General features: G+C 62.9%; 203 protein-coding genes, 2 tRNA genes, 1 other RNA gene and 2 pseudogenes. 94 read left to right on the top strand and 114 right to left on the bottom strand.

The window, feature by feature from the left end:
• Positions 1-502 precede the first annotated feature (502 nt).
• From PVW51_RS14075 to PVW51_RS14055, 5 genes are read right to left on the bottom strand one after another with little or no spacing between them, the layout of a single operon-like run.
• Entirely contained in the window at positions 503-1084 is a 582-nt protein-coding gene (locus tag PVW51_RS14075; protein WP_114277167.1) for an amino acid synthesis family protein, read from the bottom strand.
• The gene (locus tag PVW51_RS14070) at positions 1077-1907 is read right to left on the bottom strand and encodes a UPF0280 family protein (protein ID WP_274575680.1); all 831 of its coding nucleotides are present in this window, start codon (positions 1905-1907) and stop codon (positions 1077-1079) included. Before PVW51_RS14070 ends, PVW51_RS14075 begins: the two co-directional genes overlap by 8 nt.
• On the bottom strand, positions 1904-3337 hold the full coding sequence (locus tag PVW51_RS14065; protein WP_274575678.1) for a 6-hydroxynicotinate reductase: 1434 nt from the start codon (positions 3335-3337) through the stop codon (positions 1904-1906). The genes PVW51_RS14070 and PVW51_RS14065 overlap by 4 nt, the downstream gene beginning before the upstream one ends.
• Positions 3334-6081, bottom strand: coding sequence for a molybdopterin-dependent oxidoreductase (locus tag PVW51_RS14060; protein ID WP_274575677.1), 2748 nt, complete (start codon positions 6079-6081; stop codon positions 3334-3336). The genes PVW51_RS14065 and PVW51_RS14060 overlap by 4 nt, the downstream gene beginning before the upstream one ends.
• Complete coding sequence (locus PVW51_RS14055; RefSeq protein WP_274575676.1) at positions 6078-6926, bottom strand: FAD binding domain-containing protein; 849 nt, start codon at positions 6924-6926, stop codon at positions 6078-6080. The genes PVW51_RS14060 and PVW51_RS14055 overlap by 4 nt, the downstream gene beginning before the upstream one ends.
• A gap of 68 nt (positions 6927-6994) precedes the next feature.
• Here PVW51_RS14055 and PVW51_RS14050 point away from each other — a divergent pair, with 68 nt between their 5' ends.
• Complete coding sequence (locus tag PVW51_RS14050; RefSeq protein WP_269362061.1) at positions 6995-7426, top strand: MarR family winged helix-turn-helix transcriptional regulator; 432 nt, start codon at positions 6995-6997, stop codon at positions 7424-7426.
• Positions 7427-7772: 346 nt separating this feature from the next.
• Here the strand turns inward: PVW51_RS14050 and PVW51_RS14045 are convergent, their stop codons facing one another.
• The 6 genes from PVW51_RS14045 to PVW51_RS14020 all read right to left on the bottom strand — a co-directional run bounded on the left by PVW51_RS14045 (position 7773) and on the right by PVW51_RS14020 (position 13843).
• On the bottom strand, positions 7773-8468 hold the full coding sequence (locus tag PVW51_RS14045) for an ABC transporter ATP-binding protein (RefSeq protein WP_274575675.1): 696 nt from the start codon (positions 8466-8468) through the stop codon (positions 7773-7775).
• Complete coding sequence (locus PVW51_RS14040) at positions 8468-9160, bottom strand: ABC transporter ATP-binding protein (protein ID WP_274575674.1); 693 nt, start codon at positions 9158-9160, stop codon at positions 8468-8470. The genes PVW51_RS14045 and PVW51_RS14040 overlap by 1 nt, the downstream gene beginning before the upstream one ends.
• Positions 9157-10101, bottom strand: coding sequence for a branched-chain amino acid ABC transporter permease (locus PVW51_RS14035; RefSeq protein ID WP_269362056.1), 945 nt, complete (start codon positions 10099-10101; stop codon positions 9157-9159). Before PVW51_RS14035 ends, PVW51_RS14040 begins: the two co-directional genes overlap by 4 nt.
• Positions 10098-11024 (bottom strand): branched-chain amino acid ABC transporter permease, encoded by a 927-nt coding sequence (locus tag PVW51_RS14030; protein WP_274575672.1) that lies wholly within the window; start codon positions 11022-11024, stop codon positions 10098-10100. The genes PVW51_RS14035 and PVW51_RS14030 overlap by 4 nt, the downstream gene beginning before the upstream one ends.
• Positions 11025-11070: 46 nt before the next feature.
• Positions 11071-12351: an ABC transporter substrate-binding protein gene (locus PVW51_RS14025; RefSeq protein ID WP_114277176.1), complete on the bottom strand. Its 1281-nt coding sequence runs from the start codon at positions 12349-12351 to the stop codon at positions 11071-11073.
• Between the two features lie 115 nt (positions 12352-12466).
• Positions 12467-13843, bottom strand: coding sequence for a hypothetical protein (locus PVW51_RS14020; protein ID WP_274575671.1), 1377 nt, complete (start codon positions 13841-13843; stop codon positions 12467-12469).
• Between the two features lie 29 nt (positions 13844-13872).
• On the opposite strand from PVW51_RS14020, the gene PVW51_RS14015 reads away from it, so the two are divergent.
• The 3 genes from PVW51_RS14015 to PVW51_RS14005 are packed head-to-tail and all read left to right on the top strand — an operon-like array spanning position 13873 to position 18403.
• Positions 13873-14643 carry a copper chaperone PCu(A)C gene (locus PVW51_RS14015; RefSeq protein WP_274575670.1) on the top strand — a complete coding sequence of 257 codons (771 nt, stop codon included), beginning with the start codon at positions 13873-13875 and terminating at the stop codon, positions 14641-14643.
• Positions 14644-14675: 32 nt separating this feature from the next.
• Positions 14676-16757, top strand: a complete 2082-nt coding sequence (locus PVW51_RS14010; protein ID WP_274575669.1) for a hydantoinase/oxoprolinase family protein — start codon at positions 14676-14678, stop codon at positions 16755-16757.
• Positions 16754-18403 (top strand): hydantoinase B/oxoprolinase family protein, encoded by a 1650-nt coding sequence (locus PVW51_RS14005; protein ID WP_274575668.1) that lies wholly within the window; start codon positions 16754-16756, stop codon positions 18401-18403. The genes PVW51_RS14010 and PVW51_RS14005 overlap by 4 nt, the downstream gene beginning before the upstream one ends.
• Before the next feature lie 7 nt (positions 18404-18410).
• On the opposite strand, the gene PVW51_RS14000 is transcribed toward PVW51_RS14005, so the two are convergent.
• From PVW51_RS14000 to PVW51_RS13985, 4 genes are read right to left on the bottom strand one after another with little or no spacing between them, the layout of a single operon-like run.
• Positions 18411-19142 carry a peptidase gene (locus PVW51_RS14000; RefSeq protein ID WP_269362048.1) on the bottom strand — a complete coding sequence of 244 codons (732 nt, stop codon included), beginning with the start codon at positions 19140-19142 and terminating at the stop codon, positions 18411-18413.
• Between the two features lie 32 nt (positions 19143-19174).
• Positions 19175-19975, bottom strand: coding sequence for a transglutaminase family protein (locus PVW51_RS13995; protein ID WP_274575667.1), 801 nt, complete (start codon positions 19973-19975; stop codon positions 19175-19177).
• Positions 19976-20917, bottom strand: a complete 942-nt coding sequence (locus PVW51_RS13990) for an alpha-E domain-containing protein (protein WP_274575666.1) — start codon at positions 20915-20917, stop codon at positions 19976-19978.
• 1 nt (position 20918) lies between these two features.
• On the bottom strand, positions 20919-22343 hold the full coding sequence (locus tag PVW51_RS13985) for a circularly permuted type 2 ATP-grasp protein (protein WP_274575665.1): 1425 nt from the start codon (positions 22341-22343) through the stop codon (positions 20919-20921).
• Positions 22344-22632: 289 nt separating this feature from the next.
• Between PVW51_RS13985 and PVW51_RS13980 the strand changes: the two genes are divergently transcribed.
• Entirely contained in the window at positions 22633-23118 is a 486-nt protein-coding gene (locus tag PVW51_RS13980) for a flavodoxin family protein (RefSeq protein WP_274575664.1), read from the top strand.
• Positions 23119-23159: 41 nt separating this feature from the next.
• On the opposite strand, the gene PVW51_RS13975 is transcribed toward PVW51_RS13980, so the two are convergent.
• Both PVW51_RS13975 and PVW51_RS13970 read right to left on the bottom strand, forming a co-directional pair.
• Complete coding sequence (locus PVW51_RS13975) at positions 23160-23603, bottom strand: SRPBCC family protein (RefSeq protein WP_274575663.1); 444 nt, start codon at positions 23601-23603, stop codon at positions 23160-23162.
• A 130-nt stretch (positions 23604-23733) separates the two neighbouring features.
• Entirely contained in the window at positions 23734-24219 is a 486-nt protein-coding gene (locus PVW51_RS13970; RefSeq protein WP_274575662.1) for a winged helix-turn-helix transcriptional regulator, read from the bottom strand.
• Positions 24220-24307: 88 nt separating this feature from the next.
• On the opposite strand from PVW51_RS13970, the gene PVW51_RS13965 reads away from it, so the two are divergent.
• From PVW51_RS13965 to PVW51_RS13950, 4 genes are read left to right on the top strand one after another with little or no spacing between them, the layout of a single operon-like run.
• Positions 24308-24652, top strand: a complete 345-nt coding sequence (locus PVW51_RS13965; protein WP_274575661.1) for a VOC family protein — start codon at positions 24308-24310, stop codon at positions 24650-24652.
• Between the two features lie 38 nt (positions 24653-24690).
• A complete protein-coding gene (locus tag PVW51_RS13960) occupies positions 24691-25332 on the top strand; it encodes a dihydrofolate reductase family protein (RefSeq protein ID WP_274575660.1) in 642 nt (213 codons plus the stop codon).
• A 16-nt stretch (positions 25333-25348) separates the two neighbouring features.
• Positions 25349-25672: a YciI family protein gene (locus PVW51_RS13955; protein WP_274575659.1), complete on the top strand. Its 324-nt coding sequence runs from the start codon at positions 25349-25351 to the stop codon at positions 25670-25672.
• Between the two features lie 28 nt (positions 25673-25700).
• On the top strand, positions 25701-26231 hold the full coding sequence (locus tag PVW51_RS13950) for a dihydrofolate reductase family protein (protein ID WP_269362030.1): 531 nt from the start codon (positions 25701-25703) through the stop codon (positions 26229-26231).
• A gap of 89 nt (positions 26232-26320) precedes the next feature.
• On the opposite strand, the gene PVW51_RS13945 is transcribed toward PVW51_RS13950, so the two are convergent.
• The gene (locus PVW51_RS13945; protein WP_205388318.1) at positions 26321-26800 is read right to left on the bottom strand and encodes a carboxymuconolactone decarboxylase family protein; all 480 of its coding nucleotides are present in this window, start codon (positions 26798-26800) and stop codon (positions 26321-26323) included.
• Between the two features lie 129 nt (positions 26801-26929).
• Here PVW51_RS13945 and PVW51_RS13940 point away from each other — a divergent pair, with 129 nt between their 5' ends.
• The 8 genes from PVW51_RS13940 to PVW51_RS13905 all read left to right on the top strand — a co-directional run bounded on the left by PVW51_RS13940 (position 26930) and on the right by PVW51_RS13905 (position 33624).
• Positions 26930-27817 (top strand): sigma-70 family RNA polymerase sigma factor, encoded by an 888-nt coding sequence (locus PVW51_RS13940; RefSeq protein WP_274575658.1) that lies wholly within the window; start codon positions 26930-26932, stop codon positions 27815-27817.
• Positions 27818-28087: 270 nt separating this feature from the next.
• Positions 28088-28753, top strand: a complete 666-nt coding sequence (locus PVW51_RS13935; protein WP_274575656.1) for a TetR/AcrR family transcriptional regulator — start codon at positions 28088-28090, stop codon at positions 28751-28753.
• 34 nt (positions 28754-28787) lie between these two features.
• Complete coding sequence (locus tag PVW51_RS13930; RefSeq protein ID WP_274575654.1) at positions 28788-29435, top strand: DUF899 domain-containing protein; 648 nt, start codon at positions 28788-28790, stop codon at positions 29433-29435.
• Between the two features lie 277 nt (positions 29436-29712).
• Positions 29713-30144: a VOC family protein gene (locus PVW51_RS13925; protein WP_274575653.1), complete on the top strand. Its 432-nt coding sequence runs from the start codon at positions 29713-29715 to the stop codon at positions 30142-30144.
• Positions 30141-30617, top strand: coding sequence for a VOC family protein (locus PVW51_RS13920; RefSeq protein WP_274575652.1), 477 nt, complete (start codon positions 30141-30143; stop codon positions 30615-30617). Before PVW51_RS13925 ends, PVW51_RS13920 begins: the two co-directional genes overlap by 4 nt.
• Positions 30618-30799: 182 nt before the next feature.
• Positions 30800-31177 (top strand): DUF1428 domain-containing protein, encoded by a 378-nt coding sequence (locus PVW51_RS13915; protein WP_274575651.1) that lies wholly within the window; start codon positions 30800-30802, stop codon positions 31175-31177.
• A gap of 145 nt (positions 31178-31322) precedes the next feature.
• Positions 31323-31748: an SRPBCC family protein gene (locus PVW51_RS13910; RefSeq protein WP_274575650.1), complete on the top strand. Its 426-nt coding sequence runs from the start codon at positions 31323-31325 to the stop codon at positions 31746-31748.
• A gap of 517 nt (positions 31749-32265) precedes the next feature.
• Positions 32266-33624 (top strand): tyrosine-type recombinase/integrase, encoded by a 1359-nt coding sequence (locus PVW51_RS13905; protein WP_274575648.1) that lies wholly within the window; start codon positions 32266-32268, stop codon positions 33622-33624.
• A 16-nt stretch (positions 33625-33640) separates the two neighbouring features.
• Here PVW51_RS13905 and PVW51_RS13900 read toward each other — a convergent pair whose 3' ends face one another.
• Positions 33641-33841 carry a hypothetical protein gene (locus PVW51_RS13900; protein WP_274575645.1) on the bottom strand — a complete coding sequence of 67 codons (201 nt, stop codon included), beginning with the start codon at positions 33839-33841 and terminating at the stop codon, positions 33641-33643.
• Between the two features lie 194 nt (positions 33842-34035).
• Here PVW51_RS13900 and PVW51_RS13895 point away from each other — a divergent pair.
• Positions 34036-34793 (top strand): IS5 family transposase gene (locus tag PVW51_RS13895; protein ID WP_274575642.1). Its coding sequence is split into 2 segments (ribosomal slippage): positions 34036-34372 and positions 34372-34793, totalling 759 coding nucleotides; the frame shifts between segments, so codons are not numbered across the junction.
• Between the two features lie 124 nt (positions 34794-34917).
• Here PVW51_RS13895 and PVW51_RS13890 read toward each other — a convergent pair.
• From PVW51_RS13890 to PVW51_RS13875, 4 genes are all read right to left on the bottom strand, one after another.
• Positions 34918-37293: a hypothetical protein gene (locus PVW51_RS13890; RefSeq protein ID WP_274575640.1), complete on the bottom strand. Its 2376-nt coding sequence runs from the start codon at positions 37291-37293 to the stop codon at positions 34918-34920.
• Entirely contained in the window at positions 37290-38384 is a 1095-nt protein-coding gene (locus PVW51_RS13885; RefSeq protein WP_274575638.1) for a hypothetical protein, read from the bottom strand. Before PVW51_RS13885 ends, PVW51_RS13890 begins: the two co-directional genes overlap by 4 nt.
• Before the next feature lie 32 nt (positions 38385-38416).
• Positions 38417-39088, bottom strand: coding sequence for a hypothetical protein (locus PVW51_RS13880; RefSeq protein WP_274575636.1), 672 nt, complete (start codon positions 39086-39088; stop codon positions 38417-38419).
• Between the two features lie 549 nt (positions 39089-39637).
• Complete coding sequence (locus tag PVW51_RS13875; RefSeq protein ID WP_274575634.1) at positions 39638-40249, bottom strand: NUDIX domain-containing protein; 612 nt, start codon at positions 40247-40249, stop codon at positions 39638-39640.
• A gap of 42 nt (positions 40250-40291) precedes the next feature.
• On the opposite strand from PVW51_RS13875, the gene PVW51_RS13870 reads away from it, so the two are divergent.
• A complete protein-coding gene (locus tag PVW51_RS13870) occupies positions 40292-42136 on the top strand; it encodes an AAA family ATPase (protein ID WP_274575632.1) in 1845 nt (614 codons plus the stop codon).
• Positions 42137-42532: 396 nt separating this feature from the next.
• On the opposite strand, the gene PVW51_RS13865 is transcribed toward PVW51_RS13870, so the two are convergent.
• The 11 genes from PVW51_RS13865 to trbB all read right to left on the bottom strand — a co-directional run bounded on the left by PVW51_RS13865 (position 42533) and on the right by trbB (position 52136).
• Positions 42533-42781 carry a DUF2274 domain-containing protein gene (locus tag PVW51_RS13865; protein ID WP_274575631.1) on the bottom strand — a complete coding sequence of 83 codons (249 nt, stop codon included), beginning with the start codon at positions 42779-42781 and terminating at the stop codon, positions 42533-42535.
• 1 nt (position 42782) lies between these two features.
• Positions 42783-43919, bottom strand: coding sequence for a TrbI/VirB10 family protein (locus tag PVW51_RS13860; RefSeq protein WP_274575630.1), 1137 nt, complete (start codon positions 43917-43919; stop codon positions 42783-42785).
• The gene (gene trbG / locus PVW51_RS13855; protein WP_274575629.1) at positions 43916-44890 is read right to left on the bottom strand and encodes a P-type conjugative transfer protein TrbG; all 975 of its coding nucleotides are present in this window, start codon (positions 44888-44890) and stop codon (positions 43916-43918) included. The genes PVW51_RS13860 and trbG overlap by 4 nt, the downstream gene beginning before the upstream one ends.
• Positions 44887-45576: a conjugal transfer protein TrbF gene (gene trbF, locus PVW51_RS13850; protein WP_050532547.1), complete on the bottom strand. Its 690-nt coding sequence runs from the start codon at positions 45574-45576 to the stop codon at positions 44887-44889. Before trbF ends, trbG begins: the two co-directional genes overlap by 4 nt.
• Positions 45573-46922 (bottom strand): P-type conjugative transfer protein TrbL, encoded by a 1350-nt coding sequence (trbL, locus tag PVW51_RS13845; RefSeq protein WP_274575627.1) that lies wholly within the window; start codon positions 46920-46922, stop codon positions 45573-45575. The genes trbF and trbL overlap by 4 nt, the downstream gene beginning before the upstream one ends.
• 3 nt (positions 46923-46925) lie before the next feature.
• Entirely contained in the window at positions 46926-47192 is a 267-nt protein-coding gene (trbK-alt, locus tag PVW51_RS13840; protein ID WP_274575626.1) for a putative entry exclusion protein TrbK-alt, read from the bottom strand.
• A gap of 13 nt (positions 47193-47205) precedes the next feature.
• Positions 47206-47994 (bottom strand): P-type conjugative transfer protein TrbJ, encoded by a 789-nt coding sequence (gene trbJ, locus PVW51_RS13835; protein ID WP_274575625.1) that lies wholly within the window; start codon positions 47992-47994, stop codon positions 47206-47208.
• Positions 47991-50486, bottom strand: coding sequence for a conjugal transfer protein TrbE (gene trbE, locus PVW51_RS13830; RefSeq protein WP_274575624.1), 2496 nt, complete (start codon positions 50484-50486; stop codon positions 47991-47993). The genes trbJ and trbE overlap by 4 nt, the downstream gene beginning before the upstream one ends.
• A gap of 10 nt (positions 50487-50496) precedes the next feature.
• Entirely contained in the window at positions 50497-50790 is a 294-nt protein-coding gene (locus PVW51_RS13825) for a VirB3 family type IV secretion system protein (protein ID WP_274575622.1), read from the bottom strand.
• Positions 50791-50856: 66 nt separating this feature from the next.
• Complete coding sequence (locus PVW51_RS13820; RefSeq protein WP_274575620.1) at positions 50857-51189, bottom strand: TrbC/VirB2 family protein; 333 nt, start codon at positions 51187-51189, stop codon at positions 50857-50859.
• Entirely contained in the window at positions 51186-52136 is a 951-nt protein-coding gene (gene trbB / locus PVW51_RS13815) for a P-type conjugative transfer ATPase TrbB (protein ID WP_443288120.1), read from the bottom strand. Before trbB ends, PVW51_RS13820 begins: the two co-directional genes overlap by 4 nt.
• A gap of 262 nt (positions 52137-52398) precedes the next feature.
• Between trbB and PVW51_RS13810 the strand changes: the two genes are divergently transcribed.
• Together PVW51_RS13810 and PVW51_RS13805 are read left to right on the top strand one after the other, a co-directional pair.
• Positions 52399-52812: an MbcA/ParS/Xre antitoxin family protein gene (locus tag PVW51_RS13810; protein WP_274575618.1), complete on the top strand. Its 414-nt coding sequence runs from the start codon at positions 52399-52401 to the stop codon at positions 52810-52812.
• Positions 52809-53498 (top strand): RES family NAD+ phosphorylase, encoded by a 690-nt coding sequence (locus PVW51_RS13805; RefSeq protein WP_443288098.1) that lies wholly within the window; start codon positions 52809-52811, stop codon positions 53496-53498. Before PVW51_RS13810 ends, PVW51_RS13805 begins: the two co-directional genes overlap by 4 nt.
• A gap of 8 nt (positions 53499-53506) precedes the next feature.
• Here the strand turns inward: PVW51_RS13805 and PVW51_RS13800 are convergent, their stop codons facing one another.
• From PVW51_RS13800 to PVW51_RS13745, 12 genes are all read right to left on the bottom strand, one after another.
• A complete protein-coding gene (locus PVW51_RS13800) occupies positions 53507-54211 on the bottom strand; it encodes a M48 family metallopeptidase (protein ID WP_274575617.1) in 705 nt (234 codons plus the stop codon).
• The gene (locus PVW51_RS13795) at positions 54211-57306 is read right to left on the bottom strand and encodes a type I restriction endonuclease subunit R (RefSeq protein WP_274575616.1); all 3096 of its coding nucleotides are present in this window, start codon (positions 57304-57306) and stop codon (positions 54211-54213) included. The genes PVW51_RS13800 and PVW51_RS13795 overlap by 1 nt, the downstream gene beginning before the upstream one ends.
• Complete coding sequence (locus tag PVW51_RS13790) at positions 57299-60517, bottom strand: N-6 DNA methylase (RefSeq protein WP_274575615.1); 3219 nt, start codon at positions 60515-60517, stop codon at positions 57299-57301. Before PVW51_RS13790 ends, PVW51_RS13795 begins: the two co-directional genes overlap by 8 nt.
• Positions 60518-60745: 228 nt before the next feature.
• Complete coding sequence (locus PVW51_RS13785; RefSeq protein ID WP_274575614.1) at positions 60746-61156, bottom strand: ribbon-helix-helix protein, CopG family; 411 nt, start codon at positions 61154-61156, stop codon at positions 60746-60748.
• A gap of 10 nt (positions 61157-61166) precedes the next feature.
• Positions 61167-63155: a conjugal transfer protein TraG gene (locus tag PVW51_RS13780; RefSeq protein WP_274575611.1), complete on the bottom strand. Its 1989-nt coding sequence runs from the start codon at positions 63153-63155 to the stop codon at positions 61167-61169.
• Positions 63156-63170: 15 nt separating this feature from the next.
• Positions 63171-64937 (bottom strand): relaxase/mobilization nuclease domain-containing protein, encoded by a 1767-nt coding sequence (locus PVW51_RS13775; protein ID WP_274575609.1) that lies wholly within the window; start codon positions 64935-64937, stop codon positions 63171-63173.
• A gap of 247 nt (positions 64938-65184) precedes the next feature.
• Positions 65185-65928 (bottom strand): lytic transglycosylase domain-containing protein, encoded by a 744-nt coding sequence (locus PVW51_RS13770; RefSeq protein WP_274575608.1) that lies wholly within the window; start codon positions 65926-65928, stop codon positions 65185-65187.
• Positions 65929-65931: 3 nt separating this feature from the next.
• Positions 65932-66267: a DUF736 domain-containing protein gene (locus PVW51_RS13765; protein WP_274575607.1), complete on the bottom strand. Its 336-nt coding sequence runs from the start codon at positions 66265-66267 to the stop codon at positions 65932-65934.
• Positions 66251-66841 carry a S26 family signal peptidase gene (locus PVW51_RS13760; RefSeq protein ID WP_274575606.1) on the bottom strand — a complete coding sequence of 197 codons (591 nt, stop codon included), beginning with the start codon at positions 66839-66841 and terminating at the stop codon, positions 66251-66253. The genes PVW51_RS13765 and PVW51_RS13760 overlap by 17 nt, the downstream gene beginning before the upstream one ends.
• Positions 66838-67356: a DUF2840 domain-containing protein gene (locus PVW51_RS13755; protein WP_274575605.1), complete on the bottom strand. Its 519-nt coding sequence runs from the start codon at positions 67354-67356 to the stop codon at positions 66838-66840. Before PVW51_RS13755 ends, PVW51_RS13760 begins: the two co-directional genes overlap by 4 nt.
• Entirely contained in the window at positions 67353-68441 is a 1089-nt protein-coding gene (locus PVW51_RS13750) for a replication initiator protein A (RefSeq protein ID WP_274575604.1), read from the bottom strand. Before PVW51_RS13750 ends, PVW51_RS13755 begins: the two co-directional genes overlap by 4 nt.
• Positions 68442-68460: 19 nt before the next feature.
• The gene (locus PVW51_RS13745) at positions 68461-68745 is read right to left on the bottom strand and encodes a helix-turn-helix transcriptional regulator (RefSeq protein ID WP_274575603.1); all 285 of its coding nucleotides are present in this window, start codon (positions 68743-68745) and stop codon (positions 68461-68463) included.
• A 382-nt stretch (positions 68746-69127) separates the two neighbouring features.
• Between PVW51_RS13745 and PVW51_RS13740 the strand changes: the two genes are divergently transcribed.
• The 3 genes from PVW51_RS13740 (at position 69128) to PVW51_RS13730 (ending at position 72010) form a co-directional block, all read left to right on the top strand.
• Entirely contained in the window at positions 69128-70369 is a 1242-nt protein-coding gene (locus PVW51_RS13740) for a nucleotidyltransferase domain-containing protein (protein WP_274575602.1), read from the top strand.
• A gap of 80 nt (positions 70370-70449) precedes the next feature.
• A complete protein-coding gene (locus PVW51_RS13735; RefSeq protein ID WP_274575601.1) occupies positions 70450-70866 on the top strand; it encodes a hypothetical protein in 417 nt (138 codons plus the stop codon).
• Positions 70867-70957: 91 nt separating this feature from the next.
• The gene (locus tag PVW51_RS13730; protein WP_274575600.1) at positions 70958-72010 is read left to right on the top strand and encodes an SAVED domain-containing protein; all 1053 of its coding nucleotides are present in this window, start codon (positions 70958-70960) and stop codon (positions 72008-72010) included.
• Positions 72011-72068: 58 nt separating this feature from the next.
• On the opposite strand, the gene PVW51_RS13725 is transcribed toward PVW51_RS13730, so the two are convergent.
• On the bottom strand, positions 72069-72656 hold the full coding sequence (locus PVW51_RS13725) for a DUF2285 domain-containing protein (RefSeq protein WP_443288118.1): 588 nt from the start codon (positions 72654-72656) through the stop codon (positions 72069-72071).
• Positions 72657-72706: 50 nt separating this feature from the next.
• Positions 72707-72835, bottom strand: a pseudogene (locus tag PVW51_RS24305) (transcriptional regulator domain-containing protein); the annotation flags it as partial.
• A 50-nt stretch (positions 72836-72885) separates the two neighbouring features.
• On the opposite strand from PVW51_RS24305, the gene PVW51_RS24300 reads away from it, so the two are divergent.
• Positions 72886-73140 (top strand): hypothetical protein, encoded by a 255-nt coding sequence (locus PVW51_RS24300; protein ID WP_443288091.1) that lies wholly within the window; start codon positions 72886-72888, stop codon positions 73138-73140.
• A gap of 169 nt (positions 73141-73309) precedes the next feature.
• Here PVW51_RS24300 and PVW51_RS13715 read toward each other — a convergent pair whose 3' ends face one another.
• From PVW51_RS13715 to PVW51_RS13705, 3 genes are all read right to left on the bottom strand, one after another.
• The gene (locus tag PVW51_RS13715; protein WP_054540357.1) at positions 73310-73558 is read right to left on the bottom strand and encodes a helix-turn-helix domain-containing protein; all 249 of its coding nucleotides are present in this window, start codon (positions 73556-73558) and stop codon (positions 73310-73312) included.
• A gap of 261 nt (positions 73559-73819) precedes the next feature.
• Complete coding sequence (locus PVW51_RS13710) at positions 73820-74221, bottom strand: single-stranded DNA-binding protein (RefSeq protein WP_274575597.1); 402 nt, start codon at positions 74219-74221, stop codon at positions 73820-73822.
• Between the two features lie 552 nt (positions 74222-74773).
• Positions 74774-75190 carry a hypothetical protein gene (locus tag PVW51_RS13705; RefSeq protein ID WP_274575596.1) on the bottom strand — a complete coding sequence of 139 codons (417 nt, stop codon included), beginning with the start codon at positions 75188-75190 and terminating at the stop codon, positions 74774-74776.
• A gap of 341 nt (positions 75191-75531) precedes the next feature.
• On the opposite strand from PVW51_RS13705, the gene PVW51_RS13700 reads away from it, so the two are divergent.
• Positions 75532-76722, top strand: coding sequence for a DUF3800 domain-containing protein (locus PVW51_RS13700; protein ID WP_274575595.1), 1191 nt, complete (start codon positions 75532-75534; stop codon positions 76720-76722).
• A gap of 100 nt (positions 76723-76822) precedes the next feature.
• On the opposite strand, the gene PVW51_RS13695 is transcribed toward PVW51_RS13700, so the two are convergent.
• The 3 genes from PVW51_RS13695 to PVW51_RS13685 form a co-directional block, all read right to left on the bottom strand.
• Entirely contained in the window at positions 76823-77758 is a 936-nt protein-coding gene (locus tag PVW51_RS13695) for a DUF2493 domain-containing protein (RefSeq protein WP_274575594.1), read from the bottom strand.
• A 329-nt stretch (positions 77759-78087) separates the two neighbouring features.
• Positions 78088-79125 (bottom strand): DUF7146 domain-containing protein, encoded by a 1038-nt coding sequence (locus PVW51_RS13690; protein ID WP_274575592.1) that lies wholly within the window; start codon positions 79123-79125, stop codon positions 78088-78090.
• Between the two features lie 96 nt (positions 79126-79221).
• Positions 79222-81351, bottom strand: coding sequence for a ParB/RepB/Spo0J family partition protein (locus tag PVW51_RS13685; RefSeq protein WP_274575591.1), 2130 nt, complete (start codon positions 81349-81351; stop codon positions 79222-79224).
• A 190-nt stretch (positions 81352-81541) separates the two neighbouring features.
• Between PVW51_RS13685 and PVW51_RS13680 the strand changes: the two genes are divergently transcribed.
• A complete protein-coding gene (locus PVW51_RS13680) occupies positions 81542-82246 on the top strand; it encodes a queuosine precursor transporter (protein WP_274575590.1) in 705 nt (234 codons plus the stop codon).
• 26 nt (positions 82247-82272) lie between these two features.
• Here PVW51_RS13680 and PVW51_RS13675 read toward each other — a convergent pair whose 3' ends face one another.
• From PVW51_RS13675 to PVW51_RS13665, 3 genes are all read right to left on the bottom strand, one after another.
• On the bottom strand, positions 82273-83139 hold the full coding sequence (locus PVW51_RS13675) for a hypothetical protein (RefSeq protein ID WP_274575589.1): 867 nt from the start codon (positions 83137-83139) through the stop codon (positions 82273-82275).
• A gap of 131 nt (positions 83140-83270) precedes the next feature.
• Positions 83271-84464, bottom strand: a complete 1194-nt coding sequence (locus PVW51_RS13670; RefSeq protein WP_274575588.1) for a DUF932 domain-containing protein — start codon at positions 84462-84464, stop codon at positions 83271-83273.
• 150 nt (positions 84465-84614) lie between these two features.
• Positions 84615-84691 (bottom strand) — tRNA-Arg (locus tag PVW51_RS13665).
• A gap of 501 nt (positions 84692-85192) precedes the next feature.
• Between PVW51_RS13665 and PVW51_RS13660 the strand changes: the two genes are divergently transcribed.
• Positions 85193-86719, top strand: coding sequence for a peroxidase family protein (locus PVW51_RS13660; RefSeq protein WP_274575587.1), 1527 nt, complete (start codon positions 85193-85195; stop codon positions 86717-86719).
• A 37-nt stretch (positions 86720-86756) separates the two neighbouring features.
• On the opposite strand, the gene PVW51_RS13655 is transcribed toward PVW51_RS13660, so the two are convergent.
• The 9 genes from PVW51_RS13655 to PVW51_RS13615 form a co-directional block, all read right to left on the bottom strand.
• Positions 86757-87977 carry a cysteine desulfurase gene (locus tag PVW51_RS13655; protein ID WP_274575586.1) on the bottom strand — a complete coding sequence of 407 codons (1221 nt, stop codon included), beginning with the start codon at positions 87975-87977 and terminating at the stop codon, positions 86757-86759.
• Entirely contained in the window at positions 87977-88555 is a 579-nt protein-coding gene (locus PVW51_RS13650; RefSeq protein WP_274575585.1) for a YIP1 family protein, read from the bottom strand. The genes PVW51_RS13655 and PVW51_RS13650 overlap by 1 nt, the downstream gene beginning before the upstream one ends.
• A complete protein-coding gene (locus PVW51_RS13645) occupies positions 88552-89040 on the bottom strand; it encodes a YIP1 family protein (RefSeq protein ID WP_274575584.1) in 489 nt (162 codons plus the stop codon). The genes PVW51_RS13650 and PVW51_RS13645 overlap by 4 nt, the downstream gene beginning before the upstream one ends.
• On the bottom strand, positions 89040-90320 hold the full coding sequence (sufD, locus tag PVW51_RS13640; protein WP_274575583.1) for a Fe-S cluster assembly protein SufD: 1281 nt from the start codon (positions 90318-90320) through the stop codon (positions 89040-89042). Before sufD ends, PVW51_RS13645 begins: the two co-directional genes overlap by 1 nt.
• Positions 90320-91075 carry a Fe-S cluster assembly ATPase SufC gene (gene sufC, locus PVW51_RS13635; RefSeq protein WP_269362007.1) on the bottom strand — a complete coding sequence of 252 codons (756 nt, stop codon included), beginning with the start codon at positions 91073-91075 and terminating at the stop codon, positions 90320-90322. Before sufC ends, sufD begins: the two co-directional genes overlap by 1 nt.
• A 54-nt stretch (positions 91076-91129) precedes the next feature.
• Positions 91130-92050, bottom strand: coding sequence for an FkbM family methyltransferase (locus tag PVW51_RS13630; RefSeq protein WP_274575582.1), 921 nt, complete (start codon positions 92048-92050; stop codon positions 91130-91132).
• Positions 92050-93585: a Fe-S cluster assembly protein SufB gene (gene sufB / locus PVW51_RS13625; protein ID WP_269362005.1), complete on the bottom strand. Its 1536-nt coding sequence runs from the start codon at positions 93583-93585 to the stop codon at positions 92050-92052. The genes PVW51_RS13630 and sufB overlap by 1 nt, the downstream gene beginning before the upstream one ends.
• 15 nt (positions 93586-93600) lie before the next feature.
• Entirely contained in the window at positions 93601-94698 is a 1098-nt protein-coding gene (locus PVW51_RS13620) for a cysteine desulfurase family protein (RefSeq protein WP_274575581.1), read from the bottom strand.
• A 103-nt stretch (positions 94699-94801) separates the two neighbouring features.
• Positions 94802-95260, bottom strand: a complete 459-nt coding sequence (locus PVW51_RS13615; protein ID WP_269362003.1) for an Rrf2 family transcriptional regulator — start codon at positions 95258-95260, stop codon at positions 94802-94804.
• A 187-nt stretch (positions 95261-95447) separates the two neighbouring features.
• Here PVW51_RS13615 and PVW51_RS13610 point away from each other — a divergent pair, with 187 nt between their 5' ends.
• The 4 genes from PVW51_RS13610 (at position 95448) to PVW51_RS13595 (ending at position 98302) form a co-directional block, all read left to right on the top strand.
• The gene (locus PVW51_RS13610) at positions 95448-96101 is read left to right on the top strand and encodes an alpha/beta hydrolase (protein ID WP_067291253.1); all 654 of its coding nucleotides are present in this window, start codon (positions 95448-95450) and stop codon (positions 96099-96101) included.
• A gap of 13 nt (positions 96102-96114) precedes the next feature.
• Positions 96115-96354, top strand: a complete 240-nt coding sequence (locus PVW51_RS13605) for a hypothetical protein (RefSeq protein ID WP_274575578.1) — start codon at positions 96115-96117, stop codon at positions 96352-96354.
• Entirely contained in the window at positions 96351-96944 is a 594-nt protein-coding gene (locus PVW51_RS13600) for an HD domain-containing protein (RefSeq protein WP_274575577.1), read from the top strand. Before PVW51_RS13605 ends, PVW51_RS13600 begins: the two co-directional genes overlap by 4 nt.
• Positions 96945-97087: 143 nt before the next feature.
• Entirely contained in the window at positions 97088-98302 is a 1215-nt protein-coding gene (locus PVW51_RS13595; protein WP_114277216.1) for an NADP-dependent isocitrate dehydrogenase, read from the top strand.
• Positions 98303-98390: 88 nt separating this feature from the next.
• Here PVW51_RS13595 and PVW51_RS13590 read toward each other — a convergent pair whose 3' ends face one another.
• Together PVW51_RS13590 and PVW51_RS13585 are read right to left on the bottom strand one after the other, a co-directional pair.
• Positions 98391-99185, bottom strand: coding sequence for a class II glutamine amidotransferase (locus PVW51_RS13590; protein ID WP_269361996.1), 795 nt, complete (start codon positions 99183-99185; stop codon positions 98391-98393).
• A gap of 3 nt (positions 99186-99188) precedes the next feature.
• Entirely contained in the window at positions 99189-99395 is a 207-nt protein-coding gene (locus PVW51_RS13585) for a DUF6356 family protein (protein ID WP_274575576.1), read from the bottom strand.
• Between the two features lie 112 nt (positions 99396-99507).
• Here PVW51_RS13585 and PVW51_RS13580 point away from each other — a divergent pair, with 112 nt between their 5' ends.
• The 3 genes from PVW51_RS13580 to typA all read left to right on the top strand — a co-directional run bounded on the left by PVW51_RS13580 (position 99508) and on the right by typA (position 102254).
• Positions 99508-99966: an Lrp/AsnC family transcriptional regulator gene (locus PVW51_RS13580; RefSeq protein WP_269361993.1), complete on the top strand. Its 459-nt coding sequence runs from the start codon at positions 99508-99510 to the stop codon at positions 99964-99966.
• Between the two features lie 9 nt (positions 99967-99975).
• Positions 99976-100311, top strand: a complete 336-nt coding sequence (locus tag PVW51_RS13575; protein WP_269361992.1) for a DMT family transporter — start codon at positions 99976-99978, stop codon at positions 100309-100311.
• A gap of 125 nt (positions 100312-100436) precedes the next feature.
• Positions 100437-102254: a translational GTPase TypA gene (gene typA / locus PVW51_RS13570; RefSeq protein WP_114277221.1), complete on the top strand. Its 1818-nt coding sequence runs from the start codon at positions 100437-100439 to the stop codon at positions 102252-102254.
• A gap of 67 nt (positions 102255-102321) precedes the next feature.
• Here typA and PVW51_RS13565 read toward each other — a convergent pair whose 3' ends face one another.
• The 3 genes from PVW51_RS13565 to recA all read right to left on the bottom strand — a co-directional run bounded on the left by PVW51_RS13565 (position 102322) and on the right by recA (position 106482).
• Positions 102322-102609, bottom strand: a complete 288-nt coding sequence (locus PVW51_RS13565) for a DUF1330 domain-containing protein (protein WP_269361989.1) — start codon at positions 102607-102609, stop codon at positions 102322-102324.
• 1 nt (position 102610) lies between these two features.
• Entirely contained in the window at positions 102611-105268 is a 2658-nt protein-coding gene (gene alaS, locus PVW51_RS13560; RefSeq protein WP_274575573.1) for an alanine--tRNA ligase, read from the bottom strand.
• 143 nt (positions 105269-105411) lie between these two features.
• Complete coding sequence (recA, locus tag PVW51_RS13555) at positions 105412-106482, bottom strand: recombinase RecA (RefSeq protein ID WP_269361985.1); 1071 nt, start codon at positions 106480-106482, stop codon at positions 105412-105414.
• Positions 106483-106684: 202 nt separating this feature from the next.
• Here recA and PVW51_RS13550 point away from each other — a divergent pair, with 202 nt between their 5' ends.
• Entirely contained in the window at positions 106685-107278 is a 594-nt protein-coding gene (locus PVW51_RS13550) for a gamma-glutamyl kinase (protein WP_274575572.1), read from the top strand.
• 93 nt (positions 107279-107371) lie between these two features.
• Here PVW51_RS13550 and PVW51_RS13545 read toward each other — a convergent pair whose 3' ends face one another.
• The 4 genes from PVW51_RS13545 to PVW51_RS13530 form a co-directional block, all read right to left on the bottom strand.
• Positions 107372-109576 (bottom strand): ATP-binding response regulator, encoded by a 2205-nt coding sequence (locus PVW51_RS13545; RefSeq protein WP_274575684.1) that lies wholly within the window; start codon positions 109574-109576, stop codon positions 107372-107374.
• Positions 109577-109823: 247 nt separating this feature from the next.
• Positions 109824-110990, bottom strand: a complete 1167-nt coding sequence (locus tag PVW51_RS13540) for an RsmB/NOP family class I SAM-dependent RNA methyltransferase (RefSeq protein WP_274575571.1) — start codon at positions 110988-110990, stop codon at positions 109824-109826.
• A gap of 56 nt (positions 110991-111046) precedes the next feature.
• Positions 111047-112495 carry an IMP dehydrogenase gene (gene guaB, locus PVW51_RS13535; protein ID WP_274575570.1) on the bottom strand — a complete coding sequence of 483 codons (1449 nt, stop codon included), beginning with the start codon at positions 112493-112495 and terminating at the stop codon, positions 111047-111049.
• Between the two features lie 106 nt (positions 112496-112601).
• Positions 112602-112967 (bottom strand): hypothetical protein, encoded by a 366-nt coding sequence (locus PVW51_RS13530; RefSeq protein ID WP_274575569.1) that lies wholly within the window; start codon positions 112965-112967, stop codon positions 112602-112604.
• 87 nt (positions 112968-113054) lie between these two features.
• Between PVW51_RS13530 and PVW51_RS13525 the strand changes: the two genes are divergently transcribed.
• The 4 genes from PVW51_RS13525 (at position 113055) to PVW51_RS13510 (ending at position 116838) form a co-directional block, all read left to right on the top strand.
• Positions 113055-113588, top strand: a complete 534-nt coding sequence (locus PVW51_RS13525) for a hypothetical protein (protein ID WP_274575568.1) — start codon at positions 113055-113057, stop codon at positions 113586-113588.
• Positions 113588-113794, top strand: a complete 207-nt coding sequence (locus tag PVW51_RS13520) for a helix-turn-helix domain-containing protein (protein WP_274575566.1) — start codon at positions 113588-113590, stop codon at positions 113792-113794. Before PVW51_RS13525 ends, PVW51_RS13520 begins: the two co-directional genes overlap by 1 nt.
• A gap of 159 nt (positions 113795-113953) precedes the next feature.
• On the top strand, positions 113954-115999 hold the full coding sequence (locus PVW51_RS13515; protein WP_269361972.1) for an ASKHA domain-containing protein: 2046 nt from the start codon (positions 113954-113956) through the stop codon (positions 115997-115999).
• The gene (locus PVW51_RS13510; protein WP_274575563.1) at positions 115996-116838 is read left to right on the top strand and encodes a class I SAM-dependent methyltransferase; all 843 of its coding nucleotides are present in this window, start codon (positions 115996-115998) and stop codon (positions 116836-116838) included. Before PVW51_RS13515 ends, PVW51_RS13510 begins: the two co-directional genes overlap by 4 nt.
• Before the next feature lie 106 nt (positions 116839-116944).
• On the opposite strand, the gene PVW51_RS13505 is transcribed toward PVW51_RS13510, so the two are convergent.
• Complete coding sequence (locus PVW51_RS13505; RefSeq protein ID WP_269361970.1) at positions 116945-117319, bottom strand: VOC family protein; 375 nt, start codon at positions 117317-117319, stop codon at positions 116945-116947.
• 70 nt (positions 117320-117389) lie between these two features.
• Here PVW51_RS13505 and PVW51_RS13500 point away from each other — a divergent pair.
• A tRNA-Gly gene (locus PVW51_RS13500) sits at positions 117390-117463 on the top strand.
• Here PVW51_RS13500 and PVW51_RS13495 read toward each other — a convergent pair.
• Complete coding sequence (locus tag PVW51_RS13495) at positions 117430-117912, bottom strand: MerR family transcriptional regulator (protein ID WP_274575562.1); 483 nt, start codon at positions 117910-117912, stop codon at positions 117430-117432. The genes PVW51_RS13500 and PVW51_RS13495 overlap by 34 nt on opposite strands.
• A gap of 9 nt (positions 117913-117921) precedes the next feature.
• Between PVW51_RS13495 and PVW51_RS13490 the strand changes: the two genes are divergently transcribed.
• Entirely contained in the window at positions 117922-118593 is a 672-nt protein-coding gene (locus PVW51_RS13490; RefSeq protein WP_274575561.1) for a GyrI-like domain-containing protein, read from the top strand.
• Between the two features lie 18 nt (positions 118594-118611).
• Positions 118612-118872 (top strand): zinc ribbon domain-containing protein, encoded by a 261-nt coding sequence (locus tag PVW51_RS13485; RefSeq protein WP_274575560.1) that lies wholly within the window; start codon positions 118612-118614, stop codon positions 118870-118872.
• A 3-nt stretch (positions 118873-118875) separates the two neighbouring features.
• On the opposite strand, the gene PVW51_RS13480 is transcribed toward PVW51_RS13485, so the two are convergent.
• Positions 118876-120495 (bottom strand): long-chain-fatty-acid--CoA ligase, encoded by a 1620-nt coding sequence (locus PVW51_RS13480; RefSeq protein WP_274575559.1) that lies wholly within the window; start codon positions 120493-120495, stop codon positions 118876-118878.
• Between the two features lie 139 nt (positions 120496-120634).
• Here PVW51_RS13480 and PVW51_RS13475 point away from each other — a divergent pair, with 139 nt between their 5' ends.
• Positions 120635-121081, top strand: coding sequence for a GNAT family N-acetyltransferase (locus PVW51_RS13475; RefSeq protein WP_274575558.1), 447 nt, complete (start codon positions 120635-120637; stop codon positions 121079-121081).
• Positions 121078-122331, top strand: a complete 1254-nt coding sequence (locus PVW51_RS13470) for a cation:proton antiporter (protein WP_274575557.1) — start codon at positions 121078-121080, stop codon at positions 122329-122331. Before PVW51_RS13475 ends, PVW51_RS13470 begins: the two co-directional genes overlap by 4 nt.
• Before the next feature lie 92 nt (positions 122332-122423).
• Here the strand turns inward: PVW51_RS13470 and pgi are convergent, their stop codons facing one another.
• From pgi to zwf, 3 genes are read right to left on the bottom strand one after another with little or no spacing between them, the layout of a single operon-like run.
• Complete coding sequence (pgi, locus tag PVW51_RS13465) at positions 122424-124016, bottom strand: glucose-6-phosphate isomerase (RefSeq protein WP_443288075.1); 1593 nt, start codon at positions 124014-124016, stop codon at positions 122424-122426.
• Positions 124013-124684 carry a 6-phosphogluconolactonase gene (gene pgl, locus PVW51_RS13460; RefSeq protein ID WP_274575554.1) on the bottom strand — a complete coding sequence of 224 codons (672 nt, stop codon included), beginning with the start codon at positions 124682-124684 and terminating at the stop codon, positions 124013-124015. Before pgl ends, pgi begins: the two co-directional genes overlap by 4 nt.
• Entirely contained in the window at positions 124681-126147 is a 1467-nt protein-coding gene (gene zwf / locus PVW51_RS13455) for a glucose-6-phosphate dehydrogenase (protein WP_269362085.1), read from the bottom strand. The genes pgl and zwf overlap by 4 nt, the downstream gene beginning before the upstream one ends.
• A gap of 208 nt (positions 126148-126355) precedes the next feature.
• Here zwf and PVW51_RS13450 point away from each other — a divergent pair, with 208 nt between their 5' ends.
• The gene (locus PVW51_RS13450) at positions 126356-127315 is read left to right on the top strand and encodes a radical SAM protein (RefSeq protein WP_274575553.1); all 960 of its coding nucleotides are present in this window, start codon (positions 126356-126358) and stop codon (positions 127313-127315) included.
• Here the strand turns inward: PVW51_RS13450 and PVW51_RS13445 are convergent.
• The 3 genes from PVW51_RS13445 to PVW51_RS13435 all read right to left on the bottom strand — a co-directional run bounded on the left by PVW51_RS13445 (position 127312) and on the right by PVW51_RS13435 (position 129146).
• A complete protein-coding gene (locus PVW51_RS13445) occupies positions 127312-127665 on the bottom strand; it encodes a hypothetical protein (RefSeq protein WP_274575552.1) in 354 nt (117 codons plus the stop codon). The genes PVW51_RS13450 and PVW51_RS13445 overlap by 4 nt on opposite strands.
• Before the next feature lie 28 nt (positions 127666-127693).
• Positions 127694-128770, bottom strand: coding sequence for a DUF2855 family protein (locus tag PVW51_RS13440; protein WP_274575551.1), 1077 nt, complete (start codon positions 128768-128770; stop codon positions 127694-127696).
• A gap of 94 nt (positions 128771-128864) precedes the next feature.
• Positions 128865-129146, bottom strand: coding sequence for an usg protein (locus PVW51_RS13435; protein WP_269361949.1), 282 nt, complete (start codon positions 129144-129146; stop codon positions 128865-128867).
• A gap of 232 nt (positions 129147-129378) precedes the next feature.
• Here PVW51_RS13435 and gyrA point away from each other — a divergent pair, with 232 nt between their 5' ends.
• Positions 129379-132102, top strand: coding sequence for a DNA gyrase subunit A (gyrA, locus tag PVW51_RS13430; RefSeq protein WP_274575683.1), 2724 nt, complete (start codon positions 129379-129381; stop codon positions 132100-132102).
• Positions 132103-132576: 474 nt separating this feature from the next.
• Here gyrA and PVW51_RS13425 read toward each other — a convergent pair whose 3' ends face one another.
• The 4 genes from PVW51_RS13425 to PVW51_RS13410 form a co-directional block, all read right to left on the bottom strand.
• Positions 132577-132927, bottom strand: coding sequence for a hypothetical protein (locus tag PVW51_RS13425; RefSeq protein ID WP_274575550.1), 351 nt, complete (start codon positions 132925-132927; stop codon positions 132577-132579).
• A 161-nt stretch (positions 132928-133088) separates the two neighbouring features.
• Entirely contained in the window at positions 133089-134564 is a 1476-nt protein-coding gene (locus PVW51_RS13420; RefSeq protein ID WP_274575549.1) for a carboxypeptidase M32, read from the bottom strand.
• Positions 134565-134566: 2 nt separating this feature from the next.
• Positions 134567-135715: a heme A synthase gene (gene ctaA / locus PVW51_RS13415; RefSeq protein ID WP_274575548.1), complete on the bottom strand. Its 1149-nt coding sequence runs from the start codon at positions 135713-135715 to the stop codon at positions 134567-134569.
• A 556-nt stretch (positions 135716-136271) separates the two neighbouring features.
• Positions 136272-137027 carry an RNA methyltransferase gene (locus PVW51_RS13410; RefSeq protein ID WP_274575546.1) on the bottom strand — a complete coding sequence of 252 codons (756 nt, stop codon included), beginning with the start codon at positions 137025-137027 and terminating at the stop codon, positions 136272-136274.
• A 100-nt stretch (positions 137028-137127) separates the two neighbouring features.
• Here PVW51_RS13410 and PVW51_RS13405 point away from each other — a divergent pair, with 100 nt between their 5' ends.
• Positions 137128-137748, top strand: a complete 621-nt coding sequence (locus PVW51_RS13405) for a thiamine phosphate synthase (protein ID WP_114277248.1) — start codon at positions 137128-137130, stop codon at positions 137746-137748.
• 53 nt (positions 137749-137801) lie between these two features.
• Here the strand turns inward: PVW51_RS13405 and PVW51_RS13400 are convergent, their stop codons facing one another.
• The gene (locus tag PVW51_RS13400; RefSeq protein ID WP_274575545.1) at positions 137802-138992 is read right to left on the bottom strand and encodes a HupE/UreJ family protein; all 1191 of its coding nucleotides are present in this window, start codon (positions 138990-138992) and stop codon (positions 137802-137804) included.
• On the opposite strand from PVW51_RS13400, the gene PVW51_RS13395 reads away from it, so the two are divergent.
• The 4 genes from PVW51_RS13395 to PVW51_RS13380 all read left to right on the top strand — a co-directional run bounded on the left by PVW51_RS13395 (position 138991) and on the right by PVW51_RS13380 (position 142495).
• Positions 138991-139809 (top strand): DUF4198 domain-containing protein, encoded by an 819-nt coding sequence (locus PVW51_RS13395; RefSeq protein WP_274575543.1) that lies wholly within the window; start codon positions 138991-138993, stop codon positions 139807-139809. The two genes, PVW51_RS13400 and PVW51_RS13395, sit on opposite strands and share 2 nt — an antisense overlap.
• A gap of 42 nt (positions 139810-139851) precedes the next feature.
• Complete coding sequence (locus PVW51_RS13390) at positions 139852-140742, top strand: PfkB family carbohydrate kinase (protein WP_274575542.1); 891 nt, start codon at positions 139852-139854, stop codon at positions 140740-140742.
• A complete protein-coding gene (locus PVW51_RS13385; RefSeq protein WP_274575540.1) occupies positions 140739-141656 on the top strand; it encodes a pseudouridine-5'-phosphate glycosidase in 918 nt (305 codons plus the stop codon). The genes PVW51_RS13390 and PVW51_RS13385 overlap by 4 nt, the downstream gene beginning before the upstream one ends.
• Before the next feature lie 101 nt (positions 141657-141757).
• Positions 141758-142495, top strand: coding sequence for a DUF502 domain-containing protein (locus PVW51_RS13380; protein ID WP_269361933.1), 738 nt, complete (start codon positions 141758-141760; stop codon positions 142493-142495).
• Between the two features lie 118 nt (positions 142496-142613).
• Here the strand turns inward: PVW51_RS13380 and PVW51_RS13375 are convergent, their stop codons facing one another.
• Complete coding sequence (locus tag PVW51_RS13375; protein ID WP_274575539.1) at positions 142614-143651, bottom strand: patatin-like phospholipase family protein; 1038 nt, start codon at positions 143649-143651, stop codon at positions 142614-142616.
• Positions 143651-144424 (bottom strand): 3-hydroxybutyrate dehydrogenase, encoded by a 774-nt coding sequence (locus PVW51_RS13370; RefSeq protein ID WP_338019758.1) that lies wholly within the window; start codon positions 144422-144424, stop codon positions 143651-143653. Before PVW51_RS13370 ends, PVW51_RS13375 begins: the two co-directional genes overlap by 1 nt.
• Positions 144425-144953: 529 nt before the next feature.
• On the opposite strand from PVW51_RS13370, the gene PVW51_RS13365 reads away from it, so the two are divergent.
• Positions 144954-146687: an extracellular solute-binding protein gene (locus tag PVW51_RS13365; protein ID WP_338019757.1), complete on the top strand. Its 1734-nt coding sequence runs from the start codon at positions 144954-144956 to the stop codon at positions 146685-146687.
• Between the two features lie 84 nt (positions 146688-146771).
• Positions 146772-147422 (top strand): aquaporin, encoded by a 651-nt coding sequence (locus PVW51_RS13360; protein ID WP_274575536.1) that lies wholly within the window; start codon positions 146772-146774, stop codon positions 147420-147422.
• A gap of 86 nt (positions 147423-147508) precedes the next feature.
• Here the strand turns inward: PVW51_RS13360 and PVW51_RS13355 are convergent, their stop codons facing one another.
• On the bottom strand, positions 147509-148126 hold the full coding sequence (locus PVW51_RS13355) for a helix-turn-helix domain-containing protein (RefSeq protein ID WP_274575535.1): 618 nt from the start codon (positions 148124-148126) through the stop codon (positions 147509-147511).
• Between the two features lie 64 nt (positions 148127-148190).
• On the opposite strand from PVW51_RS13355, the gene PVW51_RS13350 reads away from it, so the two are divergent.
• The 4 genes from PVW51_RS13350 to PVW51_RS13335 all read left to right on the top strand — a co-directional run bounded on the left by PVW51_RS13350 (position 148191) and on the right by PVW51_RS13335 (position 152440).
• Positions 148191-149705: a class I adenylate-forming enzyme family protein gene (locus tag PVW51_RS13350; RefSeq protein ID WP_274575534.1), complete on the top strand. Its 1515-nt coding sequence runs from the start codon at positions 148191-148193 to the stop codon at positions 149703-149705.
• On the top strand, positions 149683-150321 hold the full coding sequence (locus PVW51_RS13345) for a DsbA family oxidoreductase (RefSeq protein ID WP_274575532.1): 639 nt from the start codon (positions 149683-149685) through the stop codon (positions 150319-150321). Before PVW51_RS13350 ends, PVW51_RS13345 begins: the two co-directional genes overlap by 23 nt.
• A 366-nt stretch (positions 150322-150687) precedes the next feature.
• Entirely contained in the window at positions 150688-151092 is a 405-nt protein-coding gene (locus PVW51_RS13340; protein WP_274575531.1) for a glycerol-3-phosphate cytidylyltransferase, read from the top strand.
• 115 nt (positions 151093-151207) lie between these two features.
• Positions 151208-152440: an MFS transporter gene (locus PVW51_RS13335; RefSeq protein WP_274575530.1), complete on the top strand. Its 1233-nt coding sequence runs from the start codon at positions 151208-151210 to the stop codon at positions 152438-152440.
• 44 nt (positions 152441-152484) lie between these two features.
• Here the strand turns inward: PVW51_RS13335 and mfd are convergent, their stop codons facing one another.
• On the bottom strand, positions 152485-155967 hold the full coding sequence (gene mfd / locus PVW51_RS13330; protein WP_274575528.1) for a transcription-repair coupling factor: 3483 nt from the start codon (positions 155965-155967) through the stop codon (positions 152485-152487).
• A 31-nt stretch (positions 155968-155998) separates the two neighbouring features.
• Positions 155999-156526: a component of SufBCD complex gene (locus tag PVW51_RS13325; protein ID WP_274575527.1), complete on the bottom strand. Its 528-nt coding sequence runs from the start codon at positions 156524-156526 to the stop codon at positions 155999-156001.
• Between the two features lie 119 nt (positions 156527-156645).
• Between PVW51_RS13325 and hemB the strand changes: the two genes are divergently transcribed.
• The 4 genes from hemB to PVW51_RS13305 all read left to right on the top strand — a co-directional run bounded on the left by hemB (position 156646) and on the right by PVW51_RS13305 (position 160919).
• Complete coding sequence (hemB, locus tag PVW51_RS13320) at positions 156646-157647, top strand: porphobilinogen synthase (RefSeq protein ID WP_274575525.1); 1002 nt, start codon at positions 156646-156648, stop codon at positions 157645-157647.
• Between the two features lie 433 nt (positions 157648-158080).
• Entirely contained in the window at positions 158081-159913 is a 1833-nt protein-coding gene (locus tag PVW51_RS13315; RefSeq protein WP_274575524.1) for a PAS domain S-box protein, read from the top strand.
• Between the two features lie 103 nt (positions 159914-160016).
• Positions 160017-160583: a YSC84-related protein gene (locus PVW51_RS13310; protein WP_269361906.1), complete on the top strand. Its 567-nt coding sequence runs from the start codon at positions 160017-160019 to the stop codon at positions 160581-160583.
• Between the two features lie 84 nt (positions 160584-160667).
• Positions 160668-160919, top strand: a complete 252-nt coding sequence (locus PVW51_RS13305; protein ID WP_274575523.1) for a hypothetical protein — start codon at positions 160668-160670, stop codon at positions 160917-160919.
• 86 nt (positions 160920-161005) lie between these two features.
• Here the strand turns inward: PVW51_RS13305 and PVW51_RS13300 are convergent.
• Positions 161006-161896 (bottom strand): annotated as a pseudogene (locus tag PVW51_RS13300) (NAD(P)-dependent oxidoreductase).
• A 75-nt stretch (positions 161897-161971) separates the two neighbouring features.
• Between PVW51_RS13300 and PVW51_RS13295 the strand changes: the two are divergent.
• A complete protein-coding gene (locus tag PVW51_RS13295) occupies positions 161972-164440 on the top strand; it encodes a penicillin acylase family protein (protein WP_274575520.1) in 2469 nt (822 codons plus the stop codon).
• Positions 164437-165000, top strand: a complete 564-nt coding sequence (locus PVW51_RS13290) for a pseudouridine synthase (RefSeq protein ID WP_274575519.1) — start codon at positions 164437-164439, stop codon at positions 164998-165000. Before PVW51_RS13295 ends, PVW51_RS13290 begins: the two co-directional genes overlap by 4 nt.
• Positions 165001-165027: 27 nt before the next feature.
• Here the strand turns inward: PVW51_RS13290 and PVW51_RS13285 are convergent, their stop codons facing one another.
• From PVW51_RS13285 to trkA, 5 genes are all read right to left on the bottom strand, one after another.
• Complete coding sequence (locus tag PVW51_RS13285; RefSeq protein WP_274575518.1) at positions 165028-165429, bottom strand: DUF2177 family protein; 402 nt, start codon at positions 165427-165429, stop codon at positions 165028-165030.
• Between the two features lie 272 nt (positions 165430-165701).
• Positions 165702-167000, bottom strand: coding sequence for a GTPase HflX (gene hflX, locus PVW51_RS13280; RefSeq protein ID WP_274575516.1), 1299 nt, complete (start codon positions 166998-167000; stop codon positions 165702-165704).
• Positions 166997-167236, bottom strand: coding sequence for an RNA chaperone Hfq (gene hfq / locus PVW51_RS13275; RefSeq protein WP_274575515.1), 240 nt, complete (start codon positions 167234-167236; stop codon positions 166997-166999). The genes hflX and hfq overlap by 4 nt, the downstream gene beginning before the upstream one ends.
• 131 nt (positions 167237-167367) lie before the next feature.
• On the bottom strand, positions 167368-168888 hold the full coding sequence (locus tag PVW51_RS13270) for a TrkH family potassium uptake protein (protein WP_274575514.1): 1521 nt from the start codon (positions 168886-168888) through the stop codon (positions 167368-167370).
• Between the two features lie 33 nt (positions 168889-168921).
• Entirely contained in the window at positions 168922-170298 is a 1377-nt protein-coding gene (gene trkA / locus PVW51_RS13265) for a Trk system potassium transporter TrkA (protein WP_274575512.1), read from the bottom strand.
• Between the two features lie 127 nt (positions 170299-170425).
• Between trkA and PVW51_RS13260 the strand changes: the two genes are divergently transcribed.
• Entirely contained in the window at positions 170426-170899 is a 474-nt protein-coding gene (locus tag PVW51_RS13260) for a hypothetical protein (RefSeq protein ID WP_114277273.1), read from the top strand.
• A 407-nt stretch (positions 170900-171306) separates the two neighbouring features.
• Here PVW51_RS13260 and ntrX read toward each other — a convergent pair whose 3' ends face one another.
• The 5 genes from ntrX to dusB all read right to left on the bottom strand — a co-directional run bounded on the left by ntrX (position 171307) and on the right by dusB (position 178508).
• The gene (ntrX, locus tag PVW51_RS13255; RefSeq protein ID WP_274575510.1) at positions 171307-172719 is read right to left on the bottom strand and encodes a nitrogen assimilation response regulator NtrX; all 1413 of its coding nucleotides are present in this window, start codon (positions 172717-172719) and stop codon (positions 171307-171309) included.
• Complete coding sequence (locus PVW51_RS13250; RefSeq protein WP_274575509.1) at positions 172716-174962, bottom strand: sensor histidine kinase NtrY-like; 2247 nt, start codon at positions 174960-174962, stop codon at positions 172716-172718. The genes ntrX and PVW51_RS13250 overlap by 4 nt, the downstream gene beginning before the upstream one ends.
• Before the next feature lie 112 nt (positions 174963-175074).
• The gene (locus tag PVW51_RS13245) at positions 175075-176448 is read right to left on the bottom strand and encodes a response regulator (protein WP_269361890.1); all 1374 of its coding nucleotides are present in this window, start codon (positions 176446-176448) and stop codon (positions 175075-175077) included.
• Between the two features lie 3 nt (positions 176449-176451).
• Entirely contained in the window at positions 176452-177525 is a 1074-nt protein-coding gene (locus PVW51_RS13240; RefSeq protein ID WP_274575507.1) for a two-component system sensor histidine kinase NtrB, read from the bottom strand.
• Positions 177522-178508 carry a tRNA dihydrouridine synthase DusB gene (gene dusB / locus PVW51_RS13235; protein WP_274575505.1) on the bottom strand — a complete coding sequence of 329 codons (987 nt, stop codon included), beginning with the start codon at positions 178506-178508 and terminating at the stop codon, positions 177522-177524. Before dusB ends, PVW51_RS13240 begins: the two co-directional genes overlap by 4 nt.
• A gap of 180 nt (positions 178509-178688) precedes the next feature.
• On the opposite strand from dusB, the gene PVW51_RS13230 reads away from it, so the two are divergent.
• The 4 genes from PVW51_RS13230 (at position 178689) to PVW51_RS13215 (ending at position 182103) form a co-directional block, all read left to right on the top strand.
• On the top strand, positions 178689-179819 hold the full coding sequence (locus PVW51_RS13230) for a bifunctional 2-C-methyl-D-erythritol 4-phosphate cytidylyltransferase/2-C-methyl-D-erythritol 2,4-cyclodiphosphate synthase (RefSeq protein ID WP_274575504.1): 1131 nt from the start codon (positions 178689-178691) through the stop codon (positions 179817-179819).
• Positions 179816-180310, top strand: a complete 495-nt coding sequence (locus tag PVW51_RS13225) for a phosphatidylglycerophosphatase A family protein (protein WP_274575503.1) — start codon at positions 179816-179818, stop codon at positions 180308-180310. The genes PVW51_RS13230 and PVW51_RS13225 overlap by 4 nt, the downstream gene beginning before the upstream one ends.
• Positions 180307-180783, top strand: coding sequence for a CinA family protein (locus PVW51_RS13220; RefSeq protein WP_274575502.1), 477 nt, complete (start codon positions 180307-180309; stop codon positions 180781-180783). Before PVW51_RS13225 ends, PVW51_RS13220 begins: the two co-directional genes overlap by 4 nt.
• 138 nt (positions 180784-180921) lie before the next feature.
• Complete coding sequence (locus PVW51_RS13215; RefSeq protein ID WP_274575500.1) at positions 180922-182103, top strand: ammonium transporter; 1182 nt, start codon at positions 180922-180924, stop codon at positions 182101-182103.
• Here the strand turns inward: PVW51_RS13215 and PVW51_RS13210 are convergent.
• Together PVW51_RS13210 and PVW51_RS13205 are read right to left on the bottom strand one after the other, a co-directional pair.
• A complete protein-coding gene (locus tag PVW51_RS13210; RefSeq protein WP_274575498.1) occupies positions 182085-183362 on the bottom strand; it encodes an MmgE/PrpD family protein in 1278 nt (425 codons plus the stop codon). The genes PVW51_RS13215 and PVW51_RS13210 overlap by 19 nt on opposite strands.
• The gene (locus tag PVW51_RS13205) at positions 183359-183811 is read right to left on the bottom strand and encodes a type II toxin-antitoxin system RatA family toxin (protein ID WP_274575497.1); all 453 of its coding nucleotides are present in this window, start codon (positions 183809-183811) and stop codon (positions 183359-183361) included. Before PVW51_RS13205 ends, PVW51_RS13210 begins: the two co-directional genes overlap by 4 nt.
• A gap of 69 nt (positions 183812-183880) precedes the next feature.
• Between PVW51_RS13205 and hpt the strand changes: the two genes are divergently transcribed.
• The 5 genes from hpt to PVW51_RS13180 all read left to right on the top strand — a co-directional run bounded on the left by hpt (position 183881) and on the right by PVW51_RS13180 (position 187279).
• Positions 183881-184417, top strand: coding sequence for a hypoxanthine phosphoribosyltransferase (hpt, locus tag PVW51_RS13200; RefSeq protein ID WP_114277598.1), 537 nt, complete (start codon positions 183881-183883; stop codon positions 184415-184417).
• The gene (locus tag PVW51_RS13195; protein WP_205388325.1) at positions 184414-184587 is read left to right on the top strand and encodes a hypothetical protein; all 174 of its coding nucleotides are present in this window, start codon (positions 184414-184416) and stop codon (positions 184585-184587) included. Before hpt ends, PVW51_RS13195 begins: the two co-directional genes overlap by 4 nt.
• Positions 184588-184710: 123 nt before the next feature.
• Positions 184711-185184 (top strand): c-type cytochrome, encoded by a 474-nt coding sequence (locus tag PVW51_RS13190; RefSeq protein WP_269361872.1) that lies wholly within the window; start codon positions 184711-184713, stop codon positions 185182-185184.
• Between the two features lie 16 nt (positions 185185-185200).
• Entirely contained in the window at positions 185201-186073 is an 873-nt protein-coding gene (locus PVW51_RS13185; RefSeq protein ID WP_274575681.1) for a cytochrome c, read from the top strand.
• Positions 186074-186226: 153 nt separating this feature from the next.
• Positions 186227-187279 (top strand): FAD-dependent oxidoreductase, encoded by a 1053-nt coding sequence (locus PVW51_RS13180; protein ID WP_274575495.1) that lies wholly within the window; start codon positions 186227-186229, stop codon positions 187277-187279.
• 23 nt (positions 187280-187302) lie between these two features.
• Here the strand turns inward: PVW51_RS13180 and lipA are convergent, their stop codons facing one another.
• Complete coding sequence (gene lipA, locus PVW51_RS13175) at positions 187303-188256, bottom strand: lipoyl synthase (protein WP_274575493.1); 954 nt, start codon at positions 188254-188256, stop codon at positions 187303-187305.
• Positions 188257-188346: 90 nt separating this feature from the next.
• Complete coding sequence (locus tag PVW51_RS13170; RefSeq protein WP_274575491.1) at positions 188347-189336, bottom strand: DUF6456 domain-containing protein; 990 nt, start codon at positions 189334-189336, stop codon at positions 188347-188349.
• A gap of 394 nt (positions 189337-189730) precedes the next feature.
• On the opposite strand from PVW51_RS13170, the gene PVW51_RS13165 reads away from it, so the two are divergent.
• Complete coding sequence (locus tag PVW51_RS13165; protein ID WP_114277288.1) at positions 189731-190036, top strand: DUF6477 family protein; 306 nt, start codon at positions 189731-189733, stop codon at positions 190034-190036.
• Between the two features lie 78 nt (positions 190037-190114).
• Here PVW51_RS13165 and PVW51_RS13160 read toward each other — a convergent pair whose 3' ends face one another.
• Positions 190115-191659, bottom strand: a complete 1545-nt coding sequence (locus tag PVW51_RS13160; protein ID WP_269361847.1) for a trimethylamine methyltransferase family protein — start codon at positions 191657-191659, stop codon at positions 190115-190117.
• 198 nt (positions 191660-191857) lie between these two features.
• Here PVW51_RS13160 and guaA point away from each other — a divergent pair, with 198 nt between their 5' ends.
• The 4 genes from guaA to PVW51_RS13140 are packed head-to-tail and all read left to right on the top strand — an operon-like array spanning position 191858 to position 196188.
• Positions 191858-193432 carry a glutamine-hydrolyzing GMP synthase gene (gene guaA, locus PVW51_RS13155; protein ID WP_269361845.1) on the top strand — a complete coding sequence of 525 codons (1575 nt, stop codon included), beginning with the start codon at positions 191858-191860 and terminating at the stop codon, positions 193430-193432.
• A gap of 51 nt (positions 193433-193483) precedes the next feature.
• On the top strand, positions 193484-194350 hold the full coding sequence (locus tag PVW51_RS13150; protein WP_269362080.1) for a DMT family transporter: 867 nt from the start codon (positions 193484-193486) through the stop codon (positions 194348-194350).
• Positions 194351-194391: 41 nt separating this feature from the next.
• The gene (locus PVW51_RS13145) at positions 194392-195324 is read left to right on the top strand and encodes a DMT family transporter (protein WP_274575488.1); all 933 of its coding nucleotides are present in this window, start codon (positions 194392-194394) and stop codon (positions 195322-195324) included.
• A 12-nt stretch (positions 195325-195336) separates the two neighbouring features.
• Positions 195337-196188, top strand: coding sequence for an ATPase (locus PVW51_RS13140; protein ID WP_274575486.1), 852 nt, complete (start codon positions 195337-195339; stop codon positions 196186-196188).
• Here PVW51_RS13140 and PVW51_RS13135 read toward each other — a convergent pair whose 3' ends face one another.
• Positions 196189-196752 carry a hypothetical protein gene (locus PVW51_RS13135; protein ID WP_274575485.1) on the bottom strand — a complete coding sequence of 188 codons (564 nt, stop codon included), beginning with the start codon at positions 196750-196752 and terminating at the stop codon, positions 196189-196191.
• A gap of 151 nt (positions 196753-196903) precedes the next feature.
• Between PVW51_RS13135 and metA the strand changes: the two genes are divergently transcribed.
• The 4 genes from metA to PVW51_RS13115 are packed head-to-tail and all read left to right on the top strand — an operon-like array spanning position 196904 to position 200325.
• On the top strand, positions 196904-197821 hold the full coding sequence (gene metA, locus PVW51_RS13130; protein ID WP_269361837.1) for a homoserine O-acetyltransferase MetA: 918 nt from the start codon (positions 196904-196906) through the stop codon (positions 197819-197821).
• A gap of 16 nt (positions 197822-197837) precedes the next feature.
• On the top strand, positions 197838-198797 hold the full coding sequence (locus PVW51_RS13125; RefSeq protein WP_274575484.1) for an alpha/beta fold hydrolase: 960 nt from the start codon (positions 197838-197840) through the stop codon (positions 198795-198797).
• A gap of 48 nt (positions 198798-198845) precedes the next feature.
• Entirely contained in the window at positions 198846-199715 is an 870-nt protein-coding gene (ppk2, locus tag PVW51_RS13120; RefSeq protein WP_269361832.1) for a polyphosphate kinase 2, read from the top strand.
• On the top strand, positions 199708-200325 hold the full coding sequence (locus PVW51_RS13115) for a TetR/AcrR family transcriptional regulator (protein ID WP_114277294.1): 618 nt from the start codon (positions 199708-199710) through the stop codon (positions 200323-200325). The genes ppk2 and PVW51_RS13115 overlap by 8 nt, the downstream gene beginning before the upstream one ends.
• A 9-nt stretch (positions 200326-200334) precedes the next feature.
• Here PVW51_RS13115 and PVW51_RS13110 read toward each other — a convergent pair whose 3' ends face one another.
• The 3 genes from PVW51_RS13110 to rplM all read right to left on the bottom strand — a co-directional run bounded on the left by PVW51_RS13110 (position 200335) and on the right by rplM (position 202499).
• Positions 200335-201327, bottom strand: coding sequence for an LLM class flavin-dependent oxidoreductase (locus PVW51_RS13110; RefSeq protein WP_274575483.1), 993 nt, complete (start codon positions 201325-201327; stop codon positions 200335-200337).
• Positions 201328-201546: 219 nt separating this feature from the next.
• Positions 201547-202035: a 30S ribosomal protein S9 gene (gene rpsI / locus PVW51_RS13105; protein ID WP_269361826.1), complete on the bottom strand. Its 489-nt coding sequence runs from the start codon at positions 202033-202035 to the stop codon at positions 201547-201549.
• Between the two features lie 2 nt (positions 202036-202037).
• Positions 202038-202499, bottom strand: coding sequence for a 50S ribosomal protein L13 (gene rplM, locus PVW51_RS13100; protein ID WP_114277296.1), 462 nt, complete (start codon positions 202497-202499; stop codon positions 202038-202040).
• Between the two features lie 254 nt (positions 202500-202753).
• On the opposite strand from rplM, the gene PVW51_RS13095 reads away from it, so the two are divergent.
• The 11 genes from PVW51_RS13095 (at position 202754) to PVW51_RS13045 (ending at position 212368) form a co-directional block, all read left to right on the top strand.
• Positions 202754-203068 carry a hypothetical protein gene (locus tag PVW51_RS13095; RefSeq protein ID WP_269361823.1) on the top strand — a complete coding sequence of 105 codons (315 nt, stop codon included), beginning with the start codon at positions 202754-202756 and terminating at the stop codon, positions 203066-203068.
• Positions 203068-204129 (top strand): hypothetical protein, encoded by a 1062-nt coding sequence (locus tag PVW51_RS13090; protein WP_274575481.1) that lies wholly within the window; start codon positions 203068-203070, stop codon positions 204127-204129. The genes PVW51_RS13095 and PVW51_RS13090 overlap by 1 nt, the downstream gene beginning before the upstream one ends.
• 23 nt (positions 204130-204152) lie before the next feature.
• Positions 204153-204501: a transfer-messenger RNA gene (gene ssrA, locus PVW51_RS13085) on the top strand.
• Between the two features lie 536 nt (positions 204502-205037).
• Positions 205038-207068 (top strand): ATP-binding protein, encoded by a 2031-nt coding sequence (locus PVW51_RS13080; RefSeq protein ID WP_274575479.1) that lies wholly within the window; start codon positions 205038-205040, stop codon positions 207066-207068.
• 509 nt (positions 207069-207577) lie between these two features.
• Positions 207578-208393, top strand: a complete 816-nt coding sequence (locus PVW51_RS13075; protein WP_274575477.1) for a chromate resistance protein ChrB domain-containing protein — start codon at positions 207578-207580, stop codon at positions 208391-208393.
• On the top strand, positions 208390-209637 hold the full coding sequence (gene chrA / locus PVW51_RS13070) for a chromate efflux transporter (RefSeq protein ID WP_274575476.1): 1248 nt from the start codon (positions 208390-208392) through the stop codon (positions 209635-209637). Before PVW51_RS13075 ends, chrA begins: the two co-directional genes overlap by 4 nt.
• A gap of 72 nt (positions 209638-209709) precedes the next feature.
• A complete protein-coding gene (locus tag PVW51_RS13065) occupies positions 209710-210192 on the top strand; it encodes an SspB family protein (protein WP_114277302.1) in 483 nt (160 codons plus the stop codon).
• A 108-nt stretch (positions 210193-210300) separates the two neighbouring features.
• Positions 210301-211692 carry a class II fumarate hydratase gene (gene fumC, locus PVW51_RS13060; RefSeq protein WP_274575473.1) on the top strand — a complete coding sequence of 464 codons (1392 nt, stop codon included), beginning with the start codon at positions 210301-210303 and terminating at the stop codon, positions 211690-211692.
• Positions 211689-211865, top strand: a complete 177-nt coding sequence (locus PVW51_RS13055; protein ID WP_269361810.1) for a DUF4169 family protein — start codon at positions 211689-211691, stop codon at positions 211863-211865. The genes fumC and PVW51_RS13055 overlap by 4 nt, the downstream gene beginning before the upstream one ends.
• Positions 211862-212086, top strand: coding sequence for a ribbon-helix-helix domain-containing protein (locus PVW51_RS13050; RefSeq protein ID WP_269361808.1), 225 nt, complete (start codon positions 211862-211864; stop codon positions 212084-212086). Before PVW51_RS13055 ends, PVW51_RS13050 begins: the two co-directional genes overlap by 4 nt.
• A gap of 18 nt (positions 212087-212104) precedes the next feature.
• Entirely contained in the window at positions 212105-212368 is a 264-nt protein-coding gene (locus PVW51_RS13045; protein WP_274575464.1) for an N-(5'-phosphoribosyl)anthranilate isomerase, read from the top strand.
• Positions 212369-212606: the final 238 nt, after the last annotated feature.

Raw genomic sequence — 212606 nt, 5'->3', positions numbered from 1 at the left:
GATATTTGTAAGGGAGGCGCTCCGAATGCGCGTCTCAATGCGCCCTCCCAGGCTCGGGCGCGGCCCTTCGTTCGAAAACGGAACGCAGAGCGCAGAAGAACGATTTACCTCCGGCGGCAGCCGTTTCCGGGTTTGTCAGCAATCTGACATGTCAAATATGACATGTCTTTTATGACAGGTCAAATCGCGCAGTTCATATCATGCAGGCTTGGGATATTGAGCGTGTCACCCTGACAGCCCCGGCAGCAGAGCGATCAACCTCGCGTCTTTGTCACCTATCCAATGTTGCCCCGGGTTGCCTCCGACACGCCTGCGAACCTACCGCAAAAGATGACCTGTCAAATATGACATGTCATCTTTGACAGGTCTCAAACGCGGTGCAGCGGCAACCGGCCACAACAGACACGCCGGGCCGGGAATTGCTCCAGCCGGGCCTGCTCCCCCTCCTCAGCGTCCCGCGAAACACCCGGACCTGTGGAAATGAAAAGACCGCCGACCGCCCCTACCGCAGCCCGTCTTCCCCCTTCACCTGCCAGACCTCCAGACCGCCCATGCGCGAATGCACCCGCCCGCCACAGGACATGGCAAGGGCAAAGACGATCTCATCCGCGCGCGGCCCGTCGGGCAGGCCCACCTCGATCCCGTCGAAATGGCTGCGGACATAGGCCGCGTTGATATGGCCCAGCGGCACGTCCAGCCTGCTGCCCACGCCGCCGCGCTTCATGCAGGAGGGCACGATGGCATTGGACTGCCCCAGCAGCCCGCGCATCGCATAGCCCCCCGGTACATGCCAGAGTGCGGCATGCTCCAGCTCGCCGTTTTCGCCGACGATGGCCCCCTTGCCATAGCCGTCGATGCCCTCCTTGCCGCCAAGTGCGGCGACCAGGCGTTCGCTCATCTCCGCCCCCAATGGCTTCAGATCCTCCATGGCCGGTTGCAGATCCGCCTCATAGCGTCCGGCAAAGGGGTTCTTCACACAGGCGATGATGGCCCCCAGCTTGCGCGGGACCTCGGGCAGCGGGCCGCCGTCGTGATGGACCTCTTCCAGGATCAGTTGCATCTTGCGGATGGGAAAGTCAGACATTTGGGATGGCTCCTTGGGTATGGGTGGCATGGACGGTCCGGCCCGCAAGGCCCAGCACCGCCTGATCAATCAATCCGCGCAGGCAAAGGCTGTTGGCCAGGGCCTGTCCACGGGCGAGGGCCGCGCCGATTTCGGCTGCATCCAGCGCCCCGACATCGGTGGTGACAAGCCTGTCGCCAAGGTCGCTGTCGGGGCTGAGCGCACGGGCCGGGACCCGCCTGATGGCCGGGTGTTCCGGCAGATCCACGGCATTGGCGATCAGTGTCGCAGCCACGTCCGCAGCCGCGGCTGTCGTGGCGGCCACGGTGACCGCATCGGCAATGCCCAGCGAATGGCTGCGCCCACGCCAGCCGGAGGTCGCAAGCCCGCGCGCGGAATCCCCGGCGGTGATGTGGATCGGACCCGCAGGTCCCTCTGCGGTAACCTGATGCCCCGTTTCCAGGTGGAACGCCACGTCGCCGCCGTTGTTGACATAGATCTTGCCTGCGTGGTGTTCGGCCAGAACAGCCGCCAGGATTTCATCCGCCACCGCCCCTGCGACAGCGGCCATCGGCGTGACAAAGGTGTCCTCGTAAGGCCTGACCGCCTGCACCATGCGCCGCGCCACCGGGTCGGTGACCCTTGTGCCCGCATCAACGGGTCTGCGCAGCACCGGCAGTTCCGCCACCAGCCCCGAAAGCAGGGTCTGAAACCGCGCCGTCGCGGTTGCGTAACAGGCCGTGGCATCGCCCCCGGTCACCTCGATGATCAGGTCGATGGGGCCATGGTTCAGGTGCAGCCGCCGCCCGTCCGGCAGGATATGCGCCTGGGGTTCCGCGCTCACGCGCCATCCCCCAGTACCCGCGATGCGCGTCCGTATTCGCCGCCCCGTGCCAGCACGTCCTTCAGGTCGCGCACCTGGGTGCCGTGCCCGCCAAGCGCCTCGTAATCGGCGCGGCGCACGGTAAATTCCAGCGGCGCCACCAGCGCCGGGGTTGGCACATAGCCGAAGGCCCCCGCAGGCACCTGGGTGACATCCACCATCACCGTGATCCCGCCCCCCGGCCAGCGATAGGTCGGCGCGCCGCCAATGGTCACGCGGGTGCGGTCCTGTTTCACCGAATTGGTCAGATGGATCGGGTTGCGCGTGACCCCCGAGCGCAGCGAGCCTCCCGCGCCCCCCATGAACAGCACGGTGCAAAGCGCAGGCTCGCAATTTTCCGCAATCAGATCGACCGAGGGTTTCAGCGCCTCGGGCATCGGTTGCGGTTCTGGTTCCAGATCGTCGTTGAGCACGTAATAGGCGGAATGCTCGCCCGTGGTGGAGACCATGAGCAGCGACAGACCGGGCCGCGCGCCCTTGGCCGCGCGCCAGGGGCCGAGAATCTTCAGCGGGTCGTCGATATCGGTGCCGCCCCAGCCCAGGCCGGGTTCGGCCACCTTGAAATAGCGCCCCGGGGTGGAGCGTCTGCCATTGATCTTGATACCGGTCTCGGGCCAGTCGATCACCTTGCCCGCCTGATGTTCCGACACGACCCCGGTGATGTGGTCGTCCACCACCACCACCTCATCCACCAGCCCCTGCCACTGCACCGCGAACATGCCGATGGTGGCAGAGCCACATCCGACCCGCATCCGGCTTTCCTGCTGGCCGTCCACGATGGGCGCCGCACCGGCCTGCACCACCACGGTGGAACCACCGTCGATGCTCAGCTCCACCGCCTCGCCGTTGCACAGCCGCAGCAGCGTGTCGCAGGTGACGCGCCCTTCGGATTTTTCACCGCCCGTCAGGTGATCGACCCCGCCCAGCGACAACATCTGCGAGCCGTATTCGGAGGTCATCACATGGCCCACCGCCTCGCCCTTCGCGCGCACGGTGGCAGCCTCCGCCCCCAGGTGGCGGTCGGTGTCGATCTTCACCTTGACCCCGCAATAGGAAAAGATCGCCTCCGTCACCACGGTGACAAAATCCACCCCGTCAATCTCGCGGCTGACAATGAAAGGGGCCGGCTTGTAATCCGGATAGGTGGTTCCCGCCCCGATGGCAGAGACAACCACATCGTCGCCCGATGCCGATGTGCCGTCCCAGTCGGCGGCGAGAAAGGGTTTGACTGCGTCGCCCTTGGCAATCCGCCGGTCCAGGATGGTCAGGGGATCGCACCGGATGATCTGCCCGTTCTCGTTTGCATAACGGTCGCAGGCCCCGGCCCGGCCTTCGGCGATGTAGCACATCACCGGACAGGCATCGCAGCGGATTTTCTCTGGCTTGGTCATTGGCGTGACGCCTTGATCGCGGCCAGCACCCGATGGGGCAATGCCGGCACTTTAGTGATTTTCGCCCCCGAGGCATCGCGGATCGCATTCAGGATCGCGGGTGCGGTCGGGATCAGCACATGTTCGCCCAGCCCCTTGGCCCCCATCGGGCCTTCCGGGTCCGGCTTTTCGATCAGGATCGAAGTCACCGGCGGCATGTCCCCGATGGTGGGGATCAGGTAATTGTGCAGGTTTTCGGTCTGCCCCGGCAGGTATTCCTCCATCAGCGCCAGCCCAAGACCCTGGGCAATCCCGCCCTCGATCTGACCTTCGGCGAGCAGCGGATTGATGACCCGGCCCACATCATGGGCGGCGACGATATGGCGGACCTTTGTGGTGCCAAGAGCCATGTCCACCTCGACCTCGGCCATCTGCGCCCCATAGCCGTAAAGCGCATAGGGGGTGCCCTGCCCGTCCGCATCCAGCCCGGTGGTGGGCGGATCATAGGTTTCCTCGGCAGCGATGACATATCCCTGTGCATCCGGCACCATGTCCGACAGGCCGATTTCGCGGGTTTGCCCGCCTTGTGTGACCGTCAACCGGCCATCGCGCAGGGTGATCTGCTCGGCCTCGGCCAGGTTGGTCTGGCGCAGGATCGCCGCGCGCAGGGCACGTCCTGCCGCCTCGGCCGCGCGCCCGGTGATGAAGGTCTGGCGCGAGGCAGAGGTCTTGCCACAATCAGGCGTCAGGGCGGTGTCGGGGCCGATGATGTCGATGGCTCCGATGGCAATGCCGATGGCATCCGCCGCAATCTGCGTGATCACGGTATTCGACCCCTGCCCGATGTCCGTGGCCCCCTGATGCAGCTTCAACCGCCCCTCTGCGGTGATGCCGATGCGGATGGTGGACGGGTTCGGCAGGCCGGTATTGCCGCAGCCATACCAGCAGGAAGCGATGCCGATGCCGCGCTTGCGCGTGTCAGAGGCCGCGTTGAAGGCCGCAACCGCGCGCTGCGCCGCTTCCCAATGCGGTTGCAGCGCCTCCAGACATTCCACCAGCCCGACCGATTGCATCACCTGCCCGCAGGGTGACTTGTCGCCATCGCGCAGGGCATTGCGCAGGCGAAAGGCCAGCCGGTCCATGCCGCAGGCCTGCGCCAACTCGTCATAGAGCATTTCCTGCGTGATCGCCGCCTGCGGCACGCCGAAACCGCGAAAGGCGCCGGATGTGGGGCCATGGGTATGCACCGCGCGGCTGGTGGCGCGGTAATTTGGCGTGAGATAGGGGCCCGAGGCATGGACCGGCACCCGCGTGGCCACGGTTGGCCCCCAGCTGGCATAGGCCCCGGTGTTGAAATCGCCGTGAAAGGTCATCGCCGTGATGCGGCCTTCAGCATCGGCCCCGATGCGCGCCTCCATCGTGCCGGGATGGCGTTTGGTGCTGGCCTGCATGGATTCCGTGCGGCTGAAGACCATGCGGCAGGGCTTGCCGGTTTTCAGCACCGCCAGCCCCAGCAAGGGCTGCAGCGTCACGTCCAGCTTGGAGCCGAATCCCCCCCCCGCCGCCGCCGGTATGATGCGCAGCCGGTCATGCGGCAGACCCAGAACCCGCGCCGTGTCCTCCAGGTCCATGACCGGGGCCTGGGTGCAGGCCTGGATCACCAGCGTGTCGCCCTCCAGCCAGGCCGCCCCTGCCTCGGGTTCGATATAGGCGTGTTCGACATAGGAGGTCTCGAACCTGCCAGAGACGACATGGGCCGCTTCCGCCAGCGCCGCATCCGGCGCGCCGCAGGCCACGCGGCCCCGGATCAGGGTGTTTTCGGGCCTGTCGCCATGCAACTGCGGCGCATCGGCGGCCATGCCCTCTGCCTCCGTCAGGGTATGGGGCAGCGGCGACCAGGTGACGGGAAAGCTGTCCAGATCCAGCGGTTCGACCGCCTCAGGCGAGCCGACCACCAGCGCCACGGCCTCTCCCCTGTAGCGGGCGAATTCCTCGGCCAGTGCGGGCTGATCGGCCAGCGGCGGGATCACGCCATAGCGGTTCTCGCCCCTGATATCGGCGGCGGTGATCACGCAGGCAATCCCCGGAATCTGCGCGGCCCAGCCTTCCGTATCCCCAAAGCTGAAACCGGCATGGTAATGCGGGCTGCGCACCGCGCGGACCAGAAGTGCGCCTTCGGGTGCATAATCGGCGCCAAAGATCTCTGTCCCTTCCACCTTGCGCGCCCCGTCGAGCCGAGGAATGGCGCGGCCCACGGCGGCACCTGCCTGGGGCATGTCCTGCATCTGCGCGGGCGTGGTGGCGGCCATGACAGCCGCGATGATCTTGCGGTATCCGGTGCAACGGCACAGCACCCCGGCAAGCGCATCCTCGACCTGGGCATCGTCGGGTGTCGGTGTGTCGCGCAGCAATTCCATTGCCGCCATCATCAGGCCCGGCGTGCAGATCCCGCATTGCGCGGCCCCCTTGGCCAGAAAGGCCTGCTGAAGCTGCGCGCGCAACACCGGTTCAGCCGTTTCCAGGGTTTCGACGGTCCGGCCATCGGCCTGTACCGCCGGGACCAGACAGGCACATTCCTGCCGCCCGTCGATCAGCACCGTGCAGGCCCCGCAATCGCCTGCGTCACAGCCGATCTTGACGCTTTTCAGGTTCAGATCCTCGCGCAGGACCTCTGACAGGCGCCGGCCCGGCGCGGTGTCAATGCGGCGGGAGGCGCCGCCGATGGTCAGGGTGATCTCTTGGCCCTTGGCCCTGTGGATGTTCATGCCGGCTCCTCCACTTGCAGTGCGGCGAGGGTGCGGCGCAGCAGTTCGGCGGCACCGGTGCTGCGATAACCGGCCGTGGCGCGCATGTCGTCCATCGGGCGCAGCGCAGCGGCGACGGCGCTGTCTGTGATCGCTGCGGGGTCCAGTGGCTTGCCGATCAGCGCCGCCTCCACCCCCGGCAGACGGGTGGCGACCGGGCCACAGGAACCGACAGCCAGCGCGGCCTGCACAACCACCCCGTCCTGCAGAACAATCCGCGCTGCGGTCATGGCGATGGAGATCACAAGATACTGCCGCGCCCCCAGTTTCAGGAAATGCCCCTGCCCCGTCAGCGCCGCCTCGGGGATCAGCACGGCAGTCACCATTTCATCCGGTCCAAGTGCGGTCTGGCGCGGCCCTGTGATGAACTCGGCCAGCGCGATGCTGCGGGTGCCCCTTGCGGATGCCACTTCGACCACCGCGTCCAGGGTCAGCAGGGGCGGCACCCCGTCAGCTGCGGGCGATGCATTGCACAGGTTGCCCGCAATCGTGCCCCGGTTCTGGATCTGTTTTGCACCGACCTCGCGCGCCGCCAGCTTCAGGCCGTCGCAGGCCGGTGGCAGATCGGCGCGGATCAGATCGGACCAGGTGGTCGCCGCACCGATGCGCAGGCCCGCCCCGGCCCGGGTGACGCCGCGCAACGCGCCGATGGCAGTGATGTCAAGAATCGATCCGCCGAGCGCCTTGTGCTGGGTTGTGGGAAACAGGTCGGTACAGCCCGCCGCGATCCGGCAATCGCCCTGCGCCAGCCGGGCAAGGGCAGCTTCCAGCGTGTCGGGGCGGTGATAATGCGCGGTATCGGTCATGTCATTCCCGATTGTTGGTGTACAAGCAGATGTTGCGGGAGCCCGCGCAAACTGTCAATAATTTCCCTATGAGTGAAACAGAGATCACGGATGAAGCCTATCAGCTGTCCACACAGGTTGGATTCAACCTGCGTCGGGCGAACCAGCGGCATGTGGCAATCTTTGCCCGCCATGTGGACGGGCTGACGCCAACGCAATTCGCCGCCCTGGCGCGGCTGTTCGAACAGGGCCCCCTGTCGCAGAACCGGCTGGGCCGGGAGACCGCCATGGACAGCGCCACCATCAAGGGCGTGGTGGGGCGGTTGAAGGCAAAGGGTTTGGTGACCTCGCGGCCCGACCTGAACGATCAGCGGCTGCGGCTGGTGGATCTGACCGCCGAAGGCAAGGCACAGTTCAAACGTGCCGAAGCACAGGCGCTGGCCGCACGGGCCGAGACCATGGCCCCCCTGAGCACCGAAGAAGCGGCAATCTTCGAGGCTTTGCTGGCCAAGCTGGTCTGAGCCTGTCGATAGCCCCGTTTTCTTTGAAGAAAACGGTTCGGAGTTTTTGAAAACTCCGGCTTCTACACACCCAGGTACTTCCCGAACAGCCGCACACCGCTGCCACGCCGCCAACGACGCTGCACAACCCCGTTTTCTTTGAAGAAAACGATCCGGAGTTTTTGAAAACTCCGATTTCTGCACGCCCAATTCTTTCCCGAGCAACCGCCGGTCAACGTACAAGCAATCGCAGTCCGCCAAGTTACGCCCATTGCCAGAATCGCATCGCTCATGCACCTCAAAACAACGCTGCAAGCCACCGTTTTCTTTGAAGAAAACGGGCCGGAGTTTTTGAAAACTCCGCCTCCTACACGCCCACGTATTTCTCGAACAACCGACGGTCACCACGCAGAAGCCCGGTGTCCACCACCTCGCGACCATGGCCATTCTCGATAAAGGCGACGCGATCGGCGATCTGCAGCACGGCTTCGATCCGCTGTTCTACCAGAATGATCGCCACCCCCGCCTCCCGCATCTTTTCCACCGTCTCGCGGATCAGCTGGATCATCGACGGCTGCAACCCCTCCGTCGGCTCGTCCAGCAACAGCACCCGCGGCTCCAGGCACAGCGCGCGCGCCGTGGCCAGCATCTGCTGCTCACCGCCCGAGAGCGTCTCGGCCCGCTGGTCCAGCCGTTCGCGCAGACGCGGGAACATGTCCAGCACCCGCTCGCGGGTCTCTGCCCCCTTGCCCCGTGTCATGAGCCCGATCTGGATGTTCTCGGCCACCGTCATCTCGGTGAACAGCCGCCTGCCCTGCGGGATATATCCGATGCCCTGGCGCGGCACCTCATGGGCGGGCAGCGTGCTGATCGGCGTGCCGTCCAGGCTGATCTGCCCGCCGCTCAGCGGCAACAGGCCCATGATCGCCTTCATCGCCGTGGATTTTCCCGCACCGTTGCGCCCCATCAGGCACAGCACCTCACCGGCGCGGACCTCAAGGCTGAAATCGAACAACACCTGGATCGGGCCGTATCCGGTGGATATCTGGTCGAGCTTCAGCATCATCCGGTCCCCAGGTAGGCATCTTGCACCGCGCGGTTGGCGTGGATCTCCGCCGGTGTGCCGGAGGCCAGGATGCGGCCCATGTCCAGCACCGTGATACGGTCGGCCAGGGCCATCACCACGTTCATGTTATGCTCGATCAGCAGGATGGTGGTTTCCCCGGCAAGTTCGCGGATCAGGGCGTTGAACCCCTCGATCTCGCTTTCGGCCAGGCCCTGGGTGGGTTCGTCCAGGATCAGCAGCCGGGGTTTCTGCGCCACGCCCATGGCGATTTCCAGCAGGCGCTGGTGGCCATAGGCCAGATCGCCGGTCATCTGGTCGGCGCGGTCGGCCAGCCCGACCCGGTCCAGTGCGGCCAGCGCCGCCCCCCGGTCCCGGCTGCGCAGCGCCAGCGCCAGGTTGTCGGCAAGCGAAAGCCGCGCATAGACCGCCGTGATCTGGAAGGTATAGGCCATGCCGCGCCGGATCCGCGCATGGGCGGGCAGCGGAGTGACATTCTGCCCGTCGAACCAGACCTCGCCCGAACTGGCCGGAATACGGCCCGAAATCATGCCGACAAAGGTGCTCTTGCCCGCGCCATTCGGCCCGATCAGCGCATGCACCTCACCTTTCGGCAGGGCGAAATCCACGCCATCCACCGCGGTCAGCCCGCCATAGACCCGTGTCAGCCCCTTTGTCTCAAGCAGGATCATGGCAGCCACGCCACCCAGCGTTTGCGGATCTCGCCCACCAGGCCGGCCCGCGCAAACAGCGTCAGCAGCACCAGCACCACGCCTGCAATCAGCATATAGGCATTGGTCAGCCCGCTGGAATAATCAATCAGGTAGAACATGAAGAGCGTGCCGACCAGCGGCCCGATGGTGGTGCCCGCCCCGCCCAGCAGCACCCAGAGCAGTGGAAAGATCGAATATTGCACCGAGGTGAAGGTCGCCCCGACATAGCCGAAGAGCACCGCATATCCCGCCCCGGCAGCGCCGGAGATGGTGCCGGAGATGATCACTGCCGCCAGCTTGTGCCGGAACACGTCATAACCCAGCATCCGGGTGCGTTCCTCGTTCTCGCGCACGCCGATCAGCACACTGCCAAAGCTCACCTGCATCATCCGCGCGGTGATCAGCAAGGCGGCGGAAAACAGCAGCAGCGCGGCCAGGTAGCGCGTGGTCGGCGCTGTCAGGTCCAGCCCCGCGATCTGGCGGGCCGATTGCGCGATGACAAAGCCTTCGTCGCCGCGCGTCCAGGCCCCGAAATAAAGCACGGTCAGATAGCCCGCCTGCGCGAACATCAGTGTCACGATCATGAAGGCAACCCCGATGGTGCGCAGCGCCAGCAGCGCCACCACAGCCGACAGCGCTGCCGCACAGATCAGCGCAACCGCAAAGGCCGGGATCACCCCCAGCCCGCCGTATTGCATCGCCAGCCCCAGCCCGTACATGCCCGCGCCAAAGAACATCGCATGACCAAGGCTCAAGAGCCCGGTATAGCCAAACAGCACGTTATATCCGATGGCATAGGTCGCCAGCACCATGATCCGCGCGAGGTTGCCCTGGTGATAGCTGGGCAGCACGAAGGCCAGCACAAACAGCAGCGCGATAAGGCCAAGGTGAAGGAATGTGGATCGGGTGCCGATGCTCATGCCGGTTTCTTTCCGAACAGGCCCTGCGGGCGGAACACCAGCACCAGCGCCACCAGCAGGGTTGCGATGATCTTGGACAATGTCGGGCTGAGAAAGACGGAGATGATGCCGTCGGACATGCCGATCAGCACCGCCGCCAGGACAGTCCCGCGAATGGAACCCAGCCCGCCGATGATCACCACGATAAAACTCAGCAGCAGCGGGTCATGGCCCATCAGGTAATGCGCCTGCTGGATCGGGACGATCAGCACGGCAGCCAGTGCCGCCAGCCCCGCGCCAAGGCCAAAGACGATGGAATAGACCCGCGAGACCGGGATGCCGAAGGCCAGCGCGGTTTCGCGGTCAAGCTGCGTGGCGCGCATGATCAGCCCCGCCTTGCTGCGGGTCATGATCAGCCAGAAGGCCAGCAGGATCACGATGGCGGCCCCGATCACGAACAATTTGTAGCTGTTGGTGCTCAGCCCCCAGGGATAGAACATGGCAAAGCCGTTCTCGCCCCATTCGAACCAGGGCAGCGCGATGCGGTGGCTGAAGGGCGGCTCGACGGGCCGCGCCTCGGGGCCATAGGTCATCAGCGCGGTCTGTTGCAGGATGTAAAGCACCCCGATGGTGCCGACGATGGTCGCTTCGGGGTCGTATTTCACCGGCTTCAGGATCAGACGGTCCACCAGCACCGCCACCAGCCCCGCGATCAGCGGCGCCAGCGCCAGGGCGGCGACAAAGCCAACCGCCGGGTGTCCGCCGATGGAGGTGGCCACAAACCAGGCGATCACCGCGCCGAGCATGAAGAATTCGCCATGCGCCACGTTGACCACGCGCATCACGCCGAACACGAGGCTGAGGCCAAGCGCCGTAAGTGCCAGCACCGCAGCGCCAACGGCGCCTTCCAGCACTGCAAGAAGAAGGTGAGGTCCGAAATCCATATGTCAGATGATATGCGCCGGGGTCCGAAACCCCGGCGCGGGCTCCTCAGAAGGACATCGAGGTGTAATCGACTTCATCGGGATAGAGCGTATCCTCGATGGAGGTCGTATGCACCTTGACCAGTTTGCCCTCTTCGACTTTCGAGATGTATTGCACGCCGAAAACCTGGTGCGTCTTGCCGTTGAAGCGTTTCGGCCCCTGCGGGTGCGCATCGCTTTGCGGCATGTCGGTCATCGCCTCGACTGCCTCGATCAGCTTGGCGCGGTCTTCGGGGCCCTGGTAACCGGCGGCCTCCATCCCGGCCTTGATGACGTGCAGGGTTTCCCAGCAGCCGAACATATGGGCATAGGTTGAGACATCCTTGGGGTCCGACACGGACGCGCCGTTGGCATCCACACCCACCGCCTCGCGGAACATCTTGTCGTGGCTGGTCTGGTCTTCCTGCGCGTAGCGCGGGTTGCCCTCCCAGAAATAGGTGCCTTCGAGGAATTCCAGCCCCGGCGACGCCAGATCAACCGCTTCGAGCGAGTCGATGAAGCCAAAGATCTCGGGCCGCGAGGGGCCAAAGAACTCGCCCAGCTCCTTGACGAAGGTCAGAACGGCAGGGCCGACCATCACGTGATAGATCACTTCGGTATCGCGCGGGATCTTGGGGAAATATTTGGTAAAGGAGGTCTCGGTCGGCGGGATCGCGATCATCTCCAGCACCTCGCCGCCCTGCTCCTTGATCGCCGCCGAGAAATAGTCGCGGTGGTCATGGCCAAAGGCAAAGTCGGGATAGATCATCGTGACCTTCTTGCCCAGATTCTCCGACACGTAGGGCGCCATCGCCTGGACCTGGCTTTTCACGTCGGTGATGCCGGGTTGCAGGGTATAGCGGTTCAACATGCCGCTGGCGACGTGATGCCCTTCGGAAACCACGAAATAGGGCAGTTTCAGCTCGCCCGCGGCTGGGGCGGAGCCAATCACCACATGGCTGAACAGCGTGCCGAAGGCCACGTCGCAGCCCGACTGGTTCGCGAATTTCTCCAGCACTTCCGCGCCGCGCTTGGGGTCTGTGCCGTCATCCTCGGCCACGATCTCCACCGGCCGGCCATTGATGCCGCCCGCGTCGTTGATCATCTTGACGGCGGCCTCGGTGGTGCGCCCGTACCAGCGGCCATAGGCGGCGCCGATGCCGGTCGAATGCTGCTGAAAGCCGATCTTGATCGGTGCGCTAGATTGCGCGCTGGCAAAGCGGGCGGCCAGCGGTGCGGCGGCCAGAAGCCCGCCAGCGGCAGCCCCCTTCAGTACGCTGCGGCGATTTGTCATCAGTTTAGGTGTCATTCCAACTCTCCCTGTTGGGCGGGACCATTTTCGGTTTCCCGTTTGTCCCTGAATGTTGTTTGCATACATGCAATTTGTCCAGAATTTTCTGAACATCGCATTCCGGTAAGGCGATTCATGCCCCTTTTGGCGCGGCCAGCAACCACAAACCGAGCATTGTGTAGGCAATCATGAAGATCGAGAGCGGCAGCGTGGCCACGGCGGCGCGCGGCCCCTCCCCGAACAGCCGCAGCGCGATGCGATGCGACAGCAGGACCGACCAGACATGCCCCAGCACCACCAGCCCCGCCTGCGTCACCCAGATCACCCGCACACTGTCGATGCTGTTGAAGAACCCGGTGGTCACCCGGAACGGCTGGATGCCCAGCCAGTCCGCCCCGCGCGCAAAGGGATCGCTGAGCGCCGCGATGGCATATTGGATCTGGACCAGAAAGGAGGTGAGGTAATGGGCAATGTGATAGACCAGCGCAATCGGCAACAGGCTGAGGGCGAGCCAGCCGAAGGCCTGTGCATAGCGCACCTCTGCCCGGGCAAGGCGCAGGCCCAGCCAGACCGCCAGGGCAAAGACGCCCAGAAGTGCTGCAAACGCCAGCGCCAGCCCGGTCAGCGTCTGCACCACCACGGCGGAGCGGCCCGGAAATTCCAGCGGGTTCACGCCGATCCGGCCAAGCCACCAGAATGTCCCGTTCAACCCGTCGAAACTGCCCACGGCCAGCAGGGTCAGGGCGAAAATCCCGGCGGCCGGTGCGGGCCTGTCCGCCAGCAGCCGCCAGCCCGGCCCGCCCAGCCCGGCACGCCCCGAAAGACGCAGGGGCGCGAGGCTGGCAAAGGCCTCAAAAACCGCATGCCCCAGTTCCGCATGCGCTAGCCAGCGCCGCCCGCACAGGATCATGCCCGCAAAGGTCACCAGCCAGTAGATCGCGACCAAACGCGCCAGCCGCGCCGGATCGTCGGGCGCGATATCCGCCAGCAGGAAGGCGGCAAAGCCCAGCAGCAACGCCACGGCGGGCCAGCGGCCTAGCCCCGCCGGCAGCCCCAAGACAGGCCGAAGCGGCCCCAGCAGCTGGTAAAGCCCGGTCCAGGGGTTGATCCAGCGCCAGAGGTTGCCCAGAACACCCGACAGGCTGACCGCTGCCACCCAGCCCAGGGTCCAGAAGCTGAGCGGCATCAGGTTCGACAGCGGGTCGCGCGGCCCGGTGAAGCCAAGATAGAGCACAAAAAACAGGCAGATCAGCGAAACAAGGCTGCTTATTTGCTGCGCGCGCTCAAAGTGTCGCGGTGCAAGCGGGCGGTGCGCAAAGAGCCCCCTGACCGCGCCACCGGGCAGCGCAAACAATGCCAGCACGGTCAGCGTCACCGCCGCCACACCTGCCGCCGTATAAACTTCGGTCGGCAGCAGCAGGACAAATCCCTGCTCCGACACATGCGCCTGTGCCGCAGCGGGCAGAAAGGCGCCCAGCTTGACGCCTATGACGATCTCACGCAGTCTCATGGCGGCACTCTGGCGACGGGAAACGGGATTTGAAAGCGGCTTTTGTTCTTGTGGCCCTTGCGGCGCTGTCGCTTGCGGTCTGGCTGGCAGGCTTTGGCGGTGCCGCCTCCCGGTTGCTGATCGAGAATGCGGTGGCCCAGCCGATGGACGACAGCCACCTTGGCGCTTTCCTGAGCATCGACAACCAGGGCGCGCCCGACCGGCTGCTGTCGGTGTCCAGCCCGGTGGCGGCGGCGACGCTTTACAGCCCGGCCAGCACGGTGGGGCTGCCGGTGCCCAGCGGACATTCCGCCCTGGCGCTGGATGCGGCCCATATCAGCATCCGCCAACCCGAAACCCCCTTTGCCCATGGCGCCCTGGTGCCGCTGGTCCTGAGCTTTGCCAATGCGGGGGACGTGACCGTCAAGGCGCGCATGTCGGACCCGGCACAGGCCGGGGCCGCGGGCGAAGTGGGCCTTTTCGGCATGGGAGACATCTGCATCGTGGGGGACGGCGAACCGGCGCCGGAGATCACGATCGACGCTACGCCCGAGGGCGATGGCTGGCAGGTGCGGATCACGGCAAGCGACTTCACCTTTTCCGAGGATCTGATGGGGCTTTACCATGTGCCCGGCACCGGACATGGCCATATCTATGTGGGCGGGATGAAGCTGGGGCGACTCTTTGCGCCCGAATACCACATCGGCCCCCTGCCTCCGGGGTCCCACGAAATCAGGGTGACGCTGAACACCAATGACCACCGCGCCTATGTGGTCGGCGACACCCCCGTCACCGCCAGCACCATCATAACGGTTGACTAAACGCGGCGCTTCGCGATTTTATTGGTACACAAGTGAGTTTGGCGAAAGGCACCGGCGTGGAACACTCCGAAACGAGGGGCAGCATCATTGGTGTGGATGTCGGCGGCACCTTTACCGACCTGGTGATGGTGGACAGCGCAAGCGGCACCATACGCATTGCCAAGACACCGACAACCCTTGATAATCAGGCCTTTGGCGTGCTGGCGGCACTGCAACAGGCCGAAGTCGATCTGGGCGAGGTCGGCTTGATCGTGCATGGCACCACCACCACCACCAACGCGGTGCTGGAACGCAAACTGTCGCGCACCGGGCTGATCACCACCGCCGGATTCCGCGATGTGCTGGAACTGGGGCGGCGCACACGCCCGCAGGCCTATGGGATGAAAGGGCAGTTCACGCCGATCATCCCCCGCGACCTGCGGCTGGAAGTGCCCGAACGGATGGACGCCCAGGGCAATGTGCTGATCCCGCTGGACGAGGACGCTTTGCGCGCCGCGATCAGGCAGCTGATCGACACGGGCTGCGAGGCGCTGGTGATCCATTTCCTGCATGCCTATGCAAATCCGGCGCATGAACTGCGCGCCGCAGAAATCGCGGCGGAGACATGGCCCAACAGCTACATCACCACCGGCCACAGCCTGCTGTCGGAAAGCCGCGAGTTCGAACGCGGTGTGACGGCGGCGGTCAATGCTTCTGTGCAGCCGCTGCTGGAACGCTACGTCGCGCGGCTGCGCGATGAGCTGGCGGCCAAGGGGTATCGCGGCGATGTTCTGGTGATGAACGGCAATGGCGGCATGGTGTCCTCGCGCCTTGTCGCGCGCGAGGCCGCCAAGACGGTGATGTCCGGCCCTGCCTCTGGCGTGATGGCCGCGGCCTATACCGGCAGGCGCGCGTCGGAGCCGAACCTGCTGACCTACGACATGGGTGGCACCAGCACCGATGTGGCGCTGATCCGCGACGGCACGCCACCTGTCTCGAACGAGATCGAGGTGGAATATGCCATGCCGATCCATGTGCCCATGGTCGACGTGCGCACCGTGGGGGCCGGTGGCGGCTCCATCGCGCGGGTCAATGCGGCGGGGCTGCTTGAGGTCGGACCGGAAAGCGCCGGGGCCGATCCGGGGCCGATCTGCTATGGCAAGGGCGGCACGCGGCCGACGATTTCGGATGCCAACATGCTGCTGGGCCGCTTGAATACCGCCAAGCTGAACGCGGTGGCGGGCGGCGTCGGGATGGCGGAGCTTGCCGCGGTCTTTGCCCGCGAACTCGGTGCGCCGCTGGGGGTTGATGCCCATGGCGCGGCGGATGCGGTCATTCGCATGGCCAATGCCAAGATGGCGGGGGCAATCCGCATGGTGTCGCTGTCGCTGGGGGCGGACCCGCGCGACTTTGCCCTGTTCGCCTTTGGCGGCGCAGGGCCGTTGCATGCCGCCGCTCTTGCGCGTGAGCTGGGCGTGCCCCGCGTGCTGGTGCCAGCCCGCCCGGGGATCACCAATGCGCTGGGCTGTGCCGTGGCCGACCTGCGCCATGATTTTGTGCAGACCCTGAACCAGCCGCTGGACGATCTGGACATTCCCGCGCTGCACGCCGCATTCGCCGGGCAACTGGCCGAAGGTCAGGCGGCATTGGCGCGTGAAAATGTCACCGTCACCCGAGTCGAACACCATTTCAGCGCCGACATGCAGTTCCTGGGTCAAAGCCATGTGGTGCGTGTCCCGCTGGCGGATGCAACACCCACGGCAGAAACCCTGCGCAGCCGCTTCAACGAGGTCTACTGGCAGCGCTTCAAGGTGGCGCTGCCGGAGATCCGCGCGCGCATCGTCAATGTGAATTGTTCGGTCATCGGGGTCTGCGCACCGGTGGACCTGTCGCGGCTGATCGACGCTGCGGGCAGGCAGGCCCATGCCACGCCCACCGGCCACCGCAGCGTCTATTTTGATGGCAGCCCCCATGATACGCCGATCTACTGGCGCGATCACCTGCCGGCAGATGTGACGCTGGATGGCCCCGCGATCATCGAACAGCTTGATTGCACCACCCTGATCCCGCCCGGTGACCGGGTCACCGGCGGTGTCGACGGCAACCTGATGATCCATATCGGAGCGGCGGAATGAGCAGTATCGACCCCATCACCCTTTCGGTCATTCAGGCGGGCCTGCAACAGGTTTGCGACGAGATGGACCTCAGCTTCTCCCGCGCTGCCTTCTCTCCCGTGATCGCAGAGGCGAACGACCGCTCCGACGGGATCTATGCCGCCGAGGATGGCGCGCTGATTGCGCAAGGCGCGGGCGGCTTGCCGGTCTTTGTCGGCACCATGCAATATTCCACCCGTACCCTGATCGAGATGATTGCGGCGGGCACCGCCCCTGCCCCGCAGCCAGACGACATCTATATCGTCAATGACCCCTACCTTGGCGGCACGCATCTGATGGATGTGCGCTTTGCCCGGCCTTTTTACCGCAATGGTGAAATCTTCTGCTGGCTCAGCAATACGGGGCATTGGCCCGACACGGGCGGTGCCGTGCCGGGCGGCTTTTCGGCCTCTGCCACATCCGTGGAACAGGAAGGGCTGCGCCTGCCGCCGGTGCGCCTGTTCAAACAGGGTGTTCTGGACCCGGAAATCTACGCGATCATCTGCTCCAACATCCGGGTGGCCGACCAGCGCATCGGCGACGTCAAGGCGCAGGCCGCCGCGCTGATGGTGGGAGAGGAACGGCTGAACGCGCTGCTGGACCGCTACGGCGACGATGTGGTGCGCGCGGCAATTGCGGAGCTTCGCAAGCGGGCCGAAGCCCAGATGCGCAGCCTGATCGACGAGATCCCGGATGGGGAATATAGCTCCACCGCCTGGATCGACAGCGACGGGGTGGTGAACGAACCGCTGGCGATCCGGCTGAAGGTGACCAAGACGCCCGGCCATCTGACGTTCGACTTTGCGGGCAGCAGCCCGCCCTGCATGGGGCCGATGAATTCGGTGCTGGCGACCACCTTGTCCTCCGTCTACCTCGCGATGCGCCACATCTTTCCGCAGGTGCCGATCAGCGCGGGCGCGTTTGAACCGCTGGAGGTGATCCGCCCCAGGGGCACCTTCCTGGATGCGCAATACCCCCGCCCGGTCTCGGGCTGTGCCGCGGAAGTCAGCCAGCGCATCGCCGAAGCCGTCTTTGCGGCCCTGGTCGAGGCGCTGCCGCACCGCGTCACAGCAGCGCCCGCTGGCACCAGCGGCAACTTTGCCCTGGGCGGGCATGACCCGCTGACCGGGCGCGATTTCGTGATGTACCAGCTTTCGGGCGGTGGCTATGGCGGCAATGCGGATCATGACGGCATCGCCAACGGCTGTTCCACCATCGGCATTTCCAAGGCCCCCCCGGTCGAGATCATGGAGCAGAATTTTCCGGTGCTCTACCACCGCTATGCCCTGCGCGAAGGATCAGGCGGAGCGGGGCGGCATCGCGGCGGTCTGGGGCTGGATTACGAGTTGGAACTCAGGCGCGGCGACGCGCGGGCGAGTTTCGTGATGGACCATGGACGCTTTGGCCCGCAAGGCGCGCTGGGCGGTGCCGATGGCGCGGTGAACGAGGTCGAAGTCTGGCGTGACGGTATCCGCTACATCCCCGAACACCTGTCCAAGGAACAGGATATCGCGCTGAAAGCGGGGGACCGGGTGCGGGTGAAAACCCCGGGCGGCGGCGGCTTTGGCCCCGCGTCCGAACGTGACCCCGCCCTGAGCGAAGAAGATGCGCGCCTGGGCCGGAGCTGACGCCCCGTCAGACCGAATAGCTGGGCAGCAGCTGGAAGGCATCGCGCAGCGCGTCGCCCCAACCGGTGGAGATGGATTGATAGACAGGATCATCCTTGCCCACGCGCTTTTGCCGCGATGTGTCGAAGGAATCGGTCTCGTATACCATCAGGTCGAAGGGCAGCCCCACCGACAGGTTCGATTTCACCGTCGAATCAAATGAAACCAGCAACAGCTTGATCGCCTCTTCAAAGCTCATGTTCCGGTCATAGGCCCGCACGAGGATCGGTTTGCCGTATTTCGTCTCTCCGATCTGGAAGAACGGCGTATCGTCGGTGATCTCGATGAAATTGCCCTGGGGGTAGACCAGGAATACCGTCGGCGGCCCCTCCCCGATCTGGCCGCCCACGATGACCGAGGCGGCAAACTGGTCGTCGGAAGTCTGCCCGGTGGGTGAACTGTCCACGATCACTTCCTTGAGGGTCGCGCCCACCAGCCGCGCCACCTGAAACATGGTGGGCTGGCGCAGGATGCTCGGGTCGCGGTCCTCGGGCGACTTGGAGCGTTCCTCCAGCAGGCTGATCATCGCCTGGGTGGTGGCCAGGTTGCCTGCGGTCATGATCGTGATGGCCCGTTCGCCCGGCGTGGACCAGGTGAACATCTTTTTGCTGGTTGCAAAATTATCGACACCCGCGCTGGTGCGGGTATCCGACATGAAGACCAGACCCTTGTTGATCCGCATCCCGATGCAATACGTCATCCGATTTTCCGATTACGAGGTTCAGCCCAGAATTACTGCTGCACCTGCAAAGATACAATCAATTCTTCCTCTGCCGACCCCAGCCGCAGCCCTTCGATCGGCGAGGCGTCGCGTGCGTCGCGCCCGATGGCGATGCGCACATAGCGTTCGTCCGGCGAATAGCCGTTGGAGATGTCGAAACCGACCCAGCCCAGCCCGTCCACATGCGCCTCTGCCCAGGCGTGGGTGGCATCCTGATCCACCCGGTCGTTCATCATCAGGTAGCCGCTGACATAGCGCGCCGGGATGCCCGCAACCCGCGCGGCAGAGATGAAGATCTGCGCATGGTCCTGACAGACCCCGCCGCCACCGCCGGTCAGCGCCTCTTCGGCCGTGGTGTGGCTGTGGGTATTGCCCAGCACATATGGCACCCGTTCCAGGATCGCGGCGGACAGCCCGTGCAGCCCGTCCAGCGGATTGTCATAGCCCTTCAATATGCCAGAGATATCGCGGATTTCAGGGCCCGGTTCCGTCGAAAGGGTGGGCTCCCTGAAGTGCCACAGCGGCGCGCGGGTATAGACCTGGCCCAGCACGCCACTGGCGTTTTTGGTCTCCACCGTGCCGGAGGCCATGATCGACAGCGCCTGCCCGCCGGGGTCGAGGCTGACCAGATCGACATGGTTTCCGTAGTGGTCAAGATACTGGTTCTCGACCTTGCCGCCCTTGACCACGATGTTCCAGTCAATGACCTCCTGCACCGCAGAGGAGAGCGGACGCAGGCGCACCTTTTGCAGCGCGTAGCTGACCGGCGCGGTGTAAAGATACTCGGTGGTATGGCTGATCTGGATCTGCATCTATCCGTTGAACCTGTAATCCTGCTCGATCTGCCAGGCAAGCCGGGCCGTGTCGTCGATCACCGTTTCGACGAATTCGTGCAAACCTTCGTCAAAGATCGACCCGATGTCACGGCCCTTGAGACGCGCCAGCAGTTCCTCGGCCAGGTCGTTGGAGGGTTTGCGCATCTGGTATTCCTCTGCCAGCAGGCCCAGGTTCGCGGCAATCTGACTGGCACAGAAATTCAATGACCTGGGCATCCGGGAATCGAGGATCAGGAAATTCGCGATGGCGGGGGCGGTAAAGTCGTCTTCCACCGCCCAGCGGAAGGACCGGTGCGCCGAAACGGAGCGCAAGACGGTTTCCCATTGCACATTGTCCAGACGGCTGCCGACAAAGGAGGGCGACGGCAGCAATGAATAATATTTCACGTCGATGATGCGCGCGGTGCTGTCCATCCGTTCGATTGCAATGCCAAGACTGCAGAAGTCATAGATGTCATTGCGCAGCATTGTCCCATGCAGTGCGCCGCGCACCAGCGCCGCCTGCTGCCGGATCACGGAGAGCACCCGGGGCACCTCGGTTTCCGGCACGGGGTTCTTCAGAAGCTCGGAAAACATCATCCAGGTGTCGTTGACCGCATACCAGACCTCGGTGGTGAGCGCGGTGCGTGTCAGCCGCGCATTGTCGCGGGCGGCCTTGATGATCGACAGGACCGAACTGGGGTTATGCGCCTCGCGCAGCAGGAAATTGATCACCTGGCTGCTGTCGTAACCTTCATGATGCGCCTCGTAGGTGTCCTGACTGGCCGAGGTGACGATCACCGATTTCCATTCGGCCTCCGCGTCGTTGGAACGGGTCAGCGCGATGCGGAACCCCGCCTCCACCAGACGTGCGATGTTTTCGGCCCGCTCAAGGTAACGGAACATCCAGTACAATCCACCCGCAGTCTTTCCCAGCATATCAGTCGTCCAGAACCCAGGTGTCTTTGGTGCCGCCGCCCTGGCTGGAGTTCACCACCAACGACCCCGCCTGCAGCGCGACCCGTGTCAGGCCGCCCGGCGTGATGTTGATCCCCTTGGGCGAGACCAGCGCAAAGGGGCGCAGGTCCACGTGGCGCGGGGCCAGACCGCTTTCGGTAAAGATCGGCACGGTGGAGAGCGCCAGCGTTGGCTGCGCGATATAATTGTTTGGCCGCGCACGCAGCTTTTCGGCGAAATCGGCGATTTCCTTTTTGCTGGCGGCAGGCCCCACCAGCATCCCGTAGCCGCCCGAACCATGGACCTCCTTCACTACCAGATCGGCAAGGTTGTCCAGAACGTAGTTCAGGCTGTCGGGTTCCGAGCAGCGGTGCGTTTCCACGTTCTTCAGGATCGCCCGTTCACCGGTGTAGAATTCAACGATGTCAGGCATGTAGCTGTATATCGCCTTGTCATCCGCAACGCCGGTGCCGGGCGCATTGGCAATGGTGATATTGCCCGCACGGTAGACATCCATGATCCCCGGCACACCCAGCATGGAACTGGGGTTGAAGGTCAGCGGATCGAGGAATGCGTCATCGACCCGGCGGTAGAGCACGTCGATCACCTTGTAGCCCTGGGTGGTGCGCATGGTGATATGGCCATCCACAATCCGCAGGTCGTGCCCTTCCACCAGTTCCACGCCCATCTGATCGGCAAGGAAACTATGCTCGTAATAGGCCGAATTGTAGATGCCCGGCGTCAGCACCGCCACGCAGGGCCGGCCGGTGCAGGAAGCCGGGGCCGTTGCCTCAAGCGCGCGGCGCAGGTTCTTGGGATAGTCGCTGACCGGCTGCACGCGGATCGTGCTGAAGAGTTCCGGGAACATCTGCAACATCGTCTCGCGGTTTTCCAGCATGTAGCTGACCCCGGAAGGCGTGCGCGCATTGTCCTCCAGGACAAAGAAATCGTCCTCCCCGGTGCGCACCACGTCGGTGCCGACGATATGGGTGTAGACGCCGCCCGGCGGGGTAAAATCGATCATTTGCGGCAGGAAGGCGTCGTTGCGCGCGATCAGTTCCGTCGGGATGATCCCTGCGCGCAGGATTTCCTGGCGGTTGTAGATGTCATGCAGAAAGGCATTCAGCGCCGCCACCCGCTGTTCGATCCCGCGCGACAGCTTGGTCCACTCCCGGCTCGACAGGATGCGGGGGATCAGATCGAAGGGGATCAGACGTTCCTCGGCATCCGTCTGACCATAGACGTTGAAGGTGATTCCCGTCCGGCGAAAAAACGCCTCGGCCTCGGCTGCCTTTTGCGCAAGGCGCTGGTTGTCCTGGGCCGCAAACCACGCATCGTAATAATCATATGGGGCACGCGCACCGGCGTCTGAAAGCATTTCATCGAAGGGAAAGACTTTTGATTTCATGGGTAAAACATATGACAAACCGGCCACCTGGCAATCTTGCACATGGATTCCGAACGGCTGCTTTGCACAAAACATCGTCGCAGGCGGCAATATGCTCAAAAACAAGGCACCCGCGCGCGGTGCCGCACCAGATGCCCCGGCTCACGCAGGCGTCGAAGCCGCCCGGGGCAGACCCGGCGCGCTGCCCCCGGCAGATTTACGGTTGCGCCCACCGCCCTGTCGGACAACCCTTGTGCCGGGGCGGCATGCAGCGCCTCAGCACCCGAACCCGCGGTCAGACAGGCATTCGATGACAAAGCTCCTTGTGGTCTATCATTCAAGAACCGGCGGCAGCAGGCAGATGGCCGAAGCGGCGGCAGAGGCGGCGCAGGCCGAGACGCCCACCACCCTGCTGACCGCCGCCGAAGCAGGCCCGGAGGATCTGCTGGCCGCTGCCGGCTACATCTTCTGCGGCCCGGAAAATCTCGCGGCGATTGCAGGTGTGATGAAGGATTTCTTTGACCGCTGCTATTACCCGGTGCTGGGCCGGATCGAGGGCCGCCCCTATGCGCAGATGATCTGTGCCGGATCAGACGGGGAGAACGCAAAGCGCCAGACCGCCCGCATCGCCCAGGGCTGGCGCCTGAAAGAGGTTCAAGCGCCCATCATCATCTGCACCAATGCCCAGACGCCCGAGGAAATCCTGGCGGAAAAGACAATACCGGAGAAGGACCTTGCCCTGTGCCGTGACCTTGGCGCGGCGATGGGTGCTGGGTTGAACATGGGCATGTTCTGACGCAGCCCGGCACCACGATGGCAGCACCAGCCTCGGGCACCTTACTGGTTGATCTCCGGTTCCACGAGCCTTGCCAGCTTCCGCAGGCTGTCCTGCCAGCCCAGATAGCAGGCTTCGAGCGGGATCACCTCCGGAACGCCGTCCTGCACGACGGACATTTCCGTGCCGACAGAGACAGCCTTCAGGTCGACGGTGATCGTCATCTCGCCGGGCAGGTTTGGATCGTCGAACCGGTCGCTGTAGACCAGCCGCTGACCCGGAACCAGCTCCTTGTATTCGCCGCCGAATGAGTGGCTGTCACCGGTCGTGAAATTGCGGAACGACATGCGATGCGTCCCGCCGACCTCGGGCGTCAGTTCGTGGACCGTGCAGAGAAACCCATAGGGCGGCAGCCAGCTGGCCACGGCGTCGGGTTCCAGAAAGGCCCGATAGACCTTTTCGGGTTTGGCGGCGATGACGCGGTGCAGACGGACCGTGTTGGGCATGGCGATATCCTTTTCTTGCTCATCTTGTTTGAAGATTCTTGCTCGCCTTTTTTTACGGACATCCTGCCATCCCATCGCTCGAAAACGTATCGAATTCTTGTCACGCTGCGATCTGCGCGGCAGTCCGCTGTCATTCGGCAAGTGCCGCCAGATAGGCTTCGGTCAGTTCCGCAATCACCGAGCGCGCCGACGGTGCCGCGCCAAGATGCAGGCTCCGCAATTCCGCCATGAACGCCTCCCACATCTCGGGACCGCCCTCTTCCAGAAGCTGCGCGCGGATCGACAGTTCCCGCGTGACCGGCGTAAAGCGCCGACCCCATGCGCCCATCTGCGCAAGCAACGGCACCAGCTGGATCGCGGGTTCCGTCAGGCTGTAGACCGTCTTTTGCTTGTGCGACGGGTCCGGACTGGTGGAGAGCAGACCCGATTCAGTCAGCTTCTTCAGCCGGTCCGCCAGGATGTTCGAGGCGATGCCTTCCTCGGAATTGTTGAGCAGGTCGCGATAGTGCCGGCGGTTGCCGAACATGATGTCGCGGATGACAATCAGGCTCCAGCGGTCGCCCAGCGTTTCAAGCGTCAGGTTGATCGGGCAACCGGAGCGGATAGGTTTGTCCATGTGGGGCCTCCGTAAACTGCTTGCAATATACATACGGTTCTGGTAATTCACAACTGCTTGCAAAGTGCATACAGAAAGGAAGGCAAAGATGCCTATAGTCAAGTTCTACGCCCAACTAAGCTGTTCCGACCTGAGCCAAAGCCTGCCTTGGTTCGAAAAACTGTTCGCACGCGGGCCTGATGACCGACCGATGGACGGTCTTGCCGAATGGCATCATGGCGACGATGCTGGCCTGCAGCTATTCGAGAACAAGAAAGATGCCGGTCATGGCACTCTCACCCTTATCGTCGAGGGCCTGCGCGACGAACGCCAGCGCCTGAATGAGGCCGGTCTTGCGCCCGGCCCGGTTGAACCAGCGACCTCAACCAGTCTCGTGAAGCTTGTCGACCCTGACAACAATACCGTTGTCCTCGCCCAGCCGGGCCGGGCCTAAGTCAGAGCAAACAATCTTCCAACAGCAAGGACGCAGTCATGACCAAGGTAATCGTTTCGGGGTTTTCGCTTTCCATCGACGGCTATGGCGCCGGGCCGGACCAAAGCCTTGAGAACCCGCTCGGCAAGGGCGGCGAGACGCTGCACACCTGGATGATCGAAACCAGCATGTTCCACGAAATGCTGGGCAAGGATGGCGGCTCGCGGGGCGTCGACAACGATTATGCCACGCGTTCGATGGAAGGCTTCGGTGCCTTCATCCTGGGCCGCAACATGTTCGGTCCCATCCGTGGCGACTGGCCGGATGAAAGCTGGAAAGGCTGGTGGGGCGACAATCCCCCGTATCACGCCCCGACCTTCATCCTCACCCAATATCCGCGCGACCCCGTCGAGATGAAGGGCGGCACCGTCTTTCACTTCGTCACCGAGGGGGTCACGGCGGCGCTTGAACGCGCCAGGGCGGCGGCCGGGGACCGAAACGTCAAGATCGGCGGCGGAGTCTCGACGGTGCGGCAATATCTTCAGGCCGGTCTTGTCGACGAGATTCACCTTGCCATCTCGCCGGTGGTCCTGGGCCGGGGCGAGGCGCTGTTCGCGGGGATTGACCTGCCGGCGCTTGGCTTTTCCGTCACTGAAACTGCCGCGACCGAGGCGGCGACCCACATCGTGCTCGCAAGATAGGAAAGACCTTCGCATCATGCCCAAATTCATCACCATCGGATACGGCGATCAGGACGGCTATGACCGCACGCCTCAGGCCGTAAGGGACGCCGCACATGCGCAGGACGCCAGACTGGTTTCCGAAGGCGCTTTGGTCGGGATTGCCGGGACACCGGTCCAGGTCCGCAATCCGAATGCCTCCGGCGTGACAACGCGCGAAGGTGCATTCATGTCCTCCGACCTTCCGGTTGCAGGTTTCGCGGTGATCGAGGCGGCCAGCCTGGCAGAGGCCATCGACAAGGTCGCGCAGGTTCCCTGTGCCGTCGCCCATGGCGTCGTCGAAGTCTGGCCCCTGAAATAGCCGATCATCACAAGGAGGGAGCAAGGGCATGGCAAAGCTCGTATTCGGAATGAATGTGTCACTGGACGGCTATGTCGACCATGAGCGGTTTGCGCCGGACCCCAGTCTTTTTCGTCACTTCATCGAAGAGGCCGAGGGTCAGTTGGGCAGCATCTATGGTCGCAACATCTATGAAATCATGCGCTATTGGGATGAGGACCACGAAGACTGGGAACCGGAGGGCGCGGCGTTTGCGGCGGCCTGGCGGAAACAGCGGAAATGGGTTGTCTCACGGACACTGGAAACGGTCGGCCCCAATGCGACCCTTGTCGGGGATGACCTGGAAGGCGCGGTGCGGCGGATCAAGGCAGAACACGCCGGAGAGATCGAAGTTGCCGGTCCGACCCTGGCACAAAGCCTGACCGAGCTGGGGCTGATTGACGAATACCGGATGTACCTTCATCCCGTGGTGCTTGGCCATGGCACGGGTTATTTCGCGGGTGCCCGGCCGCCCCTCACCCTGCTGTCACATGAGCGGATTGGCGATAACGTGCTGCGGCTGGTCTATGCCCCCGCTTGATCACCCGACAGACCCGGCGGCACCTTGCGGCCTGCCGTCACGGGGGAAGACGGCAATCTTCCCCCGCGTCTTTTTGCGCCGGTGCTATCTTAGTACCAGCGCACGCCCGCCACCTGCCGGATCCCGGCGTTGAGGCGGTTCCAGACGTTGATCTGCGCGATCTGCAGCAGCAGCGCCGCCCGTGCGGGTTCGTCGTAATGCCGGGCCACTTCCGACCACAGCTCATCGGAAACCGCTTCGGGGCGATCCGCGAGGCGGGTCAGTTCCTCCGTGAGGGCAAGCGCGACCCGTTCCGCATCGGTAAACCAGGGAGCCTCGCGCCAGGCGGCCACGGTATGGATGCGTTTGTCATCCTCGCCAGCGTTCTTGAGCTCCTGCGCATGCATATCCACACAAAAGCTGCAGCCATTGATCTGGCTGGCACGCAGATGAACGAGGTAGCAGGTCACCGCCGGAAGCCCGTCGGCGGTGGCGGCCTTGCCAAGCGCCAGCAGCGCTTTCATGGCTTCGGGCAGAACGAGGACCGGATGCTTCATCCGGGCTTGCATGGTTTCAACTTTATCGAGCATGGTTTCTTCCTATCTGTTCAGGTTCCCGGGGTCTTGGACCCGGTGCGATGACATAGCGGCCGCCCGCTGTCACATCGGGCCTGAACCGTTCGTCATAAGCATGACGGAACGCAAACAAGGAATGTGACAATGCGTGGCAAAAAATTTTTGTTGGATGAATTCGAGGCCCACCGGGCGCGGCTGAACGCGGTCGCCTACCGCATGCTTGGCTCCCGGGCCGAGGCGGAGGATGCGATTCAGGAAGCCTGGCTTCGGCTCAACCGCTCCGAACAGGACAGTATCGCCAATCTTGGCGGCTGGCTTACCACCGTGGTGGGCCGGCTGTGTCTGGACATGCTGCGCGCCCGGAAATCGCGCCAGGAAGAATCGCTGGACGGGATGCTGGACAACACGCTTCGGCCAGACCCCGCTTTGACGGCGACAAATGCCACCCCCGAAGAAGAACTTGCCATGGCCGATTCCGTCGGTCTGGCCATGCTGACCGTGCTTGAGACCCTGACACCGGGCGAGCGGGTCGCTTTTGTGCTGCATGATGTTTTCGCCGTCCCGTTTGACGACATCGCAGGGATTGTCGGGCGTTCGCCGGATGCAACCCGGCAACTTGCCAGCCGCGCGCGGCGCCGGGTGCAGGGCGCACAGACCGCCGAAAGGGTCGATAATGCCCGCCGGCGCGAAGTGGTGGATGCCTTTCTTGCCGCTGCACGCGGGGGTGATTTCGATGCTTTGATGACAATGCTCGATCCCGATGTGGTCCTGCGCGGAGATGCGGTTGCCGTGAAACTCGGCGGACATGCCGAACTGCGCGGCGCTCCGGCGGTTGCTGCATTCTTCAAGGGCAGCGCCCAGGCGGCCAGACCGGCACTGGTGGACAATGTGATGGACGTTGCCGTCGTCCCCGGTGGTCAGCTTCTTCTTCTGCTGCGCCTCGACATTGCTGGCGACAGAATCACGGGCATGAATGTCATTGCAGAGCCCGAAGACATGGCGGCGTTCGACCTGTCGATTGTCGAAGACTGACGGTCAGGCCGTGGTTCGGGCTTTGCTCAGGCCTCGATCACCGATGCCCTGAAGCAAAGCCGGGACACACTTGCCGAGTTGCCGGGATTTACCGGGCAGGCCGCCCGTTTGGGTGGCGCCTGCCCCCTGCCCGGCTTTGGCCGGGCATCACCTGTATCTCGCCCATTCCCCTTTGTACGGCTCGCAAAAATCTCCGCTCAGTGCACCCGTCAGCGCCCATCATATCAGACGTCTTGACATAGATACCGACCGGATGGTATTTTAATACCCATGCCAAGACCAACCAAACAAAATCCCGAACGCGGCGACGCCCGCACCAGGCTGCTTGAAGCGGCACGAGACGTGATCCGGTCCCAGGGTTTCGCGGCCACCACGCTTGATGACCTCTGCAAGTCGGCTGGCGTGACCAAGGGCGCGTTTTTCCATCACTTCGAAAACAAGGAAGCGCTGGGCGTCGCCGCCGCCGCTTTCTGGGCTGAGACGACATCGGCGTTCTTCGCCGAAGCACCCTATCACGACCACGACGATCCGCTCGACAGGCTGCTTGCCTATGTCGCGTTCCGCAAGGAGATCATCGAAGGCGATCTTGCCGAGTTCACCTGTCTTGTCGGCACGATGACGCAGGAGGTCTATCTCTCGCATCCGGCGATCCGCGATGCCTGTGCGGCGAGCATCTTCGGCCATGCCGCCACGCTGGAACCGGATATCGAAGCGGCCATGAAAGCGCATGGCATTGCGGCAGACTGGACACCGGCGAGCCTTGCCGCCCACACCCAGGCCGTGCTGCAGGGCGCCTTCATTCTGGCCAAGGCGACGGGCGACCGCACCATCGCGCGCGGCAGCGTCGATCATCTGCAACGCTATCTGCTGCTCCTGTTCGGGAGGGCACCGGGGAACAATGGGCCAAGCGCCCGGGGAGGACCAACACATGGCTGAGAATGCAAACCCTGGAACCAGGGAAATTTCCGGAGTGTCCCGTCAGACAATATCGCCGGACGCCTGGCACAGCGCCCTCGCCGATCTGCGCGTTGCGGAAAAGGAGCTGACCCGTGCTCAGGACCGGCTGGCCGCACAGCGGCGCCGCCTGCCCTGGTCAAAGGTCGATGGCAACTATGCTTTCACGGGGCCCGGCGGAACCGCCACTCTGGCCGATCTTTTCGACGGCCGCACACAGCTAATCACCTATCACCACATGCTGAGGCCCGCGGATCCGAGCCCCTGTTCAGGCTGCTGCATGGTGGCCGATCAGATCCCGCATCTGGCCCATCTGCACGCGCGCGACACCACGCTCACCTTCGTCTCGAAAGCGCCAATTGCCGAGATCGAGGCGTTCCGAACGCGCATGGGCTGGTCGATGCCCTGGTACGAAACAAAAGACAGCTTCAACGCCGATTTCGACGTGACCTCAGGGTTCGGTCTCAACGTTTTCTACCGCGACGGGCCGGACATCTACCGCACATACTTCACGACAGGCCGCGGGGTTGAGACGCTCGGCACGGTCTGGACCCTGCTCGATCTGACCCCCCTTGGCCGTCAGGAAGACTGGGAGGACGCCCCCGAGGGAACACCGCAGACCAGGCCGTATCAATGGTGGCGAAGGCACGATGCATATGACTGAGACATCCCGCCAATCAACGCGCGCCCGCGCCAGACCCGTCATCACCGTCTTCGAACGCTCACCCGATGGCGGCAAGGGCCTGGCACGCGACATGCGGGTGCGATGGGCACTTGAGGAAGTTGGCCGAGCCTCTCCGCCTATGTCACACGCGGCGAAGCGCGACCAGCATTCAGGCGGGCCCATGACGCCCAACGCGACTTTTTCAACAGCAGCACTGCCGGTTGAGTGATGCCGGACAATTACAACAATACTTCAGGATCAAGGGAGGACCCAAGACATGGAACCTGCAATCTATCTCTTCTTCAAAGGAAACTGCCTGGAGGCGATGAGCCATTATGCCGAGGTGCTGGGCGGTGAAATCACCGGTGTTTTCCGCAACGCCGATGCCCCGACCCCCGAAAGCCGCATGCCCGGCGGCGACGACATGGTGATGAACATGGCCATGAAGCTGGGCAGCGCCCTGGTCATGGCCTCTGACAACAACGACGAGATGTATGACAAGCCGCAGGGCTTCCGCATCTCGATCTCGCCAACCTCGCTGGCGGATTTCGACCGCATCTACGACGCGCTTGCCAAGGATGCGGCGCGCGTCGAGATGGAACCCGACGAAACCTTCTGGGCCGAACGATTTGCCATGTTCACCGACAAATACGGAACGCCCTGGATGCTGATGTTTGCCGGCAGCAAGGCGCAGGGAGCACAGTCATGACCGAACTTGTCACCTGCATGTGGTACGACCACGGCGAAGCGAAAAAGGCGGCGGAGTTTTATGCCGCCACCTTTCCGGACAGCCGCGTGGACCGCGTGAACACCGCGCCGGATGACTTTCCGGGCGGCAAGGCCGGGAATGAACTGACCGTCGAATTCACTGTGCTCGGCCGCAAATGCGTCGGGCTGAACGGTGGTCCGAACTTCACACCCAACGAGGCCGTCAGCTTCATGGTCGTGACCGAAACCCAGGAAGAGACCGACCGCTACTGGAACGCCATCGTATCCAACGGCGGACGGGAAAGCGCCTGCGGCTGGTGCAAGGACCGTTGGGGCCATTCCTGGCAGATCACGCCGCGATTGCTGCTCGACCTGACGACGAGCACCGACAAGGAAAGGGCCAAACGTGCATTCAGTGCGATGATGACAATGACAAAGATCGACATTGCGGCGCTCGAAGCCGCCGTCGCTTAACGCAGTGCGCATGGGAGTCCTATGATGAAACTCTACTACGCCGAGGCGATGAACTCGTACAAAACCTGCGCGCCATGTCGCGCTCGATATCGACTTCCATTGCCTTGATCTGAGCAAGAGCCTGAGCCACGCGCTCAGGCAAGACTTAAACCCAGGAACCATCATATTCAGGGAGTGACAAGATGGGCTACATAGACGGTTTCGTGATCGCCGTGCCGACGGCGAACAAGCAGAAATTCATCGACCACGCCAAGCTCGGCGACGGCGTTTTCAAGGATCTCGGCGCCACGCGCATCCTGGAATGCTGGGGCGACGATCTGCCCGATGGCAAGGTCACCGATTTTCGCAAGGCCGTTCAGGCAAAGGAGGATGAGACTGTTGTCTTTTCCTGGATCGAATGGCCCGACAAGCAAACCCGCGATGCGGCCTTTGACAAGATGAAGGACTGGATGGATCATCCGGAAAACGCCGATCCGCGCATGAACCCGGAAAAGAACCCGATGCCCTTCGATGGCGCACGGCTGATTTATGGCGGGTTCATACCGGTTGTGGAGGTCTGACGTAACCGGGGCGATGACCTGTCACATCATCGACATGCGCGGAGCCATAGATCAGGCTTTGGATCAATGTCGCCCGTCGCCAAGGCATCGCGGGTCCGGCGATCGACCGTTTCGATAAAGAAGGCTCAGCACAGAGGATAGGTTTATGAGCACACAGAAAATCACCATCGACACCGTGATCGACGCGCCGGTCGCGCGTGTATGGCAGGCATATTCGACCCCCGCCGACATCACGCAATGGAACTTCGCCTCTGACGACTGGTGCTGCCCAAGCGCCAGCGCCGATCTGAAAGTCGGCGGTGCATATTCGGCGCGCATGGAAGCAAAGGACGGCAGTTTCGGTTTCGATTTCGACGCGGTTTATGAAGAGGTCGAACCGAACAAGGCGCTGACCCTGGCCATGAGCGACGGCCGCAAGGCACGCACGACATTCGAGGTTGAGAACGGAAAGACAAAAGTCACGACAACCTTCGATGCCGAAGACCAGAATCCGGTCGACATGCAACGGGACGGCTGGCAGGCGATCCTGAACAATTTCAAGCACCATGTAGAAGGTGAAGACTGCGTCTGACGAACGTCCTGAAGCATCAGGCATCGCGTAACGCGTAGGACCACGGAAAGAGGCAGCGAACAAGTATTTCAGATCTATCCTGAAACCCTTCAGCAAGGGTCTCTCTCGCCCCCTGCGCGCGGCACCAACCAAGCAAAAACCTTTATTAACAATGCGTTGGGTTCCCCGCGGGGAACCCTCCAACTTCTCATTGCTGCTGACCAGCCGAAAGACGCCACCAGACCGCAGCGCTGAAACCGGCAACGGCCTTTCGCTGCAAGTTGTCAAAGGAGTCGAAACCGGTGGAAGAGGTATGGCGCACCCATCAGGATTCGAACCTGAGGCCTCTGCCTTCGGAGCTGTCCTAATGGCCTTTCCGAAACGTACGACAGAGCCCGCCAGAGCGCGATAAGCATCTGAATTATATAGACATTCCGAAACGCTGCTCCGAAAGCTCTATCCAGAAATACGCCTTGTTTTCCGTCCGCGTGCTTGCGTGGTGCTTACTCGAAACCGGGCGCAGCCAAGGATCAGGTGCATGCCGAAGCTCACGAAACGATTTGTCGAAGCGGTGGAACCCGCGTCCAAAGGCCAGGCGATTTGGGATGACGAACTGCCGGGCTTCGGGCTCCGCGTCTATCCTTCCGGCAAGCGCAGCTACATCGTCCAGTACCGCGCACGGGGTCGGTCGCGCCGCTACACGATCGGCCTTCACGGTGTCTGGACGCCCGAGACAGCACGACGTGAGGCGAAGGCTCTGCTCGGCCGCGTCGCGCGGGGCGACGATCCGACCGAAGAACGCGACGAGGAACGCAGGGCGCTGACGGTCAAGCAGCTCTGTGAGCAGTATATCGAGGATATGGAGGCTGGCCTGATCATGGGCAAAGGCGGCCGCCCCAAGAAGGCCTCGACAATCGAGATCGACGTGGGCCGCATCCGCCGACACATCATCCCCCTGCTCGGCACCCGCCGGGTTCGCGACATCACCAAGCCGGACATGAACAACCTGATGAAGGACATCATCGCCGGAAAGACGCGCGTTGTGATGAAAACCGAGAAGTTGCGCGGCAAGGCCATCGTGCGCGGCGGTCGCGGAACAGCGATCCGCACAATGGGCCTGCTTGGCGGCATATTCTCCTATGCGGTAGAATCCGGCGTGATCGACCACAACCCGACCCACGGATTGCGCAAGCCCAAATACCAAGTGCGCGACCGTCGGCTCAGTGAGGCGGAATACCGAATCTTGGGTGGCATCCTGCGACAGGCACAGAAGAGCGACCATTATCGTCTACATGCCGAGATCCTCTGGATCCTCGCCGTGACTGGCTGCCGACGCGGGGAGATCATCAATCTCAGATGGAGCGAGGTCGATATCGAGGGGAGCTGCCTGCGGCTGATCGATAGCAAGGAAGGCGCCTCGGTGCGTCCCATCGGACTTCCCGTGATCGAGTACCTAGAAAGCAAGCGGTCACAACGAACCGGCACCTACGTCTTTCCCGGCCAGGGCATCGACAATGCGGTCGGCAACTTTCCTCAGAGCTGGAAGAAGCTCCTGACCGACACGCCGCTCTGGGATGTGACACCGCATGTCTTGCGGCACAGCTTTGCCAGCATCGCGAATGACCTTGGCTTCACCGAGATCACGATCGCTGCGCTGATCGGCCATGCGAAAGGCTCGGTGACAAGCCGCTACGTGCACACGCTCGACTCGACGCTGATCATGGCGGCAGACACGGTCGCGGGGTACCTGAAGGCTCTGCTGGAAGGTGTGGAGTTCCGGCGGAACACCTACACGCTGGATCGGGAGTTGCGACGCTCGGCGATCGAACACATGCTGATTGAGTCGCGGCCTGCGCCAAAGCCAAAGCCACTTGAACATCGGGACGCAAGCCACTGACAAACAAGCGTTTGCGTCAGTCTTCCGGATGCTGCCGTCGATAGCGCTCTTCCGGCGCGATCCATGGCTCCAGAAACTCCAGCGGATCAAGCGTTCCCATCATGGACCGCGCCAGAGCAAGACGTGTGGACAAGGCCTGGCGCCTGTCGGTCTCGACGCCGGCAAGACGCTCCTCCACCTCTCGAAAAAGCTTTCGATCGGCATCGCGGTGGACCATTTCTGGATCACTTCGGAAAGCTGTTCGCAGCTTTGGGCAAGGCCGTCTTTCTCTAGGTAAACTTGAGCCGGGAGTAAACTACCGGAGGGGGTGGGTCTGAAGTCGAACCTTCTCCACTTCGAATGTGTCTAGGGTCAGGACCCATTGATTTCAGCTTGGCGTCGTGACTCACCGTAGAAAAACAGAGCGGTGACATGTCTGATCTTTTCTGGTTGACCGATGCGCAGATGGCGCGTCTCGAGCCCTATTTCCCGAAGCCTCACGGCAAGCCTCGCGTTGATGACCGCCGCGTTTTAAGTGGGATTATCTTCATAAACCGCAATGGTTTACGCTGGCGGGATGCGCCGAAAGAGTATGGCCCCCACAAGACGCTATACAACCGGTGGAAGCGGTGGAGCGACAAAGGCACCTTTGCCCAGATGATGGCTGGTCTTGCAGCCGAGCACGGCGAGAAGAAGACGGTGATGATCGACGCCACCTACCTGAAAGCACATCGCACCGCGTCCAGCCTGGGCGCGAAAAAAGGGGGCGTGGCCGCCTGATCGGTCGCACCAAGGGCGGCATGAACACCAAGCTGCACGCCATCTGCGATAGCAAAGGCCGCCCGATCAACTTCTTCGTTTCTGCCGGACAGGTCAGCGATTACATCGGCGCGCGGGCGTTGCTCAGCAGCCTGCCGGATGTTGATTGGCTGCTCGGGGACCGGGGTTACGACGCCAACTGGTTCCGAGAAGCGTTGAAAAACAAAGGGATACGAGCCTGCATCCCCGGCCGAAAACAACGCAAGACAATCGTGAAATACGACAAGCGTCGATACAAACGCCGCAACCGCATTGAGATCATGTTCGGCCGGCTCAAGGACTGGCGCCGTGTTGCAACCAGATATGATCGGTGCCCCAAGGCCTTCTTCTCCGCCATCGCCCTCGCCGCGGTCGTCATCTACTGGCTGTGAAACTCAATGAGTCCAGAGCCTAGCAATGCTAAGAACGCAGCCTCAGCGTACCAGGCTCGACGACAGAATCCTGGTACTCACTTAACTTGCCCACAAGACAATGGGAAATCCCTGTCCCCACCACTCAACCCATGACCTCAAGATTCTTTCGGAAAGATTGGTATCGCGCATTCTCGTAGATAAACCCAATTTCACGGATATGCTTGCTAGCTAGCACTTCGTCAATTCCCTTGCGAGCCTTCAAGAGCGCTTCGCGACGTTGTCGCGGTTCGCCGAACAACGCCAAACCTGCCCAAGTCACGATCTCAGAATACTCACTCCTATAATCTTGATCGCCTGCGTGCGTTATCCGAATTTTTTGAAGTCGCTCGCAATAATTCCTCGCGCTATCTGCATCCCAATTCTTCGGGCCAAGAAATACACCGATAGAAACAATATTCAGAAGGGCGCGGTGGCTCGAAAGCTCCAATACGTGCTGGCAGGCAGACTCGGGTTCATCGGCTTGATCAAGAGTGCGCAGGAATTCGAAAAACTCCTCGCGCAACGCGACGAGAGCAGCAACGTTTGCTCTTTGCAATTGGCCGTCACACGCCAGCATTTCCAGTGTATAGTTGATCGCCAATCGCTCGCCGTTGAAACGCTCCATAATAGGATCGCCCGATTTCGGGATCTTGCCCTCGCCAGAACACTCGTCCCTGTAGATGGCTATGGCCTTCTCAACGAGGTCAATGCATACGTCGAGGTCTTCGGCTTTGCGCGCAAGATGTCTGCGTGCAAACGCTTCCAGGTAGGCCGCTTCTCGCCCATTCGGACCCAAAGTGTTTTTTGGTACGCCAGACAAAATCTGGCGATCTGAGACCAGCCTAGCGTGGGCGCACAAGAATGCAGTCGAGTGCCAGTTGCCACCGGATGCTAGAATGAATGCGATTGCGACAAGAAAGTTGTAGTCGTTCCCGTCTGCCTCATTCAATCTATTTTTGTACTCCTCGTAGGTTTCCGAATTGAAGGACTTTGGGTCTGCCAGCCATCTTTTTGCTTGATCAAGAAACGTCTGTGGCTCGGTGCCTTCCAGGCAAAGCTGCGGGGCACGGCGGTGGGTTGGAGGACGCTTTGAGATAATGTCGAGCAGGAACCGGAATTCAGTGAAGGCGAGAACGCAATCTCTCCAATAGTTTTCCACCTCGTCGTTAAGTTCCGCTCCATGTTCTTTCAGCCAGTCGAGCAGGGCTCCAACCCGATACTCCTTGTCACGATCACCTTCAGGAAACATGTTTCCGTCGATGAGATCGGCTAACGACACGCTCTCTGTAAAACCACTCCAGCTATCGCGCGCTTCCTGAAGGACTTCAGGCTTTCTCGCGGCGACTTCCAGGACGTCTCTTTCAACCGCATCTGCCAGATCAAACCGAGCTTTCGGCCAATTCCAATGGCCAAGGTTTCCATGCTCGTCTTGATACTCGCCAAGCAAGAGACGTAACCAAGCTTTGATCGAGTTTGCCACGTTTGGCACTGTCTTAGCGGCCCCACGACTTCTCAATACGCCCGGCCGATCGAAAAGACTTCGAGGATGGCGAATGAACGCGTCCAAGAATGTCGGCGTCGGGCCGGACTGTTCAGGCAAGTCCCCTAACCGGAAATCCTCAGCAGATCGCTGCGAAGCAGCCCTCAAGATTGACACGTCCCCGGTGATGTAGACAAGCCGATGCGGCTTGTCGAGATTGACCAGTCGACGGTTCCAGAATTCCAGATACGAAAGAGCATCAATGTCCCGCGAAACAGGCAGCCGCTCCGGGTCTGCGCGACCCACAAGCGCCATTAGATCTTGCCAATCGTTTCTTAGCACCGCGTATTCCAGCATGTCACTGATCCTGTTTGGCGGTGTTAAAACAGCCAATACATCGGGAGGGAAACCGTGAGTGCCACGGCCATGTAAGTCATCCACGGGTGCAAAACGCTTCAGTCGCTCCAGTGCCATCAAGCGACCGCCACGCTTGATGTCAATGATCGCACTGGCCAGCCTTCGCGCGACCGTACGCTGAGTTTCGTCGTTGGTTGCGTACAGTTCTTGCTGCAACTTCGTGATCTGATCCACCGCATCGGGCGACGGTGCGTTCCGGCTTGCCGAAACCTGAATGAGAGTTGCGACTTCGCGATCAACGCCAGGCAAGAGAAGCAGCGGTCGGTCCGGGCATAAATCGTGCCAAATGAAATCAGCCAAGGCCAGCGTTATGGCCGCTTTCTTGTCGGTGGAATCGGAACGGAAGACCTCACCGTATCCGATTGACCGGCTTTCATTACTCTGAGCGTGGCCCAAAGGATTTACGAACATATGAACGATGTTGGAATCAACTGCATAAATCGGAATCGCGCCAACAAGTTTCTGCCCATCCCAATCGTTGGCATCCAGCGCGAGAAACGAATCCTGCTGCGCGGCATCTGCGACAAATTGTAAGAATTCTTCCTTTATCACTGATACGTCATGTTCGGTTGCAGTATTCACGATCCCTGCCCTCCGAAAAGCACCACCTCTGCTTCATCCCGTGTCTCCTGGTCAATTTCGTCAATGCCGGGACTCACCTTCCAACCATTTTGTTCGTCGCGAGATCGGTATCGGCGACGCACACCGGGTTCTGAGGCAACTTGACCTCGAGTGCCCCACTGCGTCCTATGAATGTACTGCGAAAAAAACGCGAATGCGCCCCACAATAGGGCCATGCGCGTTTTGTCGCCCGCATCAACTGAAGGCGCGCTGCTGGTGCTGGCAGTGACCTGTTGTGCCTCTCGCGCAAGCTGAGCCAACTCGGAGTTTCGAAGGATTGCCTGTGCGAACCAGTCCTGCTGGAACGCGAACTGTCCACAACCGAGTTCGGGCGCGCATCGGGTATCCCATCGTTCGAACGCTGCCTTGAAAACCGCCGCATCGACCAAAGCGTAGATCTCCTTGACAAGCGTACGCGCCGTCGAGCGACGCACTTGGTTTCCTTGCAGTGTCTCTGGAGCATACTTCGGCGCAAAGAACCGGTTGAGCAGCACGAGGTGCCCCACAAAGTCGGCCGGCGCGGCTGCGCAGAGAGCGCGCAGCACCTGGGGCGCGCGGTTGCCATTGAACGAAGCCGCGCGGACCAGACGGTATAGCGCTTCCTTGGATCGTGCGTCGCCGGGATATGGGTGCGCGACGATCGCACCAACGACTTCGACGTTGAGGTCTCGGGCGTCGTCGTCGGACCGTGCCGGGTCGAGGCAAAGCGCCAACCTGTGTACTGCCTCTCGATTTCCTGTCAGGCTCGCAACACGGGTCAATTGCTTTGCCAGCACCACGTCCTCGTGCTGCGCCAAGTCTAGCCTGCGAACCGCCTCGGTCACGCCTTCGTCGAAGTCAGTGCGCGCGCTCACGTCCAGGCGGTCACGAATCGCTCCAAGATCACCGACGATCCCGTTGGTGTCTCGATGTATCAGGGATTCAGCCCCCACAAACGCAGGGGTGTTGCCGGGATCCTGGCCCAAGTCTACCGCCCGAAGACCGTGCAGCAGCCACTTCGCGTACCAGTCCGCTCCGTGGCCCGAAAGTTTGAGTGCTGCCGGCATCGTCATGGTAAACTAGGATTCCTTCTTTGGCTCTTAAGTTACAGGGCGGCGAGACGATCGGCAAATCGTTGATCGGGGACGTTGTGTGGTACCGAAAGCTCTCCAAGATACATGAAGTCCAGCGCCTCAGTATCATGGAAGTCATTGAAAAAAATCTGGTTTGCGACCCGTTCCTCGGCTCCATTTAGTGACAAACCATCATTACCTATCGCAGAGAGGTCAGCGGTTTGGCCCCATTCAGCGGTGCCAACTGTCGAAATGGGGTCCCGAGGCACCATGAAACGCCTGTTGTCTATGCCGTCAAACGCGCAAGGCCTGAAATGGCCCACGCGCTCTGCCACGTCGCCGTCGAAGGCCAGGCAGAAAAGATGGGATGTCCTGGCTTCTCGACTGGTCGGTGCAAGGTGTACCAGGCCCAACTTGTCGCGTGCGGTTGCGGCGAGTGTTTCTGAGGGGGGGGCGTCCCAGTGGAACGGTAGCGCAGTTTCGTTGGTGAACCAGAGGGTTCCATAGGTCAGCAACTGGTCACGGCCAAGCCGAAACCGCCGAAGCTCGGCCGGAAGAGCGCCCAGTGACACGCAGAGTCTCGACAGCGCATCAGGGGTTCGCGAGTCACTCGGGGTCAAACCCAGGTCGACAACTTCCTCCTGGTCCCAGAATGCGTTGGCCTCAGGAAGCATGAAAGTCAGAAGGCTGACGTGATCGATCACTCTATAAAGGCGCCTTCCAGATAGACTGGGCTTTTCGGCGCAAGCGCAAGGGAAAGCTTCTGGGTTTGCTCGAATCCGGTTGTCCGGCGACTCGGAGCGGGAGAGATAGCGTGCCTTCCGCACTGCCGCCACAACGGCGTCTATGTCAGAATCGGCGTCTCGACCAGGTCTAGAAAATTCATTCAAGAAAGCACTGCCACCAATCGCTTTGGCAAACCTAATTAATTCTCGGTGGGAATACATGGTATTGTCTAAGCCGCGCGCAATGTTATGACCCATGATCTCCCATTTGGGACTGCATCTCTTTAGGGCTTTGGTGATACGCGATAGCGAAGGCAAACTCTTACTCCATCAGGAACCCACGCCGGGAAACTCGACGCATCGTAAACGGGGAACATAGCATATCGCACAGCATGCGGCCCGGCTGCGGTTGATCACCCTAGGAAACAGTCTGCAGAACAGGGCACTCGTGTAAAGTGCGCGCGCTTTGAAGAGCGCCAACAAATGCTGATTGGCAACACCGACCAGTGGCCCTGCCAACACCCTGATTCAGCGAAGAGCAGGAGATCCCGGGACGTCGGCCCGGAGCATCGCGAGTTCCAGCCACTGAAGAGCGATCACCGTCTTCGCGTCCTGGATTTCGCCGGCATGCAACCGGCGAAGAGCGTCTTCGGCTGGCACACGGAAAATTCGGATGTCCTCGCCCTCGTTCGCGACCCCTGCCGTATCTGGCGCGTCTAGACGCAGCGCAATCTGGCCGTAGAAGACATGGATACGCTCAGAGGACCCACCTGGACTGGGATAGACCGTGGCAATCCGTGTCAACGCGTCGATTTCATGGCCTGTTTCCTCCAACGTCTCGCGGCGAGCGCAGTCTTCGCTCGACTCGCCCTCCTCCAGTACCCCGGCCGGGATCTCCGCTAGCCAGCCCGGCCCGTTCGCAGCGGTCGGAGCGCGGAACTGCTCACAGAGCAGTACCACCCGTGCGACCGGATCATGGGGCAGCACACAGACGCTGTCTCCCCGTTCGAGCACCAATCGGGTGATCTGTGCCCCCATGGAGCCGTTATAGAGTTCGTGACGCAGTTGCAGTTCATCAATTCGGAAAATGAACCGCTGGAACACGGTTTTTCGTTGCGAGATTTCGATGCGTCGTTCCATGATCGCCCCATACCTCTTGCGTCCAGATGAATAGGTGTTGTTTTGAATTCAGCGAACAAGTCCTCGAAACCATCCAACGAACTGCTTAATCGAGCAACAGAATATGTGAAGACCGGAAGCGGCCTGGATCGCGAGACTACGGTTGTAGAGGGGCTGCTTCTGCCCCGCGGCGGCAAGATTTTTGACGGACGTGTGGAGAACGTCAAGAAAGTAGTCAGGTTGCTTAAGGCTTACCACAAGAACCAGAAGGAAGTTCGTCCGCTGTCGATTGTGGTGTTTGGCCCGCCGGGTTCAGGAAAGTCGACATTCGTGAAAAAGATCACTGCGGCTGTCAAGGGTTGCACACTGGTCACTACGGAGAATCTGACCCAGCACAGCAACAGCGAAACGTTGGCGCAGGTTTTCATAACGGCGCCGGACCGGAGCACTACACCGGTGTATTTTTTTGATGAATTCGATGCGTCTCGCGATGGTCGACCGCTTGGCTGGTTGAGTTGGTTCCTCGCCCCAATGGAGGACGGGATTGTTCAGGTCCACGGAAAGCCTTTGACTCTTGGAAAGGCCGTTTTCTTTTTCGCGGGGGGCACTGCGAATTCACTCGATGAGTTCAATCAGCGCGCACAAATCGACCCTGAAACTTATCGGGCGCGCAAAGTACCTGATTTTATCAGCCGCCTGCGCGGATCGGTCGATATTGGCGGGGTCAACGATCTTGGCGACGACCGGATCGTCCCGCGCGCGCTGTCGCTGAGACGTGAACTGGAAGATGACCCGTCACGGATCGATGATGCCAAAATCCGTCAGATCCTCTCGGATGGTCATTTCGTCCACGGGAACCGATCGCTCCGAACACTCGTCGCCGCCTGGGACAAGAAAAAGGGTAAGCCCGACCTTCCCGAAGCCATCCTTGGCCAACACTTGAGCCGCGGCGTGCTAGATGGACGAGTGATTGGATTGTCGGCTGGCTTGAACCAACCCAAGTCGAATCCAATGCTCATGGAACTGACGCAGCAGTTGCTTCGCAGTGGAGCAACGCTTGCCTATGCCGGCGCCCTATTGTCGCAGGATGGTACTCTCCAGCAGGTAGTGGACACCGTAAAGAAGGTGCCGCAGGAGCTCTTCCCTGATGCCGACGCGCGCGCCCGGGTCCGCAGCTATCTGGGCCATCCTGCGTCCCAAAAATACCCAGGCGACTCCGGGGACAATGACGTCGAATTCATCCCCCTCGATACGATTGGCACCGAAGACCTAGATAAAATGGGACTCCCGACTGAAGGCTACTTCGAAGCTTTGCCAACTGATTCAGAACCAGACTACCAACCGCAACGGCATGTGGCTTGGGCATTGAGCCTGTTCAGATTGCGGGTGCGCGTGCTGCAAGATGTCAGTGCTCTGGTGGTGCTAGGTGGCAAGGATGATGGCCAAAGTTGGGGGCGCATGGCAGGAATCGCCGAGGAAGTGATGATCGCGCTCGCGCTTAAAAAGCCGGTCTATGTGCTCGGTTGCTCTAAAGGTGCCGCACGGGCCGTTGGTCAGCTCCTCGGCCTCGACAATGCACCTGTGAACCTCGAACAATGCCTGAAACCTTCCGCCTTTTCCGAGTTCGCCGACGCAATTGAGCCATTTGCCGCTCAGTTTGAAATACCCGGAATATCCATCAGCCCGCGCACCTTATCCGACGTACGGAGTTTCCTGTACAATCGTGGTTTGACGACCTCCGCTTGGCCTTGGAACGGCCTTACGTCAGAGCAGAACCGCAAGCTCTTCGCCTGCTGCACGTCCGGCGGCACAATCCAGGTTAACAAGACCGTAGGCCTAGTCTTGCAGGGTCTATCGCGGATCGATTGGAAGACCCAAGAGGGTGACGTTGCTTCTACCCTTGGCTGAAGTGCAGAGATCAGGCCAAGGATACTATATTCCGTCTCCAAGTGGATGCCCGGGCGACATAAGCGACCGCCGCCTCCGTCGCACGATTGTTCATGGAGCTGCATGGGCTGAGTATCTGGGTTGCGGAGGAGATATCGGCGTCGAGCATTGCCTCGATCAATACCCTCCTCGCTTCGCGACGATCCGGACACATAATCCTCTGCCTGGCAACGCAGCGACGATACGAAAACCATGCGGCGCGACGCGCAATCACCCGGTCCGGACGTAAACACGAACTGCAAACGGCATCGCACAACTAATTGAACAAAAATAAAACTCGCCACCATCCGTCGCCAGACCGATGTAACCATTTTTCGGTTTGCCGCCTTGGTTCCGTGGGGAACCTAGAGCGACTGATCAATTGCTGTGCTTCGATACTTCCGTTTTGGGGAGAGAACGCCGCGCCTTGGCGAAGCCACGATCCGTCGCGATGAACCGCTCGAGCATGGGTACCACCAGCTTCTTCGGTTCGATTGGTCCCTGCCCCGCTTCTCGTCCGAGGAGTTGCCCATAGGCGATCAGGTCGCTATGCAGCTCGGCCGGCAGTTCCACGGTCAGTTTCAACTGCTTGTCGTCCGGGATCGGTCCGAGTTTCAGCTTGGTCATGTCAGCCTCCGGGTGGCGCGAAGACAAGATCGCGCGTGACGATCACCCGGACGGGGAAGCCCGGGCGAATGGTGAGGGTCGGCGGGACCTCCAGCTGGCGTTGAACGATGCGCTGCCCGGCCTCGTTGATCGTGTCGAGGGCCCCGTCGCGGAGGGCGCGGGCGAGGCGATCCTCCTCGTCGAGGGAAAGCTCCGCCCCGACGGCAAGCAGGGTCGATAGCCCTGCGGCGCGCAAGATGCTGCCCCAGTGATTGTCGACGCGGTCCTCGAGACCGGCATAGCCCGACGTATCCGCTCCGAGCTGGCGTTCGAGAACGAGAGATCGTCCATCCGGGAAGATCAGCCTAGTCCAGACCAGGAGCACGCGACGCTGGCCGACGGTTACGCTGTCGTCATAGGCGCCGATCAGGCGGGTGCCCTGCGGGATCAGAAGAAGGCTGCCGGTGGGGCTGTCATAGACGTTCTGGGTCACCTGCGCGGTGATCTGACCGGGAAGGTCGGAGCGGATCCCGGTGATCAGCGCGGCCGGAATGACGGAACCTGCCTGCAGGAGGTACGGAGACGCTGGCGGCTGCACGCGGTCGGGGGCGACCGTGCGGCGGTCGATCGGCACGGTCAGGAAGGCCTGGCGCGGATTGGTTTCCGGTGCAGCGGCCAAACCGATCCCCGGTACCGTAGACGGCATCTGGAACCCTGTGGGCGCGGGTGCCCCGGACCGCGTCTGGAAGAAAAGGTCGCTGACACGGGCGGCTTCCAGTTCCGCAAGTCGTTGCTGCTCCGCCGCGTCCATGGTCGGGGGCGCGAGGCTCGGCGCGGTGACGGGCTGGCCGCGTTGCTGCGCGTCAAGGATGCCACCCCCGAGGTCGCCCGGCAGGGGCGGACCAAGCCGTGGGATCGCGTCATAACTACCGGGCAGATCGCGGAGACCATCGGCGGGCTGGCGTCGGTCCGTGGTGATCAGTTCCTCCGGGGCGGCTGTCCGGTCCGGGCGTTGCAGCCCGTAGATCAGCGCGGCACCAATCCCAAGGCCCGCGACAGCGCCGAGCGCGATGATCACCTTTCGCGAAATCCGCGTCACGCGCGGCGGATCGGCGCGCAGGCGCATGGCGGCGGCGGTATCGGTCGATGTCTCGCTCATGTCCCCTGCTCCGCATCGTGCTGGACCACGGTCGTCTCGGTCTGGGGTTCGATCCTTACAATGCGGACCACCTCCTGCCGGGGACCGCGTCCTAGGCGCAGCTCTGCCGCGCCGAAGAGCCGGTCGACGATCAGCACATTGCCGTGGATCCGGGAGTTGACCATCTCCAACTCGCCATCGGAGCCCAGCACGAAGAGCGGCGGCATTTCGCCCTGGGCGATGCCACGCGGGAAGACGACATAGACCCGGCGCCCGTCGTCGAAGACCGAAACCGGCCGCCAGGGCGGGCTGTCGCCCTGCAGCCCGTAGCGGTGATTGCGCGCATGCGCGGACGGGATACGCGGCGTGGCCTGCACGACGCGCGGGGTCTCGGGCGCACGCGGATAGGCCCAGGAGATGGCGGGCATCCAGGTTTCTTCGCTGGCGTTGAGCTCGATCAGGTAGGTGCGACGGTCGGTCGAGATCACCAGGTTCGTGCGGATATCGGGCCGTGTGGGTTTCACGAGGACGAGGACGCGCGTGTCGCGACCCGCGCCGCTTTCGGTGTCGCCGATGATCCAGCGCGCCGTGTCCCCTGCCGCGATCGGGCCGGTGCCCGCCAGGCGTTCGCCGGGTTCGAGGGCGATGGTCGTGATCTGACCCGGGGCGGCGTAGACCTGATAGAGCGCGCCCTCGGACCAGGGGTAGATCTGGATCGCGTTGAAATACCCGGCCTGGCGCGGCTCGACCCGGGCGGCCGCATTGGCATTGCCGACCTGCGCGACGGGTGTCGCGGCCGCCTCCCCGCCCCGGCTCGGTGTCCAGGGGGGCGGGACATGGAGCGTGCGCGGCCGGTCGTCGGGTGCCGTGGCAGGCGGTGACGGCAAGGGTGGGACCGCATCGTCATAGGCGAATGCGGGCGGCTGGTCGCTGGCGCAGCCGGCGAGAAGCGTGGTGGCGAGGAGCACGGCGGGCAGGATAGGTCGGGTCATTGGCTCATCTCCCGCGACCAGTTGATCGCGTTCACATAGATTCCGAGGGGGTTGGCGCGCAGGCGCTCGGCCGTGCGCGGCGGGTCGATCACGATGGTCAGGATCGCGGTCCAGCGCTCGGTGCGGGCGAGCTGGCCGTTTTCGTAGTGCCGCTCGGACCATGCCACCCGGAAACTGTCGGGCGAGGCACGAATGACGCTCGAGACCTCGACCGAGACCTGGTCCTCCCCCACCCTCGTGAAGGGATCATTGGCGCGGGCATGGTCGTTCAGCGCCAGCGCGCCGCGGTCGGTGGTGAACTCATACGCCCGCAGCCAGTTTTGCCGGACGACGATGGGATCGGCCGGTAGGCCCCGGACCTCCTCGATGAAACGGGCGAGATGCCAGGCGATCTGCGGATCGCTCGGACGATACCCTGCGCTGGCGGCCTCGACGGCGCGCGCTTCGCCGTGGCGGTCGATCTCGACAACGTAGGGCACGACGGTGCCGCGCGCCGATTGCCAGACCAGCGCCGTGGCGAAACCGCCCGCGAGGACCAGGCAGCCGAAGGCCATGAGGCGCCAGTTCTTCGCCTGCACCCGGGCGGAACCGATGCGCTCGTCCCAGACCTGGGCGGCCTTCTGGTAGGGGGTCTCGGGTTCCGGGGTCTTGCCGTAATGCGCGGCGGCGCGTTTGAAGAGGCTCATGGGCGGTCGCTTTCAGAGAGGGAAACAGAGGCACCGGAGCCGGGGCTGTCCCCGGCGCGCAGCGCGTGAGTGGCGGCGGAAACGCCATGGCTCATGGCCTGGCTGCGGCGCATGGAGCGCGCCCAGGCCGGTGGACTGCCTGTCGGGGCGGACATGGCGGTCGACGCGCCTGTCCCGCTACCGAGCGAGGAGGAGCCGCCGGTGGCGGCGAAGCCAGCGCGGGAACCTGCGGCATGGCTTGCCTTAAGGGCTCCTGAGGCCGAAGCCGCGGCCCGGCGCAGGGGCGAAATTGCGGCCGCACCCCCTGCCCGCGCCACGCCGCCGAAACCGGCGGCGACCCCGGCAGCCCCGCTCTGGCCGATCGATCCGAGGCTATAGGCGGTGGAAGCCGCGCCCGTGGCGGCGGCAGCCCCACGCGTGGCGGCGGCCCCGCCCGAGGCCAGTTCCCCGGCCCCGCGGGCGCCGAGCAGGGCCCCGCCACCCGCCGCGACGGTGGCACCGCCCACGGCGAGCCCGGTGCCGACGGCGGCCCCCGCGCCCAGTTGCGGCCCGCCGGAGACAAGGCCCGTGGCGATGCCGGGGCCGAAGATGCCGAGACCGAGAAGCGAGAGCGCGGCCAGCACGATCGCCATGGCCTCGTCGATGGTGGGGGTCACGCCGCCGAAGCCGGCGGTGAACTGGCCGAAGAGCGTCGAGCCGATGCCGATGATCACCGCCAACACCAGCACCTTGATGCCGGAGGAGACGACATTGCCCAGCACCCGCTCGGCCATGAAGGCGGTCTTGCCGAAGAGACCGAAGGGGATCAGCACGAAGCCCGCGAGGGTTGTCAGCTTGAACTCGATCAGCGTGACGAAAAGCTGCACGGCGAGGAGGAAGAAGGCCAGGAGCACCAGCGCCCAGGCGAAAAGCAGGCAGGCGATCTGGATGAAGTTCTCGAAGAAGGCGACGAAGCCCATGAGGTCGGCGGTCGACTCCAGAAGCGGCCGCCCGGCATCGAGACCGGTTTGCGCCACCCGTCCCGGGCGCAGGAGGTCGGCGGGCGAAAACCCGGTGCCGGAGGCCAGCAGCCCCAGTCCCGCGAAGCTGTCGAAAACGATTGCCGCAAGGCTGTTCCAGTTGGAGATGAGCCAGGCGAAGACGCCGACGAAGAGGGTCTTTTTCACGAGGCGGGCGATGATGTCGTCATCGGCGCCCCAGGCCCAGAAGAGGGCCGCCAGCGTCACGTCGATCACGATCAGCGTGCTGGCGATAAAGGCCACCTCGCCGCCCAGCAGCCCGAAGCCAGAGTCGATATAGGAGGTGAAGACCCCGAGAAAGGTGTCGATGACGCCGGTGCCGCCCATGGCTCACTCGCCTCCGGCCCTGTCGCGCCCTAGGAAGCGGTCGCGGGTTGCGGCCCAGACGGCGAAGCAGCCGGGATCGGAGGCCGCGGCCGCGCCCAGCTCCTGGCAGCGTCGTTGTTCAGCCCGCAAGGGATCGACCTCCGGTAGAGGCAAAGCCGCCGGACGCGCCGCCTGCCCTTCCTCGTCCCGGCCCATTTCCACCAGCGCCGCTGTGATCGCGATGGCGACGAAGACGATGGCCGCGATGCGGGCGAGGACCGATCCCTCCATGGGCCTGGCTCCTTCAGTTGTTGAACATCCGGGCATTGCCGGGCTGGTAGCCCGCGCCCGGGGTAAGGAAGCGCTCGCGCTGGACCCGGCCCTGTTCGGCCGCGGCGGACCGCTCGGCCTCCACGAGCGCCGAAGCGCGGCCATTAGCGGCCACGACGGCGATCAAGTCGGCGATCTGCTGGGATTGCAGCGCGAGGAGCTGGTTGCCCGCCTGGGTCGCCTGCAGGGCACCGACGGCGGACTGGCTTTCGCCGACCAGGGCGGAGAGCTCGGCGCGCTGACCATCGAGATTGCCGACGACGCCCGCCTGCACGCGCAGCGCGTCCTGCAGCCCGCCGACGGTGTTTTCCCAGCGGGAGCGCGCATCGGCCAGAAGCTGCGCCTCGGGCGCGGCCATGGGGATGTTGGCATAGTCCTGCTGGAAGACCTGGTCGATCTGGGCGACGTCGAAGGCGATGTTCTGCGCCTGGGACAGGAGCTGTCGTGTCCGGTCCACATTCTGCTGCAGCGCCTGCAGCGACGAATAGGGCAGGCTCGCGAGGTTGCGGGCCTGGTTCATCAGCATCTGCGTTTCGTTCTGCAGCTGGGTGATCTGGTTGTTGATCTGCTCGAGCGCCCGGGCCGCGGAGAGGATGTTCTCGGCGTGATTGCGCGGGTCGTAGACAATGCGCCCGCCCCCACCGAAGAAGAAAGCCTGGGCGGGCGTCGCGAAGATCGGCGAAAGACCGATGGGGGCTGCGAGCGTCAGGACGAGCGTGGAGGCGCTGGCGAGGCGGGACAGGCGATGGGCGGCACGGGTCATGGGATGGTCTCCTTTGCGGGTTCGGGGACTTGAGGGATTTCGGGTTCCGGCGCCTCGGGCTCCAGCGCAAGATTGGTCAGCTCCGGGATCAGCTCGGCGGCCCAGCCGACGCCACGGGATTCGAGCCAGGCGGCCAGGAAGCCTTCGCGCCCATGCTCCGCGAGGATCTCCGAGATCAGGGTCTGGTCGGATTTGGAGGAGGCTGCACAGAGCGCGAGGCCGATTTCCGAGAGACCGAGCTCGAAAAGCCGGTTGCCGCGCCGCGATTGGCAATAGTAGTCCCGCTTGGGCGTGGCGCGGGCCAGGATCTCGATCTGCCGGTCATTGAGGCCGAAGCGGCGGTAGATCGCGGTGATCTGGGGCTCGATGGCGCGTTCGTTGGGCAAGAGCCACCGGGTCGGGCAGCTCTCGATGATCGCGGGCGCGATGGCGGAGGCGTCGATATCCGAGAGCGATTGAGTGGCGAAGATCACTGAGGCGTTCTTCTTGCGCAGCGTTTTCAGCCATTCGCGGAGTTGGCCCGCGAAGCCCTCGTCATCGAGCGCGAGCCAGCCCTCGTCGATGATCAGAAGCGTCGGGCGCCCGTCGAGCCGGTCGCCGATGCGGTGGAAGAGATAGGAGAGGACCGCCGGCGCCGCGGCGGTGCCGACCAGCCCCTCGATTTCGAAGGCCTGGACCGAGGCCGCGCCGAGCTCTTCGGTCTCGGCATCCAGAAGCCGCCCATGAGCTCCACCTAGGCAATAGGGCCGCAGGGACTGTTTCAGGTCGGAGGATTGCAGCAGGACCGCGAGACCGGTGATCGTGCGTTCGCCGATCGGAGCCGAGGCCAGCGAGGTCAGCGCAGACCAGAGATGCTCCTTCACTTCCGGTGTGATCGCGATACCTTCGCGGGCAAGGATCCCGCCGATCCAGCCCGCGGCCCAAGAGCGGTCGGCGGGATCGTCGATGCGCGCGAGCGGCTGGAGGGAGACCGTCGCCTCCGCACCCTCCGTCAGCTCGCCACCGAGATCGTGCCAGTCGCCGCCCATAGCGAGGGCGGCGGCGCGGATCGAGCCCCCGAAATCGAAGGCGAAGACCTGGGCGCCCGGATAGCGGCGGAACTGCAGCGCCATGAGCGCCAGCAGCACGGATTTGCCGGCCCCGGTCGGCCCGACGACCAGCGTGTGGCCGACGTCGCCCACGTGGAGCGACAGCCGGAACGGCGTCGCGCCCTCGGTCTTGCCGTAGAGCAGCGGCGGGCCGTCGAAATGGGCATCCCGCTCCTCCCCGGCCCAGACGGCGGAGAGGGGGATCATATGGGCGAGGTTCAGGGTGGAGAGCGGCGGCTGGCGGACATTGGCGTAAGCCTGCCCGGGCAGCGAGCCGAGCCAGGCGTCGACGGCATTGACCGTCTCGACCATGGCGGTGAAGTCCCGGCCCTGCACGACCTTCTCGACGAGGCGCAGCTTCTCGTCGGCGCGGCGCGGGTCCTCGTCCCAGACGATGAGGGTCGCCGTGACATAGGCCTCGCCCGCGATATCGGCGCCGAGTTCCTGCAGGGCCATGTCGGCATCCGTGGCCTTGTTGGCGGCGTCCGTGTCGACCAGCGCCGATTGTTCGTTGGTCACCACCTCTTTCAGGATCGCGGCGATGGATTTGCGCTTGGCGAACCATTGGCGGCGGATGCGGGCGACCATCCGCGCGGCCTCCATCTTGTCCATCAGGATCGCGCGGGTCGCCCAGCGATAGGGAAAGGCCAGCCGGTTAAGGTCGTCGAGGATCCCGGGCGTGGTGGCGGTCGGGACGCCCGACAGAGTGAGAACGCGCAGGTGGGCGTCCCCCAGCCGGGGCTCCAGCCCGCCGGTGAGCGGTTGGTCGGCCAGGAGCGCGTCGAGATAGGCTGGGGTTTCCGGCACGCGGACCCGGTGGGCCTGCGTCGAGATCGTGGAATGCAGGTAGGTCAGCGTTTCGCTGTCATCCATCCAGCGGCATTCGGGCATGATCCCGTCGAAGAGCGCCAGCACCCTATCGGTGCGGTCGATGAACCCGCGCAGCACCTCGCCCGCATCGATGCCGGTCTTGTTGCGACCTTCATAGAGCCAGGTCTCGGCCCGCGCGGCCTCCTCGGCGGGCGGCAGGTAGAGGAAGGTCAGAAGATAATCCGACTGGAAATGCGCCCCCTGCTCGGCGAAGCCCGCGCGGCGCTCGGCATCGAGCAGCGCCGAGGCCGGATCGGGAAAGCGGCTGTCGGGATAGTCGGCCGCCGGGACGCGCTGCGCTTCGACGAAGATCGCCCAGCCGGAGCCGAGCCTGCGGAAGGCGTTGTTGATACGGCCCGCCACGGCCACGAGTTCGGCGGCGACCGCGCTGTCGAGATCGGGGCCGCGGAATCGGGCCGAGCGCTGCAGGCTGCCATCCTTGTTCAGCACCACGCCGGGGGCCACCAGCGCCGCCCAGGGCAGGTAATCCGCCAGCCGCGTTCCTTTCCGGCGATACTCCGCGAGGTTCATCATGGGCGCGCCCTCAGACCTCGAGATGACCGGGAAGCCGCAGATGGCGGCGCCCGACCTCGACGAAGAGCGGATCGCGCCGCGCGGCCCAGACCGCCACGACGTGGCCCAGAAGGCCGATGACGATCCCGGCGACCCAGAGTTGCAGCCCGAGCCCGATGGCCCCGGCCAGCGTCCCGTTCAGGATCGCGAAGGCCCGTGGCGCACCGGCCAGCAGGATCGGCTCGGTCAGCGCACGATGGACCGGGACGGTGAAGCCCGGCACGTCCGCCAACTGCTCGAAGGTTGGCCATTCGCTACCGCTCATGGCGTTCCTCCCTCGCGGCTTTCCACTGGAAAGCCGCGTTCCCCTGCGGTGAACCGGTCGTCACCATCAGATCAGCGCTCCGCCGCCGAAGCTGAAGAAGCTCAGGAAGAACGAACTCGCCGCGAAGGCGATGGAGATGCCGAAGACGATCTGGATCAGACGGCGAAAGCCCCCGGAGGTGTCACCGAAGGCCAGAGTGAGGCCGGTGACGATGATGATGATCACGGCGATGATCTTGGCAACCGGCCCCTCGATCGACTCGAGGATCGATTGCAGCGGCGCCTCCCAAGGCATGGAAGAGCCTGCCGCGCGGGCGGGTCCGGCCAGCATAAGGGTGACAGTGGCGTAGGTGACGGCATGGGCGGCCTTAGCGCGCAGCCGATGAAGGGATCGGGTCATGAAGACTCTCCTGTGTCGGTTTCCGTCCCGGTCGGCTGCGCCGCCGGGGTGATGCGGTAATCGCCGTCCGGTCCCAGCCCTTCGACGCGGGCGAGTTCGGCGAGGTGGCGGTTGGCCCCGCGCCCGGAGAGGACGGCGATGAGATCGATGGTCTCGGCGATGAGGGCGCGCGGCACGGTGACCACGGCCTCCTGAATGAGCTGTTCCATCCGGCGCAGGGCGCCGAGGGCCGAACCCGCATGGATGGTGCCGATCCCGCCGGGATGCCCGGTGCCCCAGGCTTTCAACAGGTCCAGCGCCTCGGCCCCGCGCACCTCTCCGATGGGAATGCGGTCGGGGCGCAGACGCAGCGAGGAGCGGACGAGATCGGAGAGCGAGGCGACCCCGTCCTTGGTGCGCAGCGCGACGAGGTTCGGGGCTGTGCATTGCAGCTCGCGCGTGTCCTCGATGATCACGACGCGGTCGGACGATCCGGCCACTTCGGCCAGAAGCGCATTGGTCAGCGTCGTCTTTCCGGTGGAGGTCCCGCCCGCCACGAGGATATTGGCCCGCGCGGCAACGGCCTCGCGCAACAGCGCCGCCTGGATCTCGGTCATGGTCCCGGAAGTGACGTAGTCGGCCAGCGTGAATACCGCGACGGCGGGTTTGCGGATCGCGAAACAGGGCGCGGTGACCACGGGCGGCAGGAGCCCTTCGAAACGCTCGCCGGTCTCGGGCAACTCGGCCGAGACACGCGGCCGCGCGCCATGCACCTCGGCCCCAACGTGATGGGCGACGAGCCGCACGATCCTTTCGCCATCGGCGGGCGACAGGGTGGCGCCAGTGTCGGAGAGCCCCTCGGAGAGCCGATCGATCCAAAGCCGCCCGTCGGGATTGAGCATGACCTCGACAGTCATCGGGTCTTCCAGAAACCCGGCGATGGCGGGCCCAAGCGCCGTGCGCAGCATCCGCGCGCCACGTGCCATCGCTTCCAGTTTCTGTGCTGCCTCTGCCATGCTGTCCTCGTTCCGTGAGTGGCCACCGACTTGCGGCCCTGGATCGGGTCCATCAAGAAAACCGGAAACCGGCTTCGCTCAACACGTCTTCAAGGGGCGTAGGGCTCTGGCGTGCAAAGACAGGAAAATGGGCTGGACGCACTCTGACCCACAACCCAAAGCGTACCTTGCCTTTTGGCATGAAATATTTATATTTATGCCAAAGGAGAAAGCCATGCAATTCGCCACGGTCCAACCCGTTCTCGCTCGCACCGATCTTCCCGTCATCACCGACGAGGAGGCGGCGGCGCTGGCGCGCACCACCGTCAACCTGTTCCGCGCCTGGGAGCTGACGGATGCGGAAGCCCGCACCCTGCTGGGCGACATGGCGCAGCGCACCTGGGCGCGCTGGAAGACCGGCGATATCGGCCGGATCGACCGCGACCTGCGCGCGCGCATGGCGATCCTGATGGGTATCCACAAGGTGCTGCGCTATCTCTTCACCGACCCTGCCCGGGGCTATGCCTGGATCCGCAAATCGAACGCCGCCTTCGCGGGCCGGAGCGCGCTGGACGTCATGCTCCGGGGCGAGATCACCGACCTGATCGACCTGCGCGCCTATCTCGACGCCGAACGGGGAGCCTGGTGAATGTGCCTGTCCGGCGCGTGACTTGGTCGCGCACGGTCCGCATCATTCGTACCATCCACCCGCCGATCGACCTTTTCGAGGACATCGCCGATCCGGCCGACTGGGAGGCGCTGGCCTCTGCCGAAGCCAAGTTCAACCCGCGCATCCGCGAGAGCATCGGCGATCTGTCCAAGGTGCCCGTCGCGAGGCGCGTGACCGGCACCGGTGCGAGCTGGGTGATGGCGCCCTTCGTGCATTGCTCGTCGCTCCGGCCGGGTCGGTTTTCGGACGGCAGCTTCGGCCTCTACTATACGGGTGACCGCACCGAGGTGGCGATTGCCGAGACCGTCCACCACCACGCCCGCTTCATGCGCGCCACGGAGGAGGCGCCGGGCTGGACCTCGCAATTCCGCGAACTGATCGGCTCGGTCGACACCGATCTCGATGACGCCACGGGCCGCGCCGATCTGCTGGATCAGGACGACTACCACGCTTCGCAGATCTTCGGAGCCGAACGTCGTGCGGCGGGGTCGAACGGCATTACCTGGCCCAGCGTCCGCTTTCCCGAGGGCCAGTGCATCGCCGTTTTCTGGCCCGACGTGATCCCGATCCCGACCCAAGGGGCGCATTTCGCGTACCACTGGAACGGTACGGCAGTCGATTACGTGAAGCGGCTGGATAACGGGGAGGTGTTGCGAGTCTTGTGACGGACCGCTCAGAGTGCCGGGATGGGCAACTCGTTCAATTCAGTGCGCGCCTCGGACCAGCTCGGATAGTGCGTTGACAAGAGATCGAAGAACCTTGGGCTATGGGTCGGTGCGAGTATATGGATCATCTCGTGAACCACGACGTACTCCAGCAAATCTCGGGGTTTCTTGACCAACTCCGTATTCAGACGAATGGTCTGCCGTTCCGCGTTGCAGCTTCCCCATTTGGTCTTCATGCGCTGCAGGAAATAGCCTTGGACTTCGACACCAATCCGGCTTTCCCACTTCTTGATCAAGGGGGGGACCGCGGCGTGAAGAAGCTTGAGGTGCCAATTGTGTACCACCTTCGCACGGGTCTCCAGAGTGCTTTCAGGGCGCACTTGAAGATGAATCGTTCGATGATCCAGGCGCACTGCAGGCTTGCCCTCACATTCCGTAACCCGAAGAAGATGTCGGCGGCCCCATAGGTAGTGAGTTTCGCGCCCGACAAATTGCCTTGGTGCCTCTCGAGCCTGCTGTGCGAGCTTTCCTTGCTGCTGACGAATCCAGCCGATCTTGGTGATCGCATAGGCGCGGGCGACGTCGATCCTGGTGGATGTCGGTGCAACGAGTGTAACGCGCCCATCGGGGGGATGGACCGACAGATGGACGTTCTTGACGTCCTTCCTGGTCACGTCGATGGCCAGATCGCCGATTTCGATCACTTCACCCATCAATACCCCGATTGGTTCTTGATGATTTCGAACATAGCGAGCGTCGCGTCGCGATCTCGATTGAAGAGCGGGAAAAGAACGTTCTTAACCTCCCGTTCGCGGACTGGATCACCTTTCCAACCGGCAGGGGCGTGTTCTCGTACGGTGCGGTCGATTTCTAGCGCCAGATCCGCTCTTTGGTCGTCGTCCGCAGGGACAACGAACCCTGCAGCGGGAAGGTCTGGAAGGTTATTGTAGATCACCACGGCTTCGCGATTGCCCGAAAGGCTTGCAGGCAGGTCAGGACCCGCATCCCGCGCCGCCATCTTGCGGACCAAATCCTCAGCCTTCTTCAGGAAATCCTCATAGGCCTTCGCGCTGTCGCGGCTTTGCTGGATCAGATCCTCGAGGAGCTTGGACATCTCATCATAGAAGCGAGGGTCTGTCAGCTGATCGCGGATGATGGTTTTCCGGATATTGTTGATGATGCCTTCGGCCACCGCGTTCTTCGACAGCTTCCCTTTTTCATTCAGCTGCTTGGCGATCGCATCATGGATTCCGGTTTCGATGATGGCTTGGGTAAGCGACACGTTGGACAACGCACCCAGCGCTTGGGCAGGATCGGCCTGAATGTAGGTGTTCAGCAGATGCCGCATGTCGGCTTCATAAGGCTTGATGTCGAGTTCTTCGCCCGAATGCTTTTTGATGGCGGCCCTGAGATCACTGTAGAAATCGACATCGCGCTGGATGTCGCTCTGTTCGGAGGGCGAATACCCTGCGTCGTCCAAGTTCTGCGCGATGGCAGCGTAGGCTCGAACGAACGACGCCACGGATTTGTAAAACGAGATCCTCAGAGCCTCGGTCTCGGTCAGGGCATTCGGATCGGCGGCATCACCGCAGAAATACCGCAGGAACTGCTCAACCTCTCTCGGCGGGGGCACCGGGGCGCAGAGATAGTGGAGCGCTTCGCGCGCCGCGTCGAGGCGCGCCTTCCCCTCTTCGATCCAGTTCTTGATCTCGACGTTGTTGTCGCCGCCGCTGCCCGCATCCAGATCGAGTTCATCCGAGCTGTAGACCGCGATCGCGTGCTGGACGTCGCCGAACAGCTCCTTGAAGTCGACGATGTGACCGTAATCCTTGTCATCGCCATCAATCCGGTTGGTCCGGCAGATCGCTTGAAACAGCGTGTGGTCCCGCAGCGTGTCGTCGAGGTAGATGTAGCTGCAACTCGGCGCGTCGAAGCCGGTGAGGAGCTTGGACACCACGATCAGCAGCTTCATGTTCGCGGGTTCTTCGATGAAGCGCCGCTTGACCTCGGTCTCATAGGCTGTCGTGCTCTGGCCGCCCTTCAGCACGAATTTCGTGTAGGTGTCGTACTTGTACCGTTCGTCGCTGTTGGCGGGCTCTCGCGAGATCGCATTGTGGTTCGGCTCGAAGGACGTGACGATACCCACATGCGGCCCAAGCCGGGTGCTCTGGAACTCGCGGTAGAACTCGCAGGCGTCGCGGATCGAGGAGGCCACCAGGATTGCTGTGCCCCTGTCGTCGCTCAGCCGCGGCTTCAGATCGAAGTCCTGCACGATCTCCGCGACGATCCGGCGTTTTCGCTCTGTCGCGCTGAGAAGCTCCTCCATGTTGGCCCAACGTTTCCGCAGCACCGCCTTCTGGAAGTTGTTGAGGTTCTTGGTCTTCTTCTCGAACCAAGCGTCGATTGCGGCCGGGTTTGTCATGCGCTGCGGCACGTCGCGCGCTTCGTATTTCAGGTCGAGCACGACCTTGTCCCGGACCGCTTCCTGAAACTTGTAGGTGTGGATGTAGGTGCCGAAGACTTCACGCGTGGTCTGCCGGTCCTTCCGCAGCAGCGGGGTTCCGGTGAAACCGACGAAGATGGCGCCCTCGAGCCAGCGCTTCATCTGCTTGTTCATGTCGCCGCCCTGGGTGCGATGGCACTCGTCGACGAACACGTAGAACCGGCCGGTGACGTTCGGGGGCGGCCCGGACAGATCGGTCGTGTCGAACTTGTGGATCAAGGCGCAGATCAGGCGAGGCGACGGTGCGCCCAACCAGCTCACGAACTCGTCGCGGCGCGTCACCCGTGGCGACGGCGCATCGGCCGCGACCACACCCGCGTTCCGCATCACGCCCTCGATCTGCTTGTCGAGCTCGTCGCGGTCGGTGATGACCAGCACGCGGGCATCCGGTTCGCGTTCGAGGATCCACTTGGCCAGCAGCACCATCAGGATGCTCTTGCCGGACCCCTGGGTGTGCCAGATGACGCCGCCCTCGCGTTTCGCAAGCCGCTCCTGCGCCAGCTTCACCCCGACGAACTGGTGCTGCCGCGGGACCTTTTTGATGCCCGCGTCGAAAATCACGAAGTTTCGGATCAGGTCGAGCAGCCGGTCCTTGCGCAGCATCTGCGCGACCGGACGGTCGAGCAGAGCACCAGCAGGCAGGTCTCCCGCAGGCGGTTCTTCGTCCCGCCAATCGACGAACAGCGTTTCGGGCGTGCCGACCGTGCCATAGCGCAGGCCCTGTGCATCGCTGCCCGCCAGCAGAAGCTGCGCAGAGGCGAAGAACGGGGCGTTGAAAATCTCGTCCTGGTTGGAAATCAGCTGCCGGATGCCGTCGCCGATCTCGACGGACGAGCGTTTCAGCTCGATCACCGCGACAGCGAGGCCGTTGAGGTAGACGACCAGATCGGGGCGGCGTTCGTGGCCGCCCTTCAGGGTCACCTCCTCGGCGAGGGCGAAGTCGTTGGCGGCGGGGTTGTCCCAGTCGATCAGGTGCACCGTCTTGTGCGGGGCGGCGACCGAGGTCTGCACATCGACGCCATAGCGCAGCAGCGTGTAGGTGCGCAGGTTGGCCTGATAGAGCGTGGTGCCGGTCACCTCGATCGCCTGCATCAGGCGCGTCAGGGCGGCATTGATCTCGTCATCGGAATAGCCGCGGGCGGAGAGGTTCGCGCGCAGCAGGTCGGGTTCGACGCAGCGGTTGGCAGGGCGGCCTGACCAATCGCCGAGGTGCCGGTAACCGAGACCGCCCTTGTCTGCGGGCGTGGTGATGTGGGCCAACAGACGGTCCTGCGTGACGCGCTCGCTGCGGGGACGTTCAGGCATGGGCGGCAACCAGTTGAATCTGAGCGTATTCGGGTTCACTCTCGCTATCTGCCCCGCCAGTGAGCAGCGCCTGCATCATCGCGTGCTTCAGCATCCGGCTTATGTTGAGCCGAGCCTCGAGGGCGGCAATTTCGGCGTCCATGTCGGACAACACATTTGCGATTTCAATCTGCTCATCTGGATCGGGGAGTTCGATCTCAGCGCTAGCAATGTGTTTTCTATTGGTTGCATAGACTTTTGTACCCGCCGCCAATCTACGAAGGTGTGATGAAAAATCAGGTATGTACTGCAAGTAGCCCTTAAAACCATCGACGACTACGTCCTTGTCGAAGCGCGCTGCAATTGTGTGCTGGCCGGCAACTGCCTCGATTTCTTCAGCGCCAGTAATTTCAAGAGACTTTCCTACACCCGCAAGGTCCTCCGAAGCATCCACAAAAACTAGATCGCCATCTTGAAGCCTTGCGAGGCGCGCTGCTTCCACTGATGGCAGACGCGGCATGCTCGCATTTCTCAAGTCGAGCCGAATAGATGAGGCTACGTGAATGTCCCCATAGTGGAGGTTGCGCACGGCATCATTTATTGTCAGCTGAGCGCGAGAGTGAACACCATTGCGAATGAATGTAACGTGATCACCGAGTTTCACCTTCCGCCATGGCTCAGAGAACCCGGGAAGCCTGACACGACCAGAAAGCAGGCCAATAACCGCTTGCTGCGTTGCCTGACCGGTGGTTGCGCCAATTGCAGCCAGATGCTTGGCCACTCGGGCGGATAGAGCTTGAACTTCTCTTTCCAGTTCGGGCAGCGGCTTGGCGTAGCGCTCTGCCAGCCCCTTGACCCGGGCGGACAGGGCTTGCGCCACATGCACCACCTCATCGGTCACGCGGGCCTCGATGGTGTCGAGCCACTTGTCCGCGACCACCAGCGTCTTCGCCTCGTCCTCGGTCAGGTTGCCATAGCGCTCGTGCACCTTTTTCCAGAGAGTATCGTCCGCCGCCTTGCGCTTCTTCTTCATGGCGTCGAGCGCTGTAATCGCCTTCTGATAGGCTTCAAGCGCCTCCCGTTCATCCGCCATGTCCGGATCGCCCTCGATCTCTTTCAGGCGCGCCTTGAGCGCCTTAACCGCGATCTTCTGCTTGTCGCCCTCGCCCTCGATCACCTCGGCCAGCAGTCCATCCTCGCTAGCGCCCTCTTCGAGCTTCTCGGCAAGGTCCTGCTCCAGTTCCGTGATCCGCACATCGAACGCATCGATCTCGTCCTGTTCGGCCGCGAAGAACCGCGCCACCATGAGGCGGGCCGTGATGAGGTCCGACGTGAACCGCCGCCGCCCGATAACGTAATCGCCCGGCTCGGGCCAAGCCAGCTTGCCATCCTTGTTCTTGCGCTTGACGATCTCGCGCGGTTGCGCACCATCGACCCAGCCAGTTGCCGCGATGACATAGGAGTCGTCCTGCAGCGCCTCGGCCCAATAATCCATCAGGTGTTGGTACACATCATAGGGGTCGACCAGCGGTACCTTGCGGAAAGCTTCGAGCAGGTCCTCCGAGATGGTTTCGATCAGTTCCTTCGGCTGATCACCGGGCACGAAGGCTCGGCAGGCCGCATCCGTCCTGCCCCGCCAAGCGGCAAAGGTTCCCGCGGCTGCGGCGGTGAAGGTGCGGAATTCCTCATGCTCTTCGATCCCCGCCTTCACCTCGGTGATCGGGCGGGTCAGCGACAGGTAACCGGGCCTCAGGTCTTCGAAGAGTTCACCGCGCAGCGACGGCATGACCTTCCACCAGCTGTCCAGCGCGTCGATGTCCCGTTGCGGGATGCCGCCCTGCAGATGCGCGTCGATGTCATGGATGTCTTCGGCTTCCGAGGTATCGATGTAGCGCGCCAGGTTCAGGTTGAAGGCGTTGCGCGGATCGGCGATTTCGTCGAACGGCACCATGCGCGCGTAGCCCGCCGCGTCCGCGCCCTTGCGATAGGTGTCCACGATGCGGTGGATGTCCTGCTCGCGCAGCCGGTTCTTGGCGCCGTCCTTGCGGAAGCCTTTGGATGCATCGATCATGAAGATGCCGCGCCGGGCGGTGGCGTTCTCCTTGTCGAGGACGACGATACAGGCCGGGATGCCCGTGCCAAAGAACAGGTTCGGCGGCAGACCGATGATCGCCTTGAGATAACCGGACTTGATCAGCGCCTCGCGCAGGCCGGCCTCGGCATTGCCACGGAACAGCACGCCATGGGGAAGGATGCAGGCGGCCTTGCCGCTGCTTTTCATGGTGCGGATGATGTGCAGCAGATAGGCGTAATCGCCCTGCTTCTTGGGCGGCGCACCCCATTCGAACCGCTTGTGCTTGTCCGTAATCGCACCCTTGTCGTCATAGCTGAAGCCGGTGCTCCAGGCTTTGTCCGAGAACGGCGGATTGGCGACGACGTAGTCGTATGTCCGCAGGCGCTCCCCCTCGAGGAACTTGGGGGTCGTCAGGGTGTTGCCCGCGACGATCTTTGCCGTCGGGAAGTCATGCAGGATCATGTTCATGCGGGCCAGACCGGCGGTGGTCACGTCCTTTTCCTGGCCCTCGAGCGTGATCCGCTTGCCGGCCTCGGCCGCGACCTTGAGGAGCAGAGAGCCCGATCCGCATGTCGGGTCGTATGCGGTGGTTCCGGCAACGGTGTTCTTTGGCGAGATACCGATCACCTTGGCGATGATCCGGCTGACCTCAGACGGGGTGTAGAACTGCCCTTTGCTCTTGCCGCTTTCGGTCGCGAAATGGCGCATGAGGTATTCGTAGGCGTCGCCGAGAATATCGTCATGGTCCGCCCGGTTCTTCGCGAAATTCAGATCCGGACTCGAGAATATGGAAATCAGACGACCAAGCCGGTCAACACGGTCATTGCCTTCGCCAAGCTTGTTCGGATCGTTGAAATCCGGAAAGTCCGTCCGTGCCAGCATTTCGTTAGCATCAACAAGCGGCTGAATGACCTGCGTATTGATCAGATCTCCAATATTTGGATTGCCTGTAAGGGCCGCCATGTCATTAAAGCTCGCGCCCTTTGGAATGATGATTGGTGGCTCCAAGTCATCGCTGTCGCCGTATTTGTCGGAAACATATTTGATGAACAACATGAACAGGACGTAGTCTTTGTATTGACTCGCATCCATTCCTCCGCGGAGTTCATTGCAAGATGCCCAAAGTGATGAATAGAGATCTGATTTCTTGACTGCCATTTTGTCCGTTTCTTTTTGGCCCACTGAATTAGGGACGGTTCCGGTGCCTGACTTGACCTTACTCTAGTCAAGAGCGCGGCATGCTGCCAGCCCGCTTGGGCGACTTGCCTAAGATTCGCGTTCGGCTTGTTCGGGATCGTACCTTTAGACCGGACCCTGCCCAAAAGCCCCCACTAGGGCGATGCTCGCGCTGCGTAGCCGCTCTCACCGATCTTCGCGGAAGTCCTGTTACGTTTCGTTTTCTGTATCCCCCACCACGTCATCCGCAAACCACCGGCCCTTCTGCACCCGTTTGCCCAGCGTCTCGACGAACCCATCGAACCGCTCGCGCCCTTTGGCCTGCGCCGCGGCTTGCTGCTCCGGCGCAATAGGCGGGGTGATGGTCAGCCAGAAGCGGACGAAGAGCGCGAGGGTCTCGGTTGTGATCCGCTGATCGCGTTCGAGACGGGCGACCTGCCGTGAGAGGCGGTCGAGGCGGCGCGTTAGCGCGGCCTCCTGCATGTCGGCATGATCAGGCGAGAGGAAGGATTCGACCGCCGCCTCGACGATGGCGGAACGGGTCACGCGTTTCCGGTCGGCGATATCGTTGATCCGCCCGATGAGTTCGGCTGGTAGGGACAGGTTGAGACGGTCGCGCATGGGTCAGTCCTCAGAGATCCACGCCGTCATTTCGGTCCATAGAGGCCTGCCGGGCCACCTGCCTCATCTGCTTCCGTAGGGCCTGCCGTTGCCGTGCGGCCTCCTCCGGTTCGTCGTCGAGCATCATCTCGAACTCACGCGCCGGTTCTGCGGTCTTTTCCGGGGCTACGGCCACATGCTCAGCCAAGTCCGGCTCCCGGCGCAGACCAGCGTTCGCCTCATCTGCATTTGTCGACGGCGCCGACGCGGCCGTCGGTGTATCGGCTTCCATGGTCGGGAGAGATGACCATGGATCATCCTGCATCATCGCCGTGCCTTGCTTCGGTTCTGGCGGCGCAACCACGCGATCCACAAACCGCCTGTCCTCGAAATACCGCGCCTTCTTCGCGCGGATCGGCGGGGAGCCTGCGAGCATGACGATTTCGTCGTCGGGCGGCAGCTGCATGATCTCGCCCGGCGTGAGCAGCTGACGCGCAGTCTCGGAGCGGGAGACCATGAGGTGACCCAGCCAGGGCGCCAGCCGATGACCGGCGTAGTTGCGCATTGCCTTCATCTCGGTCGCGGTGCCAAGTGCATCGGATACGCGCTTGGCGGTGCGTTCATCATTCGTAGCGAAGCTCACCCGGACATGGCAATTGTCGAGGATGGCGTTGTTCTGACCATAGGCCTTCTCGATCTGGTTTAGCGATTGCGCGATCAGAAAGCTCTTGATCCCGTAGCCCGCCATGAAGGCCAGTGCGCTTTCGAAAAAGTCGAGCCGCCCGAGTGCGGGGAACTCGTCGAGCATCATCAGGACACGATGGCGGCGGCGCGTGTCTTTCAAGTCTTCGGTCAAGCGGCGGCCGATCTGGTTCAGCACCAGCCGTATCAGCGGCTTGGTGCGCGAGATGTCCGAGGGCGGCACGACCAGGTAGAGGGTCGTCGGCTGGTCCGCGCCGATGAGATCGTCGATCCGCCAGTCACAGCGCCGGGTCACATGGGCGACGACGGGGTCGCGGTAGAGGCCAAGGAAGGACATGGCCGTCGACAGAACGCCCGAGCGTTCGTTGTCGGACTTGTTCAACAGTTCCCGGGCCGTGGAGGCGATGACCGGATGCGGGCCCGCCTCTCCCAGATGACGCGCCGCCATCATCGCTTCGAGGGTCTGCTCGATCGGACGGCGCGGATCGGACAGGAAAGCGGCAACGCCGGCGAGGGTCTTGTCTCGTTCGGCATAGAGCACGTGCAAGATCGCGCCGACCAGCAACGAGTGCGAGGTCTTTTCCCAATGGTTGCGTTTTTCCAGCGAGCCTTCTGGATCGACCAGCACGTCGGCCACGTTCTGGACGTCACGCACCTCCCATTCGCCGCGTCGCACCTCGAGCAAGGGGTTATAGGCAGACGACGACATGCTGGTCGGATCGAAGCGCAGCACCCTTCCATGGCGCGCACGGAACCCGGCAGTGAGGTCCCAGTTCTCGCCCTTGATGTCATGGACGATGGCGGAGCCCGGCCAGGTTAGCAGCGACGGGACCACAAGGCCCACACCCTTGCCTGACCTGGTCGGCGCAAAACAGAGTACATGCTCTGGCCCGTCATGGCGCAGGTAATCCTGATCCAGCTTACCGAGCACAACGCCGTCGGAGCCGAGCAGCCCGGCTGCTTCAACCTCGGACCGGTTCGCCCAACGGGCCGAACCATAGGTATCGACATCGGCGGCCTCGCGCGCCCGGATCACGGACATGGTGATGGCCACGGCGATGGAGATGAAGCCGCCCGAGGCCGCGATCGCGCCGCCCTCCCAGAAGACCGTGCGCGCATAGGCGTCGTAGAAATACCACCACCAGAAGAAGGCGGGCGGCGGATAGATGGGCATGCCGAAAGCCTCGAACCACGGGCTGCCCAGCTGCGCCTGAAACCCCAGCTTCCAGGCCACCCATTGCGTCGCTCCCCATGTCGTGGTGAGCACGATCAGGAAGACGGCGAGGATCTGGCCCCAGAGGATTTTCGTGGCGGTCATGGCAGGGTCCTTTCTTCAGATGCCGAGCCCACGCTTGCGCCCGAGGCTCCAGTCGATGCCGCCGCCGCTGCGCGCGATGCCAGCGATGTGCTGGCCAAGGCGGGGCTCGATTTCGCGGGACCAGGGGACGAGCTGGAAACGGCGCCCGCCATCAGGGCCGACGCCCTCGATCATCGCGTAGCGGCCGGAGGACAGACGGAGTCGCCGGGTGTAGGTGCCGGACACACGCTCACCGGAGTTCGCCGGGCGATGTGGCAGGCCGGTCTCGGTCACGAGCGCCTGGCCGACAGCATCGAGTTCGCGCTGCCGCAGGGTCGCGAGGAGATTGCGCTGCAGGATGATCCGCTGTCCCTGCTTTTGGGCCAGCCCTTCGTCCACCAGATGCTCGGCCCTGGCATGGAGCGCGTCCCGGACCTCCGCCCCGAACCCGCCCATGGCAAGCGGCATGCGGGAACGTTCGACCAACCGGTGATCGAGCCAGGTCGCGCCGGGGGCGGTGATCTGACCTTGCAGGTCGAGATCGGACCGGTTGGCCAGGACAAGCGTTGGCCGCGGATCGCCCGCCCTCCCGAAGCGGCGGACCTCAACGATGCCCCCGGGCGCAGGCGCGTGGTCGAAGGCGTCGAGGCTCCGAAACCGGACATGATGCGCGCGTCCGTCCGTGCCGTCGATCACGGCATAGGCGGTGCCGGACTGCTCGTCATGCAATCCGTTCTCGACCAGCCGCCCGATGATCGGGTCCCCTGCCCCGTCCGCGTCGATCGCGAAGTCCGAGAAGCCGCGGTCCTGCCCGCGCTCGGCGAAAGCGCGGTGCATCGTCTTGATGATGTCGCCGCGCTCGCCCAGATCACGGAGCGTCTGTTCCGCCTCGAGCCCCAGCATCCATTCGCCGGGGCGACCTTCCGAGGCGAGGCCGAGTTTCCGAAGATGCTGAAGTCGGCCGATCATCAACCGGCGGATTTGTGGGTCCGTGGGTCCGGGTGCTGAGGGGCGCAGGTCGAGCAGACCGAGATCGTCGGCCTGATAGCGCAGCTCCCGGTCGAGGCGCGTCCAGCGTTCTGCCGTGACTTCCCGTTCGAGCGCGTGCCGGATTTCATGCTCCGGCTTTGGGCCGAGCTCGAGCGCGACCAGGTCCTGGGCACGGGACCGCAGCCCGCTGCTGATGTAGTCGCGGGCGATCACGAGATCGCCGCCACGATCATCCACGCCTCGGACGATCAGATGCACATGGGGGTTATCGGTGTTCCAGTGATCAACGGCGACCCAGTCCAGCCGCGTGCCGAGATCGGCCTCCATCCGGCGCGCAAGGTCGCGGGTGAAGCTGCGCAGGTCCTCCATCTCTGCGGCATCCTCGGGCGAAATGATGAAACGGAAATGGTGCCGGTCCTCCTCGCATCGTGTCGCGAAGTCGGATCCGTCGAGCCCGTCTGTCTCGGCATCGAAGAGCAGCCCCCTCCCGCCGTCCCGGCTGACCCCCTCGCGACGCAGATAGGCGAGATGGGTCGAGAGCGGGGCCGCGCGATAGGCCCGGCCCTTGTGGCGGGCAATGCGGGCTTTGACGACAACGCGACGCGCGGGCGAGAACAGTCGGCTGCGCCCGAACCGGCCATGGCCGCGCCCGAAGGTCGAGCGCCCTGGACGACCCGGACTGCGCGACGGCCCGGTATGCCCGGCCTTCTGAGCCGCGCGAAGGACTTGGTCCACGAAGCCTTTGGAACGCGGCGTTCGGGTGCTGCGGGGTTTGCCCGGTCGGATCCGGAAGTCGCGCTCGGTCTCGGTCATTCGCAGCCCCATCCGAGGCCTGAAACGCATCTGTGCATGCCGGAGTATTGAAATCGCAGGTAAAAATCTCGCGACCTGCACACGACCGAAAGCCATGCACACGAAAACGCCAGTCCCGTCAGGGACTTGCGGCATTCGTGGCAGGCGCTTTTATCTCGCCCTTTTTCCTTCCCGCCCGTTGTCCGAGCACGCCCTTCCGCCGCCTTTCCGACACGGCCCTCCAGAGCCCGAGAAACCGCGATCACGGTCATGGCCGTGCCTCCGCGCCGGGCCGGGCAACGAAAATGCCGGGCTCTGGGGCGGCTGAGCCCGCTTCAAGCGACGTTCGCCCAGCATCCGGATTGTCGCCATTTCGCTGCGGATGCTCCGCAGATCTGTCGGCGAAGAGCGTAGCCTTGCGCCAATCGGCGACGACTGTGGGTGTCGAGAGCGGTGCCGTGCCGTCCAGGCGCGGAGCCAGCATCGCGACATAGGCGCGGGTTTCGGCTGGAAGACGACGGCCCTCCGAAAGGTATGCATCATACCGGCCCGGCCCCGCATTGTAAGCGGCAAGCATGCCACCGACGGTGCCATAGCGATCGAGCATGGCGCGCAGATAGGCCGTGCCCGCGATGATGTTGTCGCGCGGATCGAAAGGATCAGCGCTGAGACCGTGGTCCTGCCGCAAGACGGTCCATGTTCCGGGCATGACCTGCATCAGCCCCATGGCCCCGGCATGGCTGACCGCACGCGGATCGCCCGCGCTTTCGGCCTGCATCACGGCACGGATCCAGTGCTCCGGGATCGCGAAGCGCACAGAGGCTTCGGCAATGGCCGTCGCACGAGGATCGCGGATCGGATCACGTAGGTCGTTGGGTTCTTCGGCGAGAGCCGGACCGCTGAATGGCCCCGTCACGGCAATGCCGGAAAGAAGGAAGACAGCGCAGAGTCGGGCGATGCGGGGTCGCGCAACCGTGATCCGGCTGCTGCGTTTGCGGAAGATCAGCGCCATCGTTCACGCTGTCCCATCGCGCTTCGGCGGACGGCTCCATTGCAACGACCAGACCGAGCTTTCGCCGTTGCGGAAGAGATTTGCGCGGATCGGCTGCGCGAGCATCGGGTCATCGATCAGCACCGAGAAATACTCGCCGGCCTTCTCCCCGGTGCGCGCCCAAGCCGCCCCGATTTCACGGGCGAGGTTTCCATCGCCATGGAAGAGGCGGTAGTCCGGGCCGTTCTCGGCCTCGGTCGCCTCGGCCCTGGTCAGCGAAACCTCGAGGTCGAGCGTCAGTGTTCGGACGTAGCCGGCAAAGCCGGATTTCGTGCGGGTGAATTCACCGATCTGAGGCATGGCGTGCCTCCTTTCTGTTTTGGTGTGGTGTGGGACCCGGATGTGCCGACTCTGCGGTGATGGCGTCGTCGACGGTCCAAAGTGGTGTCAGCCGTGCGGTGATCGCGGTTCGCGGCAGAGGCCCGAAATACCGCCCGTCCAGGCTGTCTGGCGCATCCGGGTTCATGAGGAAGACTTCGCCAGCGCCGAGCCGATGACAGCCCTGCCAGATGGGCAACGCGCGGCCGACGCGGTCCTGCGCATGGGCGTCGCCAAGAGGGCGGTCGTCGACGGTGATCCTGTCGCCCGAGCGGCAGACCAACGCTCCTTCGAGCGCCACGACATGCTTGAGCAGCGGTACGCCGCGGGGCAGATATCCGCGGGAAGCAAGTAAATCCGAAAGCGCCGGGGGTGGTGCAACGGCCACCAGATCCCCGATGGCCGGCCGCTCGACAGGGTGCAGCCGATAGAGCCCGACGGGAACGCTCGCGCTGACATTCCACAGAACGCGCGGCGACCAGGTGGCAATAGCGGGCAGGACGATCAGGCTAACCGACAGCGCTGTCGCCCCGATGATTTCCCACCGCGAGATCATAACCCGAGGCTCCGCCTCTTGAGCCAGGCCTGGTGCTGCAGGCGCGTATAGGGATGGGCCGGTTGCGCTGTGGCCAGGCGATTGTGGAGGTGTCGCCAGTGGTCCGGTGACGCATCCGCCGGGTCGATGCCGAGCGCCTCGATAGCGTCGATCGCCTGCAACACGCGTTCGACCTTGGGCCAGCAGTGGGTGGAGAGCAGCAAAGTCCCTCCAGGCCGCAGATAGGGCAGCGTTTGAAGGGGAGTTCCAGGCATCGCAGCCTGCAAGATGTCGAAGCGCGAGAGAACCGTGCCATAGGCGTTGGCAGCCCAGCGATTGACCCCGAAGACGGCGCCTGGTGCGAAGCCGAAGCGGAGCCGGTGATAATCAATGCGCTCCTCGCAGACCGGATGACCGAACCGGACCCACTGTTCGATCTGTCCCTCTTTCCAGGTCAACTCAACGAAGGTCAGGTCACCTTCGCTACGAGTACTCTGTGTGCCAACCTGGTGCGGTTCGGAGCGGATCGAGCTCATGTCGTCGTCCTCCTCGACGTGCCGATAGGTCGCTCGGGCCTGTCATTCCGAGGGTCCGTTTCTAGGGATCGAGCTCGTACGAGTGCGAGTTTGTCCCCAGCGGGAGCAGCGCAACAAGAGTTAGATTCTGAGTTAGACTCTAAGTTACGGCCCCGAATTCTGCCGGCATTTGAAGAGGATGCGCCCGGTTCAGGTTCCCGATAGCACGAGGGTCCGGTTCCTGATGGCACGATATCGGGGGTTCCCGATAGCACGAGCCCATTCACAGGTTGTCCACAGGGCTCGAAGGCGAGCAGACACCGCCCTCGCGCCTCGATCTCGAGCGCGAGGCGATAGCCCGGCAGGGGCTGGCGAAGGATGATGTCCCGCAGATCGAAGGCAAACCGCTTGAAGGGCGAGAGGCTGCCGGATTTGACATGGAGATGCTTGAACTCGAACCGCCACCCTGCCCTTTGGCGGCCGCCATGCTTGCGCACGAACCGGTATAGCCAGCGATCGAGGCCGCCCGTCAGGTCGAAATAAGCCCGGTCGATGGTCAGGATCAGCGCGTCATCGAGGACCGCCCGGTAGAACCAGTCCGGCACGATGAGCTCGATCCCGTCGGGGCGACCGGTTGCATCGGTGCGCTCCGCCCACTCGTTGATCCAAGAGAACCGGTGTCGACGCCCTTTGACGGGCTGGCGGATCGATGTGCAAACCGTTGTCGACTGCAACCGGTCCAGCGCGGCCTTCAACCGGCGATAATCCCGCGCCGAGGTTCCACGCCCAATGAACGTGAGGATCTGGTACGGCGTTGCCGCCATGAGCCGTGACGTGCGCAGCCCGGAGTCTCGGGCCTCAACGATCTGGCTTGCGGCCCAGATCAGGATATCGGCATCCCAGATCGTGGCCATGCCGTGATCCGCGACGGCCTCGACACGGATTTCGACACCGCCCGCTGCAAATTCGATGGGCCGGGTGCGATGGCTTTTTGAAAGGGAAAAGAACGGATAGGACATGAGATCCTGCGCGTCCCGCACGGCGAACTCGCCCGGGAGGGCTTGGAACAGATCAAGTTGGCCGCGTTCTGATGCGCTGCGGGACATGGGAGATGCCTCGACCGGATCAGCGGAAGGCCCGGCCCGCAGGCGGGGTCGCGGTCAGCACATGGCGTTTGGCAGGCAGCACGCGGCCTCCGCGCGGATCGGACGTCGAGGTCACGGCACCGCGCTGGACCCAGGCTTCGAGATCCTCAATCGAATAGACGACCCGCCCACCAAGCTTGTGATAGGCCGGACCGGTGCCATAGGTGCGGTGCTTTTCGAGGGTGCGCGCGGATAGGCTGAGGAACTGCGCGGCCTCCTTGGTCCGCAGATAGCGCGGTGGCAGGGGAGCGTGATCTGATCGCATAGAAAACCTCCGTGGGGTCCGTGAGGCCGCCGGACATAGGCGGCTGATTGGGGCCACGATGGCGAAGTGCGACGGGTGGGATGGAGTGCGAAGATGGGGGTGCGGAAATCGCACACCTAATGCCAGCGTAAGCCGAATACTCGCTGCCAGCTCTCAGCGTCGAAATGGCTGCTTTGTCGGACGTACGGGAAAAAGTTCGTAACGCACGGGAACCAGTTCATAGGGACGAACGGATCCCTTCATGAGCTCTTGGGGCAAAACAAGAACAAAATACACGCAGTAGTATTGAAAGGAGTCGCCTTACGGCATATATTGTGCCGGTTAGCGCGGAAGGTTGAAGGGAGGCAATCGGAAGGGCACCACAACGGAGGAGGCCTTTTCGATGCCGCTCGACGATACCGCACCGCAACTCGATGCCCTGCTGCTCGAAACCGTTCTCGAGATGGAACTGAGCCCGCGCGACCACCAAGTCGCATCGAAACGATACAACCTGATCCCCGAGCATCTCCAGCGGCCGACCAGTCCGATCCGCCGATACATGGAGACCGCCCTCGTCTATCCTCAGGGGTCCCGCGCCATTGGCGCGACCATCGTTCATGGCGTTGACGACGACAGGTTCGACTTGGATGCCATCCTGGAATTCCGCACCCCGGTCGGATGGACGCCGAGGCAAGTGCTCGACGAGCTCCACGCCGCCTTCGAAGGCTTTCCCGACGTGAAGAAGATCGAGCGATGCACACGCTGCATCCAGCTCCAGTTCGCCTTCATGCACCTGGACGTCACGCCGATGGATCCGGACCGTGATCCTCGGGACGAGCGTGTCGGTGAGATCTATCACAGCCCAGATCAAGGGCGTGACGAGCGGTTTCGCGTGAACCCCTACGGCTTTGGTCAGGAATTCAGGGCGCGCATCACGATGCCGAGCCAGAGCTTCCAGGATCATGTGCGTGACGTCCGCTCCAAACTGCAGATGAAGGATCGCCTGGTCCCGGGCACCATCATGGCCGAGGCGGACATCGACGCGCTCCCCGAGCCGATCGATCCGATCCGGGATGCGCCGCAGGTCATCGCCCTCAAGCTCATGAAGCGATATCTCAACCTACGCTACGCCAACCGGGACGAGAAGCGTCCGGTTTCTGTTTATCTTTCCAAGATTGCCGCCGAGGTCCCGCTATCCCCTTTCGGGATCTGCGCGCAGCTCGAGAGCTACGCCGCAGAACTCGACAGGCGCATGGCCGTCGCGCTGGATACCGGCCGCCGCCCGGAAGAGCGCAACCCCGCACTGTGGGAAGAAAATTTCAACGACCGGTGGCCGAAGCACGATCGAGAGATGAAACTCTTCCGGATGGATCTACGCCATCTTGTAGCGGAACTGGCTCGCGCCCGGTCCTCTACCCTGGCGGACACGCGCAAGATCTTCGACGACCTGTTCGGCGAGCGGGTCAGCGAGAAGGCGGTTCGGGCCTACATCGACGGCCTTTCCTCGACCGCCGGCGCCGCACATTACGAGCACAACAAGGGTTTCGTGGCAAATCCCGGTCTCATCTCGCCCGCGCCGAAACAGACGGCCAAGGTCTCGAAGGCGCCTGCGCATCACTTCCATCCCGGTTTCCGCGGAAAATGAAGACGAAGCCCAGGAAGCCGCGCTCCGCTCATGTCCAGCTCAACCGCATGCGGCATCGCTGGCCTGACCTACGACCGCGCATGCTGGAAGAAGCTCGGGCCATCGCGTGGATCGGTCCTCTCCGGGGCTTCCAGATGAAATATGAGGTCGCCGTCATCTGGGAATGGCAGAACCCGAAAGCAGTTCCCCTGGTCCATGTCCTTGACCCGCCAATCGAGCCCCGGCCCGGAACCGACTTCATCGATCTGCCGCACCTGAACTACGATCATCAGACTCCGGAAGACTCGGCGCTCTGCTTGTTCGATCCCGATGCCGGGGAATGGGACAGCACGATGCTCATCGCCGACCGGATCGTCCCATGGGCGTCCGAGTGGCTCCATTTCTATGAAATCTGGCATCTCGACGGCGTCTGGCGCGGCTCGAACGCGCCGGGCCCGATATCTGTGGGCGAAATCCTCAGGCAGAGACAGGAGGCTCCAGATGGCACGAGGGCGTAGTCCGTCGCAAAAGACAAGAATTCTCGTCTGGGGCCGCGCTGCCGGCCGATGCCAGTATCACGGCTGTGGTAAACGCCTCGACGGGGACCTCGTGACGGGCGATCTGGCTAAGAACCATGCCTACCTAGCTCATATCATCGCCTCTGACCCGGGCGGCGAACGTGGCCACCCGGTCCTGTCGCACCAACTCGCGGACGATCCTGACAACCTGATGCTGATGTGCGATCCGCACCACCGCGAGATCGACGATCCCTCCAAGATCGACCGCTACACCGTGGACGTCTTGCAGGAGATGAAGCGTGCCAACGAAGAGCGGATCGAGCGGCTCCTCGAGAACCCGAATGCAACGCCCGCACATATCCTTCGGATTGCTGCGGCGATCGGCGACAACGAGACAGCCGTTCCGCTCCGGGACTGTATCGAGGCAATGAGGCCCGAGTTCACCCCGGCGGATCGGCGTCCCATCGATATAAAGATCCGCGACATTGCGCAGAAGGACAGCGATTCCGACTACTACCCCGTCGTCATCGATGCACTTCGCAAGAAGATCGAGCGGGAGATCGACGGAAGGTTCGCGGACGGTGATCTCGAGCATCTCGCGGTGTTCGGTTTCGCGCCCATGCCAGTCCTAATGGAGCTTGGTCGACTGCTTTCAGACTTGTCGGCCGTTTCAGTCTACGGCAGGCACAGGGAGCCAACGCCGGGCTGGGCCTGGCCGAACGATCGTGAACCTATCGAGTTTACCTGCGTCCCTGGGGCCCCCGGTCCGAAGAAAGTGGCGCTGAAGATCTCCGTAACCGCCGGCATCACAGATGATCGTATCGTCCAGGCACTGCCTGACGAACCAGTTTCCATCTGGGAAATCCGGAGCAACAAGCTGGGTGCGTCTGAGCTTCGCTGCAAGGATGATCTCTCCCGCTTTCGAGAACTCGTCGGCAAGTCCTTCGACGCCATCAAAGATCAGCATGGAATGGATGTGAACTTGTCTGTCTTTCCAGCCGTTCCTGCCTGCTGCGCGATCGAGTTCGGTCGGACGTGGCAACACAAAGTCCACCCCCCGTTCTCGATCTACGATCAGGTTCCGGAACAAGGATTTCAAAACCGGCACACGATCGGGCGACAGACGCCTAGAGAAAAAAACTGACTCTCCGAAGGATGGGTCGAAACCTATTGGCGTTCCATTAGTTGACCAGCGAGGATTATCATCGATGCGGCATTGGCTGAAGTAGCCTACGATACCCCCCCTCTACCATCTCTCGTCCACCCCTTAGCAAAGCCATGACAGCGAAGCGCTCCGGTGCGCTCTGCCACTCGTCCCGGCTGACCCGGGATAGCCGAAAGATCGCTTCGGCTATCTCGCGCTGCGACGCTCCGGCCGAGCGCCCATCATAAGCCTGCAACATGCGTTTGGCACGCAGTCGCTTTTGGCGGGTGAGGCGTTTGTCGACAGGCACCTTTCTGCCGTGCAGCTGTGCGAGCAACCTGTAGATGGCATCGAGACGGGCGAAACCATCCTGATCGAGCGGCACGATCGCCACCAGCCGATTGGTGTCAGGGTCTGATTGAAGAATCTGGAGACGGCGTTGTTCACCGGCATCAAGAAGATGGTGGAGGCCGTCTTGGGCGCGTCTGGTTGTCCCTGTGGGCAGGATCGTCGGTGAGGCCGCGTCGTCCAGGACCTCCGGGACATTTTGCAGCAGGACCACCGAGAGATCGATCTGGGGTTCCCAGAGCGCGCAGGCTTTTGGAGCTGGGAGCTTTGGATCTGCCGCGAAATCGTAACCCCCCATTTGTCGAGGAGCGCTTGCCTCAGAGACGCGTCGTCCGGTGCGGCCTTGGAAAGGGTCGCGTAGTCTCTTGCGTAGTGCTTGTTTCGGCGCAGCCATTCCCATGCCAGATCAGATGCGCCAAGGCGCTCGACGTAGTCGTAATCGGCCGTGGAACGCCAGCCGGACCGATCCGACGGCATGACAAATCCCGTTCGCCAACATTTCTGAAACGCTGGAAACTATACACGTATTGATTGATTTTCAGGAGTCTGGCCCAGCCGGTATCGGCGGGTTTCGGCGTGAGTCAGCCGTTCGGGCCGTCACCACCGCTCTTGAGCAGTTCACGATAGCCGTGTTCGGTCATCCAGCGCGCTCGGGCAAGGTGACTATCATAGACGCCCCTGCAGCGCTGGGGTTCCGCTTTCGGATCAAGGCCGAACAGGACTTCGACTACTTCCTGCTAATCAGCACCTTCCTCGGCAGCATCGAACAGGCGGAGGTATAGGACCATGTGTGATCGGTCATACTCGGTCAGCGTGTCGCTGTCCGGTGGCGCATCCAGAAATGTCGTCTCGCCCTGTGCCATGTCCCTACAGGATCGCAGAAACGACCCCCCTCCCGAAGTTGCCTTTTCGTACAGGCGCGCCACCGAAACCCACGTCAACCGGCTACGATCACTTGGCCTTTTCCGCCTTGTTCAAGTCGATCAAGACGCCTTCACCCTTATCCGAACGCAGAAAGGTGATGCCTGCATCCTCGAACACCCGGCGCACCTGATCCTCGGTCGACTCGTAGACACGAAGATCCTTCTCGGATTCGAGCCTCTTCAGTGCGGTCAGTGATACCAGGGCCTTATCGGCTAGCTCCTGCTGCGTCCATCCCAGCAATGCGCGCGCGGCCCGTGATTGTCGGGCGGTGATCATGATGATCACCTCCCACCCGGCCATTCACACATGCCAGAACTACGACTATTTTAGTCGCACTCCCCGGGGCTTGCCAGTGATCATCGCGGTCAGCTGCCGTTGCGGGCGCCGGATCGCGTGGGAGCCGAGCGAGGCGCGACTCACTGCCTATCCGGCCGCTGCGCGCGGCGGGATGTCGCCGAATGATACGAAATGTGATCCGGGTCGGACAGGGCCATCGGAGAAACCCGGCGGCTCGCGCCGCCGGGTTTCGTTGGTGTGTCAGGACTGGTCGTCCTCATCGTCGATGAAGGTGGGATGCTCGTCCTCGGCCTGCTTGGCCTTGGTCAGGAAGTCGACCGTCTCGGCGATGATCTCGCAGCCGTAGCGGTCCACCCCGGCGGCGTCGGTCCACTTGGTGTAGTGGATGCGGCCGCGGACCAGGAGCTTCATCCCCTTCTCGCAATACTGCTGGACCGTTTTGCCGAGGCCGTTGAAGCAGGTGATGCGGTGCCATTCGGTGTCCTGGACGCGGTAGCCGTTCTCGTCGCGGACGACCCGGCCTTCGGAATAGCGCGGGCGAGAGGTGGCAAGGGTGAAGGAGGTGATCGAGGTGCCGCCCTGGGTGGTGCGGGTCTCGGGGGTCTGGCCGATGTTGCCGGCGAGGATAACGATGTTCTGCATGATATGTCTCCGTTGCTTCATCCGGAGGGACCGTCCCTCCGATGAGGTCCGTCAAAGACCGCGGGACGTGGCCTGCACGGACGCTCCGGCGTCCGCTTGACCCCCAAAGGCGGGACGTGGCGCGGGCAGGCGTGGCACACGCCAACACGAGTCCCGCCGCGCGGGGTTGCTGGCCTCGGACAGACGGGCTTAGGGGATCAATCAGGAGGAGGGACAGGTCTTCACGGGGGAGCGCCAACGGGGACGCAGTGCCGAACAGTCTTCCTCGCGAATGGCAACTTGGGCCCCAGATCGCGCACCCAAAGGGGATGAACCTCTCGCATACCCTGATACCTGCCACCATTGCGCGTATCCGAAGGCCAGAGACCGCGGGTAGACCCAAGCGCATCCGGCACCGTTCGCAACACCACCTGCTGCAATGCTTCGGCCCGTCGGAGGTCCTGCCCTGAGAAAGGGATGTTGCGGGGCCCGCCTGCGAGCCCCCAAGGACCGCCGAAGCACAGGTCAGAACCGCCCCTGCGACGACACGACGAGGTTCGACCGCACCTCAGCCTACGGGTCGAGAAGCCCCTGCCCCAAGGCGTTGAGGTTGATCATCGCCGCAACCGCCACGACCGCGCCGCAGCCGCCGCAGAGAAGCGTTAGCATGACACCCGGTTCCAGCGCATGTTTCGCGACGCCATGGGCCAGCGCGTAGCCCGCCACGGCGGCGGGCACCGCAAAGAGGCCGAGCGCCCCGAGCCGCAGGAAGGGGTTTCGAGCGAAACCGAGAATGGCGATCACGAGCGCGACGGACACCGCAGCCCCCGCTAGCCCGGCGAGGAAGGACAGGTCGAAACCGGCACCGCCCTCATGAACCTGCAGGAACGCGGCGATCCCGGCCATGACTGGCAGGGCGAAGACCGCAAAGCGAAAGGCCAGCACGCCAAGGGCGATGGACAGAGAAATGGCAAGAAGAACAAGCGACATGAACGCCTCCATGGGTCTGTGACTGTTGGGATCACGACAGGCTGCCCGAATGCGCGCACCGCCTGCGACTATGCTGCTTCGCCGGTTCTGCTGGATGGACTATGCCTCAAGATCACAGTTTTCCCAAGCCGGGAGAAGCATGACAGCGGACCTTCGCGTAAGTTCCATCAAAAGATGGGACTGCAGACTTCGCCGCCGTTCGCGGCAGACGCGAATGGCTCCAAGGACAAGGTCGAAAGCGGGCCCGCGTCTCAACTGCAGATTCGCATGCGGTCCCGTTCACGTTGCCTGGCATCAACAAAGGAGCCATATCTTTCTAAGACGCAACTGGGACCCAGAAAATGTTCGCCTACGTGGATGAAACCGGCAACACCGGCAAAAACATCTTTGACCCGGATCAGCCTGACTTTTTCACCGGTGCATTGATCACAAAGACAAATTTCGACGTTCTGCATGGAAAGACGCTCCAGTCGATTTCCATCCGAGCGGGCGTCCCGGCCCTGCATGCCTCCGTGGTGGGAATGGGGCCAGTCGAGAACGCAGCGGGCGACATCTTGAGCCTACTTAAGAAGATCGATGCCCGCTTTTTTGTTTCTCGTGTAGAGAAGCGATACCTACTGGCAACCAAGGTCTACGATATTTTCTTCGATTCAGGAGAGAATCCGGCTGCTTCGTGGTCTGCGTATAACATTAAACCTTTGAAGATGATCCTTTGCTTCAAGGTTGCGACCTTGATCACTGAGCAGATTGCTCGCGACTTCTGGGATATGCTAATGGCGCGGAACGAAAAGTCTGCCCGCCAGAAGATTCCCGGTATCTGCGAAGCTCTTTTGGCGCAGGTGCCGACTTTGGCAGATGCGCGCTCACGTGAAGTCGTAACCGAGACGCTATCATGGTCTCGCGATCATCCAGAGGCACTCGACATCTTCATTGCGGGACGACAGGCCAAGAATGGCCACATGCCTAACATGGTTGCTTTCGCAAACCTTCTCGATGGCCTGGAGGGTTTCTCGAAACGTTGGCGTCGGCCCTTAAGGAAAATTGTCCATGACCGACAGTCTCAGTTCGAGGGGTCGCTCGCTGAGTGGCATGAGATGTTCTCTAACGCTTCCGATGAGCCCATCCATCGACCGGGCGAAACCATTGTGTTTCAGAAGGTGGCGGGGTCTACCTTTGAGGTTTCCGCTTCGGACGACAGCGCCGGAATCCAGGTCGCCGATCTGATCTTATGGTTGTTTCGGCAGCTTCTCTCTGGAAAGCGTCTCCCGCCCGCATCGGGGCGGCTTCTGAACTATGTTTTCAAGAAGGGGTACCACAGCGACTTTTCTTTCGATGGAGTCGGTCAGCAGGTGGAGGAGCAATATCGTCAGATAATGGCGACGGAACTGACTCCTGAGATGGAGCTGGTAGCTCAGAAGATGATCGCGGACAACGAACAACACCGCCGCCGAATGATCGCTGCCTACGAAGAGGACGGGTTGATGCCGTACCAGCGTCCCCCATTAAAGCTCACAGGAGAAGATCAGACCTAAGAGTTTTCAAGAGCTTGGCCCGGATGTCTGTTGCTATGCGCGTGAATGTCCGATTTGACGCGATAGTACCAGGATGAAACTATCGAGCAAAAGGCGGCTCTCACGCGCCGCCGTCATGCTTCACCATGGGGATACCCAGCTTGCGGGCCTTGTCGGCGAGGTTTTCCTGAATTCCGGTGCCCGGGAAAACCAGCACACCGATCGGCAGGACGTCCAGCATCGCATCGTTGCGCTTGAACGGCGCCGAGCGGCCGTGCTTGGTCCAGTCGGGCCGGAAGGCGACCTGCGGCACCTTGCGGTGATCGGCCCAGCGGGAGGCGATGAGTTCCGCGCCCTTGGGTGAGCCGCCGTGGAGCAGCACCATGTCCGGGTGCTTGGTATGGACCCGATCAAGGCGCGACCAGATCAGGCGGTGATCGTTGAAATCCGCCCCGCCGGTCACGGCCACCTTGGGGCCTTCAGGCAGAAGCAGCTGCGCCTCGGCCCGGCGGCGGGCGGCTAGGAAATCCCGGCTGTCGATTATCGCGGCGGTCAGGTTGCGATGGCTAACGCGCGAGCCGGTCCGGGGATGCCAGGGCTTGCCGAGGTGATGCTCGAAGCCTTCGGCGGCGAGGTCGCGGAAGAGTTCCAGTGCGGTGCGCCGTTCGACCATGCTCTGCCCCTCAGCCACGAGGCGCTCGAGTTCGAGGGACTTCACCTCGGAGCCGTCCTGTTCCCGCTGCAGGCGGCGCTGCGCCTGTTCGTTGTCGTCGAGCTGCCGCTCGGCCCGGGCCAGCGCGCGGTGGAAGAGGTTGACGGCGCCCCAGAGCAGTTCGTCGAGATCGGGCTCGAGCCGCGTATCACCCAGCGTCGCGATAAGGGCGTCGAGGATATCGGCGACGGCACCGGCGATCTGGTCGCCCTCGGGCAACGGGCGCGGATCGGGTTCATCTTCATAGGGGCGCCAGCCGTAGAGCTGGAGTTCGGTCAGGACGTGAGCGGTTGAAGATGTGCTGTGAAGCGGCTCATGGACATCGGTTTCGGGATCGAGGGTCATCTGCGGGTTCCTTCCTCGGGGGAGCCACGCGCCACACGCGGCCTTCGTGGCAGGAACGCGCCCATGGGCGGGACGGCCGGGCAGCCCGAGCCTTTCGCGAGGGCCTTGATGGCCAAGCCCGGCTATTTTGCCTCGCGATGCAAAGCGCCCCATTGGGGCGCGGCGGAAAATAGCCGGAGCGCGGCCATTGCCGGGCCGTTCCGCTTGTGGGCCCCCTGCCCTCTGAGAAGGCCGTGCGCGCTGGCCTTTCCCGTGGTTAGGAGACGCACGAGACACACCTCCGAAATTGATGCTGTGAGCCGCGCAGCGCCAGCTGGATTGCCGCCCTGTCACACCGGCACGAACCGTGCGGCGTCCTCAGCGTGGAGATGCAACCGCAACCGCGCCTGCAAAGCCGCCAGCCCATAGCGCCGGAGATCGTCGTTGCAATCGCCCAGTCGTGAGGTGAGCGTCAGCACGTCGATTCCGGCCGCGCCTGCGCGCGCCTCAAGTCGATCCCTCGCCGCCGCGCCAGCAGGGTCACGGTCGCGCAATACGTAGAGCCGCCGCAGCCCTGCAGGAAACCGGATTGCAGCCAGGTGCCCCGACGAGAGTGCCGCGAGGGCGGGCATGTCTGGCAGGGCCGATCGCACGGAGAGTACCGTTTCGATCCCCTCGCCCGCAATGAGCACGTCACCTGGTTCACCGAACCACACCCCGTTCCCGAGCAAAGCCCCCATCGCGCGCCGCGGTGTGTCGATATCGGCCTTGGCGTTTCCGTCGGTGCGCAGCCAGGTGCGGTGGGTCCCGGTCAGGCGGCCCTCGAGATCGGTGATGGCGGCCAGCATGGCCGGAAGCCACGCAACCGACCCGCCACCCTCGGGCCGATAGTAGCAGGCGGGATGGAACCGCAGGCTTAGCATTTGGTCGGCCGATCCGATGCCGCGTCCGCGGAGATAGGTTTCCACCGGAGTTCCACGGATGGGCACGGCCATTGCAAACAGGCGTCGCGCCGCTTCCTGGGATCCGGTAGCCGCTGGTGACCGAGACCTTAAAGAATGCGGTCGAGGTGGATCAGGCAAGGGCAGGTTCAAGAAGCGCCGGGCCTCTTCGGCGACGCCCTTGAAGTCGACCAAGCCGCAGCTTTCGCGGATGACATCGAGCAAGTCGCCATGCTGTCCCGTGGCCGCATCAGTCCATTTTCCGGCGGCTCGAATGCCGGAGGCTGGCCCGGACAGTCGGACGAACATGGATCGGCCCGGGGTGTTCTGAACGTCGCCCACCAGCCAGTAGTGACCCTGCTTCCGTCCATTCGACAGATAGTATCGGCACACAGCCTCGGCGTTCTTGGCAAGTTGGCATGAGAGCTCAGCTGCAGAACTTGTCATGGCAACCTCCATCAGGCTTGGATGAAATCAGGGGCCCGCCATGACTGACGTGCCCCTGACTTTGGACCTTGGGGAAGGTCCCGTGCTGCTCGTAGGTCACTCGGCGGCTGTCTTGGCGAAGGCGTCACCGGCGACGGGATCATCTTCCTCCATCGGGTCGGAGTCTCCGATAGCCGGTTCGCCGCCGTCTTCCGCCGATTGCGCTTCGATGCTGTCAGGATTGACTTCCGAAGCGTCATCGTCGGTGCGGTCCGCCTCGTCGACCAGTTCGATCTCCGGGACGTCCTCTTCCGGCAGCGGTGGCGTGCGTAGAGGTTCGGGCAGCCAGCCGGTGCCCACGAGCAGGTCCTCGGCAGCCGTCACCATCCCCGACTTCTTCAGCCCGGCGATCCGGTCAGCGGCGTCCTCGCCCTTTGCCTCGCACACGGCTTCGAGAACGCGGGCCTTGGTCACGCGGCCGAGGTAGCTGTCGCCCGTGGCCGTCCAGCCCGCCTTGGCCATGTCGAGCCCGACGGTCCCGGCCAGCACATCCGCATGCGCGATGGCGCGCGGGCGGCGCTGGTAAGGGTCGTGGACGGCATTCACGCTCATTGCCACACAGTGGGCGAAGAGAGCCTCGCGGCTGCCGCTGTCGAATTCGGTCAGGGCCTCCCAGAGGTCCTCGGGTGCTTTCGGCAGGTTGCGCGCCCAGGTCTCGTGGCGCTGGTCGATGGCCTGCGCATAGGCCGTGTCGCCGAGGCCCGGCACCTGTGATCCGAAACCCGCGTTGCGCGGTTCGATCTCGACGCAGCTGTCGACGGCGTAGCGGTAGAAGAGCCGCAGGACCATCGCGTGCAGCGCGGCGAGGAAAGCGACCTGCGGATCCTGGGCCAATGCATTGCGCAACGCCAGGGTACGGTGGGCCGTCAGGTCCATGACGAGGCGGTCGGAGAGCGGTTTCAGGCCGTCGTCCTCTTCCTCCTCTTCCGAGGCCGACGTAACGGTGTCATCGGTGTCCTCGACCGGCGCTGCTTCCGGTGCGGCCTCGCCGGTGTCCTCCACCTCCTCGACCGGCTCATCTTCGGGCCGCACGTAGCCACGCTCGACACGCAGACGCCCGGAGCTGTCGACGCTGACGAAGGCTCCTGCCAGCGCGAGGTCTTCGGCCTCATACCGGATCGGGCGTGCCTCGAGTGCCTCCATCGCCTCCTCGATCTCGCCCAGCCGGGCATCGACGTCCTGGGGCAACTCATCGGCCTCTGCATGCTCGGTCTCGAATGCGTCGTATTCGGCCTTCAGTGCCTGGTAGCTGGCGGCTTCTTCGTCGCTCATCGGCACCGCCTCGCCATGGACCCGGCGCATCCCGAAGGTGTGGCCGTAGGGAAATTCGGTATCGACCTCGACCCATTTCCAGCCCTCGGCACGGATCGCTTCGGCCTCTTCGGCCAGCTTTTCGCGCACCATGACGTCGAGAAGGGCGGCATCCTGCAGCCAGCCGCCGTCGTCCTGCTGGAACAGGTCGCGCAGGATCTCGCCCCCGGCCTCGACGTAGTCGTCGAGCCCGACGAACTGCGCCCGCTTGTCCGACGCCCGGACCGCCCCCTCGGTCAGCATGCGGCGGATCTCGTAGGGCTGACGCGAATAGTGCCGCTGCAGCGCCTCCCAGACCTGCTCCTGCCGCGCGTGATCGGGGTTGACCGTGAAGGCCATGAGCTGGTCGAGCGTCATCTCCTCCTCGGCATAGGCGTCGAGCAGCGACGGCGCGACCGCGGCGAGCTTCAGCCGCTGTTTGACCACGCTGGCCGAGACGAAGAAGGCCGCGGCGATTTCCTCCTCAGTACGGCCTTTCTCGCGCATCGCCTGGAAGGCGCGGAACTGGTCGAGCGGGTGCAGAGGCGCGCGCTGGACGTTCTCGGCCAGGCTGTCTTCCTCGGCGAGCCCATCCGTGCGCACGATGCAGGGGACGAGCGCGGTCTTGTTCATGCGCTTCTGCTTGACGAGCAATTCCAGCGCCCGGAACCGCCGCCCGCCCGCGGGGATCGTGTACATGCCGGTCTCGGCACCGCTGTCGTCCAGCACGGGCCGCACGGTGATGGAGCTGAGTAGCGTCCGCCGGGCGATGTCCTCGGCCAGTTCCTCGATCGACACGCCCGCCTTGACGTGGCGCACGTTCGACTGGCTGAGCATCAGCTTGTTGAAGGGAATGTCGCGCGAGGCGCTGAGGGTGATTTTCTGTTGCTTGGTCATCGGGATATCTCCGCGACGGGCCAGCCGGGAGCCTCTCTCCCGACCTCCAAACCCGTCACGGAAAACCCGGCCCACCTCTTACTCTAGATGGCATGCGCGTTGACTGCGCGCGCCGATCTTTGCACCTTATGTTCGAAGCGCCACAATCCATGCTATGGTTCACTCGAATCCCAATTACAGGTCGCAAGGTATGCAAAAAGAAGACCGACTAGACGCTACCACAGCTGAGACTTCATGGATCATTCTTGGAGCTATCGGTCTCTTTTTCACTGCCGTTATTGGTTCGATACCGCTAAGCGTAAAAGTTCACTCTTTCGATTTCTTAGGCGGGATTCTTATCCCAACGGGAACAATTCTTTTTAGCCTTTCTTATCTTTCGACGGACATCATTTGTGAATTGGATGGCAAGAAGGCTGCGGTAAGGATCGTTCTGATTGGGATTGTGATGCGAGCTTTTCTCGCATTCATAACACTGTTTTCGCTCTACGGAGAGGATTTGACAGGGATATCGAACGCCGCCTTTTGGAGTTCTGAAAACGACAGCGCATTTGATTTCGTCATTGCATCGTCGCAAATGATCATTTTCGGAGGCATCATCGCGTTTGCCATATCAAGCTATGTAGACGTTTCAATTTATTCATTTTTGAAGCGGAAGCATGGTTCAAAAAATCTCCTGTGGCTGAGAAACAATCTTTCAACGATAGCGGCTCAAGTCGTCGGGACTACTATTTTCGTGCTTATAGCATTCTATGGGCGACTGCCCCTGAATGCATATTTATCGATTATCGCGGGGCAAATCGCCTTCAAGACACTGTTCGCGATTATAGATACTCCACTCTTATACATGGCCAGAAATGTTGGATCGGGTCGACGGCTATTCGATTTGCGCGGATAAGACTATAGATGTTTTTGATCTCTCGGCTACCCACCAATTTGCTTGAGCATGGTTTCGTCGTCCAGTCGTTGATAGTCCATTCCCTTTAATATCACCGACCAAAAATGACCGTGATCCCTAAGCGGGTCGAGTCGATAGATCTCATCGAACTCGTCCAATGACTTTGCTTTGTACACGGTCGCACCCGATGCAGAACGGTAGGACATCGTGTCAGCCGCGCAAAAGTCATGTGTACCCCAAACATGCGAAAGCATGCCTTTTTCTTGCATGTCGGCGATGTGGTCATGCCACCAGATCACTTTTTCATAGTGAGCAAGTTTCCTGAGATCATCCCAAGCCATGTATTCTGGAGGGTTCATGCCATGTATTAACACGCGTACAGGACGCTCATCTGCCTTCATGATACTAGACGAACTATAGGGTACGATCGGGTTCTCCGGAGTGGCCGGTTGATATTTTCCTACGAAGCTTGGCGCTGCCTTGAAATGAGATAGTGACTTAGAGATTTCTGCCTTTGCAGCATCATCTGCTTTTTCGAATAGGGCATTTCGCGACAGTTCTAAACGCTTGAAATCATCTTCGCGGTCATTCTGTAATGGGGTCAAAAGGACCGTTTTGTATCTAGAGTACAAACGAAGCGGATCATTTGACAGTCTTTCATCAAGCTCGCGTAGCGACTCAACGCGATGAACAATTATTCGTAGGTCTGTCAGTTCAGACAACGCTATCTGACTGAGAACTTGGTGCGATCCCCACATATATGGCGCAGCGTCGCCGGTCATAGCCTCAGCCTGCTCATGCCAGTCCATGACGCGCCGTAGACGCTCTATTTTTTGTTCCCGTGGCCAGCTAGTAAAGTCTCTCGGATTCGAAACGAATACCATCACTTCCATAGGAAGGTCCTCCTGCCAGAAAATGAATAACTGATAGACTCCAGCCTGCAACCGCAAGGACAAGCGGTCAAGTGCTTGGAGAGGTGGTGTTCAGCGGTGCCACCAGTTCGGCACCGCTTCGATGAAGAGTTTCAGACGACTTTCTCCAACAACGCCTTCGCCTTCCCCTCCATCACCAGCCGCGCATCCTGCTGTGGCTTCGACCGAGCCACCGCGGTGATCCCCTGCACGAAGTCGAAGACGCTCTCGGGCGGGCGGCCTTCCTCGGCCAGGACCGTCTCGACGATCCGCCCCGTCTCTGCCTTCGAGAACCCGCGCTTGCGGAGGAAGTCCTGCCGGTCCTCGTCCGATCGCGCGACGATCTTCTCGCGCGCCGCGCGGATGCCGTCGATGAACGGCGCGGGCGAGGACTCGGCGAAGCGGCTGAGCGCCGGGGCGGCCTCATGGGCGAAGCGGGAGGCGGCGTATTTGGAGTGCCGGATGGTGATCTCCTGGAAGTCCTCGACCCCCCAGAGGTTGCGGTTCTGGCAGACCGCCCGCAGGTAGAAGCTGGCGATGCCGAGCGTCTTGGCGCCCACCTCGGAATTCCAGCAGTAGAACCCCCGGAAATAGAGGTCGGGCGAGCCGTCGGGCAGCAGCCCGGCCTCGATGGGGTTCAGGTCATCGACGAGGAACAGGAACACGTCGCGGTCCGAGGCGTAGAGCGTCGTAGTCTCCTTCGTCACGTCCATGCGCGGGTTGTAGATGCCGGTCGACCAGTCGAGCACGCCCGGCACCTTGCAGCGTGTGTCGCCCGTGCCATTTCCGGCGATGCGCTGGACGGCGGAGACCAGTTCGTGGTCGAATATTCGGCCGTAGTCGGGGCCGGTGACGGCGCGGAGTTCCGTGCGACCGTTCGCGACCTCCATCGTCTTGATCTGCTCGGCCCGGTGATTGGTCAGCCCGTATTGCAGGTTGATGCCCGCCAGCGGCGCGGGCAGCTGCCGCAGATAGGCGGCGGGCGCGCCGACGAGGCTCGAGAGTTGGCCGAAGGACCAATGCGTCGGCGCAATGGGTTCATCTGCACCCGGCAGGACAAGCCCGAGCTTCTCCGGGTCGTCGCGATGCGCCTCGACCCGGATCGCCGCACTCTCAACCGTGCGCGTCCGGCTCCGTTCCGCGCGGCCTTTGACCGAGGTGAAGAGATCGTCGAGCGAAAGATACCGCTCGTCATCGGGCCGCGAGAACCACTCGGAAGACACGCGGTCCACATTCTCGCCGCGCGACACATCCACCTTGTAGCCGCCGCTGATATCACCCCCGGCATCGATAATTTCGGTGTTCATTGGGAAACCTCCGCGACGAGCGCCGGAAGCCTCTCCTCCAGCCTTCAACCCGTCACGGCCCTCCCTGCCCGCCTCTGACTCTCAAGACGTCGAAAGGCAGGGGCAAGCGGCACCGTCGCAGGGCTGAAAAACGATAAATTTGGGGGGAAGTGGCGCACCCAGTAGGATTCGAACCTACGACCTTCGCCTTCGGAGGGCGACACTCTATCCAGCTGAGCTATGGGTGCAAACTGCTTACGCAGTGCTTACTTCAATTTTCCGCGGGATTAAAGCAAAGATCAACAGCCCCGCAAGCCACTGATCTAAAACGTTTATTTTCACTCGCCTTCACACACGGAACCCTTGACACCAGCCTTCGGAGGGCAGCGCTCTATCCAGCTGAGCTATGGGTGCTTACCGTGTCGCAATGCTGTGGCAATGCTTACGTGAACTTTTCGCGAGTTGAAAGATCAGAAAGAGGGCCTCGCAAATCCCGTTCCGATAATCCTTTTCTTCTCCTCTTTGTCCCCCGGCCCCTTCGCATCTGCCATCCGAAGGCAATGCTCTGGCCGAAGAGCTGGTTCACAGATGCTCCTATACATAAGCCATCCGGCCCCCGCAATGCCTCCGGGTATGGTTTTCCGGACTTATGCGACGGGGCGGTCATGCATCAAGATACCCGCAATAAGGGAATCTGTTAGCCAGTAGCCTTCAGTACCAAAATTTTTTTCACAGAAATGGAGATTATCATGACCAAGCAATATCACGGGCTGTCGCGTCTCGACCAACTTGCCAAGACCTGCCTTGAGGGCAATGGCCCCAATGCCGTCTTTCCCCGCGTGCTGGACCGGATGCTCAAACGCAACCCGGTGCATATCGAGAACATCAGCCATGCCGATGTGATCGACGCGCTGACGGACCTATCCGTGACCATGGGCAAGGACGAACAGACCGATGGCCCGGCAGAGGCCGGGATGACCTTTCTCGGACAATTCGTCGACCATGACATCACGCTGGATGCCACCAGCGCATTGGGGTCGCGCATCGACCCTGCCACCATCACGAATGTGCGCACCCCCAACCTGGACCTTGACTGCGTCTATGGCGCGGGGCCCGAAGCCTCGCCGCATCTCTATGGCAACGGGGCAGCCGAACAATTCCTGATGTTCGGCCGCGAGGAAAACCACCTTGATTTCGCGCGCACCTGTGCCGGCAAGGCATTGATCGGCGATCCGCGCAATGACGAGAATGTGATCGTGGCGCAGATCCAGAGCATTTTCATCCGCCTGCACAACATCCTGATGACCTACCGCAAGGAGGAAGGCGACAAGGCCAAGGACATCAAGGCCTGCGCCATGGCGGGCATGGAGCCGGAGGTCTGGAACGACCATGTTGTCCCCTCGCTGGAAGACTTCGAACAGGTCCGCCGCTTTATCCGGCTGCATTATCAGTACATTGTCTGGAACGAACTGCTGCCGTCCTTTGTCGATCAGGCCTGCCTGAAAGCAGCCTGGCAGGGTGATCTGCTGCCGCCGATGGCGCCGGTCATGCCGGTGGAATTCACCGGTGCGGCCTACCGCTTTGGCCATGCGACAACGCAGTTCCAGTACAAGCTGCGCAAGGGGGACGCCCCGATGGGCCTGTTCTCGACCCTGGGGTTCGGCCCGCGGCCCGAAAGCGCCAATATGGAATATGACGTGATGTTCCACATGAAGGGCGGCACGGCCCATCAGCACGCGCGTCCCGTCGGCACCGGGCTGGGTCTGCCGCTGCTCAACCTGCCCTTCGTGCATGATCCCATCCACCTGAAGGACATCGACCACACCCTGACGCTGGACCAGTCCCGCAACCTGGCCCTGCGCAACATGATCCGCGACCGCTATACCTATGAGCTGGCCAGCGGCCAGATGGCAGCGGATCATTTCAAGGTGAGCAAGCGGCCCCCGGTGCCCGCCCCCCTCAAGGACAAAGGCTTCAGGAAAACCCCGCTGTGGTTCTACTGTCTGCAGGAAGCCGAGGACTTTGGTGCAGGCAAGCTGACCGGCGTCGGTGGCAACCTGGTTGCCGGGGTGTTCGCCAACCTGCTCAAGCGGGACAAGGCGAGCTTCTATCACCTGCCGCATTTCAAACCCTGGCACGGGTTCGGTGGCAATCACAGCGTGCTGGCAGGCATCATCGCCTTTGTCGAACAGCACTATGGCGACGTGGAATACGCCAAGCACCTGCGCTGCGGTCCGACCGAAGCGGCATGGAAGGCCAATACCCCGGCCGATTGATCCGGCAAGATCCGGTCTCGGGGGTCAGCCCCCGAGATCAGGCAAACAGATCATGGGCCAGTTCAAGCGCCTCGACCAGCACATCGACTTCCTGCGTGGTGTTATAAAGGCCGAATGAAGCCCGGCAGGTCGCGGTCAGGCCAAGGTGATCCATCAACGGCCCCGCGCAATGGTGCCCTGCCCGCACCGCGACGCCCTTTTTGTCCAGAATGGTTGATATGTCATGGGCATGGGCCGCCCCATCCAGCGAAAAGCTGAAGATCGCGGCCTTGTCCGGCGTCGTGCCCTGCAGTTGCAACCAGTTCAGCCCGGACAGTTTTGAAACCGCATAGTCGCGCAGGTGATCTTCATGGGCGGCAATATTCTCCATGCCAAGCGCCATCATGTAATCCAGCGCGGCGCCCAGGCCGATGGTCTGCACGATGCCGGGCGTCCCCGCCTCGAACTTCATCGGCGGATCGGCATAGGTCACGTTTTCCTTGCTGACTTCGCGGATCATGTCACCACCCCCGATGAAGGGGCGCATCTCGGCCATCCGCTCCTTGCGGATGTAGATCGCGCCGGACCCGGAAGGACCATAAAGCTTGTGGCCCGTGATGGCGTAGAAATCGCAGCCCAGATCGCGGACATCGACCGGCATATGCACCGCCCCCTGCGAACCATCGACCAGCACCGGCACGCCCTTGGCATGGGCCGCCGCCGTGATCGCCTTCACGTCCACCTTGGTGCCCAGCACGTTGGACAGCTGCGTGACCGCCACCAGTTTGGTCCGCGGGCCGATGGCATCAATCACCGCCTGCGGGTCCAGCGCACCGGTGCTGTCGGTATCCACCCATTTCAGCACCACACCCTGCCGTTCGCGCAGGAAATGCCAGGGCACGATATTGGCATGGTGCTCCATCACGCTCAGCACGATCTCGTCGCCCGCTTCCATGTGTGGCATGGCCCAGCCATAGGCGACCAGATTGATCCCCTCGGTGGTGCCGGAGTTCAGCACGATCTCATCCTCGGAGCCGGCATTCAGGAACCGCGCCACAGTGCCACGCACCGCCTCGTATTTGTCTGTCGCGAGGTTGGACAGATAATGCAACCCCCTGTGAACATTCGCATATTCCATCGAATAGGCATTCGTGACCGTATCGATCACCACCTGCGGCTTTTGCGCCGATGCGCCGTTGTCCAGATAGACCAGCGGTTTGCCGTTCACCTCGCGCGCGAGGATCGGAAAATCCCGGCGGACCGCGTTTACATCATACATCACGTGACTCCCTGGGCGCCCAGCCCGATTAACGTCAACAGGATTCCAAGGCCGATTATCAGCCCGACTGCCGCCGCGACCAGCACCGCAAATGCCTGCCAGATGGAGGCAAGATGCAGCGCAGCGGCCACGAAATTCAGAAAGATCCAGAACCCCCAGACCGCAACGGCCAGTGACAGCAACAGCGCCAGCGCCGGCAGGAGAAAGGACATCACGATGATCGCAACTTGTGCCAACGCGCGCAGGGCCTGGAACCAGATCACTAGCGCCAGCACATCGTCCAGCGATCCCGACCCACCCAGGGCCAGCCCGGCCCAATACATGCCATGCACATAGATCACCATCATCCCGGCGATGATCACAAACAGCGCAAGGGGCCGTTCAACATAGCCCGGCAAGGGGAATTCGGTATCGGAGGTCTGGAATATCACAAACAGCAAGGCGGCATTGCCGACAGCAACCAGCGCCAGCGCCGTCCAGAGCACATCGCGCGTCAGCCGCAGCGCCATGATCTGGCCTGCCGCGTCACGCGGGGCGCGCAGGGTCGTCCGCACCAGTTCTACCAATGCCGGGTTCATCCCGCCTGCTCCGCCATGGCAGCGCAGTATCCGGCGGCCCAGAACCATCCAAAGATGCCCAGCCAGACCAGCCCCACAAGGTTCATCTCGATCCCCGGGCCGACAAAACCCGCCGTCAGCCCCCAAAGCAACATCACCGGTGCCGCCGCCAGCAGCGCCCAGAACAGCGCGATCCGCGCACCATAGCCCCCCGGCCCGCGCCCGAAGGCACGCCCGGCCAGCTGGCTCAGCGCGGCAACGGCGTAAAGGATCAGCGGCGCGATGAACAACCACGCCAGCAGCGTGCCGCCCATCAGCATGCCCAGATCCTCACCGGTGACATAGGCCTGCCGCGCCAGACGTGGGGTCTGCGCAACAAAGACCAGCAGGCAGCCGATCATCAGATAGAGCAGCGCCCGGTCCTCGCGTGCGCCCTGCCCCAGCAGCCGGCGCACCACACGCCCCGGCCCCCGGTAGGTGGCCACGATATCGCGTGTCGCCGCCATCAGCCGCGACGACGGCCCAGCCAGGCGGCCATACGGGTGTTGATCTCGTCCCGAAGGGTCTCCGCCTCAATTTCCTCGACGGCTTCGGCAAGGAAGGACAGGGTCAGCATATCCGTGGCCTCGGCCTGCGGCACCCCGCGCGACCGCAGATAGAACAAAGCATCCTCGTCAATCGCACCCGAGGTGGACCCATGCGAACAGGCGACGTCATCGGCATAGATTTCAAGCTCGGGCTTGGCCAGGAACTGGCTGTCCTCGTCCAGCAGCAGCGACTGGCTGATCTGGTAACCGTCGGTTTTCTGCGCGCCTGCCTTGACCAGGATCTTGCCCTGGAACACGCCGGTCGCACCGTTGCGCAGCACTTTCTTGAACACCTGGCGGCTTTCGCAATTCACCGCGTCATGAGTGATGAACACCGTGTCGTCATGGTGAAACGCCCCATCGCCCACACAGGCTCCGGCCACATGCGCCGAGGCGTCATCGCCGGTCAGTTCGATCACGCAGTCATTGCGCGTCATGACGCCGTTGACGGTCAGCGTGAAGCTCTTGAAGGTCGATTCCGCGCCCAGCCGGGCAAAGACATGCGTGGCCGCGCGCCGTTCATGGTCGCGGCCCTGCGCGCGCACATGATGAAAGGATGCACCGTCGCCCACGTCGACTTCCATCACCTTGTTGAACCGCGCCGCCGCCGGTCCGTTTTCGAGCACCGTCAGCTCGGTCCCCGCGTCCAGCTTGATGAGGTGATGCAAGATCACATCAGAAGTGGTTGATTCATGGCGATAAACGATGCTGATCGGCTTGCTTGCCGCACCGGTCACATGGATCAGAATGCCATCGGTCGCAAAGGCCGTGTTCAGCGCCGCAAGGGGCCGAGCCACGGGCGTCTGCCCGTTGGTTTCCAGCGTCCCGTAAAGATCGCGCGCCCAGTGCAGATCGCTGTTCGCCTCTGCCAGCCGCTCGATCCGCACGCCTTCAAGGCTCAGATCATCGGAGGCTTCGGCATCAAAGACACCGTCGACAAAGACGATCTTCACCCGGTCCATGCCGTCAAACAGCGGTGCCTCGTCATTCTCAAACACCGCCGCCGGTTCCGGCGTGACCTGGGTCAGCGTATCGGGGCGGGTGTATTTCCAGTATTCATCCCGGCGTTCCGGCAGCCCCATGGCCCGCAGGCGGTTCACCGCATCTTCGCGCGCAGGCACCGACCAGCCCCTGCCCGGTATGCTCAGGGCCGCAATCCGTGCGTCCGTCAGGTTGGTCTTTTCCGCAGCCTGGGCCATTACGCCACCTCTGCGAGGATATCGGCATAGCCATTGTTCTCGACCTCAAGCGCCAGCTCGGGGCCGCCGGTCTTGACGATGCGGCCATCGGCCATGATGTGCACGACATCCGGTTTGATGTGATCCAGCAGGCGCTGATAATGGGTGATGACAAGGAAACCACGCCCTTCGGAGCGCAGCGCGTTCACGCCTTCGGCCACCAGTTTCATCGCATCCACGTCCAGACCTGAATCGGTCTCGTCCAGGATGCACATCTTCGGCTCAAGCATGGCCATCTGCAGGATTTCATTGCGCTTTTTCTCACCGCCGGAGAATCCCATATTGACGGGGCGCTTCAGCATCTCCGCGTCGATTTTGAGGTCCTTGGCCTTGGCGCGCACCACTTTCAGGAAGTCGGCAGCCGACATTTCCTCTTCGCCCCGCGCCTTGCGCTGCGCGTTCACAGCCGTGCGCAGGAAGGTCATGTTGCCCACACCGGGAATCTCGACCGGGTATTGGAAGGCCAGGAACAGACCCGCCGCCGCGCGCTCCTCGGGCTCCATGTCCAGCAGATCTGTCCCCAGCAGGGTGGCGGATCCTTCGGTCACCTCATAGCCGTCCTTGCCGGACAGCACATAGGACAATGTCGATTTGCCGGAGCCGTTCGGCCCCATGATCGCATGGACCTTGCCGGCCTCGACCTCCAGATCAACGCCTTTGAGGATCTGCTTGTCCTCTTCTTCCAGTTTCACGTGCAGGTTCTTGATGCTCAGCATGTCGTCGTCTCCTTCTTGGCCGTCACGGCCCTTATCCATTTGAAAATCAGCAGCTTATGCCGGTTTTCTCATCCATTTCGGTAGCTTGTTGAAAAAATCTTTCGGCACATCCGGTGCAAGGACGCCCCGTGTGGCAAGGTGATCGAGGCAGGCAATCACCAGATCATAAGACCCGAACACCCCCGCCGCCGCGATCGCCAGTTGCGCGACCTGTGCCTCGGGCCATTCATCCATGTCGCGCGGGTCGCGGATATAGACGGCATCCCCATCCAGCATCTGGCTGCGGAAATGTTCCGTCTTCATCGCGCTGCGCATGGAGTTGCCCAGCGGGACCGACTTGATCGCCGCCATCTTGTGCAGGACAAACCCCTGATCGCGCAGTTCCAGATCAACCTCGGCCCACATCGGCTCATTGGCATACATCTGGGCAAAGCGGACCTCGGGGATCACCGCAACCGCCTCGCTCAGCGTGTCACGGCCATGTTCCAGCACGTCCAACTCGCTGCCCTGGATGTCCATCTTCAGCACATCCGGACGCGGCAGTTCATCGCGCGGAATGTCATCCAGCGCAATCAGGTCAATCTCCACGCCCGCGCCCTGATTTGCAAACCAGCCGGGCCGGCCCAGATAGCTGACAGAGCGTTCGTCCATCTTTAACAACGACCCCAAACCGGTTGATTTATGGGGATAAAACATACCCCTCCCGGTCTTGCCCAGGGCGCGCTGGACGAAATGTGTGTTGGGTCCGGCCTGCGCCTGCAAGGCGGCAAAGGCCTCCGGCTCCGGCTCGAATCCCCAGACCTCGCAGCCGCCGATGTCCAGCAGCTCCTTGTAGTCCGGCACGTTGACCGGGTTGGCCCCCACATCCGCGATCCGCAGCAGACGGTCCACCCCCGTCACGGAACGCAGGTACGCGATCCGTCCGCCCAGCTGCCGCAGGGCCGATTTGGGCATATCCGACGCCCCGGTTGTCATCAGCCGACGGACCCTTCCAGCGAGATCGCCACCAGCGCCTGCGCCTCCATGGCGAATTCCATCGGCAGCGCCTGCAGCACGTCCTTGCAGAACCCGTTGACCACCAGTGCCACGGCTTCCTCCTCGTCCATCCCGCGCGAGCGGCAATAGAACATCTGGTCATCGTCCACCTTGGATGTGGTCGCCTCATGCTCCACGCGGGAGGAGTTGTTCCTGACCTCGATGTAGGGCACCGTATGGGCCCCGCATTTGTCGCCGATCAACAGGCTGTCGCACTGGGTATAATTGCGCGATTCCTTGGCCTTGGGGTGCATCGACACCAGCCCGCGATAGGTGTTCTGCGCCTTGCCCGCCGAAATCCCCTTGGACACGATCCGCGACTTGGTGCGCTTGCCCAGGTGGATCATCTTGGTCCCGGTGTCGGCCTGCTGCATGTTGTTGGCAATGGCGATGGAATAGAATTCACCCTGTGAATCGTCGCCGCGCAGGATGCAGGACGGGTATTTCCAGGTCACGGCCGATCCGGTCTCGACCTGCGTCCACATCACCTTGGCCCTGTCACCCCGGCAATCGGCGCGTTTGGTGACAAAGTTATAGATCCCGCCCTTGCCGTTCTCATCGCCGGGATACCAGTTCTGAACGGTGGAATATTTCACCTCCGCGTCTTCTTCGATGATGATCTCGACCACGGCGGCATGCAGCTGCGATTCATCGCGCTGCGGCGCGGTGCAGCCTTCGAGGTAGGACACGTAAGACCCCTTGTCGGCGATGATCAGCGTGCGTTCGAACTGGCCGGTATTCTCGGCATTGATGCGGAAATAGGTGCTCAGTTCCATCGGGCAGCGCACACCCGGCGGCACATAGACAAACGAGCCGTCGGAAAACACCGCCGAGTTCAGCGTGGCATAGAAATTGTCCGACACCGGCACGACCGAGCCGAGGTATTTCTTCACCAGCTCGGGATGTTCGCGGATCGCTTCGGAGATCGAACAAAAGATCACGCCCGCCTTCTTCAGTTCCGCCTGGAAGGTCGTGCCGACGGAGACGGAATCAAACACCGCATCCACAGCCACCTTGCGGCCCTCGGCGGGCGCATCCTCTGCCCCCTCGACCCCCGCAAGGATCATCTGCTCTTTCAGCGGAATGCCAAGTTTCTTGTAGGTTTCCAGCAGCTTGGGGTCCACGTCGTCCAGCGACTTGGGCTTTTCGGCCATGCTCTTGGGCCGGGCATAATAGAACTGATCCTGAAAATCGATTTCAGGATAATCCACCATCGCCCATGTGGGCTCCGTCTTGGTCAGCCAACGGTCATATGCTTCCAGCCGCCAGTCGGTCATCCACTGCGGCTCTTCGTTCTTTTCGGAGATCAGCCGCACGATGTCGGGCGACAGCCCCTTGGGCGCGTAATCCATCTCGATGTCGGTGGACCAGCCATGTTTGTACTTGCCGCCCACTTCGCGCACCGCATCGACGGTATCCTGATCGACGCCGTCCTTGACGTTGTCCTGCTCTTTCACGATGTCCAAAGTCATCATCCTTTCCCTGGGCGTTTACGCGGCCCGTTGTGCATGTCGTTCGAGTTTCGCGGCCCATGCCTCGGCAAAGCGCAAAACATCGTCCTCGGTTGTCTCCAGCCCCAGCGAGACGCGGATCGCGCTTGCCGCCTCTGTGTCGTCATATCCCATGGCGCGCAACACGTTGCTTGCCTTGACCTTGCCACTGGAACAGGCCGACCCTGCGGAAATGGCAAATCCGGCCAGGTCCATCTGCATGACCTGGGTTTCACCCTTCCAGCCTTCGGTCAGGACGCAGGAGGTATTGGGCAGGCGCGGCACCTCTTTCCCGACAAAAATAGTCTTCTTTGACGCCCCCGCAAGGGCCACCTCCATAAGATCGCGCAGCTGCGCAACCCGGTCCCAGGCGCCTGCCGCCACATCCCGCGCCGCCGCCTCTGCCGCCGCACCAAACCCGGCAATCCCGATGATGTTCTCCGTGCCCGACCGGCGGTTCATTTCCTGCCCGCCACCGCGCAGGATCGGCTCAGGATCCGAGGCGGTAAAGTTGATCAATGCGCCGACGCCCTTGGGCCCGCCCAGCTTATGCGCCGACAGGATCGCATAGGAAGGTGTTTCAGCCTCGTAGATCACCGGCATCTTGCCCGCCACCTGGGTGATGTCGCAGATTACCGAATGCCCGGCCCCGCTGCCCGCCACCTGCCGTTCCGGCAACATCACACCGGTTTCGCTGTTCGCCGCCGAAACCGCCACCAGCCCCTCCGGCAGCGCCGCGCGCCAGTCAGGCGCCATCCGGCCCTCACGATCATAGGCCGACGCCAGATTCCGTTCACCCCACACGGCCAGACAGTCATGCTCCGTCGGCAGCGCCGCAAATGCGCCGCCATGCCGCGCCTTCTGCGCCACGGCAAGGGCAGCCGCCTCGGTCGCGCTGCCGGTAAAGATCACCTGCGACAGCTTGCAGCCGACCAGCGCCGCAACCTGAGCCCTTGCACGCTCTACCAGAGCTTTTGCCGCGCGCCCCTCGGCGTGCACGGAAGACGGGTTTCCGGCAAGATCCATCGCCGCAATCATCGCTGCCCGCGCCTCCGCCCGCAAAGGCGTGGTGGCATTATGATCCAGGTAGATTCTCATCGTTTCTTTTTGGCCCCAAATATTCCCAGGGGGTTTGGGGGACAGCGTCCCCCATCCATCCCTGGATCGCGTCGCGCTTGCGCGGCATTCAGATCACACCGCATCACTCATCCACCACGGCAAAGAGGTTCGGCACCGCCGGACAGGGCGCCAGTTCGTTCGAGATCACATCCGACAGGCGGGTCTGGTGCAGGAAGACATAGACATGCGCGCTCAGCCCCTCCCACAAACGGTTGGTCAGCGATTGTGCACGGCTGCCCGACAGCCCGCCGGAGGCCCCGGCCCCCTTGTGCATCGCATCCACCTTTTCATCGACCGCCGACAGGATATCGACCACCCGGATATCCGACGGCGGCCGCGACAGCCGGTAGCCGCCGCCGGGGCCGCGCACCGACGCCACCAGTTCGGCGCGGCGCAGCTTGACGAACAATTGCTCCAGATAGGGCAGCGAAATCGACTGCCGCTCAGCGATGTCGCCCAGCGAGACCAGCCTGTCACCCGGTTGCAGCGCGATATCTGCCAGCGCCACCATCGCATAGCGTCCCTTTGTCGATAGTTTCATATCCAGCCGTCCCCATTATGCCCGCATTGATTGACGCGGACGCGTGATGCGCATACATCCCTTTTCTGATCCGGTCCTACGGTCCGGCCCATACAGATTAGAACCGTTCTAAAGTGCCTGAGTGAAGTCGTCAACTATAGACCGCGCCATTCTGCCAGCCATTTGGAACCCGCAAACAGGGACGCCCATGCCAGAGGTTATCTTTCCCGGACCAGAAGGCCGCCTCGAAGGCCGCTATCACCCGCAAAAGGAACGCGACGCGCCCATCGCCATCGTGCTGCATCCGCATCCGCAATTTGGCGGGACGATGAATCACAAGGTTGTCTACAACCTGCATTACGCCTTCTACAACATGGGCTTTACCGTGCTGCGGTTCAATTTCCGTGGCGTCGGCCGCAGCCAGGGCGAATACGATCAGGGCATCGGTGAATTGTCTGACGCCGCCTCGGCGCTGGATTACCTGCAGTCGATGAACAACAATTCCAAACACTGCTGGGTCGCCGGATTCTCCTTTGGCGCATGGATCGGCATGCAATTGCTGATGCGGCGCCCGGAAATCACCGGCTTCATCTCGGTCGCGCCCCCCGCCAACATGTACGATTTCAGCTTTCTCGCCCCCTGCCCGTCTTCCGGCCTGGTGATCAACGGCACCGCGGACCGCGTGGCACCGCCCGCCGATACGGTCAATCTGGTCAGCAAGCTGCACGAACAAAAGGGCATCACCATCACCCATGAACAGGTCGAAGGTGCCGGGCATTTCTTTGAAGAGCCGCATATGGACACGCTGATCGGGACAACAACCGATTACGTCAAGCGCCGCCTGACCGAAACCACCCGCTGACAGGAGCACCCGCATGGCCGATCCGGTCGTCATCGAAATGGCCAACAAGCTGGCCGAAGAATGCCTGGCGGTCCAGAATGAAACCGGAGAGGACCGGCTGTTCATGGAGGTCGGGAACGTGCTCGGGGCCTCATCGCAGACCCTTGAAGAGGCGTTCCTGACCGCCATCCGCACCCGGATGGCCAATGATCAGGGCCGCGCCTTCCTGCGCAAAAAGCTCAAGTCGCACCGCGAAGCGCACCCCAAGGCATGACGGAAAAGACCCGTCTCGACCGGCAGATCGACTTTCTGGTCGAGGCCGACAAGCTCAAGAACACCATCCGTGCGACCGAACTCTGCGACGGGTCGCGCTATGAAAACTCCGCTGAACATTCCTGGCATCTGACGCTCTATGCCCTTGTGCTGGCCGATCAGGCCGGCCCGGAGGTGGAGATCAACTTGGTGATCAAGATGTTGATCCTGCACGATCTGGTGGAAATCGACGCGGGCGACAATCCGATCTTCGGCCAGCTGGACCATGCCGCGATCGAAGCGGCAGAACAGGCAGCCGCCGACCGTATCTTTGGCCTGCTGCCGGAGGACCAGCGCGACCACCTGCGCGCCATCTGGGAGGAATTCGAAGCCGCCCGCACCCCCTCCGCGCAATTCGCCAAGTCGCTGGACAGGTTCCAGCCGCCGATGCAGAATCTTGCCAGCGGTGGCGGCAGCTGGACCGATTACGACGTGACCGAAGCGCAGATCCACGACCGCGTCGGCAGCAAGATCGCCATCGGCGCACCGGGCCTGTGGGACTATGCCAAAGCCCGGATCGCCGCGTTTTTCGCCGCACATAAATCCACCTGACCGCCCGCAGGGCACATATTCGCGGCAGTTGCGCCGGAATCTGCAGATCAAGTTCTGTATACTATCGTATACCGCTTTCCCCTGCCCGCGTTTTGCGCTATGCGCGGCGCAACAGTTCTCCATAACCGAAAGGGATAGGCTTCATGTCAAAGATCAAGGTAGAAAACCCCGTCGTCGAGCTTGACGGCGATGAAATGACCCGGATCATCTGGGATTTCATCAAGAAAAAGCTGATCCTGCCCTACCTCGACATCGACCTGAAATACTACGATCTCGGCATCGAGGCGCGCGACGAGACAGACGATCAGATCACCATCGACGCCGCCGAAGCGATCAAGAAATACGGCGTTGGCGTCAAATGCGCGACCATCACGCCGGACGAAGCCCGGGTCGAGGAATTTGGCCTCAAGAAAATGTGGCGTTCGCCCAACGGCACCATCCGCAACATCCTGGGCGGCGTCGTGTTCCGCGAGCCGATCATCTGCAAGAACGTGCCGCGCCTTGTGCCCGGCTGGACCAAACCCATCGTCATCGGCCGTCACGCCTATGGCGACCAGTACCGCGCCACGGACATGAAATTCCCCGGCGCCGGCACATTGTCGATGAAATTCGTCGGCGAAGATGGCACCGTGATCGAGGAAGAAGTGTTCAAGGCCCCGGCATCGGGTGTCTACATGGCGATGTACAACCTTGATGAATCGATCAAGGATTTCGCCCGCGCCTCAATGAACTATGGCCTTCAGCGCGGCTGGCCGGTGTACCTGTCCACCAAGAACACGATCCTCAAGAACTATGACGGTCAGTTCATGATCCTGTTCCAGCAGGTCTTTGACGAAGAATTCGCCGACAAGTTCAAGGAAGCGGGCATCACCTATGAGCACCGCCTGATCGACGACATGGTTGCCTGTGCGATGAAATGGAACGGCGGCTATGTCTGGGCCTGCAAGAACTACGATGGCGACGTGCAGTCCGACACCGTGGCACAGGGCTTTGGCTCGCTGGGCCTGATGACCTCCATCCTGATGACCCCCGATGGCCAGACCGTCGAGGCCGAGGCAGCGCATGGCACGGTGACACGTCACTACCGCCAGCACCAGAAGGGCGAAGAGACATCGACCAACTCCATCGCGTCGATCTACGCCTGGACCGGTGGCCTGAAGCACCGCGGCAAGCTGGATGGCAACGAGGCGCTGACCAACTTTGCCACAACGCTTGAGAAAGTCGTGGTGGATACGGTCGAATCCGGTCACATGACCAAGGACCTCGCCCTGCTCGTCGGCCCCGACCAGAAGTGGCTGACCACCATGGGTTTCCTCGAAAAAGTGGACGAGAACCTGAACAAGGCCCTGGCAGGCTGAACATTCAAGGGCCGCGCAACTGCGCGGCCCTTTCCTTTTCACCGACAGATCTTGCGAAAGACTGCCGGGTTTTCCATGACAGCCGATCTCAGGCGGCGCGCGCCACCGTTTCGGGTGCAAATCCCGTGATCTCGCAGCCATCAGGCGTGAACCGGCAGAAACTGCCCTGCGGCACCTCTGTCCAGCCTGTCTGATCCAGATCATAGGGCTCAGATACGACGGCCCAGCCCTGCCAGTCCGCGCACCAGCGATAGAACAAGGACGGCGCCAGATCGTCCGAGGCATAGCGCAGGGCGTAGAGCGTATGCCCGTCCGACAGCGCCGCGGCCATGCGCATGTGCGGGCCTGTCCCCTGGGCGCGCGACAGCGCCTCGAATCGCGCCACGCTGCGGGCCATGGCGCCCTGCGGATCCGTGTCGATGCCCAGGCCGCAGGCCACCAGAAACAATGCCTCGCTGTCAGTGGCACCCTTGCGGTGCGGATAAAGCGCATCCTCGATCATCATGTCGGCAGATTTGCGGAACCGCTCGAACCCGCCCACCTGTCCATTGTGCATGAAACTCCACCGCCCCTGCACGAAGGGATGGCAATTGTTGCGGCTGGTCGCCGTCCCGGTGGAGGCGCGCACATGCGCCAGGAACAGCCGCGCCTGCACCTGTTCGGCCAGCGACCGCAGGTTCGGGTCCGACCAGGCCGGATAGACATCGCGATAAAGCCCCGGCTCCGGCCGCCGGTCGTACCAGGCCAGACCGAACCCATCCGCATTGATCGCGGTCTTGCATTCGGTGGCATCGCGGGACTGGCGGATCAAGGAATGATCCGGGGCCGAGATGATCTCGCTCAGGAACAATGGCGCGCCCTGCCAGGCCGCCCAGCGGCACATGGGTTACTGGCCCCGGTGGTGGGTGCGGGCGTAAAGCCTGGCGATGATGCCGCTCGCCGTCTTTTCGAACAGGCAGGGGATCAGCGCATGCACCAGCGCCGCACCGGCCGCCGCGAACAACAATGCGGAAAACCGCAGCGCGAACAGCATATGTTCGAAAAAGCTCTCATCGACCTTGGCGGGGTGGTCCAGAAATACGCGTGCGAACATCAAACTCTCCTTGGTTGGTTGCCGCCAACCTAGGCCATCCGGCACAAGAAGTTTTCCCAAAGATATCGAATTTTGCCTTGATCATGGGATATCCTCCCATCATTATCCGATCATGCATAACATCGACAACATAGACCGGCGTATCCTGGTGGAACTGCAACGCGACGCGGGGCAATCGCTCGAAACCCTCGGCGCGACGGTGGGCCTGTCGCGCAATGCCTGCTGGCGGCGCATGCGCCAGATGGAGGAGGCGGGCGTGATCAAGGGGCGCGTGGCGCTGCTGGATGCCGCGCGTCTGGGCCTGCCGCTCACCGTCTTTATCCAGGTCCGCACCAATGCCCATGCGCCCGACTGGCTGGAACGGTTCTCCACCGCCACCCGCGCCATGCCGGAGATCATGGGCGTCTACCGGATGTCCGGCGAGCTGGACTATTTGATCCGGGCGCAGGTTGCGGATATGGCGGGGTACGACCGCCTTTACCAAAGCCTGATCCGCAAGGTGCCGCTCTCCGATGTCTCGGCCAGTTTCGTCATGGAAGAGATCAAGGAAACAACCGCCCTGCCCCTGTAAGGACCGCCCATGCCGCTGCATTATCTCTGGCTCTTCATCGCCATCCTGACCGAAACCATCGGCACCACCGCCCTGCAGGCCAGCCAGCAATTCACCCGGCTTTGGCCTTCGGTCTGCGTGGTGCTGTTTTATGGTGCGTCGTTCTATTTCATGGCGCTGGCGCTCAAGGTGATGCCGGTAGGCATCGTCTATGCGATCTGGTCCGGCCTCGGGATCGTGCTCATCGCGGGGATCGGCTATGTCCTGTTTGGTCAGCGTCTCGACCTGCCTGCGGTGCTGGGGCTGTCCCTGATCATCGCGGGGATACTGGTGATCCATCTCTTTTCCACCGCCTCGACCCACTGAACGCCCCTGACGCTGCGGCACAGGGCGGCAGATGCCATGATGAAAGGGCTGAAACTGCTTTAGGGCTGGCCTTTGCTGCGTCTGCACGGTATGGCGCGCGCAACTCCCGCAAAAAGGCTGACCCCATGGACCTGCGCAATATCGCAATCATCGCACACGTTGACCACGGCAAGACGACTCTGGTGGACGAATTGCTCAAACAATCGGGCACCTACCGCGAAAACCAGGCGACCACCGAACGCGCCATGGACAGCAACGATCTGGAACGCGAGCGTGGCATCACGATTTTTGCCAAGCCGACCTCGGTCGAATGGAAGGGCACGCGGATCAACATCGTCGACACCCCCGGCCACGCCGATTTCGGCGGCGAGGTGGAGCGTATCCTGTCCATGGTCGATGGCGTGGTGCTGCTGGTGGATGCCGCCGAAGGCCCGATGCCGCAAACCAAATTCGTGACCTCCAAGGCGCTGAAACTGGGCCTGCGGCCCATCGTGGTGATCAACAAGGTCGACAAGCCCGACGGCGAGCCGGACCGCGCCCTGGACGAGGTGTTCGACCTTTTTGCCAACCTCGACGCCAGTGAAGAGCAGCTTGATTTCCCGGCCATGTATGCCTCCGGCCGCGCCGGCTGGGCAGATCATTCGCTGGACGGGCCGCGCAAGGGTCTGGACGCATTGTTCGAACTGATCCTCAAACATGTCCCGGCGCCCAAGCAGCTTTCCGATATCGACCAGCCCTTCACCATGCTGGCCACCACCCTTGGCGGTGACCCCTTCCTGGGGCGCCTGCTGACCGGCCGGGTCGAATCCGGCACGCTGAAGGCAGGCCAGACGATCAAGGCGATGTCGCGCGACGGCAAGCTGATCGAGAATTTCCGCTGCACCAAGATCCTCGCCTATCGCGGGCTGGAGCAGACCGCCATCGACGTGGCCGAGGCAGGTGACATCGTCTCCATTGCCGGCATGACCAAGGCCACCGTGGCCGACACCCTGGCAGACCAGAGCGTGACCGAGGCGATCCCGGCCCAGCCGATCGATCCGCCCACCATCACCGTCACCTTCGGCATCAACGATTCTCCGCTGGCCGGGCGCGATGGCAAAAAGGTGCAATCCCGCGTCATCCGCGAGCGCCTGCACAAGGAAGCGGAATCAAACGTCGCCATCAAGATCAGCGACACACCCGGCGGCGAAGCCTTTGAGGTTGCCGGACGGGGCGAATTGCAGATGGGCGTGCTGATCGAGAACATGCGCCGCGAAGGGTTCGAACTGTCGATCTCCCGCCCGCAGGTGCTGTTCCGTGACATCGACGGCGAGCGGCACGAGCCGATCGAGGAAGCCACCATTGACGTGGACGACGAATATTCCGGTGCGGTGATCGAAAAGATCACCGGCGTGCGGCGTGGCGAGCTGGTCGAGATGAAACCGGCCGGTGCGGGCAAGACACGTATTGTGGCCCATGTCCCCTCGCGCGGGCTGATCGGCTATCACGGCGAATTCCTGACCGATACCCGCGGCACCGGCGTGCTGAACCGCGTGTTCCACAGCTGGGCGCCGCACAAGGGCCCGATCCCGGGCCGCCGCGCGGGCGTCCTGATCTCGATGGAGAACGGCACCTCGGTGGCCTATGCCCTGTGGAACCTCGAAGAACGCGGCCGAATGATGATCGGCGCCCAGGCCGACGTCTATACCGGCATGATCATTGGCGAACATTCCCGCGACAACGATCTGGAAGTGAACCCGCTGAAGGGCAAGAAACTGACCAACGTGCGCGCCTCCGGCACGGATGAGGCGGTGCGCCTGACCACGCCGATCACGCTCTCGCTGGAAGAAGCCATCGCCTATATCGACGATGATGAGCTGGTTGAAGTGACGCCAAATGCGATCCGGCTGCGCAAGCGCTTCCTGGACCCGCATGAACGCAAGCGGATGGCAAAATCGGCCTGACGGGAGATTCCGGGGCGCTGCCCCGGACCCCGGGAATATTTAAGGCCAAAAAGAAAGCAGACCAGCGTTATGCGCTGGTCTCCACAATCACCAGTTCACGTTCAGATGCGCCGCGCGCATGGCTCAAAGCCGCCTGATAGGCATCTGAATGATAACATTTTTCCGCTGATTCCAGGTCCGGAAAACGGGCCACGACATTGCGCGGGCGCGCCTTACCTTCGAGCTGCACGAAGCGCCCCCCCCGCGCGATGAATTCGCCGCCATGATCGGCGATGGCAACCGTCGCGCCTGCGGCGTATTTCTTGTATGCCTCTTCGTCCGTGACGGTGACATGAGCGATCCAGAGTGCAGGCATGTTATCCTCCCATTACCTTTTCCGCAGCGGCAATCGCCGCCTGCGCGTTTTCAGTGCTGGCACCGCCGCCCTGCGCCATGTCAGGCCGTCCGCCGCCGCCCTTGCCCCCCAGTTCGGCCACTGCGGCCTTGAGGATATCCACCGCAGACAGCCGGTCCGTCAGATCCGCCGTCACCCCTGCGGCAACGGCAGCCTTGCCGCCCGCATCGGCGATCAGCAGCACGGCGCCCGTGCCCAGCCGCGCCTTGTGTTCGTCCACCAGCGCGGGCAGATCCTTGCCCGTCACGCCGCTCAGCACCTGGGCGATGAACTTGATCCCGCCGACCTCGCGGGTATCCGGCGCGGCCGCACCGCCCCCCGACATGGCCAGTTCACGGCGCAGCTGCGCCACTTCATTCGCCAGGCTCTTGCGTTCATCCATCAGGCTGCGGACCCGGTCCGGCACATCACCCGGCGCGGATTTGAGCGCCTCTGCGACACGCGACAATGCCGATTGCTGTTCACGCAGCCAGGCCAGCGCCTCCGCCCCCGTCAGCGCCTCGATCCGGCGCACACCGGCACTGCTGGCGCTGTCGCCCAGCAGCACAAAGGCCCCGATGTCGCCGGTCTGGCGCACATGGGTGCCGCCGCAGAGTTCGAGCGAATAGGTGTTCCGGTCATTCCCCTTGCCCGATCCGGCCTGATGGCCCATCGAGACCACGCGCACCTCGTCGCCGTATTTTTCGCCAAACAGCGCCTGCGCCCCAAGCGCGCGCGCGTCATCCGGGGTCATGATCCTTGTATCGACAGTGGCATTCTGGCGGATGAAGCTGTTCACCTCCGCTTCGACCTGCGCCAGTTCAGCGGCGGTCAGCCCCTTGGCATGGCTGAAATCGAACCGCAGCCGGTCCGGCGCATTGAGCGAGCCGCGCTGTGCCACGTGATCGCCCAGGGCACCGCGCAGCGCCTCGTGCAACAGGTGCGTCGCCGAATGGTTGGCCCGGATGGCGGTGCGCCTCGCATGATCCACTTCCAGCACGGCCGCCTGCCCCACCTTGACCTCGCCCTTTGTCACCTTGCCGAAATGGGCAAAGACGCCTGCCGCCTTGCGGGTATCCGTGATGGTGATTTCACCGGTGCCGGTGCGGATCACACCCGTGTCGCCGACCTGGCCACCGGATTCGGCATAGAAAGGCGTCTGGTTGAAGGCGACCTGGATGCTGTCACCCTCGCGGGCCAGTTCCGTCAACACGCCTTCCATCACCAGCGCCTTGATCTGACCCTCTGCGGTTTCGGTCTCATAGCCCAGAAACTCGGTCGGGCCGTTCTTTTCGGCCACGTCGAACCAGACGGTTGCATCCGCCGCCTCGCCAGACCCGGCCCAGGCCGCGCGGGCCTTGGCCTTCTGCTCTGCCATGGCCGTGTCAAAACCTTCAATATCCACCGCGCGTCCCTGCTCGCGCAGCGCATCCTGCGTCAGGTCCAGCGGGAAGCCGAAAGTGTCATAAAGCTTGAAGGCCGCCTGCCCCGACAGGTTCGCCCCCTCCGGCAGGCCGCTGACCTCGTCCTCCAGCAGGCGCAGGCCCCGGTCCAGTGTCTGTTTGAAGCGGGTTTCCTCGTTCAGCAGGGTTTCGGTGATCAGCGATTGCGCCTGCCCCAGTTCAGGGTATGCCGCGCCCATCTGGCTGACCAGTGCCGGTACCAGACGGTGCATCAGCGGGTCCTGGACCCCCAGCAGATGCGCATGGCGCATCGCCCGACGCATGATCCGGCGCAGCACATAACCGCGCCCGTCGTTGGCGGGCATGACCCCGTCCGCGATCAGGAAGGAGGTGGAGCGCAAATGATCCGCGATGACCCGGTGGTGCGTCCGGCCCGGCCCGTCCGGATCGGTGCTGGAGGCATCTGCCGAGGCCTCGATCAGCGCGCGCATCAGATCGGTGGCGTAATTGTCATTGGTGCCCTGCAACAGCGCGGCAACCCGTTCGATCCCCATGCCGGTGTCGATCGACTGGTTCGGCAGGTCGCGGCGGGTGCCATCCTCGAATTGTTCGTATTGCATGAAGACGAGATTCCAGATCTCGACAAAGCGGTCGCCATCCTCCTCCGGGCTGCCCGGAGGGCCACCCCAGATGTGGTCGCCGTGATCATAGAAGATCTCGGTGCAGGGGCCGCAGGGCCCGGTGGGACCGGCCGACCAGAAATTGTCATCCGTCGCGATGCGGATGATGCGGTCATCGCTCAGGCCCGCATGTTTCTTCCAGATCGCCACCGCTTCGTCATCGGTATGATAGACCGTCACCAGCAGGCGCTTTTCGTCGATGCCGAACACCTTGGTCAGCAGGTCCCAGGCCAGCGGGATCGCTTCGGATTTGAAATAATCGCCAAAGCTGAAGTTGCCCAGCATCTCGAAGAACGTGTGGTGGCGCGCGGTATAGCCGACATTGTCCAGGTCGTTGTGCTTGCCGCCTGCGCGCACGCATTTCTGCGCGGTGGCGGCACGCGTGTAGTCGCGGGTTTCGACCCCGGTGAACAGGTTCTTGAACTGCACCATGCCCGCCGCCGTGAACATCAGCGTCGGGTCGTTGCGGGGCACCAGCGGGCTTGAAGGGACAACCTGGTGTCCGTTCTTGTCGAAATAGGACAGGAAACTGGAGCGGATTTCGTTCAGGGTCTTCATCGGTCAGGCCTTCCGGGGCAAATACGCGTCGTTGTCAGATAGCCTTGGCAGGCTTGCCTGTCCACAGGTCCGGCATGGAAAAAGGGGCGCTGCCCGCCGACGCGCCCCTGATGTCTTGCAGCGATTGCAATCTGGTCCGGGCCTCAGGCCTCCAGAATGTCCGCATCATCCGTGTCGGAACCATTGAAATCCAGACCATGCGCCGCGCGGATCTTGTCTTCGATCTCCATCGCCATGGCGGTGTTTTCCTTCAGGAAGGCCTTGGCGTTTTCACGGCCCTGCCCGATCCGCTCATCCCCGTAAGAGAACCAGGAGCCGGATTTGTCGACCACGCCGGCCTTGACGCCGAGGTCCAGCAGCTCACCCATCTTGGAGATGCCTTCGCCATACATGATGTCGAATTCCACCTGTTTGAAGGGCGGCGCGACCTTGTTCTTCACGACCTTGACGCGGGTTGCATTGCCCACCACCTCGTCACGGTCCTTGAGCGCGCCGATGCGGCGGATGTCGAGGCGGACCGAAGAGTAGAATTTCAGCGCATTGCCGCCCGTTGTCGTTTCGGGGCTGCCGAACATGACGCCGATCTTCATCCGGATCTGGTTGATGAAGATCACCGTGCACTGGGTCCGGCTGATCGAGCCGGTCAGCTTGCGCATGGCCTGGCTCATCAGGCGGGCCTGCACGCCGACGCTGCTGTCGCCCATGTCGCCCTCAAGCTCGGATTTCGGCGTCAGCGCGGCAACCGAATCGACAACAACCATATTGACCGCGCCGGAGCGGACCAGCGTATCGGTGATCTCAAGCGCCTGTTCGCCGGTATCGGGCTGCGAGATCAGCAGCTCGTCGATGTCCACGCCCAGCTTGCGGGCATATTGCGGGTCAAGCGCGTGTTCCGCATCCACAAAGGCACAGACGCCGCCCGCCTTCTGCTGCTCTGCAAGGCAGTGCAGCGTCAGCGTTGTCTTGCCGGAAGATTCGGGGCCGTAGATCTCGACGATCCGGCCCATCGGCAGGCCGCCGATGCCAAGCGCGATGTCCAGCCCCAGCGATCCCGTGGAACTTGCCGTGATGTCCTGAATCGCACCTTCCGCGCCCAGTTTCATGATCGAACCCTTGCCGAACTGCCGTTCGATCTGGGCCAGGGCGCTGTCCAGCGCCTTCTGCTTTTCCGCCGACTTCTTGTTGTCCATTGTCAATAAATCTGCCGTTGCCATATGCCCGTTCCCTTAGTGTCATAGTGGCGCGGGATCGGCAATCGCCGTCCTGCGCCGGTTTTTTGTTCCGCTAATGTTCTCTATGGGACCAAAAGTGGAACATTTCAATCACTTTATTTCTTTCCCCATCTTTTACGGGAATGGGTTAAGAAGTAGTTTACGGCGACAACCCGGGATGATCCAACGCGCGAGGCCACCTTAAATGCTTGTTTTCTTTAAGGAACGCCTGGCCTTCCTGTCGGTGCCGAAAACCGGGACAACCGCTTATGAAAGTGCGCTTGCGGCGCGGGCGGACATGGTGATCTCCGACCCGCCGATGCTGAAACATGCGCCTGTCTATCGCTACAATCGCTTCATCCGGCCCATGTTCGAAAGGGTCTGCGGGGTCGAACTGGAAGTCATGGCGGTGATGCGCGAGCCGGTCTCCTGGCTGGGCAGCTGGTACCGCTACCGCCAGCGCCCCTTCATGGAGGGCAAGCCGAATGCGACCCATGGCATCAGTTTCGACGATTTTGTCCTGGCCTATATGAAGGGGAACAAACCCGGCTTTGCCGATGTGGGCAGCCAGGCCCAGTTCATGAAAAGCCAGCCGAACGGCACCGGGGTCACCCATTTCTTCCGCTACGAAGACCAGCCGAGGCTCAAGGCCTTTCTGGAAGAACGTCTGGAAGTGACATTGTCCCTTGCCCGCGAAAACGTCTCCCCCGCGATGGCGCTCAGGCTTTCTCCGGAGGTCGAGGAGCGGTTTCGCCGCAAATGCGCCGAGGAATTCGCGCTTTACCACTCCATCCCGTAGCGCCGGTGCCACAGGTGGTTCAGGGGTCGCTGCCGGCCATATTCGTCCGGACGGGACCGTAGCTCACACCTCCCCCAATTCGAAGCACCCGGCTCAATGCATCTGCTTGTGCACCATCTCGGTCAGTTCGTTCAGTGAAAACGGTTTCGGCAGGAAAACGGAATTCGGTATCCTGCTTTGCTCCTCTCCGAAACTGTCTTCGGCATAGCCGGAGACAAAGACAACCCGCACGTCCGGCCGTTCCTTCAGTGCCTCGCGCACCCAGCTGGGGCCATCCATGCCGGGCATCACCACGTCGGTCACAAAGACATCCACGGTAAGGTTTTCGTCTTCCAGGGTCTTTAACGCCGCCTCTGCCGATTCAGCCTCAAGGACGGTAAAGCCGCGCAGACGCAGCGCCCGGCTGGCAAAGGCGCGCACCGGGGCCTCGTCCTCCACCAGCAGGACGACCCCGTCCGAGGAATCGGACGCGTTTGACCGCTCCGCGACATCGGGCCGCGGCGACACCTCCGGACTGTGGTCATGCACCGGGAAATACAGCACGAAGGTGGTGCCGACGCCGGGCTGGGAATCGACAAAGATGAACCCGCCGGTCTGCTTGACAATGCCATAGGCGGTCGACAGGCCGAGGCCGGTCCCCTCGCCCGTGCGCTTGGTGGTGAAAAACGGCTCGAACACCTTTTGCAGCTTGTCCGAAGCAATGCCCAGCCCGCTGTCAATCACCTCGACGGTCACATAGTCACCGGCCGGCACGGTGACGCGGTCCCGTGTCAGCGGCTCTTCCAGCGTCAGGCATTCCGTGACGATCCTGATCTCACCGCCCGCCGGCATGGCGTCGCGGGCATTGACCACGAGGTTCATCAGAACCTGTTCGAGCTGACGCTTGTCGGCGCGGATCGGGCGCAACACCGGATCATGGCTGAGCGTGAGGGTCACCTTTTCGCCGACCAGCCGGTTCAGCAGATGGGTCAGATCCGCCAAGGTGTCGCGCAGGTCCAGCGTTTCCGGCCGCAGGGTCTGTTTGCGCGAAAAGGCCAGCAGCTGGCGCACCAGCCCGGCGGCGCGGTTGGCGTTCTGGTTGATCTGGATCAGGTCCCCATAATCGGCATCGCCCTGATCGTGGCGCAGCAGCAGCAGGTCGCAATGGCCCGAGATTGCCGTCAGCAAATTGTTGAAATCATGCGCGACACCGCCTGCCAACTGGCCGATTGCCTGCATTTTCTGGCTTTGCACGAATTGCGCCTCCAGTGATTTCAGTTCCGTTGCGTCGTGCAGCACGGCAATAAGCGCCGGCTCGCCGTCTTCCATAATCCGATTCAGCACCACTTGCACGAAAGTTTCCTTGTCGGTGCGGGTCAACCGCAGGAATTCCGACTTCTGGACCATCCGGTTGGACAGCGTGTCATTCAGCCAATCCGCGATCGGACGGCCCAGCCCCTCCATCAGTTGCGAAATATTGGCGCCTTCAACCAGCTTGGTGCCGATCAGCCCCGCCGCCATCCGGTTGAAAGAGCGCACGGCACCGTCGGGTGCCACCTTAATCATTGGCACAGGCATGTCCTGAAAGGCCTGCCACCCCTGCATCGGCGCCTCCAGGGACGCCTCCGGCGGCGGCAGCAGAAAGATCACGCGGCGCCCTGCCCCGGCATCCATTTCCGCCACCAGCATCCGGCGCGGCCCGTCAGGGCAGGACACTTCTGCCAGCGTCCCGGGCACGACGGGCAGCTCCGTGAATATGCGATCAAGGGTCTTGACCCGTCCGCCAAGCAGCCGCCGCGCGGCATCATTGGTAAAGAGCACCGCGCCGCTGCGCCCCAGCATCAGCATCGGCAGTTGCACCCCGTCGTGCGGGGTGCGCGCAGCGGTCCGCGCGCCCATGTTCTCAAGCCGCCACAGGAACCGGTCCTGCGCGATCTCATGGACCGCCACGCGCAGGTGCCCGGCCCGTGTCGCGACATCCTCCTGCGCGGCACCGCTGGCATCGGCGCGCGATTGCAACCGGTAGAGAATGCCCGCCGGATTCGCGAAGGTTTCGGTCAGGGCCGCGCCCAGCGTCGTGAAACTGTCGCGTTCGAACAGGCGATGCGCGGCGCGGTTCGCGCCGTGAATCAGACCGTCCCTTTCGGCAATGAAACAGGGGGTGGTATCATGTTCGATAAAGGTCTCGATGGTATCGACCAGCCCGGACCGGCGGACGGCCTGACCCGCCGCGCGCAGGCCCAGAACACCGCCCACCATCACCACTGTCGCCCCGGAGCAGAACAGAGCCAGCGCAAATATCCGCTGCGACACGAACATGCCCACAGCGACCAGCACCGCCCCCAGGATCACCAGCAGCCAGGTTTGTCTGTTGCGCACCCGCAGCGGCGCCGCGCCAACCGGCGGCACCGGCGGCCGCGGTTCGGCAATAACGTCCGGCGCGTTCTGCCCCAGCGATACAGACAAAATCTATCCTCCGACGGCCCTCGAATCGTCCTCCATTAAGCGTCTCCCGGGTTAATCGAACCTTAACCACAGCAGAGATGCATCCCAAAGTTGAGTATGATTAGCCTGATACCCGCGTCAACTGCGCAGTATAGAAACCGTCGCCCGCCGCATCGACGGCAAAACGATGCGCAAAGCTGCAGGTCCAGCCGGGGTTTCGCGACAGAAAGGCCGCCAGCCGGTCCTCGTTTTCCGCCCGCAGAACCGAACAGGTGGCATAGGCCAAAAGGCCCGAGGGCCCGACAAGCGCTGCGGCGCGGTCAAGGATCTCGTCCTGGAGCGCGGTCAATTCTTCCAGGCGCGCAGGCGTCAGGGTCCATTTCCCCTCGGCGGCGCGGCGCCAGGCGCCCGAACCGGAACAGGGCGCATCGCATAGCACCACATCGAAGGGGGCGGCATCTGCCAGCGTCGCGGTTTCGGCAAGTGCCACGGTGACACCCGCCCGTGCCGCGCGGGCGGGCAGATCGGCCATGCGGGCGGGCGCGATGTCATGGGCGGTGACCTGCCGCGCCGGGTCCATCGCCAGGGCCAGCGCCTTGCCCCCGCCGCCTGCGCAATAATCCAGCACCCGTCCGCCCGACGGCAGGGCGGCAACAACGGCCTGGCTTGCGGCATCCTGAAGCTCGATCAACCCTTCGGCAAAGGCGGATGAATTGCGGATACGGCGCTGCCCTTCGGTCACGGTCAGGGCCGCCTCCGCCAGCGGGTTCACCGTGGTCTCCACCCCCTGTTCGCGCAGCATGTCTGCGGCGGACTGCCGCTGGATGCGGGCAAGATTGACGCGCAGCACGATCGGGGCGCGCGCCTGAAGCGCGCCGGCAGTGCGGGCGGCATCTTCCCCCAGCGACGCTTCGAAAGGGGTCACCAGCCATTCCGGCAGGCACCACAGGGTTGGACGGTCTTCGGGCGGCGCGGGAAAATCCAGTTCTGCCGCGGTTGCGGGTTCGGGGGCATGGCCATCGCCGGTGAATAACGCCGCGATATCAGCCTCTTGCAGATGAAGCAGCCCCAGCATGAGCTGGCGTCCGGCCTCACCGCGCCCGAAATGCGCCGCCAGCGAACGGCAGCGCAACACGTCAAAGACATGGTCCCGGATTGCCGCACGGTCCTTGGAACCGGCAAAACGACTGCGCCGGGCCCAGCGGGTCAGCGCCTGTTCCGCCGCCTGACCGCCCTGGATGTCATCAAGGATTTCAATCGCCGCCGCGACCCGCGCCCCCGGGGTCATCGGGCTGAATTCACATCAAGAACGTCGTGCAACAGATTGAAATTCATGATATTCCCCTATCCGGCACGGTAGTTCGGCGACTCGCGGGTGATCTGAACGTCATGCACGTGGCTTTCCTTCAGCCCCGCCCCGGTGATCCTGACAAAGCTGCAATTCTTGCGCATCTCTTCGACGGTGGCACAGCCGGTATAGCCCATCGCGGCCCGCAGACCGCCGACCATCTGGTGCACAACGGCCGCCGCGCTGCCCTTGTAGGCCACCTGGCCCTCGATGCCTTCGGGCACCAGCTTGTCGCTCGCGGCATCCTTCTGGAAATAGCGGTCGGCCGATCCGCTGGCCATCGCGCCAAGCGAACCCATTCCACGATAAGACTTGAAGCTACGCCCTTGATAAAGAATGACTTCTCCGGGGCTCTCATCGGTGCCTGCGATCATGGAGCCAACCATGGCACAGGATGCGCCAGCGGCAATGGCCTTGGCGAAATCGCCCGAAAACTTGATGCCGCCATCGGCGATGACGGGGATCTCACCCGCTGCCGCAGCGCAATCCATGATGGCGGTCAGCTGCGGCACGCCAACACCTGCCACCATGCGCGTGGTGCAGATGGAGCCGGGGCCAATGCCGACCTTGATCGCATCGGCGCCGGCGTCGATCAGGGCGCGGGTCGCCCCGGCCGTAGCGACATTGCCCGCGACCACCTGCACCTCGTTGGACAGCGCCTTGACCCGTTTGACCGCAAGCGCCACCCCTTCGGAATGGCCATGGGCGGTGTCGATCACGATCATGTCGGCACCGGCATCCACCAGCGCCTGCGACCGTTCAAAGCCCGCGTCGCCCACGGTGGTGGCCGCCGCGACCCGCAACCGCCCCAGCGCGTCCTTGCAGGCGGTCGGGTTCAGCACGGCCTGTTCGGTATCCTTGAGCGTCAGCAGACCGGTCAGCTTGCCCTTGGCATCTGTCACCAGCAGCTTTTCGATGCGGCGCGCCTTCATCAGGCTGATCGCCTCTTCGCGGTCCGCCGGCTCGTGCAGGATGGCAAGGTTCTCCGAAGACATCATCACCCGCACCGGGGTCTTGTCATCGCTGGCAAAGCGCATGTCACGGTTGGTCACGATCCCCACGACACGCCCGGTGTCATCGACCACCGGAAATCCGGTGACGTTATAGCGTTCCTGCAGCGCCTTGGCATCGGCCAGGGTCTGTTCCGGGGTCAGGGTGATCGGGTTATAGACGATGCCGGATTCAAACCGTTTGACCCGGCGGATCTCGCGGGCCTGTTCGTCAATGGTCAGGTTGCGGTGAACCACCCCCATGCCGCCGGCCTGCGCCATGGCAATCGCCATGCGCCCCTCGGTCACGGTATCCATGGCGGAACTGAGCAGCGGAATGTTCAGCGCAATGGATCTGGTCACATGCGTGCGGGTATCTGCGGTGGATGGCAATACAGACGACGCTGCGGGAACAAGCAATACATCGTCAAAGGTCAGGGCCTCACGAATCTCCATTTTACACCTCGGCTTGGATGGGTTCATTTGGCGGTTTCATATTTCACGGATGGTCTGGATTGGAAAGACCTATTGCGTCCATTTGCGGATGGTTCTGCATCGCGTGTCATCGGCAAGGATTCTGATGCCGGACGAACTGAAGGATCATCACCGCCGCATCCATCCTGCTCTGAGCGGCAGGTCCGGGCACGCGGGCGCTGGCGTATCGCCAGAAGTCCACCGCGTCGAACTGCCCCTGCCCCGGTGCGGCACATATGGTCGGCCTGCCAGACTGCCGGTCCTCTGCCATGGCCTGTCCGATGACCTGACGCAGGTAGATACCCAGCCTCTTCTTTTCTTCGGGATCGGTCCGGGCGCGATCCATCCAGGCGAAAAGGCGGTCAAGGCCCAACGCTGGCGCGCGTTGATCCGCTGCGGCGGGGCCTGTGCCGCAGACAAGGACGATCAGCAGAATGGCAAGGTGGCGGCGCATTGTTTACTCCTAAACAGAAATTAGTTATTGCTAAACGATAATTCCTCTGCTTTATAAAGGTCAAGTCCAATACCAGGGAGAGTTGAAATGGATCAGGTCAACCGTCAAAAACGCATCATGTGGTGGAGCAAGAGTCTCGCCGCAGCAACGCTTGTTCTGGCAGTTGCGCTTCCGCTTTTGGTGTTCATCACGGTGCTGCTGCTTCCTTTCGACATGCTCGCTGCATCTGCCCATGTCGCACCACCGCCATCTGCCCTTTCCTCCGGCACGCAGCTTTTGATTGCCCTTGTTGCAAGCCTGCCTGCCCTGTTGCTGTCCTGGGGTCTGTGGGCGCTGCGGCCCGCGCTGATCTCCTTTGGTCGCGGCGCCTGTTTCGCCCCCGTTGTGTTTGGCGCGCTCAAACGCTTTGCGGTGGCCTTGTTCGTCTCTGCACTGTTGCGGGTGGCTGTGGTCCCGCTGACCGGTGTGATCCTCTCAATTGGTCAAGAACAGGGCGCACTGAGCCTGCGTTTCGGCATGGGTGATCTGCAAACGATGCTCCTGGCCGCCGGAGTCTGGATCCTGGCCTGGATCATCGTCGAAGCGGCGGCATTGGATGCCGAAAACAAGCAGTTCGTCTGATGCAGATCGAGGTACATCTTGCCGTGATCCTGGCGCAACGTGGCGTGAGCGGGCGCGCATTGGCCGAACACATCGGCATCACCCAGGCCAATCTTTCACTGCTGCGGCAGGGCAAGGTCAAAGGGGTGCGTTTCGAGACGCTGGCAAAGATCTGCGACTACCTTGACTGCCAGCCCGGCGACCTCTTCACCTTTCGCCGCGACTGATCGCGGGGGTTCCCCGAGGGCTGACACGCGCGAAAATCGTCGCCGTGACGGCAAAGGGATGGCGCAAATGACGCCCAGCGTTCATTTATTGCCGCCCTTTGGCTTCCACCTGCCGCAGGGGGCGCTATGGTGGCCAAAAGCAGTTAAGGACGGCACGAGATGAGCAGCGATCCCCTGGTGATCTTCACCCCCTCTGGCAAGCGGGGAAACTTCCCTGTCGGCACGCCGATCCTGACGGCGGCACGGCAGCTGGGGGTTGACCTGGATTCGGTCTGCGGCGGGCGCGGCATCTGCTCGAAATGCCAGATCACGCCCAGCTACGGCGAATTTTCCAAACACGGCGTTACCGTCAGCGGCAACGCGCTGAGTGAATGGAACTCGGTGGAGCAGCGCTATAAGGACAAGCGCGGGCTGAAGGAAGGGCGCAGGCTGGGCTGTCAGGCAACCGTGCAGGGTGACGTGGTGATCGACGTGCCCCCCGAAAGCCAGGTGCACAAACAGGTCGTGCGCAAACGCGCCGAAGCGCGCGAGATCGTTCTCAACCCCTCGACCAAGCTGTTCTATATCGAAGTGGCTGAACCGGACATGCACGACCCCTCGGGCGATCTGGAGCGGCTGCGCGATGCGCTGCGCGAACAATGGAACCTCGAAAAGGTCAATGCAGACCTGCACATCCTGCAAATGATGCAACCGATCCTGCGCAAGGGCGAGTGGAAGGTGACTGTCGCCGTGCATCTGGGCGATACGGAAAACCCGCCCCGCATCATGCATATCTGGCCGGGATATTACGATGGCACGGTCTATGGGCTGGCGGTCGATCTGGGGTCAACCACCATCGCCGCGCATCTGTGTGATCTGCAAACCGGCGCAGTGCTGGCCTCGTCAGGGGTGATGAACCCGCAGATCCGCTTTGGCGAAGACCTGATGAGCCGGGTCAGCTATTCGATGATGAATCCCAGGGGTGCCGAGGAAATGACCCGCGCGGTGCGCGAAGGCATGAATGCGCTGTTCACCCAGATCGCAACCGAAGGCAATGTGGACAAGAACCTGATTGTCGACGCGGTCTTTGTCTGCAACCCGGTGATGCACCACCTGTTTCTGGGCATCGACCCTTTCGAGCTGGGTCAGGCGCCCTTTGCGCTGGCCACCTCCAACGCCATGCGCCTGCGCGCCGATGATCTCGACCTCAACATTCACCCCTCGGCGCGGGTCTATCTGCTGCCCTGTATCGCGGGCCATGTGGGCGCGGATGCCGCCGCCGTCGCGCTGAGCGAGGCACCGGACAAATCCGAGGATCTGGTGCTGGTGGTCGACGTGGGCACCAATGCGGAAATCCTGCTGGGCAACAAGACCAAGGTGCTGGCCTGTTCCTCGCCCACCGGCCCGGCCTTTGAGGGCGCGCAGATCAGCTCCGGTCAGCGCGCCGCCCCCGGTGCCATCGAACGGGTGGAGATCGACCCGGTGACCAAGCTGCCGCGCTTCAAGGTGATCGGCAGCGACCTGTGGTCCGATGACCCCGGTTTCGAGGCCGAAATCGCCACCACCGGCGTCACCGGCATCTGCGGCTCCGGCATCATCGAGATGGTGGCAGAGATGCGCATCCATGGCATCGTCGACGCCCCCGGCCTGATCGGCACGGCAGAGCAGACCGGATCACCTGCGGTCTTTGCCGACGGGCGCACCAATTCCTACCTGGTCTATGACGGCACCGGCAATGGCGGCCCGCTGATCACCGTCACCAACCGCGACATCCGCGAGATCCAGATGGCCAAGGCGGCGCTGTATTCCGGGGCGCGGCTGCTGATGGACAAATTCGGCGTCGACAAGGTGGACCGCATCGTGCTGGCCGGTGCCTTCGGCGCGCATATCAGCACCAAACATGCGATGGTGCTGGGCATGATCCCCGATGCGCCGCTGGACAAGGTGACATCGGCCGGAAACGCCGCCGGGACCGGCGCGCGGATTGCCCTGCTGAACACCGACGCGCGGGCCGAGATCGAACAGACCGTGCGCGACATCCACAAGGTCGAAACCGCGATTGAACCGCGCTTTCAGGAGCATTTCGTCAATGCTTCCGCCATCCCCAACGCGGTTGAACCCTTTCCGATCCTCCACTCCATCGTCACCCTGCCGACAGCCACCTTCAACACCGGGGGCGATCACGGCGGCGATTCCGGCGGCAGACGCAGGCGGCGCCGGGGATGAGCAACGCAGAGCAGCAGGATTTCTGGAACGCTCAGGCAGGCCCGATCTGGGTGGCCCAGATGGAAAACATGGACCGCGCCCTTGCGCCGGTGCTCGACCATGTGCTTGGCGCGGCGCATATCCGGCGGGGCGACAGGGTGCTCGACATCGGTTGCGGTGCCGGCACCAGCACAGCGGCGGCGGCACGGCTGGCCGGACACGATGGCAGCGCCTGCGGGCTGGACATCTCTCATGCGCTGCTGGCCCATGCCCGCCTGTCAACGGCGGATGCCCCCGGCCTGACGTTCATCCAGGGCGATGCGCAGACGTTCGACTTCGAGCCGGATCAGTTCGACGCGATGATTTCCCGCTTTGGCGTGATGTTCTTTGAAAACACCCAGGCGGCCTTTGCCAATATTGCCAGCGGGTTGCGCCCTGGTGCGCAGCTGAGCTTTGCCACCTGGGGTGACATCGCGGAGAACCCCTATTTCACCATGCCCGCCGCCATCGCAAAGACGGTGATCGGCGCGGTCCCCAAGACTGATCCGGATGCGCCCGGACCCTTCGCCCTGCGCGACAGGCAAAAGGTTGTCGCATTGCTGGACGCGGCGGGACTGGTGGAGATCAAGGCCCGCGTGCTGCCCTTGGATCTGACACCGCCGGGCGACGCGGCGCAGGTGGCGCAATTGCTTTGCGACATCGGCCCGGCCCAGCGGGCCCTGACCCATTTCGAGGCGGATGACGCCGACCGCGCACGGCTGGTTGACGCATTGATTGCAGGTCTGGAACCCTTCGAGACGCCAAAGGGCATCCGCATTCCCGCGCAGATCAACCTCTTCACCGCCCGGACCAAGGGCTGATCCCGCCTATAGCGTTTCCAGTTCATGTCGTATCGCCAACACCCTGCCGCGCCTTTGGCGCTCCCGGGACATTGGCGATGCTTCGTTTCAACGAAAACCGGAAACTTCAATCCAGCTGCCGGGAGATCCACCAGGTGACGCCATTGGCATCCCGCACCCCGCCGCGCAGGTCGCCGTCGCCCTTGTCCGTCAGCGGTTGCACCTCCGTCCCGCCGGCCGCCAGCGCACGGGCAAAGGCCGCTTCCGCCTCTGCCACATAGACATGCACATGGGCTTCGGTGCTTTCCGGCATTTCGCCCATCATGATCACCGTATCATCCACAAGCGCCTCTGCATGCATGATCCCCTTGCCGCCCTCGCCCGGGATCACCCGCAGCCGGGTGGCGCCGAAGGCGGCTTCCAGAAAGCCCAGGGTCGCATTGGCATCGCGGACCATCAGATAGGGCGACGCGCTGTTGTATCCGTCAGGTTTGTAACTCATCCTGTCCTCCGCTTTGTACGCGCCGCCCCCTTGACGGCGCTGCGCCCCGCGCATATCCAATCGCAGGCGCGCGGGTATGGTGAAAAGGTATCACGGCAGCTTCCCAAGCTTTAGTTACGAGTTCGATTCTCGTTACCCGCTCCACCTTCCACTTCATTCAATCCATCCTGCGGCGCGCGCGCAAGCGCTTGTCTGGTCTGTTGCAGCAGCGTCAGGAAACGCTGGCTCGCCGCCAGACGGGTCGCGACCTCGGCGATCTTGTCGTCCAGAAAGCGCTCCATCTCCTCCGCACCGCCGCCCTGCGCCATGAATTGGCTGACGAACAAGGTGATGTCGGCGATACTCAAACCCGCTGCCTGGGCGTCGCGGATCACTTCCAGGGTCAGAATCGCATCCTCAGGGTAAATGCGATAGCTGTTGGAGGCCTCGGGATCGGTGTCAGACCGGATCAGCCCGTGGCGTTCGTAGAAACGGATCGTATCGCGGCTGACCTCCGCCCGCCTTGCCAGTTCACCGATGCGCATCATGCCCTCAAAACCGTTGACAATGGTCCACAGTTTATAGTTTGCTTCGACCTGCAGGGCAATCGGCAATCAAAGGCGATGACCCGTAAACCGGGCGGAACGGGCTTCACGATGAAGAAGATCGACTTCAAAAAGACGATGAAACAGCTTTATGGCCCCGCGGTCGGGCCATTTGCAGAGATTGACGTGCCGCAGATGCATTTTGTCAAAGTGGATGGCGCAGGTAATCCGAACACTTCGGCCGAATACCTGCAGGCGGTTCAAGGCCTTTATGGTGTCAGCTATGCGATGAAATTTGCCGCCAGAGCGGCACTGTCACAGGATTATGTGGTGCCGCCACTGGAAGGGCTGTGGTGGGCGGATGATCCAACTGCCTTTGCCGCGCGCAGAAAGGATGAATGGCAGTGGACGATGATGATCATGGTGCCTGATTTCGTGACATCCGCGATCTACGAGGCCGCCCGCGACAAGACCAGGCGCAAACTCGGCAGCCTGCCCGAAACGCTGCGGCTTGAACGCCATGACGAAGGCCTGTCGCTGCAAACCCTGCATCTGGGCAGCTATGATGACGAAGCGCCGGTGCTTGCGGATCTTCATCACCGGGTGATGCCTGAACGCGGGCTGACCTTTAACGGGCCGCACCACGAGATCTACCTCAGTGATCCGCGCCGGACGGCACCTGCCCGGCTGAAAACCATCCTCAGACAGCCGGTCCGTGCCGATCCCGCGTCCCTGACCCGCTGCGCCTGACCCTTTCGGAGAATCCAGATGGCCACATCCTCCTGTCAAAGTTGCGGCATGCCGCTCGGCAAGGACCCTCAGGGCGGCGGCACCGAGGCTGACGGCAGCCTCAGCACCACCTATTGTTCGATCTGCTATGCCGAAGGCGCATTCCGGCACCCGGATGTCACGGTGACCGAATTCCAGCAGCACTGCGTCGAGGCGCTGATGCGGTCGGGCATGCCGAAGATCATGGCATGGCTCTTTACCCGCGGGATCCCGAGGCTGGAACGCTGGAAAGGGGTCTGACCCCTATCCGATCAGCACCTCGCCAAATTCTTCGCGCAGGTTGCGTTTCAACACCTTGCCCGTCGCATTGCGCGGCAGCACATCGGTGAACACCACCTTGTCCGGCACCTGCCACTTGGCAATCTTGCCTTCGAACACGCTCAAGACCTCTTCTTCGGACGGGTCCTGCCCTTCGGCCCTGACCGCGACCAGCACCGGGCGTTCGTCCCATTTCTCGTGCCGCGCGCCGATCACCGCGGCATCGGCCAGCTGCGGATGCGAGATGGCGATATTCTCCAGCTCGACAGAGCTGATCCATTCGCCGCCCGATTTGATGATGTCCTTTGAGCGGTCCTTGATCGTGATATAGCCGTCCGGGTCCATGGTGGCGACATCGCCGGTGTCGAACCAGCCGTTGGTCAGGGTCTCTTCCGAGGTTTTCCTGAAATAGGCATCCAGAATCCAGTGCCCGCGGGTCACCAGATCGCCCTGCGCCTTGCCGTCATGCGGCAGCGGCTTGCCATCGTCGTCCAGGATTTCCAGCTCCACCCCGAACACCGGGCGCCCCTGATTTTCGCGCAGGCGGTGCTGTTCCGCCTCCGGCAGGTCGGCGTGTTTGGCCAGCGGGCGGTTGACGGAGCCGACGGGCGACATTTCGGTCATCCCCCAGGCGTGGATCGTATCGACGCCGAATTCCTCGCGGAAGCTCTTGATCATCGACGGCGGACAGGCCGAGCCGCCCACCACGGTGCGCTTGAGGCTGGCCAGCGTGCTGCCGCTTTTCTTGGCCTCGCCCAGCAGGCCCAGCCAGATCGTCGGCACCCCCAGCGCCAGCGAGACGCGGTAGGTGTCGATCAGCCGGACCAGCGACGGGCCGTCCAGCCCCGGCCCCGGCATCACCATGCGCGCGCCGACCATTGCGCAGGCATAGGGCGCGCCCCAGGCGTTGACGTGGAACATCGGCACCACCGGCAGCACAACCTCGGCGGCGGAAATCGCGACACTATCGGCCAGGTTGATGCCAAAGGAATGCAGCACCGTGGAGCGGTGGCTGTAAAGAACACCCTTGGGGTTTCCTGTGGTTCCCGAGGTATAACAAAGGCTTGAGGCGGTATATTCATCCATTTCCGGCCAGTCATAAGCCGCATCGCCCTGGGCCAGCAGATCGTCATAGGCGATGATGCCGGGCAGTTTGCCGGCGGCATCGCCCACCGCGCCCTCCATCAGGACGATATGTTCCAGATGCTCCAGCTTGTCGCGGATCGCGGCGACCAGCGGGACAAAGGTGGCGTCGATGAACAGCACCTTGTCCTCGGCATGGTTGAGGATATAGACCAGCTGTTCCGGGAACAGGCGCGGGTTGATCGTGTGGCAGACAAAACCGCCGCCCGATACGCCAAAGTAGATCTCAAGGTGCCGCCGGTTGTTCCAGGCGATGGTGCCGCAGCGCGCCTGCGGGTCGAGCCCCAGGCCAGTCAGCGCCGAGGCGAGACGCCGGGCATTCGCCGCGACCTGCCCCCATGTGGTTTCCTCGACCCCGCCACCGGTGTTGACCGAATAGATCTGCCCCCCGGCATGGTACCTCTCAGCATGTTCAATCAGGCTGGAAATCAACAGGGGTTGTGACATCATCTGGCCTAGCATCGGGATCCTCCTCATCCGTTCTTTTCGCCAGAGTGGATCAGCGGCCCCGCACTTGCAAGCGTACCGTAAGGTGCCTAAAGGTCAGCTATACGGCCTGTCTGCCTGCCCGCGGGCACGCCCTGAACCGGAGGATTTCCCAATGACACTGATCATTCGCCCCACCACATCCGAAGACCGCGAGAACTGGGACCGGCTTTACCAGGGTTACGCCGAATTCTACAAGGTCGAGCAGACCCCGGAAATGCGCGATACCGTGTTCGGCTGGCTGATGGACGAGGCCCATGAATGCAACGGTCTTGTCGCCGAAACCGCAGAGGGCCGCCTGATCGGGCTGACCCATTTCCGCCCCTTCGCCAGCCCCCTGCGGGCGGTGACCAATTGTTTTCTCGACGATCTCTTTGTCGACCCGGCCGCGCGCGGATCGGGTGCGGCGCAGGCCCTGATCGAGGCGGTGGCGGAACAGGCGCGGGCGCGCGGCTGGGCCACGGTGCGCTGGATCACGGCGGATGACAATTACCGCGGGCGCAATGTCTATGACCGTCTGGCCACAAGGACCATGTGGGTCACCTACGACCTCAAGACATGAACTTTCTGCAGATCACGTCCCTGCTGATTGTCATGGCCGGGGCGTTTGGTGCGATCAACTACCTGTTTCTGAAGCTGCCTTCGGCCATCGGCATCCTTGTGGTGTCGCTGCTGGCCTCCTTCGGGCTGTTGGGGATGGACCTTGCCCTGCCCGCCCTTGGCATCGCCGACACGGTGCGGCAGCTGGTCACCGGCATCGACTTTTCCGAGGCGCTGCTGGAGGGGATGCTGGGCCTGCTGCTCTTTGCCGGTGCGCTGCATGTCAAGCTGAGCGACCTGCGCAGCGAATGGCTGAGCGTGTTCCTGATGGCGACGCTGGGCATCGCCCTGTCGACGCTGGTGGTGGGCGTCGGGTTCTCCTGGCTGACCGGCATGCCGCTGCTGCTGGCGCTGGTCTTTGGCGCGCTGATTTCCCCCACCGATCCGGTGGCGGTGCTGGGCGTGCTGCGCGAGGCCGATCTGCCCAAGGCGCTGGAGACCAAGATTGCGGGTGAAAGTCTGTTCAACGACGGGGTTGGCTATGTGGTGTTCCTGGTGCTGGTGGGCCTCGCCTTTCCGGGTGCGCATCACGGGTCGGGCGGCAGCCCCTTTGGCGATGCGGCACTGCTTTTCGTGCAGGAGGCCTTTGGCGGCGCGGTGCTGGGGCTGGTGCTGGGCTGGCTGACCTTCCGGGTGATGCGCCGGATCGACGATTATTCGCTGGAGGTGCTGCTGACACTTGGGCTGGCTTTTGGCGGTTATGAGCTGGCGGTCTGGCTGCATGTCTCCGCGCCGATCATGGCGGTCTGCGCCGGTCTGCTGATCGGCGATGTGGGGACCGCGCGCGGCATGTCGGAAGAGACCCGCAAATACGTGGAGGCCTTCTGGAAGCTGATCGACGAGATCCTGAATGCGGTGCTGTTCCTGATGATCGGCTTTGAAGTCTTTGCCATCGCCCTGAACGCGGATGTTCTGGTGACCGGCGTGATCACGATTTTCATCGCGCTGCTGGCGCGGCTGGCGGCTGTCGCGGTTCCCATCGCGATGCTGCGCCCGTTCCGCAGTTTCAGCGCCGGGGTGACGCCGATCATGACCTGGGGCGGGTTGAAGGGCGGCATCTCCGTTGCGCTGGCGCTGTCGCTGCCGGACGGCGAGTGGAAGTCGCTGATCCTGACCTGCACCTATGTGGTGGTGGTATTCTCCATCATCGTGCAGGGGCTGACCGTGGGGCGGCTGGCAAACCGGATGGGCCGGGCGCCGGACCTGATGTGACCCATCGGTGCGGCTGCGCCGCATTCGATCCATATTTTGTTGGGGCTCTGCCCCAAACCCCGGGAATATTTACAGCCAAAAAGAAAGCGGGGTCAGGCCCGGTGTTTCAGGATGTAGCCCACCAGGGCGGCGGTGGAGCCGTCCTTGCCTTCGGGGTTTTCGCGACCTTCCACGATGGGTTGCAGGGAGGTGGCCAGTTCCTTGCCCAGTTCCACGCCCCATTGATCGTAGGAATTGATGTTCAGGATCACCCCTTCGACAAAGACGCGGTGTTCGTAAAGGGCGATGATCTGGCCCAGGGTGAAGGGATCGAGCAGCGGATAGACCAGCGTGGTCGAGGGGCGGTTGCCCGGAAAGACCCGGTGGCGGGCCTGGCGTTCAAGCTCATCCCCGGTCAGCCCCTTTGCCTGCATCATGCGCCGCGCCTCGGACAGCGAGCGGCCCCGCATCAGCGCCTCTGACTGGGCGAGGCAATTGGCCAGCAGCAGCTGGTGATGATGGGCGAGGTCAGGCTCATGCCCGTTGGCGGCAACCAGGAATTCGCAGGGCGCCACCCGGGTGCCCTGGTGGATCAGCTGATAAAAGGCATGCTGGCCATTGGTGCCTGCCGCCCCCCAGACCACCGGGCCGGTATGATGCGCGCAATCGGTGCCGTCCATCTGCACCGACTTGCCGTTGCTTTCCATCTCCAGCTGCTGGAGATAATCCGGCAACATCCGCAGCCGTTGATCATAGGGCAAGACCGCGCGGGTCGCATAGCCGCAGAGCTGGTTGTGCCAGATGCCCACAAGCGCCAGCATCATCGGCAGGTTTTCGAGCGGCGCTGCCACACGGAAATGCTGGTCCATCGCCTGGCCGCCGCGCAGAAAGGCATCGAAACCCTTTGGCCCGATGGCGATCATCAGCGCGAGACCAATCGGCCCCCACATGGAGTAACGTCCGCCGACCCAGTCCTCGAAGCCGAAGACCTGGTCGGGGCTGATGCCAAAGGCTGCTGTCTTGTCCTCCGCCGTGCTGAGCGCTGCGAACTGCGTTGCAGGATCACCGCCGTGATCCGTCATCCAGGCCTTGGCGGTGCGGGCGTTGGTCATGGTCTCGATCGTGGTGAAGGTCTTGGAAGCGACGATCACCAGCGTGGTCTTGGCATCCAGCCCGCGCAGCGTGTCGGCGATATGCGCGCCATCGACGTTGGAGACGAAATGGCACCGCGGCCCGTCGTGATAGGGCGCCAGTGCGGCCACGGCCATCGCCGGACCCAGATCGGAACCGCCGATGCCGATGTTGACCACATCGGTGATGGCACTTGCGCGCACTGCGTCGGCATAGCGGCGCATCCGCTCAAGCGTGGCATGAACCTGCGGCATCACATCGGTGCCATCCATCATGACCGGCCCGCCGTCGAGATTGCGCAGTGCGGTGTGCAGGACCGCGCGGCCTTCGGTCTCGTTGATCTTTTCGCCCGCGAACATCGCGTCGCGTTTACCCGCCACATCTGCCTGTTCCGCAAGGGCGATCAGATCGGCGCGGCTGTCCGCGTCAATGTTTGTCTTGGCGTAGTCGAAATGCAGATTCTCCAGCGTGACGGAGAAATCACCCGCCCTGCCCGCATCCTCGAACAGGGCCAGCAGCGGTCTGTCGGTGACGGAATCCGCCCGGCTTTTCAGTTTGTCCCAGATCGTCATCATGCGGCCCAATGTACCTCTGCGTTGTTCAGAACGGTGGCGACGGGCGCCTCTTCGGGGGGCAGCGTTTCAGCGCGTTCCAGTGCCGCGCGTTTCGCATCGCCAAAGATGATCAGATGGGTGGACATCGCGCCGCGCAGCACATGGGCGGGCAAGGTCACGCGCGCGATCTCCTGATCCTCGGGGCGGACGACGCAAAGGTTGGGCGCGCCTGCGGCCATCGCCGCCGCGACCCCGGGGGCCCCCGGAAACAGCGAGGCGGTGTGCATGTCATCGCCCATGCCCAGCACCAGCAGCGACAGCGGCAATTGCGTCTCCAGACCGGGCGCGACGGCGGCGGCGCCCTCCTCTGCCTCCAGACCCGGCTGGTAGAAAGGCAGGAACTGTGCCGCCGCGGCATGGCCGGTCAGCAGCCGCGACCGGACCAATGCCCCGTTGGAACGCGCATCCTCTTCCGGCACCCAGCGTTCGTCGGTCAGCATCACATGCACCCGGCCCCAGTCCAGATCGGTGCCGCTGAGCATGTCAAAGACCGGGCCGGGCGTGGTGCCGCCGGGCACGGCAAAGGAGGCGAATTCATGCACCAGAAGGCATTTCTTCAATTCTCCGGCCAGCCGGTTCGCGACCTTCATCGCCAGGATTTCCCGGTCGGGATATTCGATCAGGTTCATGGGGTCACCTCGCGCCATTCGCGGCCGTCACGCCGCATCAGTTCATTTGCGTAATCCGGCCCGGCGGACCCGCTGTCATAGGGTTTGGGCACGTCATTGCGCGCTTCCCACCCCTGGATGATCGGATCGGTCCAGGCCCAGGCGGCCTCGACCTCATCGCCGCGCATGAACAGCGTCTGGTTGCCGCGCATCACATCCATGATCAGCCGTTCATAGGCGTCGACCTGATCCGCATCCTCGCCCAGGGCTTCGGCAAAGCTCATGTCGAGGGGCACGTCGATCAGCCGCATGCCGCCCGGCCCCGGTTCCTTGATCGTCACGCCAAGGGTGATCCCCTCGTTCGGCTGCAGGCGGATCGACAGCACGTTGCGGTGGCGGCCCGCGTCCTCGCCAAAGATCGAATGCGGGGTTTCCTTGAACACCACGGTGATCTCGGAGGACCGCGCAGACAACCGCTTGCCGGTGCGCAGGTAGAAGGGTGTGCCGGCCCAACGCCAGTTGCTGATATGGGTCTTGAGCGCCACGAAACTTTCGGTGCGCGACCGCGGCGATTCCACCGCCTCCCGGTAGCCGGGCATCTTTTCCTCATTGCCGGTCTCGGCCAGATATTGCCCCCGCACGATATGGTGCGGCAAGACCGGGTCAAGGGCGCGGATGACTTTCAGCTTTTCATCGCGCACCGCATCCGGCGAAAAGCGGGCGGGCGGTTCCATCGCGATCAGGCACAAAAGCTGCATCAGGTGGTTCTGCACCATGTCGCGCATCGCGCCGGACTTGTCATAATATTCACCCCTGCCCCCGACACCCACGGTTTCGGCCACGGTGATCTGGATATGGTCGATGAACTGCGCATTCCACAGGGGTTCGAACAACATGTTGCCGAATCGGACCGCCATCAGGTTCTGCACCGTCTCCTTGCCGAGGTAATGGTCGATCCGGTAGATCTGATCCTCGTTGAAATAGGTGGCCAAAGTCGCGTTCAGCGCATGGGCGCTTTCCAGGTCGCGGCCAAAGGGTTTTTCAACCACGATGCGCGCATCCTTGTCTGCCATGCCCCATTGCTGCAGCCGTTCGGCCAGGTCGCCGAACAGCGTCGGCGAGACGGAGAAATAATAGGCTTCGGTCCGGCCCTTGCCCTTCATGATCTCCTGCAGCTCGGCCCAGCCGGCCTCACCCCGGGCGTCGATGGCGGTATATTCGATCCGCGACAGGAACGCCTGAAGCGCTTCTGGCGTGTGGCTGAACCCGGCGTTGAATTCCTCAATCGCCTCTGCCACCATCTCGCGATAGCCTGCGCTGTCCAGCTCGGTCCTTGCCGCGCCGATGATGCGCGATTCCGGTGGCATCTGTCCGGCGACGAAGCGGCGGAAAAGTCCTGGCAGGATCTTGCGGCGGGCCAGATCACCCGTGCCCCCGAAAATCACCAGATCGAATGGATCGACCGGAATCACCCGGCTTTCCATATGTGGCAGCCGGTCTTTGGCCTGGGTCATGCTGGCTTTGGTCTGGGTCATATCGGCCCCTGCGGTTTCTGAGCTTCCGTTAGCGCTACCATACTCGTAATTTCGGGCTTCACAAGGTCGTGCAATGCCCCCGGACAGGTCTTTTCATGCCTGGCCCGATCGCTTAGCACAAAGAATAGCATCCGAAACGATCAGACAAGGACCTATCATGAAAGATATGGCCAACGCCAAATCGCAGGCGAATGTCGGCAAGTTCATCGATCCGGCGATCACCGCCAGGGGCGAGCCGCGCGCGACAGTGGCGCTGAGCAATCCGCAGACGCTGTGGTTCAACACCGGCACGCTGTGCAACATCGAATGCGCCAATTGCTACATCGCCTCCTCCCCCACCAACGACGCGCTTGTCTATATCACCGCCGATGAAGTGCGCGATTACCTTGACCAGCTTGAGGCGCGCAAATGGGCGGTGCGCGAAATCGCCTTTACCGGGGGCGAACCTTTCATGAATCCCCAGATGATCGAAATGACAGAGGCATCGCTGGCGCGCGGATACGAGGTGCTGATCCTGACCAACGCCATGCGCCCGATGATGCGCAAAGCGGTGCAAGAGGGGCTCAAACGGCTGAACACGGCCTACCCCGGCAAGCTGACGCTGCGGATCTCTGTCGATCATCATCGCCCGGCGCTGCATGATGCGGAACGCGGCGAAGGGTCTTTTGACAAAACGCTCGCGGGCATGAAATGGCTGCGCGACAACGGCTTGCGCATGGCCATCGCCGGCCGCTCCGTCTTTGCCGACAGCGAGGCGGAAAGCCGCGCGGGCTATGCCGCATTCTTTGCCGAACACGGATTTGACATCGACGCCGACAATCCCGGCATGACCGTGCTGTTCCCGGAGATGGACGAACGGATCGACGTGCCCGAGATCACCACCGCCTGCTGGGGCATATTGAACAAATCGCCAGACGCGGTGATGTGTTCGTCCTCCCGCATGGTGGTCAAGCGCAAGGGCGCCAAGACGCCTGCCGTGCTGGCCTGCACCCTGCTGCCCTATTCCCCCGAATTCGAACTGGGCACGACGCTGGCCGAGGCCGAGGGTGCGGTGGCCCTGAACCACCCCCATTGCGCGAAATTCTGCGTGCTGGGCGGGGCCAGCTGCTCGGCCTAGGCTGAGGCTCCCGACAGATGCCGCTGCCAGCCGCGCTGCATCGCCTCTGGCACATGCCTGGATGCGGGCAAGACGTTCGGTTTCGGGCTGCCTGCACCGCAGGGCGGCTTCCTGCCGCGTCCTTTCGGGCCGATCCAGAAGGCTTCTGCGAACCGCCTGGATTCACGAAACAGCCATTGAACATGAACCGACCGCAGATCGTCGGACATCCTGCGCATATAGGCCAGAGCGGAGGTCTCGGCCCCCTGCTCCCGGGCGGCGCGCACCAGCGCCAGCAGCGCGCCGTTCCTCCTGAACAATGCCTCGTGACCGATGATCAACGACAGATGCGGTGCGGCGGACCGCGCCATGAGGAAGCGGGCTAGATCACTTCGTGTATCAAGATGAGTTTTCAATCACGACAACATGTCCGTCGCGCGGGCTGGCGCGGCCCTCTGCCAGATCGGCATAGACCTGGGGTGCGGCCTCGATGCCCGCGTGCACCCTGACTTGCATCCAGCTCCCGGCTTCTGCTGCGATGCGCTTCCAGGCCGCCGCGATGCGCTTTTCGATCTCGCCCGGCCCCCATTCCTCGCGCCGCTTCGCAATCTGGGACGGAGCGAAAAAGAACTGTGGTTTCGGCCCCGGCAGGGATTTCTGCGGGCGAAACTGGTCCCAGTGGCTGGTGCCGACGGCGGCCGAATGTTTCAGAACCTCTGCCAGATGGCTGTGCAGCTTCAGCTTGACCTCCGCATTGCCCGACATGTCCACATAGACCGAAGGCACCTGCGCGATCTTTTCGATCTCATCATAGCTCAGCACCTGGTCACAGGCCCCCAGCCCCTCGACAAAGCTGCGGTTACCTTCCGAGGTCAGGCCGATGACGCGATACCTGCGACCCTCCGGCTCTGCCAGGTATTTGCACAGCCCCAGACCGGTCTTGGAGGAGGCCGAGCCGATGATGATCTGTTCCGCGCCAAAACAATCATTGTCCATCAGCCAGTCGAACAAAAGGTATGAAGTCGCCAGAAGTGGCTGCAACAGGGCGCGCAGGTGGTCCTGTTCCACCGCCCCTTGCCGTACCGGGATATAGCGGTTGTAGACCGCAGGCAGTTCGGCCCGATGCGGCGCCGCATCCAGGATTACGCCCTGCCCGTCAATTTCCGGGGTGATCACAAGCTCCTCTGCCAGCGGATAGAACCCATAGATTCGTGCCCCCGGCTGCAGGGCATCGCTGCGGCTTTCCACCACATTTGCAACGCCCCAGACCGGGACCTGCCCCATACCGTCAATCCCAGTGGGAAAGAACTTCCAGTAGCCGATGTCAAACCCCACCGCAGCATAGGTGACGTTGTTGGCCGTGATGGCAAAGCTTTCCAGCCGCAGCCGGGCCTCGCCCGGTTGCAACGGTGGGCGCGCCACCTCTTCCAGCCGGATTTGCGTGATGTTCTTCTGGTCGACAAGCAGCCGTTTCATGCCGTTCCTCCCATATGGCCTGCCTCAGCCTAACCGGGGAACAGCCGCATGTGAGCCGGAAAATACAGCGACGCCACGTCACATTGCGATACGCTCAATGAAGGATGAATTCGCCCACCTGATTGCGCCACTCACCCGGGCCGATCAGCTTGCGATGGGTGAACCGCACGGAATGAAGCGGGCCTTCGATCTGCTCCTGCCAGAACTCGACAAAGCTGAAGAGTTTCGGATGATCCGGTGCCAGGTCGTAGTCCTGCCAGATGTAGCTGTTCAGCACATGGGTATAATCCGGCATCCGGTAAAAGAACTCTGCCGTGGTCAAACCATATCCCCTGAGCATCATTTCGGTTTCAGTTGGAACTTGTGTCTGGGCCATTTGTGACCTCTCCTTGCTGCTTCCATAGAACCACCTTGGCACGAATGAATTACTTTTCAATAAAAACAGTGTGTTATCACTCTATAAGATTGGCTGCCAGTGTTCCGGGGGCATCGTGCATTGCACCTGATATGCCCGGTCTGCTATAAAAACTTACAATATATAGATCGCCATCAGAAGCAGAGCAGTCAACGTGAACGACACGCCGGAAACCCCTGAAAACGAAGATGAAATGCCGCCACAGCGGCCCGAATTCGATGGCCCTTCGGTCACCATCGAACATGAGATGCGCACATCCTATCTGGATTACGCCATGTCGGTCATCGTCAGCCGTGCGATTCCCGATCTGCGGGACGGGTTGAAACCTGTGCACAGGCGTATCCTTTTTGCCATGCACGAGACCGGAAATACCCACGACAAGTCCTATCGCAAGTCCGCGCGGCCCGTGGGCGATGTCATGGGCCAGTACCACCCACATGGCGATTCCGCGATCTATGACGCTCTGGTGCGGATGGCACAGGATTTCTCCATGTCGCTGCCGCTGCTCGACGGTCAGGGCAACTTTGGCTCGATGGATGGCGATAACGCCGCCGCCATGCGCTATACCGAAGTGCGGATGGACAAGCCTGCGGGTTTCCTGCTGGCGGACATCGACAAGGATACCGTCGATTTCCAGGACAATTACGACGGCAAGCAGAAAGAGCCTTCGGTTCTGCCCGCCCGTTTCCCGAACATGCTGGTCAATGGGGCCGGCGGTATCGCGGTCGGCATGGCCACCAACATCCCGCCCCACAACCTGGGCGAGGTCATCGACGCCTGCCTGGCGCTGATCGACGACCCGGATCTGACCTCTGAGCAGCTGATCGAATATGTCCCCGGCCCCGACTTCCCCACCGGCGGCATCATGCTGGGCCGCTCCGGCGCGCGCAAAGCCTATCTTGAAGGGCGTGGCAGCGTCATCATCCGGTCGAAAACCCGGGTCGAAGAACTGCGCAAGGACCGCTGGGCCATCGTCATCGACGAGATCCCCTATCAGGTGAACAAGGCCACGATGATTGAACGCATCGCGGAACAGGCGCGCGAGAAGAAGATCGACGGCATTGCCCATGTGCAGGACGAATCCGACCGCAATGGCGTGCGGGTCGTGATCGAGCTCAAGCGCGACGCGACCGCCGAGGTCGTGATGAACCAGCTCTACCGCTTTACCCCGATGCAAACCTATTTCGGCTGCAACATGCTGGCGCTGAACGGCGGCCGCCCCGAAACGCTGACCCTGCGGCGCTTCCTGACCAGCTTCATCGACTTCCGCGAAGAAGTCGTGGCCCGGCGCACTGCCTATCTGCTTCGCAAGGCGCGCGAGCGCAGCCATATCCTGTGTGGTCTGGCCGTCGCGGTCACCAACATCGACGAGATTGTCGCGACCATCCGCGCCTCTGCCGACGCCGCGGAAGCGCGCGAAAAGCTGATGACACGACGCTGGCCCGCCGCCAGCATCCTGGAATATATCGCGCTGATCGACGATCCGACCCATACCGCCAATGACGACGGCACCTATAACCTGTCAGAGGCACAGGCCCGCGCGATCCTTGAACTGCGGTTGCAGCGCCTGACCCAGATCGGCGTCAAGGAAGTCACCGACGAGTTGGAAGAACTGGCAGGCAAGATCAAGGAATACCTGGAGATTCTGGGCTCCCGCGAGCGGATCATGGGCATCATCTCGGACGAGCTGCGCGAGGTGAAAGAGCTTTTCGCTGTGCCGCGCCGCACCGAGATCGTGGACTGGTCCGGCGACATGGAGGACGAAGACCTGATCGCCCGCGAGGACATGGTCGTGACCGTGACCTCCGGCGGCTATATCAAACGGACCCCATTGGCCGATTTCCGCAGCCAGCGGCGCGGCGGCAAGGGGCTGTCGGGTGGCGGGTTGAAAGAGGACGACGTGGTCACCACGCTCTTTGTGGCCAACACCCATACGCAACTGCTGTTCTTCACCACCGAAGGCATGGTCTACAAGCTCAAGACCTGGCGCCTGCCGCAGGGCAGCCGCACCTCCAAGGGCAAGGCGATTGTGAACATCCTGCCGATCCCGACGGGCGTGTCGATTGCCGCCATCATGCCGGTGGACCGCGACGAAGATGAATGGGACGACCTGCAGGTGATCTTCTGCACCGATCACGGCACCGTGCGGCGCAACAAGCTTTCCGATTTCACCAACGTCAAATCGAACGGCAAGATCGCGATGAAGTTCGAAGGCGAAAGCGAAGGCTGGAAGCTGATCAACGCGCGGATCGCCTCGAACGACGACAATGTGATGCTGACCACCAATTCGGGCCGGGCGATCCGTTTCCGCGCCGATGACGTGCGGGTGTTCAACTCGCGCGCCTCCACCGGGGTGCGGGGCATCAGGCTGGCGGGCGACGACCGTGTGGTCTCCATGTCGGTGATCCGCCACTTCGAGGCGACCTCGGACGAACGCGCCGCCTATCTCAAGATGCGCCGCGCGATGGCGGGCATTGCCGATGACGCCGAGGTGGAGGATGAGGACGAGGGCAACGCCAATGCGATCCTGCCGATGGAGCGTTACGTGGAAATGTCCGAAGCGGAAAACCTGATTCTGACGATCACCTCCGGCGGCGTGGGCAAGCTCAGCTCGGCCCATGATTATCCGCTGCGCGGGCGTGGCGGCATGGGTGTCACCGCCTGGGACAAGCGGATGCAGACGGGGCAGATCGTGGCCTCCTTCCCAGTGGAGATGGATGATCAGATCATGCTTGCCACATCCAAGGGGCAGTCGATCCGGGTGCCGGTGGATGGTATTTCGTTCCGGTCCCGCTCAGCGGGTGGCGTGAAGGTGTTCAACACCGGCAAGGGTGAAGAAGTTGTCAGCGTGGCCTGGATCGCGGATCAGGGTGATGCGGATGTCGATGACAGCGCATCGGAAGATCCCGCCGAATAAAGCGTTTCCAGTTTTCGTTGAAACGAAGCATCGCCAATGCCCCGATAGCGCCGAAGGCGCGGCAGGGTATTGGCGATACTATAGCGCTTCGGGATATACCTGAATCACTTGTTCGCTGCCTCTCCCTGCGGTCGAACGCGAAAAGTGATGTTGGATGTTTCAAGTTAATCCCGAAACGCTTTAGATAAACTGAAAACTCAATAAAGCGTCATGCGAAAAACCAGAATCACGCGACGCTGCCTGATGTTTCAGGCATTTCGTCAGACTCTGTAATTCTCCAAATCGGATGTCGGTCCATCGCGTGACGGGCAGGTCAGCTTTGGCTGATCTCTGGCACCTGCGCCAGCAGATCCAACGCCCGGACCGTTTTACGATCCGGCGCAAAACAAAGGGTCACAAACGCAAACACCTCCCGACCATATAGCCGGGAGGTGTGAATTTTCCAAACCCTGCCCCGAGGGGCGCGGTCATGAATTAATCAGTGACAGTTGTGGTGGTTGTTGTGCCATTGCTGCTGTCGCTGGCTGCCAGAACGACAAGCAGCAGTGCACCGGCTGCAACTGCCGCGCCTGTGCCAAGACCGGCACCGGCTGCGTAGAGCGCGCCACCATCGTCATCCTGAACGCAACGACGTGCACGCACACCGTCGATTGTTTCGATTTCAGCTTTGCAGCTGTAAATCTGGCCATTGCCGCCCTGAACCCGGATCGGGTAGTTCGGATTGCCGGTTTCACCCAGGACAGCTGCCTGAGTTGTATTCTGTGCAGATGCACCTGCGGCAATGGACATTGCAACAGCTGCGGTAAGTGCGAAAATCTTTTTCATCTGGACCAAACTCCCAAGAGTATTTCTGTTCACAATTCTTATGACACGTATCAAAAGTCACTGAAAGCCATGTATCGCATTCATCGGCATTTTGCACCTGCTGATACAAAAAAATCGCACAAAAAACAGGAGAACATTGGCAAAAAAATGCTCATTGCCCGCTACAACTCGTAAATCTCGGTAAATTTGCTCCGCAAATAGCCCAGAAGCGGCGACTCGGATGGCGGCTTGCCCGTTGCCCGGGCGATGACATCGCGCGGTTCCAGCAACCCGCCGTGGCTTTGTACATTGTCGCGCAGCCAGGCGGTTGCGGTGCTGGTATCCCTTTGCGCCAATTGGTCGTCCAGACCGGGAACTGCGGCCCGCATCGCCTCGTTCAGGCATCCGGCATAGACATTGCCCAGCGAATAGGTCGGGAAATAGCCCAGCAGACCCACAGACCAATGCACATCCTGCAGTACACCGTTCGACGGCTTGTCGACCGGAAAGCCGAAATCGGCCTCGAATCGATCGTTCCAGGCCGCTTCCAGGTCCTGTACCTGCAGGTCATGCGCCACCAGCGCGCGTTCCAGGTCGAACCGCATCAGCACATGCAGATTATATTGCAGCTCATCCGCTTCGGTGCGGATAAAACCGTCGGAAACCCGGTTCACGACCCTGTAGAAGGTTTCGGCATCGGGAATGCCGAAATCGCCGAACACCTTTTTCATCTCGCCAAACAGCCAGGCGGTAAAGGCGCGGCTGCGGCCGATCTGGTTCTCGTAGATCCGGCTCTGGCTTTCGTGCACCCCCATCGACACGCCGCGGCCCAGCGGGGTCAGCAGATAGGCCCGGTCGATCCCCTGTTCATAGGCGGCATGGCCGACCTCGTGAATCGTGGAGTAAAAGCAGTTGAACGGGTCCGTCTCATTGGTCCGCGTGGTGATCCGGACGTCCAGACCGGAGCCGGAGGAAAACGGATGCACCGCCTTGTCCACCCGGCCCATGGACATGTCATAGCCAAAGGTCTTGGCCAGATGGCGGGTCAGTTTCATCTGCGCCGCCTCGTCAAATGTGCCCGTCAGCTTCGGCGGGGCCTTGGCGGCGCGGACTGCCGCACGCAGCTCGCTCAGTTCCGGGCGCAGCGCGCCGAACATCCCGGCAATTTCCGCCCCCGTGGTGCCGGGCTCATAATCCTGCAACATGGCATCATAGACATCCCCGCCCAGGGCCAGCGCCTGCCCCTCTTCGCGTTTCAGCGCGATGACCTCGGTCAGCGTGGGGGCAAATGCGGCAAAGTCATCCGCCGCCCGCGCCTCGGCCCAGATGCCTTGCGCTTCGGAGGTGACGCGGGCGATCCGTGCCGCCAGCTGGGCCGGCACCTTGCTGGCGCGTTCAAAGCTGCGGCGGATGTGGCGCAGGTTGGCGCGGCCCACATCATCCAGCGCGCTGTCCTCGATCTCTGCCAGCCAGTCGCCCAGGCGGGGATCGACGCGGCGGGCATGCAGCACCGATTCCATCGCGGCCATTTCCTCGGCCCGTTGCGGTGCTGCACCGCGCGGCATCATGGTTTCCTGATCCCAGCCCAGCCTGCCGGCCACCTGCGACAGGGCTTCGGTTTCGCGCTGGTACGCCATCAGGTCATCATAGGCTGTCATGGTCATTTTCCTCTCAGGGATGTCGCGACGGGATAGGCGCTCAGGAACCGGGCGCGCAGGATCAGCACCCACAGGACCACTGCAAGCGCCTGATGCGCCAGGGCAATATGGACGGGCGCCGCGTACAGCACGGTGGTGATGCCCAATGCGATCTGCAGGGCCAGTGCCGCCATCACGGCATTGAATGCGAAACGGGTGGTGGCATGGGCCGAGCGGCGTCCGCGCAGCCAGACGACAATTCCGAAGATGGCCAGCAGATAGCCGGTCATGCGGTGGATGAACTGCACCAGCCCCGCATTCTCAAAGAAATTCCGCCAGACCGGGGTCAGGTCAAAGGCCTCGGGCGGAAAGAACTGCCCCTGCATCAGCGGCCAGTCGATGAAATAGCGGCCCGCGTCGATCCCGGCGACCAGGGCGCCCAGCAGGATCTGCACGAACACAAGATGCAGCAGCCCCGTGGCCATGCCGAATTGTTTTGCCTCCCTGGTCCGGCGTGCCTGCATCAGGTCACGCTCCGACCGGCCCAGCATCAGGATGTACCAGGTGATGAACCCCATGATGACAAAGGCAAGGCCAAGATGTGTCGCGAGCCGGTAACTGGCCACATCCGTGACCCCTTCACCGCTGGTCACGCCAGAGGATACCATCCACCAGCCGATCGCCCCCTGCGCGCCGCCAAGCGCGCCCAGCAGCAACAGCCGGCCATGCCAGCCGGCCGGAACCTGCCGGCGCAGGGCGAACCAGCCAAAGCCAAGCGCCCAGACCAGCCCGATCACCCGGCCCAGCTGACGGTGGCCCCATTCCCACCAGTAGATCCGTTTGAAATCAGCCAGTTCCATCCAGGCGTTCTGCACCTGGAATTCGTCGATGGCCTGGTATTTCTCGAACTCCGACTGCCAATGCGCCTCGCTCATGGGGGGCAGCGCGCCGGTCACGGGGCGCCATTCGGTGATCGACAGGCCGGAATCCGTGAGCCGGGTCATGCCGCCCACCGCGATCATGATGAAGACCAGCGCGAAGAGGATCATCAGCCAGACCCGCATCGCGCTGCGGCCAGCGCCCCTGCCCCGGTCGATCACACCTGCCTGGGTCTGCGGCCTCGTGGTGCCGGTCTCGGCCACTTCTTCGAACAACTTGCGTTTTTCAGCCATATCCTGCCTCGGTCTTGAAGTACCGCCTTGGTAGGTCACGGCGCGACAGAGGTCCAGTGCGGCAAACCACCTGTCCGGGCGCGCAGTGTCGCACCCATGGGATGGTTCCGGGCGGGAAAGGTATCAGCGACGGTGCAGGCAAGCCCGGCATCGTCCTGGCAATGGCACAGCCGACGCCTGCACCAACGCGGTCCGCCGGGCCTGCACGGGGTTTGATCCCGACGTGATCTTCGCCCTTGCACCCCGTCATGTCCGAGGTCTGAGCCGTGCCGAAACTGCTGACATGTCATTTATGACAGGTCTTAGAAGACCTGTCATAAATGACATGTCTTCACCTTTTGACGCCTTCGCCAATTGTCGCGGCTCCTGTCGCAGCAATCATCTGCGCGCGGTGTGCGGCGTTTCGACGGGGGAGCGCTTTTCGCAAGGAGCTCACATTTCACTGGTGTGCTCATCGGCTACGCGTCATTGCCAACGAGGGTATGTGCCAAAGCCACCGCACCTCTCAGGCATGTCGGATTTCGGGCAATCGCGCACTGCCGCAGCAGTGCGCACCTTACTTGCCTCGATCCTTCCAGCGCACCATCTGCCGCATCATCCCGTGCATCATCTGCACATCCGCCCGCGTCATCGGCATCCGAGACCACATGTTGCGCAGGTTCAGCTTCATCGAGGCGACCTTATGCGCGGGGAAAAAGAACCCCGCTTCCTCAAGCCGTTCCTCGTAATGCGCCGCCAGATGCTCGATCTCCTGGCCGCTGGCCCATTCCGTGCCTGCCATTTCGGTGGTCATATCGGTGACAGAGCCCGTGGCGCGCATCCATTCATAGCCCATCAGCAAGACACATTGCGCCAGGTTCAGCGATGCAAACGCCGGGTTCACCGGGACCGACACAATGGCATTGGCCCGCGCCACATCCTCGTTCTCAAGCCCCGCGCGTTCCGGACCGAACAGCACCGCAACCCGCTCGCCCCGGGCGATCCGTTTCGCCGCCTCCGCCATTGCCGCCTCGGGCGCGAAGACCGGCTTGGTCATATCGCGTCCGCGCGCCGTGGTCGCCAGCACGAAATCGCAATCCGCCAGGGCATCCGGCAGATCAGGGCGAAGCCGCGCCTCGTCCAGCAGCCGCCCCGCGCCCGATGCCATGGCCACCGCCGCAGGGTTCGGCCAGCCATCGCGCGGTGCCACGATGCGCATATGGTCCAGACCGAAGTTCCACATGGCGCGGGCCGCCGCGCCGATGTTCTCGCCCATCTGCGGACGCACAAGGACAAAGGCCGGAATTTTCGGAAGGCTCACAGGGCGGGTCATGCCGCCTCTTACCGCCGGTCCACCAGGCCCGCAAGAAAGGTTTTCATTTCCCCGCCGCTTGGGGTACGCAGACCGCCAAAGACCGCAAAGGACCGCGCCCATGGACACCCCCGAACAGCCGCAGATCTATCTGATCACCCCACCCGAAATCGAACTGGGCAGTTTTCCGGCCCTGCTGGGTTCCGTTCTTGATGCGCATCCCGTGGCCTGTGTCCGTCTGGCCCTGTCCAGCAAGAACGAAGACCGCGTTGCCCGCGCCGCCGACGCGCTGCGCGAAGTGACCCATGCCCGCGACGTGGCGCTGGTGATTTCGGATCATCTGCTGATGGTCGAACGGCTGGGCCTGGATGGCGTGCACCTGTCGGATGCCGCGCGGTCGGTCCGCTATGCCCGCAAGGAACTGGGCGAAGACGCCATCGTGGGCAGCTACTGCGGCCCCTCCAAACACGATGGCATGGCCGCAGGCGAAGCAGGCGCGGATTACGTCAGCTTCGGCCCGGCGCAGGCCTCCGCCCTGGGCGATGGCAGCCACGCAGAGACCGAGCTGTTCCAGTGGTGGTCCGAAGTGATCGAAGTGCCCGTCGTCGCCGAAGGGGCGCTGGACGCGGAAATGATCCGCACCCTGGCCCCCTATACCGACTTTTTCGGCATCGGCGACGAGATCTGGTCCACCGAAGATCCCGCTGCCACCCTCGCCACGCTGATCCGGGCGATGGTCTGAGGCAAGGGTCGCGCCCACCCCGAAGGGTGGGTGCAGCATCCGGTGTCCGGAGCCTAGAGAAACACCCGCTCTACCACCCAATAGGCCCCGATGATCGCGATCAGCAGCGATCCTGTCACCGAGACGGCGCGGAACATCACCGGGTATTCGGTCACCAGTTCTTCCTGGCCTTCCAGATGGGCCTTGCGCGCGGCCCCGACCGCCAGCCACAGCAGGATTGCAGCCATCGCGATCACGGTCAGCTGGCCCAGTTCCACCCCGATGTTGAAGCCGATCAGCGCCGGCACGAAATGCCCCGGCGGCAGGCCGAAATCGCCCAGGACCGAGGCAAAACCCAGCCCGTGCAGCAGCCCGAAGCCAAAGATCACCATTGGTCGCCAGCGGCTGAGGCGGTGGAAAAAGATATTCTCGACAGCGACATAGACGATTGAAGCGGCGATCAGCGGCTCCACGATGGCGCCCGGCACATTGACCAGCCCCAGCGCCCCCAGCGCCAGCGTGACCGTATGCGCCAGCGTGAATGCAGAGACCTGCCAGACCAGCGGCCGCAGGTGGATGGACAGAAAGAACAGGCCAAGCACGAACAGGATATGGTCCAGCCCCTTGGGCAGGATGTGGTCGAATCCAACCGGGACATAGCCGACAAAAGTACCAAGGCAGGTCTGTTCCGCACCGCCCTGCAGGGTGATCTCCGGGCTGGTGTCGCCCCCGTCAAGATAGCCGGTGTAAGGGTCTTCCACCCCTTGCTGGCGCAGCACCATGGCCCCGCCGCCTTCCGGCCAGCGAACCTGCACAACCTCGGCGCGCGGATCGACCGGCGCGGTCAGCGTCCAATCGGAGATGCGGGACAGTTCGATGTCCACATCCTGAGGCATGGTGACAGAGGCGGTGCTCAGCGCCACCGGCGCGCCATCCGTGCTCAGCAAGGGCAAAGCATTCCACCGCTCAAGCAGGCCGGGGACACGGGCAATGATCTCCTCGCTGGAGAGCGCGCGCAGCGCATCATAATCTTCGGCATTGGCGGCATCATTGGTGTCATCCACCGCGTCCAGGTCGATCCCGGCCAGAAACGCCTCAAGATTGATGTGCAGCACCAGTTCGATGGTGCCGTCCTCGACACTCAGATCGCCAATGGTCGGCTGCAGCTCGTGCGCCCCCGCGCGCTGCCCGCCAAGAAGGAACAGGCTTGACAAAAGCGTCACCAACAACAGCTTTGATATCAACCCGGTGAAAGTTTTTTGCATGTATCTGTCCCGTCTGTTTTTACTTGTTACCCTTGGCGCGGTGCCTTTGTCGCCCGCCCTGTCCCATGAATTCTGGATCGAACCGCATGATTATCAAGTCGATAATGGCGGAACCGTAGTGGGGGATTTCAAGAATGGACAGGAATTCGTGGGCAACACCCTGTCTTTCTTCGACAAAAGCACAGAGTGTTATGCCATGGTGGCGGATGGTGTCCGCACGCCGCTCAAGCCCCGCGCGGGCGACCGCCCTGCCCTGAACATCCCCGCCCCCATCGACGACGGGCTGCTGGTGGTGGTGCATGAAACCACACCGCAATACGTGACCTATACCGATTGGGACAAGTTCGTGAAATTCACCAAACACAAGGATTTCACGGATGCCGTCGCCCTCCACGAACAAAGGGGCTGGAGCAAGGAAAAGCTGCGCGAGCGCTATACCCGGCACGTCAAGGCGCTGATCGCCGTGGGCAGCGGCGCGGGCGCGGATCAAGCCGTCGGGATGGCCACGGAATTCACCGCGCTGACCAACCCCTATGACCCCGGATTCGACGGCACCATGCAGGTCAGCCTGACCTATGACGGCGCGCCGCGCGCGGATGCGCAGGTGGAGGTTTTCGACCGTGCCCCCGACGACAGCGTGACCATCACCCTGCACCGGACCGACACCGAGGGGCTTGCCGAGATCCCCGTTACGCCGGGGCATGCCTATCTCTTTGACGCCGTGACCCTGCGCGAGGCCGCCGATGCGGGCGAAACCGAAAACGCGCCGGTCTGGGAAACGCTCTGGGCCGCGCTCACCTTCGAAGTGCCGCGATGACATGGCTTGCGCCCCCACCTCGGGCGCGGGTAAAGCATCATCATGACGGCATCGCATCCCCCTGATATCCTGTGCATCGGCTCTGTCCTGTGGGACATCATCGGCCGCTCCGATCAATCCATGCGGCAAGGCTCTGACATGCCGGGGCGGATCACCCGCCTGCCCGGCGGCGTGGCGCTGAACATCGGCATGGCGCTGTCGCGTTTCGGGCTGGCCCCCGCCCTGTTGTCGGCAGTGGGCCGCGACCCGGAGGGGGATGAACTGATCACCGCCTGCGCCGTGCGCGGCCTGATCACCGATTTCATCTACCGCTCCGACGATCTGCCGACCGACCGTTACATGGCGGTCGAAGGGGCCAACGGGCTGATCGCGGCCATCGCGGATGCCCATTCGCTGGAAGCCGCAGGCGACAAGATCCTCGGGCCCCTGTCCGACGGCCGCCTGCCGCAGCCCTTTACCGGCGCCGTGGCGCTGGATGGCAACCTGACCATCGACCTGCTGAGCCAGATGGCCGAAAGCCCGCTGCTGGCCCGGGCCGACCTGCGCGTCGCCCCCGCCTCGCCCGGCAAGGCGCTGCGCCTTGGCCCATTTGTGAAGGCCGGGCGCGGGACGCTCTATGTGAACCTTGAGGAAGCAGGCCTGCTCTGCCAGGCCGAATTTGCCGATTCCCGCGCCGCGGCGACGGGCCTGCTGACGCGGGGCGCCGCCCGCGTTGTGGTCACCGATGGCAGCAAACCCGCCACCGTGGCCGACCCTCACAGCATGCTGACCGAGACCCCGCCGCCCGTCCATGTGACCCGCGTCACCGGCGCGGGCGATACATTCATGGCCGCCCATATCGCAGCCGAACGCAGCGGCATCCGCGCCGAGCAAGCCCTGCACCGCGCGCTGGAGGCCACCGCCCTTTACGTTTCCGGAGAGACCCGCATATGACCCTGCCCCTGATCCTCAGCGCCGAAGTTGCCCGGGCCCGCGACAAAGGCGCGCCCATCGTGGCGCTGGAAAGCACCATCATCACCCATGGCATGCCACACCCCCAGAACCTGGAGGTCGCCCGGCAGGTCGAAGACGACATTCGCGGGGCCGGCGCCGTCCCCGCCACCATCGCTGTCATTGAGGGGCAATTGCACATCGGGTTGGAGCCCGAACAGCTGGAAGCCCTGGCAAAGGCGACCAATGTGGCCAAGCTCAGCCGCGCGGACCTTGCCGTTTGCATCGCGCGCGGCGGCACCGGGGCCACCACGGTTGCCGCCACCATGATCGCGGCACATCTGGCGGGAATCGCGGTCTTTGCCACCGGCGGGATCGGCGGCGTACACAAGGGGGCCGAAAACAGCTTTGACATCTCGGCCGACCTGATGGAACTGGCACAGACCCCGGTGACAGTTGTGGCAGCCGGGGCCAAGGCGATTCTGGATGTGGCAAAGACGCTGGAAGTGCTGGAAACCCAGGGCGTGCCGGTGATCGCCTTTGGTCAGGACAGTTTCCCGGCCTTCTGGTCGGCCTCATCACCGCTCAAGGCACCGCTGCGCATGGATGATCCGGCCCGGATCGCAACGGCGCACCGGATGCGCGCGGCACTGGGCCTGCCGGGCGGACAGCTGGTGGCAAACCCGATTCCCGCGGCAGATGAAATCCCGGCAGCAGAGATGGCGCCGGTGATCGCCAAGGCGCAGGCCGATGCCACCGCCCATGGGATCAGCGGCAAATCCGTCACGCCCTACCTGCTGCAACGCATTTTTGAACTGACCGAGGGCCGCTCGCTGACCGCCAATATCGCCCTGGTGCGCAACAATGCCCGCCTTGCAGCCCGCATTGCCGCAGAAATCGTGAAAGCACCCGCATAATTGCCAGGCAAAGCGCCTGAAATGAAGCGGAAATGGATTGCTTGCCATTGTGGCAAGCAGGCAAAGGTCTTAGCTATATCGCGATCTTGCCGGGACTGCCCATGAACACGCCTTTTGATCTTGATACATCCGAACCCCGCCGCCCCGGACTGGTGGCGCGCCTGCGCGCGTCCTTCCTGACCGGCCTTGTGGTGATCGCACCTGTCGGGCTGACCATCTGGCTGATCTGGACCGTTGTCGGCTGGATCGACGGCTTTGTGCTGCCGCTGGTGCCCAAGGCCTATCACCCCGACCGGATGCTGCAGGATTTCCTTGGCCTGGACCCTTCCGTTCAGATCAACGTGCGCGGGCTCGGGGTTGTCATCTTTCTGGTGTTCACCATCATCGTCGGCTGGATGGCCAAGGGCATCATCGGCCGGTCGCTGATCCGCTTTGCCGAAAGCCTGGTGGAGCGGACCCCGGTTGTGCGCACCATATATTCCGGGATCAAACAGATATCCGAGACGATCTTTGCCCAGTCCGAACGCAGCTTCGAGACCGCCTGCCTGATCGAATACCCCCGCAGGGGCATCTGGGCGCTTGGCTTTATCTCGACCACGGCCAAGGGCGAAGTGGCGGAAAAATCGGACCCTTCGGACGAGATGATCAGCGTCTTTGTGCCCACCACGCCCAACCCCACCTCGGGGTTTCTGCTGTTCTTTCCCAAGAAGGATGTGATCGAACTGGACATGACGGTGGAAGATGCCGCGAAACTGGTGATTTCGGCCGGGCTGGTCTATCCCAGCGACCGGGCAGAACAGGGCGACATTCTGGACATCGCACCGGTGTCCCGCGACTGATCAAGATCAAGGGTCTGCGCCAAGCTGCTGTAAAAAATATCAGTTCACATTGCGCGTAACGCCGTTTTCTTCAAAGAAAACGGTCCGGAGTTTTTAAAAACTCCGCCCCCCTCGGGCTTTATCCAAACATCTCCGGAAGGTTCACGCTGCTTTCCACACCGATCTTCTCCTTATGCGCGTCAAGGAACCCCTCCGCCGCAGCTTGACCCGCTTCGAAAAGGGTCGCGATCACAGCGGGCAGCGGTACCAGCTTGGTGGCCACGGACAATTTCTCCATCAGCTTGTCGTCGGCCACCATATGCACCCTGATCCGGCTCATCGAGCCTTCGGGGATCTTGCCGCTGTCGAGCAGGCGCTGGACAAATTCAATCGCGCGCAGCTCCCTCAGCAGGCTTGAATTGAAGCTGATCTCATTGATCCGGTTCTGGATCTGCTTTGGTGTGCGCGGCAGGTCGTGCCGTTCCAGCGGGTTGATGTTGATCACCAGAACGTCGTCCGGCAACCCCTTGTCAAACAATGGAAAAAGAGCCGGATTTCCGGTGTATCCGCCATCCCAGAATGCCTCCATCTGGCCAGTTTCCGTGTCGTGCATTTCCACCGCCTGGAACACTGTGGGCAGGCAGGCGGAGGCCATGATCGCCTCCGGCCCGATCTCATCCCCCGAGAACACCCTGATCTTGCCGTTCCGCACCCGCGTCGCGCAGATGAAAAGCTGCGGCGCTATGCCATTGCAGACCTTGTCGTAATCCAGCCTGGTCACAATATCGGTCAGCGGATTGCGGTAGAACGGACCATAGGCATAGGGCGAGGTCACATTCGACACCGCATCCGCCATGGCAACCGGCCATGAGTATTCCAGCGCCTGGCTGACAGCGGCGATGCCGAAAGGGGCCATCCAGCTCTGCATCCGCAGATCCTGCATGCCCGACACCTGCCGCCAGAGCCATGCCAGGTTTTCCCGCGCACCTTCGGCACCCCCGGCAACGAAACCGGCTTTCACCGCCGCACCATTCAACGCCCCGGCAGAGGTTCCGGAAATGCCGCAGATTTCCAGGTCCGGCTCCTGCAGGAGCCGGTCCAGCACGCCCCAGGTAAAGGCGCCATGCGCGCCGCCGCCCTGAAGCGCCAGATTGATCCGCTTTTTCCCGGCTGCCATCAAAGTGCGGTCCAGCCACCGTCCACGCTGATCGCTGTCCCGGTGATCTGCGCGGCCGCGTCAGAGCACAGGAAGGTGGTGGTCCCGCCCAGCTGTTCGACCGTTGCGAATTCCTTGCTGGGCTGTCGTTGCAGCATCACGTTCTTGATCACATCCTCACGGGACATGTCGTATTCCTTCATCGTGTCGGGAATCTGCGCTTCCACCAGCGGGGTCAGCACATAGCCCGGGCAGATGGTATTGGCGGTGATCGGATCCTGCGCGGTTTCCAGCGCCGTGGTCTTGGTCAGGCCGACGATGCCGTGTTTTGCCGCCACATAGGCGGATTTGAAGGGCGAGGCCGTCAGCCCGTGGGCAGAGGCGATGTTGATCACCCGGCCCCAGCCGGCCTTGCGCATCATCGGCAGCGCCATGGCGGTGGTGTGAAAGGCAGAGCTGAGGTTGATCGCGATGATCGCGTCCCATTTCTCGACCGGGAAATCCGGAATCGGCGCCACATGCTGAATGCCCGCATTGTTCACCAGAATATCGCAACGCCCCGCCTCGGTGATCAGCTGGCGGCATTGGTCGGCCTTGGACATATCCGCCCGGATGTAACGCGCGGTGACCCCGGTCTCCGCCGCGATCTGTTTGGCCAGATCGTGGTCTTCGGTGTTGTCGGTAAAGGAATTGAGCACGATGTCCGCCCCTGCCCGCGCCAGTTCCCAGGCAATGCCCAGCCCGATGCCGGAATTGGAACCGGTGATCACGGCGGTCTTGCCGGAAAGGTCGATTGTATAGGCCATGGTGAAATCTCCTGAAGTTGGATGCTGCGCCGCATCATGCCGCGCTGCACCTGCAAAGTGAACGCGCCGGGCAGAATAATCTTTCCCCTTGCATAGCGCGTCCGGGGGAAAGCTGAAACACCGGGTGATGCCGGTCGATGGCCCCGGACAAGCTATCTGGCCCCGGGGGTTTTCACGGGCAAAGCGCCGCGCCCGCCGCAATTTGCCCGGCACCGGGCGCGGCCAAAAAAAAACGCCAGCACGAAGCTGGCGTTAAGTTATTGAGGCAGGTTTCATACAGGCAAGAAACCTATCGAGCAGTGCCCTATGTATAAGCAATCTCGCGCCTCAGGCCAAGCATTAAGTTTGAAGTGCCCTCCAAGCCCAGCTATGCAAGGCCCTAACAAAATAAGGGCAGTGCGAGATTGTGCAGAAAATGGTGATTCATTTTTTCCAGAAAGCTTGGGCGGTTGCGGCGTTTTCTTCACTGATTCTCTGTGCCGCCCCGGCGGGTGCGGAACCGCAGCACGGGATATCTATGTACGGCGAACCCGCCCTACCACCCGATTTTGTGTCCCTGCCTTACGTGAACCCGGATGCGCCCAAGGGCGGGCGGATCGTGCTGGGGAATTCCGGCAGCTTCGACAGCCTCAATCCATATGTCCTCAAGGGCTCTATCCCCTGGCAATTGCCGTTCTTCACCCATGAGACGCTGATGGGCCGGTCCCTGGACGAACCTTTCACACTTTACGGTCTGCTGGCCGAATCAGTGGAGGTGCCGGAGGACCGCTCCTGGGTCGCCTTCACCCTGCGCGAGGAGGCCCGATTCTCTGACGGCACCCCGGTGACGGTCGAGGATGTCATCTTTTCCTTCGAACTTCTGGGAACGGAAGGCCACCCGCGCTACCGGGACTTCTGGAAACAGATCGAAAGCATCGAACAGACCGGCCCCCGGTCGCTGCGCATCACCTTCAACACCGACAACCGCGAATTGTCGCTGCTGGCAGGTATCCGCCCGATCCTGAGCAAGGCACAATGGGAGGGCAAGGATTTCGCCAATGCACCCCTGCAGGAGGTGCCGCTGGGCAGCGGGCCCTATGTGATCAGCGACTATCAGGCCAGCCGCTATGTCACCCTGCGGCGCAATCCCGACTACTGGGGGGCAGATATTCCGTTTCGCCGGGGCACCAACAATTTCGACGAGATCAAGCTGGACTTCTACGGCGATGCCAATGTTGTCTTTGAAGCCTTCAAGGCAGGCGAGATTTCCGCCGTGCGCGAATTCAACGCCGAGACCTGGGACACGCAATACGACTTTCCCGCTGTCCAGCGCGGCGAGATCGTGAAATCGACGTTCCCCCATGCCAAGCCCTCGGGCATGACCGGATTCGTGATGAACACGCGCAAACCACCCTTTGACGACTGGCGGGTGCGCGACGCGCTGATCTGGGCCTTCAACTTTGAATATATCGGCGAGACATTGACCGGCGGCAGGCTGCCGCGCATCACCTCCTATTTCTCGAATTCCGAACTTGCGATGCGCCCCGGGCCTGCACCGGCGCCGGTGGCCGATCTGCTGAAACCCTTCAGCGACACCCTGCCCGAGGGCGCGCTGACCGGCTATGCGCTGCCCGAAGGGGATGGATCAGCCCGCAACCGCGCAGGCATTCGTCATGCGATGAAACAATTGCAGGCGGCGGGGTATTCGGCGCAGGACGGGGTGATGCGGGATGCGGCGGGCAAACCGCTGACGGTGAATATCCTGCTGTCCAAGGGCAGCAGGCTGGATGTGGCCGGTTCGGACAAGATTGCCGATCTTTATGTGCAGGCGCTTGCCCGGCTGGGGATCGCCGCAACCGTCGATGTGATCGATAATGCCCAGCTGAACAAGCGGCTTGAGACTTTCGATTTCGACATCACCACCTTCCGGCGCTCACTGTCGCTGAGCCCCGGCACCGAACAGCGGTATTACTGGGGGTCTGACGCGGCGTCAGTGCCCGGATCGGGCAACATGATGGGGATCGAAAGCCCCGCCGTCGACGCGATGATCGACAAGATGCTGACCGCGCGCGGGGCGGATGAATTCACCCATGCCGTGCGCGCGCTCGACCGGCTGCTGACGGCGGGGCGCTACGTCATCCCCTTCTGGCAGTTCGACGAAGGGTTGATCGCCCATAAGGTCGAAATGAAATATCCCGACAGGATTCCGCTTTACGGCGACGGGCCGAACTACATGCCAGAGGTCTGGTGGTGGGATGCGTCACAAAATTGAAACATCTTCGCGATACCGCAGCGCCATGAGTATTTTCGCAACGCCCCCCGCGCCCTTCCGGCCCCTCCTGCCATGTCCACAGCCATGAGGCGCCTCGCCGCCGAGGGGCTGGGCACCGCGATGCTGCTGGTCGCTGTCATCGGCTCCGGAATCATGGGCGCCTCCCTGGCCGAGGGAAACAGTGCCATCGCCCTGCTGGCCAATGCCATTGCCACGGGATGCATGCTTTATGCCATCATCACCGTGCTGGGCCCGATTTCCGGCGCGCATTTCAACCCGGCGGTCACTCTGGCCTTTTACCTGCGGGGCCAGATGCCCGGCAGGGACGTCCCGCTCTTTGTCGCCGCCCAGGTGGCAGGTGCCGTGCTGGGGGTCTGGGTGGCACATCTGATGTTCGCCCTGCCGGTGCTGCAGGTCAGCCAGACCATGCACCGCACCGGTGCCGCACAGTGGTTTTCCGAAGCCATCGCAACCTTCGGCCTGTTGTTCGTGATTTTCGGCGGGCTGAAACACCGTGAAGAGGCGGTGCCGGTTCTGGTCGCGCTTTATATCACCGGCGCCTATTGGTTCACCGCCTCCACCAGTTTCGCCAATCCGGCGGTGACCTTTGCACGCGGGTTCTCCGATACCTTTGCAGGCATCTACCCCGGCCATATCGCGGCTTTCATCGCGGTGCAGATCGCGGCGGTGTTTCTGGCCCATGTCATCCTGCGCCCGCTGTTCGACGACAGGTGATCCGGTTGCGTGGCTGCGCCGCATGCCATCCAGTCTGCTTGCAGCTTTGCCCCGAACCCCAGACCTATCTGGGCGCCTGAAAAAGGTCAGACCAGCGAGGTCACCCAAAGGATCGTGGCATCCTCGGCAGAGGTGGAGATCACATTGTGGCCCATGGCCGCATCGTAATAGGCGCTGTCGCCCCGGCGCATCTCCACCGGTTCGTAAAATTCCGTATAAAGCGTGATCACGCCGGTCAGCACATAAAGGAATTCCTCGCCGTCATGGCGCACCCAGCCGTCGAATTCCTCCATCGTGCGGGCCCGGATGCGCGCGCGGTAGGGCAGCATCTGTTTCTTGCGCAGGCTCTCGGCCAGCAGCTCATGCTCATAGGTGGTGGTGGCCTTGGCCGCCCCCTCGCCCGATTTGGTGACCACCATGCGGCCATTGATCTTTTCCGCGGCAGGCGGCGTGAATAGCTGCGGCACCGAGATTTCAAGCCCGATGGCCAGTTTCTTGAGCGCCTCATAGGTGGGCGACATCTGGCCGTTTTCGATCTTTGACAGGGTGGAGCGGGCCAGACCCGCCTGCTTTGCCGCCTGTTCCAATGTCCAGCCGCGCGCCTTGCGCAATTCCCGCACGCGCGCGCCCAGATCCAGAGGCGGGGTGATTTCCGGCTCACCGCTGGCGCGTGCAATCTCGATCAGGCTGGCGTTCTGGCTCATCCCCCTGCTTTAGCGCCCCGTGGCGGTGCTTGCAACGCGCCACGTGCTGGGCTAGCGCGGTGGCATGGCACCAACAACCGCATATACCGACTTCAATCTGGCGCAGCATGTGCTGCGGGCAGGCCTTGCCACGCCGGACAAGGTGGCGCTGGCGCTGCTCTCGGTGGACACAAGCGAGGACTGGTCCTTTGACCGGCTGACCCGGGCGGTCCGCGGCACCGGCACAGGATTGCGGGCGGTGGGCCTTGCGCCGGGCGACGTGGTGCTGATGCGCCTGGGCAATACGCCCGACTTCCCGATTGCCTATCTGGGGGCGCTGGCCGCCGGGCTGGTGCCGGTGCCCACCGCAACGGCGCTGACCGAGGGCGAGGTGGCGCGGCTGCTGCCCGATCTGCGCCCCGCCGCCATCCTTCACGACCCCGATGTCCCCTGCCCGCCGCATCCTTCGCGCATTGATGTGGACGATCTGCGCGCCATGCAGGCGCTGCCGCCGGTGGACTGGCATCTGGGCAATCCCGACAGGCTGGGCTATATCATCTATACCTCCGGCACCTCCGGCAGGCCCACGGCGGTCATGCATGCGCATCGTGCGATTCTGGCGCGGCAGATGATGTTTGACGGCTGGTACGGGCTGCGCCCGGAAGACCGGATGCTGCACGCGGGCGCGTTCAACTGGACCTTTACCCTTGGCACCGGGCTGATGGACCCCTGGACGATGGGCGCCACCGCGCTGATTCCGGCGCCCGGCACCCAGGCCGCAGATCTGCCCGAGCTGATGGCACGGCATGGCGCAACCCTCTTTGCAGCGGCCCCGGGGGTGTACCGGCAAATGCTGAAAGGGCGCGACCGCCTCGCCCTGCCCGCGTTGCGCCACGGGCTGAGCGCGGGGGAAAAGCTGAACCCGGTGGTGCGCGACGCCTGGACCGCGGCCACCGGCACCCCGGTTTACGAGGCCTTTGGCATGTCGGAATGTTCCACCTTCATCTCCGGCTGCCCGGACCATCCGGCGACACCCGGCGCATTGGGCCGCGCGCAGGCGGGACGACAGGTGGCGATCCTGAGCGAAACCGGCCCCGCCGCAACCGGCAAAGTGGGCACCATTGCCATTCACCGCAGCGACCCCGGCCTGATGCTGGGCTACCTTGGCGCGCCGGAACAGACCGCCGCGCGGTTTCAGGGCGACTGGTTCCTGACCGGGGATCAGGGCGTGATGGATGCGGAGGGGCAGATCACCTATCTGGGGCGGCGCGACGACATGATGAACGCGGGCGGCTTTCGGGTCTCGCCGGTGGAGGTCGAGGCGGCGCTTGCCAATGCGCCCGGCGTCACCGGCGTGGGTGCCGCCGAAGTCGAGGTCAAACCCGGTGTCAGCGTGATCGCCGCCTTCTACACCGCGCCTGCCCCTCTGGACGATGCGGCGCTGGCCCGTTATGCGGAACGAACGCTGGCGCGCTACAAGCAACCGCGCCTTTACATTCACCTTGCCGCGCTGCCCACCGGGGCCAATGGCAAGCTCTTGCGGCGCAGGTTGCGCGCGGAATTCGAGGCCAGAAAAGATGCCGGACCCGATCAAGCTTGACATCATGTCAGACCCGATTTGCCCCTGGTGCTATATCGGAAAAGCCCATCTTGACCGGGCCCTGCTGGACCATCCGGACCATCCATTCGTGATCGAATGGCACCCGTTTCAGCTGAACCCGGATATGCCCGCCGAAGGCATGGACCGGCGCGCCTATCTTGAGAACAAATTCGGCGGCAAGGAGGGCGCGGTGCGCGCCTATGCCCCGATCGTGGATCACGCCCGGAATGCCGGGCTGACGATCAACTTCGAACAGATGAAACGCACGCCCAACACGCTGGATGCCCACAGGCTGATCCATTGGGCCGGGATCGAAGGGCGCCAGACGGCGGCGGTCTCCGCGCTGTTCAAGGCCTATTTCGTGGAGGCCCGCGACATCGGCGATGCCGAGGTGCTGGCCGATATCGCAGACAGCATCGAGATGGACGCAGGCGTCGTGACCCGGCTTTTGCAGACCGACGAGGACCGCAAGGCGATTCAGGACCGCGACGCCCACAGCCGCCGGATGGGGATCAATTCGGTTCCGACCTTCATCGTGGCGAACCAGCACGCGGTTCCCGGCGCGCAGCCACCCGAGCTTTGGGCAAAGGTGATCGCAGAGCTGCATGGCAGCTAGGCCCTGGGCTCTAGGCCCTGGGCTCTGGCCCCCAAGCCAACATTCTGATTCCGCGTGACTATGGCAGATCGGCCACATCCGGTGTCCATGTGGCACATGGGCTTTGCCAGCACCCGCCCGCTGGCCTAACCTGATGGCACAAATGGGGCACAGACCCCTGATCAGAACAGTTTGAGCGGGTACAATGACAGACATCCAGGCGACGCCGGACCGCGATGCCGTGTGGCATTCAGGCAGGGCTTTCATCATTCTTCCCCCCTCTGAAGAGGGCGGAAAAGCGGCGGCAGAGCCGGTATTCTTCCCCCGGCCCTGCCCTGTTCATGCCATCTGGCTGAAGGAATCCGGCCCGGTGCAGAGGACCGGCGCATGATCGGCCAGGTGCCCGGCCGGGTGGTGCTGACATATGGTGTTTTTGACGATATCGGGCCGCAAACCAGCGCAAGGCTGCGCCATCTGGGCGGCCTTGGCCGGGAGCTGATCGTGGGTTGCGCCACCGATGCGCTTTGTCTGCGCAGCGGCATCCGCTGCGCCTTGCCCTATCACCAGCGGCGCGCGATGCTCGAACGCGCGCGCTTTGTGTCGCGGGTCATTGCGCAGGATTGCTGGGACCAGCTGCGCACCGATATCGTGAACTACAATGCAGGTGCCTTGGCACTGGGCGAAGTGCCCCCCTTTGTCGACCTGGAGGGGTTGAGCGACATCGTTCAGCTGCTTGAAATGCCCAATACATCAGCAACACTTTCTTGCGCAGAAACGCGGCTGGCATCCTGAGCGTTAGAAAAATTTACGACTGTTTTTATAAGTTGTTGTCTGACCTGCAACCATGGGTTATCCAAACGACGGAAAGCGCCTGTTTTTTTGTTCGGCGCACCCGTTGGAGTGCCGTGTGGACAAGCCCAAGCAAGAACTGACAATCCACAGGGCAGAGTTTGTCGGACTGATCGCGATGATGTTCGCCTCCATCGCGTTTTCCATTGATGCGATGCTGCCCGCGCTGCCGGAAATCTCGCGCGAACTGTCACCGGAACTTGCGCATCGCGCGCCGCTGATCCTGACCGCCTTTGTCTTTGGCATGGGAGCGGGCACATTGGTGACCGGCGCGCTTTCGGATGCCTTTGGCCGTCGTCCGGTGATCTTTGGCGGTGTGGTGCTTTATATTATCGGCGCAATGGCGGCCTGGGCCAGCCAGTCGCTTGAGGCGATGCTTGTCGCCCGGGTGTTTCAGGGATTGGGCGCCTCCGGCCCGCGCGTGGTGGCGATTGCCGTGGTCCGCGATCTTTTCTCGGGCCGGGACATGGCCAAGATCGTTTCTTTCATCATGCTGGTCTTTACCCTGGTGCCGGCGCTGGCCCCGATCATGGGATCGCTGATCATCGAATTGTCGGACTGGCGCGGCATCTACCTGGCCTTTGTCGCCTTCTCGGCCATCAGCGTGATCTGGATGGCGATCCGCCTGCCAGAGACCTTGCGGAGCGAAGACCGCCGCCCCCTGCGGCTGCGCCTCTTGCTCGATGCCATCCGCGAGATCATGACACATCGCACGGTGCGGCTGGCGATCATTGTACAGGTCATGGCCATGGCCATGTTCTTTTGCACCCTGATGCTGATCCAGCCGGTCTATGCCCAGGTCTATGGCCGGGCAGAGACTTTCCCCTATTGGTTCGGCGCCGTGGCAGTGATCGCGGGCACCTCCAGCATCCTGAATGCGCTGCTGGTCGAACGTCTGGGCATGCGGCGGCTGGTCAGGCTGACGTTGTTCGGACAGATCCTGCTTTCCGGGTTCATGTATTTCTCCGGCCTTGCCAGCGCCGGCGGCGTGCTGGGGTTCGGGGCCTTCCTGTTCTGGCAATTGTGCCTCTTCGCCCAGGCCGGGCTGACGCTTGGCAACCTCAATGCCATCGCGATGGAGCCGATGGGCCATATGGCGGGCATGGCGGCCTCTGTCATTGGATCGGTATCGACCATTCTGGCGGCGCTGATCGCCTCGCCGGTTGCCCTGATGTTTGCCGACGATGTGTCGCTGCTCTTCGGTTCCGTCTTGCTCATGGCCTGCGCGGCCTGGGGTCTGATGCTGCTGCTGACACGCTCCGAAGTGGACCTCGCCGCCCCGGCGGAATAACCCGCCACGCTTGAAGACCGGCGCCCTTGCCGCTGCGCCCTCGGTCAGGACACTTTCCTGACCTTCTTTTCCTTGGCAATCACATGTTCGGCAAGGTCACGGGCAATGGCAAAGGCGCCCTTGATCTTGTCGGCTTCGGATTTCCAGTCGCGGCGCACGACAATCTTGTTGTCCTTGACGCGTGCCAGCCCGCGCTGGTCCTGGATAAAGGCCACCAGCCCCTCAGGTGAGGCAAACTTGTCGTTGTGGAACTGGATCGTCGCCCCCTTCGGGCCACCGTCCAGCTTGGCAATCCCGGCGCGTTTGCACATTGCCTTGATCCGCACCACCAGCATCAGCGTGTTGACCTCGCGCGGCAGCTTGCCGAAACGGTCGATCAGCTCGGCGGCGAAACCTTCCAGTTCCACCTTGGTGCTCAGCCCGGACAGTCGGCGGTAAAGCCCCAGCCGCACGTCGAGGTCCGGCACGAAATCTTCCGGGATCAGCACCGGCACGCCGAGGTTGATCTGCGGGGCCCATTGCTCGTCCGCCTCCGACAGCCCCTCCATCTCGCCTGCCTTGATCTTGGCAATCGCCTCTTCCAGCATGGATTGATAAAGCTCGAACCCCACATCGCGCATCTGGCCGGATTGCTCCTCGCCCAGCAGGTTGCCTGCCCCGCGAATGTCCAGATCCTGGCTGGCCAGCGTGAACCCCGCCCCCAGCGTATCGAGCGAACCCAGCACCCGCAGGCGTTTCTCTGCGGTGGCGGTGAGCTTCGCACGCGGCTTGGTGGTCAGATAGGCATAGGCGCGGGTCTTGGAGCGCCCGACCCGCCCCCGGATCTGGTAGAGCTGCGCCAGACCGAACATGTCGGCGCGGTGCACGATCATCGTGTTGGCGGTGGGAATATCCAGCCCGGATTCCACGATGGTCGTGGCCAGCAGAATGTCGAACTTGCCGTCGTAAAAGGCGTTCATCCGGTCGTCCAGCTCGCCCGCCGCCATCTGGCCATGCGCCACCACATAGGTAAGTTCCGGCAGCTGTTCCTTGAGGAAAGCCTCGATCTCGGGCAGGTCCGACACCCGCGGCACCACATAGAACGACTGCCCGCCGCGGTAATGTTCGCGCAGCAATGCCTCGCGCAGGGTGACCATATCGAATTCGCTGACATAGGTGCGGATCGCCAGCCGGTCGACGGGCGGCGTGCCGATGATCGACAGGTCGCGCACCCCCGTCAGCGACAGCTGCAGCGTGCGCGGGATCGGCGTGGCGGTCAGGGTCAGCACGTGAATATCCGTGCGCAGCGCCTTCAGCCGTTCCTTGTGGGTGACACCGAAATGCTGTTCCTCATCGATGATCAGCAGCCCGAGATTGTTGAACCTGATCCCCTTGGCCAGCAGCGCATGGGTGCCGATCACGATGTCGCAGGTGCCCTTGGCCATGCCGTCACGGGTCAGCGCCGCCTCCTTCGCCGACACAAAGCGGCTGAGCGTGCGCACCTGGATCGGGAAGCCCCGGAAACGTTCGGAGAATGACTTGTAGTGCTGGCGCGCCAGCAGCGTCGTGGGGGCAATGACCGCCACCTGCACGCCGCTCATCGCCGCGACAAAGGCCGCGCGCATCGCCACCTCGGTCTTGCCAAAGCCGACATCGCCACAGACCAGCCGGTCCATCGGGTTGCCGCTGGTCATGTCGTCCACAACGTCGGAGATTGCGCGCAGCTGGTCGTCGGTCTCCGTATAGGGGAAACGCGCCGCGAAGGCGTCCCAGGCGCCGACGGGGGGTTCCAGCACCGGCGCCCTGCGCAAGGCGCGTTCCGCCGCGATGCGGATCAGCTTGTCCGCCATCTCGCGGATGCGTTCCTTGAGCCTGGCCTTCTTGGACTGCCAGGCACCGCCGCCCAGCTTGTCCAGCAGCCCTTCCTCATGGCCGTATTTCGACAGCAGTTCGATGTTCTCGACCGGCAGATAAAGCTTTGATCCTTCGGCATATTCCAGCAGCAGGCATTCATGAGCGGCCCCGGCGGCGGTGATCACCTCCATGCCCTGATAGCGCCCGATGCCGTGGTCCACATGCACGATCAGATCACCCGGCGTCAGGCTTTGCGCCTCGGTCAGGAAATTCTCCGCCCGGCGCTTGCGGCGCGGCGCGCGGATCAGCCGGTCGCCCAGCACATCCTGCTCGGAAATCACCGTGATGCGGCCCTCTGGCCCCGCCGCTTCCCAGGGCGCCTCGAACCCGGATTCCAGCGCCCAGACCGCCAGATGCAGGCCGCGCTTGCCGATGCGGGTGGCGTTCCTGACCGGGATCGCCTCTGCCAGGCCCTCGTCCTCGATCAGCCCGGTCAGACGTTCACGCGCACCTTCGGAATAGCTCGCGATCAGCACCGGGCCTTCTGCCATCTTGCGGCGGATATGATCCGCCAGCGCGCCGAACAGGCTGATCGCTTCCTGCTGCCGCTCCGGCGCAAAGCTGCGCCCGATCCGCGCGCCCGCGTCCAGCACGCCGGGCCCGGTGGGTTGCGGCAGGGGCATGAACTGGATCACCCGGTGATCCTGCGTCGCCAGCAGCCAGGCCTCGTCGTCCAGATAGAGCCCTTCCGGCGGCGCGGGCTTGTAGACGCTGTCCATCTTCGAGCGGTTCGACATGGCGATGCGCCGGGTCTCGTATTGATCGGCGATGCTGTCCCAGCGGGCCAGCCGCGCCGGTGTCACCTGATCGTCCATCGTCACCGTGGCCTGCGGCAGATAGTCGAAAAGCGTCTCAAGGCTTTCGTGGAAGAAGGGCAGCCAATGCTCCGCGCCCTGATGCTTGCGCCCCGCGCTGATCGCCTCGTAAAGCGGATCATCCGTGCCCGCCGCGCCGAACTCGATGCGGTAGTTCTGCCGGAACCGGGTGATCGCCGCCTCGTCGAGGATGACCTCGCTCACCGGGGCAAGCTCCACCACCTCCAGCTTGTCGGTGGTGCGCTGGCTGGCCGGGTCGAAGCGCCGCGCGCCGTCCAGCACATCGCCGAAGAAATCCAGCCGCACCGGGCCCAGATCACCCGGCGGATAGATGTCGATGATCCCGCCCCGGATGGCATAATCGCCCGGTTCGGTCACCGTGGGGCTTTGCACAAAGCCCATGCGCACCAGAAAGGCCCGCAGCGCGGCCTCGTCAATGCGGCTGCCGACCCGCGCGGAAAAGGCCGCCTCGCGCAGCACGCTGCGCGCAGGCACCCGCTGGGTTGCGGCGTTCAGCGTGGTCAGCAGGACGAATTTGTCGGGCATCCCGTGCACAAGGGCCGCCAGCGTCGCCATACGTTGCGCACAGATGTCGGCATTGGGCGAAACCCGGTCATAAGGCAGGCAATCCCAGCCCGGAAAGGTGACCACCGGCATGTCCGGCGCGAAAAAGGCAAGTGCGGCCTGCATCGCCGCCATCCGCTTGTCATCGCGGGCGATGTGCAGCACCGGAGCGCCTTTGGCGACCTCCTCCAGCAGGGTCCGTGCATCATGGCCTTCGGGCACGCCCGACAGCGTGATTTTGCTCTGCTTAACCATGTCGTTCCAATTGGCCCCACGCAGGGCGCTGTCAACCGCCCAGCGGGCCGAGCGCCACGTTTTGATACATGCCCCAGATCGCGGTGACGAAAATCGACACCATGCCGATGATCTGGGTATAAAGCCGGTGCCGCGTCAGCCGCTTGCGCAGCCGCTCTCCGGTCGCACCTTCCGACTGGATCAGCCGCGCGGTGGACAGGCTGAGCACCCCGATCAGCGACAGCGGAAAGGCCAGCAGGAACACCGCCTGCGCAAATTCCATGCCATAGACGAAGCCCAGCAGAACCAGCATGGTCAGCCCGAAACAGGCAAACCCCAGAATCCAGAGGCCCGAGACCTGCGCGATGAACAACAGACGGTTCACATTGATGCGCACCATGTCTTCCAGATCAACCTCGGCCTGTGCGCCCTGACGGCGGGCACGCAGCACCATGTCATAGGGCACGCCCAGCACCCAATGGCTGGCCGTCGACCAGGTCACCGCAAGTACAATCCAGAACCACAGGTTCGAAAAGGACCGCATGTCGATGAGTTCGAATAGGGTCTGATACCAATCCAAGTCTTGTCCTCTGGACCACAAGTGCGCAGGTCATACCCAAGGCGCCGGGCAATTCCTACCCTTGAGAGCCCACTTTTTTCATGCCAAGCAATGGGTCTGGCAAACTGAGGTATTTTTGCATGAATCCCATCGTCGCCCCCTTCCCCGCCGCGCGCCTGCGCCGGACCCGTGTCAGCCCAGCCGTGCGCGCGCTGGTGCGCGAAAACGCGCTTGAAGTGGGTGATCTGATCTGGCCGGTCTTCGTGCGTGCCGGCGAAGGCATAGAGGAGCCAGTGCCCTCGATGCCCGGTGTCATGCGCCGGTCGGTCGACAAGATCGTCGAGGCCGCGGCAGAGGCCGACGCGCTGGGGATCGGGGCGATGTGCATCTTTCCCTACACCGGCCTCGAAGAGCGGACAGAGGATTGCTCCGGCGCCTGGGACCCGCAGAACCACGCCAACCGCGCGATTGCCGCGATCAAGGCAAAGTTTCCGCAGATGGCGGTGATGACCGACGTGGCGCTGGACACCTACAACATCAACGGCCACGACGGTTTCGTCGAGGATGGCATCATCGTCAACGACCGCACGGTCGAGGCGCTGGTCAGGATGGCGCTGGCCCAGGCCGAAGCGGGGGCCGACATCATCGGTCCCTCCGACATGATGGACGGCCGCATCGGCGCGATCCGCAATGCGCTGGAATCGGGCGGGCATTCCGACGTCATGATCCTCAGCTATGCCGCGAAATATGCCTCTGCCTACTACGGCCCCTTCCGGGACGCGGTGGGGGCCTCCGGCGCGCTGACCGGGGACAAGAAGACCTATCAGATGGATCCCAGCAATGCCGACGAGGCGCTGCGCCTGGTGGCGCGCGATCTGGCCGAGGGTGCGGACATGGTCATGGTCAAACCCGGCCAGCCCTATCTGGACATCTGCCGGAGGGTGAAAGACAGTTTTGGCGCGCCGACATTCGCCTATCAGGTGTCGGGCGAATTCGCGATGATCAAGGCCGCCGCACAGAATGGCTGGATCGACGAAGAGCGGGTGATGATGGAAAGCCTGATGGGGTTCAAACGCGCCGGCTGCGACGGCGTGCTGACCTATTTCGCCCCCGCCGCCGCGCGCCTGCTGAACGGCGGCTGACGCCCGGCCGAACCTCCGCGGCCCTGTGGAACTGCCGGACCCGGGCGGGCTGCACAATCAGGCATGACCTGACAAGATCTGCTGCGGACGGGTCTGCCGCTGCCGGATCACATCGCCTCAGGACCGCATCCGTGACCTGACAGATTTTCCCGCATTACGAGTAAGAATCACTGCATTTCCATATTCCAACGCGACGGGCGGATGGGCCGCCCGGCAAACAGGCGGCCAGAACGCACGAAAACCCCGTAAAAAATTCAACAAAACACTTTTCAGACATAAATCAGCCCACAGTTAGACACGATTTCAGTCATTACTCAACCTATAGGTTAGTCAGTGCGGGCGGCCACAGATTCCCGCACCGGTCGTATTGTGTGTTTCTTGGTGTTGCGCGGAGGGTCGCGTGTCGAATATTGCGAAGATAAGGCCTGACGTGATGGTTGAGCACGAGTTGTTGGCACAGGCGATTGCCACTGCGGAGATCGCGGTGATCGTACTGGATCACAAAGGCGAGGTTCTGATCAGCAATCCCGCCGCATGCACCCTCCTGGGATATGAGCCCGGCCAGCTGACCGGCATGGAAATCTCAACTGTTCTGCCAGGCCTCGACAGCGCCGCCCTGGACGCCCGGATCGCGCCACCCGCCACTTCTGCCACGCTGCATGACATCACGGGCACCCGCCCCGACAAGGAGCAGCGTCACTTCCTGGTGCATGTCACCGCCTGGAAGGACGCGGATGCACCTGCCCGTCATACCCTTGTCCTGCGCGACATCACCGAGGAACGCGCCCGTGAAGACGCCCGGAACGCCGAATTGCTGCGCGCGCAGAATGCAATCAGCGGGGCCGGGATCGGGGTGTTCGAATTCGACATGATCACGAAGGAAGCCCATGTCTCCGACATCTGGCGCGACCTGATGGAGCTGCCCCGCGATGAGATCGTGGACGTTCAGAAGGAATGGCGCAGCCGGGTCCACCCCGATGACCTGAACGCCGCAGATGCCCCCATGCGCAGGCTCGCAAAAGGTCTGGAAAGCCGCAACAGCAATGAATTCCGGCTGTTCAACCGCGACCGCAGCGAAATGCGCTGGATGCGCACCGATCTTTCCGTGGCCCGGCGGGACGCACAGGGAAACCCGACCCGGATCGTCGGCGCCCAGGTCGATGTGACTGACCGCAAGAGGACGGAACTGGCCCTGCGCAAAAGCATGAAGCAGTTTCAGTCGGCCTTTGACAACGCGCCGATCGGCAAGGCGATCATGGGTCTTGACGGCAAGCTGCTGAAGGTGAACCCGGCCTTCTGCACCTTTGTCGGTCACGACAAATCGGCACTGAAGGGCAAGGGATTCCCGATGATCCTGCACCCTGATGAAATCGCGGAAAACATGCTGGAACTGGAGCGGCTGAAAGACGGCTACCTGTGCTATCACCAGACGGAAAAGCGTTTCCTGCACAGAAGCGGCAAGGTGATCTGGGGCCTGCTCAGCATCGCTGCCGTCCGTGACGAGGATGGCCAGGCTGTGCAATTCATCGCCCAGGTCGTCAATGTATCCGAACAGCACCGCCTGCAGGACCTGAAAAGCGAATTCGTCGCAACCGTCAGCCATGAGCTGCGCACGCCGCTGACCTCGATCCTGGGCGCGCTCAAGCTGTTTCAGGCGCAGGCCGCAGATCAGGACCTGCCAAAACCGATGAGACGCCTGCTGGACATATCGCTTCAGAACGCCGACCGGCTGGGGATGCTGGTGGGCGACATTCTCGACTTCGAAAGGTTCTCGAAAGGCGATCTGGACATTGAAACCGGCGATCACGATCTGGGCGGGCTGATCGCAACAGCAGTCGAAGAGAACCGGTCGCTTGCCAAAAGCTACCGGGTCACCATCACCACGAAACTGGACGCAGGGCCGCTGCTGTGCCAGGTCGATCCGGCGCGGATCTGCCAGATCATGACAAATCTGCTGTCGAATGCCGCGAAATTCGCCGATAACGATACCATCGTCGAAGTGATCATGGACCGCAGGGACGATATGGCGCGGGTTGTGGTGCGAAACCGCGGACGCGGCATTCCCGAGGCGTTCCGCCCCACCATCTTCCTGCCCTTCGCGCAGGCCGCGCCCACCCTGACACGCGACCATGGCGGCACCGGCCTGGGCCTGAGCATCTGCAAGCAGATCGTGGAGTATCTGGGCGGTCAAATCGGCTTTGTCAGCGTGCCCGGCGACTTCACCGACTTCTGGTTCACCCTGCCACTCTCCCGATCCCAGCAATAATTCGCCCAAAAGCCCAAAGGGCATGACATCCTGCGGAATTATGCTTAAAGTTGCACGCAAGTCGGACCAACCGGCATCAGGCAACTTTTACGGGCAGAAAAACATGAAAAACACTCAGATTTCGCGGCGGGCGTTCACCCTTGGTGCGCTGGCGGCAACTCCTGTACTCGCGGCATGCGGCAACGGTGTGGGCGGACGGGGCAGCAGCACCATCGACGCGCGCGTGCGCGCCACGCTGGAAGAAATGTACCGCAGCTATCCCAACACCCGCAGCCTTGCGGAAAAGGCCAACGGCATGCTGGTGATGCCGCTGGTGACCGAAGCGGGCCTTGGTTTTGGCGGCGCCTATGGGCGCGGTGCCCTGCTGATCGACAATGTGACGGTGGATTACTATTCCGTCGTCAAGGGATCGGGCGGCTTGCAGATCGGCGCGCAGCAATATGCGCATGTGCTGTTCTTCATGACCCAGGCCGCGCTGACCGAGTTCCGCCGCTCTCCCGGCTGGGCTGCGGGGGCCGACATGGAATATGTGATTTCGGACAAGGGCGACAGCGTGTCTGCCGATACCACGACGGTCCTGACGCCGGTTCTGGCAGCGGTCTTTGGCCGCGCCGGTCTGCGCATCGGTGCCACGCTGGAAGGCACCAAATATACGCGCATCATTCCGTAAACCGGCTCAATTTCTGTTTATGTTGACACTGCGCCGGGGCGACACCTAACCTCGGCGCATTCAACGACAGATTTGGAGCCAGGAATGATCAGAACAACAGCAATTATCGCCACTGCCCTCACCCTTGGTCTGGGCGCCGCACCGGCATTGGCCGGAGATGCCGCATGGACATATTCAGACGGCATGAAGCTCAAGATCAAATGCCGTTCCAGCGGCTGCAAGGTCACCGCCAAGAAACCGGGCGGCAGCTGGGTGCTGGTCGAGGAAGGCAAAGGCGGCAACGAGAACTTTCAGGTGCTCGAAGCCAAGTACAAAAAGGTCAAACCGGCGTTTTGATCGACGCTCTACCTTAACTTCGACCTGTAACCATCTGACAAGATGATGTAAATTTATGATAGTTCCTGCCCCTTCCGGGGCAGGTCTCAGCCCATCGCGCGCAGGCGTTTGATCAGGCTCGATGTGTCCCAGCGCGCACCGCCCAGTTTCTGCACATCCTTTTAGAACTGATCGACCAGCGCGGTGACCGGCAGGCTGGCCCCGTTTTCATTGGCTGTTTTCAGGCAGATGCCCAGATCCTTGCGCATCCAGTCCACCGCGAACCCGTGGTCGAATTCATCGTCCAGCATGGTTTCATAGCGGTTGGCCATCTGCCAGGAACCGGCAGCGCCCTGGCTGATCACCTCCACCACAGCGCGACCGTCCAGACCGGCCTTCTCGGCGAAATGCAGCGCCTCGGACAAGCCCTGCACCAGACCTGCGATGGCGATCTGGTTGCACATCTTGGTCATCTGGCCCGCGCCGCTCTCACCGATGCGACGGCAGATCTTGGCATAGACCTCCATCACCGGCAGCGCCCGGTCAAACGCGCCCTTGTCACCGCCACACATGATTGACAGCGCGCCGTTTTCCGCACCCGCCTGCCCGCCCGAGATCGGCGCATCCACGAAACTGATCTGCGCCGCATCGGCGGCCTTGTACAATTCCCGCGTGACCGCCGCCGACACGGTGGTGTGATCGACAAAGATCGCCCCCGCCGTCATCCCGCCAAAGGCCCCGGTTTCGCCCAGGCAGACAGAGCGCAGATCGTCATCATTGCCGACACAGGCCATCACAACTTCGGCATCTTTCACCGCCTCGCGCGGGGTCCGCGCCATCGCGCCGCCATGTGCCTTGACCCAGTCCTCGGCCTTGGCCGCGGTGCGGTTATAGACGGTTACGTCATGCCCGGCCTTTTGCAGATGCCCCGCCATCGGCGCGCCCATCACCCCCAACCCCAAAAATGCGAGTTTTGTCATCTGCTTTTCCTTGTCCATCAGTTGCGCTAGTCAGAGTTTTACCTATCACCCTGCGCGCGTTGGTCAATCGCGCCAGTCCCCTCGGAGCGCTTAATGGTCACTGTCTTTCGCTGGCTTGTACGGATCACCGCCGCCCTGATCGTGCTGAGCGTGGTGGTGGTGTCGCTCGTCTACTGGCTCGCGTCACGGTCCCTGCCCGATTACAACGACACGGTCGAGGTGGCCGGGCTGCGCGCCCCGGTCGAGATCGTGCGCGACAATGCCAATGTGCCGCATATCTTCGGCAGCGACGACCTGGATGTGTTCTTTGGCCTCGGCTTTGCCCATGCCCAGGACCGGATGTGGCAGATGATCACCCTGCGCCGCACCGCCCAGGGCCGGTTGAGCGAGGTCTTTGGCGCAAGCACCCTGAACACCGACAGGCTGCTGCGCCGCTTCGACATCTACCGGCTTTCGGTGCAATCGGTCGAGGCGCTGGATGACGCCTCCCGTGCCAAGCTGGAAGCCTATTCCGCCGGGGTGAATGCCCGGATCGCACAGATCAACTCGGAGGCGCTGGGGCGCGGCGCACCCGAGATGCTGCTGTTCAACGCGCCCATGGCCCCCTGGCGGCCGGCGGATTCCATCGCCATCGCCAAGCTGATGGGCCTGCAACTGTCCGGGCACCTTCAGGCCGAGGTGCTGCGCGCGCGGGTGTCGCTGGCGCTGGCAGAGCCGGACCGGCTGCGCGACATCCTGCCCGATGTGCCCGGCCCCGGCATCGCGGCCCTGCCGGAATATGCCGCACTTGTGCCCGGCACCCCCCGCTTTGCGGCAAACATGCCCCTTGATCCGCATCCGCTGTCGCCCTTCAGGGACATGGCCTTTGCCGGGGCCTCGAATGCCTGGGCCGCCGCCCCCTCGCGCTCTGCCGCCGGGGGGACATTGCTGGCCAATGATCCGCACCTGGGTTTCACCGCCCCCTCGGTCTGGTATCTGGCGCGGATGGAATTGGCCTCCGGCGGTGTGATCGGCGGCACGATCCCGGGGATTCCGGTGGTCCTCACGGGGCGCTCCGCCACCCTGGGCTGGGGTCTGACCTCCGCCTATGTGGACGATCAGGACGTGCATATCGAGGCGCTGAACCCCGATGACGGCGAACAATACCGCACACCGGAAGGGTTCAAGGATTTTGTCACCCGCTCCTCGATCATCACGGTCAAGGACGGCGATCCCGTCACCATCACCCTGCGCTGGACCGACAATGGCCCGGTGCTGCCCGGCAGCCTCTACAACCTGGCCAGCATCACCCCGCCCGGCCATGTCGCCTCTGTCAGCTGGACGGTGCTCAGCGCCAAGGACACCTCGCTGGGCGCGGCCCTCGACCTGATGGAGGCGAAATCCATCGCCGATGCGATCCGCGCCTCGGAACGCTATATCGCGCCGGCACAGAACCTGATGCTGGTGGACCGCCAGCAAATCGCGATGAAGACCATCGGCGCGCTGCCCCGCCGGGATGCGGCGCATCAGTCCAGGGGGCGCCTGCCCTCGCCCGGCTGGATCGCCGCGAACCGCTGGCAGGGGGTGATGCCCTTTACCGCCAACCCTGCCTTTGTGGCGCCTGCGGGCGGCATCCTGGGCAATACCAACAACAAGACCGTGGACCGCCCCTTTCCGAACCATGTCTCCTATCTCTGGGGCGATACCCAGCGGGTGCAGCGCTGGCAGCGCCTGATGCAGGGGCGGCAGGTGCATACCCGCGACAGCTTTATCGAGGCGCAGCTCGACACCGTCAGCTTCACCGCAAGATCGCTGCTGCCGCTGATCGGGGCAGAACTGTGGTTTACCGAGGAAGCGGCCCCCGACGGCACCGCCGAACGCCAGCGCCAGCGCGCGCTGAACCTGCTGGCCGAATGGTCCGGCGAGATGAACGAACATCTGCCCGAGCCGCTGATCTATGCCGCCTGGCTGCGCGCATTGCAGGCGCGGCTGATCCAGGACGACCTCGGCCCGCTGGCCGCCGAATTCACCCATGTGGACCCTCTGTTCATCGAACGCGTGTTCCGCAATGTCGAAGGCGCATCGGTCTGGTGCGACGTCCGCCAGTCCGCCCCGGTGGAAACCTGCCCCGACATGGCCCGGCTGGCGCTGGATGACGCGCTGCTCTGGATCAACGAGCATTGGGGCACGCAACTGGAATCCCTGCGCTGGGGCGATGCGCATCAGGCGACCCATGATCATCCGGTGCTGGGACAGGTGCCGGTGCTGCGCTATTTCGTGAACATCCGGCAATCGACCTCCGGCGGCGACAACACCCTGCAGCGCGGCCTGACCAAGGGCAGCCTGCCCGACCCGTTCAACAATGTGCATGGCGCGGGCTACCGGGGGGTCTACGACTTTGCCGACCCCAATTCATCGGTCTTCATCACCTCGACCGGGCAATCAGGGCATTTCCTGTCACGCCACTACGACGATCTGGCACAGCTCTGGCGGCGCGGCGAATATATACCGATGTCGCTGGACGAGGATCTGGCCCGTGCCGCCTCGGTGGGGATCACCACGCTGACGCCTGAAACCCCATGAACCGGGTCATCCTGTTCAACAAACCCTTTGGCGTCCTGTCCCAGTTCACCGACAAGGGCACCGAGGGCTCCGCGCGCCCGACCCTGTCGGGTTTCATCGCCGAGCCGGGGTTCTACCCCGCAGGACGGCTGGACAAGGACAGCGAAGGGTTGCTGGTGCTGACCGACAATGGCGCCTTGCAGGCCCGTATCGCGCATCCGAAATACAAGCGGCCCAAGACATATCTGGTTCAGGTGGAGGGGCGGCCGGATGCGAAAGCACTGGATGCGCTGCGCCGGGGCATTGTGCTGAAGGACGGCAAGACTGCCCCCGCCGAAATCACCCAGGTGGATGAACCCCTGGGCCTGTGGCAGCGCGACCCGCCGGTGCGGTTCCGCAAATCCGTGCCCGACGCCTGGCTGCGCATCACCATCCGCGAGGGCCGCAACCGCCAGGTGCGCCGGATGACAGCCCATGTGGGACTGCCAACGCTGCGGCTGATCCGCTGGCGGATCGGGGATTGGGAATTGAACGATCTGGCCCCCGGCGCCTGGCGCTGGGCCTCCGAGACCGGAGCCTGAAAACCGGGGCCTGAAAGCGGCCGGGGCCTAACCCACCAGCCGCGCCACCCAGACACCGCCCGTGGCCGCAACCGCTGTCAGGCAGATGCCCCAGGTCACATCGGTCAGCGTCATCTGCCAGGTCCAGTCCTTCATCACCGCAAGCGAGGTAAACTCATAGGTGCCATAGCCCATCGCACCAATCAGCGCCGCATTGCCCAGAACCCACAACAGGCTCCTGTCCTGCGTCACCGCGGGCCAGGACACGAACCAGAGCAGGACACCCACATAAAACGCATAGAACATCAGCGCTGGGCCGATGCGGAAATTCTCCAGCAGCAGCGGGCCGATGTCACGCTCAAAGACGGGTTGGATCAACTTTGTCAGCCCGATGTAATCGAGCCCCATGAAGATGACAAAGGTGGCAAGATAGAGAACAGCAAGGGTCATGGGGTGCTCCGCCTGGGGTGTGCAACCATATGATGCGGGGACCGGAAAATTCGAATTTTCCGGGCGAAATTCTGCAAAGAATTTCAGCTCTCCGACGCAACTCGGGCTGCGGCAGACGGAAAATTCAAATTTTCCGGACCAAACTCTTCAAAGAGTTTGTTGCGTCATGGCCCTGAAACTGAGCGCCCCGCTCGACAGCCAGCCCAGAGCGATATCGCGCAAATCGGAAAATTCAAATTTTCCGGACCAAACTCTTCAAAGAGTTTGCCGCATCACAGCGCCTGAAACTGGGCTTCCTGTCTGGCCGACCAGCGCACAACCAGGTCGAATCCGGTCTCTGACGGGGTTTCCTTCTCCACCACATCCTGCTCGAACAGCCAGGCGCGTTTGCGCCCTTCGGAAAAGGCCAGCGATATCTCGGCAACCCGCACCGCCCCCTGCAAGGCCTCGGCCACGGCGGTCTGAAGCCGGTCCAGCCCCGCCCCGGTGATCGCGGAAATGGCGATCATGTTGGGGTCCCGCTCGGCGCGCTGGCGCAGGGCTTCGGCGGTCTCGGGCGGCAGCAGATCAAGCTTGTTCCAGACCTCGAATGTCCGGGTTTCCTTGGCCACCCCCAGCGAGGTCAGGATCTCGCGCACATCATGCGCCTGTTCCTCGGTCTCCGCATGGCTGATGTCGCGCACATGCAGGATGATGTCCGCCGCCAGCACCTCTTCCAGCGTCGCGCGGAAGGCGGCGACCAGTTCGGTCGGCAGGTCAGAGATGAAACCGACCGTATCGCTCAGGATGATCTCGGGCCCGTCCGGCAGCGCCAGACTGCGCATGGTGGGGTCCAGCGTGGCAAAGAGCATGTCCTTGACCATCACATCCGCCCCGGTCAACCGGTTGAACAGCGTCGATTTGCCTGCGTTGGTATAGCCCACCAATGCCACGATCGGGTAAGGCACCTTGGCCCGCGCGGCCCGGTGCAGCGCACGGGTCTTCACCACCTTGTCGAGCTGGCGGCGCAGGCGCACGAGCTGTTCGTCGATGGCGCGCCTGTCAGCCTCGATCTGGGTTTCCCCCGGACCGCCGACAAACCCCAGCCCGCCCCGCTGGCGTTCCAGGTGGGTCCAGGCCCGCACCAGCCGCGTGCGCTGATAGTTCAGCGCGGCCATTTCGACCTGCAGCACACCCTCGCGGGTTGCGGCACGGTCGCTGAAAATCTCAAGGATCAGGCCGGTCCGGTCCAGCAGCTTGACGCCCCAGGCCTTTTCCAGGTTGCGTTGCTGCACCGGGCTGACCGAGCCGTCGACCAGCACCAGTTCCACCTCCGCCGCTTCCAGCGCATCATGCAGATCGGCGATCTTGCCCTTGCCAAAGAGCTTGCCCGCATCGACCTTGCGCAGCGGCACCACCTCGGCACCCACCACCTCAAGCTGCGGCAGGGCACGGGCCAGCGCCACGGCTTCCTCCAGCGCGGGTTGCGGCGCGCGGCGGTCCTGGTCGGATCTGATTTCAGGGTGCAGAACCCAGGCCCGCGTCACGCGCGGGCCATCGGTATTGTCGATCTGAAAGGACGTCTTGCTCAAGAAGCGTCTTCGCCCTCGTAAAGGCTGATCGGCTGGCTTGGCATGATGGTCGAAATGGCGTGTTTGGACACAAGCTGAGACTGACCGTCGCGGCGCAAAAGCACGCAAAAGTTGTCAAACCAGGTGATGACACCCTGCAATTTCACACCATTGATCAGGAAAATCGTTACCGGAACCTTGGTCTTGCGTACGTGATTCAGGAATGCATCCTGAAGGTTCTGTCTGTCAGACGCCATAAGACTTCTCGCTTTTATTCTTGCCGGCACCCGCGGACCGGGCCCCCCCAATTTGGCCAACTATGCAGTCCCTGCCGGGGAGTTTCCACCCCCAATCTCCGCAGGTTGACCGGTTTTGGGTCAGCCCAGTGTCAGCCGCGCCACAGGTCGGGTGTCAGCAGCGCGATAATGGCCAGAGTTTCAAGCCGTCCCAGCACCATCGCACCGCAGAGGATCGCCTTGGCCGAGACCGTCAGTTCGATCAGCCGGATCGGCGTATCGGTGGCATATTCGATCAGCGGTCCGGTGGTCGCCAGCGACGCGACCGACAGCACCACCGCATTGTCGAAACGCACACCGGTCAGGGTCAGCAGCAGGGTCACCGCCGTCAGCGACAGGGCAAAGAGCATGAAAAAGATCCAGGCGATGAAGGCCCCGTTGGATTGCAGCCGCCGTCCCGCGGCCCCGGCCCCGCTGACCGAGGAAGGATGCACCAGCCGCTCCATCTCCCGCGCGCCATTCTGATAAAGCGCAAAGACCCGCAGCAGCTTGACCCCGCCCGCGGTGGTGGCCACGCCGCCCCCGATCAGCGCCAGCCCCATCAGGATCAGCCCCGGCGTCGGCAGCCCGGACCAGTTCTGCGCCTCGATCCAGTGGACGGAGACAAACCCCGTCGTCGTCAGGAACGACAGCACCGTGAACAGCGCCCCCCAGAGCGCGCGCACCGCCTGACCCAGATTCTCCATCGCCGACACGTCATAGGCCCCGATGAAATGCCGGGCAAACAGCACCAGCGGCACCGCCAGGGTGATGAAGATGCCGATGCGGAACTCGGGATCGGTGCGCAGCCCGCCTTGCGTCGCCGTCACCGTGTCCTTGGAAAAGGTCAGCCGCGACAGGGCAAACAGCATGAACAGCGCCATCACCGCCTCGCCCGACAGGCCGATGCCGGTGTTCTGGACCCCGCCCACCGGCGAGATGCCGGAAGTGGCCATGACCGACATCGCATGGCACAGCGCCACCAGCGGCGCCTGCCCCTCTGCCAGCAACAGCAGCCACAAGAGCAGCGTCAGCCCGGCATAGATCGGCAGCAGCGTCATCGTCACCCGGATCAGCCGGAGCCGCGGGCTCATCGGGGCCATCCGCGACGAGGAGGTGTCGCGCCGCCCCGGCTCGGCCTGGGAGGTCACCTCGAATCCGCCCAGATGCAGCGGTGCAAGGATCGCCGATGCCGCGACCCACATCAGCAGCCCCCCCATCCAGCCGACCTGCGCACGCCACAGATGCAGCGTCGGGCTCAGCCGTCCGGGTTCCTGGAACATGGCGGCCCCGGTGGTGGTGATGGCGCTGACCATCTCGAAATAGGCATTGACGAAACGTGTCGTCGGCAGCGCCTCCACAAAGGGCAGCGCCAGCATCACCGGCAGAAAGACAAAGGCCGAGAGCAGCGACATCAGGGGCCCCAGCGTGCCGTGACGCGGCGCGCGCCCCGCATGTGCGATGGCAATCAGGGAAAAGGCCACCAGCCCCAGCACCCCCGCATAAAGAAAGGCCTGCGAGGTGCCATGGTCATTCACCGCAAACCCGTGCAGCGCCGGCACCAGCATCGAGGCGCAGGCCACGCCGAAAATCAGCAGGAACAGGGGCAGTTCCAGGAAACTGTTGCGCAGCATCGTCTTTTGTCTGTGGTGTGCGGGTCTCATGGCTCAGAAAAAGTCGATGGAAACTTGCAGCAGCTGCTCGACCTTGGGCACATCCCCGGCCAGGGCAAAGACCGCAATCGTGTCGCCCTCGTCGATGCGGGTATTGGCCAGCGGGCGCACGATCTTGCCGTTCTTGCGCAACATGCCCACCAGCACCCCTTCGGGAAACTCGATCTCCGAGACGGAGCGACCGGCAATGGGAGAGGTCGACAGCACCTCGGCCTCGATCACCTCGGCCTCGGCATCGCCAATGGAATAGACCGCGCGCACCCGGCCGTGACGGATATGGCGCAGGATCGAACTGACCGTGGTGGCGCGCGGGTTGATATAGGCATCAATGCCCAGCGGGGTCATCAGCGGCACCAGCGTGGGGTCGTTGATCAGCGCGATGGTAAAGGGGCAGCCCTCGGCCTTGGCGCGCACGCAGGACAGCAGGTTGGTCTTGTCGTCATCTGTCACCGCCAGCATCGCATCGGCACGGCTGATGCCCGCCTCTGCCAGCAGCGCGGCGTCCAGCCCGTCGCCGTTCAGCACGATGGTCCGCTCCAGCGCCTCCGCCGCGCGCTCGGCGCATTTGCGGTTCTTCTCGATCATCTTGGTGCGCATCCGGCTGGCACCGCTTTCCAGATGCTGGGCCACGGTCAGCCCCACATTGCCCCCGCCAACCAGCACGATCCGCTCCTGTTTGGAGGTGCGCTTGCCGAAGATTTCCATCGTGCGGGAAATGTCCTCGTGGTGGCAGAACACATAGGTGTCATCGCCCACGAAAAGCTGGTCCGCCGATTCCGGCGCAAACAGGGTCCCGTCCCGGCGCACGCCGACAACCACCGCCCGCAGTGTCGAAAACAGATCCGTCAACTGGCGCAGCGGCGTGTTCACCACCGGGCAATCCTGGTCGATGGTGATGCCCAGCAGATGCGCCTTGCCGTCCATGAACACCTCGGTGTCAAAGGCGGCAGGGGCCGAGAGACGCTGCAGGGCGGCGGCGGCCACTTCCTTTTCGGGGCTGATCACCACGTCGATGGGCATGTGGTCGCGCCGGTAAAGGTCGGAATAGATCGCATCCAGATAGCTTTGCGAACGCAGCCGCGCGATCTTGCGGTTGATGCCGAACACCGAATGAGCCACCTGGCAGGTCACCATATTGACCTCGTCCGAATGGGTCGCGGCGATGATCATCTCCGCATCGCGCGCCCCGGCCCGGTCCAGCACATCGGGATAGCTTGCGAATCCCGCAATGCCCTGGACATCAAGCGTGTCGGTGGCCCGACGGATCAGGTCTGCATTGCTGTCCACAACGGTCACGTCGTTCCGTTCGCCGCTGAGATGGCGGGCAATCTGCCAGCCGACCTGTCCCGCGCCGCAAATGATCACTTTCATGGCGCATCCCTACCTGTTGCCCCGCGTGAAGACACCCCGCGTATCCTGCCCCGGTTAGAGGGCATGATGCAAAGCTTGGCAAGGGGCGGCAATTGCCTTTGCCCCGCGCCCGGTGCAGAATGGTTGCATGAAACGCATCTGGATGGCAGCGATATTCGGTCTGGGGGTGGCGGCAAGCTGCGCGCCGCTGACGACCTATTACAAACCCGGCGTGGCGGTCGACCGGCTGAACCGCGACACAACCGCCTGCCAGGTTGCCGCCCTGCGCGATGTGCCCGCCAGCACGCAGGTCAGAAGGCTGCCGCCCGAATTCATCCCGCCCCGCAGGCGCTGCGATTCGGCGGGCAATTGCACGGTGGTGCCGGGCTATTACATCCCCGGCGAGACCATCAGCTTCGATCCCAACGATGGCCTGCGCAAACGGGTCGAACAGCAATGTATGGCCGACAGGGGCTATGCCCCCGTGTCGATCCCGCCCTGCCCGGACAATGTGGCCCGCGCCGCCCCGCCCGCAGCCACCAGGGTGCTGCCGGCACTGGGTCCGGAGTCCTGCGCCATCCGCAACCGCGACGGCAGCTTCCAGATCGTCAACCGCGGCTGAACCGCGCGCAAAGACCTGTGTCCTGCCAACAACCCGCTTTTCTTTTTGGCCCTTAGGCTCTGGACCCATTAATTCTATATGCTCAGCGGCGATTTCACGAAATTTCAATGGTTTGGGGCGTGCAGCCAATAGTGGTTCTATTTGCAAGCGACCCAAGACATTGAAATGAAGTGAAATCGCCGCCCTTCGGGTTTGACGGATTTTCCCGCAGCCTGCGGCGCATCTGCTTGAAATAGAACCACTATTCTTGCGCAGATGCTTCTTGTCTGCGAAAAAATCTGTCAAACTGAGTATATAGAATTAATGGGTCCAGAGCCTAAATATTCCCGGGGTCTGGGGCAGAGCCCCAGTCCAACATCAGCGCCGGGCGAAACAATGGCCCGGGTCTATGGCAGCCATCCCCCGGATCACTCCGCCGTTGCCTGTTCCTCGTCCACATGCGCCACCCGCACCCCGGATTTGGCCGAGGTCACCACCCCCAGCGACTTCAGCTTGCGGTGCAGGGCCGAACGTTCCATGCCGACAAAATTCGCGGTGCGCGAGATATTGCCGCCGAAGCGGTTGATCTGGGTCAGCAGATATTCCCGTTCAAAGGCTTCGCGGGCCTCGCGCAGCGGCAGGGTGGCCAGCGCACCGGACAGCACCACGCGGCCATCGTCCTCGCCGCGCTCTTCCTCGCCGGGCAGTTCGCGCGCCTCGATCGGGCCGGTGCCCTCGCCCAGGATCAGCACCCGTTCCACCAGGTTCTTGAGCTGGCGCACGTTGCCGGGCCAGACCATGGTCTGCATCAGGGCAATCGCATCATCGCTGAGCGCCCGCTGCGGCAGCCCCTGGCTGCGGTTGAATTCGGCGATGAAATGTTCCGCCAGCAGCGGAATATCCTCGCGCCGCTCTTCCAGCGACGGCACCGTAATCGGCACCACGTTCAGCCGGTGATAGAGCTCCTGCCGGAAGGTCTCCGCCCGGATCGCCGCCTCAAGGTCGCGGTTGGTCGATGAGATGACCCGCAGGTCCACGCGCACCTTGTCGTTGCCGCCCACGCGGGTGAATTGCTGGTCCACCAGCACCCGCAGGATCTTGGACTGGGTGCCCAGCGGCATGTCCGCCACCTCGTCGAAATAGATCACCCCGCCATGGGCCTGCTCCAGCAGACCCGGCTCCACGCCCCGGTCGGCCCCTTCGCGCCCGAACAGGACTTCTTCCATCCGGTCCGGGGCCACCCCGGCGCAGTTCACGGTAACAAAGGGCGCCTGCGCGCGGCTGGAATGGGCATGAATATAGCGCGCCGCAATCTCCTTGCCCGATCCGGCAGGCCCGCTCAGCATCACCCTGCCATTCGATTTCGTCACCTTGTCCAGCTGCCCGATCAGCGCGCGAAAGGCCGCCGAATTGCCCAGCATCTCCGAGGTCACGATATCCTTGCGCTTGAGGGTCTGGTTCTCGCGGCGCAGGCGCGAGGTTTCCATGGCGCGGCGGATCACCACCAGCAACTGGTCGATGTTGAAGGGTTTCTCGATGAAATCGTAGGCCCCTTGCTTGATCGCCGCCACCGCGATCTCGATGTTGCCATGGCCCGAGATGATCACCACCGGCACATCCGGGTTGTCGCGTTTGACGGTCTTGAGAATGTCGATGCCATCCATCCGGCTGTCCTTGAGCCAGATGTCGAGGATCATCAGCGCCGGCGGCTCGGTGTTGATCGCGGCCATCGCCTCGTCCGATCCGCCTGCCAGCCGCGTCGCATATCCCTCGTCTTCCAGGATGTCCGAAATCAACTCACGGATGTCCTTCTCATCGTCAACAATCAGAATGTCACTCATGCGGTTTCCTCCATCTGGGCCGGGGTCTGGGTTGGCACGATCGGCAGGGTAATCACCGCCATCGCGCCAAAGTGGTTTTGCCCCTCGAATACGGGGGCATTTTCGAGGGTCAGGCTGCCGCCATGCTCCTCGATGATCTTCTTGACGATGGGCAGGCCAAGGCCGGTCCCCTCGCTGCGCGTCGTCACATAGGGTTCAAACAGCCGTGCCCGGTCTTCGGGCAGGCCGATGCCATTGTCGGCAATGGAGATGCGGGCGGTTGTCTCGCCCGGGACCATCCTGACGAAAATCTGCGGCACCAGGTCATCCGGCGCGCCTTTTTCCTTCAGGCTTTCAATGGCTTCGCCCGCGTTCTTGATCAGGTTCGTCAGCGCCTGCGAAATCATCGTGGCATCGACCTGGGACAGCACCGGATAATCCGGCAGCTCGGCCCGGATCCGCACCCCGGGCTGGCCTGCCTGTTGCAGGAACACCGCGTCGCGCAGCAGCTGGCAGAGGTCCTCCTGCGCGGTTTCGGGCTCCGGCATCCGGGCAAATTTCGAGAATTCGTCAACGATGCGCCGCAGGTCCCCGGTCTGGCGGATGATCACGCCGGTCATCTGGTCCAGTTTCTCGGCATCATCGCCCTGCAGCTGCGACCCGAACTTGCGTCTGATCCGCTCGGCAGACAGCTGGATCGGGGTTAGCGGGTTCTTGATCTCATGGGCAATGCGCCGCGCCACGTCGCCCCAGGCGGCCATGCGCTGCGCGCTGACCAGGTCGGTCACGTCGTCAAAGGCCACCACATAGCCCTCAAGCCTGCCGTTGTCGCTGCGCCGGGTGGCCATGCGGACCAGCAGGTTCTCCATCGCGCCCTGCCGGGAAACCTTGACCTCACCGGTGGTGGCCTCACCGCCACCGCTGGACAGCGTGTCGAACAGCGGCCCGAATTCCGGCACCGCGACCGTCAGCGACAGCGATTGCTGTTCCTCGGTCCAGTCCAGCAGGCGCATGGCGGAGCGGTTGACGAAAGTCACCCTGCCCTCGGGGTCCAGCCCCACCACACCGGAGGTGACAGAAGAGAGCACCGAATCGAACAGCCGCCTGCGGCGTTCGATCTGACGGTTGTTGTCCAAAAGCGTTTCGCGCTGGCCGCGCAGCTGGGTGGTCATCTGGTTGAAGTAGCGGCCCAGCATGGCAATTTCATCGTCGCCATCCTCTTCGCGCACCTGCACGTTCAGATCGCCGGCACCGACCTGCTGCGCCGCCCCGGTCAGACGCCCCACCGGCCCGGACAGACGTTCGGCAAACCACAGCCCCAGCCAGACCGCCGCCAGGATCAGGATCACCGCAAAGCCGACATAAAGCAGGCCGAATTCAAACAGCAGCCTGCCCCGGTCCTTCTCCAGCTGCTGATAGAGCCGTGCGGTTTCCTGGGTTTCATCCAGCAGCGACAGGATATCGCCATCGACATCCCGGCTGACATAAAGGTAACGGTCCACCGCCCCCTGAAGCGGCACCAGGGCGCGGAATTCATTGTTTGGCCAATCCTCGATCACCAGGACCTGGGCCCCGCGCGATTCCACGATCTGTTCGGTGCTCGGTTCCTCGAAATTGAACAGGTAGGACCGCGCGCCCCGCGCCCGGATCTGACCAGTGCCGTCAATCAGATAGGCTTCGCGCAGGCCCCGCTGGGATTGCCGCTGCCCCTCGGTCAGAAGCTCTCGATCGGTCAGCACACGCCCGGCCACGATGTTCTGGTCAATGAACCGCGCCAGCGCCAGCGCGTCCTCACGCAGCCCCTCGCGCTGTTCGTTCTCATAGGCCTGTGCCGCGGTCAGCGAGTTTTCCACCACCGAGCGGACCCGGTCCGAAAACCAGCCCTCCAGACCCACATTGACCGTAAGACCGGCAAAGACCGCCACGCTGACCGTGGGGATCAGCGCCATCAGGGCAAACACCCCGGTCAGCCGCAGGTGCAGCCGCGAACCGGCGGATTTGGCACGCCGTGCCGCAACCAGTCGCGCCACCTGGCTCAGCACAAGGGCCGCGATCAGCAGCACATAGACCAGGTCGGTCAGCAGGATCAGACGCAGGCTGGGGGTATTGGCCCCCTGCCCCAGCGGCCCCAGAATCAGATAGGTCGCCATGGCCAGGACCGGCCCCAGAACCACCAGCCCCAGGGTCGCAAGATTGCGCACGCGTTTCACGCGCCGCAGACGGCCCAGACTTTCCAAGGTGATGCTGCGTGACCGGGATGCCACCCGCTATCCTCGCCGATGATGTGATGCACGGGTGCATCAACCGCCATATTATGTGGTCCTGATCGCATTCAACGTTAAGCTGAGACACGATGGCCACGGTTATGTGGCGCTTTTACATCATTTTGCGACCCCGTGTCACCTCAATATCGAGGTCGGTGATTTTCTTGCGCAGGGTGTTCCGGTTGATGCCCAGCAGATCGGCGCATTTCGCCTGATTCCCCGAGGTGGCCCCCAGGGCGATCTCGATCAGCGGGGCCTCCACTTCGCGCAGGATCCGCGCATAAAGCCCCGGCGGTGGCAGCATTGCGCCATGCTGGTCAAAATACCGCCGCAGATGACGTTCCACGCTTTGGCCCAGCCGCTCCGTATTGGCCTGGGTGCTCAAGGGTTCCGGCGAGGGCTGCGCCCCCAGCACCTGTTCGGCCTCCGCCTGTGAGATTTCGGCGGCGCGGCTGGTCAGGGCAAGCTGGCGCATCGCATGTTCCAGCTGCCGCACATTGCCGGGCCAGGGATAATTGGCAAAGACCTTGGAGGCCCCCTCGGACAGGTGACGCGGCAGGGTGGAAACCGATCCTTCGGCCTTTTCCAGGAAATGTGCCGCCAGCAGGTCGATGTCCTCCACCCGGTCGCGCAGCGCCGGCACATGCAGCGTGGCGCCGGACAGACGGTAATAAAGATCGCGGCGCAGCGTGCCCGCCTTCATCGCGGCGGCAAGGTCGGACTGGCTGGTGGCCAGAAAACGCGGCGTATATTCGCCCGGCGCATCCATCATCCGCGCGATGCGGGCCTGAATCTCATGGTCGATGTCCGCGATCTCGTCGATCAGCAGGGTGCCGCCACGCACCCGCGCCAGCACCCGCGCGGGGCCTTCAAGCTCTTGCAGATCGGCCCCCGTCACGGTCACGAAAGGCAGCGAACGGCGGTCGGAAAAGTCGTGAATCGCGCGGCCGATCAGCGATTTGCCGGTGCCGCTTTCGCCCCAGATCAGCACCGGAAGGTCCGTGTTCATCACCCGTGCCACCAGCCGGTAAAGCGCCTGCATCACCGGTGTCCGGCCCACCAGCGGCAGGTCGTCGCGTTCCTCTGTGCCGGTCTTGCCGGAGGGGGCCGCACGGGTCGCGCCCTTGCGGTCCAGCGCCCGGGCGGTCCGTTTCATCAGATCGGGCAGATCGAAGGGTTTGGGCAGGTAATCAAAGGCTTCCGCCTCCGCCGCCTTGATCGCGGTCATGATGGTGTTCTGCGCCGAAATCACGATCACCGGCATATCCGGCCTGTCCTGCGAGATTTTCGGCAGCATCTCCAGACCGTTGCCATCGGGCATGGCCACATCGGTGATCACCACGTCGCCCTTGCCCTCACCGACCCAGCGCATCAGCGTCGTCAGGCTTGAGGTGGCATGCACCTTGCATCCCGCGCGGGTCAGGGCCTGTGTCAGCACGGTGCGGATCGTGCGGTCGTCATCGGCGACCAGTACGGTACCATCCATGTCTTATATCTCCTCTTGATGCGCCGGGGCGCGGGATAACGATATGCGAAAGACGGTGCGCCCCGGTGTGCTGTCCACCGAGATCCAGCCGTCGTGTTCGGAAATGATCTTGCTGACCAGCGCCAGCCCCAGCCCGGTGCCGTTCTCGCGCCCGGATACGAAGGGATCAAAGATCACCGACCTGATGTGGTCGGGCAGGCCCGGACCATCGTCGATCACCTCGATCTGCAGGGGCAGCGACTGGCCGGAGCCATCGGCGCGGCGCAGGCGGAAGGAATGTTCGAAATAGGTGTGCAGGCGGATCGTCCCGCCCCCCTCTCCGGCGGCTTCCGAGGCGTTCTTGAGCAGGTTCAGCACCACCTGCAGCAACTGGTCCTTGTCCCCCAGCGCGGGCGGCAGCGAGGGGTCGTAATCCTCGATGATCTTCATCTGCGCGCCAAAGCCCAGCAGCGCGGAGCGCCGGGCGCGGTCCAGCACGTCATGCAGGTTCACGGGCTTGCGCACCGGCTCGGTCAGATTGCCGAATTGCTCCACCTGCTCCAGCAGCTTCACGATGCGGCGGCTTTCCGCGACAATCAGATCGGTCAGTTCCAGCTCATCCGCGTTCAGGTTCATCGACAAAAGCTGCGCCGCCCCGGTGATGCCCGCCAGCGGGTTCTTGATCTCATGGGCCAGCATCTCGGCCATGCCGATGGCGGATTTCGCGGCGGATTTGACGGAATGGCTCTGGGTCATGCGCCCGGCCAGTTCGCGCGGGCTGATCATCATCAGCATAAAGCCCGCACGCCCCGACAGCGGCGCGATCTGGAGCGAGGATTTCAGCGGCGCGCGCTGGCCCGATCCCACGTCGATGTCATTGACGAACAAAGGCGTGTTGCTCTCTCGCGCACGCTCAAAGGCTTCTTCCAGCGGATCGTCGACGGCGATCATGTCCCACACCGGGCTGCCCTTCACATGTTTGGCAGAGGCGTTGAGAAAGCCTTCGGCGGCGGGGTTCATCGCGTCGATCCTGTTGTCGGGCGCGATCACGAAACTGGGGATCGGCAAAGAGGCCCAGATCTGGCGGTCCATGCTCATGCGGCCACCAATGCGCGGTCGGCAGTCATCGCCTCGCGCAGCAGTTTGACGGTCTGGCCCGGTGTCGCCCCGGTCAGCACCGCGCGGCGCAGTTCCGCCGGGGTGCCAGCGGTATCCATGTACCAGCCAAGATGTTTGCGGGCGACACGCGCCCCCAGTTCAACGCCGTAAAAGCCAAGCATCGCCTCATAGTGTTCCTCAACCATGTCGGCAAAGCCCTTGCCCTGCGGCACCCGCGGTTCCGGGGTGCCGTAAAGCGCATGGGAAACCTGTGCCAGCAGCCAGGGCCGCCCCTGCGCCCCGCGCCCGACCATCACCCCATCCGCGCCGGAATGGTCCAGCGCCCTGCGCGCGGCACGCGGGCTGGTGATGTCGCCATTGGCAATCACCGGGATCTCCACCGCGTCCTTCACCCGGCGGATCGCGCGCCAGTTGGCCCGCCCCTTGTAGAACTGGCAGCGGGTGCGGCCGTGGATGGTGATCATGCAGATGCCTGCCGCCTCGGCGCGGCGCGCGATGTCCGCCGCATTCAGCATCTCGTCGTCCCAGCCCAGCCGGGTCTTGAGCGTGACCGGCACGTCCACCGCCGCCACCACCGCCTCGATCAGGCGCAGGGCGTGATCCGGGGTTTTCATCAGGGCGGAGCCGGACGCCCCCTGCGTCACCTTCTTGGCCGGGCAGCCCATGTTGATGTCGATGATCCGCGCGCCCTGCCCCGCGATCATGCGCGCGGCCTCCGCCATCGGTGCCGCCTCGCGGCCAGCGATCTGCACGGCGGTGCCTTCGACGCCAAGGCCCAGTTCGGCCTTTTCGCGGGTGCCGGGGCGGCGCGACAGCAATTCCTGGCTGGCGACCATCTCTGACACGACCAGCCCCGCGCCAAAGCGCGCCACCAGCGTCCGGTAGGGCAGATCGGTGATTCCGGCCATCGGGGCGAGGAACACCGGAGGAAAGAGGTCATTTGGCAGGCGTGTCGCGGTCACATGCTTAATCCTTGTGCGCTTGGGTCAGGTCTATCGTTACCCCCCTGATACCTCAATGAATTATCGCCCCCCCATACCACAGTACAGCCCGAAATGCCTAATATTTAGGCAGCGCACCTGGACGATTGCGCCTTCAGGCCACATTGCCTAGACAGGTTTCATGCACGATCAGAGCCCTTCATGACCATTTGCGCCCTTATCGTGGCGGCCGGGCGCGGCACCCGCGCCGGGGGCGATCTGCCCAAGCAATGGCAGCGGGTCGCGGGGCGCAGCGTGCTGGCCCATACCATCGCCGCATTCCGGGCGCATCCTGCCGTCGATACCATTGCGCTGGTGCTGCATCCCGATGACCTGGACAAGGCCGCACCGTTCCGGGAGGCGGGCATCGCGGTGGCCGCAGGCGGGTCGGACCGGGCCGCATCGGTACGCGCGGGGCTCGCACTCCTGCCCGAAAGCGGCAAGGTCCTGATCCATGATGCGGCGCGCTGCTGCGTCCCGCAACAGGTCATCACAGAGGTGATCGCGGCGCTGGAGCATCACGCCGCCGCCGCCCCCGGCCTGCCGGTCACAGATGCGCTGTGGCAGGGCGGCGCGCAGCGTGTCACCGGCACTCAGGACCGCGAAGGGCTTTTTGCCGCCCAGACGCCGCAGGGCTTTGACTTGCCCGTGATCCGCGCCGCCCATGCGGCATATGACGGCCCGGCGGCGGATGATGTGGCGGTGGCACGGGCGGCAGGCATTGTGGTTGCCATCACCCCCGGCGACGCCGATAACATGAAGATCACGACGCCCGGCGATTTCGCCCGCGCGGCGCGGATACTGGAGGCCCGGATGGACATCAGAACAGGCAACGGATTTGACGTTCATGCCTTTGGCCCCGGCGATCATGTGACGCTCTGCGGCCTGCGCATCCCGCATGATCAGGGCCTTGTGGGCCATTCGGATGCGGATGTGGGGATGCATACGGTGACCGATGCGATCTATGGCGCGCTGGCCATGGGCGACATCGGCCAGCATTTCCCGCCCTCGGATCCGCAGTGGAAAGGCGCCGCCAGCGAGGTTTTCCTGCGCCATGCGGCCGGGCTTGCCGCCCAGGCCGGATTCGCGATCACCCATGTGGATTGCACCCTGATCTGCGAACAGCCCAAGATCGGCCCCCATGCCCCGGAAATGCGCCGCGTCATGGCAGGGCTGCTGGGGCTGGAGGTTGAGCGTGTTTCGGTCAAGGCCACCACCTCGGAGCGGCTGGGCTTCACCGGACGCGGCGAGGGGATCGCCTGTATGGCCACGGCAACATTGGTGAAATCATGAATATCGCAAAGATGATCGGAACCGTTTTTGGCGTCGGCTACATCCGCCCCGCCCCCGGCACATGGGGTTCGCTTGTGGCGCTGCCCTGGGGTTGGCTGCTGCATGTTCTCGGCGGTTTTCCCCTGCTGGTGCTGGCGGTTGTCGCGGGTTTCGCCAAGGGCTGGTGGGCCACGGCGAAGATGACGGCAGGCAGCGATGATCACGACCCTTCCGAAATCGTCGTGGATGAGGTCGTGGGCCAGTGGATTGCCCTTTTGCCCCTGTCCTATGCCGCCTGGACACGCGGGTTGGATATGCTGGTGATGTGGCCCGGCTGGATCGCCGCATTTCTTCTCTTCCGTCTCTTCGACATCTGGAAACCCTGGCTGGTTGGATGGGCCGACAGGCGCGGCGATGCGCTGGGGGTGATGCTGGACGATGTGATCGCAGGCATTTTTGCAGCCCTGGGCGTGATGGTTCTGGCCGGTCTCTACCACGGGGTTCTGACATGAGCATTGCAGCGCAGATTATTGAACTGGCACAGAAAAAAGGCGTCCTGGTCTCCTGCGCCGAAAGCTGCACCGGCGGGCTGGTCGCTGCCGCGCTGACCGAAGTGCCCGGATCCTCGGTGATGTTCGACAGCGGCTTCGTCACCTATACCAATGCCGCCAAGATGAAGATGCTGGGTGTGCGCCCCAGCAGCCTGCAGATGTTCGGCGCAGTCTCAGAAGAGGTCGCGCGCGAAATGGCAACAGGCGCGCTGGCACATTCCGGGGCCCAGGTGGCCGTCTCCATCACCGGGATCGCAGGCCCCGGCGGGTCCGAGCACAAGCCCGAGGGCCGCGTCTGTTTCGGCCTCGCGGCGGGCGATCAGCTTTGGGCCACTACCCAGGAATTCGGCGCCATGGGCCGCAGCCGGGTGCGCACCGCTGCCCGCGACCATGCCCTGACGCTGCTGGTGCAGGGACTTTTCAGCCTGCCCTGATACCGGGCAAAACACCCCTGCAGCCGCCCAAATTATCGGCATTTTCAAAAAAGATGCCAAAATAGGCATGTTGAGTCTTTTCCGGGCGTTCCGCTTGCCCAAGGTGCGGCAACCCTGACGCTGACCCGGAGACACCCTATGAATGCCGCTGATTCCGCCTGGATCATGACCGCAACCGCGCTGGTCCTTTTCATGACCCTACCGGGGCTTGCCCTGTTCTATGGCGGGCTGGTGCGCGCGCGCAACGTGCTCAGTGTCTTCATGCATTGCTATGCCATCGCCTGCCTGATGTCGGTGCTGTGGTTCCTGCTGGGCTATAGTATCGCCTTTGGTCCTGGCACCGGGGGCATCTGGGGCGGGCTGGACAAGGCCGGGCTGAGCGGGATCACCATCGACAGCCTCAGCGGCACCCTGCCGGAAATCCTGTTCTTTGCCTTTCAGATGACATTCGCCATCATCACCCCCGCCCTGATCGTCGGCGCCTATGTGGAGCGGATCAATTTCGCCTTCCTGCTGCTGTTCTCGGGCCTGTGGATGCTGCTGTGCTATGCGCCGGTGGTGCATTGGATCTGGGGCGGCGGGATGCTGGCCGACGGCGGCATCTTTGGCGAGACGGGGGTGCGCGATTTCGCGGGCGGCATCGTGGTCCATGAGACCGCCGGGATCGCGGCGCTGATCCTGGCGATCATGCTGGGCGCGCGCCGCGACCACAGCAAACCGCCGCACAATCCGGGGATGGTGATGATCGGGGCCGCGATGCTCTGGGTCGGCTGGTTCGGCTTCAACGGCGGCTCGCAGCTGGCCGCCGACGGGGGCGCGGCCATGGCGATCACCGTGACCCACATCTCCGCCGCCACCGCCTCGCTCACCTGGGCGCTCTGGGAAAGGATCAAGTTCGGCAAGGCCTCGCTGGTGGGTCTGGTGACCGGCACCATTGCCGGCCTCGCCTCGATCACCCCGGCATCGGGTTTCGTGGGGCCCTGGGCCGCGCTGCTGATCGGCGCCATTGCCGGCGTGCTGTGTCAGGAGGCGGTCACGCTGGTGCGCAACAAGCTGAAGGTCGATGACACGCTGGATGTCTTTGCGGTCCACGGCGTCGGCGGGATCTTCGGCACGGTGATGATCGCGGCACTGGGTGCAGGCACCTGGGCCGCACAGCTGGGATCGCTGGCCATCGTCGGCATCTTCACCACGGTCGTGACACTGGTCATCGCCTATGCCTGCCGCGCCATCGTGCCGATGCGGGTGGATGCGGAAGCGGAATCAAACGGGCTGGACCTCTCCAGCCACGGGGAGCGGGCCTACGACCTGACCAGCTGATCCATGAAGGCGTCAAGGTCATCGCCCTGCGCCGCCAGCCACAGCGCCTCGGCGTGGTCCTCGCCCAGCAGGGCCACCGCCTTGTCCTGCAGTTTCGCCGCGCGGACCTCCAGCGGCATCGGCGCCGACAGGTCATGCTTCAGCCGCCGCATCGCGCCGCCGGTGAAAGAGACGGCAACCTCGGACTGGGTTTCTGACAGGCGCGCCTCTTCGCTGACGCGGATTTTGTCGCGCAGCGCGACGATCTCCAGGTCTTTGGTGATCTCGTCGGTGAAATTGGCAATGCCGCCGGTGTCATGGCCCAGAAGCGCCATGGCACAGGTCTGGGCATAGCTGAACTTGGCCGCCAGACCCGTGGTCGGTGCGTCGATGTTGCACACGCTCATCCAGCGCGGATTTGTGCGGATGTGGATGCTCTCCACCGCCTCAAGATCCAGATCGGCACCGCGCAGCGCCTCAAGCATCGCATGCAGCCCGTGGCAGCAGGCGTGAAACTTGTGGCTGATTTCCGTGATCCGCCAGCTGCCCCTCGGCGCGCTGACCTCTGCCGCCTCGCCGTGATGGGTGGGGCCAAATCCCAGCGGGCCTGCCAGCCCATCCTCTGCCGCCGTCATCCCGGCCTGCGCCCAAAGCGTCGCCTCCACCCCGGTGCGGGCGGCCAGACCGGCATTCAGCGGCTTCGCCATGGTGCCGAACTGCGATTTCAGCCCCGAGGCCATGCTGGCGCAAAGGCCAAGCGCCGCCCGCAACTGGCGTTTGTCCAACTCCAGCAGCCGCGCGCAGCCCATGACCGCGCCGAAGGCCCCCGCCGTGGCGGTCTGATGATAGCCCACCTGATAATGGCTGCGCCCCAGCCAGAGCCCCACGAGAATCGAGGCTTCAACCCCCAGCGTCGCGGCATCGACCACCTCGTCCAGCGGCGCGCGCAGCTCCTGGGCCAGTGCCAGAACCGCGGGCAGCACCGCAACCGAAGGATGGCCGATATGGGCGAAATGCGTGTCGTCGTAATCCAGCGCATGGGACAGTGTGCCGTTGACCAGCGCGGCCAGGGGTGCCGTGGCCGTGCCCCCGCCAAAGATCTGCGCCTGCCCGGTGCCCATCGCACGTTGCGCAGCGGAAAAATCGTCGAATTCACCGGCCTGCGCCCCGGCAATGCCACAGGCGGCCCAGTCGAACAGCGACAGGCGCATCATCACGGCGGCCTCGGCCGGAACCTCTGCCTTGCGGAAACGGATCAGCTGGTCGGTGATGGTGCTCATGCACCCGATCCGTAAAGCGCCTCTGCCCGTTTTTCAAAGGCTTTCACCACCCGCAGCATGGCCTCGTTGAAGACAACGCCGATGATGCCCTGCAAAATCCGGTTGCGGAATTCGAAATCGACGTGGAAATGCACCTTGCAGCCCTGTGGCGCATCCTCGAACCGCCAGTTCGACAGCAAGTATTTGAACGGGCCGTCCAGATATTCGGTGTCGATCTTCATCTGATCGGGCCAGAGCGTCACGCGGCTGGTGAATCGCTCGCGGAACACCTTGAAGCTGATCACCAGATCGGCATCCATCACGCGATGGTCGCCGATCCGTTCATCGCTGCGGATGCGCGCGGCCGCCGTCCAGGGCAGGAATTCTGGGTACTTGCCCACATCCGCCACCAGATCGTACATCTGTTGCGCGGTATAGGGCAGCTCTTTGGTCTCTGAATGGGTCGGCATTGCGTTCCGGGTCTGCTCGGGTTAGCCCTATGTCTCCGGTAAACGCCATGAAATCAAGGGCCAATGGTCATGACAGATCGTCGCTATGTGATTGATGAAATGATCTCGGCCAAGGCGATTGCCGCCCGGATCGAAGCGCTGTGCCGCGCGATCCATGATGAATTCGACGGCACCGACAAACTGGTGGTGGTGGGGCTGCTGCGCGGCTCCTTCGTGTTCATCGCCGATCTGGTGCGCGAGCTGGACCTGCCGATCGAGGTCGATTTCCTTGAGGCCTCCAGCTATGGCGACGGCACGGAAAGCAGCCGCGAGGTGCGCATTCTCAAGGACCTGCGCGGCGCCATCGAAGGCCGTGACGTGCTGGTGGTCGAGGATATCGTGGACACCGGCCATACGCTGCACCATGTCACCAACCTGCTGAAATCGCGCGAACCTGCCCGGCTGAAAACCATCGCGCTGCTGGACAAGCCCAGCCGCCGCGAGGTGGACATGAAGGCGGATTGGACCGGCTTCGAGATTCCGGATGAATTTGTCGTGGGCTATGGCATCGATTATGCTCAGCGCAACCGCAACCTGCCCTTCATCGGAAAGGTCCGTTTCACATGAACCCGATCTGGCTCTTGCGCATGGCGAAATGGGCGCATCACCCGCCCTCGGTCAAACGGGTGATACTGGTCTTTGCGGTCATTGCGCTGGCGCTGCTCATCGCCGGGATCCAATGGATGGGATGGTGGCCCGACTGGGCCACGACAGAACGTGTGCCGCGCCGGTTCTGACCCGCGCCACGGGATGTTTCCGCCGATCACGAAAATGTTTTTGGCAGCTTCCATGGTCCGTGGCATGCTGCGGCAAGAACCTGTTAAATTTCACTTTTGCCATTCAGACACGGAGATCAACCCATGCAGAAGAGCTTCACCACCCGGACCGTCACCGCGATTGTCTGCGGTGTGATCGCAACGGCGGGCTTTGCCGCCAGCCACGGGGGCGGCGAAAACAAGAGCGTGGAGGCGCGCCATGCGATGATGCAGATGATCGCCTATCACACCGGCATCCTGGGCGGGATCGCCAAGGGCGAAATGGACTATGATTCCGCCATGGTCGACGCCGCAGCCATGAACATCGCCTCTCTGGCCGCGATGGACCGGGCAACGCTGTGGATCGAGGGCACCGAACAGGGTGCCGCCGCCGATTCCCGCGCCAAACCCGAAATCTGGAGCGATCCGGAAGGTTTCGGTGCCGCCTTTGAAAAGCTGGAAACAGCCGCCAGCGCGCTGGTCGGCGCATCGGATGCGGCAGCCGTGGGCGCCGGGATGGGCGATCTTGGCGGCGCCTGCAAGGCCTGCCACGAAACCTATCGCGGCCCCGAAAACTGATCACCGGATCTGAATGTTGCGCCGTTTTCTGATTGCGATCTGCCTGCTGGCAGTGATTGGCCTTGGGGTGTTCTGGGTGCTGACGCGCCCTGCCCCGCTTGATGCCGATTTTGCCGGCGGGCATGTGGCGGATGCGGAAAACGGCGCGCGCATCTTTCACGCGGGCGGCTGTGCCTCCTGTCATGCCGCACCCGGAAGTGACGACAAGCTGACCCTCGCGGGCGGCGAAGGGTTCGCCAGCGATTTCGGCACCTTCCACGCCCCCAACATCTCGCCCGGGCCGGAAGGCATCGGCGGATGGGATCTGCCCGGTTTCGCCCGCGCGGTCACCCGGGGGGTCTCGCCCGACGGGCGGCACTATTACCCCGCCTTCCCCTATACGACCTATATCCACATGGAAGACACCGATGTGGCGGATCTGTTTGCCTATATGCAGACCCTGCCGGTGTCGGACACACCCAGCAAACGGCATGAGGTGGGTTTCCCCTTCAACATCCGGCGCGGCCTGGGCCTGTGGAAATTGCTCTATCTGGACGATAGTTTCGTGATGACCGGCGAGATGTCGGAGCAGGTGACACAGGGGCGCTACCTGGTCGAGGCTCTGGGCCATTGCGCCGAATGCCACACGCCGCGCGGGCCTTTCGGCGGGTTGCAGCGCGATGCCTGGCTGAGTGGCGCGCCCAACCCCTCCGGCAAGGGGCGTATCCCCAACATCACACCCGCCGGTCTGGACTGGTCGGCTGATGACATCGCCTATTACCTGGAAAGCGGTCTGACCCCGGATTTCGACAGCGTCGGCGGCACCATGGCATCGGTGGTGGACAACATGTCGCAACTGCCCGAAGGCGACCGGGCGGCGATAGCGGCCTATCTCAAGGCGCTGCCCTGACGCGGCCGTCCCGCATGGTGAGAGTGCGGGATGGATATTTCTGGCCAAAAAGAAAGGGGGACAAGTTGTAGTGCCGCCTGAGCCGTGTCTGGCCTCCTTGTTTTTCACATCGGATTGTGGCCAGTTTCTGAACAGCATCAGCAGGAGGCGGTCATGAAGATTCTGATCGTGGGGGCCGGTCCCACCGGCCTGACAGCAGCCGTGGAACTGGCGCGCCGGGGCGTCATGCCGCAAATCATCGACAAAAGGTCCGGCCCCTCGAACCTGAGCCGGGCCGTCGGCATCCAGCAGCGCACGATGGATATTCTGACCCCCTCCGGCGCGGCGGAGGAGATCCGCAAGGAAGCGGTCTGTTTTGACGGCGTCGCCTTTCACTCAGGCCCCCGCAGGATCGCGAAACTTGCCCTGAACTTCGATGACAAATCCCGGCTCTACGGACTTCCCCAGGACCGGACGGAGCATTTCCTGGCCCGCGCCTTTGCCCGGTATGGTGGCAAGGTCGAATATGACACGCCGTTCGAGGGGCTGACCCAGGATGAAACATGCGCACGCGTGCAGATGGGCGGAACAGAATCACCCTTCGACCATGTGATCGGTGCCGACGGGGCCCACAGCGCCGTGCGCAAGGCGCTGGGGCTGGAATTTCCCGGCTTCGACCTGCCGGGCCAATGGTCCATCGCCGATGTGGAAAGCCCGGACTGGCGTGATCCGCAGTGCTTTCAGGGCTTCCTGCTGCCCCATGGCGACATCTGCATCGTCGCCCCGCTGGAGGCTGCGCGCTTCCGGGTGATCGCAAGCCGGCCCGATGCGCTTGCCGCCTTGCCGGTGCCGATGAACGTGACCAACATCCGCCGCAGCGGCGCTTTCACCATCTCGGTGCGGCAGGTGACGGATTATGCGGTGGGCCGCGTCTGTCTCGCCGGGGATGCCGCACATTGCCATTCCCCGGCAGGCGGGCGCGGCATGAACCTCGGCATCGCGGATGCCGCCGACCTTGCCGGGCGGCTGGTTGACGGGGGCCTTGCCGGCTACCACGCCGCGCGCCATGCGGAAGGGGCACATGTGCTGGCCTTCAGCGAGACCGTGCGCAAGGCGGTGCAGTCAAAAAGCCCGCTGCGCCGGATGGTCATGCCCTGGGTGATGAAACTGGTCGCCGCGGTCCCGCCGTTCCAGCGGGCGGCGGTGCATTATTTCGTCAGCGGCTGAAACACTTCCGGTTTTCGTTGAAATCAGGCCAGCCCCAGCTTGCGGTTGCGCGCTTCGCGCAGGCGGGTGAAATCATCGCCCGCGTGATAGGACGAGCGGGTCAGCGGCGTGGCGGAAACCATCAGGAACCCCTTGCCATAGGCCGCCTTTTCATAGGCTGCAAATTCGTCCGGATGCACAAAACGGTCGACGCGGTGGTGTTTCGGCGTCGGCTGCAGATACTGGCCGATGGTCAGGAAATCGATGTCCGCGGCGCGCATGTCCTCCATCACCTGAATGACAGATTGCCGATCCTCGCCCAGCCCCACCATGATGCCCGATTTGGTAAACATCGAGCGGTCCAGCTCCTTCACCCGCTGCAACAGGCGCAGGGAGTGGAAGTAACGCGCGCCGGGGCGGACCTCCGGATAAAGGCCCGGCACGGTTTCGAGGTTGTGGTTGAACACATCGGGACGCGCCTCGACCACCACTTCCAGCACCTTGGGATCGGCGCGGATGAAATCCGGTGTCAGAATCTCGATCGTGGTCCCGGGGCTGCGCTTGCGGATGGCGCGGATGGTCTGGGCAAAATGCTCCGCCCCGCCGTCCGCCACATCGTCGCGGTCGACAGAGGTGATGACCACATGGTTCAGCCCCAGCTTGGCCACCGCATCGGCCACCCGGCCCGGCTCGAACACATCCAGCGCCTCGGGCGGCTTGCCGGTGGCGATGTTGCAGAAGGTGCAGGCGCGGGTGCAGACTTCACCCATGATCATCATGGTGGCGTGGCCCTGGCTCCAGCATTCGCCGACATTGGGGCAGCCCGCCTCTTCGCAGACCGTGGTCAGCTTGTTGTCGCGCATGATCTTCGCGGTTTCGGCATATCCCTTGCCGCCGGGGGCCTTGACCCTGATCCAGTCCGGTTTCTTGGGCTGGGCATTGTCGGGCTTGCGCGCCTTTTCAGGGTGGCGCTGTTCGGGGATTTTCAGATCGCGCATGGGGACCTCACATTGCTTGCGATCTATGTAACACAACTTTGCGCCAACAAAAGCCCAAGCCGCGCAATGCTGCCTTGCACCCGTGCGATGCTATCCGATCATCGGACCACCCGGGCCGATGGTTTCGTCATAATGCCGCTTCAGGCGCATCAGCGCGATGCGCAACACGATCTTGCCGGACCGCGCCGACCAGCCCAGACGTTTTTCCGTGGTCTCCAGCCCTTCGAGATAACAACAGCACCGCAGCGCCACATCCGACAGGCCCGGCCCGAGATAGCGCAACGCCGCCGTCACCCGTGCCTGCGCGGCCCCGGCACTGTCCGGCATCGCACGGGTCCCGCAAGTGCCGCCTTGCGTGCCCGCGGTCAGGAAACCCTGCCAGTTCTGGGTCACCCGCGTGCCCATCTGCGCCAGTTCGAAATCCTCGCGCAGACGTTCGCCTGCATGGACCAGCGCATCGCTCAGGAAGGGCTTTCCGCTCTTGTCCTTGCGCCGCGACAAGGCGATCAGCGGGCTTTCGGCCAGTGAATAGCGCATTTTCTGGCGGTGGCTGCATGCGGCCTCACCGCTGTCGTCCCGCCAGCCCGCGTCAGCGCCGTCAAATCCGGTCTGGGCTTCGGCAAAGCCCTGGGTGCCACGCGGCATGCCCCCCTCTGCCCCGATCATCCCCCCCAGCGCGCTGCGGCCCGCGGTGGTGATGTGATAGCGGATGATGCGCCCGGAATTGGAGGGGGCGATCCAGTCCTTCAACGCCATGGCCTGTGCCACCGCGGCATCCACCACAGCGGTCCGGGTGCTGCCCCCCGATGCGGTATCGCGCACCACCACGGCCTTTTCCATGTCTGCCGCGATGGCCAGCACCGCGCCGGTTTCGCACAGCCTGGGCAGGATCCGCATCGCCTCCTGTGTCAGCGCGGCTTCGTCGGGGACGGATTTGTGGGCGGGCTGGGCCATTGGCAGTTCCTCCTTTAAGGCGTTTTTCCCGGCACCGGTCGGTCGGCGTTCCGCGCCCAGGCGTTGCAATGCGGCATCCACCAGCGGATCGTCCCGACGGGTCTCGATCCGGCGAATCTGACGCATGATTGTGGAAGCGTGACATCCCGCACTTCGGGCGAGTTCCCGCATCGGTCGTCCCTGCTCCGTATGGGCCAGATAATGAATTGCGCCTTCCGGCACCCAGTCCGGCAGGCTTAACGGTTGATGAGCACTCTTAGCTGACAAAACGCGTACCACTCTATTTTACATTGTTGTTTCCGTAGGTTGACGAGTTATCCACAGGTGGACAAATCGCAACCTATGGGTGCACTGGTTACCTGATCGTTAAAACTTTTTCGGTTTCTCAATCATTGTTTCGAAAGTCTAAACACTGGTGAAGGCGCCGCACGTCCCTCTCCGGGAGGGCGCAACACCCGCGTGAGTTGTGGCAAAACGGAGGCAGCGATTCCGCCATCCCGACCAGAAAAGGACCACTGCCATGCAAGATATCTTTTCCATGCTGAGCGCCCTGCACCGCCCGCAACTGATGATGCGCGCCGCGCGCATCGGGGCGGAAAACTACCGCCGCTCCAGCCATCTGCCCCGGCTGCTGGGCTATGGCGTGCTGCCCCGCCACAGCGCAGCCCTGCTGCGCCTGATGGAGATCGAGGCCGTGCTGGAGGATGAACGCAAGCGCGCGGATGCGGGCTACAGCCTGATCCGGCACATCGACGTGCTGATTGCCATGGTGGGTGAGGCGCGGGTGCTGCGCGCGGTCAATGCAGCGCCCCGCAGCGTGACGTGACGGGTAAATGGGCCGCCACCGGGGCGGCGGCCGGGTCATCCATGCTGCCAGACCGGAACAACCGGCCCGGCTGCAGCCTTACATGAAGCTGTCGGGCGCTTCGGACTTCTTGCGCGCCACATAGGCATCCAGCGCTTCGCGGATCGCCGGGTCCAGCGCCGGCTGCTGGTAATCCGCCAGCATCTTCTCCACCCGGATCGTGGCCAGCTGCGTGGTGTCGCGCGCGCCTTCGTCTTCCCATGTCTCGAAGGGCTTGTAGTCCAGCAGATCGGATTTCCAGAAGGCCGATTTGAAGTTGGCCTGCGTATGCGCGCAGCCCAGGTAATGCCCGCCGGGGCCAACCTCGCGGATCGCATCCATCGCCTGACCGTTCTCGTCCATGGAGACGCCCTTGGCAAAATGATGCAGAATGCCCAGCTGATCCGCATCCATCACGAATTTCTCGAAGGAGGCCACAAGCCCCCCCTCCAGCCAGCCGCAGGAGTGCAACATGAAGTTCACACCGGACAGCAGGCCCATGTTCAGGCTGTTCGCCGTCTCATAGGCGGCCTGCGCGTCAGGCAGTTTCGACCCGCAGAAGGACCCCGCAGAGCGGTACGGCAGGTTCAGCCGCCGAGCAAGCTGCCCCGCGCCATAGGTGATATGCGCAGCCTCCGGCGTGCCGAAGGTGGGCGCGCCCGAGTTCATGTCGATCGAGGTCACGAAGGCCCCCATGACAATCGGCGCACCGGCACGGCACAGCTGGCTGTAGGCGACACCGGCCAGGGTTTCCGCCAGCACCTGCGTCAGGGTCCCGGCCACGGTTGTCGGCGCCATCGCACCGCCCACGATGAAGGGCGAGATGATGCAGGCCTGGTTGTTCTCGGCATAGACCTTGAGCGCACCCATCATCACATCGTCGAAGGTCATCGGCGAGTTGATGTTGATCAGCGAGGTCATCACCGTGTTCTGCTGAACGAAATCCTCACCAAAGAGCAGCCCGCACATATCCACCGAATCCTGCGCGCGGCTGGGTTCGGTCACCGATCCCATGAAGGGCTTGTCGCTCAGCGTCATATGGGCATGCAGCATGTCCAGGTGCCGCTTGTTGACGGGAATATCCGTCGGCTCGCAGACCGTGCCGCCCGAATGGTGCAGCCACTTGGACATATAGGCCAGTTTCACGAACTTGTTGAAATCCGCCATGGTGGCATAGCGCCGTCCGCCGGCCGCATCGCGCACGAAGGGCGGGCCATAGACCGGTGCCAGCACCAGATTGCGGCCACCGACCTCGACATTGCGCTCGGGGTTGCGCGCATGCTGGGTAAAGCTGGACGGTGCCGTGGCACAGAGCTTGCGGGCCAGACCTTTGGGGATATGCACCCGTTCGCCGCGCACATCCGCCCCCGCATCGCGCCACATCTGCAGGGCTTCGGGGTTTTCGGGGAAATTGACACCCACTTCTTCGAGGATGATATCCGCGTTGCGCTCGATGATCTGCAGCGCTTCCTCGTTCAACACTTCGAAGTTTGGAATGTTGCGTTCGATAAAGCGCGCGGTTTCGAAAGAGACCGCCGTGCGCTCCGCCCGGCGCGCTGCACCGCCGCCACCCCGTGTCCGTCCGCGCCGTGCTGATTCCGCCATGATATGACCCTTACTCAGAAATTTCCTTCTCTTAACGTATCCCCCCGCCCCAATTCGCGCGATTTCCGCCGCCGGGGGGAGAAAAACGACATCCTCCCGACGCCCCCATGCTGTTTTTGACCAAAATAATCCAAAGCGCCGGGGCCGCGCCCCAGTCCGACACTTGCCACGCCGTCAAACCCTGCCTAATCAATGGCCATGACAGAACTCATCTCCCCCGCCGCCCACGACCGCCTGCTGATCATAGATTTCGGCAGCCAGGTCACCCAGTTGATCGCCCGCCGCCTGCGCGAGCTCAGCGTTTTCTGCGAAATTCACCCGTTCAACACGGTGGACGACGCCTTTCTGAAGGAATTCGCCCCCAAGGCGGTGATCCTCTCGGGCGGCCCCTCCTCCGTCTTTGCCGAAGGCGCGCCGATGCCGCCGCAATCGGTCTTTGATCTGGGCGTGCCGATCCTGGGGATCTGCTATGGCCAGCAGGTGATGATGCATTGCCTCGGCGGTCAGGTCGAACGCGGCCACGGCACCGCCGAATTCGGCCGCGCCTTTGTCAAACCCACCGGCCAGGCGCTCGACCTGCTGCAGGGATGGTTCGCCACCGACCGCGAGCAGGTCTGGATGAGCCATGGCGACCACGTGAGCAAGATCGCACCGGGGTTCGAGGTCTATGGCACCTCGCCCAACGCGCCCTTTGCCATCACCGGCGACCCGTCGCGTCATTTCTACGCCGTGCAGTTCCATCCGGAGGTGCATCACACCCCCAACGGCGCCAGGCTTTACGAGAATTTCGTGCGGCTTGCGGGCTTCAAGGGCGACTGGACCATGCGCGCCTACCGCGAGGAAGCGGTGGCAGCGATCCGCGAACAGGTCGGCGACAAGAAGGTGATCTGCGCCCTCTCCGGCGGGGTCGATTCCTCGGTCGCGGCGGCGCTGATCCACGAGGCGGTGGGCGACCAGCTGACCTGCGTCTTTGTCGACCACGGGTTGCTGCGCAAGAACGAGGCCGAAGAGGTCGTGGGCATGTTCCGCGACCACATGAACCTGCATGTCATCCACGCCGACGAGGTGGACCTGTTCCTGGGCGAGCTGGACGGTGTCAGCGACCCCGAGACCAAGCGCAAGATCATCGGCAGGCTGTTCATCGACGTCTTCCAGAAATACGCCAACCAGATCGAGGGGGCGGAGTTCCTCGCGCAGGGCACGCTTTACCCCGATGTGATTGAATCCGTGTCCTTTTCCGGCGGCCCCTCCGTCACGATCAAGAGCCATCACAATGTCGGCGGCCTGCCCGAGAAAATGGGCCTGAAACTGGTCGAACCGCTGCGCGAATTGTTCAAGGACGAGGTCCGCGCGCTGGGAACCGAACTGGGCCTGCCCGCGCATTTCATCGGCCGTCACCCCTTCCCCGGGCCGGGTCTCGCGATCCGCTGCCCCGGCGAGATCACCCGCCAGAAACTCGACATCCTGCGCGAGGCGGATGCCGTCTATATCGACCAGATCCGCAAGCACGGACTCTATGACGAGATCTGGCAGGCCTTCGTCGCGATCCTGCCGGTACGCACCGTGGGCGTGATGGGCGACGGGCGCACCTATGATTTCGCCTGCGCCCTGCGCGCGGTGACATCCGTCGACGGGATGACGGCGGATTACTATCCGTTCAGCCACGAATTCCTGGGCGAAACCGCCACCCGCATCATCAACGAGGTGCCGGGCATCAACCGGGTCACCTATGACATCACCTCGAAACCTCCGGGCACGATCGAGTGGGAGTGATCAGTCAATGACCCCCGCCCGCCCGTGACCGATAACACCGTCATCCCCCCGATCAACCAGACCCTGCGCGCCGCATTCTGGATGATCGGTGCCATCACCTCCTTCACGGCGATGGCCATGGCCGGGCGCAAGCTGGGGGCCGATTACGATACATTCGAGATCATGCTCTACCGCTCGGCCTTCGGTTTTGTCGTCGTGGCCGGCCTGGCCTGTGCCCTTGGCACCTGGCGCGAGATCAACACCAATGCCCTGGGGCTGCAAACCCTGCGCAATCTGGTGCATTTCACCGGCCAGAACCTCTGGTTCTTTGCGGTGACGGTGATCCCGCTGGCGCAGGTCTTTGCCTTTGAATTCACCACGCCGCTCTGGGTGATCGTGCTCTCCCCCTTCCTGCTGGGCGAGCGGCTGACCAGGGTCCGCTCCATCTCGGCGCTGATGGGGTTCATCGGCATCCTGATCGTGGCGCGCCCCACAGTTGCCGGGATGAACGCGGGGGTGCTGGCCGCTGCCGGCTGTGCCGTCTTTTTCGCGCTGACCTTCATCACCACCAAGAAACTGACCGCCCGGCAAAGCATTACCGCGATCATGTTCTACCTGACATTGCTACAACTGATCTTCGGGCTGATCACCGCAGGCTTTGACGGCGATATCGCCCTGCCCACATTGTCCAGCGCCCCGTTGCTGGCGCTGGTCGGGGTCTGCGGGCTGCTGGCGCATTTCTGCATAGCCAATGCCCTCCGGCTGGCCCCGGCCGCGGTGGTGTCACCCATCGATTTTGCCCGCCTGCCGGTGATCGCCATCCTTGCCATGCTGGTCTATGGCGAAACCGTGGACCTCTGGGTGTTTGTCGGTGCGATCATCATCTTTGCCGGGAATTACCTGAACATCTGGGTCGAGACCCGGCAGAAAACCGCATGATCCGGGTCGCGGTGCGCAGCCCGGCCAATTAGGTCACCCCCATGAGCCCGCAAAAATCCATCACCCCCCGCGCCTGGACCGAAATGCTGCTGCTGGCAGCGATCTGGGGCGCGTCCTTTGTCTCCATCCGGATGGCCCTTGATGAAATCGGGCCGCTCTGGGCCGTGGCCCACCGGGTTGGCTGGGCGGCGGTGGCGCTCTGGGCGGCGGTGCTGGTCATGGGCCTGAGGGTGCCCCACGATCCGCGCATCTGGGGCGCCTTTCTGGTCATGGGGTTGCTGAACAATGTGATTCCCTTCGGGCTGATGGCCTGGGGCCAGTTGCACATTGAAAGCGGCCTGACCTCGATCCTCAATGCCGCCACCGCGATCTTTGGCGTGATCGCGGCGGCAATCTTCTTTGCGGATGAGCGGATCACCCTGCGCAAGGCTATCGGCGTCCTGCTGGGTTTTGCCGGCGTGGCCACCGCCATCGGGCTGGAGAACCTGGCCCAGTTCGACCTGCGCTCGCTGGCGCAGCTGGCGGTGATCGGGGGCACGGTGTCTTATGCGCTTGCCTCCGTCTGGGCGCGCAAGACATTGTCGGGCCAGCCGCCACAGGTGGCCGCGGCGGGGATGGTCACCGGCGCGACCCTGATCATGCTGCCCGCGGCCTGGATTCTCGAAGGGCCAATCGACCTCTCGCTTGCCCCCCGCACCTGGGCCGCCATCGGCTATTACGCCCTGCTGGGCACAGCGCTGGCCTATCTGCTCTATTACCGTGTCCTGGGCATGGCGGGCAGCGGCAACCTGATGCTGGTCACGCTGCTGATCCCGCCCTTTGCGATTCTGCTGGGGGCGCTGGTGCTGGGTGAAACGCTGCGCCCGGCGGCCTATGCGGGTTTTGCACTGCTGGCGGGCGGGCTGCTGATCCTGAACGGCCGCATCTGGCGTCCGCGCCGCCGCTCCGCTAGACAGGGGGCGACATCAACCTGACGGACCTGCCCCATGCTATACCCCACTGCCCAGGACTGGCGCGCCGCGCCGCGCCGCAAAGTGCTTGTCTTCGGCATGTCGGGACTGGGGAAAACCCACCTGAGCGGGCTATTGCGGGCCTCTGGCGGCTGGTTCCACTATTCCATCGACTACCGCATCGGCACCCGCTACCTGGGTGAGGCGATTGTCGACAACGCCAAGTCCGAAGCGATGAAAGTGCCCTTCCTGCGCGATCTGCTGATGACCGACAGCATCTATATCGCCTCCAACATCACCTTCGAGAACCTCAGCCCCGTTGCCACCTGGCTGGGCAAGCCCGGATCGCCGGACAAGGGCGGCCTGCCAATGGCGGAATATGCCACCCGGCAGGAAGCCTTCCGCCTGGCCGAGATCGCCGCGCTGAACGACACGCCGCATTTCGCCCGGCGCGCCAAGGCGCTTTATGGCTATGACCATTTCATCTGCGACACCGGCGGGTCGATCTGCGAATGGGTGGACCCGGAAAACCCGGAGGACCCGCTGCTGAAAACCCTGTCGGAGGAATGCCTGCTGGTCTGGATCAAGGGGGATGAGGCCCACACCCAGGAGCTGATCCGCCGCTTTGACCGCGCGCCGAAACCGATGGCCTATCAGCCCGCTTTCCTTGAACGGGTCTGGAAGGATTATCTGAGCGAAAACAAGGTGTCAGAGGATGAAGTTGATCCTGATGCCTTTGTCCGCTGGACCTATGCGCAGGCCCTGTCGCACCGCCAGCCACGCTATGCCGCCATGGCGAAATGGGGTGTCACCATCACCCCCGACCAGATTGGCGCGCTGAAAAGCGAAGCGGATTTCGTGGAGCTGATCGCCGGTTGTCTGGACTAGTCAGCGCCCAAAACACCCCTGCACCGCGCTGTTGATGCTCTCACCGGCACCGGACAGCGAAAACTGGACCAGCGACGCACCATTCAGCGCCTCGACCCGCAGCCATGATCCCTCCTGCACCCCCTGCATAAAGGCATCGCCCGGCGGGATGTTCACGCTCAGGTCGCCCCGGCTGCGGTCCAGCGGCACCAGATAGGCGACATCACCGATCACAAAACGGTATTGGCCCGCCGCCATCGGCAGAGCCGTCAGCGCAAAGAAACTGGCCTGCGGTGTGCAGAAATAATAGAAGCCATAGCCCTGCTCGGCATCCGCACCGGCAAAACGGTGCACCCCGTCGCTGGCCAGCCCGGCGCGCCATGCAGGCGCTGCAACTGAGTGGCGCGGCGCCGCAGGTTCACCTGAACAAAGCGACACAACACATTGATTGTATTCAGCACTTGCCGGACCAGAGGAATCGGCAAGACAGCGCCAGACGCAGCGCTGAACATCCATGGGATCCTCCTCCTGCGCGGCAACCGCAAGCGGCGTGAACAGGCAGATCAGCAAGAGTGTCAGACGCATGGAAACCTCGGCACTTGGCGCAACAGAATGTCATGATGCGCGCGCGCGCGGAAAATGCAATGTCACATCAGCGGGTGCAGCCACCCCGCCCCCTTGGCAGCGCAGCCTGCCCGGTCTATCTAAGCCCTTCACTACACGGATCGCCAAGCCCATGCCCATCAAAATTCCCGCCACCCTGCCCGCCTATGACGTGCTGAGCCGCGAGGGCGTGATGCTGCTGGATGACGAATTGGCCGACCATCAGGACATTCGCCCGCTGAAGATCGCGCTGCTGAACCTGATGCCCAAGAAGATCCAGACAGAGAACCAGTTTGCCCGGCTGATCGGGGCCACGCCCCTGCAGATCGAATTCAGCCTGCTGCGCATGTCGGACCACCGCACGCGCAACACCGCCGCTGCGCATATGGAAAGCTTCTATCGCCCGGTGAGCGAGGTCTGGGACGAGAAATTCGACGGGCTGATCATCACCGGCGCCCCCATCGAACACATGGATTTCACCGACGTCACCTATTGGGACGAACTGAAACGCGTGATGGACTGGACCCAGACCAACATTCATTCCACTTTCGGCGTCTGCTGGGGCGGGATGGCGATGATCAACCATTTCCACGGGGTCAGGAAACACATCCTTGAGGAAAAGGCCTTTGGTTGTTTCCGGCACCGCAACCTCGCCCCCGCCTCGCCCTATCTGCGCGGGTTTTCGGACGATTGCGTCGTGCCTGTCTCGCGCTGGACAGAGATGCGCCAGGACGAGGTTGATGCCCATCCCCAGCTGACCACCCTGCTGGCCAGCGACGAGGTCGGCCCCTGCCTGATCGAAGATCCGGGGCACCGCGCGCTCTATGTCTTCAACCACTTCGAATACGACAGCGATACGCTGAAACAGGAATACGACCGCGACGTGGCCTCCGGCACGCCGATCAACGTGCCCTGCAATTACTACCCCGATGACGATCCCACCCGCGCGCCGATGAACCGCTGGCGCAGCCATGCGCATCTGCTTTACGGCAACTGGATCAACGAGATCTATCAAAGCTGCCCCTATGATATTTCGCTGATCGGCACCTGAGCTGATGCGAACCGGCGTGTTTCTTGCCCTTGTCCTGCTGGCGGTGCTGATCGGTGTCGTCCAATGGCGCGCAGCCGCCCGTGAAGCCGCGGCAGAGGCCGCCACGCCGCCCGTCGGGCAGATCCTGAACATCGACGGCGTGCCGGTGCATGCGCTGGTGATGGGCGAAGGCCCCGATCTGGTGCTGATCCACGGGGCCAGCGGCAATCTGCGCGACTTTACCACGGGCTTTGCGGAGCAGCTGACCGACCGCTACCGCGTGATCCTCTTTGACCGCCCCGGCATGGGCTGGACCGGCCGCCTGCCCGGATCGGGCGGTGCCTGGAACACCAGCGAAGAGACGCCGCAGGCCCAGGCCGCCTTGCTGCAGAAAGCGGCCGATGCGCTGGAGGTGCGCAACCCCATCGTGCTGGGCCATTCCTTTGGCGGGATCGTGGCCATCGCCTGGGGCCTGTCGCGCCCCGATGACACCGCCGCGCTGGTGCTGGCCGGTGCCGTGTCGGAACCCTGGCCCGGCGGGCTGGGCTGGACCTATACGGTCAACGGTTCGCTGCCGGGCGGTGCGCTCTTTGTGCCGATGGTCACCGCCTTTGTCCCGAAATCCTATGTGGAGGCCAGCATCAACGCCATCTTTGCCCCGCAAGAGGCCCCGGCGGGCTATGGCGATCATCTGGGCACCGGGCTGACCCTGCGCCGCACGTCGCTGCGCGCAAATGCCCAGCAGGTCAATGCCCTGCGCCCGCATGTGGTTGAAATGCAAAAGAAATACGCCAGGCTGACCATGCCGATCGAGGCGGTGCACGGCGATGCCGATACCATCGTGCCCGCGCATATCCACGCCGAGGTGCTGATGGGCGACGTGCCCCGTGGCGCCTTGAAGATCCTGCCGGGTCAGGGCCACATGCTGCAGCATACCGCGCCCGGCGAACTTGTTGCCGCCATTGACCGCGCCGCAGCCCATGCGGGTTTGCGTTAATCCCCTTAACATCCCATATTGAAACCAAAGACCCTTTCAGGAGGCCCCATGGACCTGCCCTTTGACGGCGCGATCAGCGCCTTTTACGAGAATGAAGCGCCCGACCAGATCCGCAACGCGATCCGCCGGGCCGACAAGGGAGACGTGATCTCCGCCTCCTACCCCCATTCGGAGCGGCTGGCGCGCAAGGTCTATGAGCACGCCTTCGAAAAGCTGCAGATCGAACTGGTCAAGCTGCAATCCTGGGTCCGCGACAGCGGCACCCGGATCGTGATGGTCTTCGAAGGCCGCGATGCCGCCGGAAAAGGTGGCACAATCAACCGGATGCGCACCAATCTTAATCCACGTGCCGCCCGCGTCGTCGCCCTGTCGAAACCGACAGAGACGGAACAGGGCGAATGGTATTTCCAGCGCTATCTGCGCCATCTGCCCACTGCGGGAGAAATGGTTTTCTATGACCGTTCCTGGTACAACCGGGGCGTGGTCGAACCTGTCTTCGGGTTCTGCACCCCGGATCAGAACAGGCATTTCTTCAACCAGGTGCCGGATTTCGAAAAGATGCTGGTGGATGACGGCATCCATCTGTTCAAGTTCTGGCTGAACGTGGGCCGCGCCGAACAGCTGCGCCGCATGCTGGCGCGCGAAAGCGATCCGCTGAAGCAATGGAAGCTCAGCAGCATCGACGTTCAGGGGCTGGCCAAATGGGATGCCTATTCCGAGGCGATCAAGGACACGCTGACGCGCAGCCATACCGACCATGCGCCCTGGACCATCATCCGCTCTGACGACAAGCGCCGCGCGCGGCTGAACGCCATGCGGGTGCTCTGCCATGCCTTTGATTACCCTCAGAAAGACGCACGCGCCATCGGTGCGATCGACCCGCTGATCTGCGGCGGTCCGGACCTCTGGGATGCCTAAGCGCGGCTATCACCACGGCAATCTCCGGCAGGCGCTGATTGACGCCGCACTTGAGCTGATCGAGGCGCGCGGCCCCACCGGCTTTACCCTGTCGGAGGCGGCCAAACAGGCGGGGGTGACCCCGGCGGCGGTCTATCGCCACTTCGATGGCCGCGAGGACCTGATCGCCGAAGCCGCCCGGCAGGGCTACGAGATTTTTGCCGATCTGATGGATTTTGCCTATCAATCCGGCCAGCCCTCCGCGCTCAGGGCGTTCGAGGCGACGGGCCGTGCCTATCTGGCCTTTGCCCGCAAATACCCCGGCCATTACATCGCGATGTTCGAAAGCGGCATCTCGGTGAACCGCACCCCGGAACTGGCCGCCGTGGCGGGGCGCGCCAATGCAGTGCTGGAACGCGCGGCCACCGACCTCAGCCAGCATATCCCCGAGGACAGACGCCCGCCCGCTTCCATGTTCTCGGCCCATATCTGGGCGATGAGCCATGGGGTGGTGGAACTTTTCGCCCGCAACTCCCCCGGCCGCGCCTCGCCCTTTCCGGCGGACGACCTGCTGGAAACCGGCATCGGCATCTACCTGCGAGGTCTGGGGCTGGTGCGCCCGGATGAGTGATGTTCCTGTTCAGGCGGATTCAAGGATCAACGCCTGCATCACCTCCGCCGCAATCTCAAAGGACCTCAGCCGCGCCGCATGGTCGTGGATCTGACCGGTCAGGATCAGCTCGTCCGGCTGATGGCGCGCGATCAACCCGGCCAGCTGCGCGCGCACCGTCTCGCGGCTGCCGACGGCCGTCACCCGCAGCGCCTGATCCACGCCGCGCCGCACCGCCTCGCCGATCTCGGCGTCGATATCCGCCACCGGGCGCGGCAGCTTGCCGCGCTGGCCGGTGCGCATCCGGGCAAAGGCCTGCTGCATCGAGGTCCGCAGATAGGCCCCTTCCGCATCGGTCTCGGCGGCAAAGACATTTACCGCCAGCATGAACTGCGGCTTGTCCAGCTGCGCCGAGGGCTGGAACTGTTGCCGGTAGACCGCCACCGCCTGCTCCAGCGCATCGGGGGCAAAATGCGAGGCAAAGGCGTAAGGCAGCCCGAAATGCGCCGCCACCTGCGCGCCGTAGAGCGAAGATCCCAGGATCCACAGCGGCACATGGGTGCCCTCGCCCGGCAGGGCACGCACCGTCGCATGGGGCACAGGCGCGCCAAGATAACCCTGCAATTCGGCCACATCGCCCACGAAATCGTCGCTGCCCACCCGGCGCAGCGCCTGATAGACCGCCTGATCGCCCCCCGGCGCGCGCCCCAGGCCCAGGTCGATCCTGTCACCATAAAGCGTGGCCAGCGTGCCGAATTGTTCCGCAATCGCCAGCGGCGCATGGTTGGGCAGCATGATGCCCCCGGCCCCCACCCGCATGCTGCGGGTCACGCCGGCCACATGGCCGATCAGCACCGATGTCGCGGCAGAGGCGATGCCGGGCATGTTGTGATGCTCCGCCATCCAGTAGCGGTGATATCCCAGCGCCTCGGCCCGCTGCGCCAGTTCGGTGGTATTGCGCATCGCCTGCGCAGCATCGCTGCCTTCGGGGACAGGTGCCAGATCGAGAAGGGAATATTTCACGGCAATCTCCTTGTTGCTTCCCAAGATAGACAGCCGCGGCCCGGGTAAAACCCTGCCGCATTCTTTTTGGCAAGAAATATTCCCGGTGGGGGTCCGGGGGAGGCAGCGCCTCCCCCGTCGGTCGGCGCGCGCCAGCGCGTCGAAATCACTTGAAAAATCTCAGAAAACGAAAAGGCCGCACCAGATGGCGCGGCCTTTCCCGAAAATATGAACAGCAGCTTAACGCTTGGAGAACTGGAAGCTCTTACGCGCCTTGGCCTTGCCGTATTTCTTCCGCTCGACAACGCGGCTGTCACGGGTCAGGAAACCTGCCGCTTTCAGCGCGCCGCGCAGGGAGGGGTCATAAAGCTGCAGCGCCTTGGAGACACCGTGCTTGACCGCACCGGCCTGACCGGACAGACCGCCACCCTTGACGGTGGCGACCACGTCGAACTGGCCTTCGGTATTGGTGATGCCGAAAGGCTGCGCCAGGATCATCTGCAGCACGGGGCGCGCAAAATATTCGTTCTGCGGCTTGCCGTTGACGGTGACCTTGCCGGAACCGGGCTTGATCCAGACGCGGGCAACCGCATCTTTCCGCTTGCCGGTGGCATAGGCACGGCCCAATTCGTCACGCACGGGCTCACGCGGGGTCAGCTCAACTTCCGGTGCTGCGGCGATGCCTGCAACTTCGGCCAGATCTTCGAGTGTGTTGATTTCGTCAGCCATGCTCATGCGCTCCGGGTGTTTTTCTTGTTCATGGACTTCACGTCCAGAACGTCGGGGTTTTGCGCCTCGTGCGGGTGCTCGCCACCTGCATAGACGCGCAGGTTGGTCATGATCTGGCGGCTCAGGCGGTTGCCGGGCAGCATGCGCTTGACGGCCTGGGTCACGACCCGCTCGGGGTGCGCGCCTTCGAGGATCTGCGCCTTGGTGCGGCTCTTGATCCCGCCGGGGTGGCCGGTGTGCCAGTAGAAGTGCTCTTCACGCTTCTTGCCGGTCATCTGGATCTTCTCGGCATTGATGACGATGACATTGTCACCGCAATCCATGTGAGGGGTGAAGGACGGCTTGTGCTTGCCGCGCAGCCGCATGGCAACGATCGACGCAAGACGGCCCAGCACGACGCCTTCGGCGTCAATGATGATCCACTTCTTGTCGATGTCTGCCGGTGTTGCAGAGAAAGTTTTCATCGGAAATTCCCGTTTGGTGGTGAAAGCAGGGGCAAAGCACCCTGCCTGGTAACTGATGGGCGGGTTATAAACATCCCCCGCGCCCGGTCAAGCGACACTTTGCCGGATTTATCATGCAAAAACAGATACTTGAAATTAAGGTATTATTTTACCCCATCCCGCACCGGGTTCCGCACCCGGTTTGCGGCACAAGGTTCCCGTCTGCCCCTCTCCCGTGCTAAAGCTGCTCCTGTCGCGTCACAACAGGCTCTTCGATGTTTTCGCCCCCCGGCCCTCTTCTTGCCACCCTTGTCCTGCTGGTGCTGTCCACCGCCATCGGCATCCGCCCCGTGGTCAAGCTGATCCAGGTCTATGAGGCGCGCCACGAATTGCGCCCCGGTTCCGCCGGGCGCATCCGGTCGCTTGCGGGCTGGGCGGTGATTGCCTTCTGGCTGATGGCGACATGGTTTTTCGCCACCATCATCGGCGACTGGCATGTGACGGGCGATCTGGCGGGGGCGATAGACCGGTCCTGGCTGCGGCTGCGCATCCTGCTGGAAATCGCCGCCGCCCTGGGGGACAACGACTGATGCCGGGTGACAGCACCGAGCGGGTTGAAGCGGATCAGGCCGCGCTGTCCTGCGCCGCCTGTGGCGGGCATTGCATCTTTTCCCCGCTGAAGGGCAAGCTGGAATGCACCAGCTGCGGCACCGCCCATGACGTCGTGACCCCCGAAGACGCCGATGCGGCGCGGGAATTCGCCTATGACCCCGAGGCGCCGGAGAACGATCCGCCCGAACTGACCCGCGAGCGCATCTATCAGTGCCGCAACTGCGGCGGTGCCGTCCTCTTTGTGGGCGCGACCCTGTCCGAACATTGCCCCTATTGCAATGGCCCGGTCGTGCTGGGGACCGGGGATGCCGGCTATCGGACCAAGGCGCTGATCCCGTTTCGGGCCGATCACGGTTTTGCCCGCCGCCAGATGCGGGCCTGGGTCGGCAAAAGACTGGCCGCGCCAGGCAGCCTGCCCGCGCTGCTGGAAGACGCACGGCTGGCCGGGCTTTATGCGCCCTTCTGGACTTTCGACAGTCACGAGGCCCTGCGGTACTGGGCCAAATACACCACCGGCACCGGTGACAAACGTCGCACCCACAAGACCTCCGGGGCGCTGCAGATCGCCTTTGACGACCTGCTGATGCCCGCCTCGCCCCATGTCACGCCGCTGATCCGCGACGGCATTCTGCATGATTTCGATCCCGGATCGCTCCGGCCTTTTCATGCGGGCTATCTGGCGGGATTTGCAGCCGAGCGCCATCACCAGAGCGTCGCACAGGGGCTTGCCGCCAATGCCCCCGACAAGAAACTGCTGATCCGAAACCGGATCAGGCATCACATCAACAAATCCGGCGTTCACGACATCCGCTATCAGACCGATACCACCGGCATCCATTACCGCCGCATCCTGCTGCCGGTCTGGATCGCGCATTACAGCTATGACGGCAAACCCATGAAGGTGGTCGTCTCGGGCATCGACGGGCGCACCTTTGGCGAACGCCCCTTTTCGAAATGGAAACTGGCCGCCTATGCCGCGGCCCTGTCGGCCATGGCAATTGCGCTGGGGCTGGCCTGGGGTGCCGGCGGGCTGCTCTGACGCCGGTCGATTTCATCACCTGGGAGATTGAAAACCCCGGCCCGCTGCCCTATATCTGGAGTGTTCTTCGGAACTATGGACATAAACGCGCTCGTAATAAGCGGATCGGACCCGGGGGCGGTACCCGGCGACTCCACCAACATCCTTCATTTGGGGATCATGGGGTCGAAACAGGATCGACGAACGTCTAAAGGGGTTTTGCTTTGTCTCGGCTGACTGCCACCGTTATCGGCGTAAAAAGTACAATTGCAAATGACAATAGTGCTCCAGTAGCAATGGCCGCGTAAGCGACCGGAGAGACTGAAATCTAAGTCCTTGGGTTTAGCGACTTAAGGCGGGGTTCGCAGGCACCTGGCAACAGAAGCCTGCACTTTCCCCTACCTCGATGGCCGGAATGCGATGCGGATCAGCATCAGGGCGGTCTGCCCTTTTTGTCAGATGCACTGCCTATGACCCGGTGATCCGGGCCGAATCCGCTGCCCCGGAAACGCGCGGCGCCCCCCCAATCGCCCCGCCCGGATGCCAGGCCGTCCCGTCCCTGAAAGGCAGATCTTTCTTGCGAAAACGGCGATCCCGGCGCGGTATCGGCATGTCGCCGCACTGGCATCAAAGGTTATTTTGCCACCCGACGGGCGGGACATTTTGACCCTATCCAGATTCCTGTCTTGCCCTGATGCGGTCATTTTCAGATGATGTGATCGGGTCACACTATGCCATAATTTCCCCGTTAGATTGAAATATCAGTGGCTTGGTCACGGTTTTTCCCAATTCTGGGCAAATGTTTGTGTAGGTGGTTCGGATAAAAAGACAGAACGATACAGGACAGAAAGTTAGGCCGAGATATGACCCGCTACACGGGAAATCGCCCCACACCCCAGCGTTCCCTGTATCTGTGGGTGCCGCGTATCATGCTGATTGCGGCCGTCTGCGGCATCATTGTTGCCTTTGGCAAGAAGATCGAGAACCTGTCTTACCAGACCTATCTGCAAAGCCTCCGGCTGAATGCCACGATTGAGCTGTCCACCATCCGCGAACAATTCGAATCCGAAATGGTGGACCGCGTCCTGCGGATCACCCAGCTGGCCTCCGCCCTGTCGGAAAACCCCGACATGAACCAGACCGAATACAACATCAAGGCGGTCGATTTCCTGTTGCAAAGCAATGATGTGATCAACATTGCCGCAGCGCCCGACCTGGTTGTCAGCATGGTCTTTCCCAAGACCGGCAACGAAGCGGTGCTGGGGCTGGATTATCGCGCGAACCCGGCGCAATATCCGAAAGTGGCCGAAGCGATGCGCACCGGACGCGGCCAGATCGACGGGCCCGTCGATCTGGTGCAGGGCGGGCGCGGCCTGATCCTCCGACAGCCGGTCTTTACCAAGCGCAACGGCCAGACGGAGCCCTGGGGGCTGCTTTCCGTGGTGCTGGATTACGATTCATTCGTCGACAACATCAGCAGATCGAACCTCTCGGAACGCTATGACATCGTGCTGCGCGAAAGGCGGATTGACGATGCCCCGACGGCCCAGGTGCTGCTGGGCGACATTGACGCGCTCAGCCAGGATCCGGTGGTGATGACCCTCAACATTCCGCTGGGCATCTGGGAACTGGCAGCCACCCCGGCAGAGGGCTGGCCACAGCGCCGCCCGCAATTCTATTGGCATTGGGCCTTGCGTCTTGCCTTTACCTCGCTGGTTGCCTTCGGCCTGATGTATGTCCTGCGGCTGGCCGATAACCGGCGGAACGCGGAAAGCCGGCTGCAGAACGGCATCGAGGCGCTGCACCATGGCTTCGTGATGTTCGATCCCGAAGGCAGGCTGATAGCGATGAACCAGAAATACGCCGAAATGCACGGCCCCTCCTCTGTCGTGAAGATCGGTGTGAAATACGAAGATATCGTCAAGTCCAGCCTGGCCAAAGGGGTCATCCGCGGCGCCGTCGGCCGCGAGGAGGAATGGCTGGAGGGCTGGCGCAACCGCCCGCTGGACGGCTCTTCGGATCCCGAACAGGTCCTGCCCGACGGGCGCATCATGCAGACCTCCGACCGCCTGATGGAGGATGGCAGCGTGGTGGGCCTGCGCATCGACGTGACCGACCTGAAACGTGCCCAGCAGGCGGCAGAGGCCGCCAACAAGGCCAAGACCGATTTCATGGGCGTGTTGAGCCATGAATTGCGCACGCCGCTGACCGTGATCCTGGGCCATGCCCGCCTTGCCCGCCATGTGGACCGCCTGCCCCCTGCGGTGGCCCTGCACGAGGCCCTCAAGGCCCATCCAGAAATCGCCGAGGAGATCGAGCCGCATCTGAAATCGCTCACCGGGCAGATCGTCAACATGATGACCCGGCTGGAACGTTCGGGCGAACACCTGCTGTCGCTGATCAGCGAGATCCTGGATTTTGCCAAGCTCGAATCCGGCAGCCAGGCCATTCAGCCGACCCAGAACGACATCAACGAGATCGTTGGCCCGGTCGAAGATCAGATGCGCCCGATGATTGAGGACAAGGGCCTGGAATTCGACGTCTCCGTCGAACCCGGCGAAATCTATGCCGATGCCAACCGGGTCCGCCAGGTGCTGATCAACCTTGTCGGCAACGCGGCGAAATTCACCCAGACAGGCAGCATCAAGCTGCATGTGGTCATGGATGACAACCTGGTGGAATTCAGCGTCGCGGATACCGGCATCGGCATTCCCGAAGATCAGGTCAGCCGGGTCTTCGAGGCGTTCCACCAGGTTGATGCCTCTTCGACCCGTCAGTTCGGCGGCACCGGCCTTGGCCTCGCCATTTCACGCGATATCGCCGAAATGCATGGTGGCACGCTGACCGCCAGCAGCGTCCCCGGTCAGGGCAGCACCTTTGTCCTGCGCCTGCCCCGGGAACCCGAGGAATCCGAAGAATCCACCGAAACGCCCGAAGAACGGCAGAATATGGTTGCCTAGGACCTGTCGCAGGTCGTGCTGCATCTTTGACTCGGCGCTGCGGGTTATCTGACTCCCTGCAATGGGCCGCATCATGCATTCGTGACCCAATCGTCAAGCGCATCCGTCCCAGACCGGTGCTTTGACGCGGTTTGGGTCAAGGACCGGAGTGCGGACGTTGCTGCCGTGCGCGACACCCGAAACAGGTCGCGCCCGAACCGAGGGGCGGTTCGGGCGCTGCCAAAGCTTTGCTTTGGCAATAGGTCTGCACTTTGAGAGCACAGGTTTGGCCTCCTTTCTGCCACTCGTTACGATCTGCGGACAGGTCCGGTTTCCCATTATTGGGTCAAATGATGACGTAAACGCCAAAGTCAGCTGACGCTCAACACTTGCCGGACGCCCCCGCACCTCACCATCCGGCCTTGACAGAAGCGCGCCGGGGTGCTGTCTGGGGGCATGGGGTTCTCCGCGAACGCCCCGTGAGGCGCCAGCCAAAGTTCGCATGTATCCCACTTGAGAGGACGCATGCCATGGCTGCCCCGAATGAAATAACTGTACCGCAACTGCTGCGCCTGATTGGCACGCCGGACTGCCCGGTCATCGTCGATATTTCCATTGACCCGGACTTTGCCGAGGATCCGTTTCTGATCCCCGGCTCCTTCCGCCACCCCCATACCGATATTGCGGGCCTCAAGGCACGCCTGAACGGGCGGGCCTGCGTGATCACCTGCCAGCGCGGCATCAAGCTGAGCCAGGGGCTGGTCGCCCGCCTGCGCGCCGACGGGCTGGCGGCGGAATATCTGTCGGGCGGGATGTATGGCTGGCGGGACCATCCCGACACCCTGCGCATCCCCGCAACCGCCCTGCCCGCACCGGTGGACGGCGCCACCCTCTGGGTGACGCGCCACCGGCCCAAGATCGACCGGATCGCCTGCCCCTGGCTGATCCGCCGTTTCGTGGACCCGGACGCGCGGTTCCTTTTTGTCTCGCCCGGCGAGGTGATGGGCGTGGCCGCGCGCTATGATGCGGTGCCTTTCGATGTGCTGGACGTCCGTTTCTCGCATGAAGGTCCCTTGTGCACCTTCGACAAGATGCTGTCCGAATTTGCCCTTTCCTCCGACGCGCTTGACCGGCTGGCACAGGTTGTGCGCGCGGCCGATACCGATACCCACGACCAATCCCCCCAGGCGGCGGGGCTGCTGGCGCTCTCGGTCGGGCTGTCGCGCCAGTACCGCGATGACCAGATGATGCTTGAGGCGGGCATGGCGCTTTATGACGCGCTCTACCGCTGGGCCCGCGACGGACAGGACGAAGGCCATGACTGGCCTGCGGACCGCGCGTCATGAGCGCGCCCGGCTGGCCGGAAATGACCCGTGTCTTTGGCCGCATCGGGTTGCTGTCCTTTGGCGGGCCGGCGGCGCAGATCGCGGTGATGCACCGCGAGCTGGTCGAACACCGCCCCTGGCTGGGCGAGGAGGCGTTTCTGCGGGCGCTGTCGCTGTGCATGCTGCTGCCGGGGCCGGAGGCGATGCAGCTGGCCACCTATGCGGGCTGGCGGCTGCGCGGCGTGGCGGGAGGGCTGCTGGCGGGGCTCCTGTTTGTCGTGCCGGGCGCGCTGGTCATTGCCGTGCTGGCACTGGGCTATGCCTGGTACGGGCAGCTGCCGCTGGTGCAGGCCGGATTCCTGGGGATCAAGGCGGCGGTGATCGTCGTGGTGTTCCAGGCGCTGCGCAAGGTGGCGGGCAAGGCCCTGCACGGCGCAGAGGGCTGGGTGCTGGCGGTGCTGTCCTTCCTGGCGCTCTTTGTGCTGGGCCTGCCCTTTCCGCTGATCATTCTCTGTGCCGGGCTCTGGGGGATGATGCGCGGTCAGACCACCGGGGCGGTGCCGGATGATCTGCCCGCCCGCCCCGCCCGGACCGGGCGCACCCTGCTGGTCTGGTCCGCGCTCTGGGCCGCGCCGCTGCTGGCGCTCTGGGCACTGGATCAGGATTTCCTGCTGCAGCTTGGTCTGTTCTTTTCCAGGCTGGCGGTTGTCACCTTTGGCGGCGCCTATGCGGTGCTGGCCTATATGACCCAGACCGTGGTTCAGGACTACGGCTGGATCAGCACCGACCAGATGATCGACGCGCTGGGGCTGGCGGAAACCACGCCGGGGCCGCTGATCCTGGTGACGGAATTCGTGGCCCTGCTGGCGGGATTCGCACAGTCAGGCGTCAGCGGCGCATTGGCGGCGGGTTTGCTGGCACTCTGGGTCACCTTCACCCCCTGCTTCTTGTGGATCTTCCTTGCCGGCCCCTACCTGGAGCGGATTTCTGCGCAGCCCCGGCTTGCCGGAGCTTTGCGCGCGATCACCGCCGCCGTTGTCGGCGTGATCGCCAACCTCTCCGTCTGGTTTGCGCTGCATGTGATCTTCGACCGGGTCGAAGGCGCGTTTTTCCTCGCCATTCCGGCCCCGGATCCGGGCAGTTTCAACATCCTGGCCTGCCTCCTCGTCATCGCCGGCATGGTCCTGATGCTGGGCTTCCGGCGGGGTTTTGTGCTGACAATGGCGGCACTGACAACCGCCGCCTTGCTGATGGCTCTGGTTTGACGCTGTACCCCCTTTTCCTTGCCGGGGAATGGGCTATGCTGAGGCGGCCCAAGGGCACAACCGGAGTGAACGATGAGCCGAAAGATCGACTATGGCAACCTGATGCACGAGGCCATGCGGGGCTTGATCCGCAAGGTCCTGCTGGATGTCGCGGAACGCGGTCTGCCGGGGAATCATCACTTTTTCATCACCTTCGACACCTCGCACCCGGATGCGGAACTGGCCGACTGGCTGTCTGACCGCTATCCAGGCGAAATGACCGTGGTGATGCAGCATTGGTACGACAAGCTGGACGTCGGCGAAGAAGGCTTTGCCGTGACGCTGAATTTCGGGGATGCGCCGGAGCCGCTTTACATCCCCTATGATGCGATCCGCACCTTCGTCGACCCCTCGGTCGAATTCGGCCTGCGCTTCGAACAGCAGGACAGTGGCAGCGCCGCGGACAAGACCGTCGAGCGCGGCGATCTGCCCCAGCAGACCGAAGATGAGCTGGAGGTGCCGGAGGAAGACCACAAGGACGCCGAAATCGTCTCGCTCGATTCGTTTCGCAAATAGAGTCCGATAGATCCCTTCCGGCAGCCTGTTAGCGCCACCTGCCGATTGCGCAGGGCGCGGCGGGTCGCTACACCCATGCGCAACCGACAAAGACATCAGGAGCCCGACATGGCCGATACCCGCACCGAAACCGACAGCTTTGGCCCGCTCGAAGTTCCCGCCGACAAATACTGGGGCGCACAGACCCAGCGCTCGATCATGAACTTCCCCATCGGCTGGGAACGCCAGCCGGTTGCGATCATCCGGGCGCTGGGGGTGATCAAGAAAGCCTGCGCCGAGGTGAACCTTGGCTTTGGCGATCTGGACGCGGCACTGGCTCCGGCGATCAAACAGGCGGCACAGGAGGTGATCGACGGCAAGTTCGACGACAACTTCCCGCTGGTGGTCTGGCAGACCGGCTCCGGCACCCAGTCGAACATGAACGCGAACGAGGTCATCTCCAACCGCGCGATCGAAATCATGGGCGGGCAGATGGCCTCGAAAAGCCCGGTGCACCCCAATGATCACTGCAACATGGGCCAGTCGTCGAACGACACTTTCCCCACGGCGATGCATGTGGCCATCGGCATGGTGGCGCGCGACACGCTGCTGCCGGGCCTGCGCAAGCTGCACACCGCCCTTGCGGCCAAATCCGAGGAATTCAAGGACATCATCAAGATCGGCCGCACCCATACCCAGGATGCGACACCGCTGACCCTGGGCCAGGAATTCGGTGGCTACGCGCATCAGATGGCCAAGGGCATCGCGCGGGTCGAGGCCTGCCTGCCCGACATCTATGAGCTGGCGCAGGGCGGCACCGCCGTCGGCACCGGTCTGAACACCCGCAAGGGCTTTGCCGAAAAGGTCGCGGCCGAAATCGCCAATATCACCGGCCTGCCCTTTGTCACCGCCCCCAACAAGTTCGAGGCACTGGCCGCCCATGACGCGATGGTCATGTTCTCCGGCGCGCTCAAGACCGTGGCGGCCTCCATGTTCAAGATCGCCAATGACATGCGCCTGCTGGGCTCCGGCCCGCGGTCGGGTCTGGGCGAGCTGATCCTGCCGGAAAACGAGCCGGGATCGTCGATCATGCCGGGCAAGGTGAACCCGACCCAGGCCGAGGCGCTGACCATGGTCTGCGCCCATGTGATGGGCAATGATGCCGCCGTGGGCTTTGCAGGCTCGCAGGGCCATTTCGAGCTGAACGTCTACAACCCGATGATGAGCTACAACGTGCTGCAGTCCATGCAGCTGCTGGGCGATGCGGCGGGCAGTTTCACCGACAACATGGTGGTGGGCACCAAGGCCAACGAGGCGCGCATCGACAAGCTGATGAAGGAAAGCCTGATGCTGGTGACCGCACTGGCCCCCACCATCGGCTATGACAACGCGACCAAGGTCGCCAAGACCGCCCACAAGAACGGCACGACCCTCAAGGAAGAGGCAATTGCGCTGGGTTTCGTGGATGCGGAAACCTTCGACCGCGTGGTGCGGCCGGAACAGATGATTGGACCCAAATGAGCGCCCCCATCAACCTCAACAAGGTGAAGAAAGAACGCAACCGCGCGTCCCGCAAGGCCCGCGCGGATGAAAACGCGGTACAGTTCGGACAGACCAAGGCGCAGAAAGAAGCGCTGAAGGCCCGCGCCGAGCAGATCGCGCGCAATCTGGAGGGCCACAAACGCGAGACATGAGCGGCCGGCCTGTCAAACATTCGGTGACCCTGCAGGGGCACCGGACCTCCATCTCGCTGGAGGATGCCTTCTGGGACGAGTTCCGCGCCATTGCGGCGTCCCAGGGCCAGCCGATCAACGCGCTGGTGGCGCAGATCGACGCGGAACGTGACGTGGACACCGGCCTTGCCTCGGCCATCCGGCTGTTTGTGCTGCGCCGGTTAAAGGATCGTTTACCTTGATTGCGCTAGGCTCGCGCCATGTCTTTGCCGATGGAAATGTCACCGCAGCATTGGGTGACCCATGTCTTCAGCTCGAAAGCGGCCCGCGAGGGTGGCGTGGTGCGCCGCAAGATCAGGGACATCGAGCGTTACGTGGGGCTGGATGCCTTTCTTCTGGAACTTGACCGCAGGGGGTTCTCGGCAGTTGAGAATGCGGGGCAACTGGTGATCTTCTGCAATCAGGAACCAGTGCGGATCGCCTCCGGAACCATTCTTTCAAGGAAATCCGTGCCGAACCTGTGAAGGCATCGGGCTTGCAAAATCCGCGGGGCTTGTATCGTTTTCTTTGAAGAAAACGGCCCGGACTTTTTGAAAAGTCCGCATCCACCCGGTCCGCGCCGAAGAGATTCACCTCACAGCCCCTGCTCCGACCAGAGGCACCAGAACCCGTTTACTTTGAAGAAAACGGCCCGGACTTTTTGAAAAGTCCGCATCCACCCGGTCCGCGCCGAAGAGATTCACCTCACAGCCCCTGCTCCGA

Source organism: Sulfitobacter sp. PR48 (assembly GCF_028807335.1).
Classification (GTDB): Bacteria; Pseudomonadota; Alphaproteobacteria; order Rhodobacterales; family Rhodobacteraceae; genus Sulfitobacter.
The sequence above is the reverse complement of the archived record's forward strand: the minus strand, read 5'-3'. Positions and strand labels throughout refer to the sequence as shown.

Bases quoted from the DNA above. Each gene is read 5' to 3' on its own strand.
- PVW51_RS14075 (WP_114277167.1), bottom strand. From the start codon at position 1,084: ATGTCTGACTTTCCCATCCGCAAGATGCAACTGATCCTGGAAGAGGTC.
- PVW51_RS14065 (WP_274575678.1), bottom strand. From the start codon at position 3,337: ATGACCAAGCCAGAGAAAATCCGCTGCGATGCCTGTCCGGTGATGTGC.
- PVW51_RS14060 (WP_274575677.1), bottom strand. From the start codon at position 6,081: ATGAACATCCACAGGGCCAAGGGCCAAGAGATCACCCTGACCATCGGC.
- PVW51_RS14055 (WP_274575676.1), bottom strand. From the start codon at position 6,926: ATGACCGATACCGCGCATTATCACCGCCCCGACACGCTGGAAGCTGCC.
- PVW51_RS14050 (WP_269362061.1), top strand. From the start codon at position 6,995: ATGAGTGAAACAGAGATCACGGATGAAGCCTATCAGCTGTCCACACAG.
- PVW51_RS14045 (WP_274575675.1), bottom strand. From the start codon at position 8,468: ATGCTGAAGCTCGACCAGATATCCACCGGATACGGCCCGATCCAGGTG.
- PVW51_RS14040 (WP_274575674.1), bottom strand. From the start codon at position 9,160: ATGATCCTGCTTGAGACAAAGGGGCTGACACGGGTCTATGGCGGGCTG.
- PVW51_RS14035 (WP_269362056.1), bottom strand. From the start codon at position 10,101: ATGAGCATCGGCACCCGATCCACATTCCTTCACCTTGGCCTTATCGCG.
- PVW51_RS14030 (WP_274575672.1), bottom strand. From the start codon at position 11,024: ATGGATTTCGGACCTCACCTTCTTCTTGCAGTGCTGGAAGGCGCCGTT.
- PVW51_RS14025 (WP_114277176.1), bottom strand. From the start codon at position 12,351: ATGACACCTAAACTGATGACAAATCGCCGCAGCGTACTGAAGGGGGCT.
- PVW51_RS14020 (WP_274575671.1), bottom strand. From the start codon at position 13,843: ATGAGACTGCGTGAGATCGTCATAGGCGTCAAGCTGGGCGCCTTTCTG.
- PVW51_RS14005 (WP_274575668.1), top strand. From the start codon at position 16,754: ATGAGCAGTATCGACCCCATCACCCTTTCGGTCATTCAGGCGGGCCTG.
- PVW51_RS14000 (WP_269362048.1), bottom strand. From the start codon at position 19,142: ATGACGTATTGCATCGGGATGCGGATCAACAAGGGTCTGGTCTTCATG.
- PVW51_RS13995 (WP_274575667.1), bottom strand. From the start codon at position 19,975: ATGCAGATCCAGATCAGCCATACCACCGAGTATCTTTACACCGCGCCG.
- PVW51_RS13990 (WP_274575666.1), bottom strand. From the start codon at position 20,917: ATGCTGGGAAAGACTGCGGGTGGATTGTACTGGATGTTCCGTTACCTT.
- PVW51_RS13985 (WP_274575665.1), bottom strand. From the start codon at position 22,343: ATGAAATCAAAAGTCTTTCCCTTCGATGAAATGCTTTCAGACGCCGGT.
- PVW51_RS13980 (WP_274575664.1), top strand. From the start codon at position 22,633: ATGACAAAGCTCCTTGTGGTCTATCATTCAAGAACCGGCGGCAGCAGG.
- PVW51_RS13975 (WP_274575663.1), bottom strand. From the start codon at position 23,603: ATGCCCAACACGGTCCGTCTGCACCGCGTCATCGCCGCCAAACCCGAA.
- PVW51_RS13970 (WP_274575662.1), bottom strand. From the start codon at position 24,219: ATGGACAAACCTATCCGCTCCGGTTGCCCGATCAACCTGACGCTTGAA.
- PVW51_RS13965 (WP_274575661.1), top strand. From the start codon at position 24,308: ATGCCTATAGTCAAGTTCTACGCCCAACTAAGCTGTTCCGACCTGAGC.
- PVW51_RS13960 (WP_274575660.1), top strand. From the start codon at position 24,691: ATGACCAAGGTAATCGTTTCGGGGTTTTCGCTTTCCATCGACGGCTAT.
- PVW51_RS13955 (WP_274575659.1), top strand. From the start codon at position 25,349: ATGCCCAAATTCATCACCATCGGATACGGCGATCAGGACGGCTATGAC.
- PVW51_RS13950 (WP_269362030.1), top strand. From the start codon at position 25,701: ATGGCAAAGCTCGTATTCGGAATGAATGTGTCACTGGACGGCTATGTC.
- PVW51_RS13945 (WP_205388318.1), bottom strand. From the start codon at position 26,800: ATGCTCGATAAAGTTGAAACCATGCAAGCCCGGATGAAGCATCCGGTC.
- PVW51_RS13940 (WP_274575658.1), top strand. From the start codon at position 26,930: ATGCGTGGCAAAAAATTTTTGTTGGATGAATTCGAGGCCCACCGGGCG.
- PVW51_RS13935 (WP_274575656.1), top strand. From the start codon at position 28,088: ATGCCAAGACCAACCAAACAAAATCCCGAACGCGGCGACGCCCGCACC.
- PVW51_RS13925 (WP_274575653.1), top strand. From the start codon at position 29,713: ATGGAACCTGCAATCTATCTCTTCTTCAAAGGAAACTGCCTGGAGGCG.
- PVW51_RS13920 (WP_274575652.1), top strand. From the start codon at position 30,141: ATGACCGAACTTGTCACCTGCATGTGGTACGACCACGGCGAAGCGAAA.
- PVW51_RS13915 (WP_274575651.1), top strand. From the start codon at position 30,800: ATGGGCTACATAGACGGTTTCGTGATCGCCGTGCCGACGGCGAACAAG.
- PVW51_RS13910 (WP_274575650.1), top strand. From the start codon at position 31,323: ATGAGCACACAGAAAATCACCATCGACACCGTGATCGACGCGCCGGTC.
- PVW51_RS13905 (WP_274575648.1), top strand. From the start codon at position 32,266: ATGCCGAAGCTCACGAAACGATTTGTCGAAGCGGTGGAACCCGCGTCC.
- PVW51_RS13900 (WP_274575645.1), bottom strand. From the start codon at position 33,841: ATGGTCCACCGCGATGCCGATCGAAAGCTTTTTCGAGAGGTGGAGGAG.
- PVW51_RS13885 (WP_274575638.1), bottom strand. From the start codon at position 38,384: ATGACGATGCCGGCAGCACTCAAACTTTCGGGCCACGGAGCGGACTGG.
- PVW51_RS13875 (WP_274575634.1), bottom strand. From the start codon at position 40,249: ATGGAACGACGCATCGAAATCTCGCAACGAAAAACCGTGTTCCAGCGG.
- PVW51_RS13865 (WP_274575631.1), bottom strand. From the start codon at position 42,781: ATGACCAAGCTGAAACTCGGACCGATCCCGGACGACAAGCAGTTGAAA.
- PVW51_RS13860 (WP_274575630.1), bottom strand. From the start codon at position 43,919: ATGAGCGAGACATCGACCGATACCGCCGCCGCCATGCGCCTGCGCGCC.
- trbG (WP_274575629.1), bottom strand. From the start codon at position 44,890: ATGACCCGACCTATCCTGCCCGCCGTGCTCCTCGCCACCACGCTTCTC.
- trbF (WP_050532547.1), bottom strand. From the start codon at position 45,576: ATGAGCCTCTTCAAACGCGCCGCCGCGCATTACGGCAAGACCCCGGAA.
- trbL (WP_274575627.1), bottom strand. From the start codon at position 46,922: ATGGGCGGCACCGGCGTCATCGACACCTTTCTCGGGGTCTTCACCTCC.
- trbK-alt (WP_274575626.1), bottom strand. From the start codon at position 47,192: ATGGAGGGATCGGTCCTCGCCCGCATCGCGGCCATCGTCTTCGTCGCC.
- trbJ (WP_274575625.1), bottom strand. From the start codon at position 47,994: ATGACCCGTGCCGCCCATCGCCTGTCCCGCCTCGCCAGCGCCTCCACG.
- trbE (WP_274575624.1), bottom strand. From the start codon at position 50,486: ATGATGAACCTCGCGGAGTATCGCCGGAAAGGAACGCGGCTGGCGGAT.
- PVW51_RS13825 (WP_274575622.1), bottom strand. From the start codon at position 50,790: ATGAGCGGTAGCGAATGGCCAACCTTCGAGCAGTTGGCGGACGTGCCG.
- PVW51_RS13820 (WP_274575620.1), bottom strand. From the start codon at position 51,189: ATGACCCGATCCCTTCATCGGCTGCGCGCTAAGGCCGCCCATGCCGTC.
- trbB (WP_443288120.1), bottom strand. From the start codon at position 52,136: ATGCTGCGCACGGCGCTTGGGCCCGCCATCGCCGGGTTTCTGGAAGAC.
- PVW51_RS13810 (WP_274575618.1), top strand. From the start codon at position 52,399: ATGCAATTCGCCACGGTCCAACCCGTTCTCGCTCGCACCGATCTTCCC.
- PVW51_RS13800 (WP_274575617.1), bottom strand. From the start codon at position 54,211: ATGGGTGAAGTGATCGAAATCGGCGATCTGGCCATCGACGTGACCAGG.
- PVW51_RS13795 (WP_274575616.1), bottom strand. From the start codon at position 57,306: ATGCCTGAACGTCCCCGCAGCGAGCGCGTCACGCAGGACCGTCTGTTG.
- PVW51_RS13790 (WP_274575615.1), bottom strand. From the start codon at position 60,517: ATGGCAGTCAAGAAATCAGATCTCTATTCATCACTTTGGGCATCTTGC.
- PVW51_RS13785 (WP_274575614.1), bottom strand. From the start codon at position 61,156: ATGCGCGACCGTCTCAACCTGTCCCTACCAGCCGAACTCATCGGGCGG.
- PVW51_RS13780 (WP_274575611.1), bottom strand. From the start codon at position 63,155: ATGACCGCCACGAAAATCCTCTGGGGCCAGATCCTCGCCGTCTTCCTG.
- PVW51_RS13775 (WP_274575609.1), bottom strand. From the start codon at position 64,937: ATGACCGAGACCGAGCGCGACTTCCGGATCCGACCGGGCAAACCCCGC.
- PVW51_RS13770 (WP_274575608.1), bottom strand. From the start codon at position 65,928: ATGGCGCTGATCTTCCGCAAACGCAGCAGCCGGATCACGGTTGCGCGA.
- PVW51_RS13765 (WP_274575607.1), bottom strand. From the start codon at position 66,267: ATGCCTCAGATCGGTGAATTCACCCGCACGAAATCCGGCTTTGCCGGC.
- PVW51_RS13760 (WP_274575606.1), bottom strand. From the start codon at position 66,841: ATGATCTCGCGGTGGGAAATCATCGGGGCGACAGCGCTGTCGGTTAGC.
- PVW51_RS13755 (WP_274575605.1), bottom strand. From the start codon at position 67,356: ATGAGCTCGATCCGCTCCGAACCGCACCAGGTTGGCACACAGAGTACT.
- PVW51_RS13750 (WP_274575604.1), bottom strand. From the start codon at position 68,441: ATGTCCCGCAGCGCATCAGAACGCGGCCAACTTGATCTGTTCCAAGCC.
- PVW51_RS13745 (WP_274575603.1), bottom strand. From the start codon at position 68,745: ATGCGATCAGATCACGCTCCCCTGCCACCGCGCTATCTGCGGACCAAG.
- PVW51_RS13740 (WP_274575602.1), top strand. From the start codon at position 69,128: ATGCCGCTCGACGATACCGCACCGCAACTCGATGCCCTGCTGCTCGAA.
- PVW51_RS13735 (WP_274575601.1), top strand. From the start codon at position 70,450: ATGCTGGAAGAAGCTCGGGCCATCGCGTGGATCGGTCCTCTCCGGGGC.
- PVW51_RS13725 (WP_443288118.1), bottom strand. From the start codon at position 72,656: ATGGGGGGTTACGATTTCGCGGCAGATCCAAAGCTCCCAGCTCCAAAA.
- PVW51_RS13715 (WP_054540357.1), bottom strand. From the start codon at position 73,558: ATGATCACCGCCCGACAATCACGGGCCGCGCGCGCATTGCTGGGATGG.
- PVW51_RS13710 (WP_274575597.1), bottom strand. From the start codon at position 74,221: ATGCAGAACATCGTTATCCTCGCCGGCAACATCGGCCAGACCCCCGAG.
- PVW51_RS13705 (WP_274575596.1), bottom strand. From the start codon at position 75,190: ATGTCGCTTGTTCTTCTTGCCATTTCTCTGTCCATCGCCCTTGGCGTG.
- PVW51_RS13700 (WP_274575595.1), top strand. From the start codon at position 75,532: ATGTTCGCCTACGTGGATGAAACCGGCAACACCGGCAAAAACATCTTT.
- PVW51_RS13695 (WP_274575594.1), bottom strand. From the start codon at position 77,758: ATGACCCTCGATCCCGAAACCGATGTCCATGAGCCGCTTCACAGCACA.
- PVW51_RS13690 (WP_274575592.1), bottom strand. From the start codon at position 79,125: ATGACAAGTTCTGCAGCTGAGCTCTCATGCCAACTTGCCAAGAACGCC.
- PVW51_RS13685 (WP_274575591.1), bottom strand. From the start codon at position 81,351: ATGACCAAGCAACAGAAAATCACCCTCAGCGCCTCGCGCGACATTCCC.
- PVW51_RS13680 (WP_274575590.1), top strand. From the start codon at position 81,542: ATGCAAAAAGAAGACCGACTAGACGCTACCACAGCTGAGACTTCATGG.
- PVW51_RS13675 (WP_274575589.1), bottom strand. From the start codon at position 83,139: ATGGAAGTGATGGTATTCGTTTCGAATCCGAGAGACTTTACTAGCTGG.
- PVW51_RS13670 (WP_274575588.1), bottom strand. From the start codon at position 84,464: ATGAACACCGAAATTATCGATGCCGGGGGTGATATCAGCGGCGGCTAC.
- PVW51_RS13660 (WP_274575587.1), top strand. From the start codon at position 85,193: ATGACCAAGCAATATCACGGGCTGTCGCGTCTCGACCAACTTGCCAAG.
- PVW51_RS13655 (WP_274575586.1), bottom strand. From the start codon at position 87,977: ATGTATGATGTAAACGCGGTCCGCCGGGATTTTCCGATCCTCGCGCGC.
- PVW51_RS13650 (WP_274575585.1), bottom strand. From the start codon at position 88,555: ATGAACCCGGCATTGGTAGAACTGGTGCGGACGACCCTGCGCGCCCCG.
- PVW51_RS13645 (WP_274575584.1), bottom strand. From the start codon at position 89,040: ATGGCGGCGACACGCGATATCGTGGCCACCTACCGGGGGCCGGGGCGT.
- sufD (WP_274575583.1), bottom strand. From the start codon at position 90,320: ATGGCCCAGGCTGCGGAAAAGACCAACCTGACGGACGCACGGATTGCG.
- sufC (WP_269362007.1), bottom strand. From the start codon at position 91,075: ATGCTGAGCATCAAGAACCTGCACGTGAAACTGGAAGAAGAGGACAAG.
- PVW51_RS13630 (WP_274575582.1), bottom strand. From the start codon at position 92,050: ATGACAACCGGGGCGTCGGATATGCCCAAATCGGCCCTGCGGCAGCTG.
- sufB (WP_269362005.1), bottom strand. From the start codon at position 93,585: ATGATGACTTTGGACATCGTGAAAGAGCAGGACAACGTCAAGGACGGC.
- PVW51_RS13620 (WP_274575581.1), bottom strand. From the start codon at position 94,698: ATGAGAATCTACCTGGATCATAATGCCACCACGCCTTTGCGGGCGGAG.
- PVW51_RS13615 (WP_269362003.1), bottom strand. From the start codon at position 95,260: ATGAAACTATCGACAAAGGGACGCTATGCGATGGTGGCGCTGGCAGAT.
- PVW51_RS13610 (WP_067291253.1), top strand. From the start codon at position 95,448: ATGCCAGAGGTTATCTTTCCCGGACCAGAAGGCCGCCTCGAAGGCCGC.
- PVW51_RS13605 (WP_274575578.1), top strand. From the start codon at position 96,115: ATGGCCGATCCGGTCGTCATCGAAATGGCCAACAAGCTGGCCGAAGAA.
- PVW51_RS13600 (WP_274575577.1), top strand. From the start codon at position 96,351: ATGACGGAAAAGACCCGTCTCGACCGGCAGATCGACTTTCTGGTCGAG.
- PVW51_RS13595 (WP_114277216.1), top strand. From the start codon at position 97,088: ATGTCAAAGATCAAGGTAGAAAACCCCGTCGTCGAGCTTGACGGCGAT.
- PVW51_RS13590 (WP_269361996.1), bottom strand. From the start codon at position 99,185: ATGTGCCGCTGGGCGGCCTGGCAGGGCGCGCCATTGTTCCTGAGCGAG.
- PVW51_RS13585 (WP_274575576.1), bottom strand. From the start codon at position 99,395: ATGTTCGCACGCGTATTTCTGGACCACCCCGCCAAGGTCGATGAGAGC.
- PVW51_RS13580 (WP_269361993.1), top strand. From the start codon at position 99,508: ATGCATAACATCGACAACATAGACCGGCGTATCCTGGTGGAACTGCAA.
- PVW51_RS13575 (WP_269361992.1), top strand. From the start codon at position 99,976: ATGCCGCTGCATTATCTCTGGCTCTTCATCGCCATCCTGACCGAAACC.
- typA (WP_114277221.1), top strand. From the start codon at position 100,437: ATGGACCTGCGCAATATCGCAATCATCGCACACGTTGACCACGGCAAG.
- PVW51_RS13565 (WP_269361989.1), bottom strand. From the start codon at position 102,609: ATGCCTGCACTCTGGATCGCTCATGTCACCGTCACGGACGAAGAGGCA.
- alaS (WP_274575573.1), bottom strand. From the start codon at position 105,268: ATGAAGACCCTGAACGAAATCCGCTCCAGTTTCCTGTCCTATTTCGAC.
- recA (WP_269361985.1), bottom strand. From the start codon at position 106,482: ATGGCAACGGCAGATTTATTGACAATGGACAACAAGAAGTCGGCGGAA.
- PVW51_RS13550 (WP_274575572.1), top strand. From the start codon at position 106,685: ATGCTTGTTTTCTTTAAGGAACGCCTGGCCTTCCTGTCGGTGCCGAAA.
- PVW51_RS13545 (WP_274575684.1), bottom strand. From the start codon at position 109,576: ATGTTCGTGTCGCAGCGGATATTTGCGCTGGCTCTGTTCTGCTCCGGG.
- PVW51_RS13540 (WP_274575571.1), bottom strand. From the start codon at position 110,990: ATGACCCCGGGGGCGCGGGTCGCGGCGGCGATTGAAATCCTTGATGAC.
- guaB (WP_274575570.1), bottom strand. From the start codon at position 112,495: ATGGAGATTCGTGAGGCCCTGACCTTTGACGATGTATTGCTTGTTCCC.
- PVW51_RS13530 (WP_274575569.1), bottom strand. From the start codon at position 112,967: ATGCGCCGCCACCTTGCCATTCTGCTGATCGTCCTTGTCTGCGGCACA.
- PVW51_RS13525 (WP_274575568.1), top strand. From the start codon at position 113,055: ATGGATCAGGTCAACCGTCAAAAACGCATCATGTGGTGGAGCAAGAGT.
- PVW51_RS13520 (WP_274575566.1), top strand. From the start codon at position 113,588: ATGCAGATCGAGGTACATCTTGCCGTGATCCTGGCGCAACGTGGCGTG.
- PVW51_RS13515 (WP_269361972.1), top strand. From the start codon at position 113,954: ATGAGCAGCGATCCCCTGGTGATCTTCACCCCCTCTGGCAAGCGGGGA.
- PVW51_RS13510 (WP_274575563.1), top strand. From the start codon at position 115,996: ATGAGCAACGCAGAGCAGCAGGATTTCTGGAACGCTCAGGCAGGCCCG.
- PVW51_RS13505 (WP_269361970.1), bottom strand. From the start codon at position 117,319: ATGAGTTACAAACCTGACGGATACAACAGCGCGTCGCCCTATCTGATG.
- PVW51_RS13490 (WP_274575561.1), top strand. From the start codon at position 117,922: ATGACCCGTAAACCGGGCGGAACGGGCTTCACGATGAAGAAGATCGAC.
- PVW51_RS13485 (WP_274575560.1), top strand. From the start codon at position 118,612: ATGGCCACATCCTCCTGTCAAAGTTGCGGCATGCCGCTCGGCAAGGAC.
- PVW51_RS13480 (WP_274575559.1), bottom strand. From the start codon at position 120,495: ATGCTAGGCCAGATGATGTCACAACCCCTGTTGATTTCCAGCCTGATT.
- PVW51_RS13475 (WP_274575558.1), top strand. From the start codon at position 120,635: ATGACACTGATCATTCGCCCCACCACATCCGAAGACCGCGAGAACTGG.
- PVW51_RS13470 (WP_274575557.1), top strand. From the start codon at position 121,078: ATGAACTTTCTGCAGATCACGTCCCTGCTGATTGTCATGGCCGGGGCG.
- pgi (WP_443288075.1), bottom strand. From the start codon at position 124,016: ATGATGACGATCTGGGACAAACTGAAAAGCCGGGCGGATTCCGTCACC.
- pgl (WP_274575554.1), bottom strand. From the start codon at position 124,684: ATGAACCTGATCGAATATCCCGACCGGGAAATCCTGGCGATGAAGGTC.
- zwf (WP_269362085.1), bottom strand. From the start codon at position 126,147: ATGGAAAGCCGGGTGATTCCGGTCGATCCATTCGATCTGGTGATTTTC.
- PVW51_RS13450 (WP_274575553.1), top strand. From the start codon at position 126,356: ATGAAAGATATGGCCAACGCCAAATCGCAGGCGAATGTCGGCAAGTTC.
- PVW51_RS13445 (WP_274575552.1), bottom strand. From the start codon at position 127,665: ATGGCGCGGTCCGCCGCACCGCATCTGTCGTTGATCATCGGTCACGAG.
- PVW51_RS13440 (WP_274575551.1), bottom strand. From the start codon at position 128,770: ATGAAACGGCTGCTTGTCGACCAGAAGAACATCACGCAAATCCGGCTG.
- PVW51_RS13435 (WP_269361949.1), bottom strand. From the start codon at position 129,146: ATGGCCCAGACACAAGTTCCAACTGAAACCGAAATGATGCTCAGGGGA.
- gyrA (WP_274575683.1), top strand. From the start codon at position 129,379: ATGCCGCCACAGCGGCCCGAATTCGATGGCCCTTCGGTCACCATCGAA.
- PVW51_RS13425 (WP_274575550.1), bottom strand. From the start codon at position 132,927: ATGAAAAAGATTTTCGCACTTACCGCAGCTGTTGCAATGTCCATTGCC.
- PVW51_RS13420 (WP_274575549.1), bottom strand. From the start codon at position 134,564: ATGACAGCCTATGATGACCTGATGGCGTACCAGCGCGAAACCGAAGCC.
- ctaA (WP_274575548.1), bottom strand. From the start codon at position 135,715: ATGGCTGAAAAACGCAAGTTGTTCGAAGAAGTGGCCGAGACCGGCACC.
- PVW51_RS13410 (WP_274575546.1), bottom strand. From the start codon at position 137,027: ATGACCCGCCCTGTGAGCCTTCCGAAAATTCCGGCCTTTGTCCTTGTG.
- PVW51_RS13405 (WP_114277248.1), top strand. From the start codon at position 137,128: ATGGACACCCCCGAACAGCCGCAGATCTATCTGATCACCCCACCCGAA.
- PVW51_RS13395 (WP_274575543.1), top strand. From the start codon at position 138,991: ATGTATCTGTCCCGTCTGTTTTTACTTGTTACCCTTGGCGCGGTGCCT.
- PVW51_RS13400 (WP_274575545.1), bottom strand. From the start codon at position 138,992: ATGCAAAAAACTTTCACCGGGTTGATATCAAAGCTGTTGTTGGTGACG.
- PVW51_RS13390 (WP_274575542.1), top strand. From the start codon at position 139,852: ATGACGGCATCGCATCCCCCTGATATCCTGTGCATCGGCTCTGTCCTG.
- PVW51_RS13385 (WP_274575540.1), top strand. From the start codon at position 140,739: ATGACCCTGCCCCTGATCCTCAGCGCCGAAGTTGCCCGGGCCCGCGAC.
- PVW51_RS13380 (WP_269361933.1), top strand. From the start codon at position 141,758: ATGAACACGCCTTTTGATCTTGATACATCCGAACCCCGCCGCCCCGGA.
- PVW51_RS13375 (WP_274575539.1), bottom strand. From the start codon at position 143,651: ATGGCAGCCGGGAAAAAGCGGATCAATCTGGCGCTTCAGGGCGGCGGC.
- PVW51_RS13365 (WP_338019757.1), top strand. From the start codon at position 144,954: ATGTACGGCGAACCCGCCCTACCACCCGATTTTGTGTCCCTGCCTTAC.
- PVW51_RS13360 (WP_274575536.1), top strand. From the start codon at position 146,772: ATGAGGCGCCTCGCCGCCGAGGGGCTGGGCACCGCGATGCTGCTGGTC.
- PVW51_RS13355 (WP_274575535.1), bottom strand. From the start codon at position 148,126: ATGAGCCAGAACGCCAGCCTGATCGAGATTGCACGCGCCAGCGGTGAG.
- PVW51_RS13350 (WP_274575534.1), top strand. From the start codon at position 148,191: ATGGCACCAACAACCGCATATACCGACTTCAATCTGGCGCAGCATGTG.
- PVW51_RS13345 (WP_274575532.1), top strand. From the start codon at position 149,683: ATGCCGGACCCGATCAAGCTTGACATCATGTCAGACCCGATTTGCCCC.
- PVW51_RS13340 (WP_274575531.1), top strand. From the start codon at position 150,688: ATGATCGGCCAGGTGCCCGGCCGGGTGGTGCTGACATATGGTGTTTTT.
- mfd (WP_274575528.1), bottom strand. From the start codon at position 155,967: ATGGTTAAGCAGAGCAAAATCACGCTGTCGGGCGTGCCCGAAGGCCAT.
- hemB (WP_274575525.1), top strand. From the start codon at position 156,646: ATGAATCCCATCGTCGCCCCCTTCCCCGCCGCGCGCCTGCGCCGGACC.
- PVW51_RS13315 (WP_274575524.1), top strand. From the start codon at position 158,081: ATGGTTGAGCACGAGTTGTTGGCACAGGCGATTGCCACTGCGGAGATC.
- PVW51_RS13310 (WP_269361906.1), top strand. From the start codon at position 160,017: ATGAAAAACACTCAGATTTCGCGGCGGGCGTTCACCCTTGGTGCGCTG.
- PVW51_RS13305 (WP_274575523.1), top strand. From the start codon at position 160,668: ATGATCAGAACAACAGCAATTATCGCCACTGCCCTCACCCTTGGTCTG.
- PVW51_RS13295 (WP_274575520.1), top strand. From the start codon at position 161,972: ATGGTCACTGTCTTTCGCTGGCTTGTACGGATCACCGCCGCCCTGATC.
- PVW51_RS13290 (WP_274575519.1), top strand. From the start codon at position 164,437: ATGAACCGGGTCATCCTGTTCAACAAACCCTTTGGCGTCCTGTCCCAG.
- PVW51_RS13285 (WP_274575518.1), bottom strand. From the start codon at position 165,429: ATGACCCTTGCTGTTCTCTATCTTGCCACCTTTGTCATCTTCATGGGG.
- hfq (WP_274575515.1), bottom strand. From the start codon at position 167,236: ATGGCGTCTGACAGACAGAACCTTCAGGATGCATTCCTGAATCACGTA.
- PVW51_RS13270 (WP_274575514.1), bottom strand. From the start codon at position 168,888: ATGCTGCGCAACAGTTTCCTGGAACTGCCCCTGTTCCTGCTGATTTTC.
- trkA (WP_274575512.1), bottom strand. From the start codon at position 170,298: ATGAAAGTGATCATTTGCGGCGCGGGACAGGTCGGCTGGCAGATTGCC.
- PVW51_RS13260 (WP_114277273.1), top strand. From the start codon at position 170,426: ATGAAACGCATCTGGATGGCAGCGATATTCGGTCTGGGGGTGGCGGCA.
- ntrX (WP_274575510.1), bottom strand. From the start codon at position 172,719: ATGAGTGACATTCTGATTGTTGACGATGAGAAGGACATCCGTGAGTTG.
- PVW51_RS13245 (WP_269361890.1), bottom strand. From the start codon at position 176,448: ATGGATGGTACCGTACTGGTCGCCGATGACGACCGCACGATCCGCACC.
- PVW51_RS13240 (WP_274575507.1), bottom strand. From the start codon at position 177,525: ATGAGCATGGACCGCCAGATCTGGGCCTCTTTGCCGATCCCCAGTTTC.
- PVW51_RS13230 (WP_274575504.1), top strand. From the start codon at position 178,689: ATGACCATTTGCGCCCTTATCGTGGCGGCCGGGCGCGGCACCCGCGCC.
- PVW51_RS13225 (WP_274575503.1), top strand. From the start codon at position 179,816: ATGAATATCGCAAAGATGATCGGAACCGTTTTTGGCGTCGGCTACATC.
- PVW51_RS13220 (WP_274575502.1), top strand. From the start codon at position 180,307: ATGAGCATTGCAGCGCAGATTATTGAACTGGCACAGAAAAAAGGCGTC.
- PVW51_RS13215 (WP_274575500.1), top strand. From the start codon at position 180,922: ATGAATGCCGCTGATTCCGCCTGGATCATGACCGCAACCGCGCTGGTC.
- PVW51_RS13210 (WP_274575498.1), bottom strand. From the start codon at position 183,362: ATGAGCACCATCACCGACCAGCTGATCCGTTTCCGCAAGGCAGAGGTT.
- PVW51_RS13205 (WP_274575497.1), bottom strand. From the start codon at position 183,811: ATGCCGACCCATTCAGAGACCAAAGAGCTGCCCTATACCGCGCAACAG.
- hpt (WP_114277598.1), top strand. From the start codon at position 183,881: ATGACAGATCGTCGCTATGTGATTGATGAAATGATCTCGGCCAAGGCG.
- PVW51_RS13195 (WP_205388325.1), top strand. From the start codon at position 184,414: ATGAACCCGATCTGGCTCTTGCGCATGGCGAAATGGGCGCATCACCCG.
- PVW51_RS13190 (WP_269361872.1), top strand. From the start codon at position 184,711: ATGCAGAAGAGCTTCACCACCCGGACCGTCACCGCGATTGTCTGCGGT.
- PVW51_RS13180 (WP_274575495.1), top strand. From the start codon at position 186,227: ATGAAGATTCTGATCGTGGGGGCCGGTCCCACCGGCCTGACAGCAGCC.
- lipA (WP_274575493.1), bottom strand. From the start codon at position 188,256: ATGCGCGATCTGAAAATCCCCGAACAGCGCCACCCTGAAAAGGCGCGC.
- PVW51_RS13170 (WP_274575491.1), bottom strand. From the start codon at position 189,336: ATGCGTCAGATTCGCCGGATCGAGACCCGTCGGGACGATCCGCTGGTG.
- PVW51_RS13165 (WP_114277288.1), top strand. From the start codon at position 189,731: ATGCAAGATATCTTTTCCATGCTGAGCGCCCTGCACCGCCCGCAACTG.
- PVW51_RS13160 (WP_269361847.1), bottom strand. From the start codon at position 191,659: ATGGCGGAATCAGCACGGCGCGGACGGACACGGGGTGGCGGCGGTGCA.
- guaA (WP_269361845.1), top strand. From the start codon at position 191,858: ATGACAGAACTCATCTCCCCCGCCGCCCACGACCGCCTGCTGATCATA.
- PVW51_RS13145 (WP_274575488.1), top strand. From the start codon at position 194,392: ATGAGCCCGCAAAAATCCATCACCCCCCGCGCCTGGACCGAAATGCTG.
- PVW51_RS13140 (WP_274575486.1), top strand. From the start codon at position 195,337: ATGCTATACCCCACTGCCCAGGACTGGCGCGCCGCGCCGCGCCGCAAA.
- PVW51_RS13135 (WP_274575485.1), bottom strand. From the start codon at position 196,752: ATGCGTCTGACACTCTTGCTGATCTGCCTGTTCACGCCGCTTGCGGTT.
- metA (WP_269361837.1), top strand. From the start codon at position 196,904: ATGCCCATCAAAATTCCCGCCACCCTGCCCGCCTATGACGTGCTGAGC.
- ppk2 (WP_269361832.1), top strand. From the start codon at position 198,846: ATGGACCTGCCCTTTGACGGCGCGATCAGCGCCTTTTACGAGAATGAA.
- PVW51_RS13115 (WP_114277294.1), top strand. From the start codon at position 199,708: ATGCCTAAGCGCGGCTATCACCACGGCAATCTCCGGCAGGCGCTGATT.
- rpsI (WP_269361826.1), bottom strand. From the start codon at position 202,035: ATGGCTGACGAAATCAACACACTCGAAGATCTGGCCGAAGTTGCAGGC.
- rplM (WP_114277296.1), bottom strand. From the start codon at position 202,499: ATGAAAACTTTCTCTGCAACACCGGCAGACATCGACAAGAAGTGGATC.
- PVW51_RS13095 (WP_269361823.1), top strand. From the start codon at position 202,754: ATGTTTTCGCCCCCCGGCCCTCTTCTTGCCACCCTTGTCCTGCTGGTG.
- PVW51_RS13090 (WP_274575481.1), top strand. From the start codon at position 203,068: ATGCCGGGTGACAGCACCGAGCGGGTTGAAGCGGATCAGGCCGCGCTG.
- PVW51_RS13080 (WP_274575479.1), top strand. From the start codon at position 205,038: ATGCTGATTGCGGCCGTCTGCGGCATCATTGTTGCCTTTGGCAAGAAG.
- PVW51_RS13075 (WP_274575477.1), top strand. From the start codon at position 207,578: ATGGCTGCCCCGAATGAAATAACTGTACCGCAACTGCTGCGCCTGATT.
- chrA (WP_274575476.1), top strand. From the start codon at position 208,390: ATGAGCGCGCCCGGCTGGCCGGAAATGACCCGTGTCTTTGGCCGCATC.
- PVW51_RS13065 (WP_114277302.1), top strand. From the start codon at position 209,710: ATGAGCCGAAAGATCGACTATGGCAACCTGATGCACGAGGCCATGCGG.
- fumC (WP_274575473.1), top strand. From the start codon at position 210,301: ATGGCCGATACCCGCACCGAAACCGACAGCTTTGGCCCGCTCGAAGTT.
- PVW51_RS13055 (WP_269361810.1), top strand. From the start codon at position 211,689: ATGAGCGCCCCCATCAACCTCAACAAGGTGAAGAAAGAACGCAACCGC.
- PVW51_RS13050 (WP_269361808.1), top strand. From the start codon at position 211,862: ATGAGCGGCCGGCCTGTCAAACATTCGGTGACCCTGCAGGGGCACCGG.
- PVW51_RS13045 (WP_274575464.1), top strand. From the start codon at position 212,105: ATGTCTTTGCCGATGGAAATGTCACCGCAGCATTGGGTGACCCATGTC.